Origin of the sequence: Sphingomonas mollis, from assembly GCF_016427505.1 — a bacterium.
Lineage (GTDB): Bacteria > Pseudomonadota > Alphaproteobacteria > Sphingomonadales > Sphingomonadaceae > Sphingomonas > Sphingomonas mollis.
Genome location: NZ_JAELXS010000002.1, coordinates 171,077 through 401,762 on the forward strand (window position 1 = coordinate 171,077; position 230,686 = coordinate 401,762).

Here is a 230,686-nt window from a genome sequence, read left to right on the forward strand (position 1 = left end):
TCGCCGAGCCGCCCCTGCCGCACCCGCACCAGTTCCAGGCTGCCGCCGCCCAGATCGCCTACGATACCGTCCGCATCGGGAATACCGGACAACACACCTTCACCCGCCCCGGTAGCCTCCTGCTCGCCCGACAGCAATTCGACCTTCAGGCCCAGCGCGGCGGCGGCGGCGATGAATTCCGGCCCGTTCGCAGCATCGCGAACCGCCGCCGTCGCCACCGTCCGCAGCGACACGACGTCCATTTCGCGCGCGACGGCGGCAAACCGCGCAAGGGCGGTGCGCGCAATCGCCAGCGATCCCTCCTCCATCCGGCCCGTTGCAGCAAGCCCGCGGCCGAGACCCGCCATCACCTTTTCGTTGAACAACACCGCCGGGATACGCGACGGCCCCTGATACACGACCAGCCGGACCGAGTTGGAACCGATGTCGATGATGGCGGTCCGCGGCGGCGTGTCGGCCGGGCGACGGCCGAACAGCCCCACGGGCAAGCTCACGATGATGCCCGAAGAAGCAATGTCGGCACCTTCTCCAGCGCCGCACCGCGGCCGGACAGTGATGGGTTGGTCATGAAATACCGATGCAGGTTGAACGGTCGCTCGCCCGGCGCGACGCGGGTATATTCGCCGTCGCCGTCCAGTATCCAGCTCTGTTCGTCGTCGAGCAGATTGGCGACCATGACCTGGTCGAGGATCTGGTCGTGGACGGTCGGATTGGTGATCGGCAGCATATATTCGACGCGCCGGTCGAAGTTGCGCGGCATCCAGTCGGCGGACGATATGAACAGCTTGGCACCGTCGTTGGGCAGTGTCTTGCCCGCACCGAACGCCCAGATGCGACTGTGTTCCAGGAACCGGCCGATGACCGATTTGACCCGGATATTCTCCGACAACCCGGCGACCTGCGGCCGCAGGCAACAGATGCCGCGCACGATAAGGTCGATCTCGACCCCCTCGCCGCTCGCCTCGTACAGCTTGTCGATGATCGCCGGATCGACCAGACTGTTCATCTTGGCCCACATCGCCGCCGGCCGACCGGCACGGGCATGGGCGATCTCGTCATCGATCATTGCCGTCAATGTCGCCCTAAGATTGAGCGGCGACAGGCTGATGCAGTTCATGTTGCGCGGCTCGACATAGCCGGTGACGTAGTTGAACATCTGCGCAGCATCACGCCCGATCGCAGGATCGGCGGTGAAGTAACTGATATCGGTATAAATCTTCGCTGTCACCGGATGGTAGTTGCCGGTACCGAAGTGGCAATAGGTCCGGAACGCCCCGTTCTCGCGACGGACGACCATCGAGATCTTGGCATGGGTCTTCCAGTCGATGAATCCATAGACGACCTGCACGCCGGCGCGCTCCAGCTGCGACGCCCAGAACAGATTCTGTTCCTCGTCGAACCGCGCCTTCAACTCCACGACCGCGGTCACGGACTTGCCCGCCTCCGCCGCCGCCACCAGCGCGTTGATGATCGCGGACTGCTTGCCGGCACGGTATAGCGTCTGCTTGATCGCGATGACGTCGGGATCGTTGGCCGCCTGCTTTAGGAAGGCGACCACCACCTCGAACGTCTCGTACGGGTGATGGACGACGATATCCTTCGCGGCGATCGCCGCGAAACAATCGCCGGAAAATTCGCGGATGCGTTCGGGGAAGCGCGGCGTGAATGGCGGGAATTTCAGGTCCGGCCGATCCTCGTCGTACAGCAGGTCGAGATCGGCGATCCCCAGCAACTGACCGCTCTCGGTGATGATCGCATCGGCACCACCCAGTTCCACCTTCAGCAGCGCGGCCAGCGCGTCGGACATGCCGGTTTCCAGCTCAAGCCGGATCACCTTGCCGCGACGGCGGCGCTTGATCGCGTTGCGGTAGTAGCGGACGAGATCTTCCGCCTCTTCCTCGATCTCGATATCGCTGTCCCGCAGGACCCGGAACGCGGCAGCGCCATGGGCGATATACCCCGGAAAGATCAGCGGCGCGAACCGCTTCACCAGCGTTTCGATCGACACATAACGCGCCCGCTCGCCCGGCAACCGCACGAACCGTGGCGCGGAGGCTGGCAGCATGACGAGTTCGCGGATCGGTTCGTTGTCCGACATCCGCTCCAGATCGAAGATCACCGATAATCCACGATTGGGGATGAACGGAAACGGATGCGCCGGGTCGAGCGCCTGCGGTGTCAGAATCGGGAAGATCTGGTCGCGGAAATGATCCTCCAGCCAGTCGTTCGCCTCGTCATCGATCGAATCGCGACGCAGCACCCACAGGCCGGATTCGTCGAGCAGCGTGCGCAGGTCCGCCCATACCGCCTGCTGGCTTTCCATCAGCCGATCCGCCTCGGCGATGATCGCGCCCAGCTGCTGCCCCGGCGTCAACCCGTCGGCCGACCGGCGGTCGACGTCCTGCGATTGCTGCCCTTTCAATCCGGCGACGCGGACCATGAAGAATTCGTCCAGGTTCGATCCGCAGATCGACAGGAAGCGCAGTCGTTCCAGCAGGGGATGCGCGCTGTTGCACGCCTCCTCCAGCACCCGCCGGTTGAACGCGAGCCATGACAGTTCGCGATTGAAATACCGCTCGCTATCCCCCGTCGCGACGGGATCGTCGTCGGCATGGTCGAGATGGGCGATATGGGATGGGCGGGTCATGCGTCCTCGGTTCTGATCGGCAACAGGCCGGCGTCGGTGAGTGTCGTGCGTGCCAGGGGAATGGTCAGCCGGCGATGGCGTTCCGAAGTTTCCTGATCCAGCGCGTCTACCACGCGTTCCATGGCAAGATGACTACGCTCGATCCGCGAAGCCAGCCAGTCGAGCAGATCGGGCCGGGCGTCTATCACCCGGCGCTCGAACATCCGGTCGAGCAGCGCACGCGTCAACGCATCGTCGGGCGGCCCGATCGCCACGTGCGGACTGGCCGCGAGCCTCGATCGCAGGTCGGGCAAGGTGATCGACCAGATCGGCGGCGGCGCATCCGCCACGATCACCAACGGTCGCCCGTCCGCCTGCGCATTGTTCCACGCGTGGAAAAGATCCGTCTCGTCCACCCGCTCGGCATCGTCGATGATCGTCCCCCCGCTCTTGGCGGCGAAGATGCGGGCGAGCAGGCTGCGGCCGGACCGGCGTGGACCGGTCAGCATCGCGGCGCGGACCGGCCACGTTCCCCAATGCTCCAGCAGATAGACGGCATGGGCGTTGGACGGCGTAACTAGAAAGGCGTCGTCACGCGGGTCGGCGGGCCACGCCAGCGGCAGCGCCATCTGGCTCATCCGGGAACGCCCGTACCGGACGCCGATGGTGCCGGCGTCGGCCGGCTGATCCGCAACGTCGTCCCCGATCCCGCCACCTGATACCCACGCGACTGCAAGGCAGCCGCCAGCAGGGCGGGATCGCCGTCCACCACCACCCGCATCAACGACACGCCACCCAATGCCAGACTGGTCGTACCCGCTGAGCGCACGCCCGGAATGCCGCGCACCAGCGCCTCGGTATTGGCGACGCTGGCGGTGCCGGGCGTATCGTACTGCAACGTCACCGTTGCGCCTGCGTTGGCCTGGGCGAGATCGGCGAGGATACCGTCGATCGTCGGATCGGCCGATGGCGTCGGCGTGGCGGCCGGATCGGGCGGCGGCGTCAGGCTGGCGTCGGGGTTCAACATGCCCTGACGCAATGCCTGCTGATAAAGGGCATCGATCCGCGCGACGCCGGTGTCGAGCAGCTGCGGCAGCCCCTCGGCACTACCGACTCGCAAAGAGAAACTGCTGATAAGCCGGTTATCGGGTCCATGCCGCGCCTGGAACACGCCGACGACCGGACCGCCCGGCCATTGCCGATATAATCGCACCGTCGGGATCAGGATGTCCGACGCGCCATATTGATCGATGATCGTCCGCCACCATCCACGACCCGGCCGCTGTGCCTGACCGACGTTCAGCAACAGCGAATCGGCGCCGGTCCCCGATGGTCGGACATAATCGATGGTGCTGTTCCCGGTGCGGAACCGGGCCCAGGCCTGTTGCCAGTCGGTGCGCCGCTCGAACACCTGACCGACGCCGCCCGACCATTGCACCGGCACCACCAGCATCGGCGGCGATCGATCGGCATAGGCCGCCACGCCCAGCAGCGATCCGGCCCGCGCGCGGTTGAACAGGACGCCGAGCCGGGCGATGTACCGGTTCGGCCCGATCTGCTCGTTCTCCACGACGATGCCCGACACCATCTGGTCGAGCGTGCCATCGGAGACGAGGCCACCGGTACCACCCAGCCGGCGCGACAGTTGCACCCACGCCTTGCGCTGCGCCAGCCGCCAGCCGCCGAGACGGGCCGCCTCGGCTGTCTTGCCACCGACATCCACGGTCACGCCGCTCACTTCGAACGCACCGCCATTGTCGATCGGCGCGACGCCGCGGTCGCCGCCTTCGATCTGCGCCAGCGTGCCGGACCCCGCGAGCAGGGCCATCACGGCAAGGGAAGCGATCAAGGGGCGGCGCATGGCCCGCGCCTTTTGCAGAACCGGGCGTGGAAATCCAAGCGCGATATGTCTAGGCGACGTTTCATGACCGACCAGCCCACTCCCGACGCCTCCGGCACGCCCTCCTACACCTATGCCGATGCGGGCGTCTCGATCGCGGCGGGCAACGCGCTCGTCCGGGCGATCGCCCCCCTCGCCCGTTCCACCCGGCGACCGGGCGCGGATGCCGATCTCGGCGGCTTCGGCGGCCTGTTCGACCTGAAGGCGGCGGGCTTCACCGATCCGCTGCTCGTCGCGGCAAACGACGGCGTCGGCACCAAGCTGAAACTGGCGATCGAATGGGACCGCCATGAGGGCGTCGGTGTCGATCTGGTCGCGATGTGCGCCAACGACCTGATCGTGCAGGGCGCCGAGCCACTGTTCTTCCTGGACTATTACGCCAGCGGCAAGCTGGAAGCCGGTGTCGCCGAGCGGGTCATCGCCTCGATCGCGGAAGGCTGTCGTCAGGCGGGATGCGCGCTGATCGGTGGCGAAACCGCCGAGATGCCCGGCATGTATGCGCCCGGCGATTACGACCTCGCCGGCTTCTGCGTCGGCGCGGTCGAGCGCGAGCAATTGCTTACCGGCAAGACGATCGGTCACGGCGATATCGTGCTCGGGCTGGCATCGACCGGCGTCCATTCCAACGGCTTTTCGCTGGTCCGCCGGCTGGCCGCCGACAAGGGGTGGAAACTCGATCGCCCCGCCTTGTTCGATCAGGACCGGTTGCTGATCGACTGGCTGATGGCCCCGACTCGCATCTATGTCGCCAGCCTGCTGCCGGTTCTGCGCGAGGGGCGCATCAAGGGCCTCGCCCATATCACCGGCGGCGGCCTGCTGGAAAATATCCCGCGCGTGTTGCCGGCGGATGCCCATGCGGTGATCGATGCGGCGGCCTGGGAGCAATCCCGCCTGATGGCCTTCCTGCAAGCGCAGGGCGCGATCGAGCCGGAGGAGATGGCCCGCACCTTCAACTGCGGCATCGGCATGGCCGTAATCGTCGCCGCCGATGAGGCTGAATCCGTTGCCGCCTCGCTGACGGCGGCGGGCGAGACGGTGGCCACCATCGGTCATATCGAACGCGGCGCGCGCGGTTGCACGGTCAGCGGTTCCGCTGGCACGTGGAGCGCGCGGGAGGACTGGACCGCCACCCATGTCGGCTGAGGCCTCCGTCGCCATCCTGATATCCGGCCGGGGATCGAACATGATGGCGCTGGTCGAGCAGGCGCGCGGCTACCGCGTCGCGCTGGTCGCATCGGACAAGCCCGATGCGGCGGGACTCGACTGGGCGAAGCAGCGTGGTCTCGCAACCTGGGCGCTCAGTCCCAGGGGCATCGGCAAGGCGGCGTACGAAGCGGCGCTGGACACCGCGCTGCGCGACGCCGGCGTCGGGACGATCGCACTGGCGGGCTACATGCGGCTCTTGTCGGACGACTTCGTCGCGCGCTGGCGGGGGCGGATCGTCAATATCCACCCCTCGCTACTGCCGAAGTACAAGGGCCTCGACACGCACGCCCGAGCCATTGAGGCGGGGGATGCATTCGGCGGCTGTTCCGTCCATGTCGTGACCGAGGAACTGGATGGTGGTGCGGTGCTGGGTCAGTCGCAGGTCCCGATCGTTGCGGGTGACGACGCCGACACGCTGGCGGCGCGGGTCCTGACCGCCGAACACGCGTTGTACCCACATATGCTGGCGGAGTTCGTGATGACCCCTTTCGATCGTGTTCGTGACACCGCCCTGAAACTGCCGGAGGTGGAGGAGCGGCCCAGCCACGGTCAGCCGACCTTCTTCGTGGCGGGCAAGCAGTTCGCCCAGTTGCGGGACGGTCATCATGGTGATGGCCTGACGGTCGTATGCGTCCGCACCGGCGATGTCGACGAACAGGCGATGCTGGTCGATGCCGCGCCCGACGTCTATTCGACCCCGTCCTATCTTGGCGCCAGCGGTTGGGTGGCGATGAATCTGACGGGCGAGGTCGACTGGCCGTTGATCGAGGACCGCATCGCGCGAAGCTGGGAACTGGCGGCACCGGCGCGGCTGCTGGAGGCGGGCGGGCGATGAGCGAGACATCGGAACAGGCCACCCGCCGCCGCTGGGTCACGCTGGCCGAGGTCGTGGCCGTCGCCGGCGTGCTGATCGCCGCGTTGACGCTGTGGAGCAACTGGTCCGACCGCCGCGCCGACGAAGCCGAAAAAGTAGCGGAACGGACGGCCGAGCGGACCGAGCGGTCGCGGATCGATCTGACCGCGACGGTGGAGGATGGCGGCCGCCGACTGGCGTTGAAGGACGAGAAGCACGATCTTCAGGACCTGGTGATCGCTTTCCCCCGTGCGCTGGGCATCGCAACCAGGCAGCCGGTGTCGGACGTGGCGATCCTCGCCGATTGGTTCGAGGCGCCGCTCCTGAAGCTGACCGACGGCGGAGCGGACGAGCGGGAGGGGCGGCTGCCCGTCCTCGTCACCGTCCGGTACTGGGATGGTGATACGCAGCGCAGCGCGACCGGCGTGTACAATGTGATCTGGCGCACCGAGGGCCGATTGCTGCGTGGCCGAACTGTAAAACTGGAAGGATTGCGACTTCGACAGCGGGGCGGCGGTCAGGCACAGGTCGATGCGTTATGGGCGAAGGAAAAGCCCTGAAACGACGCCCGATACCAGATCAATCAGCGCTGATGACCCGCGCATAGACGCAGTCGTCATTCAGGCTGTTGCCAACCTTGAACTGGCGCTCGCTCGTCATCACGAACCCCTGACGCTCGTAGAACGCCCGCGCCCGCGCATTGCGGCCGAATACGCCCAGCAATATCCGCCCGGCGCCCCTTGCTCGGGCATCCGCGATCGCCCGGTCCATCAGCGCCGCGCCAAGCCCGGTGCCGTGCGTCATCGCCATGGTGTAGATTCGCCGAAGTTCGATATCGCCGGCAAGCGTCGGTCCGACGTCGTCCGGCACCGTCAGAACGGTGTAACCGACCGGAGCAGCGCCATCGGGATGCTCCGCCAGCATGACGATCGTCTCGGGATCGCCGGCCCATGCCATGAACTGATCCGGCCCACTCTTCGCCGCGATATGGGCGACGATATCCTCGCCGGACAGGAAACCCGCAAAGGTTTCGAGAAAACTCGCGGCCGCGACGAGCGACAGGGCGGACGCATCCGCCGCCGTCGCCCGTCGCAGCCGCCAGCGCATCAGCCGACGATCTCTTCCGGCTTGAAGAAGTATGCGATCTCGATCTCGGCATTCTCGTCCGAATCGGAACCGTGGACGGTGTTTGCCTCGATCGATTCGGCCAGTTCCTTGCGGATCGTGCCGGCGTCGGCATTGGCCGGGTTGGTGGCGCCCATGATGTCGCGGTTACGCTGCATGGCATTCTCGCCCTCCAGCACCTGTACGACGACGGGGCCGGAGATCATGAACGAGACGAGGTCGTTGAAGAACGGCCGCTCGCGGTGGACGGCATAGAAGCCCTCGGCCTGGTCCCTGGTCATATGGATGCGCTTGGACGCGATGACCCGCAGGCCGGCTTCCTCCAGCATCTTGGTGACCGCACCGGTCAGGTTGCGGCGGGTGGCATCGGGCTTGATGATCGAAAAGGTACGGTTCGCGGCCATGATGGTCACGGGCTCCTGTGTTTTGAAAAGGGGAAAAGCGCCGCCACCCTAGTCCCGCAGCGGCCATGTTGCAACGCTCACGCCGCCTGCTCCCATCGTCCCGCCTCGTTCTGCTTCCAGTAACGGCGCTCCACGCCCTCGCGATCGGCCAGTGCCTTCCATGCCAGCCGTGCTTCGCGGATGCGATCGTCGTCGAAGAAATGGAAAGCACGGTCGAAATCGAGCGCGTCGTCGCGCCATACGCCATCGACGAGAGCGATGTGGCGGGCGTTGTTCGCGGCATTGACGTCCGGCGCGATCAGCACCGGCTGAGCTGCGTCGTCCGCATCGCCCAGTTGCGCATGGGGCAGGAAACTGTCGGGCGTATATTGCCACAGCAGGCGGTCGAGGTGCCGACGCTGTTCCTCATTATCCGTAACGATCAGCAGGCGGGCGCCCGTCGATATGACCTTGGCCGCGATCTGCGGAAGGGCGCGGTCGAGCGGAGTGGCGGTGAGGTGGTAGAAATCGACCTGCATGGCGGGCGGTGTAGCGGAGTGGGAAGGCCGGCTCCAGCAAGGTTGTCAGGCGCACACTGTTGTTCCCCGGCGGAGGCCGGGGTCCAGTTGGGTGAAGTGTCGCGATCTGCAACCATAGCCAATCCAACTGGACCCCGGCCTCCGCCGGGGAACGGAAGCTCATTTCTCGAAATTATCCGCGACGAACCGGTCGAGCAGCTTCACGCCATAACCGGTCGCACCCTTGTCCCAGGTCGGGCCGGCCTTGTCGGACCACACCATGCCGGCGATATCGAGATGCGCCCATTTCACGCCGTCATCGACGAAGCGCTGGATGAATTGTGCGGCGGTGATCGATCCGGCACCGCGTGGGCCGACGTTCTTCATGTCGGCGATCGGGCTATCGATCATCTTGTCGTAGGTGGCAGACAGCGGGAAGCGCCACAGCTTGTCGTCGGTCGCCAGCCCGGCCGCCAGCAACTGATCGGCCAGCGTGTCGTCGTTCGAGAACAATCCGCCATGTTCGTTGCCCAGCGCGACGATCATCGCGCCAGTCAGCGTGGCGAGATCGACGATGGTCTTCGGCCGGAACGTCTTCTGCGTCCAGGTGATCGCATCGGCCAGCACCAGCCGACCCTCGGCATCGGTGTTCAGCACCTCGATCGTCTGGCCGGACATCGACGTCACGACGTCACCCGGCCGCGTCGCCGCGCCGTCTGGCATGTTCTCGACCAGACCGCAGACACCGACGACGTTCGCCTTCGCCTTGCGCCCCGCCAGCGCCTTCATCGCGCCGACGACCGCACCGGCGCCGCCCATGTCCCACTTCATGTCTTCCATGCCGGCCGCCGGCTTGATCGAGATGCCGCCGGTGTCAAACGTCACGCCCTTGCCAACCAGCGCCAGATCGGGATCGCCCTCGCCCGCCCCCTGCCAGCGCAGCGCCAGTACGCGGGCCTCGCGGACCGAACCCAGACTGACGGCGAGCAGCGAACCCATGCCGAGCGCGCGCATCTCGTCCTCGTCGAGGGTCGTGATCTCCAGACCTAGCCCCTCGACATCGGCGCGCACGCGCTCGACGAAGGTTTCCGGATAGATGATGTTGGGCGGTTCGGCGACGAGGGTACGGGTGAGCGCCAGCCCTTGCGTGATCGCATCCTGCGTCCGCCACGCCTCGTCCGTGCCATCCGGTGCGCCCGCGACGGTGATCGTGGCCAGCGTCGGCTTTGCGGTGTCGGCCAGTTTGGTCCGGTACACGTCATGACGCCACGCCCGCTGGACGGCGGCGGCGGCGAGACGGGCGGCGGCGGTGGGTGTCGCACCGCTGCCGGCCAGATCGATGGCGAGTTCCGTCGCACCCGACGTCAGCACCCGCGCGACGATCGCGCCGCCCGCCTTCGTCCAGTCGCCATCGGCGCCCGCGCCGACCCCGACCAGCAGCACGCGCTTTACCGCATCGCCGGGGACGAACAGTTCGACGACCGAACCGGCCTCGCCAGAGAAGCGGGCGGCGGCCGCGGCGGCGCGGGCGATCGGTTCCACACCCTCGCCGACCTGCGCCCATTCAATGCGCGCCAGGCCGTCCTTGCCGAGGGGAAGGACTACGAACGGCGCGTCTGGGGCGATGGCGGGAATGAAGTGGATCTGCATGAAGTTCCTCTTTGTCTCTGCGTCCCATCTAGGGTCCGACGCGCCCTTAACAAGCGCAACCGCCCGCTTGCATTGCAGCGCGGGGCCGGCGATGCGATAGGCGCATCGTAACAAGTGGCCGTATCAGGGCGGCCGCATCGACCGAAGGGGTCCAGTACCAGTGTCGCGTTTCAGCCTGCCGACCGGCTGTGCCCCCACCCCCGTGTCGGCGCCCATGCTGGCGCCAATGCTGGCAACCGTGCTCGCCTTGATCCTGGCGACGCCGGGGATCGCCACCGCGCAGGATCTGCAGGACCGGTCGGTGACCCCGGCCGCCCCCGTCGCGCCGCCAGTGGCGACACCACCGCCCACCGACGATCAGGTGCAGTTCAGCGCGACGACGCTGGAATATGATTACGACGCCGACATCGTCACCGCGACGGGCGACGTCCGCATGCTGCGCCAGGGCGAGCGGCTGCGCGCCGACAAGGTCGTGTGGAACCGCAAGACCGGCAAGGTCGTGGCGACCGGCGACATCGCCATCGCCAATCCGCAGGGCGACATCGCCTATGGCGACCGCATCGACCTGACCGATTCGCTGAAGGACGGCGTGGTCGACAACATGCTGGTCGTGCTGGAACAGGGCGGGCGACTGGCCGCCGCGAAAGGCACGCGTGAGACAGACGGCACCGTCCGGCTGGTATCCGCCGCCTATACCCCGTGCGCCGTCACCAGTTCCGCCGGCTGTCCGAAGGAACCGACGTGGAAGATCACGGCGGTGCGCGTCACCTATCGGCCCGAGCGCAAGCGGGTGTATTATGATGGTGCCCGGATCAACCTGTTCGGCCTGCCAACGGTGCCCCTGCCCCGATTCTCGCACCCGGTCGGTGGCGGCAGCGACAGCGGCCTTCTCAGCCCGAACGCGCAGTACAGCCGGGTCAACGGTCTCGAATTCTCGCTACCCTATTATTTCGCGCTGGCGCCCAATCGCGGGCTGACGGTCACGCCGCATATCTACAGCAGCGTGCTGCCGATGGCGGATGTGGAATATTCGCAACTAACCAGCAACGGCGCGCTGCGCCTGCGCGGCTATCTGACGGAAAGCCGGCGCAGCGACGATCTGAACACCGTCGATCCCACGGATACCAGCCGGGCATTGCGCGGTTATCTCGACGGCACGACGCGGTATCAGTTCTCGCCGGAATGGAGCGCCAGTGGCTCGCTGCGCTGGACGACCGACCGCACGTTCCTGCGTCGCTACAACATTTCGCGCGACGACCGGCTGCGCAACACCGCGACGATCCAGCGGATCGATGCGAACAGCTATTTCGCGCTGACCGGCTGGGCGGTGCAGACGCTGCGCGTCAACGATTCGCAGGGGATGCAGCCGATCGCCCTGCCCGAGATCGATTATCGCCGCCGTTTCACCGATGGCCTGCTGGGCGGCCGGGTCGAGATGCAGCTCAACAGCCTTGCCCTGACCCGCACCGACGGGCAGGACACGCAGCGTGCCTTCGCCAGCCTGCGCTGGGACCTGCACCGTCTGACGAACTGGGGGCAGGAACTGACGCTGACCGCCTTCGCGCGCGGCGACGCCTATAACGCGCATGATACACTCAGCACCGCGGTCGCCAGCTATCGCGGCGAGGAAGGGTTCCAGACGCGGGCGATCGGCGCGGTCTCCCTCGACATGCGCTGGCCGTTGATCGGCAGTTTCGGCGCCGGGACGCAGCGATTGACGCCGCGTTTCCAGATCGTCGCCGCGCCCCGCATCAAGAATTTTTCGATCCCCAACGAGGATTCGCGCGCCGTCGATCTGGACGATGCGAACCTCTTCGCGCTCAACCGTTTCCCCGGATACGACCGGTTCGAGGATTCGACCCGTGCGACGTACGGCGCGGAATGGGCGCTCGATCTGCCGGGCTTCACGCTGGATACCGTGGTCGGCCAGAGTTACCGCCTGTCGGTACGGCCGACGATCCTGCCCGACGGCACCGGCCTGTCCGATCGCTGGTCCGATTATGTCGGACGCACCGAGTTGCGGTTCCACGATTTCGTTTCGGTCATCCACCGCTATCGACTGGACAAGGACGGGTTCCAGATCCGCCGGAACGAGATCGATGCGACGATCGGGTCGCGCGGCACCTATGCGCTGATCGGTTATCTGAAGCTGGATCGCAACATCGCGACGGTCGAGGATCTGCGCGACCGCGAAGAGGCGCGGGTCGCCGGCCGCGTGCAGTTCGCGCGCTTCTGGTCGGTGTTCGGCTCGGCGATCGTCGATCTGACCAACCGTGACGAGGACCCGCTGTCGCTGGCCGATGGCTTCGATCCCATCCGCCACCGGCTTGGCGTGCAATATGAGGACGATTGCCTGCGACTCGGCCTGACATGGCGGCGCGACTATCGCCAGATCGGTGACGCGCGGAGGGGCAACAACTTCTCGCTGACGCTGGCCTTTACCAACCTCGGTCGCTAAGCGCCTGTTCAGCATCGTGAGGATAGTCACGTCGTTTACAGACGGCGACCGGCCGAAACGACGGATGGGGATTGGTACGTACGTGAAGCATGATCGTCGACGGGCCGGTATCGGCCGATTGCTGGGTTTCGCCGCACTGGGCGCCATCGCGGGCGGTGCGCTGGCTCAGGAACAGGGCGCTGCGCCCAACTCCGCCGCCGGACTCGACCTGCCCACCAATTTCCAGCTGTTCGGCAAGCTCGACCCCAATGTCCGCAAGCCGACGGCGATCGTCAACGACACGGTCATCACCGGCACCGATCTCGACCAGCGCGTCGGGTTGGTGCTGGCCGCGAACAATCAGCAACTGAGTGCGGAGGATCGCGATCGCCTGAAGCTACAGGTGCTGCGCCAGCTGATCGACGAGACGCTGCAGATTCAGGAAGCGAAGACTGCCGACGTGACGATCACGTCGGCCGAGCTGACGCAAAGCTACGACCGGGTCGCCAAGAATTTCAACCGCACGCCCGCGCAGATGAACGTGTTCCTGCGCGAATCCGGCTCGTCCGAACGATCGCTGAAGCGGCAGATCGAAGGCGAGCTGGCGTGGCAGCGTTACCTGCGCAAAAAGGTCGAACCGTTCGTCAACATCGGCGATGCCGAGGTGAAGGCGATCATCGACCGGCTGGAAGCGTCTAAGGGGACCGAGGAGTTCAACCTCCGCGAAATCTATCTGTCGGCGAACGACGCGACGAAGGATCAGGTCGCGGCCAAGGCTCGTCAGCTGATTGCCGAAATCCAGAAGGCGCAGCAGCCGTTCGGTTTCTTCGCCCGGCAATATTCGGAAGCATCGACGCGCGGCGTCGAAGGCGATCTGGGCTGGGTACGCGGCGCACAGCTCCCGGCCGAACTCGCCACCGCCGCCCAGCAGATGCAGGTCGGGCAGGTTGCGGGGCCGATCGAGATTCCCGGCGGCTATTCGATCATCTACCTCACCGACAAGCGACAGGTGCTGACCGCCGATCCGCGTGACGCACGATTGAACCTGAAGCAGTTGACGCTCCGCTTCCCGGCCAAGACCACGCAGGCCGAGGCCAGCACCCGCGCCGCCGCGTTCGGCAAGGCGATCGAGCAGATCCAGGGTTGCGGCACGGTCGAAAAGATCGCCGCGACCGTGAACGCCGAAGTGGTAGACAACGACACGGTCCGCATCCGCGACCTGCCGCCGCAGCTGGCCGATATCATGCTGCAACTTCAGATCGGTCAGTCGACGCCGCCGTTCGGTTCTGCCGAGCAGGGCGTCCGCGCGCTGGTGTTGTGCGGTCGCGACGATCCAAAGACCGGCCAGTTGCCCTCCACCGATCAGGTCGAGAACCAGTTGCAGCAACAGCGCGTCAACCTGCGCGCCCAGCAAAAGCTACGCGATCTCCGCCGCGACGCGGTGGTGGAATATCGCTGACGGGATGGCGGCCGTGACGACGCAGCCGCTAGCGATCTCGCTCGGCGATCCCGCCGGCATCGGGCCGGAGATCGTGGCCAAGGCATGGGACGCACGGATCGAACGTAATCTGCCGCCGTTCTTCGCAGTGGGCGATGCACGGTCGGTGATGCGGGTCTGGAATGGTCCGATCGCCGCGATCACCGATCCACGCGCCGCCGCCGGCGCCTTTGCCGATGCGCTGCCGGTGATGACGGTCGAGGACGCCGGCGATATCGTGCCGGGCGTGCCCGATCCGGAGGGCGCGCGCTGCGCCCTGCGATCGATCGAACTCGCACTGGGCCTCGTCCGGTCGGGCGCCGCCAGCGCGCTCGTCACCGGGCCGGTATCCAAGTCGCAGCTTTACGCGATCGGCTTTACCCATCCCGGCCAGACCGAATTCGTTGCCGAGCGGTGCGGCGTATCGGGCGATAACGCCGTGATGATGCTCGCCGGTCCCGGCCTGCGCGTCGTGCCGATGACAACGCATGTGCCGCTGTCCGCCGTTCCCGATCTCCTCACCATCGACCTCGTCCTGCACAAGGCGCGGGCAACCGCCCGTGGCCTGCAACGAAATTTCGGGATCGACCGGCCTCGCCTCGTCATGGCCGGCCTCAACCCCCATGCCGGCGAGAGCGGCGCGATCGGGCGAGAAGAGATCGACGTGATGGAACCGGCTATCGCCATCCTGCAGGCGGAGGGCATGGATATCACCGGCCCGCACGCTGCGGACACGCTGTTCCATCCCCGCGCCCGTGCGCGGTACGACGTCGCGCTGTGCCCCTATCACGATCAGGCGCTGGTCCCGCTCAAGACGCTGTTCTTCGATGACGGCGTCAACATTACCTTGGGGCTGCCGATCGTCCGTACCTCGCCCGACCACGGCACGGCCTTCGCGATCGCCGGTCAGGACCGCGCCGAGCCGGGGGCGATGATCGCCGCGATTACGATGGCCGGAGAGGCCGCTACCCGCCGCGCCGCAACCGCCGCCGCCGTCGCGGCGTGACCATCTCCCTCCCCCCCTTGCGGGACGTGATCGCCCGTCACGGGCTATCGGCGTCCAAGGCGCTCGGCCAGAACTTCCTGTTCGATGGCCAGCTTCTCGCCCGCATTGCCGCCGTTCCCGGCGAACTGGACGGAGCCGAAGTGCTGGAGGTCGGCCCCGGTCCCGGCGGCCTCACCCGCGCCCTGTTGGCGGCCGGCGCGCGCGTCACCGCGATCGAGCGCGATCGGCGCTGCATTCCGGCGCTTGCCGAGCTGCGCGATGCCTATCCCGGACAGTTGCGGGTGATCGAGGACGACGCACTGGCGATCGATGCGCCATCGCTGTTTGCGGGCAAGCCGCACATCGTCTCCAACCTGCCCTACAACATCGGTACCGCCCTGCTGGTGGGATGGCTGTCCGCCGACTGGCAGCCATGGTGGCAATCATGCACGCTGATGTTCCAACGCGAGGTCGCCGACCGAATCGTCGCGTCGGCGAATGATGACGCCTATGGCCGGCTCGCGGTGTTGTCCCAGTGGCGCAGCACCGCACGCATCGCGATGCCCGTCCACCGCTCCGCCTTCACGCCGCCGCCCAAGGTGATGTCGGCGGTCGTCCACCTCGTGCCCACCGAACCGCCCGCCGGCGTGACGTTCAAGGTGCTGGAACGCCTGACCGCCGCCGCCTTCGGCCAGCGCCGCAAGATGCTGCGTCAGAGCGTTAAGGGGGTGCCGGGGGCTGCGGAGGCGATGGAAAAGCTGGGCATCGACCCCACCCGCCGCGCTGAAACGGTATCGGTCGAGGAATTCGTCACGCTGGCCAGAGCGCTCTCGTAAATTCTTCCGGCCGCCGGCGGACTTCTTCGAAAATGTGCCCCCCACTGCTGCTTCCCCGGCGGAGGCCGGGGTCCAGTCGGGATAGCTGCAATGGGTCTTTCACGGCCGTTCACCCAACTGGACCCCGGCCTCCGCCGGGGAACAGGATCAGTTGGGCGAAGGTCACCGCCGGAATAACAACACAGCGACCGCTACTGCTTCGCCGCCACCGGCCTGGTATCCGCCTGCGCCGTCGTCACCGGCGGTCCCTTGGCGATCACCGCCGCCAGTGTCGTCGCCTCCGGACAGGCGCCCTTGCAGAGCGTCCTCAGCTTGGCAAGATTGTCCTTGGCCCGCGAAATCGCGCCCTTCGCCACCAATGCTTCGCCCTGACCCTTCAACGCCACGCGGTCATTGGGTTCCAGCAACAGCGCCTCGCGATACAGCCGGATCGCCTTGCCCGGCAGGCCGCGCTGACCCGCGACTTCGGCCAGCACGATGAAGGCCCCCCGGTTGCGTGGATCGACCGCGACCGCCGTTTCCAGCGTATCCGTCGCCCCGTCGAGATTGCCCGCCGCCTTGAGGGCGCGTCCCTGCGTCAGCAATTGCAGCGAGCGGGCGTCGATCTGATCGTCCGGCCGCTGACCCTGCAGCGACGTGGTGATGCTGACGGTCGCCAGCGCGGCGGCTAGGGCGACGGACGAAAAGCGCATGATCGTCTCCATGGGGGACCTGGAGTGTTTGCGTATCACGGCGCCACCAGCCGCGCGACGAAAAACCCGTCCGTGCCGTCGTTTGCGGGATCGAGCCGGATACCGAAGCCATGCCGCCGTCCAGCCGGAAGATCGGGCGTCTCCGCCCGCCAACCCGGATGATCCGCCAGAAACGCATCGACCTGTTCGCGGCCCTCCGCATCGAGCAGCGAGCAGACGATATAGACCAGGCTGCCACCCGGCTTCACCAGTTCCGCACCGATGCCGAGCACATGCCGCTGCGTATCGACCAGCCGCACGAGCCGATCCGGCGTCAGCCGCCAGCGCGCCTCCGGATTGCGGCGCCACGTTCCCGTCCCCGAACACGGCGCATCGACCAGCACGCCATCGGCGGACGCGTGCCACGTCTCCAGCGCGGCCAGTTCGCTCTTGGGATCAAGCAACCGCGTCTCGATGCTGGTCGCCCCTGCCCGTTCCGCCCGCGCCGGCAGCCGCGACAAACGGGTACGATCGGTATCGCAGGCCAGCAGCGTTCCCTGATCCTGCATCCGCGCCGCCAGCGCCAGCGTCTTGCCGCCCGCACCCGCGCACAGATCGACGATACGGTCGCCCGCCCTCGCCGGCATTGCGAGGCCGACGATCTGGCTGCCCTCGTCCTGCACCTCGATCGATCCGTCGCGCCATGCCGGCAATGCCTCGACATTGGTGCCTGTCGGCAACCGCATGCCGCCGACTGCACGCGACAAAGGCGTTGCATCCGGCAGGTCGGGGGCCGCCTTCAACGCGTTGACCCGAACATCCAGCGTCGCGCGCGAGATCAGCGCCGGCAACGCATCGGCCGACAGTCCCGACGCCATCAGCGCCTCGATCAGCCATGGCGGCGCGATGCCGGGTTCCGCGCGCACCTCGTCCGGCCCTATCGCCGCCGGGCCATGCGCCACGCCGTCGAACGTCGCGGCGATGGCGGGATCGGTATCGGCCAGCAACAGCATCGCCGCCCGGCCGCTCGGCGGCACATCGCCCGCCAGCCGGATCGCGGCATAGACCAGCTCGCGCACCGCGCGGCGGTCCTTCGACCCGGCATAGCGGCGCGTGCCGAAGTAACGCGCGATCAGCGTGTCGGCCGCAGCCCCGCCTTCACGCGCGGCGGTGATGATGGCGTCGAGCAACTCGATCGCGGCTTCGGTACGGGCGCCTGGTGTCATGATGGCACCCCTTCATGCTGGTTAACGGGTTGGGTAATTGGGAGCCTCACGCGTAATCGTCACGTCGTGGACGTGGCTTTCCTTCAGGCCGGCACCGGTGATCTGCACGAACTCCGCCTTGCGCTGAAGATCGGGGATGGTCGCGGCGCCGGTATAGCCCATCGCCGCCTTGATACCGCCGACGAGCTGGTGGATCACCTCGCGGGCCGCGCCCTTGAACGCGACCTGCCCCTCGATGCCTTCGGGAACCAGCTTCATCTGGTCCTTGATGTCGCCCTGAAAATACCGGTCCGCCGACCCGCGACCCATGGCGCCGACCGATCCCATGCCGCGATAGGATTTATAGGCGCGGCCCTGATACAGGAACGTCTCGCCCGGCGCTTCCTCGGTGCCGGCCAGCAGCGATCCGACCATGCAGGTCGATGCGCCCGCCGCCAGCGCCTTGGCGAGATCGCCGGAGGTACGCAGGCCGCCATCGGCGATCACCGGCACGCCGGCCTTCGCACCCTCTTCGGCGCAATCCATGACCGCCGTCAGCTGCGGGACGCCGACGCCGGCGACGATGCGGGTGGTGCAGATCGATCCGGGACCGATGCCCACCTTGATCCCGTCCGCGCCCGCATCGATCAGCGCCCGCGTGGCGGCGCCCGTCGCGACGTTGCCGGCGACGACCTGCACGGTGTTCGACAGGCGCTTCACCCGATCGACCGCGGCCGCGACCTCGCTGTTATGGCCATGCGCGGTGTCGATGATGACCAGATCGACCTCGGCATCGACCAGCGCCTCGGTCCGCGCGAAGCCCTTGTCGCCGACCGTGGTGGCGGCGGCGACGCGCAGGCGGCCGGTGGCGTCCTTGGTCGCATCCGGGTGGATCGCGGCTTTCTCGATATCCTTGACGGTGATGAGCCCGACGCAGCGATAATCGTTGTCGACCACCAGCAGCTTCTCGATCCGGCGCTGGTGCAACAGGCGGCGTGCCTCCTCCTGCCCGACATCCGTCGACACCGTGGCGAGGTTCTCGTGCGTCATCAGTTCGGACACGAGCTGGCGGGGGTCCTCGGCAAAGCGCACGTCGCGGTTGGTGAGGATACCGGCGAGCCGGCCGTTCGCCTCGACCACGGGAATGCCGCTGATCCGGTGATGCGTCATCAGCGCCTGCGCCTCCGCCAGCGTGGCGGTCGGCGCGATCGTGATCGGGTTAACGACCATACCGCTTTCGAATCGCTTCACCTGACGGACAGCGGCTACCTGTTCCTCGATCGTCAGGTTCCGGTGGAGCACGCCGATGCCACCCAGTTGCGCCATGACGATCGCCATGTCGGCCTCCGTCACGGTATCCATCGCCGCCGATACGACTGGGATGTTCAGCGAGATACCGCGGGTGATCTGCGTACGCGTGTCCGCCATACTCGGCAGTACCGAGGAGGCCGCAGGCACGAGCAGCACGTCGTCAAAGGTTAGACCGAGGCGGATATCCATGGGGGCTGCCGAATCCTGCAGTGAGGGCAAGTGGCGGGCCATGTAACCAAGATGGGCGCCTCTCGCTAGGGGCAGCGGCATCGATCGCTCGATACACTTGGCGACGGCGATCGGGAACGATAGGGATCGCCTGACGATTGCCGACCCACGGCGGCGGGGAGGATGCCTGGTCCATGACGAGGAACCAGTATTGCAGCCCCGACTTGATTCCCTGCCGATCGGCCGACCGCACAGCGTGGCGGAGGATGCCTATGCGCTGGCGATCGGCTGCATCCTGCTGGTGCTGGGACTGGTCTTCCTGAAATCGGCGGGGCTGGTGACGGGCGGCATCGCCGGTGTTGCGCTGCTGTTGTCCTATCTGATCCCGTTGCCGGCGGGCGTGCTGTTCACGATCATCAACGTGCCCTTCTTCGCCTTCGCCCACAAGGCGCTGGGCGCGCGGTTCGCGATCAAGACGGTGCTGGTGAATGTCGGCATCGCCACCTTCTCCAGCCTGACGCGCGTGTCGATTCACGTGATGGACGTGCAGCCGGCCTTCGCCGCGATCGTCGGCGGCACGTTGATCGGCATGGGTATCCTGTGTCTCGCGCGGCATCAGGCGGGTGTCGGCGGCACCGGTGTCATCACCCTGTGGCTGCAACGGACGCGGGGGTGGAACGCCGGTTCGACGCAGATCGTGCTCGACGTCCTGATCCTGTCGGCCGCGATCCCCGTCGTCAGCGGCGTGCAACTCGGCTGGTCGATCCTGAGCGCGGCGGCGATCAGCCTGATCCTGATCGCGTGGCATCGGCCGGGCCGCTATATCGGCCACTGATCCCGTTCAGAGTGAGGTGAGCGTCGCGAGCCGTTCCAGCGCCTCGATCGGCGCCGCCTCGGGATAGCATTCCGCGGTTGCCGGCAGGATCAGCCAAGGCTGCCTGCTGCGCGTCCAGATGTGCAGCGGCACGTCGATCCGTGCGCTGTCGTCCAGCGTGCCGGCCCGGATATTGACCAGCCACGGCCGCGCGTCGTTCGTATTGTACAGCCGCGTGTGACAGGTCAGGCAGAAGCGCTGCACCGAAAACCGCCTCATCGGATTGACGAAGCCATATTCGGTGACGGCGCCCTCCACCGCCAGCGCATCCGCCGCCATGAAGAACTGCATGCTGAACGCGCTGCCGCTCCACGTCTGGCAATCGGTGCAGTGGCATGCATAGGCGGCGGGCAACGTGTCGCGCGCCACCTTGTAGCGGACGGCGCCACAACGGCAGCCGCCCGCAATCACCTCAGGCGCCCTTTTGCAGGTGACGCCGCCCCAGCAACTCGGCGATCTGCACCGCGTTCAGCGCCGCACCCTTGCGAAGGTTGTCCGACACACACCACAGCGACAGGCCGAATTCCACCGTCGGGTCCTCGCGCACGCGGCTGACATAGGTGGCATCGTCACCCGCCGCCTCGATCGGGGTGATGTAGCCGCCATCCTCGCGCTTATCGATCAGCATGATGCCGGGCGCCTCGCGCAGGATGTCCTGCGCATCCTCGGCCGTCAGCTCGTTCTCGAACTCGACGTTCAGCGCCTCGGAATGGCCGACGAACACGGGCACGCGGACGCAGGTGGCGACGACCTTGATCTTCGCCCCCATGATCTTCTTGGTCTCGACCACCATCTTCCATTCTTCCTTGGTCGATCCGTCGTCCAGGAAGCTGTCGATGTGCGGGATCACGTTGAACGCGATCTGCTTGGTGAACTTGTTCGCCACCGCCGGATCGCCGACGAAGATGTTGCGGCTCTGTTCGAACAGTTCGTCCATGCCGACCTTGCCCGCGCCCGATACCGACTGATACGTCGCGACGACGACGCGCTTGATCGTTGCGGCATCGTGGAGCGGCTTCAACGCCACGACCATCTGCGCGGTCGAGCAATTGGGGTTGGCGATGATGTTCTTCGCCCTGTACCCGTCGATCGCGTCGGCATTCACCTCCGGCACGATCAGCGGCACGTCCGGGTCCATCCGGTACAGCGACGAATTGTCGATCACCGTGCAACCGGCGGCGGCAAACTTGGGCGCATAGACGGCGGTCGCTTCCGATCCGATCGCGAACAGTGCCATGTCCCAGCCGGCCGGGTCGAAATGCTCGATATTCTGCACCTTCAGCATCCGGCCGGTGTCGCCATATTCGATCTGGTCGCCCTGGCTGCGCGACGACGCCAGCACCGCGATCTCGTCGAGCGGGAATTCACGCTCGGCTAGGATGTTCACCATCTCGCGCCCGACATTGCCCGTCGCCCCAGCGACCACGACCCGGTAACCCATGTCTTTCTCCAAAATCCGTGGCGCGCCCGTAGCGTCATTGCGCCACGGCGTCCAATCGCTTTCCTAATCGTGCGTGCGGGTCATGCTGCGGGTGTGACGCAGCATGACCCGCATGGCCACATTTGCCCTACGGCGCAGGCGTTGCCGGCACCGGCGCTGCGGGCGGCGGCACGGCAGCCGCCTCGGGCTTGTTCTTCACCGTCCGTTCCAGGAACGACAGGATCGTCCCCCACAGATGCTGGCTGACCCCCGGTCCCGACACGCGGTGGGTGTAACCGGGGTAGAACATCATCTCGAACGGCGTCGCCGTCTTCTGCATCTCCGCCGCGAACGCGGTGGAGTTGTCGAGAAAGACATTGTCGTCCGCCATCCCGTGGATCAGCAGCAACGGATCGCGGATCTTCGCCGCATCCGCCACCGCCGCCGATGCCGCATAGGCCGCCGGGTCGAGACGGGGATCGCCCATATACCGTTCTGTGTAATGGGTGTCGTACAGCGTCCACTCCGTCACCGGCGCGCCGGATACGGCGGCGGCATAGACGCCCGGCGTCTTCTCCAGCATCTTGATCGACATGTATCCGCCATAAGACCAGCCATAGGTCGCGATCTTCGCCGGATCGACGAAGGGCAGCGTCTTCAGATAATCGGCGCCGGCGAGCTGGTCGGCGACCTCCACCGTCCCCATCGCGTGATAGATCTGATCCTCGAACGCCTTGCCGCGATTGATCGAGCCGCGATTGTCGATCTGGAAGAAGATGTAACCCTGATCGACCAGGAACTGCGGCAACGGCCCCTGCCAGCCGCGCGTCACCTGCTGGCTGTGCGGGCCGCCATAATGCTGGAAGAACACGGGGTATTTGCGGCCCGGCTCCAGCGGCGGCGTAATCATTTCCCAATGCAGCGTCGATCCGTCCGCCGCCTTGATCGTGCCGAACGTCGTCTGCTGATGGCTGGCGAGGTACGGGAAATAGGGATGGCCGGCGACCACCGCATTCTCGTTGATCCAGCGGACGCGCTTGCCCCCCGCATCGGCCAGATAGACCTGCGTCGGCTGCGTCGGGCTGGACCGCGATACGACGAAGCGGGTGGCCGTGCCGTCCATCGTCGCTGAATAGGTCGCGCCACGCTCGGTCAGGCGGGTGATGTCGTTCGGCTTGGCGATATCGACCGAATAGAGATGCTGTTCCAGCACATCGTCGCGCGTGCCGGTGAAGAATATCCGGCGCTTGCCCTCGTCGATCCCGACCAGTCCGGTCACGACCCAGTCGCCCTTGGTCAACTGCGTCCACTTGCCGGCCGCGAAGCGGTAAAGATGGCCGTAACCGCTGCGTTCGGACCGCCAGATCAGGCTGCCGTCGCGCATGATCTGATAGGCATCGGTCAGGTTCAGCCAGCTTTTCTCGCCGGCCCGCTCGGTGAACAGGATCGTCGACTTGCCCGTCGCCGGATCGACGCGCAGCACGTCCATCCGCTTCTGGTCGCGCGACTGGCGCTGGATCAGCAGTCCCGAACCATCCGGCGTCCAGTCGACACGCGCCAGATAGATGTCGCGCTCCGCCCCCAGATTGACCTTCACCTGTCCGGTGCCGTCCGGCTTCATCACATACAGGTCGACCAGCACGTTGGGGGTGCCGGCCGCCGGATAGCGTTGTTCGTACACCCGCGTGCCGGTGGCGCCGATCGCCGCGCGCGTGGCGACATGGACCGGCGCCTCATCGAAACGCTCGACCGCGATATAGCGGTCGTCGGGGCTCCACCAATACCCCGTGCTGCGGTCCATCTCCTCCTGCGCGACGAATTCGGCCTCGCCCCAATGGACGGTGCCGGCGCCATCGGTGGTCGCTGCCTTCGCCGCGCCGGCATTGGGGCCAAGCGATTGCACGTACAGGTTCTGATTGCGGACATAGCTGACGAAGCCGCCACGCGGCGATACGACGGGATTGAGCGCCCCGCCCGCGCCCCCGTCCGCACCTTGCGTCAGCTTGCGGACATTGCCGTCCAGCGTGGCGAGGAACAGATCGCCGTCCAGCGGCACCAGGATCGACTTGCCGTCCGACGACCAGTCATACGCCACGATCCCCTTCGATCCGCCGATCCGCGCCCGCTCGCGCTGCATCTTCTCCGCTTCGGACAGTTCCGCGCCGGACCCGACCTTGCCCGAATCCACCAGCATCCGTTCCGCACCCGTCGCGGTATCCGTCGCCCACAGGTCGAACCGCTCCTTGTCGTCCGCGCGGTTGCGCAGACTGGTCAACAGGCTGCCATCGGGCGACAAGCGCAACGATCGCGGCTGCTGGCCCGACAGGTCGGGATTGCCGAACACCCGTGCCAGCGTCAGGTCGCCACCCTCGATCGGGGGGACCGGCGCGAGCGTCTCCGCCTGCACCGGCGCGGTCGTCGTCGGTGGCACGACTTGGTCAGCGGCCATCGCGGCCGTCCCCGTCGAGGCCAAGGCCAATCCCAGCAACCATGCGCGCATCCCGTCAGTCTCCGGAGGATCATGCCCCGCGGTCACGGAGCGTGGCCGCTTATCGCGACCGGCGGCGGCGGCCACAACCCCCGAGTTTGCCCGATATTTTCGATGAACGACGCGATCGATGAAAGCGCCGTCAACCAACTCTTTACGCCGACACGTGTAGAACCATTTTGAAGGCAGTGGCGCGGGATGGCGTATCGGCCGTGCACCTTCACGTTGGGACCAGACATTTGGATAATCGGCAGTTCGGCATGAGCATCGGCATCGAGCCCGCCAGTCCGCACAGCGCCTGGACCATGCTGACCGGTCTGATCGCGGTCGACGGCAGCACCCGTCACCCGCATGTCCGCCGCCTGCTCGCGCCCCGACCATCGCGCCGCGACCTGTCGGATGCCGTCCATGCGCTCTGCACGGTCCATGGCGGCCATCCCGGCATGATCGACGAGGCGAGCAAGCATTGCGCGCAACCCGACGCCTGCGACTGGCTGGCCGTCGCCGCACGCGGGTTCGCGGGTGAACGGGCGATGCTGGTGCGACTGTCGGCCGCCGTCGGCCCCTTGCCCTCCACACCCGGTCAGGCGGAGACGGAGGGCGTGCTGGTCGGCATGCGCCATGCGCTCGGCATGCTTGCCCAGTCGGATCGCGGCGGCTGCGCGACCGGCGCGGTGGCGGCGCTGGTGATGGACTGGGAAACGGTGCGGCAATTGCTCGCCGTCGCGGCGGATTGCTTCGGCGCCGAACTCGCCCCCAGCCGCCTGCCCGCCGCCGGCGTCAATGCCGCGGCGGTGGCGATGCTGGGCGACACCCCGGCGACCGAGCGGGCGATGGGATTCGGCGTGCGTCAGTTGCTCGGCCAGCAATACGGCCTGTGGAACCTGCTGGAAGCACGGGCGGCGGCGCGCGAGCCGCTATAGCCGGCCGCTTGCACCCGCCCGGCGCTTCCGCCACATCATGGGCGATGAAGCGCTTCGACAGCACCGGCAGCTATATCGCGACCGACGACCTGAAGGTGGCGGTCAACGCCGCCGTCCATCTCCGCCGCCCCCTGCTGGTGAAGGGCGAACCCGGCACCGGCAAGACGGTGCTGGCGCACGAGATCGCCCGCGCGATCGACGCGCCGCTGATCGAATGGACGGTGAAGTCCACCACCAAGGCCGCGCAGGGCCTCTACGAATATGATGCCGTCGCCCGCCTGCGCGACGGCCAGCTCGGCGATCCCCGCGTCCACGACATCGGCAATTACATCCGCCGCGGCAAATTATGGGACGCCTTCACCCGTCCCGCGCCGCCGGTGCTGCTGATCGACGAGATCGACAAGGCGGACATCGAATTCCCCAACGACCTGCTCCACGAAATCGATCGCATGGAATTCCATGTCTACGAGACGGGAGAGACGGTGCGCGCGGTGGAACGGCCGATCGTCGTCATCACCTCGAACAACGAAAAGGAGCTACCCGACGCGTTCCTGCGCCGATGCTTCTTCCACTATATCCGCTTTCCCGATCGCGACACGATGCAGGCGATCGTCGACGTGCATTTCCCCGGCATCCAGAAGCTGCTCGTCGCCCGCGCGCTCGACCTGTTCTACGAGGTCCGCGAGGTGCCTGGGCTGAAGAAGAAGCCGTCGACGTCCGAACTGCTCGACTGGCTGAAACTGCTGCTGCACGAGGATTTGCCGCTAGACGTCCTGCAAAACCGCGACCCGACCAAGGCGATCCCGCCGCTCCATGGTGCGCTGCTGAAGAACGAGGCGGACGTGATGCTGTTCGAACGCCTCGCCTTCATGGCCCGGCGGCAGGGGCGGCCTTAACCCGGCCACCCCCGCCCCCTGACCGTCAGGCGCTAACCGCGCCGTGGCAATGCTTGTACTTGCGCCCCGACCCGCACGGGCATGGTGCGTTGCGGTTGACGCGCCCTTCCCATTCGGCCGGGTCCTCGCCCAGATCCTGCGCTTCCGGGCGGACCATCTGCAACGGTGGCAGCGTCGTCGTCACATAACCACGCGTCCCCGCGTCGATATCCGCCGAATTGTCCTCGCCCGTGAACGGGTCGAAATGCGTCGTGATGAAATCGGGCAGCGGCGGCAGTTCCGGCGGTGCCTGATACTGGAAATCGGCATGGCTGATCGTGCGCGCCACATCCTCGCGGATGTTGTCGAGCATCCGCTGGAACAGCGAGAACGCCTCCTGCTTATATTCGTTGATCGGCGTCTTCTGGGCATAGGCGCGCAGGTGGACGACCTGGCGCAGCGCATCCAGCGTCGACAGATGTTCCTTCCAGTGATGGTCCAGATGCTGGAGCAGGATCGACTTCTCGATCTGGATCCACGTCTCCGGCGCCACCTGAGCCGCCTTCTCGACCATCGCCTCGTCGGCGGCGGCCTGCACCCGCTCCAGCACGATCTCGGGATCGATCGCCTCTTCGGCCAGCCAGTCGTCGACCGGCAGATGCAGGTTCAGCAGATCGGCCAGCTTCAGCTTCATGCCCGCCACATCCCATTGTTCCGGATAGGAATTGGGCGGGCAGGATTCGCCGACGATCGTGTTCACCGTCTCCGCACGCATGTCGCTCATCATGTCGCCGACCGTCTCGGCATCCATGATGTCGGAGCGCTGCTCGTAGATGACCTTGCGCTGGTCGTTCATCACGTCATCATATTCGACGACCTGCTTGCGGATGTCGTAGTTGCGCGCCTCGACCTTCTTCTGCGCGGTCTCGATCGCCTTGCTCATCCACTTGGACGGGGGCAGCGCCTCGCCATCCTCCATGTTCGACCGCATCATCCGCGCGAACAGCGTGTCCGGCCCGAAGATGCGCAGCAGTTCGTCGTCGAGGCAGAGGTAGAAGCGCGACAGGCCGGGATCGCCCTGACGACCCGAACGCCCGCGCAACTGGTTGTCGATGCGCCGGCTCTCGTGCCGCTCGGTGCCCAGCACGAACAGGCCACCGGCCGCCAGCACCGCCGCCTTCTCCGCCACGATCTCCTCGCGCACCCGGTCGGCGACGCCCTCGTAATCCGGCGTGCCGGGATCGAGATCGCCATATTCATCGGTCATGCGAAATTCGAGATTGCCGCCCAACTGGATGTCGGTGCCGCGACCGGCCATGTTGGTGGCGATCGTCACCGCGCCCTTGCGACCCGCCTGCGCGACGATATGCGCCTCGGACTCGTGATAGCGCGCGTTCAGCACCTTGTGATCGACGCCCTCGGCGGTCAGGAATTCGGACAGCAGTTCCGATTTCTCGATCGACACGGTGCCGACCAGCACCGGCTGACCGGCAGCGGCATGTTCGCGGATGGTCTTGGCGATGCCGCGGAACTTGTCCTCGGTCGACTTGTAGAACGTGTCCTCCTCGTCGATCCGCTGGACGGGCACGTTGGTCGGGATCGACACGACGTTGATCTTGTAGATGTCGTAGAATTCGGCCGCCTCGGTCGCGGCCGTGCCGGTCATGCCGCCGATCTTGGGGTACATGCGGAAATAATTCTGGAACGTGATCGAGGCCATCGTCTGGTTCTCGGGCTCGATGTTCACGCCCTCCTTGGCCTCGACGGCCTGATGCAGACCCTCGGACCAGCGGCGGCCATCCATCATGCGGCCCGTGAACTCGTCGATGATGACGACCTTGCCGTCCTTCACGATGTAATCCGTGTCGCGCTTGAACATCATGTTCGCGCGCAGCGCCTGGTTCAAATGGTGGACGACCTGCGTGTTCTCGAAGTCATACAGGTTCTCGCCTTCCAGCAGTCCCGCCGCCTCCAGCATCCGCTCGGCGCGCTCGGTGCCGTCCTCGGTCAGGATGATCGACTTCTGCTTCTCGTCCTTCTCGTAATCCTCGGCCGTGAACTGCTTCACGACGACATCGACCTGCTTGTAGAGATCGGACTTGTCGTCGGTCGGGCCGGAGATGATCAACGGCGTGCGCGCCTCGTCGATCAGGATCGAGTCGACCTCGTCGACGATCGCGAAGTTGAACGCCCGCTGCGTCATGCCGCTGCGCTCGTACTTCATGTTGTCGCGCAGGTAATCGAAGCCGAACTCGTTGTTCGTGCCATAGGTGATGTCGGAATTGTACGCCGCGCTGCGCTGTTCGTCGGTCAGGTTCGGGATGATGACGCCCGTGGTCATCCCCAGAAAGCTGTACACCTGGCTCATCCACCCGGCGTCGCGGCTGGCGAGGTAATCGTTGACCGTGACGACGTGGACGCCCTTGCCCGGCAACGCATTCAGATAGGTCGCGAGGGTGGCGACCAGCGTCTTGCCCTCACCCGTCCGCATCTCGGCGATCTCGCCGCGATGAAGCACGATGCCGCCGATCATCTGCACATCGAAATGGCGCATGCCCAGCACGCGGCGCGCCGCCTCGCGCACCGTCGCGAACGCTTCGGGCAACAGGTCGTCCAGCTTGGCGCCGTTTGCCAGCTGCTCGCGGAACTTCACCGTCTGCGCGGCCAGATCGGCGTCGGACAGTGCCTCCAGCGTCGGTTCGAACGACGCGATCCTGGCGATGATGGGGTTGAGCGACTTGACGTAACGGTCGTTGGACGACCCGAAGAGCGACTTGGCGAGGCCACCGAACATGGGCGGAAATTCCTGATACGAGAGCGCACGGCACCGCGCCATCGCGGTCCCGCGCCGGTAAAGGGCGTTGGATCGGGCGGCGGCCCGGCTATTCGCGGCGGCGGCTGGCCCATAGCGGCTGGGACGGCGCAACCGACCATGCCGGCGTGACGATGGCGGCTGCCATCGCGGCCAGTGGCGCGATCCCCTGAACCGGCCGATGCGCCGCGCGCGGGCAGATCGACTGGGCGACGGCGACGGCGGCCTGTCCTGCCGTGACCTGCACCGCATCGGGCGCACGCACGCTGCCACCGATACCGGTGATCGCGGACAGCAGGGCCGACAGGAGGAGCAGCAGGTTCATGCGTATCCGCACATAGGCAGCAAGGGGTTAAAGGTCCATCCCGGCGTTACGGGTCACCTTGGTCCGCCCCTGTCCTACAGCCCCGTCATCTGTCATCGCTGCCGGGTGACATTCGAACACTACCGACCGGATTATAATCTGCGCACGCGCATGCGCGCCCACGCACGCGATCGCGCACGCGTGGGACGGTGTGACTTTTGAGACTTTCCACGCCCGCCACCTTGCCGCAAAGGCCGGATCATGAGCCATCCCGCATCCCCCCTCGCCCTCCCCTTTCCCGCCATGCCGCCGATCGCCGGCGTCGAGGTGCGCGTGGCGCGGGCGCGCTACAAGACGTGGGACCGGTGTGACCTGACCTTCGTCACGCTGGCGGCGGGAACGACGGTGGCCGGGGTGCTGACGCAGAGCCGCTGCCCCTCGCCCGAGGTCGAATGGTGCCGCAAGGCACTGGTGCTGGGTCAGGCGCGGGCGCTGGTCGTCAACGCCGGCAACTCCAACGCCTTCACCGGTGATCGCGGTCGACAGGCGGTGGAGGCGATCGCCGCCCGCACCGCCGCCCATGCCGGCTGCCAGCCGTCGGACATCTTCGTCGCCTCGACGGGCGTGATCGGCGTTCCCCTGCCGATCGACAAGGCGGAGGCGGGTCTGGATGCCGCGTTCACCAGCGACCTCTGCGGGTGGGAGGCGATGGCCGAGACGATCGGCACCACCGACACCTTTTCGAAGGGTGCGACGACGACCGCGATCGTCGATGGCCGGACGGTAACGCTGGTCGGGATCATCAAGGGGTCGGGCATGATCGCACCGGACATGGCGACGATGCTCGGTTTCATCTTCACCGATGCCGCCGTCGATCCCGCTTTCCTGCAACGCGCGATGACCGCTGCCAATGCGCCCAGCTTTTCGTGCATCACCGTGGATGGCGACACTTCGACCAGCGACACGGTGTTGGCTTTCGCGACCGGAGCGGCGGGCAATACGGCGCTGGTCGATGATGAAAGCGCCGGCGCCGATGCGTTCCGCGCGGCGCTGAACGACCTGTGCCATCAACTGGCGCTGCTGGTGGTGCGCGACGGCGAAGGCGCCAGCAAGCTGATCGAAATCGCCGTCACCGGCGCCGACAGCGACCGCAGCGCCCATCGCATCGCCATGAGCATCGCCAACTCGCCGCTGGTGAAGACCGCGATCGCGGGCGAGGACGCCAATTGGGGCCGCATCGTCATGGCGGTCGGCAAGGCCGGCGAACCGGCGGAGCGCGACAGGCTGGCGATCCGGTTCGGCGATACGCAGGTCGCCGAGGGCGGACTGGCCCTATCAGGGTATGACGAAGCGCCGGTCGCCGCGCATCTGAAGGGTCAGGAGATCGAGATCGGCGTCGATCTGGGCATCGGCGAGGGCAAGGCCACGGTATGGACCTGCGACCTGACGCACGGTTACATCTCGATCAACGCGGATTATCGGAGCTGAGAATGCGGCGCTGCCCCATCGGTGGCAGCGCCGCGGCGTCGTCAGGCGAGTTCGCCCTGTAGCCAGGCCTTCAACCGGCCCTTGGGCTCCGCACCGACCTTGGTCGCCGCGGGGACGCCGCCCTTGAACAGGATCATCGTCGGAATACCGCGAACGCCGTATTTACCGGGTGCATCGGGATTTTCGTCGATGTTCAGCTTGGCGATGGTCACCTGCTCGCCCAGCTCTTCGGAGATTTCTTCCAGCGACGGGCCGATCATCTTGCACGGCCCGCACCACTCGGCCCAGAAATCGACGAGCACCGGGCCATCGGCGCTCAGCACGTCCGCCTCGAAGCTCGCATCGGTGATCTGCTTGGTTGCCATCGTAAAATTACTCCTTCGACCTGCGACTTAGGGTGCCGGACCGCTGCGCTCAACACGCGACGGTTCAGCTTTGCTCCGTGGCGGGATAGCGTGGCTTGTGCGTCGCCAGATCGGCGGCGGTCAGTACGAACAGCCGGGGGCCGGCGGTATAGAGCAACGACGCCTCGATCGGCCGGCCGGGAAAGATCACGGCCAGGGCGGCGGCATAGCCCGCCATCTGGCGCCGATGATATTCCGGCGGCGTATCCGGCACCCGGCGCCCAGTCTTGAAATCGACGACGCGGATGGTGTCGCCGATCAGCAGCCGGTCGACCTTGCCCGCGATCACCATCCCGCCCTCGATTGTCGCGGCGATCGGCGCTTCGGCGAGGCTGTCGGGACCGAACAGCGCGGCATGGACGGGATCGTCGATGACCCGCAGGGCCGCCGTGACGATGTCGGCGCGGACCGCCGGATCGTCCACGCCGCCGGCACGGGCCAGCCAGCGGTCGGCCGCCGCCGGACGGTCGGGAGCGGCGACCGCCGGCAACCGCTCGAACAGCGCATGGAGCAGGCGGCCACGCTCTGCCGCCGCCCGCATCGCGGCGGTGGGTGGTGGATCGGACACCAGATCGTCGCCCAGCGCCGATGGCGCCAGCGGCCGCGAAGGCCGCAGTTCGATCGGTGCCGCGACGTTCGCCCAGTCGGGCAGCGTCACCGGCACCGCCACATCGCGCGGTCTGGCGCGAGCGACGGCAACGGGTGTGCCGTCCTCGTATAGCCGCTCGCCCTCGCCGGCCGGCACGCCCAGCGCCGTCATGGCGCGGGCGGCGGCGGCGTACCAGCTGGCGGCAGGTGGCTCGCCCCGCGCCCTCGGCCCGAGCGCACCGGCGATGACGAGACGTTCCTCGGCGCGCGTGGCCGCGACGTAGAACAGTCGCCAATGCTCCTCCAGCTCACGCGCATCGGCATCGGCACGCACCGGGTCGAGCGGCCCGCCGCGTTCGCTGGCACGCGGCGCGAAGATCGGGATCGGTGCAGCCCCCTCCTCCGGCGCCCAGCGCAGCACGGAGCGCGGCGAGGCGGTGGGATCGACGGTGGCATCCGCCAGGATGACGACGGGGGCCTGCAATCCCTTGGCGCCGTGCGCGGTCATGACCCGGACCGCATCGAGCGGTGCGGACGGATCGCGGACGATCTCGACATCGCCGCGATCGAACCAGTCGAGAAACCGCTGGAGCGACGGCGTCGTCGTGCTCTCGAACGCCAGCGCGGCGCTGAGCAATTCCTCGATCGGATCGCGCGCTTCGGCCCCCAGTCGACCGAGCAGCTTGCGACGACCGTCGAGCGGACCGGACAACATCTCTTCGAGAAACTGATACGGCGTGGTGAAATCGGCGCGCGACAGGATACGGCGAAGGGGAACGAGCCGCTCCGGCGGTTGCGTATCGCCCAGATGGCGCCACAGGCTGCCACCGGCCCGTGGCGCGGCGACCATCAAGTCGTCCTGCGTCCATCCGATCAACGGCGAGACGAGCAGGCTGGCCAGCGACAGGTCGTCGTCGGGCTGCAGCACGAAGCGGACGGCGGCCAGCAGATCCTGCACCGCCAGCGGCGCATTCAGACGCAGGCGATCGACGCCCGCGACAGGCACGCCCTCCGCATAGAGCCGCGCGACCAGCAGGGAAGCGAGTTCGCCGCGACGCTTGACGAGGATCATGATGTCCTCGGGCCGCATCTCGCGTCCCTTGGCGCCCAGCATCGTCTTGTCGTCCAGCCAGCGGCGGACCGCCCTGGCGATGTCGCCGGCCAATTGCCGGACGGCGTCGGTGATCCAGCCTTCCTCGTCATCGTCGCTGCCGCCCGCCACCACGGGGGGCCAGAGCGTCACGCTGCCGGAGCCGGGCACCTCGCTGGCATGCGCCTCGATATCTCCGATCGCCCCGAGGCCGGGTTCGGGCACCGCTTCGACGGCGGCATCGACGAAGCGGAGGATGGGGCGGGTCGACCGGAAACTGTGCGTCAGCGACAGGCGATGGAACGGCAGGCCGCGCTCATGCTCGGGCCAGTCGTCTTCGCCCTGCACCACCTGCGCTTGCATCCCGAACCGACGCTCGGCCCAGGCGAAGTTGAGCGGACTGGTGCCCTGAAACCCGAAGATCGCCTGTTTCCAGTCGCCAACGGTGAACAGCGTGCGCGTGGAGGGCGCATGCACGCCGCGACCGACGAAGAATTCGTCCGCCAGCGCTCCGACGATCCGCCACTGGTCGAGATTCGTATCCTGCGCCTCGTCGATCAGGACATGCTCCGTCACCTGATCCAGCTTGAACCGCACCCATTCGCCGACACCGGGCTGTTCGAGCAACGCGACCGTGGTGCGGATCAGATCGTCAAAATCGACGCCGCCGACCCGGCGCTTCGCGAGATTATAGGCGCGGGCATATTCACGACCGACATCCAGACCGGCAGCGAGCAGATCGGCGTATGCCGCCCGCGTGGTCAGCGATACGAGCGCGGTACATTCCTCACCCAATGCGGCGGCGAGTTCGACGTAATCGGGCTCGGCGGCGATCAGCTTCGGCGATGCCTTGCGCGGCTCACCCTTGCCGGTGAGGACGACGGTGGCCAGTTCCTCCAGCGCGGCGATGCGGCGGTCGACGGAGCCGGTGAGCCAGCGCGCGACGATATCGGCATGGGCGAGGCCGGTGGCCGTACCCCATGCGGCATTGGCCGCCGCGATCCGGCGGATGGCGGCAAGATCCATCGCCTCGCACCGGGCGGCGACGGCCTCCGTCACGTCGCCCTGCGGCAGGTCGAGCGCACGGCGCAGCCAAGGCTGGATACCACCGGGCAGCGCCTCCAACGCCTTCAGCGATCTGGCGCAGGCGTGCAGGAAATTCTCCGCGCCACCCTCGCCCAACCGCAGACTAAGCGCGCCGATCGTTTCGACCACGCGGTCGCGTCCTTCCCGCTCGGCATCCGATAGCATCGTCGCCAGCGCCTCACGGGCAAGGCCCGCTTCTTCGCGGGCTTCGAGCGGACGGAAGCCGGGGGTCAGCCCCGCCTCGACGGGAAACGCCGCCAACAACCCCTGACAGAAGCCATGAATGGTCTGGATGCGCAGGCCGCCACCGGGAGCGTCCAGCACCTTGGCGAACAAGGTGCGGGCGCGGGCGCGCTGGTCGGGATCGCCGTCCTCGCCCAGCGCATGGAGATCGGCGGCCAGTTCGGTGGCGGGCATCCGCACCCATGCGGCAAGGCGGGCGTTGACCCGGTGCGCCATCTCAGCCGCGCCCGCCTTGGTGAAGGTCAGGCACAGGATCGCCGAGGGATCGACACCCTTCAGCAACAGGCGAAACACGCGGGCGGACAGCACCTGCGTCTTGCCGGTGCCGGCGGAGGCGGACAGCCAGACATGCGCCTGCGGATCGCTGGCATGCGCCTGATCGCCCTTCAGGCGGGGGAGCGGGCGAAGCTCAGCGGTCACGGCCGTACCATTCGTCGCGGCGCATCAATTGGTCGTAATCGGCATAGGGCGCGTATTCGGGCACCAGCTTGGCGGTGAAGGGTTCGTCGCCGGTCAACCACAGGTCGGCGACCTCCGCGAAATTATGCGCGGCGACGGCGGTGAAGCGATCGGTGACAACCCGGTCGCGCTTGCCCTCGGGATCGACGGGCGACTCGATGAAGCCGAAAGCATCGCGGCGTTTGGCGAGCGACCAATATTCGAAGGCGCCGGCAACGCCCCTGATATGATCGAAGCCGCCGCGTTCGGCGATCAGCCCCAGCAAGCCGAGTTGCAGGCTGAATCCTTCGCGCACCGCCGTCGCCGATGGCGGCTTGCCGGTCTTGTAATCGATGACCGCGAGCTTGCCGTCGGGAAGTAGATCGATGCGGTCGTAACGGCCGGACAGTTTGACGCCGGCGATCTCGATCTCGCCGCGCCCTTCGGCGGATAGGACCTTGCGACCCTCCCCGGCCATGGCGGTGACCTGACCCGCGATCCAGTCGATCGCTTCACGCAGGCGGGGCTGCCAGAGCGCGCGGAGCAACGGATGCACCTCCGCCTGTTCCAGCATCGCCAGGGCGCGGGGGCGGAGGGCGTCGGGCGCGCAGGCATCCTCCTTCCACCATGCTTCCAGGATCGCGTGGACGGCCGTGCCGCGCCAGGCGGCGGTCGGATCGGCATCGACCGGGTCGAGCGGCGACAGGCGCAGCACCCGGCGGGCGTAGAAAGAATAAGGGTCGGCCTTCAGCCGGTCCACCTCGGTCACCGAAATGGCACGCGGACGCAGTTCGGCCGCCGGCGATGGCGCGGGCCGGTCGGCCGGCATCGGCACCGGTGCGGCATCGAGCAGCCGGGCCTGTTGCTCCAGCACATGGTCGCGCTCGAACCGGTCGCCGGCCATCGCCTGCAACCGAAGCCACAAGCGCGAGGCCAGCGCCGGCGACGACGCATCGCGGCGGGCGCGGGTCACCAGCACCTGCGGCGCGCCTAGGCCTTGCGCGAAATCATGCGCGGCGATGCCGATCCGACGCTCCAGCCCCGGCAGGCCGAGCGTCGTGCGGATACGCGGCGCGAGCCATGGATCGGGCGAAGGGCGGCCGGGCCAAACCCCCTCGTTCAACCCACCGAGGATCATCAGGTCGGCGGACTGAAGCCGCGCCTCGATCAGACCATAGATCGCGATCCGGGGGTGCCAGTCGCGCTGCTGACGCACCGCGATCTCGTCGAGCAGCGTCCGCATCAACGTCGGCAGTTCGGCTGGATCGACGCGGGGCGGACCAGCCGGAGCCTCGACCTCCAGATCGGCGACGAACTCAGCGGCGGCGCGGCCGGCGGGACCGGACCAGAGCGGATCGCCACAGAGATCGACGGCGGTTTCGCGCAAGGCCGCAACGAGGCCGGCGAGCGGCTGGGGACCGGCATCGAAGATAGCGGCCAGCGGGTCGAGCAACGCCCGCACCTCTTCCCAGAACGTCGCCGCATGGCCCTTCAATACCGTGCCGATACCATGCAGACCGGCGGGCGGACGCGGACCGCGTAATCCCCGGTCGAGCGCGCGGACGCCGTCCAGCCACGGCAGGCGATCCTTGCCACCGCGGACCAGCGGATGCTTGAGCAGCGCCAGCAGCGGCAAGGGCGAGAAACGCTGCGCCGCCGCCTCCGCCAAGGCCAGCAACAGCGTACCCGAGGCGTTGAGGGACAGCGGTCGACCCGCGGTATCCTCGATTTCGATACCCCAGCGGCTGCAATGCACCGCGACGCGGCGGGCCAGCGCGCGATCGGGCGTGACCAGCGCGGCGGTGCGCCCGGGTTCCTCCAGGGCACCCCGCAACGCCAGAGCGATCGTCTGCGCCTCGTCGGCGGGCGTCGCCAGTTCGGCAGCCAAGACGCCGGACAAGCGACGGTCGGCAGCCGCGAGGTCCGTCCATTTACCGGTAAAATCGGCGGGCGCCAGCGCATTGGCGATGGCGCGGCCACGGGCGGCGTTCGCGTCCGGTCCCTCGCCGCCGCCCCGCCAGCGGGCGACCTCGTCACGGGCGACGCCCATGCGATCGAGCATCACCTTCAGATGAAATTGCGGGTGGGTTTCGATCGAGCGGCGGATGAAACCGGTATCGGGATCTGGCCGATGGGGGCCGAGGGCGTCCCATTCCTCTGCCGGCATGCCGAGGTCGAGATCGGCGAACACCACCTGCCCCTGCGGCATCGCCGCCACGCAACGGAGCAGCCGGGCAACGGCGGGCGCCGCATCGGTGACGCCCGCCGCACAGACGAAACCGGCGGGCGGGGTGGCATGCCAGCGGCGTTCCAGTTGATCCAGCAAACGCGACCGGCGATCCGCCGCGTCGATCGCGCCGAGCTTGGCCAGCTCGCCCGGCCAGCGATTGATCACCACCGAAAAGGTCGACAGCGCGCGGCGCCAATGTTCGGTCAACTCCGGCGCGAGGTCCAGCTCGGTCAGCCTGTGCGGCGGCACTTCCTCCACCAGCAGCTGATCGAGGGTACGGGCCAGCTCGCCGGCAAGCCGCACCGCTTCCGAAGAAGAAACAGGCTCGCCCGCACGCTCGCGTTCCTCCGCGACCAGGCGGGCGAGGATCATGCGGCGCGCATAGGGGGCGACGGCGGGCGGTGGTGGTTCCTCGGTATCGGCGACGTCGAGCGCCGCACCGATCGCCTCGCCCAGATCGGGATCGCCGAGGGGAACCAGCCGTGGCAGGATCAACCCGCCGCCACTGGCCCGCACGAACGCATCGCTCACGGCCCGGACGGCGCGATTGTTGGGCAGCAAAACCAGTCCGCGCGCCAGATCGCCGGGTGACCGTCCGCGCATCAATCCGGCAACGAGGGCATCCGCAAAGGCACGGTGAGCCGGAATGGTGAACAGCCGCAAGCCACGTTCAGGCATCCAGAAGAAGCGCCTCGGTACGGGGAATGGCGGCGGGGGTGCCGACGTCGAACCACAGACCCTGATGCACCTGCCCGTATGCGCGGCCAGCGGCGATCGCCCGGTCCCAGAACAGGTTGGTGGAAAACGGTCCCTCCGGCCAGTCGGCGATCAATCGCGGATGGATGATCTGAATGCCGGTATAGGCGAACGGCGCCACGGTGCCGGGACGCCGACGGCGCGTGATCCGCCCGTCGCTGCCCAGGTGGAAATCACCGGCGCCGCGATGATTGTGCGCGCGGGCGAGCGGCACCATCAACAGCAGCGCATCCATCGTCGCATCGTCCCATCGGGCCGCAAGCAATTTCAGCGAATCGACCGGGCCGTCGATCCAGAGGTTATCGCTGTTCAGGACGAACACGGGCTCGTCCCCCAGCAGATCGCGCGCCTGCACCAGACCCCCGCCGGTCTCCATCAACCGGCCGCGCTCGTCCGACACGATCACCTCGATATCGGCGAACCGCTGTTCCAGATGCGCCTCCAGCGTATCCGCCAGGTAGTGGACGTTGACGATGGCGCGGCGGACGCCGGCCGCACCCAACCGGTCGAACACATGGTCGATCAGCGGCTTGCCGGCCACCTGCACCAGCGGTTTCGGGCGGGTGGCGGTAAGCGGGCGCATCCGCTTGCCGAGACCGGCGGCCATCACCATTGCGGTACGGGGTACGGGCTTGCCCGGATCGGGACGGATCGACCATTGACGGGTCATGCCAGCGTTCCCGCAAGAGGTGCTATGGCCAACGGGTCGCCACGGCGATCGGCGGGCACATGGGCGTCGAACCAGGCCGCGACGGGTGCCAACACCGGTTGGGCCAGATCACGGTCGAGGTACGCCCAGACCCGGGGACACAGGCCGGCGTAGCGCGACTTGCCGTCGCGCTGCCATAGCCGCGTGAAGATGCCGATGATCTTGGCGTTCCGCTGCGCCCCCAGTACATGATAGGCGCGAAGAAAGTCGTCGCCGACGTCGGTCGCGGCACGATATCGGTCCAGCATCGCGGTCTCGATCGCCGGGTCGACGTCGCGGCGCGCATCCTGCAGCAGCGAGACGAGATCATACGCGGGATGACCGGCCAGCGCGTCCTGAAAATCAAGCAGACCCAACCGACGATCATCGCCGACCAGCATCAGATTTTCCGCGTGATAATCCCGCAATACGGTAACCGGTTCGGCGGCAAGCGTGTGCTCGAACACGGCATCCCATGCCGATCGGTAGCCATCGACATCGACATCGATCCCGACGGCCGGACAATACCATTCCACAAACAGCCCGGCCTCACGGTGCAGTACCGCCCGGTCATATGGCGCCACGGGTCCGGCCGGCTGGCGGGCAAGATCGATCAGCAGATCGACCGCCTGTCCGTAGAGCGCTGCCTCTTCGCGACGATCCGCATCGACCGTCTCGCGGAACCGGATATCGCCGAGATCACTCAACAGCAGCAGGCCTTGTTGCTCGTCGAGAGCGAGGATTGCAGGCGCCAGGAACCCGGCTTCCTCAAGCCAGCGCGCCATCGTGACGAACGGCCGGCAATCCTCCTGCGGCGGCGGGGCATCCATCAGCACGGCGCTGCGATCCCCATCCACAACGCGAAAATATCGCCGGAACGACGCGTCGCCGGCCAGCGGTTCGATCAGGGCATTGCCCCAGCCGTGCGCCGTCAGAAAGTCAGCGGCGCCGGCGGGTGGAAACATCGGCGGCGGGATCAGATCGGCCATCGCGTTTCCCAAGCCGGGGGCACCGCCGCTGTCAAGCGACGCGTGCCATCGGGCTCGATCGCCAGCGTCAACACCAGCGCGTCGGGCCATGCCGCCGCACCGGCACGTTCCGGCCATTCGACCAGCAGGACGCCGTCGTATCGCTCGTCCTCCAGCCCCAATTCCTCGACCTCGGCAGGATCATCCAGCCGGTAGAGATCGACATGCAGCACGGACAGGACGACCTCGGGAGGGCGATAGGGTTGCACGATGGCGAAGGACGGTGAAGGCGCCTCGCTGGCAAGGCCGAGCGCCGCCAGCAGACCGCGCGCGATGCTGGTCTTGCCGGCACCGAGCGGCCCGGCCAGCGTCACTACATCACCAGCCTGAACCGCCTTGGCGAGACGCGCGCCGAACGCCTCGGTCGCGGCGGCATCCGGAAGGATCATCGCCGGGGCAGCTCCACCGTCACCAATGTGCCCTGCCCCAGCTCGGACACCAGGTTGATCGTGCCGCCATGCGCCTCCACGAATTGACGAGCGAGCGGCAGTCCCAGCCCCAGCGCGCGTTCGCCACCCGGTTGCAGGTGAGGCTCCGCGAACCGATCGAACGCGCGCGCGATGCTGTCAGCGTCGAGGCCCGGTCCATCGTCCGACACGATTATTCGCGCCCGGGTCGCATTGCCATCGGCATGGAGGAGGATACGTCCTCCTTGCGGCAACGCCGCCAGCGCATGGCGCAGCAGATGTTCGATCACCTCGCGGAGCCGCCGCTGGTCGCCCTGAACGCGACCGACCGAACGGGCGACCTCGACCGCGAAATCGATCTTGTGACGCTTGATCGCCGGCTGGACGGCGCCGGCGGCGATGCGGGTGACGGCGGCCAGATCGACATCGCCGCGCTCGATCTGCGCGCCCTCGTCGCCGCGGGTCAGGTCGAGCACGTCGTCGATCAACAGGCCCAGGCGTTCGACCGAGTCGAGGATCGCTTCGGTATAGCTGGTCGCCTGTTCGGGCAGCTTGCCGGCATAACCACCATGCAGCATTTCCGCGAAGCCGCTGATAGAGGTCAGCGGGGTCTTCAGTTCGTAGCTCATGTTCGCCACGAACTGGGTCTTTACCTTGTCCGCCGCTTCCAGTGCATTGGCGCGCTCACGCAACGCGTATTCCGCGCGGCGGCTGTCGGTGATGTCGAGCAGCGTGAACAGCGCATTGCCATCCGGCAGCGGCACCGCGGCAAATTCGAAATGGCGGCCATCGGCGAGTTCGACACGACCACCCCTTTGCTGGCGCTCCCCGGTGGCGGATCGCACCAGATCGGAGATCAGGCCGGATCGGGCCGGGGTCGCCAGCTTGCTCGCTACCCGTTCTGCAAAGGCATCGACACGGGGATGTGTGGACAGAAACTCCTCCTCGACACCCCACAGCGCCCGGAACCGGTTATTCCACAGCTGGAGACGGCCATCGGCGGCGAAGACGCCCAGCGCCTCGAACAGATTGTCGAAGGTCGCGGTCCGCACCCGCAACAGGGTATCCCGCGCGCTGGCGAGCTGTACCTGTTCGGTCCGATCCTCGAAGATGATGAGCAGACCGCCATCGGGCAACGACTGGGCAACGACGCGCAGATGCGTGCCGCCCGGCAGATGCCAATTCTCCTCGGTCGCCCCGTCCGCGCCGACGAACCAGTCGCGTCGTTCCGCTTTCCACCCGGGAAAGTCGCGTACTTCCGGCAAGCGGTTCGACTCGCGCATCCGTTCCAGCACGCGGTCGAATTCCGGACGATCGACCAGCCATTCGGCACGCATGGCGAACATACGGCGGAACGGCTGATTGTAGAATTCCAGAGTGCGGTCGCCGCCGAACTGCACGACGCCCGCAGACAGGCGGTCGAGCATCCCGCGCTGCGCCTCGGCGAAGCGTTTGGCGCCGTTACGTGCCTGTTCCAGCTCCTCGATATCGACCGCGAAGCCCGCCACGCCGCCGGTCGGCAGCGGCACATCGATGATCCTGAGCGTCCGCCGGCTGCCACCAATGGTCGCTGGCAACACCTGCTCGGTCGGGCGACCGTGGCCGCGGGCGGTCGTGGCGCCGGCGATCGGTCCACCGCGATCGGAGCCCTCGACCAGTTCCAGTCCCCGCGTCACCACATCGGTCGCGTCGCGTCCTTCGACGGCCGCGACATAAGCGGAATTGACCATCGTCAGCCGCAGGTCGGCACCGCGATACCACATGGGTAGCGGCGCAGCCTCGATCAGCCCGGTCAGCGCGTCATAGGCTTCGCGCATTCGCGCACTGCCCTCGCGCAGGCGCTCGATCTCGCCGCGCGTGTCGGTGGCGTCATGCACCCACACGAACACGCCGTTGCCGAACTCCGCCGGGGCGCGGGCGCCGCGCAAGGATAGCGAGCGGGCCGATCCCTGCGGTCGCATCGTCCGATCGAACGCGCGGCCGGATCGCTGTGCCACCGCCACATCATGGGCCAGCATGGCGGCATCGTCGGTGGTCAACCCCGCATCGCCCGCCGACATCTCGACCAGAGAGCGCGGCGGCGCGGGCAGACCGAACCAGTCGGCCAAGCCGGCCGACATCTCGACCTTGCCATCGCCCCGCACCACCATCGCCAGCGCGGTACTGGTGCGCAGCATCGCTTCCAGTCGGCGATTATCGCTCGACACGATGGCCGCCCGCGCCCGCGCCCGCAGGCCAAGGAACAGGAGCAGGACCCCGATGGCGAGCAAGGCGAACAGGATGGCGCCCATGACGATCGCCGTCTCGTTGCGCAGGACGATCATGGTCGTTGGCCGGACGGACGCGTTGCGATCATATCATCCGTCTATCGGATGCAGGTCTGGTCCAAAAGGGGGTGACGATAAAAGCGGTCAGGCGATGCGTGCGTTGATCGATGTCCGGAAGTTCAAACACGAAAAAGGGCGCCGGCTTTCGCCGACGCCCCTCTCGTACTTAAAAACTCCGACGGATCAGTAACGATAGTGATCCGGCTTGAACGGCCCCTCGACCGGCACACCGATATAACCGGCCTGCTTGGCGGTCAGTTGCGACAGCTTCACACCCAGCTTTTCCAGATGCAGCGCCGCGACCTTTTCGTCGAGATGCTTGGGCAGGACGTACACTTCGTTGTTATACTGATCGCTCTTCGTCCAAAGCTCGATCTGTGCAAGCGTCTGGTTGGTGAACGAGGCCGACATCACGAACGACGGGTGGCCGGTGGCGCAACCGAGGTTCACCAGGCGGCCCTTGGCGAGCACGATGATCTGCTTGCCATCCGGGAATTCGACGAGGTCGGTGCCGGGTTTCACTTCGGTCCACTTGTAGTTCGACAGTGCGGCGATCTGGATTTCGCTGTCGAAATGGCCGATGTTGCAGACGATCGCCATCGGTTTCATCGCCTTCATGTGATCGGCGGTGATGACGTCGGCGTTGCCGGTCGCGGTGCAGAAGATGTCGGCGCGGGTGACCGCTTCTTCCATCGTCACGACCTCGAAGCCCTCCATCGCCGCCTGCAGCGCGCAGATCGGATCGACCTCGGTCACCATCACCCGCGCGCCGCCATTGCGGAGCGACTGGGCCGAACCCTTGCCGACGTCGCCGAAGCCGGCGACGCAGGCGACCTTGCCGGCCAACATCACGTCGGTGGCGCGACGGATCGCGTCGACCAGCGATTCCTTACAGCCATACAGATTGTCGAACTTCGACTTCGTCACCGAGTCGTTGACGTTGATCGCGGGGAACGGCAGTTCGCCCTTCTTCGCGATCTCGTACAGGCGATGCACGCCGGTGGTCGTCTCTTCCGACACGCCCTTCAGGTTCTTGACCGTCTCGGTCAGGTAGCCCGGGTTCTTGGCGATGAACGCCTTTACCGAACGCTGGAACTCGACTTCCTCTTCGTTCTCCGGCTCACCGAAGCTCGCACCGGCTTCCAGCTTGGCGCCCCACAGCGCGAACATCGTCGCGTCGCCGCCATCGTCGAGAATGATGTTCGCGGTCTGGCCTGCGACGGTGCGGTCCCATGCGAAGATGTCGCCGACATAATCCCAATACTCGGCCAGCGTCTCGCCCTTGATCGCGAACACCGGCACGCCCGTGGCAGCGATGGCGGCGGCTGCGTGATCCTGCGTCGAATAGATGTTGCACGTCGCCCAGCGGACGTCTGCGCCAAGCGCGGTCAACGTTTCGATCAGCACCGCGGTCTGGATCGTCATGTGCAGCGAGCCGGTGATGCGCGCGCCCTTCAACGGCTGCGATGCACCAAACTCTCGGCGGAGCGCCATCAGGCCGGGCATCTCCGTCTCGGCGATGCGGATTTCCGCACGGCCGAAATCGGCGAGGGCGATGTCCTTGATGACGTAGTCGTGCTGCTCGGCGGCGAGGGCGGTGGCCACGAGGAATTCTCCTGAAGAAATCTGAATGGCCGGTCCTTAGGCCCTCGACGCCCCCGGATCAAATATAAAGATATCTTTATATGTCGTCAGGCGTTGCCGGATCCGGTCACCAGCAGACGGGGATCGATGCCGGCGGCCCGATACGCCGACTGCCAGCGATCGGCGGGGTCCGTCGTCCAGAGAAGGTCGGTATCCCCCTTCACGGGAAACCAGCCGGGACGGGCGAGTTCGCCATCGAGTTGTCCCTCCGCCCAACCGGCATACCCGAGCGCGACGACCCATCGTCGTGGCCCCGAGCCATCGGCAATCGCCCGCAAGGCATCGATCGTGCCCGACAACGCCCATCGGCCCGCGACATCGATCGTGTCCTGCCCGCTCCAGTCGAGCGAATGCACCACGAAGCCCCGGCGCATATCCACCGGCCCGCCGAAGTGAACAGGCGCATCAGGCGCTTCACCCGGATCGATCTCGAATTGTTCCAGCAACGCGTGAAACCCGAGGCCACCGATCACCGCACCCAGTCCGATGCCGATCGCGCCCTTCGCATCGTGCGCGCACATCGCGATGACCGCCCGGTCGAAGCGCCGATCACCCATGCCCGGCATCGCGAGAAGAAATTGCCCAGTCAGATAAGCGGCTTGCGTCACATCACCCGACATAGCCGGTCCGGCTCTTTCCCGCCACGCTTGAAATCGGGGGGCGGCACGATGACATCGCGTTTCAGTCCTCAAGGAGAACAGCATGACGATCAATGTCGGTGACCGCCTGCCCGAAGCAACGCTCGTCAAGGTAACGGCCGATGGCCCCGATCAGGTAAAGGTCGCGGATTACTTCGCCGGACGCACGATCGCATTGTTCGCGGTGCCGGGTGCGTTCACGCCGACCTGCTCGGCCCAGCATCTGCCGGGCTTTCTGGGCAAGGCGGACGAACTGGCCGCCAAGGGTGTCGACGAAATCGCCTGCACCGCGGTCAACGACCCGTTCGTGCTGAAGGCGTGGTCGAACGAAAACGGCGCCGGGGGCGTCACGATGCTCGCCGATGGCAATGGCGATTTCGCCAAGGCGGTCGGACTGACGATGGACGGCACGAAGTTCGGCCTCGGCATCCGCAGCCAGCGTTATTCGATGCTGGTCGAGGACGGCATCGTGAAGCAATTGCACGTCGAACAGCCCGGTGAGTTCAAGGTCAGCTCAGCGGAATATCTGCTCGACCGGATCTGATCCGGACGGGTCGGCGATGGCGGTGGCGTCTTGCCTCCGTCATCGCCGACGCTTACCCCCTGCCGATGCAGACCGCTTCCCAAATCGTCGCCGACCTGGATCGCCTATATACCGCCTCCGTTACCCGATTGCAGGCGGCACTGACCGCCTATCTGACCGACCGCACCGTCCCCGACGCCGGGACACGCCTGGACGGATCGTTCGCCTATCCCGAAATTCGTCTATCCTTTGCGGGAGAGCACGGCCGCCCTGCCCCATTGCGCTCGTTCGGGCGACTGGTGTCGGCAGGGGAATACCGGATCAGCGTGACCAAGCCGGCGATCTTCGCAGATTATCTGATCGAGCAGCTCGATCTGCTGATCGAGGATTATCAGGTCACCGTCGAAGCGGTGCCGGGGCGTCAGGAAATCCCGTTCCCCTATGTGCTCGATCCCGGCCATGCGCTGAGCCTCGACGAGGTGTCCGCATCCGAACTGGCGCGGTTCTTTCCGGCAACCGAACTGGCGCATATCGGCGATGAGATTGCCGACGGCCTGTGGATGACGGCGGACGGCACACGGCCATTGGCGCTGTTCGACGGGCTTCGTACCGATTTCAGTCTGGCCCGGTTGCGCCATTACATGGGCACCCCCGCCGAACATGTGCAGCGGTTCGTGCTGTTTACGAACTATCACCGCTATGTCGATGAATTCGTCCGCTGGGGTGCATCGCAACTGTCGCCGGACAGCCGCTTTACCGCACTGTCGGGGGCGGGCGGCATCGTGATCGAGCGGCCCGAGGATGTCGACAAACTCGTCACCGACAGCGCGTGGCGACGGCATCAGATGCCCGCCTATCACCTGATGGCGGCGGACGGCACGGGCATCACGCTCGTCAATATCGGCGTCGGTCCATCCAACGCCAAGACGATCTGCGACCATCTGGCCGTGATGCGGCCCGAAGCGTGGTTGATGATCGGCCATTGCGGTGGCCTGCGTCCGTCGCAGCGCATCGGCGACTATGTCCTGGCGCATGCGTATCTGCGCGACGATCATGTGCTGGACGACGTGCTGCCGCCCGAAATCCCCGTACCGGCGATTGCCGAGGTTCAGGTGGCGATGGCCAAGGCTGCGGAAATCGTATCGGGCCAGTCGGGCGATGAACTAAAGCGGCGCCTGCGGACGGGGACGATCGTAACGACCGACGATCGAAACTGGGAATTGCGCTATTCGCGATCGGCGCTCCGCTTTTCGCTGTCACGTGCGGTAGGGATCGACATGGAGTCCGCTACCATCGCGGCGCAGGGTTATCGCTTTCGCGTTCCGTACGGCACGTTGCTGTGCGTGTCCGACAAGCCACTCCATGGCGAGTTGAAGCTCCCCGGCCAGGCGAACCGCTTCTACGAACGGGCGATCAGCGAGCATATGCGGATCGGCATCGAGGCCTGCGAGCAGCTGCGTCTGGAAGGCGCGAAACTGCACAGCCGCAAATTGCGTGCGTTCAACGAACCGCCGTTCCGCTAAGGGCAGGCGGTCAGCGGGACTCGCAACCATCACGTGACAATGGCGTTACGCCCCCGGAACCATTTTTTCGAGGGAGCCGACCATGGCCGACGCCGACACGCCCGCTACCGCCGACACGCCCGCCAAGAAGCCCGCGCGTCGTCGCTCGACCACACCGGCCAAATCAGCCGCCGCGAAGCCGCGCGCTGCCAAGGCGAAGACCGACGATGCGGTGGCGTCTGCCAAACCAGCCGCAGCGGCGAAGGTACCCCCCAAGCCCCGCACGACGAAGCGTTCGGCAGCAACGCCCACAACGCGAAAGTCGTCGAGCCGGACTTCGGCGCCGAAGAAAAGCGCGGTCGACATGGTCGGTGGCAAGTGGGGTGCCGCGGCGATCGCCGGTGGTCTGGCCGCCGCTGGTGCCGCCGCCGCGTTGCTAACCCTGAAAGGTAGTTCCGCCAAGCCCGGCGATCCGGCCAAACCGACGAAGCTGGCGCATCAGCCGGATGGCAAGGATTCGTCGGCGTCGTTCAAGAACGGCATTGCCGACGAGAATACCGTTCCCGATAAGGCATAAGGCAAAACGGGTCTCCATTCGTGGAGGCCCGTTCTCCATTGCTGGACGACGGGCAACTACCTGCCGTCCAGCAATAGCCATAGCGTTACCAGCCCTGCGGCTTGCCCCGGTTCTGCGTATCCAGCCACTTCTTCAATGGCGCGAAATAGGCGATCATCGCCTTTCCGCTCATCTCCCGGCTGCCTGTGAACACCTGTAGGGCTTCGGGCCACGGCTTCGACTGACCCATGGCGAGCATTGCATTCAGGCGCTGGCCGACATCCTTGTTGCCGTAGAACGAGCAGCGGTGCAGCGGCCCCTTCCATCCGGCCTGCTTGCAGGCGGCCTGATAGAATTGAAATTGCAGCACCCGCGCCAGGAAATACCGGGTGTACGGCACGCCCGCCGGGATGTGGTATTTCGCACCGGGATCGAACTTCGTCTCGTCACGCGCAACCGGGGGGACAACGCCCTGATATTGCAGGCGCAAAGCATCCCAGCCCGCCTGATAGCCGGTCGGCTTGATCTCGCCAGAGAACACCTTCCACCGCCACTTGTCGATCAACAGACCGAACGGTAGGAACGCCACCTTGTCCATTGCCTGACGAAGCAGCAATCCGACATCCTTGTCGGCGCTCGGCACCTTGGCGCGATCGAGCAGACCGATGTTGACCAGATAATCGGGCGTGATCGACAGCGCGACGGTATCGCCGATCGCCTCATGGAAACCGTCGTTCGCACCGTTCTTGTACAGGAACGGCTGCGCCTTGTAGGCGCGCTGATAGTAATTGTGGCCAAGTTCGTGGTGGATCGTGACGAAATCGTCGCCATTCACCTTGGTGCACATCTTGATGCGGATATCGTCGGCATTGTCGATATCCCATGCCGATGCGTGACAGATCACCTCGCGATCAGCCGGCTTCACAATCTGCGACCGCTGCCAAAACGTGTCGGGCAACGCCGCGAAGCCGAGCGAGGAATAGAAGCCCTCACCCTGCTTCACCATGCGGACGGGATCATATCCCTTGGCTTTCAACAGATCGCCGGTGTCATATCCCAGATCGCCGGCGCCGGCCGGGGCGACGATGTCGTATATGTTGCCCCACTCCTGCGCCCACATGTTGCCGAGCAGGTCGGCGCGGATCGGCCCGGTCTTCGATTGGACGGCATCGCCGTACTTCTCGTTCAGCTTCCACCGGACATAGGTGTGAAGCACGAGATAGAGCGGCTCCACTTCCTTCCAGATGCGGTCGGTGGTGGCGGCGAACTCGTCCGGCGCCATGTCATATCCCGACCGCCACAGCGCACCGGTGTCGGCATAGCCGAGACCCTTGGCACCCGCATTGGCGAGGTCGCTCATCCGGGCATAATCCACCCGCATCGGCGCGCCGACATTATCATGCCAGCTGACCCACATCTCGCGCAGCCTGGCGGGATCGCGGGTCACGCCCATCGCCGCCTCGATATCCGATCCGTTGATCGGTTTGCCGTCGAGCGTTCCGCGGCCCTTGCCATAGCTTGACGACATCCGGGTCGTCAGCGTCGCCAGTTCGTCCGCCGCACCGGGCGTCGCCGCCGCCGGCAGCGTGATGCCGCCGCGAAGCAGGTCGAGCTTGCGGCGCGTGTCCGGGGACAGACCCGGCACACGGGCATAACGGGCCGCCTCACCGGCGAGCTTCACCTGCAGTTCGGTGGTCTGGGCATTGGCGCGGGCCGCCAATGTGTCGGTATCGTCGGTGATGTAGGTGGCGTTGACCCAGTTGATCTGGTTCACCGGCACGGACACCGCCGCCAGCTGGCGTTCGGCATCGGCGATGAACGCGTCAGCCTGCGCCGCCGTGGCGGTGGTGGCATCCGTCGGCTGCTGCGCTGGTGCCGATGTCGTCGCAAGGGCGGCCGCCAGCACGGCAAGGGAAGCGGTGATGCGGATCATGTCTTTCCTCTTATTTCCAGCGTCGTGCATCGGCGCGCGACCGCGATCGGTCAAGCAATCGACAGTCAGGCTGCCAGAAACTCGGCGATCGCTTGGCCGAGTTCCGGCTTGGCGACCGAACTCATATGGCCTCCCGGCACCTCGACGAAGCGAGCATCCGGCAGCGCATCCGCCAGGGCCGCGGCCGATCCGTTGTCATGATCCTCGACGCCGGCCACGACCAGCGTCGGCTGGGCAAAGGCCCCGATCGTCGCGAGCGGCGTATCGGTGAAGGTATCGAGAATGCCCAGCAGCGCGACGGGATCACCCTTGGTGGTCTTCAGGAACGCCTCGGCCAACCATTCCGGGCTGCCACGCTCATGCTCGCCCAGATGCGTCAGAATATGGCGGAAATGACCCGCGCGGCGATCGGTGTCGGTCAGGCCCTCAAGCCCCATGCCGGCGAAGATCAATCGCGTCGGCGTCGCCCCCGTTGCGATCATCCGTGATGTGGTGCGTGCGCCCAGCGAGTAACCGCCCAGATCGTAATCGGTCAGCCCCAGATGCGCGATCAGCGCATGCCCGTCCTGCGTCAGCGCATCGCGTGGATAGGCAGCGGCATCATGCGGTTTGTCGCTTTCGCCGTGCGCGCGCAGATCGGGCATGATGACCCGGTATCCCTCGGCGGCGATCGCCGCGGCATGCCCGTATCGTATCCAGTTAGTGTAGGCGTCGGAGAAATAGCCGTGGATCAGCACGACAGGCCGCCCCTCCCCCATTTCGCGCCACGCAATGCGGACGCCATCGAAACTGGAGAAGAACTGGGTGGAGGGCATATCGGTCATGGCGGTGCTCTTATGTCAGTCGAACGCCGCACGCGACCCCGTCTTGATCCGCCGAGCGACAGACGATTGAGCAGGCTTCGGCTTTCGACTAGGAGCCGGGCATGACGGCAACGATCGCGCTCGTCGACGACGATCGCAACATCCTGACTTCGGTGTCGATCGCCCTTCAGGCCGAAGGGTTCCTGACGCGCGTCTATTCGGATGGTGAGGCTGCGCTGAAGGCGTTGGCGGACAACCCGCCCGATCTCGCGATCTTCGACATCAAGATGCCGCGGATGGATGGATTGGAACTGCTCCGTCGCCTGCGTGAAAAGCAATCGACGCCCGTCATCTTCCTGACGTCGAAGGACGACGAACTGGACGAGGCGCTGGGGCTGGCGATGGGGGCCGACGATTACATCGCCAAGCCATTTTCCCAACGCCTGCTGATCGCCCGCATCCGAGCCATCCTGCGCCGCGCCGAACCGGCCGCCCCCGCCGGCGGCAATGGCGAGGAAGCGGCCCCGGCCCTGGAACGCGGGCGGTTGATGATGGACCCCGCCCGGCACCGCACGCTGTGGAACGGCGAAGCGGTGACGCTGACCGTCACAGAATTCCTGATCCTCGAAACGCTGGCGCAGCGCCCCGGTGTGGTGAAGACCCGTAACCAGTTGATGGATGCGGCGTATCAGGACGATATCTACGTCGACGACCGCACGATCGACAGCCATATCAAGCGCGTGCGGCGGAAATTTCGGGCGGTCGATCCCGAGTTCGATTCGATCGAAACTCTCTATGGTGCCGGCTATCGCTTTTCCGAGGAATGAGCCCGCGCCGGATGACGGCCGCGATCTGGCGCTCCGGTGGTCGGGGCGGGTATCGCTCACGCGGCGTATCCTGGCGGTCAACATCATCGCGCTGCTGTTGCTGGCGGGCGGGTTCTTCTATCTCGACAGCTATCGATCGCGTACCGTCGACAACAGCGTCGTGCAGGCGACGCGAGAGGCGCGGCTGATCGCGGAGGCGCTGGCGGCGTCGCCGCAATCCTATCACCCGGCCCTGCTCTCGCGACTGGCGCGAGACACCGGCGCCCGCATCAGGGTGCTGGGCCCGAATGGCATGGCCCTCGACAGCCGCGCGCTCGGCGTCAGTAATTTTCAGTTGCAGGACCCCGATCGTGAGGGGATCGACCAGCGTGTCGCCCGCCTGCTGGATGGCGGCATCGATACGATCGTCGGTGCAGCGCGGCCGCCGCTGTACCGCGATCGATCGGACCCCGCCGATTGGCCCGAGGTACGGACGGCACAAACCGGCCACGTCGCCGCAACGGTTTGGCGCGCGCCCGACCGCACGCCGGTCATCACGGCCGCGGCGCCGATGCCCGGTGGTGCTATCGTGCTGACCGCAGTGAACGCGCGGACCATCACCCGGATCGTCCGGACGGAGCGACTGCGCCTCAGCGTCGTCTTGCTGGTCGTCACGATCATCTCCGTGCTGCTGTCGCTGTTTCTCGCCCGGACGATCGTCCGGCCGCTACGCCGGCTGGCGCGGGCGGCGGTACGCGTTCGATTGGGGCGCGCGCGTGAAGTGGTGGTGCCCCGTTTGCCATCGCGGCGTGACGAACTAGGCATGCTGGCCCGCGCGCTGTCGGACATGAGCTTGGCCCTTCGCGCGCGGATCGACGCGACCGAGGCGTTCGCAGCCGATGTGACGCACGAAATGAAGAACCCCCTCGCCTCCCTTCGGTCTGCCGTGGATGGGCTGGGGCGGATCAGCGATCCGGATCTGCAACGCCAATTGCTGGCGATCGTGCAAGACGACGTCCATCGCCTCGATCGCCTCATCACCGACATTTCCGATGCATCCCGACTCGACGCACAACTCAGCCGGGCGAAGTTCGAACCGGTCGATATCGGCGCGATTATCGCCGGCCTCCTCGCCCAGCGCGAGGCGCGCGGCGTGGAACGGGGCGTCCGCTTCCATTTCGACCGGGCGGCGGACACGCCTTTGCTGACCATCGGTGAAGGCGCGCGGCTGGAACGCGTGTTCGAGAACCTGCTCGATAATGCCCTGTCTTTCTCTCCCGATGATGCGCAGGTAACGATCGTCGCCACCGCCGATGCCGACGAGATGGTGGTACAGGTCGAGGACGAAGGCCCCGGCGTGCCGGAAGAGGCGCGCGAGGCCATCTTCCGCCGCTTCCAGTCGATCCGGCCGCAGGGCGAGGCGTTCGGCCGCCACTCGGGCCTCGGCCTCGCCATTGCACGAACGATCGTCGAGGGGCATGGCGGGTCGATCGCGGTCGAACCGCGCGACGGCGGACTGGGCGGTGCCCGATTCGTCGTCCGCCTGCCGACCGCCGATCCGGCGCCATAGGACGTATCGATGAGCGAACCCGATACCGAAACGCTGCACGCCTCCACCGTCGCGATCGACGGGCGGGCGGTGTTGATCGAGGGGCCGTCGGGCGCGGGAAAATCCGATCTCGCACTCCGCCTGATCGATCGCGGCGCGATTTTGGTGAGCGACGATTATACGGTTGTTAAGGCGTTGGACGAGGGCCTGATCGCCAGCCCGCCCCCTACGATCGCCGGACGGATAGAGGTGCGTGGGCTTGGCATACTTGACCTGCCGGTGATGGCCGCTGCTCCTGTGGCGCTGTTCATAACTCTGGTCGACGAGCCGGAACGGATGCCCGAGCCGGCATCACGCCTGATCGCCGGGCGACCCGTTCGGATGCTCGCGCTCGATCCGTTTACGGCTTCGGCACCGATCAAGGTCGAACTGGCCATGCGCCGGGAGATGCCGGCATGATCGGTCATCAGGACGTGCTGCTGGTCACAGGACTGTCCGGGGCCGGCAAATCGACGGTGCTGAAGACGCTGGAAGACCTTGGCTGGGAAGTGGTCGACAACCTGCCGCTCGTCCTGATCGACCGGCTGCTCGATGCGCCGTTGCCGGTGGGGGCGGACGGCCGACGTCAACGACTGGCGCTGGGCCTGGGCACACGGACGCGGGATTTCGAGCCAGAGCGGATCATCCAGCGAATCAGGCAGTTGCAGGATATGCAAAGCCTGTCCGTCGGCACGCTGTTCCTCGAATGCTCGGATGCCGAACTCGAACGTCGTTATGCGGAGACGCGACGACGCCATCCCCTGGCGCCGGATCGACCGGCAAGCGACGGGATCGCCCGGGAGCGCGAATTGTTGGCGCCGCTGCGCGACTTTGCCAACCGACTGACCGATACGACGACGCTGTCGGCCCACGAACTGGCGCAGCAGATTCGCACCACCTTTGCCGACCGCGCAGGCGAGCCGGTGTTGTCGGTAACGTCATTCGGCTTTGCGCGGGGCCTGCCGCGCGGTGCGGATCTGGTGTTCGACATGCGCTTCCTGCGCAATCCGCATTGGGATCCCGCGCTGAAACCCGGCACCGGGCTGGACCCGGATGTGGCCGCCTATGTCGCGGCCGATCCCGCCTATGAGGCGGCGGTATCGCGGATCGAGGAGCTGCTGGCGCTGTTGCTGCCGCGCTACAGGGCGGAGGGAAAGGCATATGTTTCCATCGCGATCGGCTGTACCGGAGGGAGACACCGGTCGGTTCATGTCGCGGAACGTATCGGCAGGTTCTTGTGCGATGCGGGGTTTTCGCCCACAGTCGCGCATCGTGATTTAGGGGCGGCACCGCAGGACTCACTTGAGGGGTCGCCGGTTGCCCCGCTGGTGTAGGTAGCGCATCCGACTATGATCGGCCTGGTTCTGGTGACGCATGGGCGGCTCGCCGACGAATTCGTGACCGCGATGGTTCACGTCGTCGGGCCGCAGGAGCGGGTGGCGACGATCGCGATCGGGCCGGAGGACGATATGGAATCGCGCCGGCACGACATCGCCGCCGCCATCGCCGAGGTCGATAGCGGCGCCGGCGTGATCGTATTGACCGATCTGTTCGGCGGCACACCATCCAACCTCGCGATATCGCTGATGGTGCGTGGCCGGGTCGAAGTGATCGCGGGCATGAACCTGCCGATGCTGATCCGCCTCGGTTCCGCGCGCAAATCAATGAAGGTCGTCGATGCCGTGGCTGCCGCGCGTGAAGCGGGGCGCAAATATATCTCGGTCGCTTCCGAAGTGCTGGGCGAGGCAGCGGCATGAGCGTTCGTCGCACCGTCACGATTTGCAACCGCCGCGGACTCCATGCCCGCGCCAGTGCGAAGTTCGTCACGCTGGCGTCCGGCCTGCCGTGCGAAGTGCAGGTCGAGAAGGATGGCAGCGGTTCGGTCACGGGCACGTCGATCATGGGGCTGATGATGCTGGGCGCCGCCATGGGCGATTCGATCACGATCTCCGCATCGGGCGACAATGCCACGCAGGTGGTGAACACGCTGGTCGAACTGGTCGAGGCGAAATTCGGCGAGGATTGATCCTCCTCGATTGCTGTCATGCCCCGCGAAATCACCGCCTTTTCCAACCCGCTCATCAAGAGCGTCCGCGACCTGCGCGACAAGCGGCATCGGCGCGAGCAGCGACGGTTCCTCGCCGAGGGCCTGCGTATCCTCACCGAGGCGCGCGAAGCGGGGCGCCTGCCGGTGCTGCTGTTCTTCGCGGCGGCCAGCGCCGATCATCCGCTGGTCAGAACGCTCGTCACCGAGGTGGAGCGCGCGGGTGGCGACGCGATCGAGACGACGCCCGATATCCTCTCGAAGCTGTCGGGCAAGGACAACCCACAGGCCGTAGTCGGCGTGTTCGACGAGTTCGAGACGCGATTGAACGATCTCGACCGGACCGCGGCCGGCATCTGGCTGGTGGCGGAGCGACTGCGTGATCCGGGCAATATGGGCACGATCCTGCGGACCGGGGATGCGGTGGGCGCCGGCGGGTTGATCCTGATCGGTGACTGCGTCGATCCCTTCTCGGTCGAGGCGGTGCGCGCCAGCATGGGCGCGCTGTTCACCATCCCCGTCGTGCGGACGGAATGGGCGACGTTCCTGACCTGGTTGCGGACAGGCCCCGGTCAGCTGGTCGGTCTGAGCCTCGATACCGAGCATGACTATCGCGGCGCGCGCTATGCGGCGCCGACGTTCCTGCTGACTGGAAACGAGGCGCAGGGCATGCCGAGCGGATATGCCGCCGGATGCGATCTACTGGTGAAGATCCCGATGCTGGGCAAGGCCGACAGCCTGAATGCCGCGGTGGCAACCGCGGTGATGGCGTATGAGGTACTGGCGCAGCAACGCGATTGATCGCGCCGCCTTTCGCTGGGGCATAGTTGCAGGGCGGATGCTTACCGGCCAAGCTGGGGCATGATCGCCATCGCCCTGCTCGCCGCCGCTGCTGGTTCCGTCGATTACCGGGCAAGCGGCACCGAACCATTCTGGTCTTTGACGATCGACGACCGTCACATTCGACTGGAACAGGTCAGTGGGCGACCGATCAGCGTCGCGGTCCCGAAAGCGCGATCGACCGCGAATGGACGGCGGTATGTGACGCCTGCGATGACGGTGGCTATCGTCCGCAAGCCATGCAGCGACGGGATGAGTGACCGGCATTATCCCGATACGGTCACCGTCAATCTCGGGCGGCGGCGGTTGCAGGGGTGTGGTGGCTTGGCAGATCGCACCGCGATGAAATTGGCCGATACGCATTGGGCGATTGCAGCGCTCGATGGCAAGGCGGTGCGCATGCCCGGTAGAGCAACGGTCGATTTCGATGCCGACGTCATGCGCGCCCGCATCTGCAACCGCATTGCGGGGAGCTACCGCCTCGAAGGCAATACGCTTCGCCTTGGCGACCTGCGGGCGACAAGGATGGCGTGCATCGAGGATGAGGTGATGCGGGTCGAGAGCCGGTTCCTCGCGCTCGGCGGTTCGCCGGTGACGATGACCCGGCCCGATACGGATACGCTAGTGTTGAGAGATGCGCGGGGCAGCGTGACGCTCACTCGCCGGTCGTCACCAGCTTCGTAAGCGGACGCGGGCTCTGTTCGACGATCGGTAGTGGTTCGATCGATTTGCCGGCGGTGTCGATATTGAGCGCCTCGAACCGGCGGGCGGTCGTCAGCACCTGACTCTCGAGGCTGCCGACGAACTGGTTATAGGCGGTGTTGGCCGTCTCCAGATTGCGGCCGAGCTTGGCGACATGCTCGCCCATCTTCGACAGACGACTGTATAGCTCCTTGCCCAGAACGCCGATCTCGCGCGCCTGTGCCGCCAGCTTCTCCTGTCGCCAGACCGCCGAGACGGTGCGGGCGATGGCGATCAGGTTCGTCGGGGTAGCCAGCAGGACACGCTTGTCGAAGGCGAAGTCCCACAGCGTCGGGTCATGTTCGAGCGCGGCCGACAGGAAGTGTTCGCCGGGGACGAACATGATGACATATTCGGGCGTGTCCTCGAACTGCGTCCAGTAGCTCTTGTTGCCGAGGCCGTTGACGTGGTTGCGCATCGATTGGGCATGCGCGGCGAGGCCGATCTGGCGCTCGCCCTCATCCACCGCGCCGAACGCGTCCTGATAGGCGTTGAGCGACACCTTGGCGTCGATGATGAGCGACTTGCCGCCCGGCACCTTGACGATGGCGTCGGGACGGAGGCGACCGCCCTCCCCGTCCGACACGCTGACCTCCATGGCGAAGTCGGTGTGTTCGGCGAGACCGCAGGTCTCCAGCACGTTGCGAAGCTGCTGCTCGCCCCAGCGACCGCGGGCCTTGGGGGCATTGCGCAGCGCGTTGACGAGCTTGGCGGCCTCGCCCGATACGCGCTCCTGCCCAAGGCGCATCTGTTCGATCTGGCCCTTCAGATCGCCAAAGGCGTCGCGGCGTTCGGCCTCGACCTTGGCGACGCCCTCTTCGTAGCGCTTCAGCCGCTCGGTGACGGGCTGGAGAAGGGCGGCGAGGCGTTGGCCGCTGGTCTGCTCCGACTCGGTAAAGCGGGCCTGGGCGCGTTCGAGGAACTGGGTCTGCGCGCCTTCCAGCGCCTTGGCGGCGGCGGCACCGAACTGGGCGTTCATCGCCTCCTTCGCCTCGTGAAGTTGGCGGAGGGTCTCGGCGTGTGCGGCCTGCCGCTCCGCGCTCTGGGCGCGGAGGGAGGCGAGGTCCTGCATCGCCTCGTTGCGCTCGCGCTCCACGGCGTCGCGGGCCTGGCGGACGAGGTCGGCGTCGGCGGCGCGGGTGCGGGCGACGGCGAGGTCGCTGGCGAGGCCGGCGGCGCGGCGGCCGGCGATGAGCCAACCGGCCAGCAGGCCGACGGCGAGCGCCAGCAGGGCGACGATGGCCAGTTCAGGGGTCATGGACGGCTCCAAACTTCACCAACTTCACGCATATCGCATATTTCGCATCATCATTCCGGGCGCCGGCTGGAGCTGGCGCCTTGAAAGAACGTAGCAGGAACGATCGCTGTAGGACAGCCCGGTTGCGGTCAACCAATGCGGCGTTGCTTGGCGAGTTTCTTGAGCAGCATGTCGCGCTTCAGCTTCGAGACATGGTCGATGAACAGGACACCGTTCAGATGGTCGATCTCGTGCTGCATGCAGGTAGACAGCAGGCCGCTCAACTCCTTCTCATGCGACGCGCCGGTTTCGTCCAGCCAGCGGACGCGGCAGGTGGCGGGGCGCTTCACCTCGGCATATTGCTCCGGGATCGACAGGCAGCCTTCGTTGTAGACGGATAGCTCCTCGCTTTCCGAGAGAACCTCCGGATTGATGTATGCCTTGGGATTGCGGATGGGCTTGCCCTCCTCGTCCTCGCCTTCCTGAAGGTCGATCACGAGGACGCGCTTGTCGACGCCGACCTGGATCGCGGCGAGACCGATGCCGCTGGCGGCGTACATCGTTTCGATCATATCGGTGACGAGCGTACGGGTCTCGTCGTTCACTGCCTCGACGGGGGTGGAGACGAGGCGAAGGCGGGGGTCGGGGATTTCGACGATGGAGAGGACGGCCATGGCGGGTCCGCTATGCCGGGTGGGGGACGGGGTCAAGTTTTTGGGTCGCCAATCGGCGTGGCGTTTGGGGAAGCCCCCCTCCACCAGCTTTGCTGGTCCCCCTCCCCGTGCCGGGGAGGATCAGGTCATGGGGCGTCGCGCGCGTAGTGCCTGGGCCAAGGTGCCTTCGTCGAGGTAATCAAGTTCGCCGCCGACGGGCAGGCCGTGCGCCAATTGGGTGACGCGGATGGGGAAGCGTTCGATGCGTTCGGCGATGTAGTGGGCGGTGGTCTGGCCCTCCAGCGTGGCGTTCATGGCGAGGACGACCTCGTCGATGCCGCCCGCCTCGATCCGGCGGACGAGGGCGTCGATCGACAGGTCTTCGGGGCGGATGCCTTCCAGCGCGGACAGGCGGCCGCCGAGGACGTGGAAACGGCCGGGGAACAGGCGCGAGCGGTCCAGCGCCCAGAGGTCGGCCACCTCCTCCACCACGCAGAGCGACCGGGCGTCGCGGCGGGGATCGGCGCAGATCGAACAGGGATTGGCCGTGTCGACATTCCCACAGGTCGAGCAATTCTCCAGCCGTTCGTCGACCTGTTCCAGCGCGTGGCGCAACGGACCGAGCGCGCCCTCGCGCTTCTTCAGCAGGTGCAGGACGGCACGGCGCGCGGAACGGGGGCCGAGGCCCGGCAGGCGGGCGAGCGCCTGCGTCAACGCTTCGATTTCGGGAGACGCCATGGGGAACAGATAGGGGGTTGCGCGGGGGTTCGCCAGCGGAGAGAGGCGTGGCCATGCGGATCGTCTTCATGGGAACGCCCGACTTCGCGGTGCCGACGCTGGATGCGTTGGTGGCGGCCGGGCATCGGGTGGTTGCGGCCTATAGCCAGCCGGCGCGGCCGGGCGGGCGGCGTGGGCGCGAACTGGTGCCCTCCCCCGTCCAGCGACGCGCGGAGGCATTGGGCATTCCGGTGCGGACGCCGGTGTCGTTGAAGGGTGCGGAGGAACAGGCGGCGTTCGCCGATCTGGACGCGGAGGTGGCGGTGGTCGCGGCCTATGGCCTGATCCTGCCGCGCGCGGTGCTGGACGCGCCGGTGCATGGCTGCCTGAACGTGCATGGATCGCTGTTGCCGCGCTGGCGCGGGGCGGCGCCGGTGCAGCGGGCGATCATGGCCGGCGATGCGGAGACGGGCGTCGGCATCATGCAGATGGAGGCGGGTCTGGATATCGGCCCGGTGCGGCTGGAAGGGCGTACGCCGATTTACGGCAAGACGACGGGCGAGCTGACGGTGGAACTAGCGGCGATGGGCGCGCGGCTGATGGTTCAGGTGCTGGCCGATCTTGAGGCACATCCGGCGGCAGTGCAGCCAGGCGAGGGCGTGACCTATGCCGCCAAGATCGAGAAGGCAGAGGCGCGGATCGATTTCACGCAGAGCGCGGTGGCGATCGAGCGGCTGGTGCGGGCGATGAACCCGGCGCCGGGCGCGTGGTTCGAGGTGGCCGGCGAGCGGGTGAAGATACTGGCGACGGAGGTACTGCCGTTCACCTTCCCCGGCGGCGATGGGTACACCGTGGACGATCGGCTGACGATCGGGTGCGGCGACGGGGCGATCCGGCCGACGCTGGTGCAGCGCGCCGGGCGGGGCGTGACGTCGACCGAGGAACTGCTGCGCGGCTTTCCGATCGCGAGCGGGACGCAGCTTTGACGCGATTCGCGCTGACGGTGGAGTTCGACGGGCGGCCCTTCATGGGCTGGCAACGCCAGACGCATGGGCCGAGCGTGCAGGCCGCGCTGGAGGCGGCGGTGCTGGCGGTGACGGGCGACGCGGCGGCGGTGCACGCGGCGGGGCGTACCGATGCGGGCGTGCACGGGCTGGCGATGCGGGCGCATTGCGACATCGCCAAGCCGATCGCGCCGTTCCGGTTGATGGAGGCGCTGAACGCGCTGCTGCGGCCGGCGCCGGTGGCGGTGCTGGCGTGCGAGGCGGTGGCGGACGACTGGCATGCGCGGTTCTCGTGCATCGGGCGGTCGTATGAATACCGGATCGTGAACCGGCGCGCGCCACTGACGGTGGAGCGCGGGCTGGCATGGCAGGTGCCGCAGCCGCTGGATGTGGGCGCGATGGCGGCGGCGGCGGCGATGCTGGTGGGGCGGCATGACTTCACCACGTTCCGGTCGGCGCATTGTCAGGCGGACAGCCCGGTGCGGACGCTGGACGTGCTGACGGTGGAGCGGGAGGGCGACCTGATCCTGATACAGGCGGCGGCGCGGTCATTCCTGCATCATCAGGTGCGGTCGATGGTGGGGTGCCTGGCGCTGGTCGGTATGGAGCGGTGGACGCCGGATGACGTGGGTGCGGCACTGGCGGCCCGGGATCGGGCGCGGCTGGGGCTGAATGCGCCGCCGGATGGGTTGTTTTTCGTGGGGGCCGTTTATCCGGGTGCCGCGTAACTGACCGCGCCACCCTCACCCTTCCGGCACTTCGTGCCACCCTCCCTCTCCCGATGGGAGAGGGAAACTCCGCAACGATATCGTGCTCCTGTGAAAACAGGAGCCCAAGGCCAGTGGTGACATCTTCTGTGGCTCTGGGTTCCTGCGTTCGCAGGAACACGGGTGGCTACGGGCGGTAGTTGCCGTTCTAGCGGACGAACCGCGCCGCAAGTTCGACATGCGTGGACCATCGGAACTGGCCGACGGGCTGGACCCAGTCGATCCGCCAGCCGCCCTCAACCATGACCTTCGCATCGCGCGCGAAGGTGCTGGGATTGCAGGAAACATAGGCGATGCTGTTCACCCTGCACGCGGCCAGCGCGTCGGTTTGTTCGCGGGCGCCGGCGCGGGGGGGATCGATGACGACGGCGTCGAAACGATCGAGTTCGGCGACGGTCAGCGGGCGGCGATAGAGGTCGCGGTGTTCGGGGAAGATCGGGCGGCCGCGGAGTTGGGCGGCTGCTCTGAGCGAAAACAGCGCGTCGCGGGCGCCCTCCGCCGCATAGACCTTGGCGGGCAGCGCGAGGGCGAAGGTGCCGAGGCCGGCGAACAGGTCGGCTACCGTCTTCGCCTTGCCGGTGGATTCCTGCACGGCGGCGACGAGCGCGTCTTCGCCTTCCTGCGTGGCTTGCAGGAAGGCGCCGGGGGGCATGGCGACAGGGATGCCGCCGAGGGTGATGGTGACAGGCTGCGGTTCCCAGCGGGTTTCGGGACCGACGCCGTCATCGACCGAGAAGCGGGCGACGCCGTGCTTTTCGCAGAAGGCGGTCAGGGCCTCGGCGGCTTCGAGTCCCTGCGGCGCGAAGCCGTTGATGAGGATGTCGGGGCCTTGATCGGCCATCGCCAGGTGGACGTCAATGCGGCGTTTGAGGCCGAGGCGCTGGAGCAATGCGCGGAGCGGCGCGACGAGCGCGAACAACTCGGGCAGCAGGATATGGCATTCGCGCATGTCGACGATCTGGTGGCTGCTTTCGGCGGTGAAACCGAGCAAGCCGCGATCGGCGTGGAGTGTCGCGCGGCGGCGGGTGCGCGGCGGCGATAGCTTGACGGGGCGGATCGGTGCTTCGAGTCCCTGTGCGTCGAGGGCGACGGCGATGCGGTCGGCGACGAAGGCCGTGTAGCTCTCGTCGTCGAGATGCTGAAGCTGGCAACCGCCGCATTGCGGGAAGTGGCGGCAGGGTGGCGACTGGTGATGCGGGCCGGCGATCACCTCGCCGGTTGCGGTCAAAGTGTCGCCGGGAGCGGCAAGGGCGGCGTGGCGGCCGTCGGCGGCGACGCCGTCACCGCGGGCGGCGACACGGAGGATGAGGCTCATCGGACGCGCGATAGCGCGCCCACGAGGTCGTCGGCAATGAAGGATCGTCCACAGAGGCGCGCGGCTTCGCGGTGGAGCCAGACGGCGGCGGTGGCGGCCTCGAACGGTGGCAGGCCGCTGGCGAGCATCGCGCCGGTCGCGCCGGCGAGCACGTCGCCGGTGCCGGCGGCGGACAGCCAGTCGCTGGCGTCGGCCGAGACGGTGACGCGGCTGTCGGGGGCGGCGATGACGGTGTCGGGGCCTTTGAAGATGACGACGACATCGGCGCGGGCGGCGGCGACGCGGGCGCGATCGATCTTGCTGGCGGTGCTTTTGCCAAAGAGAGCGTCGATTTCGCCGGCATGGGGGGTGAGGATTGTTTGGGCGCTGCGGGGGGCATCGGCGTCGAGCAGATGGAGGGCGTCGCCATCGATCACCAGCGGGCGGCCGCTGGCGAGGGCGGTGGCAAGACGGTCGCGAGCGGTGTCGTCGCGGCCGAGACCGGGGCCGATGACGACGGCGCCGATGCGGGGGTCGGTCAGGGCGCCGGCGCTCCACGGGCGGCGGACGAGCGCGTGGGGTGGGCCGGTGCCGTCGCCCAGATGCAGGACGTAGCCGGCGCCGGCACGGAGGGCTGCGATGCTGGCGAGTTCGGACGCGCCGGGCATCGCGCCGCCGACGAGGGCGACCATGCCGCGGCTGTATTTATGCGTATCGGGGCCGGGATCGCGGAAGGCTGGCCTTGCGATGACGGTGGCGACGCTGGCGGGCGACAGGCCGAGGTCGATCAAGCGGACGTGACCGGCATAGCGCGCGGCGGGCTGGAGCAGGTGGGACGGTTTGACGGCACCGAGCGCGAGGGTGAGGTGGCAGCGGGGCGGTTCGGTAAGGACGCGGCCGTCGTCGGTCGTGACGCCGCTGGGGAGATCGACGGCGATCGTCAGGCGGGCGGCGGCGGCGAGGCGGTGGAAATGCATGGCATGGACGGCGTCGAGCGGGCGCGACAGGCCGGTGCCGAACAGCGCGTCGATCAGGATCGGCGCGGGCCGGGCGGTGGCGAGCGGTTCGACAGGGCCGGTCCAGCGGGCGCGGGCGGCGCGGGCCAAATCGGTACGGGGCTCGGTGGCGGCGGCGACGCGGACGGGGTGGCCGGCGACGTGTAGCTCTACGGCGGCGACGTAGCCGTCACCGCCGTTGTTGCCGGGGCCGCAGAGGACCAGCACCTCCGACGCGCCGGCCAGTCGGCGGGCGGCGGTGGCGACCCCTGCCCCGGCTTGCGCCATCAAAGCAGAGAGGTTTCCATGTGCTTGCTCCGCTGCGCGCATGGTGGCGGCGGTGAGGATGGGATGGCCGTCGATCGGGATCATGGCGGATGAACGATCCGGATCGACGGCACGATCCCTTTAGATATCGGCGTAGACGTGCCGTTCCGCCTTCGCGCCGGGGTGCGTCACCGCGCCCTGCCATGCCGGGCCGACATTCTGGGCGTAGCGCCATAGCGCGCCGGCCTGATAATCGTTGACGCGCGGGGTCCAGGCGGCGCGGCGGTCGGCGAGGATGGCGTCGTCGACCAACAGGTCGATCGTGCCGGCTTCCGCATCGATGCTGATCCGGTCGCCGTTCTCGACCAGCGCGATCGGGCCGCCTTCGGCCGCTTCGGGGCCGACATGGCCGATGCAGAAGCCGCGGGTGCCGCCCGAGAAACGGCCATCGGTGATGAGCGCGACGCTTTCGCCCATGCCGAGGCCGTAGAGTGCGGCGGTGGTGGACAGCATCTCGCGCATGCCGGGGCCGCCCTTTGGCCCTTCGTAGCGGATGACGATCACCTCGCCCTCGACGATGGTGCGGTGTTCGACGGCGGCGAAGGCGTCTTCCTCGCAATCGAAAACGCGGGCGGGGCCTTCGAATTGCAGGCGGTGCATGCCGGCGACTTTCACGATCGCGCCGGCGGGGGCGAGGCTGCCGACGAGGCCGACGACGCCGCCGGTGGGGGTGATGGGGGTCGAGATGTCGTAGATGACCTTCTGGTCGGGATTCCAAGTCACACGGTCGATGTTCTCCGCCAGCGTGCGGCCGGTGACGGTCATGCAATCGCCGTGGAGCAGGCCGCCGGCCATCATCGTCTTCATCAACATGTACACGCCGCCGGCCTCGTACATGTCCTTGGCGACATAGCGGCCACCGGGCTTCAGGTCGGCGAGGTACGGCGTTTCCTTGAAAACGCGGGCGACGTCATGGAGGTCGAAGTCGATGCCGGCCTCGTTCGCCATCGCGGGCAAATGCAGCGCGGCGTTGGTGGAGCCGCCGGTGGCGGCAACGACGCGGGCGGCATTCTCGAACGCGTCGCGCGTGCAGATCATGCGGGGGCGGAGTTGCTGCTGGACCAGTTCCATCACCTGCGCGCCGGCGGCGATCGCGATCTGTTCGCGGCTGGTGTAAGGAGCGGGCACCATGTTGCTGTTCGGCAACGACAATCCGATCGCCTCACCGACGCAGGCCATGGTATTGGCGGTGAACTGGCCGCCGCAGGCGCCGTGGCCGGGGCACGCGACCTTTTCCAACTCATGGACCTCGGACAGCGGACAGGCGCCAGCGGCGTATCTGCCGACGACCTCGAACACGTCGACGACGGTCACGTCGCGGTTCTGGTAGCGGCCGGGGAGGATCGAGCCGCCATAGACGAAGATCGACGGCACATCGAGGCGGAGCATCGCCATCATCATGCCGGGCAGCGACTTGTCGCAGCCGGCAAAACCGACGAGCGCGTCGTAGCAGTGACCGCGCACGGAAAGTTCGACCGAGTCGGCGATGACTTCACGGCTGACCAGCGAGGATTTCATCCCCTGATGGCCCATCGCGATGCCATCGGTGACGGTGATCGTGTTGAAGCGACGGGGTAGGCCGCCGCCCTGGATCACGCCGGCCTGCGCGGCATCGGCCTGCACATCAAGCGTGGTGTTGCAGGGCGCGGAGTTGTTGCCGGCCGAGGCGAGCGCCACGAAGGGGCGCGCGATATCCTCTTCGCTGATGCCCATGGCATAGTAATAACTGCGATGCGGGGCGCGTTCCGGCCCGACGGAGACGTGGCGGCTCGGCAGGCGGGACTTGTCGAAGGTCTGGGTCATGGCGACAGCCTATGTCGCGACAGCCACATTCGACGCAAGCATCTTTCGCGCAACATTGCTGCGCGATCGACATCTGCGGCCCTCGATTAAAGCGCCGCGAGCGCCTTCGCCACGCCATCCATCGTGAAGGGCTTTTGCAGGACGGGCCGGTCGCGGAAGCGTTCATCGACGCTGTCGTCGCCGCCGCCGGTAGCGAATACGAAGGGCACGCCAGCCGCCGCCAACGCTTCGGCGACGGGGGTGCTCTTCTCACCGCCCCGCAGGTTGACGTCGAGGATCGCGGCGTCGATGCCGCCCTGGCCGACGCGTTCCAGTGCGGTGGCGACGCTGTCGGTGCTGCCGGCCACTCCCTGGTCGAGGATGTCGAGGAAATCCTCGAGCATCATGGCGATCAGGGGCTCGTCCTCGACGATCAGAATCTGCTTGGCTGCGGTCATCCGTTTCGTCTTTAGCGGGAGTTGTGACGCAAATGCAACGTCATGGCCGGGTCAGCACTTCGCGCGCGGCCTCTGCCAGTTGCTGGACCGAAAACGGCTTGGGCAGGAATGCGACATTGTCCAGGTCGATCGACCGGCGCAGTTGTTCCTCGGCATAGCCGGACATGAACAGAACCGGCAGGTCCGGATAGCGTTCGCGCACGTGGCGGACCATCGTCGGTCCATCCATCGTCGGCATCACCACGTCCGAAATCAACAGGTCCGGCCGGTCGCTTACGCGCAACAGTTCGAGTGCGACCTCACCATTTTCGGCGGTCCATACCGTGTAGCCCTGACGGGTCAAAGCGCGCTCGGCGACGGCGCGGACCATATCCTCGTCCTCGACCAGCAGGACGGTGCCCTGCCCCCATAATTCGCTGGGCTTTGGCGCGGGCTTGGGTGGGGCAGCCGGGCGCAGCGTTGCGGGATCGACGGTATGGACGGGCAGATACATGGTGAAGGTCGCACCCTGCCCCGGTTTCGAATCGGCAAAGATCCAGCCGCCCGATTGCTTCACGATGCCATAGACGGTGGACAGGCCGAGACCCGTTCCCTTGCCGGTTTCCTTCGTCGTGAAGAACGGCTCGAAAATCTTGGGCAGGATATCGGCCGGGATGCCGGTGCCGGTGTCGGTGACCGACAGCGCGGTGTAATCGGCCGCAGGCATGATATCCTGCTCCATCTCTCGCACCTCGGCGGGCGTAACGGCGCGGGTGTGGATGCTGAGCGTGCCGCCGCCCTGCGGATTGGCGGCGACGATCGCATCGCGGGCGTTGACCGCGAGGTTGACGACGACCTGTTCCAACTGGCCGGGATCGGCACGCACCGCACCCAGACCACGGCCGTGGCTGACGTCGAGCCGGACGGTTTCGCCCATCAGGCGTTTCAGGAGGTTCGATACCTCCGACACCACGTCGGGCAACTGCAGCACCTGAGGCCGCAGCGTCTGCTGGCGGGAGAAGGCGAGCAGCTGGCGGGTCAGGCTGGCGGCGCGGTTCGAATTGGTGCGGATTTGCTGGATATCGTCATAATCGCTGTCGCCGGGTGAATGGCGCATCAGCATCAGGTCGCAGTGACCGAGAATGGCGGTCAGGATGTTGTTGAAATCATGCGCGACGCCGCCGGCAAGCTGACCGACCGCCTGCATCTTGGTCGCCTGCGCCACCTCGCGCTTCAGGCGGGTCTCCTCGCTGTTGTTCTTCAGGCTGAGGAGGACGGCGGCATCGCCCAGCCCGCGCGCGCCGGCGATGGTGAGTGCGACGGGTTCGTCGGGGTGATCCTTCAGCCGCACGGCCATGTCGGTCGAATGCGTCGCGCCGGCGGCGAAGCGGCGGATCGCATCGGCGACCGCGGTCTTGTCCTCGCGCACCACCAGATCGCCGGGATAGAGCGGAACGTCCGTCGCCTCGACCCCCGCCGCGCGCAGGAAGGCGTCGTTCATCTGGAGGAAGCGCCCCTCGCGATCGACGAGCGCCATGCCGAACGGCATCAGGCTGACGAGCGAGCGGACATGCGCGGAGGCGGATGTGCCGGGGGCCGGCGTATCGTCGCGATCGTCGAGCAGGACGACCAGCATCGGCGCGTCCTGACCGTTGAGGAACGGCACCTGGATGAGGCGCAGCGGCGTTCCCTCCAGCCCCTCACGCTCGAACCGGATCAGGCCGCGGCTGTCGGTGATGAGCAGATCGACGAAATCGCGACCGTTGATCGAGCCGGGATGACCAAGCGCGCGATGTTCGAGCACCGCGTTGGCCGCCAGGACATGGCCGTGCGGGGTCATCAGCGCGGCCATGATCCCCGCCTCACCCAGCCGGTCACCGGTCGGGCCGCCGATCAGGAACCGTGCGGTCATCGCCAGATCGCGTTCCTCGGTCGGCGCGAAGCGCCAGACCAGCATGTCGGCCTCGTCACCGGCGCGGGTGATCGTGGCGGTCAGGGAGGCGTCCATCCCCTCCACCCGCTCGACTAGGGCGATGCCATCGCGCCACGCGACACGGGCGGCGGCGGCCAGCGCGGCGTTCGCCTCCTCATCCAGCGGCAGGCCGGGCGGCGTGGGAAAACCGTCGAACATCGCCTCATAGGCGTCGTTGGCGCAGATCAGGCGACCACCGCGATCGGTGACCGCCACCGCATCGGCGCTGGCGCCGGCGACGGCACGGGTGATGTTCCAGTCGATCGCGCGCGCGCCGTCGGCGGCGACGGGGGCGAGCAGGCGCCAGGCGACGACCGCGCCGATGACGACGATCGCGGCGGCGACGAACCCGGCAGCGGCGATCCAGCTGTCGGCGACGACCAGCACCAGCGCCGCCGCGACTAGACCGACGCCGAGCGCAATGGCCGCAGCGGCGCGGGCGGGCGATGATCGGGGCGCTAGCGAAGCCATGGCGTGTCTTCGGGCCGTGTGCCGCGCGTCGTCAAGCAAGTTGACTAGACGCGGGTGGATTGGGGCGGGTCCCCGTCAACGGCCATGAAGGGCCGCGACGGGGACGGCGCGGGGCGCGTGCTTACCAGACCTTGATACGGTCGGCCGGCGCCAGATAGTATTTTTCGCCGGGCTTGACCGAGAAGGCGGTGTACCAAGGATCGAGGTTGCGAACGACATAGGCGCGCCAGTTGCCGGGCGTGTGGGGATCGGTGGTCAACTGCTGGCGGATCGCCGCCTCGCGCGCCTTGGTCTGCCAGACCTGACCGAAGCCCATGAAGAATCGCTGGTCGCCGGTATATCCCTCGATCACCTTCGCGGGCTTGCCGTTCAGCGAGATCCTGTACGCATCATAGGCGACGGTGGCACCGGCCAGATCGGCCATGTTCTCACCCAGCGTCAGCTCGCCGTTCACGTGCATGCCGGGTACCGGCTCGTACGCACCGTACTGGGCGACGACCTTGTCGGTGTACGCCTTGAAACGGGTCACGTCCTGCGGCGTCCACCATTCGGCGAAATTGCCCTGCGGATCGAACTTGCGGCCCTGATCGTCGAAGTGATGGCTGAGTTCGTGGCCGATGACCGCACCGATCGCGCCATAGTTCACCGCCGGATCGGCGTTGGGATCGAAGAACGGCGGTTGCAGGATCGCGGCCGGGAACACGACCTCGTTCATGGTCGGGTTGGCATAGGCGTTGACCGTCTGCGGCGTCATGAACCACTCGCTGCGATCGACGGGCTTGCCGATCTTGGCGAGCTGGCGGTTGTACTCGAACTCGGCGACGCGATCGGCGTTGCCCAGCACGTCGCCGCGCACGACCTGAAGTGCGGAATAATCGCGCCACTTGTCGGGGTAGCCGATCTTCGGCGTGAAGGCGGCCAGCTTGGCGCGGGCCTTCACCTTCGTTTCGGGCGCCATCCATTCCAGCTTCGACAGGCGGACATCCATCGCGGCGATCAGGTTCCTGACCAGCACGTCCATCTTCGCCTTGGATTCGGGCGGGAAGTAACGCTGGACATAAATCTGGCCGACCGCCTCACCCAGGCTGCCGTTGACCAGGTCGACGCCGCGCTTCCACCGCTCCTTCAACTGCGGCGTGCCCGACAGGGTGGTGCCGTAGAACGCGAAATTCTCGTTCACGAACGGGCTCGACAGCTTGGACGCCGCTTCGGAAATGGTGTGGTAGGCAAGATATTCGCGCCACGTCGACATCGGCGTGGCGGCGGCGATCTTGGCGGTGCCGGCGAGCGCCGATGGCTGGGTGACGATCACCTGCGGCCGGGCGGACAGTCCTTGCGCGGCGAGCAAAGCCGGCCAGTCGAAGCCCGGCATTCGCGTCGCCAGTTCGGCGGTGGGGACGGGGTTGTACGCCTTTTCCACCTGACGCTGTTCGGCGCGGGTCCAGTGGACGGTCGCGATCTGCTTTTCCAGATCGTAGATGCGCTTGGCAGCACCCTCGGGATCGGGCTGGCCGGCGAGACGCAGCATCGTGGCGATGTGCGTCACGTACTTCGTCCGCGCCTCGATGAACTTCGGATTGTCGACGAGGTAGTAATCGCGGTCCGGCAAGCCCAGACCACCCTGCCCGGCATAGACCGTGTAGACGGTGTTGTCCTTCAGGTCCTGTTGCACGGAAAGGCCGATCGGCACGTCCATGCCGTGGCGAGTCGCCTCGCCGAACGCGGTGGCGAGGTCTTTCGGCGTCTTCACCAGCGCGATCCTGTCGAGATAGGGCTTCAGCGGGGCGGCGCCCTTCGCCTCGATCGCGGCGGCGTCCATGAAGCTGGCATAGGTGGTGCCGATCTTGTCGCCGATGCTGCCGGGCGCGTTCTGGGCCTTGGCGGCATCTTCGATCACGATGCGGGTGCGCTGGTCGGACAGGTCGCGCAGGATGCCGAAGCCGCCCCAGCTGGACTTGTCGGCGGGGATTTCGGTCTTGTCCTGCCACTTGCCATTGACGAAACGGTAGAAGTCGTCGCCCGGCTTCACGCTCCTGTCCATGTTGGCGAGCTCGACGCCGAAATCGCCGAGCTTCGGCTTGCCGGCGGTGGTGTCAGCCGTGGCAGCCGGCGTTGCGGTCTGCGGGGCAGAACCTGCCAGGGCGGCGGTCGACGCGGCGGAGGCGAGCAGGAGGGCGGCGAACAGGCGCTGATGCATCGATGATCCTTGGGAAAGGTCCTGGGATAGATGCCGCGTGTTGTACTCCGCTGAAACGCCTCGTCAATTAACGTTGTGATGATGCCGCGTGCGCCACTTGCGGGCGATCCACAGCCGCCAGCCGAGCGTGGAGAGCGCATAACCGACCGCCGCCGCCACGACCGCGATGACGACCAGACCGGTGATCGTCGCCGGCCCTGCTTTCCACAGCCATTGCAGCCAGTTGGTGGCGGCATCGGCCACCGGCTGGGCGACGACGGGGGCGTCGAGGCGCAGCATCCAGGTGCCGATCCAATAGGCAGCGACGAGGATGAAGGGCGTGGTCAGCGGATTGGTGACGAACGTCGTCAGCGCGGCGACCGGCACGTTGGCGCGGAACGGCAGCGCGAAGACGGCGGCGATGGCGATCTGCGCGACCGGGAACAGCACGCCCGCCACCATGCCGAGCGCGACGCCGCGCGGCACCGAGCGGCGGGTGAAGCGCCACAGTTCGGGCGCCAGCACGCGGTGGGCGACGGGGCGGAGCATCCGGCTCCGCTCCATCGACTCGCGGGTCGGCAGGTTGCGGCGGCACCACGCAGCGCTGCGGTGCCAGACGCCGGGAGCGGTCGATGCCATCAGCCGCGATCGCGGAGCACGCGCCCGGCCTCGCGCTTCCACTCGCGTTCCTTGATGTGTTCGCGCTTGTCGTGGTCCTTGCGGCCCTTCGCCAGCGCCAGTTCGACCTTCGCGCGGCCCTGAGAGTTGAAATAGACCGACAGCGGCACGAGCGTCATGCCCTGTCGGGCGACGGCGCCGTGCATCTTGTTGATCTCGCGTTCGTGCAGCAGCAGCTTGCGCGGGCGTTTCGCCTCGTGATTGAAGCGGTTGCCGTGGCTGAATTCGGGGACGTTGGCGTTGACCAGCCAGACCTCCTTGCCCTTCACCTCGGCATAGCTTTCCGCGATCGATCCTTCGCCGAAGCGCAGGCTCTTCACCTCCGTACCGGTCAGCGCGATCCCCGCCTCGTAGACGGTATCGATCGAATATTCGAACCGCGCGCGACGGTTCTCGGCGACGATCTTCTTCTTGTCGAAGGCGACGGGTTTGGGGCGGGGCATGTGGGGTGCGATGTAGGCGGCCGATACGCCGTTGGGAAGCGGCGGACGCCGAGTGGGCGTAAAGTGACGACCGTTAGAGCAAGTGGCCGGGGCGGAAGGTCTCGAAAGTCACACCTGACATGCGCGCGATCGGGCGCGGGCGCACGCATGCGCGATATTATACGGGCGATGGGAAAGAGCGGGAGTTCGTTGGGGTTAGCCGAGGTCTTGTCCTGTAGGACAGGGTTTTCTTTGGGAGGGATGTTTACGAGGAGACGCGGAGACGCGGAGAAGAATGGGTTCGCGCAGATGCGCGGAGGACGCTGAGAGTTGCGTTCGGTGAGATGTTTTCTCTTTTTCAGAACCTTGGAATTGGTCTGCCGGATCGCTCCGGTGCGTTTCTTCTCTGCGTTCTCTGCGCCTCTGCGCGAACATTCTTCTTCGGCGCAACTCAATCGTCGCTCCTAGATCAATCCGGCGTGCGCCAGTGCGGCATCGACCAGCGTGCGCGAGGCGTCGTTGGCGGGGGTCATCGGCAGGCGGAGATGTGGGGGGAAGCCGGGGCGGATGCGGGTCATGGCGTATTTTACGGGGCCGGGCGAGGCGTCGGTGAACATCGCGTCATGGAGCGGATAGAGGCGGTCGTGCAGGCCAAGCGCGGTCGCCATGTCGCCGGCCGCACATGCTGCCTGAAAATCGGCGCACAGGCGCGGCGCGGCGTTGGCGGTGACGGAGATGCAGCCGGTGCCGCCCATCGCGTTATAGGCGAGCGCGAGGTCGTCGTTGCCCGACAGCTGGACGAAGTCCGGCCCTAACGCGGCGCGATGCTGGGACACGCGGCCGAGCGCGCCCGACGCGTCCTTGATGCCGACGAACACCTGCGGAAACGCCTGCACGATGCGGATGACGGTGGCGGGCTGGATATCGGTGACGGTGCGGCCCGGCACGTTGTAGAGGACGATCGGCAACGGCGCGTCGGCGGCCAGCGCCTCGAAATGGCGGAAGATGCCTTCCTGCGAGGGGCGGTTGTAATAGGGCGGCACCATCAGCGCGGCGTCGGCGCCGGCGTCTTTGGCGGCGCGCAGATTGGCGGTGGCGACGCGGGTGTCGTTTGAGCCGGCGCCGGCGATGACGGGCACCCGCCCCCGCGCCTGATCGACGCAGACGCGGACGACGTGGAAATGTTCGTCATAGCTGAGCGTCGCGGCCTCACCCGTGGTGCCACAGGCGACCAGCGCGGCCGATCCTTCCGCGATCTGCCATTCGACAAAATCGCGGAACACCGCCTCGTCGAAATCACCGGCCGCGTCGAACGGGGTCACGAGCGCGGGAATCGAACCGGAAAACATGGGTGCAGGCGTCCTTTTGGGCAGCTTGGGTGCATTTCGTTCAGGACAGATACGGGTGCGATGCGTAATCTGTCCACATGATCGCACCGATGAAATCAGGGATGCTGCTGGCGATGCTGGCCGGCACCGCCGCGCTGTCCCAATCCACACCCCCCTATTCCACCCAGTCGCAGGACGCGATCGACCGCGCCCAGACCGAGGCCGCCAATCGCGGCGCGGCGACTGCGACCGCCACCACCGGCCGCCCCGCCGCCCCGGCGATGGTGGCCCCCAGCAATCCTGCGATCGCATCGGCGCTGGCGCAGTGGCGTGCCCTGCAACAGACGGACGCGTTGCCGTTCGACAGCTATGCCAATTTCGTGATCGCGCATCCCGGGTGGCCGGGCGAGACGGCGAACCGGCGCGCGGCGGAGCGGCAGGCGGGACTGGGCACCGGATCGCCGGGGAATGTCGCGGCGTTCTTTCGCAAATATCCGCCGCTGACGGCGACGGGCATGGTGGCACAGGCCCGCGCGTTGCTGGCGGCGGGCGACCGGGCGGGGGCCGATGCGGCGGCACGGGCGGCGTGGCGGATGGGGTCGCTGTCGACGACCGACGAGAGCGCGGTACTAACCAGCTTTCCCGGCGCGCTGACGCCCGCCGATCAGGACGCGCGCATGGATGCGCTGTTGTGGCAGGGGCAGACGACGCTGGCGATGCGGCAATTGCCGCTGGTCAGCGCGGCGAAGCGGCCGGTGTTCGAGGCGCGGCTGGCATTCCGGACGAAGGCGGCCAATGCCGCCGAACTGTCGGCGGCGACGCAGGCGCTGTACGCGAACGACCCCGGTTATATCGCGGATCGCGCGACGTGGCTGCGCGATACGCTGAGCCCCAGTGCGCGGACCTGGCTGGCGCAGACGCGGATGCTGGCGAGCCGGCCGGGCCATGTCGAGAAATGGTACGAGGTGCTGCTGGTCAACGCGCGCGGCGCGGCGGCGGACGGGCAATATCAGGTCGCATACGACATCGCGCGGCAGATCGACGATGCCTATCCGGTCGGCACCGACGTTTCGACCAAGCCGTATGGCGAGCGGGACGATTACACCTCGCTGGCGTGGCTGGCGGGACAGACGGCGCTGAAGCAGTTGAACCGGCCCGCCGATGCGATGACGATGTTCGATCGTTATGGCCGTGGCAGTCAGGCGCCGCAGACGCGGGCCAAGGGTTTCTACTGGGCCGGACGGGCGGCGGAAGCGGCCGGCATGGCCGAGCAGGCGACGGCGTTCTATGCGCGGGCGGCGGGGTATCGCGACCAATATTATGGGCAACTGGCGCTGGAGCGGACGGGTCGTCCCCTCGCCGCCCCGCCGGCGATCGCGGCGCCGACCATCGACCCCGCGATCCGCGCCGCCTTTACCAATCGAGAGACGGTGCAGGCGGCGCGTTTTCTGGGGCAGATCGGCCAGTGGCAGGACCAGACCGCCTTCGTCCGCCAGATCGCGGCGGATGCGACCAGCCCGACGGATCATCTGCTGGCGGACGAGCTGTCGCGGCAGATCGGCCGCCCTGACCTAGCGGTGATGGTTGGGCGCAGCGCGATGCAGAACGGGCTGACCGATTATTCGGCGGCGGGCTTCCCCGTCGTGCCGGTGCCGGCGGGGTATGAGGGCAATTGGACGCTGATCCATGCGATCGCGCGGCAGGAGAGCCAGTTCGACCGGGCGGCGGTCAGCGGCGCGGGCGCGCGTGGCCTGATGCAGTTGATGCCGGCCACCGCGCGCGAACAGGGCGGCAAGATCGGCCTGAGCTTCACGCCCGAGCAATTGTCGAGCGATCCGTTCATCTCGATCATGCTGGGATCGAGTTATTTCCAGCGCGTCTATGCCAATTACAACAGCTTCCCGCTGGCGGTGGCGGCATACAATGCCGGTGGCGGCAACGTGAACAAGTGGCTGCGCCAGTTCGGCGATCCGCGCACCGGCGCGATCGACATGGTCGATTGGGTCGAGCTGATCCCGTATGGCGAAACGCGCAATTACGTGCAGCGGGTGCTGGAGAATGCGGTCGTGTACGACCTGATGAACCCCACGCGGGCGAAGAGCCAGGGCGCGGCGCGGCTGTCCTGGTATCTCGGCAAGTCGCGGCCGGGCTGATGGAGCCGCGGCCCAATTACATCACGCCGGCCGGCTATGCGACGCTGCGCGCGGAATATGAGCGGTTGTTCGGCACCGAACGCCCGGCGCTGGTCGAAACGATCAGCTGGGCGGCGGGCAATGGCGACCGATCAGAGAATGGCGATTACATCTATGGCCGCAAGCGGCTGCGCGAGATCGACCGGCGGCTGGGCTGGCTGTCGAAGCGGATGAAGGCGGCCAAGGTCGTCGATCCCGCCCGGCAGGAGGACCGCGCGCGGGCGTGGTTCGGCGCCAGCGTGACGATCGCGGACGAGGACGATCAGGAGCGCACGCTGACGCTGGTCGGGGACGACGAGGCGGATGCGGGTGCCGGGCGGATCGGGTGGAGCGCGCCGCTGGCCCGTGCCCTGCGCGGCAGTGCGGTCGGCGACCTGCGCCGGGTGACGCTGCCCGCCGGCGAGAAGGAATATGAGGTTGTGGCGGTCGCCTATCCGGCGGCGTGAGGAACACCGCCCTGCCCGCATCGGTTGACGGTCGAAGGAGACACGAGGATGACGGAGCACCCACGCGATATTCCGGCCCGCGAGGCCGAGGACGAGGCGATCATCAGGGCGGCGCTGCGCGAGACGGGTCTGGATGCGATCGCGGGTGGTATGGGCGGCAGTCTTCAGGCCGAACTTGCGTTGCAGGCCGAACTGCGCGACGCGAACGATGACGACGAGGCTGAGCCGGACGCAATCGTGACGCGGTGACGGGGAGAGGCTTGCGGGCGGAGGGCGGCTCGGCGAGAAGGCGCGATGGATTACACCCCCACCCGTAACGTCGCGCTGCTGATCGACGCCGACAATGCCTCCGCCGCGACGCTGGACCCGGTGCTGACCGTGCTGGCGGAGCTGGGGACGGTCAACGTGCGGCGGGTGTACGGCAACTGGTCGAAACCTGGCCTGAAGGGCTGGCGCGACATGACCGTGAAGCACGGCATCGAGCCGCAGCAGCAGTTCGACCTGACCAAGGGCAAGAACGCCACCGACATGAAAATGACGATCGACGCCATGGACCTGTTGTTCCGCGGCAAGATCGAGGGGTTCGGCATCATGTCGTCGGATTCGGACTTCATGCCGCTGGCGATGCGCATCCGGCAGGAAGGCATCCCGGTGTACGGCTTCGGCACCAGCCGGACGCCCGAGGCCTTTCGACAGGCCTGCACCCGCTTCATCGATGTCGGCGCGCTGAGGACGGCGGATGCGGGGACGAAACGGCCGGTGGTGGCGACCGACGTGCCGATTTCCGATTCACTGCCGCCGGCGATCGGTGCCGCGCCGGCCGCGGCGTCGGCCACGGGCGCACGGCCGGTGGCGGCGAAAGCGGGTGGGTCGGTCGATCCCGAACTGCTGCAATTGCTGATCGACGCCTATGATTCGGTGCGTCGTGACGAGCGGGGGTTCGTCAGCCTGTCGGCGATGGGCCAGTTGGCCGCCAACCGATCGAGCTTCGACGTGCGTAATTTCGGCTATCGCCGGCTGGTCGATCTGGTCGCCGCCGTACCGAACTTTCAAATTGAGCTGCGCGACAATGGCCGGTCCTATGTCAGACGGGTACGCTGAATACCGCGCACCGGACCGACTTGTTATCGGACGGTTTCGATCGGGGCGTTCGTATCGGGCAGCGCCGGCATCTGGGCCGAATGCGCACCGACCACCGCCGCACCGGCCGCGATCAGCACGATGAATGCAGCAAGTCTACCGGTACGTTGGCGGGGCATCACACTCTCCAGACATTGAAAAGCCTCTGCCGGGCCTGTTACCCGCGCCGATATCGATTGTTACAGAATTAATCCAGCGTTAATCTGCTGCAACTCGTCGATTTTTAGTGGATCAGGTACGTGGGTCGGCGGTCACCGTGACGCGCGTACCCGGGCCTGCGTCGTCGAATTCGATCTCGCCACGCAACTGCCGGACGAGGCTGGCGATCATGCGCATGCCGAGGCTGGTGCGCGATGCGGTCTTCACGTCGAACCCGGCCGGCAAGCCGGCGCCGTTATCGATGACGGTGATCTCGATCCCCGGATCGGTCGCGGCGATCCGGACGGTGATGGTGCCGCCCTCTTCGCCATACGCATATTTGATCGCGTTGGTGACGAGTTCGGTGACGAGCAGGCCGATCGGGATCGCCGAATCGGCGCTGAGTTCCAGCCCGATGATCTCGCAGACGATGTCGTGACAAGGCGATTGCTCGCCGAGTTGCGTCACGATGCCGCAGACCAGGTCGTCGAGCCGGACGATGCCCACCTTGTCGCCGCGCCATAGCTGGTCATGCGCCTGTGCGATCGCGGTGATCCGTGCCTGCGCATCGCCGAGCAGGCGGGTGATGCGGGGATCGTCGTCCTCCTGCATCTGGAGATTCAGCATCGCCGACACCAAAGCGAGGCTGTTCTTGACGCGGTGGCTCGCCTCGCGCGTCAACAGTTCCTGATGCAGCAGAGCGTCGTTCAGGCGCGCCTCGGTCTGCTGGCGTTCGATCGCGACGCCGATCAGATTGGCGAACCCTTGCATGAAGGCGAGATCGGCGGCCTCGAACTTCCCCTCGTCGGGGCTGTCGACCTCCAGCACGCCGAACCGGTCGCCGCCGGCATGGACCAGCACGTTGATCGCACGGCGGATCTGGTGGTCGGCCATGAAGGCGGGAGTGCGGAACCGCGTCTCGTTTTCGAGATGGTTCGAGATGACCGGCTCGCCCGTCTGATAGGCGAAGCCGGCGGGCGAGCCGATATCGGCACGCATCTCGATTTGCCCGACGACGCCGACCCGCCAGCCGACGCCGTTGCGGACGAGCAGCTTGTCACGATCGGGGCAGCCTTCGAGGAACTTGCAGTACCGCGATTGCATCCCGTCGGCGCATAGCTCGACGGCGCGCTGCAACAGCGGATCGAGATCGCGCGCGCGCAGCGCCTCGATCCCGAAATCCGCCAGCACGGACTGTTGGCGCAGGCGATATTCGAGTTCGCCAGCGCCGGGCCGCATGCCGGACGGCGTGTCGCCGCCGGGAGATTCCTCGACCACCGCCACGCCGTCAGCGCGTCAGCTTCTTGTACGCCAGACGGGTCGGGCGATCGGCGGCGTCGCCGAGACGACGGCGCTTGTCTTCCTCATAGCTTTCGTAATTGCCCTCGAACCATTCGACATGGCTGTCGCCCTCGAACGCCAGGATGTGCGTGCAGAGGCGATCGAGGAAGAAGCGATCGTGGCTGATGACCACGGCGCAACCCGCGAACGTCTCCAGCGCCTCTTCCAGCGCGCGCAGCGTCTCGACGTCGAGATCGTTGGTCGGTTCGTCGAGCAGGAGGACGTTGCCACCCTCCTTCAGCATCTTGGCCATGTGAACGCGGTTACGCTCACCGCCCGACAGCTGGCCCACCTTCTTCTGCTGGTCCTGCCCGCGGAAGTTGAAGGCGCCGACATAGGCGCGCGTGCCCATCTCCTGCTTGCCGAAGCGGAAGATCTCCAGCTCGTCGGAGATTTCCTGCCAGACGTTCTTGTTGGGATCGAGATCGTCGCGGCTCTGGTCGACGTAACCCAGCTTGACGGTCGAGCCGACCTCGATCGTGCCCTCGTCAGGGGTTTCCTGACCGGTGATGAGCTTGAACAGCGTCGACTTGCCGGCGCCGTTGGGGCCGATGACGCCGACGATGCCGCCCGGCGGAAGCGTGAAGTCGAGCCCGTCGAACAACAGCTTGTCGCCATAGGACTTGGTCAGGCCCTTGGCCTCGATCACCTTGCCGCCGAGGCGCGAGGGGAGCTGGATCAGGATCGCGGCCTTGCCGGCGACGCGGTTCTCCTGCTTCTCCATCAGCTCGTCGAAGGCACGGATACGCGCCTTGGACTTGGTCTGGCGGGCCTTGGGGGTCTGGCGCATCCACGCCAGTTCGTCCTGGATCGCCTTTTGCTTGCCGGCTTCCTCGCGTTCTTCCTGTTCCAGCCGCTTGGACTTCTTTTCCAGATAGCCGGAATAGTTGGATTCGTAGGTGTAGTAACGGCCGCGATCGAGTTCGAGCACCCAGTTGACGACGTTGTCGAGAAAGTAGCGGTCGTGCGTCACGAGAATGACGTTGCCGGCATATTCCTTCAGGTAGTTCTCGAGCCACGACACCGATTCGGCGTCGAGATGGTTGGTCGGTTCGTCGAGCAGCAGGATGTCCGGCTTTTCGAGCAACAGCTTGCAGAGCGCCACGCGGCGCTTCTCACCACCCGACAGGTTGGCGACGCCGGAATCGCCCGGCGGGCAGCGCAGCGCTTCCATCGCCTGTTCGAGCTGGCTGTCGAGCGACCAGCCATCGACCGCATCGATCTTGGCCTGAAGGTCGCCCATTTCCTCCATCAGCGCGTCGAAATCGGTGTCGTCCTGCGGATCGCCCATTTCCGCCGAGATGGCGTTGAAACGATCGACGAGATCGGCGACCGGACGCACGCCGTCCTTGACGTTGCCCATCACGTCCTTGGTCGGATCGAGCTGCGGCTCCTGCGCCAGATAGCCGACCTTGATGCCCTCTGCGGCCCATGCCTCGCCGACGAAATCGGGGTCCATGCCGGCCATGATCTTCATCAGCGTCGACTTGCCCGACCCGTTGGGGCCGATGATCGCGATCTTCGCCGAGGGAATGAACTGCAGGTGGATGTTGTTCAGGACGGGCTTGTTCGCGCCGGGGAAGGTCTTGGTCAGACCCTTCATGACATAGGTGTACTGGACGGCCATCGGGGGCTCGCGCTCCATGCGTTGGAATGGCGGGAAAACTTCCACGCGCAAATAGCCGTGCCGGGGCCGGAACGCAAACGACGGCGTCTTGGTCGGCCACTGCCGGGTTGTGCGGCAGCGGCAATCCGCCCTACCCCTGTCTCATAGCAATGTAACACACCATCCAAGGGGAACGATATGAAGCGCCTCGCCCTCATGCTGCTGGCCAGCGCCGCACCCGCCGCCGCGCAACAGGCGGCACCCGCCGCCCGGTCCCGCACCGCACCGCCGGCCGTCGCGGTCGATCCGAAGGTCGCCGCCCTGCGCGACAAGGCGCTGGGCGACGACGTGGCCTATGCCATCACCGAAGGGCTGACGACCGAGATCGGCCAGCGCGGCACGGGCGGATCGGACGCACAGGCGCGGGCGCGCGACTGGGGCGTGGCGAAGCTGAAGGCGCTGGGTTTCCGCAATGTGCGGATCGAGACCTATACCCTGCCCGATGTCTGGCAGCGGGGGGTGGAGACGGCCGAGGTCGTGGCCCCCTATCCGCAAGTCCTGCGACTGACCGCGTTAGGCAATTCGGGTGCGACGCCGGCCACGGGCCTGACCGCGCCGATCGTGTATTTCGCCAGTCTCGGCGACCTGATGGCGATGCCGGACGGCAGCCTGACCGGCAGGATCGCCTTCGTATCGAACGCGATGCAGCCGACGCAGGACGGATCGAGTTACGGCAGCAGCGGCGCCGCGCGGTTCGTGGGGCCGAACATCGCCGCGAAAAAGGGCGCCGCGGCGATCGTGATCCGGTCGATCGGCACCGATCATGGCCGCGGCCCCCATGCCGGGACGACGAATTTCGACGCGGGCGTCACGCCGATACCGGCCGCCGCGCTGTCGGTGGCGGATGCGGAGAATCTGGAGCGGATGGTGAAGCTGGGCAAGCCGGTGTCGCTGAAACTGACGCTGACGCCGCGCCTGATCGGCCCGCGCCAGTCGGGCAACGTCATCGCCGAGGTGCCGGGGACCGACAAGGATGCCGGTATCGTGCTGGTCGGCGGGCATCTCGACAGCTGGGAACTGGGCACGGGCGCGATCGACGATGCCAGCGGTCTGGGCATCACCACCGCCGCCGCCAAGCTGGTGATGGACGCCGGCCGCCCCCGCCGCACGATCCGCGTCGTCTGGTTCGGCGACGAGGAGATCGGCGGGTTCGGCGGTCAGGAATATGCCAAGGCCCATGCCGGTGAACGCCACGCCAGCGCCAGCGAAAGCGATTTCGGTGCCGACCGGGTGTGGCGTGTGGAAACCGCCCTGCCCGACAGCGCCAGGGGTGTCGGCGACCGATTGGCCGCGGCCCTTGCCCCGCTTGGAATCGTGCGCGGATCGGGTGTCGGCGGTGACGGGACCGACATCGGCCCGGTCATCCGCACCGGCGTGGCCGGAATCGACCTCAACCAATCGGGCCTGCGCTATTTCGACGTCCACCATACGCCGGAGGACACGCTGGACCGCGTCGATCCGGAACAATTGCGCCAGAACGTAGCGGCTTGGACGACGATGCTGGCGATCGTGGCCAATGCGCCGGAGGATATCGGGCCCGTCGCGCGGCAGCCATGAGTGTCATCATCTCGTCGCAACATTGCTGTTTGATGAATTTTCCGCGTTGACCGCCTCCGTCCGTCCGCTATGCACGCCGCTTCGCGACGGCAATCAGGTCGGACGCGATTTTTTCTATGCTTGGGAGCATTCGAATGAAGAAGATCGCCTTTGTTCTCGCTGCCGCCGGCCTGATGTCCGTGGCCGCCTGCTCGAAGTCGCCGGAAGCGGCTGCTGTTGAAAACAATGCCGAGATGATGGCGGATAACCTGGAAGTCCAGGCCGACAACCTCGAAGATCTGGCCGACAACTCCTCGAACGTCGCCGCTTCGGCCGCGCTCGAGAACGCATCGGACAACCTCGAAGCAGCTGCGGACAACGTCCGTGACGCCGCTGACGAGAAGATCGACAACATGAAGTAATCGCCGGTCGGGCTTCATGCCCGATCGACCGTTACTCGGGAAAAGGGTGCTTGCCATGCGGCAGGCACCCTTTTTCTTTTCGGCGGACTGCGCTAGGCGACGTTCGCGTGGGCCTGTAGCTCAACGGTTAGAGCTGGCCGCTCATAACGGCTAGGTTGCGGGTTCGATTCCTGCCGGGCCCACCACTTTTACCACATAGACCACGCCGCGACGCTTGCGCACGGCGCATTACCCCTCTACCGCCACCATCGTCGGGGAGTGGCGCAGGCTGGTAGCGCACCTGGTTTGGGACCAGGGGGTCGCAGGTTCGAATCCTGTCTCCCCGACCATAGATCCGCCATTTTGTGGCGGTGGCGGACAAGCGGTTTACCCACCGGTTTCAGGTCATAGCCCTTCCGCCTTCGCAATCCTCTCTGCAATCGCAGTTACGACGCGCGAATTATCGGCATAGCGTCGGCGGATTGAAGCGATATCCGACGTGTCCCAGTATCCCAGCCGACGATATCGGCGATCTCCTGATCGGTCGGCCCTGCCACGCAGCACCGGGTAACGACGGTTCTTCGCAAGTCGTGAGGGTGCTTGTTGATCCCCGACACGATCTTGGCATCGTTGAACCGGCTGCCGAACCTCATTGCGGTCCAAACATGCCACCGGGTGTTTGACAGCACTGTCTCCGCCAGGGGGATTCGCTTGCGCTCGTCATGCGGGATCCTGACCTTGCGGTTGCGCTTGGACGGGATCACCGCTTCAGCGTTCATAGCTGCGATCTGGTGGCGCACGTCATTGCCATCATAGGCCTTGTCCGCAATCAGGATGGGCTGTCAGTGCCTTCATCATCGCAAATGCATGATCGTTGGGATAGCACCCGGGAAAGCCGATCAATTGAATACGCGGATCGTCGAATGACTGGACCACCCGACGCGCCACGTGGTGTGCACATTCCACGAGGTATATGACAAGGATCGCATTTCTGAGGCCCTTGCGGCCATTGGGGCGCAGCCACGCGTTTATCATGCCCGATCCCCAGCGGCATCACGCAGATGTGCGGACATATAGTCGCTCTTCATGTGAGCAGGTATATCCACTCACCAAGTCCTGCATCGGCAGTCATCGATCCGACCGCTATCCCATATTTCATGACCCTATCCCAGACCTTCGGCGGAATCAGCGCCAGTTTGTGGCCAGCGGCACGCGAACGGGAACCACAAATTCTCGTCGGTCCGTTGCAATGGTCTCACCGGCCTAGTTACTGCGGCAACAGACGACAACATTGTCCGTCGGCGTCAGTTGAATGACGGTCGTCGTCATCGGGCGGCTGTCGGCACGGGCGCATCGCGTCGAATCAGGTTTTGCTCGCGCAACTCATTCCAGAAATCGTCGGGTATCTGTTCGCGGTATAACGTCATCGTCTGCTTGACCCGGTCGGCGCTGGCGAGGCCGGGAATGACGCTGGCTACCTGGTGGTTTGCCAGGACGAAATGCAAGGCAGCAGCCGGTAGGCTGACGCCGTACCGATCAGCGACATCCTCGATCTGACGGACGCGCGACACGACATGTTCAGGTGCTATCCCATAATCGTAGTGAAGCACCCCGCCGCCCCTGGTCCCCACGGCCAGGATGCCGCTATTGTACGGCCCGCCGATCACGATCGACGTATCGCTGGCGGCCAAAGCGGGGAACAGTTCGTCGAGCGCATCCTGTTCAAGAAGCGTGTAGCGACCAGCCAGCAATATGACGTCCAGATGGGTTTCACGCATAGCATCCAAACAGACGTCGACCTCGTTCACGCCGAGACCGAACGCCTTGATCGCCCCCTCGTCGCGCAAACGCTCGAGCGCCCTGAACCCTCCGCCCGTGGTCAACTGCTCCCAATAGTGCGACGCGCGAGAGGCATGGGTCCGCTGTCCGATGTCATGGACGTACAAGATGTCGACATGATCCAGACCCAGCCGCTGCAGGCTATGGTCGTGGCTCCGCAGAATGCCGTCACCCGTATAGTCATACGTCATTCGAAACGGCATCGGCGATCGGAAACCGTCTCGCTCCCGGTCATCGATTACGGTAGGGTCGGGCTGCATCAATCGGCCCACCTTGGTGGAGACGACGATGTCCGATTGTAGCCGCAGGGCATCTCCGGTGCGCCGTTCCGACAGGCCGCGGCCATAATGCGGTGCCGTATCGACATAGCCGATCCCGGCGTCGATCGCCATGTCGAGAGCAGCCCGTGCTACCCCGTCGCTAATCGGGGTAAACAGATTGCCCAGCGTCGCAGCCCCGAAGCCGAGTTCGGTGACGAGGAGATCGGTTGTGCCTAACCGACGTAGTGGAATGGTCGTCATGACATGACTTTCGTCGAGCCCGCATCAGAACGGGTGCAGGCGATCGCGACAATGAACACGACGGCAAAGCATACCGCCGGCGCCAGGATTGCCGTCGAAATGCCGACTCGGTCCGAAACCCATCCGGTCAAGGCAGTGACCCCTGCCCCGCCGATGATCGCCATGATGACCAGGGACGAACCCAAACAACGAAGCGGTTCCAGCCCTTCCACCGCAAGCGCGAAAATCTTAGGGAACTGGTAGCCATAGTACCGCAGGACGGCCGATGCCGGAATGGCAAGGATAAGATATCCTAAATGGACAACTTGTCCGACGAAGCCGGTACCAAGATCCGATAGGGATAACGTCTTTCGAAAAAGGAAGATCATAATATCGTTCGGATTATTTGCCGTTTCCCACAAGAAAAAGAGGGACACGATGATAATCAGATCAGGCCAATCATTGCGATCACCAGTGCCAGAGGAATCGGCGATACTTTCATGAGTGATGCTGGGAGCTGCGTGCATCAGGCGCCCCTTTCGGCATCGCTGACAAAAGCCAACGAGACCGGGAACGGCTGAAATGGCCTGAAATCGCGGAAGTCGTCTCTATCCAGGCTGACCATCGAAGCGCCTCTCGCAATCGTATTATTTTATCGGTAAAAGTTATTTCGCATCCGCACATTCGGCAAGGTAAATCGGGCGGGGTTATCGATCGGCTAGTCCGGTTGCGACCGGGTATGTCCGAGCCGATCCGAAATCCGTGCCGCCGCTTCGCCAAGCCGCAGCCGAGCCGCCGTGGCATCGAGTTTTTGAGAGCCGTCGATCAATTCCAGGAATGGGATCGTCAGGGCGGCCATCAGTCCGCCGTCGAAGCCGAAGATGGGATAACTCATATCAGTCACGCCGAAGGTGACCGGGCTTCGGCGCACGTCGAACCCTTCAGTGCGTACCCTTTTGAGGCGTAGTTGAAGTGCCGCCACATCAACCGGCGGCTGCCGATCACGCAGCAGCCTGTCGATCAACGATTCTGCCTTGTCGGGTGGCGACATCGCCAGCAGGATATGTCCGGAGCAGCTGTTCAACAGGTCGATGCTGGCGCCCAGGCGCAGCGCGAAGCCGCGGGTGGCCGGATTCTCCTCGCGGGCCACGATCATACCCTGCGTACCGCTGATGACGACCAGATGGCAGGACTGTTCGATATCCTGCGCCAACGCCCGCATTTCCGGTAGGGCCGCCTCCACGACATTCTGCGCAGGCGTCGCGCTGAATGCGAGGTCCAGCAGCTTATATGCCACCGAATAGCGATCGGTGACCGGCGATTTCTGAAGATAGCCGTGGCGCTCCATCACGATAACGATGCGGAACAATTCCCCCACCGACCGGTCGAGGACGGCGGACATCTCGCTGATCGTGGCGCCGCTGTTCTGCTTGGAAAGCAGTTCCAGAATTTCAAATGCCTTTTCAAGGGCCGGAGCGGCATAGCTTCCCTTGGGACCTTCTCGCGTCATATCTTCTCCCGTCGAAGCATCGACGGTAACGGTTGCGTCATATCAGAACAATCGCGCGGCGGATCAACATGGACCATCAGGCATGGCCCCTCAGAACGTCGCGATCGCCTTCAAGACATGATCGGCGCCGGCGATCAGTTCGGGGATCCGCTTGGGAAGCTCGTCTGCATCCACACTATGGGTGTGAAGGGCGTCGGTATCGATATCGCCGTTTCTGATCGCCGCGATCACCCGGTCAAAGTCGGTAGAAAGCGCATTCCGACTGGCGATCAGTGTAGTCTCGCGTTTGTGGAACTCGGGATCGGCAAATACCAGGTCGCCCTTGACGACGCTGATCAGGACATAACTTCCGCCCTGGGCTACATAACTCAAGCCGGCACACATCGCCTCGATATTGCCGGTCGCATCAAAGACGCAGTCATAGAGGTCGCCGTCGGTCCGCTCCGCAAGCGTCCGATATATCGCCTCATCGACCAGCACGGTGTCCTCGAAGCGCAGTCTTTTACGAGCATATTCCAGGCGCGCAGCGCGGGTATCAATGAGTGTCACCGCCGCGCCGTCCAGCCGCGCGAACAGGGCAGCGGCGATACCGATCGGGCCAGCACCAACGACGAGCACGCGATCGCCCGAGCATAAGCCACCACGTTTGACCGCATGAGCCCCGATCGCGAGGAATTCGACCATCGCCGCCTGCGACAGTGAGAGGCCAGTCGCATCGACCACTGCCGATTGTCTGACGACGATGCGATCCTGCATTCCGCCGTCGATATGAACTCCCAATACCGCAATACGTGCACAGCAATTGGGTTTGCCCCTGCGACAGGCCACGCAGGTGCCGCACGAAAGATAGGGGTTGATCGTGACCACCTGACCCTGCCGCAATGGCGAGCCAGTCGGTGCAACTAGAACCTCACCCGCGAGCTCGTGGCCCATGACGCGGGGATAGCTTAGGAAAGGCTGGTTGCCGGTGAAGATATGATAATCGGTGCCACAGAGCCCGACCCGCCGGATGCGGATTTCAACTTCGTCGTCTGCCCGGATCGGAGGCGCGCCGTGGGTTATATCAAGGGACAGCGGTTCTCGGCATGTGACGACCCGCATTTCCAGCTCCCCCCTTCCTTCTGCTTCGGTATATTCCATATATGAAAGACATTTTTTTCATATGCAACGTCTTGGATTTGCTGATTGCACAATTTCGTTGTTATCACTCAACCAATGCCGTCAGAGTTTAACATATCCCCTTGTTATTATTGCATTAAAAGTTCTGATTCCTGACATCACGACGATCCATTTTTCGGAAATATACCAGTACACCATGCTATTGACATTCTCTTATCAGCGAACGTATTTTTTCATATAAGCAAATATGGAGAGAGCGAATGTCTGGTGACTTTTCGCGACGCGATCTGCTGGAAGCTGGTGGCATAGCAGTAGCTGCGAGTGGTCTGGCCGCACTTCCGCTTCGGGCAATGCCGCCTTCGCCCTCAGAAGATAATCGACTGTGGTTCGACGCACCGGCGACCCGTTGGGTCGACGGGCTGCCTGTCGGCAACGGACGGCTGGGGGCGATGGTCCGCGGAGAGGTCATGCGCGAAGTTCTATCTCTGAACGACGACACGCTCTGGTCCGGCTACCCCACCCCAAACGCAAACAGCGAGGCAATCCGCGCCCTGCCCGGTGTGCGTGAGGCGACGTTCGCCAGCGATAGTCACGAAGCCGACAAGCGCGCCATGCGGCTGCAGGGCCCATTCAGCCAGAGCTATGAACCGCTCGGCGACCTGACCATCACGATGCATCACGACGGATCAGCTTCAGGCTATCGTCGCGCGCTTGACCTCGATCAGGCCGAAGCGACGGTCAGTTACTCGATTGGCAGCGCCCGTTATCGCCGGGAAGTTTTTGTCTCTCATCCGGATCAGTTGATCCTGGTGCGGCTGACGGCGGAAGGGGGTACCATCGACTGCGATCTGGCCATGGGCACCTTGCTGCGCGGTGAGAGCGTGGCTGTGGGCAAGCGACTGATCCTGCGCGGCAAGGCGCCGGCCTCCTGCGCGCCGAACTACCGCAAGGTTCCCGACCCGGTCGTTTATGACGACGCGCCAGGCAAGGGCATGGCCTTCGTCGCCCTCGTCGATGTCGAAGCACGCGGTGGCAAGACCACGGCACGGGACAAGACGATCGAGGTACGGGGCGCCAGCGAAGTGGTCCTGCGCATCGCCGCAGCCACGGGCTTTCGTCGTTTCGACCAGATGCCTGACCTGTCGAGCGACCAGATCGAAGCCAGTGCGGCCGCCGTATTGAAAGCCGCGGGCGGCAAGCGCTTTGCCGTGTTGCGCAGCGCGCATGTCACCGATCACCAGCGGCTCTACCGACGTACGTCGCTCCAGCTGGACAGCGGCTCGGTCGATCAGCCTACCGGGACCAGGCGGGCGGGCAATGCTCGCGCCTCTGATCCGGGACTGGCCGCGCTGCTGTTCCACTTCGGTCGATACCTTCTGATCGCAAGCTCACGGGCAGGCACTCAGCCTGCCAACCTGCAGGGCATCTGGAACGCCGAAGTCCGACCGCCGTGGAGCAGCAATCATACGACGAACATCAACACCCAGATGATGTATTGGCCGGCGGAGACGGCCAATCTGGCGGACTGCCACACGCCGCTGTTCGACTGGATGGAGCATGTGGCGGTGCGGGGTCGGGCGGTCGCCCGCGACTATTATGGCATGCCCGGCTGGTGCCTTCATCACAACAGCGATGTCTGGGCGATGGCAAATCCCGTGGGCGAAGGGGATAGTACGCCGGTCTGGGCGAACTGGCCGATGGGCGGTCCGTGGCTCGCCCAGCATCCATGGCAGCATTACCTGTTCAGCGGCGATGTCGCCTTCTTGCGCGAGCGTGGCTACCCGCTGATGCGCGGTTGTGCAGAGTTCTGCGCTGCCTGGCTGGTCGCCGATCCCCAGAATGGACGGCTGACGACTGCCCCGTCAGTATCGCCGGAAAACCAGTTTCTTGCTGCCGATGGCAAACCGGCATCCATCAGTGCCGGCTGCACGATGGACCTCGCCTTGACGCGCGAGATTTTCACGAATTGCATTGCGGCGGCACAGATACTGGGTGTCGACGGGCCGTTTGTGGCTCACCTGACCGATCTGGCGAAGCGGTTGGCGCCGTACCAGATCGGCTCGCACGGCCAGTTGCAGGAATGGTCGCGCGATTTTCCGGAATCCGAGCCCGGTCACCGGCACGTCTCGCATCTATATCCGCTATATCCGGGAAACGAGTTCACTCCATCGCGAACGCCTCGCTGGGCCAGGGCGGTGGCGACGTCGATGCAACGTCGGGAAGACAATGGCGGTGCGGCAACCGGCTGGAGCCGCGCCTGGGCGACCTGCATCTGGGCTAGAATGGGGGACGAGGCACGGTCCGGAAAATCGATCGATGCGTTCTTCGCTCATAGCGTTCTCGACAATCTGTTCGACACGCACCCCTCCGGAAACGGACCGATCTTTCAGATCGACGGCAATTTCGGGATCACCGCGGCAATCGCCGAGATGTTGTTGCAGAGCCATGATGGTGCGATCGCACTTTTGCCTGCCGTGCCACCGGCATGGCGCAGCGGCAGCGCGCGCGGTCTGCGCGCGCGGGGCGGCATCACCGTCGACCAGCGCTGGAGCGGAGGACAGCTCGATAGCGCCGACCTGCATTTCGTCAGCGGCGTCGATGCGTTGATCCGACTGCCCGCCGGGCGGCAATTGCTGGCGGCGACACGCGATGGCGTGACGGTCGCCATCCGCGCCGGTGATGGCGGACTGCGTGTTTCCGGTCGTCGCGGCGAGACCATCACGCTGAACATCGGCGCTGCTCGGACGTGACAATCATCATCGACGACCCGTCACCAAGGACGGGCGCCACCAGGGAGAGTAGAATGACGACAAATTTTCTGATCGGAACCGCATCGCTGCTGGCGATCATGGTCGCGTCATCGGCCATGGCGCAGACCGTGCCTGCCGAGGCGCCAGCCGCGCCGGCCGCCGCACCCCCCGCGCAAACTGATGCGATCGATGAAGCCGCGGGGGGAGAGGAGATCGTCGTCACGGGCATTCGCCGCAGTTTGGCCGATGCCACCGCATTGAAGCGCAACAACATTGGCATCGTCGACGCCATTTCCTCCGAAGACATCGGGCGTTTTCCCGATCAGAATCTCGCGGAATCGCTTCAGCGCGTCACGGGCGTGCAAATCACGCGTAACAAGGGTGAGGGATCGCGCGTCGCATTGCGCGGGCTTGGGCCCAATTTCACGCAGACGCTATACAATGGCAGACAGATCGCGACGCCCGGTGGCGGTCGAAGCTTCTCCTTCACCTCGCTGTCGTCCGATTTTGTCAGCGCCGTCGAGGTCATCAAGTCGCCAAGCGCCGAACAAGTCGAGGGCGGCCTTGCCGGTTTGGTCAACGTGCGCGTCGCCCGCCCGCTAGACGCCGGGCGCGACGTGATCGCCGTTACCGCCGAAGGTATTTACGAGGAAAATCCGAACCGCGTCACCCCGCACGCATCGCTATTCGTCAACAAGGTCATCAATGACCGCTTCGCCGCGAATTTCGGCATCAACTATGAAAAGCGCCGCGTCCTTTCTGCAGGCTATCTTGGCTATGGAGCGGAAAACGGCATCGAGGCACGGCGCAACCCGCCGCTCGACTATAATCGCGATGGCGACTTCAACGATGCGTACCGGTTTATCCACACGACCAATCTGGTCGCACAGGATGGAAAATTCGAACGCGTGACGATGATCGGCGGTTTGCAGTTCAAACCGACCGACACCCTCGACCTTTACGCCGACGGCTTTTTTTCCGATTTCAAGGATTACTCGATCTATAACGAGCATCAGGTTCGTTTCACCAATATTCAGGGTGCGGGCGCCGGGATCGTCGGTAGCACTGTTGCTGACGGGTATCTGACGGCGCTCGATGCCAACGGTGTTGATCACCGCTCCGACACGCGCCCGATCGACACGCGCGACAAACTGTTCACCGGTGCGGCAGGCGGTATCTGGACGCTGGACCAGCTAAAGGTGTCGGGCGAGTTCACCTATTCGAAGGCACGACGCATCTCGACCAACTATGGCTTTGCGATCAACTCGCGGGCGCGGGCGAGCTACGACACCGGGGGGAACCTGGGGCGCGAACCTACCGTCGCGTTCCAGCGTGGCTATGATCCGCTCGATCCCTCGACCTTCAATCTGCTTGCAGTCGGCGGTACGTACCGCGCGCCCAGCATCGACCGCAACTATGACGGGCGGCTGGACGTAGCGCGGGACATCGACCTGGCTGATGCGAAATTGGTGTTGAAGGCGGGGGGCATGTTCGCCAACCGGAAAAGCGCCTTCAACTCACGCACGTTCAACCTGACGTCGCGACAATTCGCCGCCGCTCTGGGTCAGCCATACAACGCAAATATAGAGGGCGGCAGCACCTCGGCTGCCCCCATCCTCGGGCAGGTCGATTACTCGAAGTTCGTGCAGCCATCGCTGGGCGTCTATCTTGCGCCAAACCTCAATGCCTTTTTCGACCGTATACCACTGTCGACGGTATTGTCGCTCGCACCGCCACAGGCACAGCTTGCCAACGACTTCACGGTTACCGAACGCTCCTATGCCGGCTATGGCCAGCTCGATATCCGTGCGCTCGATGATCGCTTCAACGGCAATGTCGGGCTGCGCTACGTTCACACCGACCAGACGTCGGACGGCAATGCCGCCGACTTGTCCACGCTACTCGTGCGGCGCGGCGGTATCATCACCGTCGTGCAGGGGACGACACCGGTATCGATCGATAACAGCTATTCCGAGTGGCTGCCGAGCGCCAACCTATCCTATGATCTGACTCCGCAATTGAAGATACGCGGGGCTGTCGCGCGGACTCTTACCCGACCTGATATCGGCCTGCTTTCACCAACGCTCAGCGTCGACGCCAACACCAGCACCATCAATGCACGCAACCCCAACCTGCGTCCTTATCTATCGAATCAGATCGACCTGTCGCTTGAATATTATTTCGCAAAATCCGGTCTGCTGTCGGCGGCGGTATTCTACAAGGACGTCAAAAACTTCATCATCAATTCCGCGAACTCGGTAACTCAGACCGTGCAGCTGGAGGAAGGCGGTAGTCGTCAGCAAGTGTTCCTGCTTCGTCAACCGCGAAACGGCGCCAGCAGCAAGATCAAAGGTTTTGAATTAGGCGCGCAGGTTCCGTTCACGTTCCTGCCCGGACCGTTCGACGGGCTTGGCGTACTGGGAAATTTCACCTACCTCGACCTGGGCGACGTCGTGGTTACTCAGGGACAGCCGGCAATCCCGATCTCCGGCGCCTCCAAGCGGAGCTACAATATCGCGGGATATTATGAGAAATCGGGCTTTGGCATCCGCGCGTCGTATAATTACCGCAACGGTTTCGTGAACGACCCGACCAGCACGTTCGGCGACGGGGACTATCAGCGTTCATACGGACAGTTGGATATCTCGGCGAGCTACGATCTGAACCGCATGGTGACCCTGAACGCCGATCTGACCAATGCGACCAACGCAAAGATCATCAATGACACCGGCGTCGGCCTGTTGCGCGGTGTAGTCGATAACGGTCGGCGCGTAACTGCGGGCGTGCGCGTTCGCTTCTGAGAGATCGCGCTGGAGTCGTCATCGCCACACGAACAAGATGGCGGCTCCGCGCACAAAAGGCATCGTCGCGGATGCTCGGTACCGGTAGGACAGGATGGCATGACACGACTGAGAGGGAAGTGGGCGATCGTAACCGGTGCCGCACAAGGTATTGGTCGCGGATCGGCGGAAATGTTCGCCCGCAAGGGGCAGAGGTGATCGCTGTCGATCGCAATGCCGCAATGCTCACGTGAGGAGAAACGTGATGTTTGGGACGGAAATGCAAGCCGCATCTATCGTCTATAATTTAACCTTTGCGAGCCGAGCACGCTCATCCGGGGCTATCGGAACAGCCTCTCTTAAAACGAACCATGATAATAGGCGAACTGAGTTTTAAAGGGGAATTCTGAGCGGATGCTTGTTTTAAACGAGCACTGCAGATGACGAGTGTCATCAGTCGTAGCGCCTACCTCACCGCCAGCGTGCGGATATAACGACTCTCCGTCGCGCTGCCACCGGGTGGCGCGACGGATCATCGATGAAACCCCAACAAGACGAAGGATCGCCCGATGCGGGTTTTCATGCGATCGATTGTTATAGCGGCAGGAATGGCCTCGGCGATCGTCCCCGCCCTTGCCGCCCCCGGACCGGTGCGATCATCGATCCCCGCTCCGGAACAGCCCGGCACGGCCGCCGCGGCGGCGGCGATCACCCGTCTGATCGGCCCCCGTGCCGCCTTGTTCGACCTGCGCCTGATCGCCCGGCCGGAGTCATGGTACGCGGTGCACGCGACGGGCGGGCGGGCCCGGATCGAGGGATCGTCCCCGGTGGCGCTGGTGCGCGGTGCCTATGCCTATCTCAACCGTGCCGGACTGGCATCGGTCAGTTGGGAGGGCGATCGCGTGGCCGTGCCGACGCGGCTGCCCGATACGGTGATCGGCCGCACCGCATCGCCGTTCCGGCACCGTGCCTATCTGAATACCTGCACCTATGGTTACACGACGCCGTTCTGGACCTGGGCGCGATGGGAGCGCGAAATCGACTGGATGGCGGCCAACGGTGTCGACATGCCGCTGGCGCTGGAAGGACAGGAATATGTCTGGCGTGCGCTGTGGCGCGAGGCGGGGCTGGACGATGCGGCGATCGCCGGTCACTTTTCCGGCCCCGCGTTCCTGCCATGGGAACGGATGGGCAATATCGAGGGCTATCGCGCGCCGCTGGCCGCCGGCTGGATCGAGAAGAAGCATCGCCTGCAATTGCGTATCCTCGCCCGGATGAAGGCGCTGGGGATGAAACCGGTGCTGCCCGCCTTTGCCGGCTATGTGCCCAAGGCATTCGCCGATCGGCATCCGGAGGCGCGCATCTATCGGATGCGCCAGTGGGAGGGGTTTCCGCCGACCTATTGGCTGGACCCCGCCGACCCTCTGTTCGCGCGCCTCGCGGCGCGGTTCATCGCGCTCTACACCAGGACCTATGGCGTCGGCGGTTACTACCTCGCCGATGCCTTCAACGAGATGGTGCCGCCGATCGCGGAAGACGGCAGCGACGCACGCGATGCCAGCTATGGCGACGCGACGGCGAACACGGCCGCCGTGAAGGTCGCCGCGATTCCACCTGTGGTCCGCGACCGTCGCCTCGCCGCCTATGGCGAACGGCTGTACCGATCGATCGCCGATGCCGCGCCGGGTGCGACGTGGGTGATGCAGGGCTGGCTGTTCGGTGCGGACAAGACGTTCTGGTCGCCGCCCGCGATCGCCGCCTTCCTGAGCAAGGTCCCCGACGACCGGATGCTGCTGCTCGACATCGGCAACGATCGCTATCCCGGCGTGTGGCGCGATACCCGCGCGTTCGAGGGGAAGAACTGGGTCTATGGCTATGTCCATAATTACGGCGGCAGCAATCCGGTGTACGGCGACCTGGACTTTTATCGCAGCGACATGGCGGCGGTGCAGGCCAATGCCGGAAAGGGGCGATTGGCCGGATTCGGGATGTTTCCCGAAGGTCTGCACAGCAATGCCGTCGTCTATGCCTATGCCTATGACCTTGCCTGGGGGGCGGGCGCGGAATCGACCGGGGCGTGGATCGCGCGATATCTGCGTGCCCGGTATGGCCGGACCACGCCGGCGCTGCTGACGGCATGGGCCGATATCGTCGCCGGCGCCTATTCGACGAAATACTGGACGCCGCGCTGGTGGGAGCAGGAGGCCGGCGCCTATCTGCTGTTCAAACGGCCGACCGCGCGGATCACGACGTTTGCCGGGCCACCGGGCGATCCCGCGCGGCTGGCACGCGGCATCGACCGGCTGTTAGCGGCATCGGACGGGTTCGACCGGGAGCCGCTGTTCCGCCGCGACCTGACCGATCTGGTGCGTCATCTGGCGACGATGAAGGCCGACCGGCAATTGCAGGCGGCCGTGACCGCCTATGCGGCGGGCGACGTTATGGCGGGGGACCAGGCGACCGCCGCCATGACGGCGCTGGCCATGGCGACCGACCGGCTGGTCGGCGGGCAACAGGAAAGCCTGGCGAGCTGGATCGGCGATGCCCGTGCCTATGGCGACACTCCTGCCGAGCGGGACGCCTATGAAGGCAATGCCCGCGCGCAGGTGACGATCTGGGGTGGACAGGGGCATCTGTCGGATTACGCGTCGAAGGCCTGGGCCGGACTATATGCCGGATATTATCTGCCGCGGTGGACGATGTTTCTTCGTGCGATGCGGACCGCGGCATTGGCCGGACAGCCCTTCGATGAAGCGGCGACGGTAGCGCAGATTCGCCGCTGGGAAACCGCATGGGTCGCGCGTCGCGACGTATCCGCCGCGCCGGCGCCGATCGATCCGGTCGCGCAGGCCCGGCAGCTCGCTGCGATGGCGGCCCAATGAACCGCACGGTAAGCGATACCGCCCCCCTCCCCGCCCCGCTGGCCCCGCGCGAACGCTTCCTGTCGCTCGACGTATTTCGGGGGCTGACGATCCTGCTGATGATCGTGGTCAACACCGCCGGGCCGGGGGCGGAATCCTATCGTCAGTTGAAGCATGCGCCGTGGTTCGGGTTCACGCTGGCGGATCTGGTCTTTCCGTCGTTCCTGTTCGCGGTGGGGACGGCGATGAGCTTCTCGCTGCGGCGCGATGCGCCCGCCGGGCCGTTCCTGCGGCAGGTGGCACGGCGCGGCGCATTGATGTTCCTGCTCGGTTTCCTGATGTACTGGTATCCCTTCGTCGCCGCAGCGCCCGACGGAGGCTGGGCGATCAAGCCGCTGGCGGACACCCGCATCCCCGGCGTGCTGCAACGGATCGCGCTCTGCTATGTCGCCGCGGCGATCGCGATCCGCTGGCTGGACGTGCGCGGGCTGGTGCTGTTGTCGGCGGCGCTGCTGATCGGATACTGGCTGGTGCTGACCGGACTGAGCGGACCCGGCCTTGCCTATGACAAGATGGGCAATGCCGGCACCCGGCTGGACCTGTGGCTGATCGGCCCCCGTCACCTGTACCGCCGGGACCATGGGTTCGATCCGGAGGGTCTGCTCGGCACCATGCCCGCGATCGTCAACGTGCTGGGCGGCTATCTCGCCGGGCGGTTCGTGCGATTGCGCGGCAAGACGCGGCGGACCGTGGCGGGACTGGCGCTGGCCGGCGCCGGATTGGTCGCTCTGTCCGCATTATGGGCGCGGTGGATGCCGATCGCCAAGAAACTGTGGACCGGCTCCTATGTGCTGCTGACGATCGGGCTTGCGCTGATCGCGCTGGCGGCGCTGGTCGAAATGGTCGAGCGGCGCGGCTGGCGAAGGGGAACGCGGATCTTCACCATTCCCGGTCGCAATCCGCTTGCCATCTATCTGTTTTCCGAGCTGTTCGTCATGACGTTGGCGCTCATCCCGGTCGGCCCGGACATGCATGTCTATGAATGGGTCGGCATCGCCATGTTCCAACAGATCGCACCGGGACCGGCCGGGTCGCTGATGTGCGCGGTTGCCTATACCGCCCTGTGCTGGCTGTTCGCCTGGATGCTCGATCGAAGGGGATTGATATTACGGGTGTGATGTCCGCGATATCGCATCAGGACATCGCCGGCGCTGACGGGACCAGGCCGTCCGGCAGGGGAATGAATTCCTGATCGTCGGCATCGGGCAACTTCATCCGCCCTTCCCGCCAATCGGCGGCAGCTTGCACGAGGCGTTCCTGTGACGAGGATACGAAATTCCAGTACAGCAATCGCTCTCCCACGGGATCGCCGCCCAGTACCATGACCGTCGAGAGCCGCAGCGCGCGGATCGACGATGCCGTTCGATCGACGACGATCATGCGGCCCGCCGCGTGCCGCCGGCCACCGCACTCGACTTCTCCCCGGGCGACATAGACTGCTCGTTCGGCATGACCGGCGGGGATTTCGGCAGAGCTTCCTTCGGCCATTTCGAGGTGCGCGTAGAACAGGGGCGAGTGGGTTCGCGCCGCCGCCGTCAGGCCGAATGCAGTGCCGGCGATCAGCTGCCCGACGACGCCGCGATCGTGCCATTGCGGCAGGTCGTCGCCCTCGTGATGGGTGAAGGACGGTGCCGTCTCTTCGTCGCCCGTGGGCAGCGCCACCCACGCCTGGATGCCGTGAAGATGATCGCCGACGGCCCGTGCCCGCTCGAACCGTTCGCTGTGCGTGATGCCGCGGCCGGCGGTCATCCAGTTCACCTCCTGCGGTCGAACGGCCTGAACCGAACCGACACTGTCGCGGTGCATCATCTCGCCGGCGAACAGGTAGGTCACCGTGGACAGGCCGATATGGGGATGCGGCCGCACATCGACGCTGCGATCCACGCCGGATGCCAGATCCAGCGGGCCCATGTGATCGAAGAAGATGAACGGTCCGACCATCCGTCGCCTGGCAAAGGGCAAGACGCGCCCGACCTCGACCCCGCCACCCAGGCTCCGTCGACGCTGTTCGATGACCATCTCGATCATGATGCTGCTTCCCCTGATGGTTATCGCGACCGACGCCCGGGCCCATGCTTATGCCGGCGGATCAGTCCGGTCCAACGCGCAATCGCGAGGCCAGGGCGATGCCTGCCACGAGTTGCAGCACGCCGTACATTCGCCGACGGCCGGGCTTGCCGCCGAATGGTCGTACCAGCATGTCGGCGGCGGCGAGGTTCGACCGCCAGAGCGCCACATGCCGTTCGGGTTGGAGAATGCCGAGAATGCCGTCGCCGATCATGAAGATCGCGGCCATTTCGGCCGTGCGTTCGATCGCGATTGTCCGGTCGGCCTGTTTCATGAAATGCTCCTTGAGCAGTAGTGAACGCGGCGGGACGTGTTCGGTCTCCTCGTGCCCTTGCCTACGAACCGGAGCCGCAGGGTCACATCCGGCTGGAAAGACCACCTGCCGCGTGTCACGATCGATAGTGAGCGAAGGTAGCGGCCCGACATTCCCGGAGGGTTGCCCGTCAAAGGGAAGGTACGGAATGGTTCTGAATCGTCGAGGCTGGATCGCGACTGTCGCTGCGCTGGGCTCCGCCATTATCGCCGGCCGGGCAAAGGCGGCGGGTCGCGGTGGTCGCAAGCAGATGGTCCACCATGTCTTCTTCTGGATGAAGACGCCCGGCCGTCAGGCTGACGTGGACAAGCTCATCGCCGGACTGGAAACGCTGCGCGGCATCCCGGAAATCCGCGAGTTGCGGATCGGCGTCCCGGCGAACACGGAGAACCGGTCGGTGGTGGACGGCAGTTATGGTGTTTCCGAACTGATGGTGTTCGATACGGTCGAGGACCAGCGCCGCTATCAGGACCATCCCATCCACAAGCGGTTCGTGGAAACCTGTAGCGGGCTTTGGGAGCGTGTCGTCGTCTATGACAGCATCGATGTCTGATCGGTCCTGACGCAGGCTCGGCCCGGACTGTTGCCCATCGCTTCACCCAGCCGCACGGGGCGGTCGGGCGACCAGCCGTCGTCGAACTCGATGGCATCCTGCCTGAACAGCATCACGATGGTGGAGCCCAGCAGAAAGCGACCCATCTCCTCGCCCTTCGCCAACACGATGTCCTGATCGGCATAGGTCCATTCGGCCACCCTGCCCGTGCGTGTCGGGTTGACCACGCCGTGCCAGACGGTGGCGATGCTGCCGACGATGGTCGCGCCGACCAGCACCATGACGAAGGTGCCGTGGACCGGGGATTCGAACACGCACACGACACGCTCGTTGCGCGCGAACAGGTTCGGCACGCCGCGCGCCGTCACCGGGTTTACCGAGAACAGCGCGCCCGGCACATAGATCATCCGCGACAGTTTGCCGTCGCACGGCATGTGCAGCCGGTGATAATCCTTCGGCGACAGATAGAGGTTGGCAAAGCTGCCATGGGCGAACCCGGCCGCGAGCATGGCGTCGCCGCCGATCAGCGCCGTGGCCGTAAAGCGATGGCCCTTCGCCTGAATGATATGGCCATCGTCGATCGCGCCGAATTGACTGATCGCGCCGTCCACCGGGCAGATGAAATCCGCATCGGCAAGCGGACGCGCCCCGGCCTTCAGCGGGCGGGTGAAGAACTCGTTGAAGCTCCTGTAGCTGGCGATATCGGGGTCGGCGGCTTCGCTCATGTCGACGCCGTACTGGCGGACGAACCAGCGGATCAGGCGCGGCGTCGCCCATCCGGATTGCGCGCCGGCGATCATGCCCGCGAAGGTCGTCAGGCGCTGCTTCGGCAACAGATGTTGCAGCAGGACCTTGAGGCGATCGGACATGACGGGGTTCAAGCGTCAGACGCCAAGACATCAGCCGCATCGCAAACGGCAAATCCATAACTGACGCATATTCTCATCAGTGAAGGCTATGCGCAGCCGACCGGAAGTCCAAGCGAATCCGGTTTCCAACAATCTGAAATCTGTTTCTCGTGACCCGGCTGGAGGAGTGGCGCGTCGCCACGGCCTTGCATATAGCTGCGCACATGATCTCCTTTTCGAATGCTTCGCACCGTGCCGTCCTTGCCGTGATGCTGCCCCTGCTGGCCGCACCGTTGCCGGCAAGCGGTGCAACGGCCCGCAAGCAAAAGCCGCGTGCCGTTGCCTCCGCGCCGGCGAAGGCGAACAATGCCATTATCGCCTTGCCGCTGAACCCCGTGGTGCCATCGGGGCAGCGGCTATGTTCGGCGAAGACCCCGTCCGGGCTGGGATATACGATGCTTCGTCCCGGCACGGGCGCCATGCCCGGCCAGAGCGACGTCGTGCTGGTGAATTACGTCGGGTATCTGGCGGCGACCGGCGCGGTGTTCGATCAGGGTATGCGGTCGCCCCTGCCCGTCAACGGCGTGATCCCCGGATTTTCGCAAGGGCTGCAGATGATGGCGAGGTCCGGCATCGCGCGGCTCTGCATTCCCGCGGCAATGGGGTATGGCACGCGCAACTCAGGGCCGATCCCCGCCAACTCCGATCTGGTGTTTCAGGTCGAAGTGGTGGATTTCAAGACCGCCGCCGAAGTGGCGAGCATGAACGGCGCCCAGGCGGACGGGGCGACAGCGCCGAAGGATGCCACCCCGCAGCCATAACCGGATTGCCGCAGCGCCTTGCTACATCCGGTGCTGTTATCCGCTCGCCGCACCGTCGTCAGTTGCATTCGCATCCGGCGCTTCTTGCGCAGCCATCTTCTTTTCCGCCTTGGCCTGCGCCTTCTTCGCGGATTCGGCGGCCTTGGTCTTCTCGCGCTCGCGGCGCTCGAAATCGTAATTTGGTTTGCGTGGTATGTCAGTCACTCCGTAAAACGAGGGCATGGGGACGAAAGATCGCCCCCATGCCATATCGCCGATCCCGCGCAAACCGGACGCCGGCCGATCAACGCTCCCCGTATCGCAGTTTGGCACCGAGATAAATGAAGCGACCGACGGGTGAGATCGGGACGTTGGTCTCGAACCCGATATCCGGCTTCTGATCGGCCAGATTGTTGACGCCGCCGTAAAAGGCGAAGCGATCGTTTACCTCGATCTGGGCCTGCACATCGTGCTGCCATAGCTGCTTGTACCGGAAATAGCGGGGATCGACGAGGCTGGGGTTCGCGGCGGTGTCGATGCGGCTGAACCGGCGCACGCCGTCCTGCCAGCGCAGATTGTAGCTGAGCGTCAGCGGCCCCGTGGTCCAGGTCGGCGATACGGTGAAGTTGTATTTCGGCCGGAATATCTGGTCGACATTGTTCTCCACCACCGCGCCCGGCGTCGCGATCTGTTCCAGCCTGTCGAGATAGCCACCGACGAAACGCAGATCGAACGTGCCGGCACGCGCCGTCGTGAACCGCCACGCGATGTTCAGTTCGGCGCCCGCCGTGCGGAACGCGGCGACGTTCTGCGGCTGCACGACATAGCCATTGATGAAGCCGGAGCCGGTGCGACGACTGATCGAGGCGCAATAGGGATTGTCGAGCGTCGGCTGATCGACGCACAGCGCGGCGATCGCATTGGCATCGGGCGTGTTGATCGCATCGCGCAGGCGGATATCGTACCAGTCGAGACCGATCGAAAAGCCGGACATGGGTCGAACGACCACACCGGCGGTCCAGGTGCGGGCGACCTCTGCCCGCAGATCGGGATTGCCCTGTTGCGTGCCGGGAATGAAGATCGTGGCGTCCGGATTGTTCTGGGCGGTGAAGGTGGCCGGATTGCCGCCGGCGGCGGTGATGAGCGCCTGACAATTGGCACCGCGGAACGACGTGCCGAGGCTGCGGTTGCCGATATAGCAGGGGTCGGAGAAGAAGTTGCTGGTGCCGGTCTGCGGCCGGAATATCTCGCCGATATTGGGCGCCCGGACGGAGCGGCCATAGGACCCGCGGAAACTGATCTCGCGGATCGGGGCATAGATGCCGTTGAATTGATAGCTGCGCGTCGAACCGACGGTGGAGTAATCGGAATAGCGTCCGGCCGCGCCGACCGACAGCAGGTTGGCGAAGGGCAGGTCCTTCAGGATCGGCACGTTGACCTCGCCGAACGCCTCCCAGACATCGAAATGGCCGTTCGACGGCGTGGGGATGATGTACTCGTCATATTGATAGAACAGATTGTCGGTCAGCGCCTGGGCGGGGCGGAAGCGGCTGGACTCGCGGCGATATTCGCCACCGACCGCAAACGCGACCGGGCCGCCGGGCAGCGTGAAGAACTGGCCGAAGTCGCCGGTCAACGATGCGTTGGCGACATGCTGGGTCAGGCGGGCGTCGCTGACCGGATTGCTGAGGAAGTAATCGAACGAGGCGGGGTCAACCGTCCTCCCGCCGAACGTGTTGACCGGCACGCATCCTGCGGTACGCGCCGCGGCCGAACGGCATACCACCTGCCCCGTCGTCGGATCGCGCACCGCATCCAGCGCGGCGAGGAAGCGGTCGTTGAGACGGTCGTTCAGCTTGGTCGCGCGGACGTCCGTCTGGCCATAGGTGTAGGACGCATCGTAGCTCAGGTGATCCGACAACCGCCCGGTGACATCGACGACGCCCCGATACGTGCGCCGCCGGTCCTCCTCGCCGCGACGTGGGATGTCGAAATTGTTGCGGCTGATATCGACCGAGGTCAGGCCGGCGTTGCGCGCCGCCGTCAGGATGCTGGCGGGGATAAACGGATTATCGAGCGCGATCGTCGCCGGATAATTGCCGCCGAAACCACTGAAGCTCGTCACCGTGGACTGGACGAACTTGCCCTCCAGACTGATCTTGAACGCGTCCGATGCGTCGAAATGAGTCAGCGCGTTGACGGCATGGCGGCGGGTGCGCGGGAAGATGTCGCCGACATATCCCGCCACCGGCGTATCGTCGCCACCGATCGAATAGCCGTCGTTCTGCAGGAAACGACCGGGCGTATAGATCGCGCCATCGCCGCGAAATACCTGATCGCCGATCACGACATAGCCCTGATTCGAACCATAGGGGTAACGCAGGTCGCGCACCGGCCCGATCTTGTAACTGCCCGGCCGCGCCGGATCGTAGCCGTCGAGGTTCACGAAATACTGCCGCTGGCCAAGCGAGAGATAGGAGCGGTCGTCGTTCGCGAGCGGCTGGTCGGCGTTATACTCGTACGCCAGCGTCACATTGGCGCGCCCGTCGGCGAAGTTGCGGCCGGCGACGAGCGAGGCGAAACGGTTGGCGGCGTCGCCACGGTCGGAAATGCCGAACTGGCTGCGGGCGGCCACCCCGTCGAAATCACGGCGCAGAACGAAATTGACCACGCCGGATACGCCATCGGCACCATAGACGGCCGAGGCCGCGCCGGTCAGCACGTCGACGCGTTCGATCAGGTCGGTCGGGATCGCATTGATGTCGACTGCGGCGGTGTCCGGCTGGCCGGCGACGTGGCGGCGGCCGTTGACCAGCACCAGCGTGCGGTTCGGCCCCAGCCCGCGCAGGTCGAGCAGGTTCAGCCCGACCTGACCGAAGCTGCCGTCCGACTGGTTGCGGCCGGCGGTGCGCGTGCTGTCGAGCGAATTGGTCAGCGCCGGCACGCGTTGCAGGAAGCTGGTGACGTTGGTGCTGCCCGATCGCTGGATATCGGCCGCACCGAACGAGACGATCGGATTGGGCGCTTCGTAATCGGGGCGGACGATCCGCGATCCGGTGATGACGATGTCGGTGGCATCGTCGGTCGGTGCCGAAGTATTCGCCGGCGTGGCGGCCGATGCCGGATCGGTCACGGGCGGTGTCGTCTGTGCATGGGATGCGGACGCGACAAATAGTGCCACGCCGGACCAAAGATGGCGGCGCCTCAGGATGGGCAACATGTTTCTCTCCCCTTGTCGCCGATGCTGTTACATCGGCCGTCATTGCACCGGGCATACGCCGATACCCGTGGGGAGAACAACGATCGCCACCGGCGTCGGGCGCATGGCAATTTACATAGCTTAACTTTTGAACAGTTATTTCTTTGCCGGGTGGCGCGGTCCGGGCGGATGCGGCACGATCCATCCATGGAGGGACAGACGCTGGATTGGACGCGACGATCGGCGTTGGGATTGCTGCCCGCAATTGCCCTGTCGGCCTGTGCGGGCGCAGCCAGGGATCAACCGCTTCGTTTCTGGGCGATGAGTTACGAGGGCGATTATTCGCCGCTGCTGATGCCGCCCTTCACGGCCGCAACAGGTATTCCGGTCGAAGTGCAGTCATTGCCGACGACGGCATCGCACGAGAAGCTGCTGACCGCGCAGGCGGGTGGCGCGATGCCGGACGTGCTGATGCTGTTCAACGGCTGGATACAGGAATTCGCCACGATCGGCGCGATCGCCCCCGTCCCCACCCCCGCGCTGGTCGCCGACATGTTTCCGGGCGTGCTGGCGGCGACCCGGATCAAGGGCCGCGATTACGCGGTGCCATGGTCGGTGGCGCCGCAGGTGCAATTCTATCGACGCGATATCCTGCGACAGGCGGGATACGAGACGCCGCCGGGGGACTGGGACGGATGGCGCACCATGGCGCGGGCGATCAAGCGGCGGCGGCCGGATGATTTCGTGTTCATGATGCTGCTCAACTGGCCCACCGCACTCATCAACATGCTGTCGCAGGCGGGGGCGGTATTGCTGCGCGACCGCGATACGCGTGGCAATTTCCAGACGACCGAGGCGCGGATGACGTTCGCCTATTACGCGTCGCTGTTTGCCGACGGGTTCGCGCCGCGTGCCCTGTCGACCGAGGTGCAGGACCCGGTCGCCGCCTTCGCGCAAGGGTTCTTCGCGATCTGGCCGAGCGGACCGCCAACCCTGCTCGACTTCAAACGGCGCGCGAACGAGCTGCCCGTCGATCGCTGGTCGACGGCGCGGATCGCCGGGCCGCATGGTCCGGGACGACTGTCCGGCCTCAGCACCAGTCTGTGCGTGTCCACCACCACATCACGACCGGCGGAAGCATGGGCGCTGGTCCGCCACCTGAGTTCGGCGAGCAGCGAGTTGCGGTATCAGCGCTTGATCGGCAACCTGCCGGCGCGGGCCAGCGCGTGGTCGTCGCCACAACTGGCGGCCCCGGTCCTCGCCCCCTTCGCGGAGCAGATGCGCGAGCCCGCCTTCTCTCCTCCCGTGATCGAATGGGAACGCATCCAGATCGAGATCCAGTTGGCGGCCGAGCGCGTGGTGCGCGGATTGCAGACGATCGATCAGGCGCTTGCCGCGCTTGATACGCGGGTCGACCGGCTGCTCGCCAAACGGCGCGCGCTGGTCGAGGCGGGGAAGCTCGCATGACCCGGCAGGAGCGTACCGCCTGGCTGTTCTCCGCGCCGGTGCTGGCGATCATCGTCCTCGTCTTCATCGTGCCGACCGCGCTGGCGATGGCGTTGTCGGTCACCGATTATTCGATCTACGCATTGGCCGACTGGTCCAATCTGCGCTTCGTCGGGCTGGGCAATTTCGCCGACCTGTTGTCGACGCCGCTGTTCTGGCGGGCACTGGGCAACACCGCGCTGTTCGCGGTGCTGGGCGTGCCGATGGCGATCGGCACATCGCTCGCCGTCGCGCTGTTGCTGAACGACGTCACGGTGCACTGGAAGCCGTTGTGGCGCGTGCTGCTGTTCGCGCCCTATGTCACCAGCGTGGTGGCGACGGCGGTCGTCTGGCGGTTCCTGTTCAACGAGCGGTTCGGGCTGATAAACCGCGCGCTGAACGCGGTCGGCGTGACGCCCATCGACTGGCTGGGCAACCCCGCCACATCGATCCCGGCGATCCTGATCTTCGTGACGTGGAAGATATTCGGATACAACATGATCGTCTTCACCGCCGCGCTGTCGGCGGTGCCGCAGGACCTGATGGAGGCGGCGCGGCTGGACGGTGCCGGCCTGTGGGGACGTTTCCGCCACGTGACGCTGCCGGCGATCGGGCCGACCTTGCTGCTGGCGGCGGTGATGAGCGTCGCCGGCTTCCTCCAGATCTTCGCCGAACCCTATGTCATGACGCTGGGCGGCCCCGCGCAAAGCACGACGACGGTGCTGTATTTCATGTTCGACGAAGGCTTCAAATGGTGGAACCTGGGTCAGGCAAGCGCGGTGGCGTTCATTCTGTTCCTGATGATCCTGGCGCTGACCATCGTGCAGACGCGAATCGGGCGACGGTACGAATGGCTGTGAGGATGTCGCCGCGCGCGATCGTCGCCAATGCGGCGGCGCTGGTGCTGACCGCGCTGACCGTCGCGCCGCTGGCGTACATGGTGGTCGTGTCGTTCATGCCGCGCGGGGAATCGAGCACGCTGCCGACGCCGCTCTGGCCGTCGCGCTGGTCGTGGGAGAATTATTACGAGCTGTTGTTTCGTCGGCAGATCGAGGGCGCGTGGTGGGATTACCGCATCGTTCCGGCGCTGCTGAACAGTCTGGGCATCGCGGCGATTTCGACCATCCTTGGCCTGTTGCTGACGGTGCCGGCGGGCTATGCCTACGCAAAGTTGCGCTTTCGCGGGCGGGAACGGTTGCTGCAATGGCTGATCGCATCGCTGGTGGTGCCCGGTCAGGTGGCGATGCTGCCGCTGTTCCTGATCTTCAAGGAACTGGGGCTGGTCAACAGCTATGCCGGCGTGATCCTGCCCGGTCTGGCCGGCATCTTCGCGATCCTGTTCGTCCGGCAGGCGACGCTGGCGATCCCGGACGAGATGATCGACGCGGCCCGGATCGATGGCGCCGGCGAGGCTCGCATCTTCGTATCGATCGTACTGCCGCTGCTGACCCCGATCGTCGTGACGCTGGCGCTGTTCATGTTCCTGGGGTCGTGGAACGACTTCCTGTGGCCGCTGATCGTGCTGGCCGACCAGCATCTTTATACGCTGCCCGTCGCGGTCGCGGCGATCGCGCGGGAACATGCGGCCGATGGTGAATTGATGATGGCCGCGGCGGTCGTCACGACGATGCCGGTGCTGCTGCTGTTCCTCGCGCTTCAGCGATATTATCTGACCGGGCTGCTGGGCGGCAGCGTCAAGGGATAGACGCGGCCGTCGGGGCCGAACAGATGGGCATCCGCCGGCGACGCGCCGAAGCGCAGACGCTCGCCCAGCGTCACCGATCGATCCCCCGGCAATTGTGCCACGATCGTATCCACCGCCCCCCGCACGCCGAGATGCGCGAACGACAGGGGGCCGAGCCGTTCGAACAGCTCCACCGCTCCCTCGAACGGCCCGTCGGCATCGAGATGGAGATGTTCGGGCCGGATACCCAGTGTCGCCGATGCGCCGATCGCGTCCCGTGGTATGGCCGCCCCGGTCGGCACCTCCTCGCCCCCCGTCAGCCGTACCGTCGCACCACGATCGTCGCCGGCGATGATCGTCGCGGGAAGCAGGTTCATGCCGGGCGACCCGATCGCGGCAGCGACCGCTACGCTCGCCGGTCGGCGATACACGTCGAGCGGTGCGCCGACCTGTTCGACCCGCCCCGCCCCCATCACGACGATGCGGTTCGCCAGCGTCATTGCCTCAAGCTGGTCGTGCGTGACGTAGATCATCGTCGCACCCAGTTGCTGGTGAAGGCGCGCGAATTCGTGCCGCATTCGCGCGCGCAGGTTCGCATCGAGGTTCGACAGCGGCTCGTCGAGCAGCAGGACACGGGGCCGCCGCACCACCGCCCGCGCGATCGACACGCGCTGGCGCTGGCCGCCCGAAAGCGCGCGCGGGCGGCGATCGAGCAGGTCCGACAGGTCGAGCATCGCGGCAACTTCACGAACCCGATCGTCGATCTCGCGTCTGGCAATGCCGGCGACCTTCAGCGGAAAGGCGATATTGGCCGCGACGGTCAGGTGCGGATAGAGTGCGTAGGACTGGAAGACCATCGCCAGCCCCCGGTCCGATGGCGCTGCGTTCGTCACGTCGCGGCCATCGATCACCACCCGGCCCTCGCTCGGCTCCTCAAGCCCGGCGATCAGGCGAAGCAGCGTCGATTTGCCGCAACCCGATGGTCCGACAAGCACCAAAAACTCGCCATCCTCGATCCGCAAGTCGGTCGGATGGAGAACCGTCGTATCGCCGAAGCGCTTGGAGAGCCCGATGATGTCGACGCTGGCCAATGACTGCTCCCCCGATCCTGTCGATCGATCGCTAGCGGGTGAAGCGGATCGCGCAAAACTGTTTCAAGGACTTATGCGAGATTCCAATCCCACCGCGTCGTCGTTGCGAGCGTAGCGAAGCAATCCAGTGCCACGCGCGCTGCCCTGGATTGCTTCGCTACGCTCGCAACGACGATCTTCGACCAGTAGTTGCCCTTCATCACAACGGGCCGATCGCCGGTTGATCCGCCAGCGCGAAGATGCGGTGCATGGCCGACCATTTGTCACCGTCCGGATGCAGGGGGCGCTGGAACGCATCCATCTCGGCTTCCCAGTCGGCGACGATCTGTGCCAGTGCCGGATCGCGCGGCCGGGGAAAGTCATCAGCCACCTCGGCGATCATGACCAGCCGGTCGTCGACGCGCCAGATTTCCATGTCGAGATATCCCCGCAGGCGAATGTCGCGGATCACATCGGGCCATACCGCCGCCGGCGCATGGCGCGCTTCATAGGCGGCGATCAGGGCAGCATCATCGATCAGGTCGAGTGCGAACACCATCCGTCGGGTCATTGGTCGAACCTCTCCTTTGCGCATTGTCATCCTGCGGCCCTTGGTCGATCAAGTGGCTGGACATGATGCGACCTATAAGCCCAATATGATACCTGAAACCAAATTTGATCGACAAATTCGAAGGCGGAGATGGACATGCGTTTTGAGGGCAAGGTCGTGTTGGTCACGGCCGCCGCACAGGGAATCGGCCGCGCGACGGCGGAACGGATTCGCGATGAGGGCGCCACGGTGTGGGCGCTGGACCGCGACGGCGATGCGCTGGAAGCGATCGACGGGGTGAAGCGCATCGTCGCCGACCTGACCGACCCCGCCGCCATCGCCGCCCTGCCCGCCACGGTCGGCCCAATCGACGCGCTGGCCAATATCGGCGGATTCGTCGGCGCCGGCGATATCCTGCAATGCACCGACGACGACTGGACGCTGAGTTTCGACCTGAACGTCCACGCGATGCACCACGCCATCCGCGCGTTCCTGCCGGGCATGCTGACCAAGGGCGGCGGCTCGATCGTCAACATGAGCAGCATCGCCTCCAGCATCAAGGGCATCCCCAACCGCTATGCCTATGGCGCGAGCAAGGCGGCGGTGATCGGACTGACCAAGGCGGTCGCCGCCGATTTCGTTGCGCGCGGCATCCGCTGCAACGCGGTCTGCCCCGGCACGATCGAGACGCCGTCGCTGCGCGCGCGCGTCGTCGCGCAGGCAGGGGCGCAAGGGATCGAGGTGGCCGATGCCGAGGCCGCCTTCATCGCCCGCCAGCCGATGGGCCGGCTGGGCCGGCCTGAGGAAATCGCGGCGCTGGTCGCCTATCTGGCCAGCGACGATGCCAGCTTCACCACCGGCGCGGTGCATGTGATCGACGGCGGCTGGGTGAATTGACGATGACGTCGCCGCTTCAGGAGCAGATCGCATGACCCGCATCATCGGCCTGCGCACCATCGACCTGCGCTTCCCCACCAGCCTCGCGCTCGACGGGTCGGACGCGATGAACCCCGATCCCGATTATTCGGCCGCCTATGTCATCCTCGATACCGATACGCCGGGGCTGGAAGGCCATGGCCTGACCTTCACAATCGGCCGGGGCAACGACATCTGCGTCGCCGCGATCGAGGCGATGCGCCATCTGATCGTCGGGCTGGAACTGGACTGGATCGCCGAGAATCCGGGCCGGATGTGGCGGCATCTGACCGGCGACAGCCAGCTTCGCTGGATCGGGCCGGACAAGGGGGCGATGCACCTGGCGACCGGCGCGGTCGTCAACGCGATCTGGGATCTGTGGGCGAAGGCGGTGGGCAAGCCGGTCTGGCAACTGGTCGCCGACATGAGCCCCGAGCAGATCGTGGACGCGATCGATTTCCGCTATCTGACCGATGCGATCACGCCCGACGAGGCGCTGGCGCTGCTGACCGAACGGGCGGCGGGCAAGGCGGAGCGGATCGCCACGCTGATGGCGGAGGGCTATCCCTGCTACACCACCTCGTCCGGCTGGCTGGGCTATGACGATGCGAAGCTGCGCCGGCTGACTCAGGAAGCGGTCGATGCCGGATTCACGCATGTGAAGCTGAAGGTTGGTCGCGATCTGGCCGACGATATCCGCCGGGTGCGGATCGCGCGCGACGTGCTGGGGCCGGATCGGCGGCTGATGATCGACGCCAATCAGGTGTGGGAGGTCGGCGAGGCGATCGACTGGGTCCGCGCGCTGGCCTTTGCCGATCCGTGGTTCATCGAGGAGCCGACCAGCCCCGACGACGTGCTGGGCCACGCCGCGATCCGGGCGGCCATCGCGCCGGTGAAGGTCGCGACGGGCGAGATGTGCCAGAACCGCATCCTGTTCAAACAGTTCATGGCGGCCGGCGCGATCGATATCGTCCAGCTGGACGCGTGCCGCATCGGTGGCGTCAACGAGGCGCTGGCGGTGATGCTGCTGGCGGCGAAGTTCGGACTGCCGGTCTGCCCGCATGCCGGCGGCGTCGGCCTGTGCGAATATGTCCAGCATCTGTCGATGATCGACTACCTGTGTTTCTCCGGGACGACGGAGGGCCGCGTGACGGAATATGTCGACCACCTGCACGAGCACTTCGTCGATCCGTGCGTGATCCGGGGGGCCGCGTACATGCCGCCGACCCGGCCGGGCTATTCGATCGAGATGAAGCCCGCGGCGCTCGTTCATTACCGGCACGTGTCATGAACCTGGACCTCGCCGGCAAGGTCGTGATCGTGACCGGCGGCGGGTCCGGCATCGGCGCAGGCATCGTGGCGGCGCTGGTGGCGGAACAGGCAAAGCCGGTCATCGTATCGCGCTCGCCGTCGGCAACGCCGCTGGGCGAGGCGCTGTTCGTGCAGGCCGAACTGAGCGACGACGCGGCCTGTGCCACCGCAGTGGCCGAAGTGATCGACCGGTTCGAGCGGATCGACGGGCTGGTGAACAACGCGGGCGCCAATGATTCGGTCGGGCTGGACCGGTCGCCAGCGGATTTCCGGGCGTCGCTCGATAATAATCTCGTTCATTACTTTGCGATGGCGCACCACGCCCTGCCTCATCTCCGCGCGACACGCGGCGCGATCGTCAACATCTCGTCGAAGACCGCGCTGACGGGCCAGGGCAACACCAGCGCCTATGCCGCCGCCAAGGGCGCGCAACTGGCGCTGACCCGCGAATGGGCGGTGGCGCTGGCGCCCGATGGCATCCGGGTCAACGCGGTCGTGCCGGCGGAGGTGGATACGCCGCTTTATGCCGAATGGCTGGCGACGTTCGACGACCCCGCCGACAAGCGCGCGGCGATCGAGGCGCGCATTCCCCTTGGTCACCGTATGACGACGCCGGCAGAGATCGCCGATACCGTCGTGTTCCTGCTGTCCGACCGCGCCGCCCATACGACGGGACAATGGCTGTTTGTCGACGGCGGTTACGTCCATCTGGATCGCGCGATCCCCTAACAACGATAGAACAACCGCCAGGAGAGGCGCATGACCAGCCAAAGAGCACGCTACGTCCCGGCGATCATATTGACCGTCTCGCTGTTCTTCCTGTGGGGAATGGCGAACAACCTGAACGATATCCTGATCGCCCAGTTCAAGAAGGCGTTCACCCTGTCGGATTTCGAGACGAGCTTCGTCCAGCAGGCATTCTATCTCGGCTATTTCTGCCTTGCGATCCCGGCGGCGCTGGTGGTGCGGGCGCGGGGGTACAAGACGGCGATCGTCATCGGCCTGTTGCTATACGCGGCGGGTGCCCTGCTCTTCTATCCGGCGGCGCATTATGGCGAGTACCGGTATTTCCTCGCGGCGCTGTTCGTCATCGCCTCCGGCCTCGCGTTTCTGGAGACGTCCGCCAATCCGCTGATGACCGAACTGGGCGATCAGGCGGGCGCGGCGCGGCGGCTGACCTTTGCGCAGGCGGCCAATCCGGTCGGCACGCTGGCCGGCGTGCTGATCGGCAAATATTTCATCCTGTCCGACATCGTCCAGAACGACGCGCAGATCGCCGCAATGACGCCAGCCGCGCGCGAGGCGTTCTATCGTACCGAGATCCAGGCGGTGCAGACGCCGTATCTGGTCATCGGTCTGGTCGTGCTGGCCTTCGCCCTGATCGCCGCGATGGTCCGCTTTCCCGATCATCGCGAGACGGAGGAGGCGGCAGAGGTCACCGTCACGCCGCGCTTCGTCGAGGTCTTTCGCCATCCCCGGCTGTTGTTCGCCGCCGTCGCGCAGTTCTTCTATGTCGGCGCGCAGGTGGGACTGTGGAGTTACACCATCCGCTATGCGCAGGCCAACGTGCCGGGCATGATCGAGCGGACCGCCGCCGATTATCTGTTCGCCAGCCTGTTGCTGTTCGGCATCGGCCGCTTCGCCGGTGCCTTCCTGATGGGCCGGATCGCGCCGTCGCGCTTGCTGGCGGCATTCGCAGGGATCAGCCTGTTGCTGGCGGTCGCGGCCGGGCTTATCGGCGGGATGACGGGATTGCTGTTGCTGGTCGGCGCCAGCTTCTTCATGTCGATCCAGTTTCCGACGATCTTCGCGCTCGGCATCGACGGGCTGGGGCCGCTGCGCCGGGCGGGCGCGTCGCTGATCGTGATGGCGATCATCGGCGGCGCGGCGGTGACGGCGGTGATGGGGCATTTGTCGGATATCGCCGGGATCAACATGGCGATGCTGGTGCCGGCGATGGCCTTTCTGGTCGTGCTGGTGTTCGCCCTGTGTCAGCCGCGCAGGCCGATCACGATGGATCACTGATCGGGCAGTCGATAGGCCGCCTTCGCATTGCCGCCGAAGATGGCGTCGACGTGATCGGGGCAGCGCGCCGTGATGTGTTCCATCGCAACCGCGTGGACACGGGCGTAATCGGCGGCAAGCATGCAGACCGGCCAGTCGGATCCGAAGATCAGGCGATCGGGTCCGAAACAGTCGAGCAGATGATCGACATAGCGGGCCAGATCGTCCGGTCGCCACGCCGCATGATCGGCCTCCGTCACCAGCCCCGACAACTTGCACCAGACGCCGGGGTAGCGCGCGGTCCGGGCGATGGCATCGGCCCATGGCTGCCAACCCCCCGCCGCGATGGGCGGCTTGCCGCCGTGGTCGAGGATGAAGCGGCCATCGCCGACCCGGTCGAGGAAGGCGGGGACGTGGCCGGCCTGTCGCGGATAGACCAGAATATCATAGGCCAGCCCCGCCGCGGTCGCCGCCCGCACGCCGTTCGTAAAATCGTCGCGGAGCATGAAGCGATCGTCTGGCTCGTCCTGAACGACATGCCGCAACCCCACCAGCCGGGGGTGGCGCAGCGTGGCGATCCGATCGGCGATGTCCGGCGCGCACAGGTCCGCCCAGCCCACTACCCCGGCGATCCAGGGATAACGCTCGGTCAGCGCCAGCAACCAGAGCGTTTCGGCTTCGGTTTGGGATGCCTGCACGGCGATCGATCCGTCGATGCCGGCGCGGTCCATCGCGACCCGTACGTCCGGCGGCAGGCGATCCTGCGCAAGGGCGGTGGCGGGATCGATCCAGCCGAGGGCGACCGGATCGTATCGCCAGAAATGTTGATGGGCATCGATCGTGCGCACCGTTGCTCTCCTCGATCCACCATCGGCCACCGATCGAGGGGGCGCTCAAGCGAGGCGCCCCCTCTATCTCAAACCGTCGCGACGCGTTCCAGTCTGGGCGACAGGATATGTACCGCACCCAGCGCCAGGAAGTAGGCGGAGCCGGCGACGTAGAACAGCGGCGCATAGCTGCCGATGCCGTCGAGGACGAAGCCGGCATATTTCGCCATCATCATACCGCCGATCGCGCCGACCGTGCCGCCGATGCCGATCACCGACCCCACCGCCGCGCGCGGAAACAGATCGGACGGCAACGTATAGAGATTGGCCGAGAACGCCTGATGCGCCGCCGTCGCGATGCCGATGACCAGCACCGCCACCCACAGATTGTCGATCGACTGCGCGAACAGCACCGGCGTGACCGCGAAGGCGCAGACCAGCATCGTCGATTTCCGTGCGAAATTGACGGTGCGGCCGCGCGCGATCAGCCGTGACGACATCCATCCACCCGCCACGCTGCCCAGATCGGACAACAGATAGATCGCGACCAGCGGCGGCCCGAAGCTGAGCAGGTCGAGGTCGTACCGGTCGCCGAGATAGCCGGGCAGCCAGAACAGGAAGAACCACCAGATCGGGTCGATGAAAAACTTGCCGAGCGCATAGGCCCAGGTTTCGCGCCGGGTGGCGATCCGCCGCCAGCCGATCGCGGTGCCGGTATCGGCCGGGTCCTGTTCGATCCACGCCAGTTCGGCGCCGGTGACCTTTTTGTGCTCGCGCGGACGGCGATAGATCGCCAGCCATGCGATCAGCCACACGAAGCTGACCACGCCCGTCACGACGAACGCCATCCGCCAGCCATAGGTGATCGTCAGGACGGGGATCGCCAGCGGGGTGATGATCGCGCCAATATTGGCGCCGGCGTTGAACACGCCGATCGCGAAGGCGCGTTCCTTCGCAGGAAACCATTCGGTCACCGCCTTGATGCCGGCGGGGAAATTGCCCGCCTCGCCGATGCCCAGACCGAACCGGGCCATCGCGAACTGCGTGACGCTATAGGCGCCGCCATGCGCGATATGCGCCAGTTGCCAGATGACGAACGCCACCGCGTACCCCATCCGCGCGCCGATCACGTCGACCAGCCGCCCGAACCCCAGATACCCGATCGCATAGGCCATCTGGAAGAAGAAGATGACGTTGGCGTAATCCGTCTCGGTCCAGCCGAGATCGGCGGACAGGGTCGGCTTCAGCACGCCGATCATCTGACGATCGACATAGTTGATGACCGTCGCCATGAACAACAGCGCGACGATGCTCCAGCGGTAGCGCCCCGAACGCTCGACCGCGCTCCCTATCGTTTCAGCCCGGCCCGGTTCCATGTCCCGCTTCCACTCCCATTGCCTGTGCCGGCATGGCCGCGTCGATCGCGCAGCTCACCCGCATTTCGCCGAAATCGGCCTCGAACCGCTGACCCGGTCGCACGACATGCACCCCGGTCACCGCCCCCGACGATACCCATTGTCCGGGCGCCAATGACAGCCCGCGCGCCGACAGGCAATCGACCAGAAACGCGACCGCGCCAATCGGGCCATCCAGCATCGCCCGGGCGCTCGCCTGTCCCACCACGACGCCGTCGATCCGCGACACTACCGGCCAGTCGAGAAAGTCCAAGCTCTGCCAATCCGGCACCGGATCACCGATCAGCAATCCGAAATTATTGCCGTAATCGCTGATCGTGACCAGCGGCCCGTCCCGATTGATATGGGCATAGGGCGAACTGGCGATCTCGACCCCGATATGGACGGCATCGACCAGCTCCAGCGCCTCGTCGAGCGTCAGGCGGATACGACCCGACGGCGGTGCACGACCGATGCGAACGCAGAACTCCGCTTCGCCGGCGGCGAAGCCATCGGCGATCACGGGCAGCGTGGCGGTATCAGCCGCACTGTACACCTGATCCGCAAAGATCGGGCCGGCCAGTCGATTGGTCCCGAGAACGCCATCGAGTGGCGCCGGGATACGCCCGACCTTCCAGCCGGCGATGGATCGGCCATCGATCGCGATCGCCCTGTCCTGAATGGCATAGGCGCGATCCAGCGTTTCGGGTCGGGCGCCCGGATACTCGGAAACGCCGTACGCGCCGCGTCGCGCCGCAACGAAGGCCTGCGCGATCCGGTCCTCGTTATCCATGCCCGCTCCACCGATCTGCTTCATCCTGCAATCGATATGGGAAACCGGTGTCATCGACAAGGGTGTTTTCGCCGGACGATTGGCGACGAGAACGATCCCCTGTATCGTCCGGTATGGAAAAGAGCGTGCAGCCCACGATCAACGATGTGGCCCGGCTGGCGGGAGTGTCGAAGAAGACCGTCAGTCGCGTCATAAACCGCTCGCCACTGCTCAACGACGACACGCGGCGGCGGGTGGAGGAAGTGATCGCGGACATGGGCTATGTCCCCAATCCGCAGGCTCGCGCACTGGCGCTGCGGCGCAACTTCCTGATCGGTCTGATCCACGACAACCCCAACGCGCAGATGGTGTTGCGCGTCCAACAGGGCCTGCTGGAGGTGCTGCGCGATACGGAATTCGAACTGATCGTCCATCCGGTTGATCGCGGTGCGCCGGAGATGCACGATGACATCCGCCTGTTTCTGGAACGCCAGCGACCATATGGCGTGATGCTGTTGCCGCCGATTTCGGAGAATGACGAACTGGCCCTATTATGTGCCTCGATCGGCTGCCGGTATGTGCGGATGGGATCGGCGGCGTTCGACGGGCCTGACCATATGGTCGCGTCCAACGACCGCGAAGCCGTGCGTGGCGCGTTGGCGCAATTGATCGGCATGGGCCACCGGCGCATCGGCCTGATCGCGGGGCCGCACGGTTTCCGGTCGGCGCATGAACGGCGATCGGGATATGAGGAAGCGATGGCGGCCGCCGGGATCGACGTCTCAAGGAACTGGATCGCACAGGGCGACTACACCTTCGAATCCGGGATGCGGGCGGGCGAGCGGCTGCTCGACCTGTCGCCACTGCCCACCGCGATCTTCGCCTCGAACGACGAGATGGCGGCGGGGGCGCTCCACGCCGCCCGCCAGCGCGGGTTGGACGTGCCGGCCGATCTGTCGATCCTGGGGTTCGACGACACCTCGATCGCCTCGCACCTCTGGCCTCCCCTGACGACGATCCGCTGGCCGATCGCGCCGATGGCACGCGCCGCCGCACTGAAGCTGATCGGGTCGGCGGACAAGGACGATGACGGCGCGCTGTTCGTATCCACCCTGATCCGCCGCGCGTCGGTCGCCGCGCCGGGTGGCTAGAGTCGAAAGCGATCAGGTTTGCTCCACTCCCGTTCGCCCTGAGCGAAGTCGAAGGGCAGCCCTCCACAAGATGCTTCGACTGCGCTCAGCACGAACGGCTGGGTAAAGCTGGTCGAAACCGACTCTAAGATGGCGCCGATCAGCGACGCATCGCGCGATCGCGTTCGCTGAGCGCTTCCTGGATCGGCCCCTTCTGCCCCGGATAGCGGCCTGACCGCGGCTCCATCGTGGCGAGGTTCCAGTCCGCCTCCACGAACGGCGCGGCGGTCGGCACCGGGTGCGGATATTCGCTCACCTCGCGCTCGTCGTCGATGATCTTGCCCCGTCCCTCCGCCACGAAGAACAGCACGCGGATATCGTCGGCATCGCGGTCCCATGGCCGCGCGCCGGCATTGGCGAGGACATGCGTTTCCACCTGCCGCGCGCCCAGCACCGGCAGGCCGGCCGGCCAGACCGGCGGCGTCTTCGTCTCGATCAGCCGCGCTTCCGTTTCGCCATAGCGGCCGAACATCGGCAGCGGCTTGCCATGCCTGTCGACCGCGATGTTGTCGCGGCCATGATAGCTGAGGTCGCCATCCCCCCCCAGCATCAGGAACGGCAGCCCGTCGTCGGTCGACGGCCCACCCCGCATGACGTTGCCGACCGCGGCCAGCTTGCCGGTCTGATAGGGCTGGCCCGCCCATTCCAGCGCCATCAGGTTGTAATGGATGCCACGCTTGCCGGGATCGTAGATCAGGTTGTTGACCACCGCCGCCTGCACGCCGCCCTTCAACAACGGGCTGCGCTCGACATTATGGGCATAGACGTTGCGCCAGATCAGGATGTCGGTGGCGTTGTCGTGGATCAGCGATCCCTTGCTATGCTCGCCCTTGGGATGGCTGGCGTCGGCCAGTCCCTCGGCGAGCAGATTATAGCTGAAGGTGATGTCGTGGCTGGTGTTGCGCCGCCATTCGTCGGGCGTCGCGCCTTCGAACCGGGGACCGGAGGCGGACAGGTTCTCGTCGAGCGCCCAGCTCATCGTACAGTGATCGACGATCACATTGTGCGCGGCGACGGTATTCATCGCGTCGACCTCCCATCCCGATCTTTTGGGCTGGCCATCGACGCCGGGGCGGACGCGGATATGGCGGACGATCACGTCGTGCGCCCGGATGTCGATGCCGCCCCGGATGATCGTGATCCCCGGTGACGGCGCGGTCTGGCCGGCGATCGTCAGGAACGGTTCGGTGATCGTGATCGTCGTGCGGCGCAGGTCGATCACCCCGCCCACCTCGAACACGACGATGCGCGGCCCCTTCGTCTCCAGCGCCGCCCTGAACGATCCGGGGCCATCGGGGGCCAGCGTCGTCACCCGCACGATCTGGCCACCCCGCCCGCCCGGAGTCGCGGCGGCCCACCCTTGCGCCCCCGGAAAGGCGGATACGGCGGCGGGTCCCGTCGTCTGCGCCGATACCGGTGCGGTCAATATGCCGGCCAGCAGCAACAAATGGGTGGAGATGCGCATAATAATCCTCTCGCCTCGACTCATTGCTGACCAATGTCGCCCGTCCGCCCTGATTATGACACCGGTTACTCGAATGGCAACAGCGCGGCTTTCGACACTGCACCACACCTTGTCCGTCGGATTACAGCGGCGCGTCGATGTCGAACACCACGCCGTCCGGCCGGTAATCGACCCGCGCCTTGCCCCGGATGTGCTGGGCGAGCACCCGTTCGATCATCCGCGACCCGAAACCGGTGCGGGTCGGCGTGACAACCGGCGGGCCGCCACTCTCTTGCCAGCGGAACGCAAGTCGCCGGCCGGTCACGCCTGCGTCGATATGCCAGGCGATCGTCACATGGCCGTCCGCCACCGACAGCGCGCCGTATTTGGAGGCATTGGTCGCCAGTTCGTGCAGCGCCATCGAAAAGGCGAGCGCGACGCGCGGTTCCAGCTTCACGTCCGGGCCGTCCATCGTCAGTCGCCGGCCCTTCGTATCATCGAACGGCGCCATGACGCCGGCGACGATGTCGCCGATCGCCGCACCCTCCACCTCCTCGCGCAGCAACAGGTCGTGCGCCACGGCGAGCGAGGCGATACGGCCGGCGATCGTGTCGCGCGCCGCCTCCATCGATCCGGCATCGCGCAGCGTCTGGTTGACGATCGCGCCGACGGTAGCGAGCGTGTTTTTGACGCGGTGGGTCAACTCGCCCGCCAGCAGTTCGCGGTGCTCCTCCATGCGCCGGCGTTCGGTGATGTCCGTCGAAAAGCCGCTCATCGACAGCGGACTGCCATCCCGACGGGTCAGCAACTCGCCGCGGATCGCCGCCCATCGCACCTCGCCCGCAGGGGTGACGAGGCGATATTCGATGTCGTAATCGGCGCCGGTCGCGATCGTCCGGTCGATCGCGGCCAGCACCCGGTCGCGATCCTCGGGATGGATGGCGGCGCGGAGGTCGTCATAATCGAACGGTTCATGCGCGGCGCGGCCGAACACCGCCTTGCAGCCCGTCGATGCGTCGAGACGCCCGGTGGCGGGATCGAGCGTCCACGCCCCCAGTCGCCCCGCCTTCAACGCGAATTCCAGCCGGGACGCGCTGTCGGCCAGATCGACCTGTTGCCGACGCTCCAGGGTGACGTCGTGTTGCGAGGCGACGAAATAGCACAGCTCGCCATCCGCATCGAACACCGGTGCGATATGCAGGCGGTTCCAGAAGGGTGTCCCGTCCTTGCGATGATTGAGCAGATCGATCACGATCCGCTCACGCCGGGCGATCGCCGTCCGCAGCCGATCGACATCCGCCGCCGCGGTCAATGGCCCCTGCAGGAACCGACAATTGCGGCCGACCACCTCGTCGCGTCGATAGCCGGTCAGTTGTTCGAACGCGTCGTTGATATGGACGATCGGATTGTCGGGCAGGCGGGGATCGCTGATCGCCATCGGCAGCACGGCCTCGCGGAAGCCCGCGACGAACGGATCGGCCGGATCGAATCGTTCATCGAAGCCGATCGCGGACGGCGCACCATCGCTCGCCGGCGGGACGTTCGCGACGGCATTCGGGTTCTCAATCTGTTCCACCGGAATGTGCTAGCCGAGTTGCGCCGGACCGGACAATAGGCGGATTACGCCAAAGCGGCCGTATCGAACGGGCGGTCGATCGATGGCTGCGGTTCGGTGAACCATGCCGCGCCCGTATCGGTGACGTGGAAATGATCCTCCAGCCGGATGCCGAAGCGGTCGGGCACGACGATCATCGGCTCGTTGGAGAAACACATGCCGGGCGCCAGCGGCGTCCGGTCGCCCCGCACCAGATAGGCGGGTTCGTGGATCGACAGGCCGATGCCATGGCCGGTGCGATGCGGCAGGCCGGGCAACCGGTAATCGGGGCCGAGGCCACCTGCCTCCAGTACCGATCGCGCGGCGGCATCGACCGCCTCGCACGTCACGCCGGGCGCGGCGGCGGCGAAGGCGGCGGCCTGTGCGTCGTGTTCCAATTGCCAGATGTCGCGGATTTCCTGATCCACATGGCCGAAGGCATAGGTGCGGGTGATGTCGGAATGATAGCCACCGACGTGGCAACCGGTGTCGATCAGCACCAGTTCGTTGTCGCCCAGATATTGCTCGCCGGGCAGGCCATGGGGGAACGCGGTCGCGCGACCGAACTGAACGATGCAGAAGAACGATCCGCCCCCGCCGATCGCATGATGCGCGGCATCGATGAAGCGGACGACCTCGCCCGCCGCGATCCCCGGCCGCAGGATGCGCGCGGCGCGTTGCTGCACCTCCAGCGTCATCACCTTGGCCTCCGCCAGCAACGCCAGCTCGGCGGGCGACTTGATCGTCCGGCACCCGTCGATCGCCGCCGCCCCGTCGATCACCGACAGCCCCGCCGCGCGCAGTTTCTCGCCCCAGCCGAACGGCAGCAGCGGATCGATCGCGATCCGGCCCATTCCCGTCGCGGCATCGACGACGAGCGCGATCGGGTCTTCGTTCTCCTCCCACAGCCGCAGGTCGCCGGTGATGGCGAGATCGGCTTCCAGCGTTCCGCGTTCGAACCGCGGACAGATGACGATCGGCTCGCCATGAACAGGCAGGAGGAGCGCGACCATCCGCTCGCTCGCACCCCAGGGAACACCGGTGAAATAGCGCAGGCTGGCGCCGGTATGGACCAGCAGCGCATCGGCCCCGATCCCCGCCGTCAGCGTCCGCGCCCGATCCAGCCGCGCTGCATATTCGGAGGCCACGATGGCCGGCGCACGGGTTGCGGGCGGGCGGATCGCCGCGAGTTCGGTGGCGGCGTCCGAAGTACCGATCGTCATGGTCGCTCCTGTCCTAAAATCGTGCGATATCGAACGGCGTGCAGTCGATCGCCGGTGCCTCGCCCAGCACCATCGCCGCCATCAATTCCCCCGTGACGGGCGCCAGCGTCAAGCCCAGATGCTGATGCCCGAACGCGTAATAGAGATTGTCCGCCCGACGCGACCGGCCGATCGCCGGCAGGTAATCGGGCAAGGTCGGGCGCGCGCCGATCCAGCGCCGGAACGGCCCGGTGATCGGCAGGCCCAGCGCGGCGACATGCCGTTCCAGCCGTTCCCATTTGCGCAGGTCGGGCGGCGCATCGGCGCGGCCGAACTCGACGAACCCGGCCACCTGCACGCTGTCGGCATAGCGCGTGACGATGATCGACCGGTCCTCGAACACCACCGGCGGCAGGTCGGCGGGCCAGCGATCGGCCGCCGCCCGGATGTGATAGCCGCGCTCGGCGATCAGCGGCACGGCGTCGCCCGCCGCCGCCATCAGGTCGCGCGACCCGATGCCGGCCGCGACGATGATCCGGTCGGCGTCGAAACCCGGCACATGGACCCCCGCCCCGCGCCGCTCGATCGTGGCGGTGCCGCGTTCGATCCGCACGCCCGCCGCGATCAGGGCATGATCGAACGCCGCCGCCAGCGCGTCGAGATCGGCAACCTGGCCGCTGCCGCTGAACCGGATCGCATCGACGACGTTGGGCGACAGTACGGACAATATTGCGCGATCGTTGGCGTCGATTTCACCGACCCGCGCCGTGCCGGTGTTCGCCGCCTGCCAAGCTGCACGGCCCCTCGCGGCACTGCTTGCATCTTCCCAAGCGACGAGATGACCCTGCTCGCGCAGCAGATCCGGCGCGCCCAGCCCCGCCGCGAGCCGCCGCCATGCCGGCATCGCCTCGGCCAGCAGCGATCCCAGCGCCGCTTCCCCCGCCGCAAACCGGCGCGGCTGCGTCGATCGCAGCAGCCGCAACGCGAACGGCAGCCAGGTCGCGATCATCCGTGGCGGCAGGTCGAGCGGCCCGCCCCGCACGAACAGCCGGCGCGGCAACGACCGCACCATCGCGCGTGAGGCGAGCGGCGCCACTTGTTCGGTTGCGATATGTCCGGCGTTGCCCCAGGATGCGGCACGTTCGGCACATGCGGGATCGACTATCACAACCTGAACGCCCCTGCGTTGCAGGTGCCAGGCGATGGAACGGCCGACGACCCCGCCGCCGATGACCAGAATTTTCAGCATATGTCAGCGATCTTGTTGCACTGCGGAGACGAGTATCGTATACGGTATTCATTGACAAGACAGGGACGGCGAACATGACGATTGGCTGGCAAGGTGTTTTTCCGGCGGTGACGACACAGGTCCGCGCCGATTACTCGCTCGATATCACGGATACGCAGCGCGTGGTCGACGATCTGGTGAACGACGGTGTGACCGGTGTCATCGCGCTTGGCACCGTGGGTGAGAACAACTCGCTCACATCCGAGGAAAAGGTTACCGTGCTGACCGCGATCGTCGAGGCGGTCGATGGCCGCGTGCCGGTCATCACCGGCGTGTCCGAATACGACACCCGCCGCGCGGCCGACTATGCGCAGGCCGCCGAAAAGGCCGGGGCGGACGGCCTGATGCTGTTGCCGCCGATGGTCTATGTGCCCAAGCCGCACGAACTGGCTCTCCACTTCCGCGGCGTCGCCGAGAAGACGGCACTGCCGATCATGCTCTACAACAATCCGCCCGCGTATCGCACGTCGATCACCAACGAGGTGCTGGAGACGCTGGTCGATGTCGCCAACATCGTCGCGATCAAGGAATCGGCACCCGACACGCGCCGCTTCACCGACCTGCGCAATGCGTTCGGCGACCGGTACGTGCTGTTCGCCGGTCTGGACGACGTCGCGCTGGAGGGCCTGTATCTCGGCGCACAGGGCTGGGTATCGGGCCTGACCAACGCGTTCCCGCGGGAATCGGTCGAACTGGTCCGCGCCTTCGCGCGCGGCGATCACGCCAAGGCGATGGAGATCTATCGCTGGTTCATGCCGCTCCTGCACCTTGATGCCGAGCATGATCTCGTCCAGTCGATCAAGCTCGCCGAGCAGGTCATGGGTCGCGGGTCCGAGCGCGTGCTGCCGCCGCGTTACCCGCTGGAGGGTGCCCGCCGCGCCGAAGTGATCGCCATGGTCGAACAGGCCGCCGCGACCCGCCCGACGCTGACGCCCGCCACGCCTGTCGTCGAAGAGGTGGCGTGATAGACTGACCGTCATGCGCCACACCTTCTTCTGCATCGACGGCCACACCGCCGGCAATCCCGTCCGGCTGGTCGCTGGCGGCGCACCGCTGTTGCGGGGAGCCTCCATGTCGGAACGGCGTCAGGATTTCCTGGCCCGTTTCGACTGGATCAGGACGGGGCTATGCTTCGAACCGCGCGGTCATGCGATGATGTCGGGCGGGTTCCTGTACCCGCCGACGCGCGCCGATACCGACATCGGCATCCTGTTCATCGAGACCTCTGGCTGCCTGCCGATGTGCGGCCATGGCACGATCGGCATGGTGACGTTCGGGCTGGAACACGGGTTGATCCAGCCCGCGACGCCCGGCCGCCTCCGGGTCGAGGTGCCGGCCGGCGTGATCGACATCGCCTATGAAACGGAGGGCGACCGCGTCACCGCGGTGCGCATCACCAACGTTCCCGCCTATGTCGCCGCGCGCGGCGTAACGGTGACGGTGGAGGGGATCGGGCCGCTGACGGTCGATGTGGCCTATGGCGGCAATTACTACGCCATCGTGGAGCCGCAGGCGGGCTATCCCGGCCTCGACGCGGTGGGCGCATCGTGGCTGGTCGAGATGGGCCGGCGGGTGCGGGCGGCGGTCAGTGCGGCGGTGGAGCCGGTCCACCCGGTCGACCCCACGATCCGCGGCGTCAGCCATGTGTTGTGGGCCGATGCGCCGGCATCGAACGGCGCGGATGGGCGCAACGCGGTCTTCTATGGCGACGCGGCGATCGACCGGTCGCCCTGCGGCACCGGCACCTCGGCGCGGCTGGCGCATCTGGCGGATCGCGGCGCGCTGAAACCCGGCGACCGGTTCGTCCACGAAAGCTATATCGGCAGCCGCTTCATCGGCCGAGTCGAGGCGGCGACGACGATCGGCGAGACGCCGGCGATCATCCCCTCGATCGAGGGATCGGCGATCGCCACCGGTTTCAACACGATATGGATTGATCGTACCGATAGGTTCTGGGAAGGTTTCGAGGTCAAATGACGGCGCTCCTCGCGCCGGCCTGCCAAGGAAGCCGCTGTTGAGCATCGTCGTGCGTACCCTGTCCGATCAGGTATTCGAAATCGTGCGCGAGCGCGTGGTGACGGGATCGCTGCCCGCCGAGATGCCGATCCGGCAGGATGCGCTTGCCGCCGAACTGGGCGTCAGCAAGATTCCGCTGCGCGAGGCGCTGGCCCGGCTGGAGCAGGAGGGCCTGCTCATCAGCCAGGCCAATCGCGGCTATACGGTGCGGCGCATGTCCGCCGATCAGGCCGACGAAATCTACGCCCTGCGTCTGGCGATCGAGCCTTCGGCCGCTGCCGTCGGCGCCGTGCAGGCGGACGAACGCGCCCGAGCCGAGGCATGGCAGGCGTTTCAGGCGCTGGACGAGGCGGCGCACACCAATCTTGCCGAAGTCGCCGTCCGCAACCGCGAATTCCACACCGCGCTGGTCCGCCCCGGCGGCCGGTTGCTGACCACGCAGCTGGTCGAGCGGCTGGCGATCCTTGCCGAACGCTATGTGGTGGCGCACCTCGCCCCCGCGGGACGGGACGCGCGCGCCCATCTGGAACATCGCGGCATGATCGATGCGTGGCTGGCCCGCGATGCCGGTCAGGTCGAAACATTGCTTCACGCCCATATCGCCGGCACGCTCAGCGATCTGCGCGCACAATTCGCCACCGGATAGACTGACCGGGGAAACCCCGGCAGCACCGGCAATCAGGGTTAGAGGGGGTAATACCATGTCGATCATCGGACCGCGCAAGCCACTGGGCGCGCACGCGCCATCGGGGCAGGCGCTCGCCAAGACGCTCAGCTGGCCGCATCTGATCGCGCTGGGCGTCGGCGCGATCGTCGGCACCGGCATCTATACGCTGACCGGCGTCGGCGCCGAACGCGCCGGACCGGCAGTCATCCTCGCCTTCGCGATCGCCGGTGCGGTCTGCGCCTGCGCCGCGCTCGCCTATGCCGAACTGGCAACGATGATCCCGGCGGCGGGCAGCGCCTATACCTTCAGCTACACCGCGCTGGGCGAGACCATCGCCTGGGTCGTCGGGTGGAGCCTGATCCTCGAATATTCGCTCGCCTGTTCGACCGTCGCGGTCGGCTGGTCCGGCTATCTGGTCGGCTGGATCGAGGCGATCGGCATCCACCTGCCACCGGCCCTGCTGGTCGGGCCGCACGCGGGCGGCATCATCAATCTGCCCGCCGTGCTCGTGGCGCTGGCGGTGATGGGCATGCTGGTGGCCGGCACGCGCGAAAGCGCCACGCTGAACATCATCCTCGTCATCATCAAACTGGTCGCACTGACGGTGTTCGTGGCCTTCGCCGCACCGGCATTCGATTCCGCCAACCTCCACCCCTTCATGCCCTACGGCTTCGGCAGCACCGAGGTGGAGGGCACCAAGCGCGGCGTGATGGCCGCCGCCGCGATCGTCTTCTTCGCCTTTTACGGCTTCGATGCGGTCGCGACCTCGGCCGAGGAAGCCAAGAACCCCGGCCGTGACCTGACGATCGGCATCGTTGGATCGATGGTGCTGTGCACCGCTATCTACATGGCGGTCGCCGTCGCCGCGATCGGCGCGCTGCCGTTCCGCACGCTGGCCGACTCGCCCGAGCCGCTGGCGCTGGTCCTGCGTTCGCTGAACCAGCCGTTCGCCGCGCATGTCATCGCGCTGGCGGCGGTGATCGCCCTCCCCTCCGTCATCCTCGTCATGATGTACGGGCAGAGCCGTATCTTCTTCGTCATGGCGCGCGACGGCCTGTTGCCGCAGCGGCTGGCGACGGTCAGCAAGCGCAGCGGTGCGCCGACCCGGATCACGATCCTGACCGGCATCTCGATCGCCGCGGTCGCCGGCTTCTTCCGGCTGGACGAGATTGCCGAACTGGCCAATGCCGGCACGCTGATCGCCTTCATCGCGGTCGGTGCCTGCCTGATGGTGCTGCGTCGCACCGCCCCCGATGCCGCCCGCCTGTTCCGTTGCCCGGCGCCCTATGTCGTCGGCACGGGGGCGATCCTGGGGTGCCTGTACCTGCTGTACAGCCTGCCGGTCGCGACTTTGGTCCGCTTCGCCATCTGGAACGCGTTGGGGCTGATCCTGTATTTCGCGTTCAGCCGCCGGGCCAGCCTGTTGCGGCGCGGCGACGTCGCCGTCTGATCGACGCGTTCAGATACCGGCGGCGTGCTCCGCTGCCGGTACGAACGCGGCCGGCAGGCGCAGCGTCAGGCGGTCGGCATCGATCGCCAGCACCCCGCCCAGTTCGGTCGCCAGATTGCGCACCAGCCGCAGCGTGAAGCCTGCGCCCAGCAATGGCGCGCCATCGCCGCCGCTGCCGATCCCGCCATCCAGGCTGAACAGCGCGTCACCAGGCAGATCGGCCAGCGCGCGCGGCCGATCGACCGTCACCACCGCCTGATCGCCGACGGGATGGACCGCCACGCCGATCCGCTCCCCCGGCTGGGCGGCGGAGACCAGCGCCGCCAGCAACCGCGCGAACAGGCGCTCGGCCGCGCGGTCGTCGGTCGCGGCGACCGTGTCCTCGCCCGACAGCATCAGCGTCGCACCCCGCTGGCGGGCGAGCGGTTCCATATCCTGCATCGTCCGCGCGACCAGTTCGCCCAGCATCACCTCCGCCGGCCGCAGGTCGAGCGCACCGCCCTCGATCCGGGCAGCGGTATCGAGATCGTCGATCGCGGCGAGCAGGTCCACCGCCTGATGGCGGATCGCACCTGCGCGAAGGCGATAGGAGGCCGGCACCGGCCCCAGCAATTCGGTTTCGATCAATTCGGCGAACCCGGCGACCGCATTGGCGGGCGTGCGCAGTTCATGGACCAGCTGGCGCAGGCCATCCGACATCGTGACCTGCGCGGCGGTGGCCGGCGCGGCGCTTTCATGGCGCAGCGGCCGACGGCCGGTGCCGTAATAACCGGTGAAGCGACCACTCGCCGCCTCGAACCGGGGCGTACCCGCGATCCGCCACGATCCCGCCGCGTCCGACAGACCACCGACCTCCAGCCGCAGATCGACGAAGCGGGCACGCTGGCGAAACGCGGCGGCGGCGCCGGCATCGAGCCGCGCCAGCCCCTGTAACGGCGCCTGCGCCCCCGGTATCAGCGCCGATCCGCCCGGCATCGCCAGCGACACGCCGACCAGCGCCCCCCGCGCCACGCCCTCGACCCAGCGGATCACGCCCGTGGCATCGGTTTCGAAGCGGAACCCGTCCTCGATCGGCTCCGGCGCCATCGATGCCGGACGCTCGTCACGCCCGCGATTGAACGCCTCGATCCGGGCGACCAGATCGGCGATCTCGAACCGTGGCGGCGGGGCGATGGGCGGCACGTCGAACCGGCGCAGTGCATCGGCAACCAACGGCAGGCCGCGCGTGATATCGCCCAGCGCGGTGAACGGCGTCGCCGACCAGGGCATCGTCGGAGACGGCGTCAGATCGACGGCCGAAACAGGCGCCGCCTCGCTGGTCGGTTCCGCCAGGTCAAGAATGTCGGCAAGATCGTCGGGTTCATCGACGATCGGGATGACGGCCGCTTCCTCCACGACCCCGGTGTCGATGGGTTCGATGTCCCTGTCGATGTCCCCGTTGATGTCCTCGTCGATCGGTTCGGCCATCTCGATCGCCTCGACCGTCTCATCGGACAGGACGAAATCCACCGACCCCAGACTTTCCAACCCGCGCTTCACCTCGTCATGCAGATCGCGCCGCTGTCGCAGGATCGAACGACCGGCCGGTGACAGGCCGCTGATAAGACCCAGCCAGTCATCGACCGGCAGGGCGACCATCCGTAACACCGGCGCCGCGATGGCCAGTTCGTCGGCGGCGAAGAACCCGACGAGCACCGCCGGTGGCCGGGCGAAAGCCAGAGCCCGTGCGCTGGCGACGCGAACCGGCAGCGGCACGACCTCGCGCAGCGATGCCAGCCGCGCCATGTTCTCGTCCGTCGCCTCGATCCGACCACGGCCCATCAGGTCGACCAACTGACGCCACGCCGACTGGGCACCCAATCCGGGTCCCTGGTCGGCCGATAGCACCGTGGTCAGGCTGTCGTCGAAACGCAAAACAGGCAACTCCCTCGCTTCACCGTAGCGCGTGTGGTGAAACAGGTCCTTAATTAACCCGAATAGACCGCGATACGATTGATTTGTCGATGTCGCGTTGTGGGACAATTGCGGTAGAGAGCAATTATATTATTTGAGCGAGGGCATCGCCGATCGGTCATGCCATCAAGGGGAATGCAAAGAATGCCGATCGATCGAATCGACCGCCAGATCCTGTCTCTGCTGCAAGCCGATGGCCGCATGACCAACGTCGATCTCGCCGAACGGGTCGGCCTGACCGCGCCTCCCTGCCTGCGCCGCGTGCGCGCGCTGGAGGAGGCCGGGGCGATCCGGGGCTATCACGCCGATCTGGATGCGGCGCGGCTCGGCTATCCGATCACGGTGTTCGCGATGGTGTCGTTGCGCAGTCAGGCCGAACACGACCTGTCGGCCTTCGAAAATCACGTCGCCGCCATTCCCGAAGTGCGCGAATGCCATATGCTGAATGGTGAGATCGACTTCATCCTGAAGATCGTCGCATCCGATCTGAAGAGCTTTCAGGAAATCCTGACGACGCACCTGACGCCGGCACCCAACGTCGCCAGCGTCAAGACGTCGCTGACGATCCGCACCGCCAAATCGATCTCGGGTATCCCCGTCCCTCCCGAATGATGTCCCGCCCGAATAATCCGTTCAATACGAGAAGGGGGGCGGCATCGCTGCCACCCCCCTTCGTCGTTTCATCCGATGGCAGACGGATCAGGCCGTGGGTGCATTCAGATACGCCGTCCACAGCGAAGCGATGCCCGATCGCGGTGCGGTCTTCACCGCATCGAATGCCGCCTTGGCACCGGCCTTGTCGCCCGACTTGGCGAGCGCGATGCCGAGATGCGTGTTGACCTCGTCCGCATCGACCCCACCCTTTTGCAGGGCGACCCGGTACAGCGCCGCTGCCTCGGTGAAATTGTCCTGACCCAGATAGGCGTCCGCCGTGCCGGCGGCGAGCTTGCCGTTGGCGGCGGCATTGGCGCGCGTCTTGAGCGGCGCCAGCGACCCTTCGGCCGCGGCCGCGCGCGTCGCTTCGGTCAGCAGGCTCTTGGCCAGCGTGTTGCCGGCCGGGATCTTGCCCGCTGCCTGACCTTCCTTGATGACCGCGGCGGCTTCGGCCGGCAGGCCGCGGCGCTGCACGTCATCGGCATATTCCAGATAGTCGTTCTGGTCGGCCAGCGCCTTCGTCGACCGAAGCAGGCGGAACAGGTCGATCTTCTGGTTGTCGTCCAGCTTCGCGATCGAATTGCTCGACAGGCCATAGGTGACGACGACGTCGCGCCAGTTCTTGGCCGTCGGATAGGCGGTGACGTAATCCTGCAGCCACGTCATCGTCTGCGGCAGCTTGGCCGCATTCGACCGGGCGATGCCATACCGATAGACGTCCTCGGGCGCCTTCTGGCCGCTCGTGTTCATCTGCTGCACGGTCGTCTGCAGGTCGGCCAGGCCGCCCGGCACGTCGCCGCCGCCGACCTTGGCCTGGGCGATCTGCAGGCCCAGGTTCGAATCGGTGTACCCCAGTTCGCGCGCCTGCGTGAAGAACTGGATCGCGGTCGGGAACTGCTTGCCGTTATAGGCGAGCAGGCCGCGCTGATAGGCCAGCTTGCCCTTCTCGGCGGCCGGCGTCTTCGCACTGGCGAGCAGCGCTTCCATGGGCTTGGCCAGACCGGTCTCGTCGACTGGCGCATTGGGGTTCGCGGCGCGTGCGTTCTGAATCTTGATCTGCTCCAGATTATACCGGAGCGCGGCGGCGAAATACTTGTCGTCGTCGGTCTTCGCCACCGTTTCGAGCTGCACAACGGCAGGCTCGGCGGTCGCGACATCCTTGGCGGCGAGCGCGGTCTGCGCCGTCTGTGCCGCCTTCAGCGCGTCCGGGCTCATCTTCGGCCCGGTATCTTCCTTCGACTTCTTCTGGGCGATCGCGGGCGGGGCCAGCACGACGCCGGCGGCACCGGTGGACAGCGCCAGCGCCATCGTAAGCTTGGAAAACGTCTTCATGGTCGTGGAACTCTCCTGTTGAGCGTCGACGCGTCGATGCGAACGCTTAGCCGCGCGGCCACCCGCCATCAAGCGAGCCGGACCCTGTTGGTTCCATCGCAACCGTGCGCTGAACCGAATTTGAACGGCAAGATCCGCATGGCGAATTGTATGGTGGGGCCGCCGCGTCTATCCGGCGGCGACCATGATCGCCGTCATCTCCCCCGCCAAGACGCTGGACTATGAAAGTCCCCTGCCCCCGCTGGAGGCAACCACGCCCCGCTTCGCGGCCGAAGCCGACACGCTCGCCCGCGCCGCCGCCAATCTGGGGCCGAAGAAACTCGGCGCGCTGATGAAGATATCGCCGGCGCTGGCGACGCTGAATGCACACCGGTTCCGCGACTTCGCCGACGCTCCCCGGCGTCCGGCGCTCTTCGCCTTCGCCGGCGACGTCTATACCGGCCTCGACGCGGCGACGCTTGAGGAGCCGGCGATCGACTATGCGCAGGAGCATCTTAGGATGCTGTCGGGCCTGTATGGCCTGCTCCGCCCGCTCGATGCGATGCGGCCTTACCGGCTGGAGATGGGCACCCGCTGGGCGCCGCGGCGCGACCGGCTGACCGACTGGTGGCAGGGCCGCATCGCCGATGCGCTGGCGGACGATCTGGCGGCGGAGGGATCGGGCACGGTCCTGAACCTCGCCAGCCAGGAATATTGGGCCGCCGTCGATGGCCGGCTGCCGAAGGAAACCCGCGTGATCGCCGTCGATTTCCGCGACGGCGACCGTTTCATCAGCTTCCACGCCAAGAAGGCGCGCGGGATGATGGCGCGGTGGCTGGTCGAACACCGGGTGGAGAAGGTCGACGACATGAAGGCATTCGATACCGACGGCTATCGCTTCGTCGCCGGCGACAGCACCGACGACCAGTGGCGGTTCGCGCGATGAGCGCCATCAAATCGGCGATCGTCATCGGCGCATCGGGCGGCATCGGCGCGGCGCTGGTCGCGGCGTTGGCCGAAGAGGATGTGCCGGTGCGCGGTCTCGCCCGCTCCTTCACCGGCCGCGACCATCTCGACCTGGTGGACGAGACCAGCATCGCCGCCGCCGCCGCGACGCTGACGACGCCGCCCGACCTGATCTTCCTCGCCACCGGCCTGCTGCACGAGGGCGACGCCGGCCCCGAAAAGACGATGGCCGCGCTCGATCCCGTCTGGCTGGCGCGGCAATATGCGGTGAATGCCATCGGCCCCGCCCTCGTCGCCAAGCATTTCCTGCCACGTATGCCGAAGACCGGTCGCGGCGTCTTTGCCGTGCTGTCCGCCCGCGTCGGCAGCATCGGCGACAACAAGCTGGGCGGCTGGTACGGCTATCGCGCCGCCAAGGCCGGGCTAAACCAGCTGATCCGGTCGCTGGCGATCGAGGAGCGTCGCCGCAACGACCGCACGATCGTCGTCGGCCTGCACCCCGGCACCGTCGATACCGCGCTATCGAAACCCTTTCAGGCGAACGTTCGTGCGGATCAACTGTTCGCCGCGGACCGCGCCGCCGTGCAACTGCTCGACGTGATCGACGGCCTGAAAGCCCCCGACAGCGGCCGCCTGTTCGCATGGGACGGCACCGAGATCACACCATAACTTCGTGTCCGAAAGTTCATGCGGCGGCCACCGCACGATCAACAGGGGCGGCGCATAAGGTCCTCACCGCCGCCAGTTTCCCCCTCCCTTTTCCGGCGGCGGCCACATCTGGATGAGGATCGCTATCATGAACAGGTCGCTCCCCTTCGCCGTGCTCGCCGGCGCCTCGCTCTTTTCGGCCACCGCCGCCTTGGCCGTATCGCCCCAGGCGAAGCCCGCGCCGAAGACCGCCGCCACCGCCGCGCACCGCACCACCGCCGTCCACATGACCAGCACCACCCGCACCACGACCACCGCCCCCGCCGGCAAGGCCCGCATGGTCACCGCCAGGCTCGCCAACGGCAAGACCGTGACCTATAACTGCTCGCTGCCCGGCAACGCGTCGAAGCAGGCGTGCAAATGATCGCCCCACGCGCGCGTACGAGTCCTGTACGCGCGCGTGACATAGGCGGCCGGAACGACTAGACGGGCGTCACGCCCCTGTAACGATCCGGAAGAACACCTTGGCCGACGAGACGCTGCTCGCCGAACCCTCTGATATTTCGACGATCTCCATCGTCGATGAAATGAAGTCGAGCTATCTCGACTATGCGATGAGCGTGATCGTCTCGCGCGCGTTGCCCGACGTGCGCGACGGCCTGAAGCCCGTCCATCGCCGTATCCTGTATTCCGCGTTCGAAAGCGGCTTCGTCGCCGGCCGCCCGTACCGCAAATCGGCGCGCATCGTCGGTGACGTGATGGGTAAATACCATCCGCACGGCGACAGCGCGATCTACGACGCCCTCGCCCGCATGGCGCAGGACTGGTCGATGCGCGTCCCGCTGATCGACGGTCAGGGCAATTTCGGCTCGATGGACCCCGATCCGCCCGCCGCGATGCGCTATACCGAGGCGCGTCTGGCCAAGGTCGCCAATTCGCTGCTCGACGGGCTCGACAAGGACACCGTCGATTTCGTCCCGAACTATGACGGGTCGGAACGCGAACCGTCGGTATTGCCGGCGCAATATCCCAACCTGCTCGTCAACGGTGCCGGCGGCATCGCGGTCGGCATGGCGACGAACATCCCGCCGCATAATCTCGGCGAAGTCATCGACGCCTGTTTCGCCTATCTCGACAATGGCGCGATCACGTCGGAGGAACTGACCGAGATCGTGCCGGGACCCGATTTCCCGACCGGCGCGATCATCCTCGGCCGCGCCGGCGCGCGCTCCGCCTATTCCACCGGGCGCGGATCGATCATCGTCCGCTCGAACCACAAGATCGAGACCTATCGCGGCGACCGCCAGTCGATCGTGCTGACCGAGATTCCGTTCCAGCAGGGCAAGAACGCGCTGGTCGAAAAGATCGCCGAGGCCGCCAAGGACAAGCGGATCGAGGGCGTCAGCGACATCCGCGACGAATCGAACCGCGAGGGCGTTCGCATCGTCATCGAGCTGAAGCGCGATGCGACGCCGGAGGTGGTGCTGAACCAGTTGTGGCGGCACACGCCGGCGCAGGGGTCGTTCCCCGCCAACATGCTGGCGATCCGTGGCGGTCGCCCGGAACTCCTGAACCTGCGCGACATCATCAGCGCCTTCATCGATTTCCGCGAACAGGTCATCACCCGCCGGTCGAAGTTCGAGCTGAACAAGGCGCGCGAGCGGGCGCATCTGTTGCTCGGGTTGGTGATCGCCGTCACCAATCTCGACGAGATGGTCCGCATCATCCGCGGATCGTCCAGCCCGACCGCCGCGCGCATGGCGTTGCTCGCCCGCGAATGGCCGATCGCCGAAATCGCGCCCTATCTGGCGCTGGTCGAGGCGGTCGAACAGGAAGCGACCGGCGACGTGTATCGCCTGTCCGATGCGCAGGTTCGCGCCATCCTCGACCTGCGCCTCCATCGCCTGACCGCGCTGGGCCGGGACGAGATCGGCGACGAGCTGAAGACGCTGGCCGATACGATCGCCGACCTGCTCGAAACGCTCGCCGACCGGGCAAAACTGTACCGCGTGATGCGCGGCGAGTTGCAGGCGATCCGCGACCAGTTCGCGACGCCGCGCCGTACCCAGATCGCCGCCGCCGCCGATGGCATCGACGACGAGGACCTGATCGAGCGTGAGGACATGGTCGTCACGGTCACGATGGAAGGCTATATCAAGCGTACGCCGCTCGACACCTTCCGCGCCCAGCGTCGCGGCGGCAAGGGCCGCGCCGGCATGGCCACGAAGGACGAGGATGCGATCACCAGCCTGTTCGTCACCTCGACGCACACGCCGGTGCTGTTCTTCTCGACCGCCGGCAAGGTGTACCGCCTGAAGGTGTGGCGCCTGCCCGAGGGCGGGCCGGCGACGCGTGGACGGCCGATGATAAACCTGCTGCCGCTGGGGCCGGGGGAGACGATCTCCACCGTCCTGCCGCTGCCGGAGGACGAGCTGCGCTGGGGCGACCTGCACGTCATGTTCGCCACCGCCAAGGGGTCGGTGCGCCGCAACTCGATGGACTCGTTCGCGAACATCCGCACGTCGGGCAAGATCGCGATGAAGTTCGAGGAAGGATCGGAGGATCGCCTGATCGGCGTATCCCTGCTGACCGAGGAGGACGACGTGCTGCTGGCGACGAAGGCGGGCCGCGCGATCCGGTTTGCCGCCACCGACGTGCGTGAGTTCCAGAGCCGCGATTCGACCGGCGTGCGCGGTGCGCGACTGGCGGAGGGCGACGAGGTGATCTCGCTGTCCGTGCTGCGCGGCTTCGATGCCACGCCGGCCGAACGCGAGGCCTATCTGAAAGCTGCACCGTGGAAGGAAGGCGACCGCGAGGTTACGCTGGAGGCCGACCGCATGGCCGAATTCGAGGCGGCGGAGGAGTTCATTCTCACCGTCACGGCGAACGGTTATGGCAAGCGGACGTCGGCGTACGAATATCGCCGCACCAATCGCGGTGGCCAGGGCATCACCAACATCGTCACCTCCGACCGCAACGGCCCGGTCGTGGCGAGCTTCCCCGCACATTCGGGTGAGCAACTGATGCTCGTCACCGATCAGGCGAAACTGATCCGCCTGTCGGTCGGCGACACCCGCGTCACCGGCCGCAACACGCAGGGCGTGACGCTGTTCAGCGTCGCCAAGGGCGAACACGTCGTCTCCGCCGCACGGATCGACGAGGAGGAAGAACCGGAGAACGCCGCCGAGGCGATCGTCGCCGACGAACTGGCCGATGTGCCGGCGATCGATACCGGCGACCAGCTGATGCTCGATGACGGCACCGGCCCGGACACGATGGCCGAAACCGTCGAAGAGGATGGCGACGAATGACGACGCCAACGACGGGCCGGCCCCAGACCGCCTACAAGGTGCTGACCGCCGACCAGATGGCGGCACTGGAGCGTGACGGCAGCTTCGCGGGTGCGCCGGTGGACGTGGCCGATGGGTATATCCACCTGTCCACCGCCGACCAGTTGACGGAGACGGTCGACAAGCATTTCGCCGGCCAGTCCGACCTCCACGTCGCCGCGGTCGATCTCGGGTCGTTCGACACCTCGCTGAAATGGGAGGAGTCGCGCGGCGGCCAGTTCTTCCCGCATATATATGGCCTACTCCCGCTGGAAACGGTGATCGCCTACGGCCCGCTGGAACGCGACGACACCGGCAAGGTAAAGCTGCCCGTCGCGGGATAACCGGTTTTGGGGGCGGCATGTCCTACAGGGCGGGACTCGATTATACCCGCTGCATGACCGCATCCTCACCCCTCGCCGTCTCTCCTTCTCCCGATGTGAGAGGGAAGGGGCCCGCCCGGCGCAGCCGGGTGGGAAGGGTGAGGGTGGCCGATGTTGATCGAACGCAAGTCCCTAACGTCAATGTCGCCACCCACGCGCGCGATCGCGCGCGCGTAGAGGTAGAGGGTGTGACTTTCGGGACTTTCCGGGTCCGTCGGCGGCGCCGATCAGGTGTACAGATCGCGCACCTCATGCCCCTGCCCCACCGCCTCCAGCAACAGCGTGCGGTGACAATGGCAGGGATCGCGCTCGAAACACAGCAGCGCCGACGGCCTCTCGCCGGCGAGGTCGAGCATCTGCGCCGCCTGCGCCTGCGCTTCGGGCAGTTCGAGCTGTTCGTCATACACCGCGCGCAAGGTGACGACATCGCCCTTCTTCGCCGCATCGCGCCCGCGCTTGGGCGTGCCGAGCGCTTTCAGATGGACGTAATCGATCCCCACCGCGCACAGCGACGCCGCCAGCGACGATTTGGAGAACCCCGGCCGCCGCGACAGCGGCAACGCCCGCACATCGATGACGCGCACCACGCCTGCCGCCCGCAAGGTGGCGAGGAAATCGGCCATCGTCGTCGCCTCATACCCGATCGTGTAGATAATCATGCGTCCCTAGCTGGCGATGCGGGCCTGACTTGCCAAGCACACGGCGCTATCGACGTCGCATGACCCACGACATTCACATCGTCGGCGGCGGCCTCGCCGGCTCCGAAGCCGCCTGGCAACTCGCCGAAGCCGGCTTCAAGGTCCGCCTCTCCGAAATGCGCGGCTCGGGCGAGAAGACGCCCGCGCACCAGACCGATGGCCTGGCCGAACTCGTCTGCTCCAACAGTTTCCGGTCGGACGATGCGGAGGCCAACGCGGTCGGCCTGCTGCATCAGGAGATGCGGACGCTCGGCTCGCTGATCCTGCGCGAGGCGGACAAGCACCGCGTGCCCGCCGGGTCCGCACTGGCAGTCGATCGCGACGGTTATTCGAACGGCGTCACCCAGGCGCTCGCCGATCATCCCAACGTCACGCTTGTCCGCGAGCGGGTCGATGCCCTGCCCGATGGCCCCGCCATCCTCGCCACCGGCCCGCTGACCGCCGCCTCGCTGGCCGAGGCGATCGGTGCCGCGACGGGTGCGGAGGCGCTCGCGTTCTTCGATGCGCTTGCTCCCATCGTCCACCGCGATTCGATCGACCTCGACACCGCCTGGTTCGCCTCGCGCTGGGACAAGGGAGACAAGGATTACATCAACTGCCCGATGGACAAGGAGCAGTACCTCGCCTTCCACACCGGCCTGATCGAGGGCGAGAAGACGCCGTTCAAGGAATGGGAAAAGGACACGCCCTATTTCGAGGGCTGTATGCCGATCGAGGTGATGGCCGAACGCGGCATCGATACGCTGCGCTACGGCCCGATGAAGCCGGTCGGTCTCGACAATCCCAAGACCGGCCGCTGGCCCTATGCCGTGGTGCAGTTGCGACAGGACAATGCGCAGGCCACGCTGTGGAACATCGTCGGTTTCCAGACCAAGCTGAAGCACGCCGATCAGGTTCGCCTGTTTCGCACCATCCCCGGCCTGCAGAATGCCGAATTCGCGCGGCTGGGCGGGCTGCACCGCAACACCTTCATCCGCTCGCCCGAACTGCTCGACGCGACGCTGCGGCTGAAGAACCGGACGAACCTGCGCTTCGCCGGCCAGATCACCGGCTGCGAAGGCTATATCGAAAGCGCCGCGATCGGGCTGATCGCGGGCCGCTTCGCCGCTGCCGAGCTGCGCGGCGAGACGCTGTCGCCACCACCGCCTGAAACCGCGCTGGGCGCCCTGCTCGGCCATATCACCGGCGGGGCGGAGGCCGAGACCTATCAGCCGATGAACGTCAATTTCGGCCTGTTCCCGCCGATCGAGGGTCGCACGAAGAAGGCGGATCGCAAGCGGATGTACACCGATCGCGGCCGTGCGGCGCTGGCCGCGTGGCTCAGCCCTCTTCCGCCGTCGCCGCAGCCGGCGGACACTTCACCGCCCGAGCCGGCTTGCGCTTGACGGCCGTGGTCGCGAACTCCGCCGCCGACATGGTGCCCGACTTGTCGGCGTCGGCGGTGGCGAACTTGCCGTTGGTCTTGGCCGCCCATTCGTCGAACGACAGCCGCCCGTCGCCATCGGTATCCAGCTTCGCATAGGCCTTGCGCCGCGAAACGAAATATTCCTCGCGGGTGATCTGCCCGTTGCGATCCTTGTCGTATCGGCCGAACCGCTTCTCCTCACGCGTTCTGGCCGATGCCTCGGGAACGGTATCGGGCAACGACGCCTGCCCCTCCTCCAGAGCAGCGATCGGCCGGGCGGGCAGCGCTGCGGCGGACGGCGTATCGCGGCTCGCCCACAGGATCACCCCGGCCGCCACCGCCGCCAGTCCCGCACCGCCGCCCGCCACATATCGCCACATCGTCATCGCTCCCGCATTATCTAACATATGATATCGACGGGAAGCGGTAGCGGGAAGCCTATCGCCCTGTCATCCGATGAAAAATCAGTCGCACCAGCAATCCCGGATCGGGATTGCCGCCGCTGCGGGCGATCAGCGCCAGCGCCCCCAACCCCCGTCCACGCCGACTCCACCGCACGCTGGTCGCTGACGCGAGCCGCTCGTCTGCAAGATCGCGCGCACGCTTCGCCAGGGCCGGATCGCGGACATGGGTGGCCAGGTCCATCAAGGCCCAGCCTTCGCCCGCCGACGCCGCCGGATCGCTGGCCGCAGCACCACAAACCTGTGCCGCCACGGCAAACAACCGCCCGCCGCGTTCGCCGGCATAGGTAGCAAGATCGTCATCCGTCAGTGCTTCGTCGCCGAGCAGAATTTCCCAGCCGTCGATCATACCGGCCAACTGCCTGCCATTCACGCCGCAACGTAGAATGTCCGACGCCACCGCCGTCAGCACCGGTTCGGCCGGAGGCGCCGAACGATCCAACGTACTCAATGCCTCGTGCCACCAGGTCAGCCGCATCTGTCCGACCAGTGGTTCCCGCGCTGCGCGAACGATCGCCGCCAGTTTATCATCAAGATCGAACAGCGCCACCAAACCGCGCCGTGCCGCCAGCGGCGCATAACCAAACGCCAAAGTCCGTTCCGGCGATGCCGCCACACTCGCTGCATGTCCGTTCATCCGATCGCAATAGCGCAGAAGGTTCGCCGCCGGATATACGATACGTTTACCGTATGCGGCGTAATGACGGACGTATGGCACGTTCCGGATGGATATTGACGAATCGACTACGTCGATCATGGACGCATCTGGCGGACGATACGCGAGGTGCGATCATCATCGAATTCGCCATCTGCTCCAGCGCCTTCTTCGCGCTGTTGCTGGCATGTGCGCAAACGGTTCTGATCTTCTTCGCTCAACAGGGCCTGCAAACCTCCGCCGAGGGAGCCGCCAGATATGTGATGACCGGTGAGGCCAGCAAGGCCGGGATGACGGCGGCACAGTTCAAGGCCTATGCCTGCACGAAGCTCCCGCCGTTCCTCGACTGTTCGAAGCTCATCATCGACATGCGCAAGGCATCGACGTTCGCCGATATCGACGCTGATATGCCGGACCTGTCATTCAATTCGTCCGGAGCCATCAACAACAGCTGGCAATATGATACCGGCGGCGCTGGCAGCATCATGATCCTGCGGGTGATGTACGTCTGGAACGTACAACTCGGACCACTCAACCTCGATTTCTCCAATGCGGGATCGGGAAAGCGGTTGCTGATCGGCACGATGGTCTTCAAATCGGAGCCATACACGGTATGACGGACATCCTGCGCCTGATGCGGGATCGACGCGGCATGGCGCTGGTCGAGTTCGCGATCCTGCTTCCTGTCCTCCTCACCCTGTTTCTCGGCGGATTTCAGCTGGCTCAGGCCTCCGCCTGCAAGCGTCGTGTTACGATCGTTGCACGCGCGTTGAGCGATCTCGTGTCGCAATATGATACCATCACGCCAGCGGAAGTTGGGACCATTCTCAACGCGACCGCTCAAATCATGGCACCGTTCGACATTGATGACGGCAACAGCCGCGTCAGTATAATTGCTGTCGATTCAAGCAAAAATGCGAAAGTCGTCTGGAGCGAAGCGAAGAATACAACCGAACTATCCAAAGGATCGACGTTCTCCTCACTCCCGGCGGCAATGAAGATCGCAAATACATACTATGTCTATAGCGAAGTAAATTTTACGTACAGTCCGATGGGTGGACGTTTTGCGTACCCGTTCTCGTTCAATCAGACCCTGTTCATGGTGCCCCGTAAATCGACATCGGTGGATTGCTCTGCATGCTGAAATTTCCTCTCCGGTTGCGCCGCCTGTGCCGGTTACGTCAGACCGACAAATGCTCTGACCTGCTGACGGATCGGCGCGGCAATGTGCTGATGATATTTGCCTTTTCGGTCATTCCGATCACCTTCGCGACAGGCATGGGCATCGATTATGCCGGCGCGATGCGATTGCAGACGCGGATAAATGCGGTGGCGGATGCTGCTTCGCTTGCCGCTGTCACCGCGCCGATGATGAAGAAGTCGATCCTCGACGCCTGCACCAGTGCGCGCGCGACCTTCACCAGCCAGTCGTCCAACATCATCGGACTGACGCTGGATGCCACGCAATCGTCGAACCTGAGCATCGCGATCACCGATACGCTGCCGACCGGATCGCCGGTCACGGTGACCTGCCCGGTGACAGGCACGGTCACGGTGCCGACGGCTTTGCCGCTCAGCCGAACGGCGGTCACCACCTACACCGCGCGATCGAGCAACAACTTCTCGGGCGTCCTCGGCGTCGCCTCACTGGGCATCGGCGGTGCCAGCACGGCCAAGACGACGCTGGCTCCGTATATCGATATTCATCTGGCGCTCGATACGTCCCAGTCGATGGGCCTCGCCGCGACGGATGCAGATGCGTTGAAATTGTGGCAAAAGACCGGGGAGGTGAACGGACGAAGTTGCCAATTTGGATGCCACGAACGCTCGTGGCACGATGGCAAACTTGACACAATTTCCAACGAGCAGGTTGCGATCAACAACGGGATCAAATTGCGCGTGAATATCCTGCGCGATGCGACGATCGACATGATCGACACGGCAACGGCCAATCAGGGCACCAGCCGGAATTATCAGTTTGCCCTTTATCGCATTGGAAAGAACGACGGTCGCTATAATACTGGCATAGATGAGTACATGAAGCTGACGACTCGGCTGGCCGATGTCCGGAGTAAAGTCAGCGCACTCACGCTCGGTACGAATGATGGCGCTGTGGGCTTTGGCGATACAGACCTGCCGACTTCCACCTCATTCGTGCTGCCGTATTTGAAGGCGACCAGTGCGACATTCGACGATGGCACTACGCAAGCGAAAGCCAGAAAATTCTTCTTCATGGTCACGGACGGCGTGACCGATACCGAGGGGTCATGCACCTATGGCCACTGTACAGCAGCGATCGATCCGGCCACGTGCGATGCCTATAAGGCGAAAGGCATCACGGTAGGTATCGTCTATACCACCTATCTGCCCACAAAGGCCGATCCGACCAAACCATCAAGCACAGCGCTTCGCGACGAATATATCAAGCTCGTTCAGCCGATTGCCGGGACTATCCGGCCCAATCTTGAAAAATGCGCATCTTCAGGATGGTTCTTTGAGGCATCCGATGCAGCCACTATTCATTCGGCAATGCAAACGCTTTTCCGTCAGGCGAGCCAAACGCCCTCAATCATTCAATAAAGAAAGACCCCTACTCCATTGGAATGGGGGTCTTCTCGATATCGCAGCCAAGGAGCAGGTCTTACTTGTAGCAGACCTTCTTCACTGCGCTGATGACCCGTGCGACATCAACCAGCGCCAGCTTTTCCAGGTTCGCTGCATACGGCATCGGTACGTCTTCGTTGGTCACGCGCATGACCGGCGCATCGAGGTCGTCGAAGCCCTGCTCCATACACAGCGCCATGATTTCCGACGCGATCGAGCAGGTCGGAAAACCTTCCTCGACGACGACGAGGCGGTTGGTCTTGGCCAGGCTCTTCAGCACCGACTGCCGATCGAGCGGGCGCAGCGTGCGCAGGTCGATGACCTCCGCGTCGATACCCTCGCCCGACAGCTTCTCGGCAGCTTCCAGCGCCAGGCCGACGCCGATCGAATAGGACACGATCGTCACGTCCTTGCCCTCGCGCATGATCCGCGCCTTGCCGATCGGCAAGACCCAGTCGTCGAGCTTGGGTACGTCGAAGCTGCGACCGTACATCAGCTCGTTTTCGAGGAACACGACCGGGTCGGTGGTACGGATCGCCGCCTTCAGCAAGCCCTTGGCATCCGCCGCGTCATAGGGCGCGATCACGATCAGGCCGGGGACCGAGGCGTACCACGCGGCGAAGTTGTGCGAGTGCTGCGCGCCGACGCGGCTGGCGGCGCCGTTGGGACCGCGGAATACGATCGGGCAGCGCATCTGGCCGCCCGACATGTAGTTGGTCTTGGCGGCCGAGTTGATGATGTGGTCGATCGCCTGCAACGCGAAGTTGAAGGTCATGAATTCGACGATCGGACGCAGGCCGCCCATCGCCGCGCCCGTCCCAATACCGGCAAAGCCATATTCGGTGATCGGCGTGTCGATGACGCGCTTGTCGCCGAATTCGGCGAGCAGGCCCTGCGTCACCTTGTACGCGCCCTGATACTGCGCGACCTCCTCACCCATCACGAAGATGCGTTCGTCCTCACGCATTTCCTCGGCCATCGCGTCGCGCAGTGCTTCGCGGACCGTGGTCTTCACCATCTCAGTGCCGGCGGGGACTTCCGGATCGACTGCCCCGGCCTTCTCGGCATGGGCGACCAGTTGCTGCGTGCCGCTTTCCTGCTCGGCCGCCTTCGCGCTTTCCGGCGCGGGCGGTGCCTTGTCGTCGGTCGGCTTTTCCTGCGGCGCGGCCGTGGCGGCGCCACCGGCGGCATCCTCGGCGCTCTCGCCTTCTGCGGCGAGTACGGCGATGACGGTACCGACCTTCACGTTATCGGTGCCCTCGGCGATCAGAATCTTGGCGATGACGCCTTCGTCGACCGCCTCGAACTCCATCGTCGCCTTGTCGGTTTCGATCTCGGCCATGATGTCGCCGGAGGAGACGGTATCGCCTTCCTTGACTAGCCATTTGGCGAGCGTGCCCTCTTCCATCGTCGGGGACAGCGCGGGCATCTTGATTTCGATCGGCATCAGTAACGCTCCACCAGCACGTCCGTGTAGAGTTCGGCCGCCTCGGGTTCGGGCGTGCTCTCGGCGAAATCAGCGGATTCGTTCACGACTTTTCTGATCTCCTGCTCGATCTTCTTCAGTTCGTCCTCGGTCACGCCCTGCTCGTCGAGCAGCCGCTTCACATGCTCGATCGGGTCCGACTTGTCGCGGACGCCCTGCACTTCCTCACGCGTCCGGTACTTCGCCGGATCGGACATGGAGTGGCCGCGATAACGGTACGTCTTCATCTCGAGGATGACCGGACCCTTGCCTGCGCGCACCCAGTCCAGCGCCGTCTCGGCCGCACCGCGGCACGCCAGCACGTCCATGCCATCGACCTGGATGCCGGGAATGCGGAAGCTTTCGCCGCGGCGATAGAGCTGGTCTTCCGACGAGGCGCGGTTGACCGCGGTGCCCATCGCATACTGGTTGTTCTCGATCACGAAGATGATCGGGAGCTTCCAAAGCTCGGCCATGTTGAACGCTTCGTACACCTGACCCTGGTTCGCCGCACCGTCGCCGAAATAGGCGAGGCAGACACCACCGTCGTTGTTGTACTTGTGGCTGAAGGCGAGGCCGGCGCCGAGCGACACCTGCGCACCGACGATGCCATGGCCGCCGTAGAACTTATGTTCCACGGAGAACATGTGCATCGAGCCGCCCTTGCCCTTGGAAATGCCGGCGGCGCGGCCGGTCAGCTCTGCCATCACGTCCTTGGGAGGAATGCGGCAGAGCAGCATATGACCGTGGTCGCGATATCCGGTGATGACCGAATCATTCTTGGTCAGCGCCGATTGCAGGCCGACGGCAACCGCTTCCTGGCCGATATACAGATGGCAGAAACCGCCGATCAGGCCGAGGCCATATAGCTGCCCCGCCTTTTCCTCGAAGCGGCGGATCAGCAGCATATCCTTGTAGAATTCGAGCAGCTGGTCCTTCGACGCCTCGAAAGGTTGCGGCTCGCCGGGTCGTTCCCGGTTCGGCAAGGGCGGTTCGGAGATCGCGCGGATAGCTTTGGCCACAGGGTAAACCTTGTTTCCGTTAGGGAATGATGAGGTGCCTATAGTCTTGCTTTGCCGCGGACTGCAATTGCCTGTCCGGTGCAAAGGTTGCCCTGCCGCCGAACGGGCGGGTAAGGCGGAGGCAGATGGATCGCCCCCCGCACCCTTTTCGCATCGCCAATTTCCGCGCCTATTGGGCGGCACGCTTCGCGATGACGCTGGCGCAGAACGCGCTCATCATCGTCGTCGGCTGGCAGACCTACACGATCGCCCGCCAGACGATGTCGCCCGCCGCCGCCGCCGCGCAATTGGGGCTGATCGGCTTTCTGCAGTTCGTGCCGCTGTTCCTGACCACACCCGTCACCGGGCTGGTCGCCGATCGATTCGACCGGCGATGGATCACGCGGATCACGGTAACGCTGCAATTGATCTGCGCGATCGTGCTCGCGGTGGTGACGCATCGCGGCGATATGACGCTGCCGGTGCTGTTCGGCGTCGCGGTCTTGCTCGGCGTCGCGCGTGCCTTTGCCGGTCCCGCCTTTTCCGCGCTGGCGCCCAATCTGGTGCCGCGGGAGGTGTTGCCGACCGCGATCGCGCTGTCGTCGATCTCGTGGCAGGTGGGCACGATCATTGGGCCCGCGATCGGCGGCTATGCCTATGGGCATCTGGGTCAGGCGGCGCCGTATTTCCTCAGCACCGGTCTCTTTTCGCTGGCGCTGATATGCCTGTTCCTGATCGGCCCCGTGCCGCGCACCAATCAGGTCGGCCGCGCCCGGCCACTGCGCGCGATCATCGACGGCGGTGCCTATGTCTGGCAGAACAAGCTGGTGCTGGGGACGATCACGCTCGATCTGTTCGCGGTGTTCCTGGCGGGTACCAGCGCGTTGTTGCCGATCTATGCGGCCGACATATTGAAGGTCGGGCCGACCGGTCTCGCCGAACTGGCCGCCGCCCCCGCGGTCGGCGCGGCGATCGTCGCGATCGTCTTTTCCATCCGGCCGCTGAAGAACAATGTCGGCCCGCGGATGCTGGTCGCCGTCCTGATCTATGGCACCGCGACGTTGATCTTCGGCCTGTCGACGTCGATGACGCTCAGTCTCAGCGCGCTGGCGGTGGCGGGCGGCGCGGATATGTTCTCGGTCTACATCCGCCAGTCGCTGATCCAGCTATACACCCCCGACGAGATGCGCGGCCGGGTCGGCGCGGTGTCGCAGCTGACCATTTCTGCGTCGAATGAGTTGGGAGAGGCCGAATCGGGCTTCCTCGCCGCCGCGCTCGGCCCGGTCGGCGCGGTGATGGTCGGCGGTGGCGGCGCGATCATCGTCACGATCCTGTGGACCTTCCTCTTCCCCTCGATCCGCCGTGCGCGGACCTTCGATCCGCCAGCGACGTTGGTCGCGGCAGAACAACCTCACCACCAGAAGACGGAGAGCCTGACATGAAGGCGAACACCATCCTCGACACGATCGGCAACACCCCGCATATCCGCGTGCAGCGGTTGTTTCCGGGTTCCGAAGTGTGGATCAAATCCGAACGGTCGAACCCCGGTGGCTCGATCAAGGACCGCATCGCGCTGGCGATGATCGAGGCGGCAGAGGCATCGGGCGACCTGAAGCCCGGTGGCACGATCATCGAGCCGACCAGCGGCAACACCGGGATCGGCCTCGCCCTCGTCGCGGCGGTGAAGGGGTACAAGCTGGTCCTCGTCATGCCCGAATCGATGTCGCTGGAACGCCGTCGCCTGATGCTGGCCTATGGCGCCAGTTTCGACCTGACGCCGCGCGAAAAGGGCATGAAGGGCGCGATCGAACGCGCGATCGAGCTGGTCGGCCAGACACCGGGTGCATGGATGCCCCAGCAGTTTGAAAATCCTGCCAACATCGACGTCCATGTCCGCACCACCGCACAGGAAATCCTGAACGACTTCCGCGCAACGCCGATCGACGTCATCATCACCGGCGTGGGCACCGGTGGCCATATCACCGGCGTCGCCGAAGCGCTGAAGAAAGAATGGCCGGCGCTGAAGGTCTATGCGGTCGAACCCACCGCTTCGCCGGTCATCTCCGGCGGCCAGCCGGGGCCACACCCGATCCAGGGCATCGGTGCCGGTTTCGTGCCGAAGAACCTCCACACCGCGGCACTGGACGGGGTGATCGAGGTCGATGCCGCGGTCGCCAAGGACATGGCCCGTCGCGCCGCCCGCGAAGAGGGAATGCTGGTCGGCATCTCGTCAGGCGCGACGCTCGCGGCGATTCTGCAGAAGCTGCCCGATCTACCTGACAATGCTCGCGTTCTGGGGTTCAACTACGACACGGGCGAGCGTTATCTGTCGGTGCCGGACTTCCTGCCCGAACAGTGACAGCTTTTCCCTCGCCCACCCTTGCGGTTCGGGCTTCGACCATCCTGATCGCCGCGCTGTCGGTGGCGGTGCCGGCGCTCGTCGTCCGGTACGCGCCGCCGATCGCGCCGCAATTGCCGCGCAGCGCCCGCCTGCACCGGCCCCCGCAACGCGTCGTCCCGGCCACCGTGGTGCCGCCGGTCGAACCGGTCGAGCTGGTCGATCTGTCCCTGGACGACGCTCGCGCGTTCAATGCGAGCGTCCCGTTTTCACGCGACGCCAATCCCGCCGCCCGCCGCTTCGTTCTGCAAGACGCATCGGAGGACCTAGCGCGCGCGACCGACTGCCTCGCCGCGGCCGTTATCTATGAAGCGGGCAACGATCCCGATGGCCAGCGCGCGGTGGCGCAGGTCGTGCTCAATCGGCTTCGCCACCCCGCCTTTCCCAAGACGGTATGCGGCGTCGTGTTCGAAGGGCAAGAGCGCAAGACCGGTTGCCAGTTCACCTTCACCTGCGATGGCGCGCTGACCCGCTGGGCACCGCCGGCCGCGATGTGGACCCGCGCCCGGACGATCGCGACCGCCGCACTGACCGGCGCGGTCTATCGCCCGGTCGGTTATGCCACGCATTATCACACCGACTGGGTCGTGCCGTACTGGCAGTCCAGCCTCGACAAGATCGCCGCCGTGAAGAGCCATCTGTTCTTCCGCTGGTCCGGCTGGTGGGGCACCCCGCCGGCGTTCAACCGCCACGTCGATCCGGTCGAACCGATCATCCAGAAGCTCGCGGCCTTTTCCGACGCGCATCGTCTGGGTGGTGCCGTGGCGACCGCCGAAGCGGTGTCCACCGATGCCGCCGCTCTGGCGCAGGCGTTGACCGCTGGCCTCGTCGCCCCGCCGACGACGAGCGGCGAGCCCGACAGCTTCCTCGCCGCCCTGCCCGCCAATGTTTCGCCCGACGCGTATCCGCAGCTGGCGGAAAAGGCGTGCGGGAGCCGCGACCGTTGCCGCTATCTCGGCTGGACCGATGCCAAGGCGGTGCCAAAGACCGCCGCGCTGGACCCGCAACAGATCGCGTCGATGGCGTTCAGCTATCTGCGCGACAGGCCCGCCAGTCTGGAACGGACATTGTGGAACTGCACGCTGTTCCCGCATACCCGCCCCGGTGGCTGCATGCGTCGCCAGCCAACGCCGGTCGCCACGCCCGCACCCACCGCCCTGAAAACGCCGCAGCCTTCGCCGACGCGGGGGCCGCTTCTGCTGGACGGTGTGCGCCGCGCATCGCCCCGGCCAACTGAACCGGGAGCGGCACCGGCGACCGCTCCCTGATCGCGAATCAGGCCGCCAGAAACATCTCCGGCGGCAAAGCCATCACTGCCTCGGCACCGCCCTCGATCTTCCGCCGCAGGGCGCCGGCCTCGGGCAATACACGCTCGGCGAAGAACCGTGCCGTCACCAGCTTTGCATCCAGGAACGCCGGCCCGAACCGCGCGTCGCCATCGGCTTTCAAGCGGCTCGCCGCCGTCGCCATCCGCAGCCACATCAGCCCGGTAGCCACCAGCCCCATCAGGTGCATGTAGCTGACCGCACCGGCGCCGACATTGTCCGGGTTCTTCATGCCGTTGGCCATGAACCACATCGTCGCCGCCTGAAGCTCGCCCAGCGATTTTTCCAGCCGTCCGGCCAGATCGGCTGTCGCCGCATCACCCTTTGCCGCTGCCGTTTCCTCGGCGACGATGCGAAAGAACGCCTGCACCGCGCGGCCGCCATTCTGCGCCAGTTTGCGCCCGACGAGGTCCATCGCCTGCACGCCGTTGGTACCTTCATAGATCTGCGCGATCCGGGCATCGCGGACATACTGCTCCATCCCCCATTCCTGGATGTAGCCATGGCCGCCGTACACCTGCTGCGCGGTCGTCGCGATCTCATAGCCCTTGTCGGTGCCGACGCCCTTGATGACCGGGGTCAGCAAGCCGATCAGGTCGGCCGCCATCTGGCGATCTTCCTCGGTTTCGGCCTTGTGCTCCAGATCGACCTGCAACGCTCCCCACAGGCACAGCGCCCGCAGTCCCTCGGTCCACGCCTTGCCCTCCATCAGCATCCGGCGGACGTCGGGGTGAACGAACAGCGTATCCGCCTTCTCGTTCGGCTCGGCCGGGCCGGTCAGCGCGCGACCCTGACGGCGATCGCGGGCATAGTGGACCGCGTTCTGGTATGCCGTCTCCGCCACGCCCAGCCCCTGCAAACCGACGCCGAGCCGGGCCGCGTTCATCATGATGAACATCGCGGCGAGGCCCTTCATCTCCTCGCCGACCAGCCAGCCGGTCGCGCCGTCATAGTTCATGACGCAGGTCGAATTGCCGTGGATGCCCATCTTGTGTTCGATCGATCCGCACGACACCGCGTTGCGCGTGCCGAGCGTGCCGTCGTCGCCCACCATCACCTTGGGCACCACGAACAGCGAAATGCCCTTCGAGCTTTCCGGCGCACCCGGCGTCTTTGCCAGCACCAGATGGATGATGTTGTCGGTCAGGTCGTGCTCGCCTGCCGAGATGAAGATCTTGGTGCCGGTGATGCTGTACGATCCATCACCGTTCGGTTCGGCGCGGGTGCGGATCAGGCCCAGATCGGTGCCGCATTGCGGCTCGGTCAGGTTCATGGTGCCGCCCCATTCGCCCGACACCATCTTGGGCAGGTACTTCGCCTGCTGTTCCGGCGATCCCTTCACCACCAGCGCGGCGATCGCCCCGTGTGCCAGCCCCGGGTACATCGCGAAGGCCATGTTGGCGGAGATCATATATTCCTGAAACGCGGTCGAGACGACATGCGGCATCTCCTGCCCGCCGAACGCCTCCGGCGCGGACAGCGTGCCCCAGCCCGATTCGACGAACTGGCGATATGCCTCCTTGAAGCCCGGCGGAGTCGTCACCGATCCGTCGTCATGCCGGGTGCAGCCGTGCTGGTCGCCGACCTGATTGAGCGGGAACAGTACCTCGGCCACGAAGCGGCCGCCCTCTTCCAGCACCGCATCGACGGTATCGGGCGTGGCGGCGGCGAAGCCACGGACATTGGCATGGGCGTTCAGGCCGACGACGTGTTCCAGCACGAAGCGGGTGTCGCGGACGGGGGGCGTGTATTGGGGCATCCTCTTATCCTTGCTCTTCTGCGGCCCGGCTTTCCACCAGGTCCACGAATTCGTTGAGTTCGACGATCGCTGCGTCGATGTCGCGCTTCTGGGCTTCCAACGTCGCGATGCGGGCGCGACAGCGTTCGATCGACACCTGTCGCTGGACGCGGCGACCATCGCCCAGATCGTACAGGTCGATCATCTCGCGAATCTCACCGAGCGAAAATCCGACCCGCTTGCCCCGCAGAATCCATGCCAGCCGGGCACGGTCCCGCTGCGAATAGACGCGCGTGGTCCCGCGACGCTCCGGCGCGATCAGTCCCTCGTCTTCATAGAAGCGCAGCGCCCGGGCGGTCACGCCGAACTCGCCGCAAAGATCGGTGATCGAGAAATCGTCCCGATCCCCACGCGGGGTGATCGAGGCATAGGTTGCAGCATCGGTCATAAACGACTTTTTACATTACGCTTACGTCAACGTCAATATCCGCACAGAAGCCTGCCCTGCCGCCCTCTGAGCGTTGCCGCCTCCGCGGACGAATCGCTCAGCCGATCCACCTCCATTGCCGCCAGTGAAGCGCGGCCCGTGCACAGGGCATCACAGGCCGCCGGCAGCGTGGCAGGGAACCCGATTCGCTCGCCGTCGAATTTCGCGGCGAACCGGCAATTGCCGAAAGCGATCTTTAGGCGGCTACCCCGTCGATCCAGTCGGCCCGAAGCGCTGCACCCCTGACCGTCGCCGTAATCGATCAGGACACCGATTCGCTGGCTGCTGCCCGGCGTGTCGACGATGCACATCCGGTCGGTGTCGCGCGCCCATGATCCCGCGATGCTGGTCCGTGCGGCATCCGGCACCAGTCCGGCCGCCTCCGCCGCCGCTTCCAGTCTGGCGCCCGGCGAGTTGGCTTCCCCAGACGGGTCACGCGATCCGTTGCCGCATGCCGTCAGCAGCAACGCCAGCCACAACGCACGCGTCACGCCACCCGGACCAGCGAATCGCCCTCCACGCGGCGATAGAAGCAACTCGGTGCGCCGGTGTGGCAGGCGGGTCCGGCGGGATCGCAGATCAGCCACAGCGCATCCTGATCGCAATCGATCCGCATCTCGACGACGGTCAGAACGTGCCCGGACGTCTCGCCCTTCTTCCACAATCGTCCGCGGCTGCGTGACCAGAAGGTCGCCTCGCCGGAGCGCTGCGTCGCTGCCAATGCTTCCGCATTCATATGCGCCACCATCAAGAGCGCGCCGGAGCGATCGGTGACAACGGCGGTAATCAGGCCCGCTGGGTCGTAACGGGGGTCCAGGCGGAGCGTGGTGTCGCGATCGGTCATCTGTTCGTCCTACCGAAAGGCGGCGACCCTGCAACCGCGACCGTCAACCGTGATCCCGGATCGCCTTCACCAACGCCGCCTTGTCCATGCCGGAACGGCCCTCGATCCCGATCTTGCGCGCTTCTGCCAGCAGATCGCTCTTGGTCCGGTCTTCGAGCATGACACCGTTGTGGGCCAGCGTTCCCTTCGCCTTCGCATTGGCGATCCGTGCCGCCTTCTCGGCCGAGTTCCCCTGCTTTCGCAGTTCCTCGTACAGCGCATCGTCCTTGATCGACGGTCCGTGATCGCGTGCCATGGCCGGGTTCCTTTCGCGCCCAAAAACGGCCGATGCGACGGAATGCTCCCGAAATATCGTGACAAACAGGCGACAATCCATGTCGCCGGTCCTATAGGGCCGGCGACACCAAGAGAGCCCCGCTCCCATGCTGACCACCAATCCCTATGATGTTTCCTCCGACGACGGGGACAAGCTGCGTGAAGAATGCGGCGTGTTCGGCGTCACCGGCAGCGCCAGCGCCGCCGCCCTCGTCGCACTTGGCCTCCATGCGCTGCAGCACCGGGGTCAGGAGGCCGCCGGCATCACCTCGTTCGACGGCCAGCATTTCCATACTCACCGGGCGATGGGCCATGTCGCCGGCAATTTCGACCGCGACGATGTGATCCGATCGCTGCCCGGCACCGTCGCCGCCGGCCATGTCCGCTATTCGACCAGCGGCGAGACCGCGCTGCGCAACGTGCAGCCGCTCTATGCCGAACTGTCGACCGGCGGTTTCGCGATCGCGCATAACGGCAATATCTCGAATGCGCTGAAACTGCGCCACGAACTGGTCCGGCGTGGATCGATCTTCCAGTCGACCAGCGATACCGAGACGATCATCCATCTGGTCGCTACATCGAGTTATCGCACGCTGCTCGACCGGTTCATCGACGCGTTGAAGCAGATCGAGGGTGCCTATTCGCTGGTCGTCATGACGCCGGAGGGCATGATCGCCTGCCGCGATCCACTCGGTATCCGGCCGCTGGTGATGGGTCGTCTGGATGACGCCATCATCTTCGCGTCCGAAACCGTGGCGCTCGACGTGTGCGGCGCGACGTTCGAACGGATCGTCGAACCGGGCGAGATGGTGATCGTCCAGAACGGCGAGATCCGTTCGGTGAAGCCGTTCGCGCCGGTGGCGGCACGGCCGTGCATCTTCGAATGGGTGTATTTCTCGCGGCCCGATTCGATCGTCGACGATCACTCGGTCTATTCGGTCCGCAAGGAGATCGGCGCACAGCTGGCTGCCGAATCGCCGGTCGAGGCTGATCTGGTGATCCCGGTGCCCGATTCGGGCGTGCCGGCGGCGATCGGTTATGCGCAGGCGTCGGGCATCCCGTTCGAACTGGGCATCATCCGGTCGCACTATGTCGGCCGCACCTTCATCCAGCCGAGCGACAATGTCCGCCATCTGGGCGTCAAGCTGAAGCACAACGCCAACCGCGCGCTGATCGAGGGCAAGCGGGTGATCCTGGTCGATGATTCGATCGTCCGCGGCACCACCAGCCTTAAGATCGTGCAGATGATGCGCGATGCCGGGGCCGCCGAGGTGCATCTGCGCATCGCGTCGCCCCCCACCCGCCATTCCTGCTTCTATGGCGTCGATACGCCGGAGCGGACGAAGCTGCTGGCGCACAAGCTGGACGTCGGCGGCATGACCGATTTCATCCATGCCGACAGTCTGGCGTTCGTGTCGATCGACGGCCTGTACAAGGCGCTGGGCGAAGCGAAACGCGAGGTTCGGCCGAGCTATTGCGATGCGTGCTTCACCGGCGATTACCCGACGACGCTGACCGATCAGGACGACAGCGCGCAGGTCGACCAGTTCGCGCTGCTCGCCGAACGCGTCAACTGAACCGGAACGGGATCGATGACCGAAAAGCCCCTCGCCGACCGGCTCGCCCTCGTCACCGGCGCCAGCCGCGGCATCGGTGCGGCGACCGCGCTGGCGCTGGCGGCGAAAGGCGCGCATGTCGTCATCACCGCCCGCACTGCCAAGGGACTGGAGGAGATCGAGGAAGCGATCTTCGCAGGCGGCGGATCGGCGACGATCGCGCCGCTCGACCTGACCGAAACCGATTCGATCGCGCGGCTGGCGACGGCGATCGGCGAACGCTGGCAAGCATTGGACCTGATGGTACTGAACGCGGGGATGCTCGGTAGCCTGTCTGCGGTGCCGGCGATCGATCCCAAGGAATTCGCGCAGGTCCTGACCTTGAACGTCAGCGCGCAGGCGGCGCTGATCGCGGCGTTCGACCCTCTGCTGCGGCGCGCGGACGCGGGCAAGGTGATCGGTGTTACCTCCAGCGTCGGGCGTACCCCCAGGGCCTATTGGGGTGCATATGGCGCGTCGAAGGCGGCGTTCGAGACGTTGCTGGGCGCCTATGGCGACGAGGTCGAGCAGATCGGCCGCATCCGTACCGCCATCCTCGATCCCGGCGCGACCCGGACCAAAATGCGGGCGCGGGCCTATCCGGGTGAGGACCCGCAGTCGGTCAAGGAACCATCGGTGGTCGCGGACCGCATCGTCGCACTGGCAATCGACGGTTTCCCCGCCGGCCACCGCGAGCGAGTGGAATAGCGCCGGTCGATACCGGCCTGCAGCGTCCGCCGAAAGTCCCGAAAGTCACACCCTCACGGGCGCCTGCGTGCGTATGCGCGCACGCCCGCGCGAGGCGGAGGCTAATCGATCGATGAACGGTTGAAAGAACGGTGATGAGAAGCGGATACCGGAACGTACCGCTGTAGGACACACGTTTATCGCCGAAGCGGAGTAAACCCGGCGCTTCGTCGTTGCGAGCGTAGCGACGCAACCCAGCGTCACGCGCGCTGCTCTGGATTGCTTCGCTATGCTCGCAATGACGAACATACACCGGTCTTTGTTAGTGAGAACTGGAACAAGGTGCGCGCTGGGCAAATTGCTGCTCCGCGGTCGAGCGGGCCTTTGAGAGCGTTAATCACTTGGTTCCCCGGCCTTCGCCGGGGAACCGAGTTGTTTGGAAATCGAAGTGTCCGCCTACGTCAGGTCCTGACCAGCGTTACCTGCGCGACGTCGATGCCGCCGCCGCGGAAGCCGCCTTCGCAATACATCAGGTAATAGCGCCACAGCCGCCGAAAGCGCGCGTCCAGTCGGGCCGGCAGTCGCCCGGCCCGGTCGGCGGCGTCGAAGCGGACGCGCCACAGGCGTAACGTTTCGGCATAGTCCGGACCGAAACCCTGTCGGTCCTCCCACGCCAGCCCGCGCGCCGCGGCCAGTGCGCGGAAGCGGGGTTCGGACAACAGCATCCCGCCCGGAAAGACATGGCGCTGGATGAAATCCACACTGGCGGCATAGGCGGGGAATACGTCGTCGGCGATGGCGATGTACTGGATCGCTGCTCGGCCACCCGGCTTGAGCGCGCGGGCGATCGTGTCGAGATAGATGGGCCAGTATTCCTGCCCGACGGCCTCGACCATCTCGATACTGGCGATCGCATCGAACTTGCCCTCGACGTCGCGGTAATCGGTTAGGGATACGGTGACACCGGGCAGTCCCCGCGCCTCGACCACGCGTTGCTGTTCAGCCGACAGCGTCAGCGCATGGAGCCGCCGGCCCGCCTCCGCCGCGACCGCCGCGAACGATCCCCAGCCGCAGCCGATCTCAAGGATCGTGTCGCCCGCCGCCGTCCCGGTACGGTCGAGCACCGCCTGCAGCTTGGCCGCCTGTGCATCCTCCAGCGACTGACCCGGCGCGGCGAACAGCGCGCTGGAATAGGTCAGGCTGTCGTCGAGCCATTCGCGGTAGAAGTCATTGCCCAGATCGTAATGCGCGGCGATGTTGCGCCGTGCGCCCGGCCGGTCGTTGCGACGCAGCCGGTGCCACGCCTTGGCCGCCAGCCGGACGCCGATCCCGGCTCGTGCCGAATCGCCGAGCGGCACGCGGTTGCGCATGAACAGGTCGAACAGCGGCACCGGATCGGGGCTGGACCAGTCGCCGGCTTCCCACCCCTCGTACCAGCCGACCGAACCGCCGGTCGCCAGTCGCCACAGCGCGCGCCAGCGATGCACCGCGACGGTGGCGACCGGCCCGTCGGCCCGCCCGCCGATCAGCCGCGCGCTGCCATCGGGCAAGGTCGCCTCGATCGCGCCCGTCGCCAGCCCGCGATCGATGCGGTCGAGCAACCGGTGAAACGGCCGCGCGACGGTGCGCTGGACGAACGTGCCGCGACGACGGTGAATGGCCCCTGCTTCCATGCGCGGCCCCATGCACCGCCGAACGCGTTCAGGAAAGCCCAGAGCAAATTGTGTGAAGTCGGACCCATCCCTTAACCGTTTGGCCTGAGCGAAGTCGAAGGCCACCTCTGCACCAAGTGCTTCGACTGCGCTCAGCGCGAACAGGTCGGGTCAGGCGCTCGGTGTCCTACAGCTTCCTTGCCGCCGCCAATGCCCGTTCGCGCGCCTCGCGGTGGCCGATGATCTTGGCGGGATAATCGCGCGGGCGGCATCCGGCATCGTCGGGGTCGTGGATCGCGGCGTTGCCGACCTTGGCCAGTTCGGGCACCCAGCGGCGGATATAGTCGCCGGCGTCGAATTTCTCCGACTGGCTGAGCGGCGCCATGATCCGGCCGAACATGTTGGCATCCACGCCGGTGCCGGCGACCCATTGCCAGTTGACCGAATTGTTGCCGTAATCGGCATCGACCAGACAGTCCCAGAACCAGCGTTCGCCCTCCCGCCAGTCGATCAGGAGATGTTTGACGAGGAAGCTGGCGGTAATCATCCGTACCCGGTTGTGCATCCATCCGCTCTGCCACAATTGGCGCATCCCGGCGTCGACGATCGGATAGCCGGTCCGACCCTCCTGCCATGCCTTCAGATCCGCCCTGGCCTGCTGGTCGTTGCGCCACGGCAGGCGATCATATTTTTCCCGACCGTTGCGGTCGCCATAATCGGGCAGCGCCATGATGACGCCGTGCGTGAAGTCCCGCCACGCGATCTCCTGACGGAAGGTGACGGCGTCACGGTGTCCGTCGGTCTGGTGCCAGATGGTCCGCGCCGATACCTCGCCGAAATGCAGGTGCGGCGAGAGGCGCGTCGTCCCTTCCTCGGCGGGCATGTTGCGGGCGGTGTCATAGGCCGCCATCTTCTCGCCCACCTCCTTCGCTCGCTCCAACGCGACGGACTCGCCGGGCGTCCAGTCCTCGTCGAAGCCGCCGGACCAGTCTGGCTTGGTCGGCAGCAATCGCCATTTGTTCAGATCGTCGCTTGCCGGCCAATGAGCCGGTGCGTCGATCTTGCGCGGTGCGGGCATCGGCTCTTCGGGCGGCAGGAACGATTGCAGCGCCTTCCAGAAAGACGAATAGATACGGAACGGCGTGCCCGATCCGGTGCGGATATCCTCGATATGCGCCAGATGATTGCCGTCATGCAGGCACAGACGATCGCCGAGCGCCGCCTCCGCCTCCCGCCACCATGGTTCGTAGTGGCGCAGGGCATGCACGCGTGTGGCGCCGGTCTGTTCGACCAGCTTGGCGAGTTCCTCGGCAGCGCGGCCGCGGCGCAGGATCAGGCGGCTGCCCTTGTCCTTCAGATCGGCGGCGAGCGAGGTCAGGCTGTGATGCAGCCACCAGCGCTGTGCCCCGCCGATCCGCCAGTCGCCCGGCGTTTCGTCGTCGAGGATATAGACCGGGATCACCGGCCCCTCATGCGCCGCCGCGATCAGGGCGGGCTGGTCGTGGAGGCGCAGGTCCTGGCGGAACCAGAGGATAACGGGATCGGTCATGGCCGGCCCAACGCAAGGCCGGGGCGAATGCTCCACCGTTACCGCGCGGCGAAGGCTTCGCCGAGAATGAGGATCGCATCGACGTGCCGCCGCGCGATGGCCATCACGTCGTCGCCATACCCGCCGCCCACCGTGCTGGCGAGCGGCAGGCCCCGCCCGATCGCGAGGCGCGCCATCAACCTTTCGCGCCGTGCCAGTCCGTCCAGCGTCAGGCCCAGCCGGCCGAGCCGATCGTCCTCGAACGGATCGACCCCCGCCTGATAGAGGATCAGTTGCGGCTGCATCTCGTCGATCAGCGGCACCAGCGTCGATTCGAGTGTTGCCAGATACGCGTCGTCGCCCATGCCGTCGGCCAGCGGCACGTCGAGCGTCGATTGCGCCTTGCGGGCCGGGAAGTTCTTTTCGGCGTGGATCGAATAGGTCGCGATCTCCGGCCGTCCGGCGGTCAGCGCGGCGGTGCCGTCGCCCTGATGAACATCGACATCGACGATCAGGAGCCGGTCGACCGTCCCCTCCTCGACCAGCCGGATCGCCGCGACCGCCAGATCGTTGAACACGCAATATCCCGCACCCGTATCGTGCAGGGCATGATGGCTGCCGCCGGCGGTGTTGGCGGCGAAGCCATGCTCCATCGCCAGCAGCGCCGCCGCCCAGGTGCCGCCCGGCACCATCGCCGCGCGGGTGGCGACCGTGGGCGTCACGGGAAAGCCGATGCGGCGTTCCTTCACCGGCGGCACGCGGGCCGCCAGCACCTCGGCGACGTAATCGGGGTCGTGCGTCGCCTCCAGCCAAGGGGTCGGCATCGGTGCCGCCTCGTGCCACGCGATGCGTTCGCTCTCGGCGATCAGCAGGTCGCGGATCGCGCCGTTCTTGCCCCAGCGATAGGTCGATCGGCCGGGCGCTTCGGTGACATAGGCGGGATGATGGACGACATGGATCACGCCGCCTAGTTAGGGTCGCGAACCACGACCGGCCACCACGATCCGCCACCGGGAGCCTGCATGACCCAACATTATGTCCGTCCAGACGTACGCCGCTTCCTCGATTACCTGAACGCCCTGCCCGGCCCGCGCACGCACGAGGTCGAGCCGGTCGTCGCCCGCCAGATGTTCGCGGCGACCAAGGATCTGACCGATCCGCCGGTCGGTGAGCTTGCCGTGATCCGCGATCTGGCAATCCCCCGCCCGGATGGTGGGACGATCCCGGCGCGGCTGTTCGATGCGCAGGCGACGCGGGTGCCGGGGCCGGTAATGGTGTTCTATCATGGCGGCGGTTTCGTGTTCGGCGATATTGATACGCATGCCAGCCTGTGCGCGGAGATGGCGCGGGTGCTGGGGTTGCCGGTCGTATCGGTCGATTACCGGCTGTCGCCCGAACATCGCTGGCCGGCGGCGCCCGACGACGCGGAGGCGGCGGCGCGGTGGGTGGCGTCTAACCCCGCAGAGCTGGGCGTCGCCGCGACGGCGCTGGTGCTGTGCGGCGACAGCGCGGGCGGGATGCTGACGATCAACACGGCGATGGCGTTGCGCGACGAGCCGGCAGCGGTGCCGGTGATCGTGCAGGCGCCGCTCTATCCGGTCACCGACCCGGCCGGACGTTATCCCTCGTTCGAGGAGTTCGCGGACGGGTTCGTCCTGACCAAGGCGGCGATGCTGTGGTTCGGGGATGCCTATGCCGCCGACGTCACGCATCCGCGCGGATCGCCGATGACGGTCGACCTGAGCAACCTGCCGCCGGCGATCGTCGTGGCGGCTTCGCTCGATCCCCTGCGCGATCAGGGACGGGCCTATGCCGCGCGGCTGATCGAGGCGGGGGTGCCGGTGGTGTACCGGGAGGCGGTGGGGACGATCCACGGCTTCGCCACCCTGCGCAAGGCGATCCCCTCGGCAGCGGGCGAAATCGCCGGCTTCCTGATCGCGCTGAAGGCCGTCGTGACGGAATGCGAAGCGGCGCGCGTGATGGCGCAGGCGGCAGGATGAGCGACCTTCCCTATCGCCCCTGTGCGGGTGTCATGCTGCTGAACCGCGACGGCCGCGTCTTCGTGGGGCAGCGGATGGATACGACGATCGAGGCGTGGCAGATGCCGCAGGGCGGGATCGATCCGGGCGAGGATGCGCTGACCGCCGCGATCCGCGAACTGGGCGAGGAGACCGGCGTCGCACCAGACAAGGTGGAACTGATCGCGGAGGCGCCCGGCGACTTCACCTACGACCTGCCGCCCGAATTGATCGGCAAGGCGTGGAAGGGCAAATGGCGCGGGCAGACGCAGCGCTGGTTCCTGTTCCGCTTTCTGGGCGAGGATGCGGATGTCGATATCGACACCAGCCACCGCGAATTCCGGGCCTGGCGCTGGATCGATCCCGACGACCTGCCGCGCCTGATCGTGCCGTTCAAGCGCGCGCTGTACGAGTCGGTGCTGGCGGCGTTCCGGCCTCAACTCGCCGCATCGGACGGTCGTTGAGCGGTTGCAGCATCGGTCGCGGGCTTTAGGGTGGCATCCGTGTTGCCGCTTATCCTGATCCTGCAAGCCGCCGCGCCCGGTGCGGCCACGCCGCCCGCGCCGCCGTCCGGCCCGACCGATGCGGGGGCGATGATCCCCGAATCGATCCGCGCGATGCTGGATGCCGCGCTGGAATCGGGGAACGACGGCGATGTCTCCACCATCGTCCGCTATGCGCGGTCGGCCGATCCGTTGAGCGGCGACGCGGTGCTGGCCATCGCGGAGAAATGGCGCGCCGACCGCGCCGCCGCGCGCGAACAGGTGATCCGTCAGGCGAGTTTCCTGAACCTGTGGAAGGGTCGCGCGGAGGTGGGCGGGTTCGTCACGACGGGCAATTCGGATACTGCGGGTGGCAGCGCGGTGCTGGCGGCGGAGCGTGAGGGGCTGCAATGGCGGCACAAGTTCCGGGCACAGGCGGATTACCAGGAAAGCCTGAACGTCACGACGCGCGAGCATTACCTGATCTCGTACGAGCCCAACTACAAGTTCGACGACCGCGCCTATGTCTATGGCGCGGTCCAGTATGAGAGCGACCGGTTCCTGGGCTATAACGACCGTCTGTCGATATCGAGTGGTGCCGGTTACAGCCTGGTCAAGGGACCACGGACGCAGCTCGATCTGGAACTGGGGCCGGCATATCGGCACACCGCCTTCACGGACGACACCATCCAGTCGAGCATCGCCGGGCGTGGATCGCTCGATTTCCGCTGGCAGATACTGGGCGGCCTGACGCTGAGGGAACAGGCATCCGCCTATGTCCAGCGGTTCAATTCGACGGTCAGCAGCATGACCGCGATCAACGCCAAGCTGCTCGGGCCGCTGTCGGCGCAACTGTCGTACAACGTGCAATATGAAAGCATGCCGCCGGTCGGGCGGGAGACGACGGACACCATCAGCCGCGCCTCGCTGGTCTATTCGTTCTGACCGTGGCGGCCCTCAGCGCCCTTGAGCGGTCCGTCACCGAACGGATCGACGGCGCGGCGATGCTGGCGCAGGTCGAGGCATGGGGCGCGATCAACAGCGGCACGCGCAACCTCGCCGGGCTGGCGACGATGGCGACCCGGCTGGCCGATGCCGCCGCCGCCCTGCCCGGCGACATCCGGCTGGTCGATCCGGTGCCGGTCGACAGCATCGGCGGCGACGGGCGCCGAATCATGCTGGATCACGGCCGGCATCTGGTGGTGACGGTGCGACCGGATGTGGCGACGCGATTGCTGTTCGTCGGCCATATGGACACGGTGTACGGCGTCGATCACCCGTTCCAGCACCTGACCTGGCGGCCGGACGGCGCGCTGGTCGGCCCCGGCGTCACCGACATGAAAGGCGGTCTGGCGGTGATGCTGGCCGCACTGACGGCGGTGGAGGCGGACGGCGGCGCGGCGGGGATCGGGTATGACATCCTCATCAATGCAGACGAGGAAACCGGATCGCTGTCGTCGTCGGCGCTGATCGCCGAGCTGGCGGCGGGCAAGCTGGCGGCGCTGGGCTACGAACCCGCGCTGGCGGACGGCACGCTGGCCGGCGCGCGGGGCGGCACCGGCAATTTCTCGATCGTGGTACGCGGGCGCAGCGCCCATGCCGGCCGCAACCCGGAAGATGGCCGCAACGCGGTCGTCGCCGCGTCCGACCTCGCGGTGCGGCTCGCTGCGGCGCGGGCGCCGATGCTGGGAGTCAACCCGGCGCGGATCGATGGCGGCGGCCCCAATAACATGGTGCCCGATCTCGCCGTCCTGCGCGTGAATTTCCGGCCGCGCGATGCCGAGGCGATCGCACAGGGTCGGGCGATACTGGACGAGACGGTGGCGACGATCGCCGGCGAGCATGACGTCGGCATCGACCTGCATGGCAGCTTCAATCGACCGCCCAAGCCGATCGATGCCGGCGCCGAACGCCTGTTCGCGCTGGTCGGTCGCGCCGGTGCCGATCTGGGGCTGACGATCGGCCGGCGCGATACCGGCGGCGTGTGCGACGGCAACAACGTCGCCGCCGCCGGCGTGCCGGTGGTCGATACGATGGGCGTTCGCGGCGGCGCGATCCATTCGAGCGACGAATTCCTGCTGGTCGACAGTCTGGTCGAACGGGCGGCCTTGTCGGCGGTCACCATCCTGCGACTGGCAAAAGGGGGGCTGGCATGACGTTCCGCATCCGCGCCGCCACCGATGCCGATCTTCAGCATCTGTACGAGATGGCGAAGCTGACGGGCGGCGGCTTCACCAACCTGCCGCCCGATCGCCGGTCGCTGAAGGCCAAGCTGGATCGCAGCCATACCGCCTTCGCCCGCACCGAGGGGCCGGTGATCGACGAACTGTTCGTGCTGGTGCTCGAGAATACGAGGACCGGCGAGGTGCGCGGTACGTGCCAGTTGTTCACGCAGGTCGGCGAGCAGCATCCGTTCTACAGCTATCGCCTCGGCACGCTGACGCAGCACAGCCGCGAACTGGGGCGGACGTTTCGCGCCGAGATGCTGACGCTGACCACCGATCTGGAAGGGTCGAGCGAAGTCGGCGGGCTGTTCCTTCATCCCGGCGAGCGCGCGGGCGGGCTCGGGCTGCTGCTCGCGCGGTCGCGATACCTGTTCATTGCCGCGCACCGGCCGCGTTTCGCCGATCGCATTCTGGCGGAGTTGCGCGGGGTGATCGACGAGGCGGGGGGATCGCCGTTCTGGGACGGGCTGGCCGGGCGCTTCTTCGGGATGAATTTTCAGGATGCCGACCAGTTCAATGCGATCAACGGGCATCAGTTCATCGCCGACCTGATGCCCAAGCACCCGATCTATACCGCCATGCTGTCCGACGGCGCCCGCGCTGCGATCGGCCTGCCGCACCCATCCGGGCGGGCGGCGATGCGGATGCTGGAGCATGAGGGGTTCCGGTACGAGGGTTATCTCGACATCTTCGATGGCGGCCCGACGATGACCGCGCGCACCGATCAGGTGACTTCGGTGCGCGGCGCGGCCGAGGCGCGCGTGGTGGCGATCGACGGCATGAACGACGGCGGCGGCGACGACGAATTGGTTGCCAGCGGTCGGCTGGCCGCATTCCGCTGCGCGTTCGGTCGGGTACGCGAGGTGGCGGACGGCGTCCTCCTGTCGCCCGACTGCGCCGCCGCGCTGGGGGTCGAGGCAGGGGACAGCGTGATGCGGGTCGGGCGATGGTAGGGCTGCCGATGACGGGACTGGTCGAGATCAATTTCGACGGCATCATCGGCCCCAGCCATAATTATGCCGGCCTCAGCCCCGGCAATCTGGCGGCGACGCGCAACGCCGGCAAGGTCGCGCACCCCCGCGCCGCCGCGTTGCAGGGGATCGCCAAGATGCGCGCCAACCTGTCGCTGGGGCTGGTGCAGGGTATCCTGCCGCCGCACCCCCGCCCCGACCACCGCTGGCTTGCCGCCCTCGCCACCGATTACGATCGCGCGCCGATCCATCTGAAGGCGCAGGCATTGTCCGCGTCGGCGATGTGGGCGGCCAACGCCGCCACCGTCTCGCCCGCCCCGGACACAGGCGACGGTCGCTGCCACCTGACGGTCGCCAATCTGGTGACGATGGCGCATCGCAGCCATGAATGGCCGGCGACGCTGGCGATGCTGCGCATGGCGTTCGCCGACCCCGCGTTTGCCGTCCACCCGCCGGTGCCCGCGCCGTTCGGGGACGAGGGCGCCGCCAACCACATGCGGCTGACCGATCATCACGGTGCCGCCGGCGTCGAGATATTCGTCTATGGCGAAGCGGGCGGCCCCTTCCCCGCGCGGCAGTCGCGCGAGGCGAGCGAGGCGGTGGCGCGCGCGCATGGGTTGGACCCGGCGCGCACGCTGTTCGTGGAGCAGTCCGCCGCCGCGATCGCCGCCGGTGCGTTCCACAACGATGTCGTCGCGGTCGCCAACGAACGCGTGCTGTTCGCGCATGAACAGGCGTTCGCCGATCCGGCGCAGGTGTATGCCGACCTCCGCCGCCTGCTTCCCGCGATCGAGATCGTCGAGGTGCCGGCCGCCGCCGTCAGCCTGCAGGATGCGATCACGTCGTACCTGTTCAACGCGCAGCTCGTCTCGACCGGGGATGGCGCGACGCTGGTCCTGCCCGACGAGGCGCGCGCGAACGCCGCGGTGTGGCGATGGCTGGAGCGGCATGTGGCCGGCAACGGCCCGATCCGCCGGCTGCATGTGGTCGATGTCCGCGAATCGATGGCCAATGGTGGTGGCCCTGCGTGCCTGCGGCTGCGGGTCGTCGCCGATCCGGCCACGATCGACCCGCGCTTTCTGGTCGATGACAGCAAGCTGGACCGGATCGCCGCGCTGGTGGCGGAGGCGTGGCCGGAGGCGATCGCGGCCGATGCGATCGGCGATCCTGCGCTGATCGCCGTCATCGAAGGCGCGCGTCGTCGGTTGCTGGGCCTGCTTGATCTGGGTGAGTTGATCGACGCCTAGACCCTTTCCACCCTCACCCTTCCGCGGCTTTGCCGCTCCCTCCCTCTCCCGCCGGGAGAGGGAACGACGCCCTAAACTGTCGGGTTAACTGACAGATAACCATATCGCTTAACCCGGATATGGCGGATTTCCGGGATTGGCCCCGGTCTTGCCTAACTACGACCATGCTGACCCGCCTTGCCCGCCTGTTCGTCATCAAGACCAAATTCGAGGCGTTCCTCGTCATCTATGGCCTCGCGCTCGGCGCGACGCATCGGGGGGTGCAGTATCTTCAGCAATATCCCGGTACGGGTGGCTGGCTGTTGTTCGCGTGCTGCCCGATCGCGGTGTTCATGGCCGGCGGCCGCATCCTCGACTCGCTGGAGCGCGAATATGCTGGCTGACGCGCTTTCCCGGTCAACAGGATAACTTGGCTCCTTTCCGGCGCGGTCTCGCCTATCTGCACAGGACATGAGCACGCTCACCCATCTGCAACGCCTCGAAGCCGAGAGCATCCATATCCTGCGCGAGGTCGTCGCCGAGACCGAGCGACCGGTGATGCTGTATTCGGTCGGCAAGGATTCGGCGGTGATGCTGCATCTGGCGAAGAAGGCGTTCGCGCCGGGCAAGCCGCCCTTCCCGCTGCTGCATGTCGACACGACGTGGAAATTCCGCGCGATGTACGACCTGCGCGACCGGGCCGCCGCCGAGGCCGGCATGGAACTGATCGTCCATCGCAACCCGGAGGCGGAGGCGCAGGCGATCAACCCGTTCGATCATGGCGGCCGCCACACCGACATGTGGAAGACGGAGGGGCTGAAACAGGCGCTGACGCTGGGCGGGTACGACGCCGCCTTCGGTGGCGCGAGACGTGACGAGGAGAAGAGCCGGGCGAAGGAGCGCATCTTCTCGTTCCGCTCCGCCAGCCATGGCTGGGACCCCAAGGCGCAGCGGCCGGAATTGTGGCGGTTGTACAATACCCGCCTGAACCGCGGCGAATCGCTGCGCGTGTTTCCGCTGTCGAACTGGACCGAGCTGGATATCTGGCAGTACATCCTGGCCGAGGGGATCGAGATCGTCCCCCTTTATTTCGCCGCGCCGCGCCCGACCGTGGAGCGCGACGGCATGTTGCTGATGGTCGATGACGACCGGTTCCGGCTGCATCCCGGCGAGGTGCCGGTGGAGCGGTCGATCCGTTTCCGGACGCTCGGCTGTTACCCGCTGACCGGCGCGGTCGAGAGCGAGGCGGATACGCTGTCCGCGATCATCCAGGAGATGCTGTTGACGACCACGTCGGAGCGGCAGGGCCGGGCGATCGATCACGATCAGTCGGGCAGCATGGAAAAGAAGAAGCGCGAGGGATATTTCTGACATGACGGCCTATCGCCCCGATGCGCTCGTCGCCGAGGATATCGACGCCTATCTGGCGGGCCACGCCGCCAAGACGATGCTGCGCTTCATCACCTGCGGGTCGGTGGACGACGGCAAGTCGACGCTGATCGGCCGCCTGCTGTACGATTCGCGCGCGATCTTCGAGGATCAGCTGGCGGCGCTGGAGGCGGATTCGGCGCGGGTCGGCACGCAAGGGACGAATATCGATTTCGCGTTGCTGGTCGACGGCCTGACAGCCGAGCGCGAGCAGGGCATCACGATCGACGTCGCCTATCGCTTCTTCGCGACCGAGCGACGCAAATTCATCGTCGCCGACACGCCCGGCCACGAACAATATACCCGCAACATGGTGACGGGCGCCTCGACCGCCGACTGCGCCGTCATCCTGATCGATGCGCGCAAGGGCGTGCTGACCCAGACGCGGCGGCACAGCTATCTGGCGAACCTCGTCGGTATCCGTGAGATCGTGCTGGCGGTGAACAAGATGGATCTGGTCGGCTACGACCAGTCCGTGTTCGACAGCATCGTCGAGGAATATCGCGCCTTTGCCGCCTCGATCGGCATCGACCGCTTCACCGCCATTCCGCTGTCAGGCCTGACCGGCGCGAACGTGACCGAACGCGCCGATGCCATGCCCTGGTATGCGGGGCCGACGCTGCTCCAGCATCTGGAGGTCGTGCCGGTCGATACCGATCGCGCGGCGACGCGGCCGTTCCGCCTGCCGGTGCAATGGGTCAACCGGCCCGATCTGGACTTTCGCGGGTTCGCCGGCATGATCGCGGCCGGATCGGTCAGCGTCGGCGAGCGGGTCCGCATCGTCCCGTCGGGCCGCACCACGCAGGTGGCGCGGATCATCGGTGCGGACGGCGAGCGCACCCGGGCGGTGGCCGGCGAGGCGGTGACGGTGACGCTGGCGGACGAGGTCGATTGCTCGCGCGGCGACGTGATCGCCGCCGCCGACAGCCCCCCGGCGATCGCCGACCAGTTCGTCGCGACGATCGTCTGGCTGGCCGACCAGCCAATGGTGCAGGGTCGCGGTTACTGGCTGAAACTCGGCACGCAGATGGTCAACGCGACCGTCCAGCCGCCCCGCTACGTGATCGACGTGAATACGCAGGCCGAATTGTCGGCCACCACGCTGGAACTGAACGATATCGGCGTGGCCGAGGTCTATTGCGACCGCCAGATCGTGTTCGAACCCTATGCCGATGGCGTCGATCTGGGTGGCTTCATCCTGATCGACCGCGCGACCAACGCGACCGTCGCAGCGGGGATGATCGATCAGGCGCTGCGCCGCTCGGGCGATGTCCACTGGCAGTCGATCGACGTGACGCGCGAGGCGCATGCGTCCCAGAAGGGACAGAGCCCGCGCGTGCTGTGGTTCACCGGCCTGTCCGGATCGGGCAAGTCGACGATCGCCAATCTGGTCGAACGGAAACTGCACGCACTCGGCCGCCACAGCTTCCTGCTCGACGGCGATAATATCCGCCACGGTTTGAACCGCGATCTCGATTTCTCCGAGGCCGGGCGGATCGAAAATGTCCGGCGGGTGGGAGAGGTGGCGCGGTTGATGGCGGATGCGGGGCTGATCGTCCTCACCGCCTTCATCTCGCCCTTCCGCGCCGAACGTGACATGGTGCGCGGCATGTTGCCGGTCGGGGAATTCGTCGAAATCTTTGTCGATACCCCGCTGGCCGTGGCGGAGGCGCGTGACGTGAAGGGGCTGTATGCCAAGGCGCGAGCCGGCCAGATCGCCGATTTCACCGGCATCTCCAGCCCGTACGAAGCGCCTGCCCGGCCGGATATCCGCATCGACACGACGCGCGAGACGCCGGAAACGGCAGCCGAGCGGATCGTGGAGCATGTGATCGGCATCTGGAGCCCCGACCTTTGACCGACACCGCACTGGCCGCCGTGATCGCCCGCGAGGCGGGGATATTGCTGAAGGCGATCCGGGCCGAAGGACGCGAGGCCGGCAAGGCGCTGGGCGATCGTGGCGATGCGGAGGCGAACCGGCTGATCCTCGCGCGCCTCGCCGCCGAACGCCCGGACGATTTCGTACTGTCCGAAGAGAGCATCGACGATCGTCGCCGTTGCGGTGCGCGGCGGGTATGGATCGTCGATCCGCTGGACGGCACGAAGGAATATGCCGGCGGACTGGCCGACTGGGCGGTGCATATCGGCCTGGCGGTCGACGGCCGGCCATCAGTGGGGGCGGTGGCCGTGCCCGAACTGGACCGGGTGTGGTGCACCGACCATGCCCATGCCGCGCTGGCGCCGTTGCAGGATCGCCTGCGCGTCGTCGTCAGCCGATCGCGTTGCCCCGATATCGCCCATGACGTCGGCGTCGCGCTGGATGCCGAAATGATCGGCATGGGATCGGCCGGGGCGAAGGCGATGGCGGTCGTCGATGGCCGCGCCGATATCTATCTGCACGAGGGCGGCCAGTATGAATGGGACAATTGCGCCCCCGCCGCCGTGGCGCTTGCCGCCGGGCTGCATGCGTCGCGGATCGACGGCAGTCCGCTGGTCTATAACTGTGCGGACCCGTTGCTGCCCGATCTGCTGATCTGTCGGCCGGAACTGGCGACGCAGGTGCTGGCCACGATCGCCGAGGCGCGCGGCTGAGTTAGATGGGCATGCGTTCCAGCATCCGCGCCATCACCCGGCGATAGAGCGTCTCGCCGTCCACCAGCAGGTCGATCATCGGATCGGTCGGGTCGGCCATGACGCCGTCGCCCGGAAAATAGCCGATCCGGTCGGTCACGACATGCGCGCCGATCCCATTGTAGAAATCGGCCAGCGCCTCGATCACCCGTTTCGACCGGCCATAGCTGTGATCGCCGTCGATCCACGCCGACGACGGCAGGAATACCCCGACGTAACGACGCCAGTGGCGCAGATGCCCCGTCACACGTTCGACATGCGACTCCGCCTCGCCATCGCCATAAGCGCAATCGAACAGATAGGTCGGTGACGCCGTCCGGGCGATCATCGCGGGATCGACCGGGTCGGTCAGCACGAGAAAACCGTCCCGGCGCAGGCGTGTTGCAAAGGCGCTGCCGACGCGCCCGGTCGCGCCCAGCACGATGGCGCTGCCCGGCGCCTCCGCCGTTTCGCCACGCCGATCGGCGCCGGCGCTTGCCTGCATATCGTTCAATGCGATCTCCCGGACCGGGGGCGCCACGATCGTGGCGCCGGGGTCCGGTGCGGACATCCTGCCCGCCTCCGATGCGTTTCGCAATCGGTCAATGAAAAGATCGTTATCGAAGATCGGGTATGCTTTTTCGATGTCGGGCTTGCGGTCGATCTCGTGGATGTTATCTCTTGCGACAGAACATATCGGAGAGAGTGATGGACCTGCGCTTTACGCCTGAGGAAGAGGCTTTCCGTGATGAGGTACGCGCTTTCCTCGCCGACAAGCTGCCCGCGCATCTGTCGCGGAAGGTGAAACATGGACTGGCGATGACCAAGGCGGACATGGAGGAATGGCACGGCATCCTCCACGCCAAGGGCTGGCTGGCGAGCCATTGGCCCGAACGCCATGGCGGCCCCGGCTGGACGGTGGTGCAGCGATCGATCTTCGAGGACGAAAGCGCCCGTGCGAATGCGCCGCGCATCGTGCCGTTCGGGGTCAACATGCTGGGGCCGGTGCTCATCAAATACGGATCGGACGAGCAGTGCCAGCGCATCCTGCCGCGTATTCTCGACGGCACCGACTGGTGGTGTCAGGGATATTCCGAACCCGGCGCGGGATCGGACCTCGCCAGCCTGAAGACCAGCGCGGTGCGCGATGGCGACCATTATGTCGTCAACGGGCAGAAGACGTGGACGACGCTGGGCCAATATGCCGACTGGATCTTCTGCCTCGTCCGCACCGATCCGACCGCGAAGGCGCAGGAGGGCATCTCGTTCCTGCTGATCGACATGAAGAGCCCCGGCATCGAGGTGCGGCCGATCGTGCTGCTGGATGGCGATCCGGAGGTGAACGAGGTGTTCTTCACCGACGTGCGCGTGCCGGTGGCCAATCTGGTCGGCGAGGAGAACAAGGGCTGGACCTATGCCAAATACCTCCTGACCTATGAGCGTACGAATATCGCCGGCGTCGGATCGTCGATCGCAGCGTTCGACCGGCTGAAATCGATCGCCGGTCTGTTGACGCGCGGTGGCCGACCGCTGGCGGACGATCCATTGTTCGCGGCCCGGCTGGCCCGGATCGAGATCGACCTCGCCAATATGGCGACGACCAACATGCGCGTCATCGCGGCGGCGGCGAACGGAGGCGCACCGGGCGCGGAAAGCTCGATGTTGAAGATCAAGGGCACCGAAATCCGCCAGGCGATCACCGCCCTCACCCGTCGCGCCTATGGCCCCTATGCCCAGCCCTTTATTCCGGAGGCGCTGGAGGATGGCTATAACGGCGAACCGGTGGGGCCGGAGGACGCGGGGTCCGCCGCGCCGACCTATTTCAACTATCGCAAGCTCTCGATCTTCGGCGGGTCGAACGAGGTGCAGAAGAACATCATTTCCAAAATGATCGTGGGGCTCTGATGGATTTCCAGCATTCCGAAGACCGGCAGATGCTCGCCGACACGCTGCGTCGTTTTCTGGCGGAGCGGGCGCCGATCGAGGCGCGCAACAAGGCGGCGTATGGCGAGACCGGCTATAGCCCCGATGTGTGGCGGGGGCTGGCCGAACTGGGCGTGATCGGCGCGCTGTTCGGCGAGGATGTCGGCGGCTTCGGCGGTGGCGGCTTCGACATCATGGTGGTGTTCGAGGAGATCGGCCGGGCGCTGGCGGTCGAACCGTTCCTCGGCACGCTGATGGCCGGGCGGGCGCTGGCAGTATCCGGGCGCACGGCCGAGCTGGAGGAAATCATCGCCGGCACGACGATCGTCGCCTTTGCCCATGCCGAACCGCAGGACCGCGCCACCGGCGATCCGCTCGCGACGCGCGCGACGGCCGACGGCGATAGCTGGGTGTTGAATGGTGCGAAGGCGGTGGTCGTGCAGGCGGAGGCGGCCGACCGGTTGCTGGTGTCGGCGCAGACCGATGCGGGACCTTCCCTGTTCCTGGTCCCGGCCGACGCAGCCGGCGTGCAACTGCACGGCTATGCGAATGTCGATGGCGGCCGGTCGGCGGAGGTGTCGTTGAAGGACGTCCGGGTCGAGGTATCGGCACGGGTGGCCGATGACGGCACGGCGGCGATCGCCGCGGCGGAGGCGGCCGGGCTGCTCGCCTTGTCGGCCGAGGCGCTGGGCGCGATGGAAATCGCGAAGTCGGCGACGATCGATTACCTCCAGACCCGCAAGCAGTTCGGGGTGCCGATCGGCAAGTTCCAGGCGCTGCAACACCGGATCGCGACGGTTCTGCTGGAGATCGAACAGGCGCGCTCCGCCGTCATCAATGCGGCCGATGCCTTTGGCGGCGAGACCGCCGATCGCGCGCTGTCCGCGGCGAAATACACGATCGGTGCGACCGGCCAACTGGTGGCCGAAGAGGCGATCCAGTTGCACGGCGGCATCGGCATGACGTGGGAGCTGCCGCTGTCCCATTATGCCAAGCGGATCACGATGATCGACGGGCAACTGGGCGATCAGGACGAGCATCTGCAACGCTATATCGCGCTGGGTCGCGCTGCGTGACCGGCGCCGGCTTGGGCGACGGTGTCGCCTGAGCCGGTCGATCGGCGCGTGTCTATCAGTAGAGCGACGCTGGCCGGAAAGCCGTCAACGGGGACGGGCAGAAACGAAATCAGGCCGGTGTGTCGCCACACCGGCCTGAATTTTTCCATTCCATCCCAATGGGATGGTGGTGCGCCCGGAACGATTCGAACGTCCGACCCTCAGATTCGTAGTCTGATGCTCTATCCAGCTGAGCTACGGGCGCCCGGTGGAGGTGCGCTCTTAGCAGTGTTCGGCGACCGCGCAAGAGCGTTGCGCCGGAAAAGTGAGGATCGTAGGGCCGAAACATGAAAAAAGTCGCATTGATCGTTGTTCTGGCGCTGTCGGGCTGCGCCGGAGACCGTGGCACCTATCCGTCGCTCGCCATCCGGCCGACGGAGAAGGTCGGGTTCGCCGAGCCGACGCCACCACCGCCAACCGTGGCCAAGTCCGATCCGGCGCTCGATGCGACGCTCGCCGGCATGACGGCGAAGCTGCGCGCGATCGTTTCGGGATTCGATGCCGATGCCGCGCGGGCCGAGCGGGCCGCCGCCGCCGCGCGGGGGCGGCCGGTGGGCAGCGATCCATGGCTGACCGCGCAGACCGCGCTCGCGGCGCTCGACGAATGGCGCGCGCAGGCATCGACGCTGGCGAGCGACGCCAGCCAGTTGGCGAGCGACCGGGCGGCGACGCTGGCGCCTGAATATCCCGGCGTGGATGCGATGCAACAGGCCGCCACGGCGGAGGCGACGCGGCAGGATGGCGTGATCGGCCGTATTCAGGCGTCGCTGCCGGCCGCCTAGAAATCCTTTAGCAGCGGCAGGAAGCTGGAATAATCGTCGGTCCATGCCGCCAGACCGGGCCGGGTCCGCAGCGCCGTCCAGTCCGGGTCGCCGGCGGTGAACGCCGCCAGCAGTGCCGGATCGCGCGACAGGGCGATCCAGACCGAGGTGGACGCATCCGCCTGCAACGCGGATGGCCGATGATGGAACTGCGCCGCGTGCCAGCCGTCCTCGCGCGCCACGGCGGCGACGACGGGTTCCAGATCGAGGAAGCGGTTCGAGATATGGACCAGCAGCAGCCCACGCGGACCCAGCACGCGAGCGTAGGTGACGAACGCCTCCCGCGTCATCAGATGCATCGGCACCGCGTCGGATGAAAACGCGTCGAGCGCCAGCAGGTCGAGGCTGTTCGACGGCTCGTTCTCCAAGCTGATCCGCGCGTCACCCAGCCGGATGACCGGGTTCGGCAGACAACGAGAGAGGTAGGTGAACTGACCGGTGTCGCGCGCGATATGGATCACCGCCGGATCGATCTCGTAGAAGCGCCAGTCCTGTCCGGCGCGGGCGTAGCAGGACAGCGTTCCCGTCCCCAGACCGACCACGCCGACGCGGGCGTGCGGGCCATATAGCCGGGGCAGCGCCAGCATCGCCTGCCCGACGCCGGAGCCGGGCGCGTAATAGGTCGTCGGCGTCCGCTCCCGCTCCACGCTGCCGCGCAACTGGATGCCATGGACGGTGGTGCCGTGGTCCAGCTCGCGAAGACCGGTGCCGTCGCGCACGGTGTACACGCCGAAATAGCTGCGGACCCGCGCACCCGGCTCGATCGACAGCGCCAGCGATCGATAGCCACCGAACAGGATCAGGGCGCTGGCCAGCACGGCCAGATAGGCGGGCTTCGTACCGATCGCCGCCAGTCCGGCGGCGGCAATGACGAGGAAGAGCAGCCCCTGCGCGCTATTGCCCGACAGGCCATCGGGCGTGGCGAATGCGATCGCGAAGAGCAACGCCAGCGCGGCGATCACCGCGGCCAGCGCATAGCGGCGATGCGGCCCCAACCACAGGTTGCGGAGACTGGCGAGCAAATAGATCTGCGGTACCAGCATGCCCGCCGCCAGGATCAGCAGCGGAAATTCATAGGTCCAGTCGAACACCACCGGCGCGATCAGCCCGGCGAAGACACCGCCCAGCGCGCCGCCGGTCGACATGGCAAGATAGAAGCCTGTCAACCGGTCGGGTGCCGGTCGCCGCCGGTACATCAGCGTATGCAGCGCGACCGAGGCCACGAACAGCAACATCAGCGCGATCATCAGGTTGACCACGGGGCGTTGCTGATACCCGCCCATGATGATGCCGCCGAACAACAGGATGGTGATCGGCGCGACGCGGGTGATGAAGTCGGCCACGTCGCGACGCTCGGCGAAGGCGACGGTGAAGCTCAGCAGGTACAGACCCAGCGGCAGCACCCATAACAGCGGCATCGCGACGATGTCGGTCGTGATATAGGTAGACGTCGCCAGCATCAGGCCGGACGGCACCAGCGCCAGCACGATCCAGTGCGCCACCTGCCGGCGATCCGGCGCGATGCTTGCCCGCGATGCGACCGTGACGAGCGGTTCGCGGCGGGGCAGCATCGTGATGCACACCAGCACCAGAACGGCCAGCAACACATAGCCGCCGCTCCACAACAGACTCTGCGCATGGACGGGCAAGGCCGGCTCGACAATCAGCGGATAGGCGATGAGACCGGCAAAACTGCCGAGGTTCGAGGCGGCGTAAAGCGCGTACGGGTCCTGCCCGCCGCTCGCGACGCTGAACCAGCGTTGCACCAGCGGCGCCTGTGCCGAGACCGCGAAGAATAACGGCCCGATCGACCCGACCAGCAGCCACGGCACCCATAGCGCCGGCTGAGCGCCCGCCGGCAGTTGCGCATTCATCAGCCCGATCGGCAGCCATAGCGCCGCCATCAGCAGCACGCCGAGATGCACCAGCCCCTGATGCCGCGGCCGCAGCCGTCCGATCGCATGGGCATAGGCATAGCCGCCGAGCAGCAACGCCTGATAGACCAGCATCGCCGAGTTCCACACCGCCGGTGCGCCGCCGAGCCGGGGCAGCGCCATGCGGGCGACCATCGGCTGGACGAGGAACAGGAGGAACGAGCCGGTCAGGATCGTCACGACGAACGGCGCACGCCCGATCCACCATCCCGCCCGTGCCGGGCCGGCTTCAGCCATGCGCGTGTCGTTCCACTGCGTGGGTGATGATGCGGTGAAGCGGATGGCCCTCGGGGAAATCGGGATGGTCGAAATCGAGATCGGGGCGGCGGACCATGCCGAGCCGGATCATCAGGCCCCATGACGCGGTATTGGCGCGCACCGTCCAGCCCTCTATCCGGTCGCAGCGGGTGTTCGCCCAGCCCCAGGCCAGACTCGCCTCAGCGGCTTCACGCGCATAGCCGCGACCCCAGACGGAGCGACGGAGTCGCCAGCCGATTTCCAGCTCACCCTTCGCACCGCCCAGCCGCAGGCCGCAAAAACCGAGCAGCCGGCGGTCGTCGCGGCGTTCCATCGCCCAGAAGCAATGGCCGCGTTCGGCCTGAATATCGTTCTGCGTCGCCATCCAGTCGGCGACGGAGGCGCGGCTGCGGACCCCGTCGAGGTGACGCATCACCTCCGGGTCGGCGCACAGGTCGGCGAGTGGGTCGAGATCGTCCGTCTGCCAAGGGCGCAGCGTCAGCCGCTCGGTATCGATCACGCGCCGAGCAACCGGGCGGCATGGGCGGCGTGATAGGTCAGGACGCCCGAGCAACCGGCGCGCTTGAACGCCATGAGCGTCTCCAGCACCAGCGCATCGCGATCTCCTGCACCGACCGCCACCGCAGCCTCGATCATCGCGTATTCGCCCGACACCTGATAGGCGAAGACCGGCACCTCGAACCGCTGTTTCACCATCGCGACGATATCGAGATAGGGCAGACCCGGCTTCACCATGACACTGTCGGCGCCCTCGGCCAGATCGAGCGCGACCTCGCGCAGCGCCTCTTCCGCGTTGGCGGGGTCCATCTGGTACGTCTTCTTGTCGCTCTTCAGCAGGCCACGGCTGCCGACCGCATCGCGGAACGGGCCGTAAAAGGCGGAGGCGTATTTGGCGGCGTAGCTCATGATCTGGACGTTGGCGTGGCCGCCATCTTCCAGCGCATCGCGGATCATGCCGATGCGGCCGTCCATCATGTCGGACGGCGCAACGATGTCGGCGCCCGCCTCCGCCTGCACCAGCGCCTGCCGGACCAGTAGATCGGCGGTGGCATCGTTGACGACATAGCCGGCGGCATCGACCAGTCCGTCATGACCATGCGTGGTATAGGGATCGAGCGCGACGTCGGTCAGCACGCCGACCTCCGGCACCGCATCCTTCAACGCGCGGATGGCGCGGCACATCAGGTTGTCGGCGTTCAGCGCCTCGGCGCCGTCTTCGGAACGGAGATGGGCGGGGGTGTTGGGGAACAGCGCGATGCAGGGGATGCCGAGATCACGGGCCTCTCGACCCCGCGCGACGATGCCGTCGAGCGACCAGCGCGAGACGCCGGGCAGGCTGGCGATCGGTTCCTCCACCCCCTGCCTCCCGGTCACGAACAATGGCCAGATCAGGTCGGCGGGGGTCAGCACGTTCTCGGCATGGAGACGGCGGCTCCAGGCGGTGGCGCGGCTGCGCCGGGGGCGGATCGCGGGATAGGAGGACATGACTTAAGTCCTTGCGGGATCGCGCCGCCCCCCGCAAGCGTTAGCGCGATAGTTCCGGGAGTGTATCGAATGCGCGAGATCAAGTCCGCCGCGATGGTGGTGAATGCAAAGTCTCGCAAAGGACAGAAGCTGTTCAAGCAGGCGTGCGCCGCGATGAAGGGCCTGCCGTACGACGTCGATGCGCGCGCGGTCGAAAATCCGAAGGATCTGGAGAACGCCGTGCGCGACGTGCTGGCGGCCGGGCCGGATCTGGTCATTCTGGGCGGCGGCGACGGGACGATCAGCGGGCTGGTCGACCTGCTGGTCGGGCATGACGTGATCCTGGGCGTGCTGCCACTGGGGACGGCGAACAGCTTCGCCCGGACGCTGGGTATCCCGCTGACCGTCGATGGCGCGGTCGAGGTGCTGCGGACGGGACAGCCGCGGCGGATCGATCTGGGGATGATCGATGGCGACTATTTCGCCAATTGCGCGGCGATGGGGATCAGCCCGCAGATCGCCGAGACGGTGCCGCACGGATTGAAGAAGGTGCTGGGCATGGTCGGCTATCTGGGCTGGGCCACATATCAGTTCGCGCGGTTCAGGCCGTTCACGCTGATCGTCGATGACGGGACGAAGAAGCGCAAGATGCGGGTCGTGGAGGTGCGCATCTCCAATGGCCCCTATCATGGCGGCACCTGGCTGGTGGACGAGGCGTCGGTCGATTCGGGCGAGATCGTGGTTCAGGCGGTGCGCGGGCATTACAAGCGCAGGCTGGCGTATAACTGGGCGGCGAGCTTCTTCGGGATGAAGGAGCGGCATCAGGATACGATCAGCTTTTCCGGGACCAAACTGACGATCGAGACGCAGCCGCCGCTGCCGATCTCGATCGATGGCGAGGTGCTGGCCAAGACGCCGATCACCGCCCGGATCGCGGCGGGGGTGATCGAGGTGATGGCGCCGGTCGTGGCGTGACGGGGCTTATTGCGAATAGAAGTTCGCGCTGGTTCGCACCAAGAAGGGTTTTCCGTCGAAGAGCTTTTCTATAAAACGCTCTTTTTATCAGTGTCCTGACTGAATATTCTAATAATATACTTCACGCCTTTTGCGGCACTTCACTAGCAGCCTGCGGCTGGCCATCCTCCCCGTGCCGGGGAACAAGCAGGGCCGTTCTCCGCCACGGACCGTAAAGATAATAGAACGTAGCGCCCAGCAGCGTCGCGGCGGAGCCGGCGGGGAAGCTCCACCACAGGGCGTCCGCACCGAGCGTCTTGCGGAGCGCCAGCGCGAGGCCGAGGCGGACGGGGAACATGGCGGTGAACAGGATCAGCAGCGGCCCCCATACCGCACCGTTGGCGCGGACGGTGCCGAACAGGACCATCGTCGCGCCGAACAGCAGGAAGCTCCACGTCGCGATCAGGCTGATCCGCTGGGCGATCGGGATCGCGGGGCTATCGGCGCTGAGGAACAGGCCGAGCGTCGTCCGGTCGAACCAGATCACCGCACCGATCATCACGCCGGTCAGGCCGAGATTATAGAGCAGGCCGGCACGGGTGATCTGCGCCACCCGGTCCCACCGGTTCGCGCCGATATTCTGCGCGGCCATCGCACTGACCGCGGCGCCCACCGCGAGCGCGGGCATCTGGACATAGGCCCAGAGTTGCAGCGTCACGCCATACGCCGCGCTGGTCGCCACGCCCTCCCGATTGACGAGGCCGATCATCGCCAGCGAGGCGACGGAAATGACGAGCATCTGCGCGCCGATCGGCAGCCCCTTGCCCACGATCAGGCGGACCAGTGCCGGATCGGGGCGGACGAAGGTGAGTTCGGCGCCCTTCAGCCGGATCGGCAGGTCGCGCCAGTTGATATAGGCGGCCAGCGCGATGACCGAGACGCTGCCCGAGATCAGCGTCGCCAGCGCCGATCCGGCGATGCCCAGCCGCGGGAACGGGCCGATGCCGATGATGAGCAGCGGATTGAGACCGGCGTCAAGGATGACGCCCAGCACCATGAACCACAGAGGCGTCATGGCATCGCCGGTGCCGCGCAGGCCCATCATGATGAGGACGATCATCATCGACGCGGGCAGGCCGAGGAAGATGACGCGGAGATAATCCTCCGCCAGCGGCAGGGCCGGCCCCGGCGTGGCGAGCAGGACGAGGATGTCGTGCGAGAAAGTATAGCCGAGCACCGCGACGATGCACGACACCACCAGCACGAGGCCGATCGCGGAGCCGAAGGCGCGGCGCGCGCCCTCGACATCGCGGCGGCCCCAGCTCTGGCCGACCAGGATCGTTGCCGCCATGCCGAAGCCGAACACCGCGCCGAACATCAGGAACATGATGATATTGGCGTTCGAGGTTGCGGCCAGCGCATCCTCGCCCAGGAAACGGCCGACCCAGATCGCGTTGATCGATCCGTTCAGCGACTGGAGGATGTTCGATCCCAGGGTCGGCAGCGCAAAGGCGATCAGCGTCTTGCCGATCGGGCCGGTGGTGAGATCGCGTTGGGGCTTCGCCACGGCCGCTCCTGCCTTGATGTGGTTCGGGAGAGGCCCGATCGGGTGTGGCTATGCCTGATCGGGGGGCCGCAGGACAGATGTTCGGTGCGGTTTTAGAGTTTGGACACCGCTCACTGTTCCCCGGCGGAGGCCGGGGTCCAGTTGGGCGAATGATTGTAACGACCTACAACGGCTTTCCCAACTGGGCCCCGGCCTTCGCCGGGGCACGGGTAATGATCGTCTGGCGGATTACCCCAATCGCCCCAGCGCCGCGTGCAGGCGAGCGGCCTCCGCCATCTTGTCGGCGTGGTCGGCGCGGGCCTTTTCGACGGCTTCGGGCTTGGCGCGTTCGACGAAGCTGGCGTTCGACAGGCGGCCGCCGAGCGCGTCGCGCTCCTTTTCCGCCGCCGCGATCGCCTTGGTCAGGCGGGCGCGTTCGGCGTCGAGGTCGATCACGCCTTCGAGCGGCAGGACGAACGTCGCCTCGTCCACGACGACCTGTGCCGCGCCGCCGGTCGATTCGCCGACGGTCAGGTCGACGCGGGCGAGACGGGCGATGACCGCTTGTTGGCGGACCAGCCGGTCGGTGGTCAGGTCGCCGGAATCGCGGACATGGAGCGGCAGGCGGGCGCCCGGCGGTACGTTTAGTTCGGTGCGGGCGGCGCGGATTTCGGAGACGAGGCGGATCAGCCAGTCGATCTCCTTGCTCGCCGCCGGATCGAGCGCGCGGGCGTCCGGCATCGGCCATTGCCCAACGATCAGGTCGTGATCGCGGGTTGCCAGACCATGCCACAGTTCCTCGGTGATGAACGGCATGAACGGGTGCAGCAGGACGAGTATCTGGTCGAGCGTCCAGCCGGCGACGGCCTTCGTCTCGTCATCGATCGTGCCGCGGTGCTCGCCGTTCGACACGGGCTTGATAAGCTCGACATACCAGTCGCAAAACCGGCTCCAGACGAACTGGTAGATCGCGTTGGCGGCGGCATCGAAGCGGTATTCGGCGAGCGCGAGGTCGACCGCCTGTATCGTCGCGACGCATTCGGCGACGATCCACTTGTTCACCGCATGGGTGGCGACGGGCGGTTCCAGCGTGGTCGATCCGCCGATGCCGTTGAACTGGCAGAAGCGTGCGGCATTCCAAAGCTTCGTCGCGAAGTTGCGATACCCCTCGACCCGCTTCTCATCCATCTTGATGTCGCGGCCCTGGCTTTCCATCGCCGCCATGAAGAAGCGCAGCGCATCGGCACCGTATTTGTCGATCAGTCCCAGCGGATCGACCGTATTGCCCTTCGACTTCGACATCTTCGCGCCATCGGCAGCGCGGACGAGACCGTGGAGATACAGCGTCTTGAAGGGCACATCTCCCATGAAATGGATGCCCTGCATCATCATGCGGGCGTTCCAGAAGAACAGAATGTCGAAGCCGGAAATCAGGACGTCGTTGGGGTAGCGGCCGCCGAGCCTCGCATCGTTATTCTCGGGCCAGCCGAGCGTGGCGAAGGGCCAGAGGGCGGACGAGAACCATGTGTCGAGGACATCGGGATCGCGGGTGAGCAAGACGCCCTCGCCCGCCTGCGCCTGTGCCTCTTCCTCGGTTTCGGCGACGAAAATCCGGCCATCGTCCGCGAACCATGCCGGAATCTGATGCCCCCACCACAATTGCCGCGACACGCACCAGGGCTGGATGTTCTCCATCCAGTTGAAGAAGGTCTTCTCCCATGTCTTCGGTACCAGATGGATCGCACCGGAGCGGACGGCCTCGATTGCCGGCTGGGCCAGCGTCTTGGCGTCGACATACCATTGGTCGGTCAGCCACGGTTCGATGACCACGCCGGAGCGGTCGCCATAAGGCGTCTGGATAACGCGGTCCTCGACGCGCTCCAGCGCGCCGGCTTCCTCCAGCATCTCGACGATGCGGGTGCGCGCGGCGAACCGATCGAGGCCGACCAACTCGGCGGGAACGCCGCCGCAATCGACGATGCGCGCCCTGGCATCGAGCATGTTGAGCATGTCGCGCGCCTCGATCCCGGCGCGACGTCCGACCTCGAAGTCGTTGAAATCATGGCCGGGGGTGATCTTCACCGCGCCGCTGCCCAGTTCCGGGTCGGCATGTTCGTCGGCGACGATGGGGATCAGGCGACCGGTGATCGGCAGCTTGACCATCTGACCGATCAGCGCGGTGTAGCGCGCGTCGGCGGGGTTCACCGCGACGGCCATGTCTGCGAGCATTGTCTCGGGACGCGTAGTCGCGACCGAAATGGTGCCGCTGCCATCGGCGAGCGGATAGGTCAGGTGCCAGAACTTGCCCTGAATCTCGCGCGTCTCGACTTCCAGATCGCTGATCGCGGTGCCGAGGCCCGCGTCCCAGTTCACCAGCCGCTTGTCGCGATAGAGCAGGCCCTGTCTGTGAAGCTCGACGAACACCTTCAGGACGGCGGCGGAGAAGCCCTCGTCCATGGTGAAGCGCTCGTTCGCCCAGTCCATCGAACAGCCGAGGCGGCGGAGCTGGCCGGTGATCTGGCCGCCCGATTCCGCCTTCCACGCCCAGACCTTGTCAATGAAGGCGTCGCGGCCGAGATCGGTCCGCTTGACGCCGTCCTTCGCCAGATTGCGCTCCACCACCATCTGCGTGGCGATGCCGGCGTGATCGGTGCCGACGACCCACATCGCATCCTTGCCCTTCAGCCGGGCGTGGCGGGTCAGGATATCCTGCAACGTGTTGTCGAGTGCGTGGCCGATGTGCAGGCTGCCGGTGACGTTGGGCGGCGGGTTGACGATCGTCCATGGCTCCGCGCCCGGCCGGTCGGGGCGGAACAGGCCGTTCGCCTCCCAATGCGCGTACCAGTGTTGCTCGATGGCGGCGGGATCGAAGGTTTTCGGAAGCTCGGTCATGCCGCGCTCTTAGCCACTCCATCTCCCAGGCGAAAGCTGGGGAGACGTCATTGTGCCTTCGTCCACTTGTCCATCCAGCCGAGCACTTCGCCATACCATTGACGGCTGTTCTTCGGCTTCAGCACCCAGTGATTCTCGTTCGGGAAGACGAGCAGGCGCGACGGGACGCCGCGGCGCTGGAGCGCCGTGAAGCTGGCCAGCCCCTGCGTGTAGGGAATGCGGAAGTCCTTTTCGCCGGTGATGACCAGCATCGGCGTCTTCCAGCGATCGACGAAATTGACCGGGTTCCACTTTTCGAACGCGGCGGGGTCTTCGTAATAGGTCTTGCCGCCATGTTCCCATTCGTCGAACCATAGCTCTTCGGTCTCGTACGCCATGGCGCGCGCGTCGAAGACGCCGTCGTGCTGGACGATGCATTTGAAGCGATCGGGCCACTGGCCCTCGATCCAGTTCATCATATAGCCGCCGTATGACGCGCCCAGCGCACACGCCTTGTCGCCATCGAGCCAGGTGTATTTGGCGGTGGCGGCGGCGAGGCCCTTTTGCAGGTCCTCCAGCGGCCAGCCGCCCCAGTTGTTGCTGATCGCGTCGGTGAAGCCCTGTCCGTATCCGGTGGAGCCGTGGAAATCGACGGCGACGAGGCCATAGCCGGCGCCCGCGAACACGGCCGGGTTCCAGCGATAGGACCAGCTGTTGTTGCTCGACCCCTGCGGCCCGCCATGGACCATGAAGGCGACGGGCACCTTGCCGGTGCTGCCATAGGGCTTCACCGCATAGCCATGGACGGTGTCGTTGTTGGCGCCGGTGAACGAGAAGCGGGAGACGGTCGGCATGTCGATGCCGGCCAGCTTCGCGGCGTTGACGCTGGTCAGGCGCTGCGGCTGGCCGGCGCCGGCGATGCTGTAGAAATCGTCGGGTGCGACGAGGCTGTTCATGGCGATCACCGCGCCCTTCGGCGTCGCGACGACGGAGGAGACATGGCCTTCCTTCGTCAGGCGCGTGACCTTGCCGCTGGTCGCATCGACGCGGAACAGCGGGGTTTCCTGCACATCGTCGGCGGTGACGAGGAGCGAACGGCCGTCGAGCGCCCAGGTGATGGACGAAACCGAGCGGTCCCATCCCTCGGTCAGCGCGCGGACACTGCCCGACGCGAGGTCGCGGATCATCAGAACCTGCCGGTCGGCCTCGAAGCCGGGACGCTTCATCGCGACATAGGCGAGGCTGCGGCCGTCAGGTGACAGCGTCGGCAGCGTGTCGGTCGCCTTGTTCGAGGCGGTGAGATTGGTCGGCGCGGCCTGACCGTCGGTAGAGGCGGACCATATATCGAGGTTGGTCGACGTCGCCTCGATCTCGCCGGCCTGACGCAGCGCGAAGAAGATCGTCCTGCCGTCGGGACTCCACGTTACCTCTTCGGCGCCGCCGAACGGTTTGGAGGGGGTGTCGCCGATCAGGCCGTTTTCGATCGCGACGCCGTCACCGGTCGCGCCGGCGGGGGTGAGTGGCAGGACGAACAGTTGCGAGCGGGTGCCGTCCGCCCATGTGTCCCAATGGCGTACGAACAGCCGGTCATAGGTGCGGCCGGAGCCGGCATCGGCGGCCTTCTTTTCCATGGGCGGGGCAAGGCTGGGCGCACCGGGCTTGCGGTCGGCCCAGATGACGAGCTTCGTGGCGTCGGGCGATACCTTGAAACCACCGAAGCCGCCGGCGAAGCGCGTCACCTGGCGCGCGGCACCGCCGGTGATCGGGATCGCCCAGACGGCGCCGTCGCCGCTGCCCTTGTCGGAGGTGAAATACACGGTGTCGCCGACGATCTGGGGGTCGTTTTCATTGACGTCGGCTTCCGCCGCCAGCTTCTCCGGTGCGGCGCCACGCCTGCTCAGGTCGAGCCGCCACAGGTCGTAACGGCCGCGATCGTTGGCGAGGTCGGTTTCACGCTGCGCCCAGACCAGCCAGCGGCCATCCTTAGACGCGGTCGGCGCACCGATGCGGGACAGCATCGTCACGTCCTGAATGGTGAGCTGGCGGGCTATGGCGGGGGTAGCGGGGGTGGCAAGCGCGACGCCGGCGAGGAACAGATGCTTCATGGTCGCGACGCTATATCAGCGCGCGCAGGCGTCAACGGCCCAGAGAGATTTTCGTTAGCTTTGCTTACGTATCCGGGAGCCGACAGGGCCTGAACGGCGCGTCCTTCCGCGCTTGAAGCGCGATGACGTAATACAGGCCCGTCCGTCATTGCGAGCCGAGCGAAGCAACCCAGAGCAGCACGTTACGCCCTGGGTTGCCTCGCTCCGCTCGCAATGACGGGTTAAAGCGACGTCATCACATTCGAGATCGATGCCAAATGGCGGATCAGCGTGACTGGCCGGTGATCCGGGCGATCTCGGCCGCGACCATCTTTTCGACCATGCCGGGCAACTGCGAATCGAGCCAGTCGCGCAGCATCGGGCGCAGCATCTCGCGCACCAGCCCTTCCAGCGTGCCGTCATTACCAGTGCCGGACGTGTCCGAGCGGACGATCATGCGGGTCAGGCTGTCGAGCGAGCTACGGCTCGCCTCGGCCGCACGGGACGACAGGATCGTATCGACGGGCGACGGGGCGACCGGCTGGGTAGCCACCGGCGGCGCGACGGGTGCCACCGGGGCGGCGGCGCGCGGCGCGATGGCTTCCGGACGCGGTGCCGGCTCGTCGATCACGGGATCGGGCGCGGGCTCGAAAAACGGCGTCGATGGCATCGGATCGCTGAGTTCCAGCACCTCGGTGTCGTCGTCGTCATCCTCGTCAATGGCCGGCGGCGGTGGCGTGCGCGCTGCGCGGCGACCCCGTGTCGGTCCGTCACCCTCTTCGGCGATGATCCGTTTGATGGAAGACAGGATTTCCTCCATCGACGGCTCGGCGCTCATATCCCCCATTTCCCGCTAGTCCCTTGCGACCGCCCAGTTATTGGCGGTTCGGTGACGCCGTTCCTGTGGTCAAGGCAGGGCTTCTGTCAACATTCGTATCGAGCAACGGATCGAGTGGCCGCGTGACTGTGGCATTTTGGGCAGGCGTCGTGGTGGTCGTGGATGCGACCGGCTGCGGCTCGCTGTCGCTGGCCCAGTCGTTGATGCTGTGGCGGACGCGGCGATAGTTGATCGTCGGATCGTACAGCGAACCGCCGTCCAGCCCCAGATCGCGCGCCTCGGCATCGCCCATCGCCGCCAGCAGCGCAAAGCCCGCGACATAGGCGTCGCGGCGCGCGGTGACGAGCGTGACCTGACTGTTGAGCAGTTCCTGTTCCGCGTTCAGGATATCGATGATCGTGCGCGTGCCGACGCTGTTTTCGGCGCGCACGCCCTCCAGCGACAGCTTGTTCGCGTTCACCGCGGTTTCGGACGAGGCGATCACCTGTTGCGACGACTGCCAGAAGGCATAGGCCGATCGCGCCTGCGAGATGATGCCGCGTTCGGTGGCGGTGACGTTCTCGATCGCCTGCGACTGCAGGGCCTGCGCCTGACGCACCTGGGCGCCGGGGCGACCGCCCTGGAACAGCGGCACGGTCAATTGCAGGCCGGCGGTGGCGCTGGTGCCGGAACCGGGAATCGTCGACTGGGCGGGCAGCGACCCCAGATAATTGAAATAGTTGCCGCTGGCGATGGCGTTCACGCGCGGCAACCGGCCGGCGCGCGCGACGCCGACATCGAAGCGCGTCGCATCGCGCGTCTTGCGCGCGGCCAGCAATTGCGGGTTCTTGCTCAATGCCTCCGTCACCGCCGCATCAGGCGTGGCGGGAAGATTGGGCAGCATCGGCGGCAGTTCCAGCCCGACCGGTGCATCGCCGACGAGGTTGATGTAATTCTCCCGGCTGGAGATCAGCTGCGCCTGTGCCGATTGCAACTGCGCGCGGGCCAAGGCGAGTCGGGCCTCGGACTGCGCGACGTCGGTTCGAGTCAGGTCGCCGACCTGAAACCGGTCGCGGCTGGCCTGAAGGTTGACGTCCAGCACGCGAACGTTCTGCGTGTTCAGGCCGACGATCGCCTCGTCTCGGATCACGTTCATGTACGCGGCGACGACGTTGGTGAAGAGGTTCGCCTCTGTGCTGCGAAGGTTGGCGACGCCCGCCGCCACGCGTGTTTCCGCTGCAGAGACCGCGTTGCGGACGGCCCCGCCCTGAAACAGCGGCACGGTGAATTGCGTATTGGCGGTCGCCTGACGACCGGGGTTCAGGAAGTTGTTGTTCGCTTGAACGACGTTGTCGATCACCTGCCCGGTCGCGTTCAGCGAGGGCAGCCCGTTGGCGCGGGCGATCGGCACGTTTTCATCGACAGCGCGCTGGTTGGCGCGCTGCGCGGTGATCGTAGGATTGCTGGCATAGGCCTTCAGCAGGGCCTCGCGCAGCGTCTCCGCCGCCGCCGGCATCGTGATGAACAGGGCAGCGCCGACCAACGCCACCGCCCGGATCGACATCCCCCCCCCCATGTCGATCAGAACCGAAAAGCGGCAGGCCGGGCGAAACCCGGCAGGATCACGCATTCGCCGTCGACGAACGCCTGCACGCCCTGCCCCCCGGCAGTGCGGCGACCGGCGGCCAGACGCGTCACGCCGCGTTCGACCAGCCCGGTCGCGATCCGGCCATCGACCCGCAACTGCTCGGTCAACGCCAGCGGCAGATCCTCGACCGCGCCGTCGATCACCAGCACGTCATAGGGTGCGTCGGCGGCATGACCCTGTGCCAGCGGCCCTTCGACCACCTCGACGTCGGGCAGACCGGCCAGCGCGGTGCGGGCGATCACCGCCAGGGCCGGGTCGCTTTCCACCGCCGTCACCTTCGCGCCCAGCCGGGCGATCAGGGCCGCGGTATAGCCCGTCGCCGCGCCGATCAGCAGCACGCGATCCTGCGAAACGATCTCGGCCTCCGTCAGCAACCGCGCGGTCGCCAGCGGCGGGTTCTGGAACCGCCCGCCCCCCAGCGATAGCGCGGCGTCGCGATAGACGAGCGCGGCCTCGGTGCCGGGAATGAAATCCTCGCGCGGCACGGTCGCCATCGCGGTCACGACGCGGGCGTCGCTGACCGCGTTCGTCCGCAACTGGCTGGCCACCATGGCGTGGCGCAGGACCGCGGTGTTCGCGGCATCGGTGCTGGTTGTCGTCATCCCCGACCTTCTGGCACGAGCGTTATAGTCGTGCAATACACTTGTTGAAGGTTGACTACGTACCGCGCCCGCCGGGATGCGCCAAGCGGGAATGATGGCCGCCGGACAAGAAGCGGCCCGACGGACGATGCCGCCGGGCCGTGAAGGTGATGCGAGCAAGGTGATGGAACCCGCAAGGAACGGCATAGCGGCCGGCCGCTGAACGACGCTCGACGACGACGTTCATCGCCCGGCAACGATCTGGTGGTTGACCGCGGCGGCAAAACCCCTCATTTGCGCCCTCCCGCATCGAGGCCCGATGGCGGAGTGGTGACGTAGAGGACTGCAAATCCTCGCACCCGGGTTCGATTCCCGGTCGGGCCTCCAGATGCCGTGCCGTCCGCACGTGATACGGCCGGTGGCCAGATCGGTGTCGATCTTCGGTTTTTTTTAAGCATCCCGACCTACATCGTCGGGCCATGCCCTGCTTTCACGCACTTCGCCGCCTTGCGTTCCGCCTGATCGACAGTCGCCGCGGTGCGACGGCCGTCGAATATGGGTTGATCGTGGCGGTGATCGTGCTGGCAATGCTTGGTGCGCTGAACAACGTCGCCGGCGTCACCATCGGCATGTGGGGCAATGTCAGCACCAAGGTAGTTAACGCACGGTAACTACAATAAAAAGGGCGGCGGCTTAAGTATTCGTCAACCGCCTTTCCTTTATCAACGGGGTGCTGACCCGGAATACCGGCTCGGCCGGGTGACTGAAGCTTCGAACGATGGAGACCGGAATGCAGACGATTCGCAACATGTTCAAGAACAAGAAGGGCGCGACCGCCATCGAGTACGGCCTGATCGCCGCGCTGATCGCCGTTGCCGCCATCGGCGCCATGTCCAGCCTGGGCACGAAGCTTAATTCGACCTTCAACATGGTCGCCGGCAACATGAAGTAATCGCCTTACCGGCGTTTACGAACAATGGGGCGGTGGACCGATGGTCCGCCGCCCCATTTCGTTGAGTGGATCAGAGCCGACCCATCTTCAGGAACTTCGCCCGGCGTTCGGCGCGCAGTTCCGGGCCGGACAGCGACGACAGATCACCGAGCGACCGCTCGATCTCGTCACCGAGCGCGGCGATGGCGGTGCCGGGTGCGCGATGGGCGCCGCCGAGCGGCTCGGTCACGATCGAATCGATGATACCGAGCGACTTCAGATCTTGGGCTGTGACGCGCATCGCCTCGGCCGCATCGGGTGCCCGGTCGGCGGTGCGCCAGAGAATCGAGGCGCAACCCTCTGGGCTGATGACCGAATAGACCGCGTGTTCGAACATCAGCACCCGGTTGCCGGCCGCCAGCGCGACCGCGCCGCCCGAGCCGCCCTCGCCCACGATCGCGGCGATCACCGGTACGCCGGCGGCCAGACACGCCTCGGTCGAACGCGCGATCGCCTCCGCCTGACCGCGTTCCTCGGCCTGGATGCCGGGAAAGGCGCCGGACGTATCGACCAGCGTCACCACCGGCAGGCCGAATCGGTCGGCCAGTTCGACCAGACGGATCGCCTTGCGATACCCCTCGGGCTTGCCCATGCCGAAATTGTGGCGGAGGCGGCTGGCGGTATCCTCACCCTTTTCATGGCCGATCGCCATGATCTTGCGGCCGCGAAAGGTGGCGAAGCCGCCGATGATCGCCTGATCGTCCGCAAAGGCGCGGTCGCCGGCGAGCGGCAGCCATTCGTCGAACAGACCGGCGACATAGTCCTTGAAATGCGGGCGTTCCGGATGACGGGCGACCTGCGTCTTTTGCCACGGGGTCAGCTTGGCGAAGGTGTCGCGCAGCAGCTTGTCGGACTTGGCCTGCAGGCGCTGGACGTCGGCGCTGATGTCGACGTCACCACCGGCGGCGGTCTCACGCAGTTCGTCGATCCGGCTCTGCAGCTCGGCGATCGGCTTCTCGAAGTCGAGGAAACTTGGCATCGGCGGCGGTTAGGACCCGCCGCCGCCGCCGTCAACGTGAGGGCGTTTTGCGGGGGCCGGATCGGTCAGCGGATGGCGGGTCGTGACCAGCTCGACGAGGCGGCTGGCATCGACATGCGTATAGATTTCGGTCGTGGCGATATCGGCATGGCCCAGCATCGTCTGAAGCGCGCGCAAATCGGCCCCGCCCGCCAGCAGATGCGTGGCGAAGGCGTGGCGCAACACGTGTGGACTGACGCGATCGGGCGGAATGCCGGCCTCCGCCGCGATAGCCTTCACCAGCTGGTACAGACGGATGCGGGTCAGATGTTTCTTGCCCGAAGGGAAGAGCCATGGGCTGTCAACCGGCACATGCGTTCGCCACGTCGCCACGGCGGCGCGGGCGCGATCGGACAGCGGCACCAGCCGTTCCTTGCCGCCTTTGCCCCGGACGATCAGATAGGGTCGGTCGGGCGCTATGGCGTTGCGGGGCAGCGACACCAGCTCGGTCGCGCGCAGGCCCGATCCGTATAGCAGCTCGATCAGGGTGGAGAGGCGCAGATCGCCACGTAAGGGACGCTCCGCGCCGGTGCGATCGGCGAGGACGGCGAACAGGCGATCGACATCGCCATGGCTGAGCGCCTTTGGCAATGGTCGAGCGGTACCGGGTCTGGGCAGGGCGGCGCCGGGATCATCGGGGCGGTGGCCCTCGTCATGGAGGAAGGCGTAGAAGCGACGCAGCGCCGCCGCCTTGCGCGCGACGGTGGCGCGGGACAGCGACGACCAGCCGGCGGACAGTTTGCCGATCAGATCGGCATTGGCGACCGACAGCCGGCCGCCCAGCGCCTTGGACGATAGCGACAAGTCGCTGCGATAGGCGGCGAGCGTATTCACGGCGGCACCGGTTTCGGCCGCGAGCATTTCCAGAAACCGCTCGATCAGAACGCGGTCGGACGCGCCGGTCATGCCCGCGCGATGGCCTCCGCCGCGATCATCCGCGCTTCGCCGTCGAGGCCGACGCTGCGCAGCGCCGCGACGATGCGATAGAGCGCCGCCGGGGGAACGCCGCGCCAGTTTGACGTCTGCATCCCGATCGCGGCGAGCAACAGGACGGTGCCGGGCTGGCCATCGGCCGCGGCGCGATCGATCGCGCGGGTCCAGCTGTTGGCGGTGCCGATGCGGACGTCGAGTTCCTGCGCGGTCCGTTCGATTTCGTCGGCGCCCATGCGACCGAGACCGGCGAGGCCGGCGAAGAACAGCCGGCGCTTCTCCTCGCCATGGCCGCTGGCGTCATAGCCCTGCACGTCCGACAGGCCGAAGCGGCGACGGGCATCCGGGTCGGCGAGGGCGAGCATCGCCCAGGCGTCGCCACCGGCCGGCACCGCCCCTGCCCAACGGGCGGCGGTGCGGTCGAGACCGGCGGCCAGCATCGCGGCGACGATCCGGTCCGCATCGGCATTGCCGGCGGCTACCGGCTGACGCGCTGCCGCGCGCGCGGTCAGCACCAGCCGCGCATAGGGCGTGTCCTTACCCCATAGCTGGCGAAGCGCCGCCAGCCGCGCGGCGGGATCGGTGGCGGCATAGGCGGTGCGGAGATCGTCGGCGGTGGCGCTGACGGCGGAGGTCGCATCCTCGTCAGCGGCGACCGCACCATAGAGATCGACCAGCGCGGCGGTCGACAGCACGCCCTGCGCGGCGGCGGCCTCCGCCGGCGCGATCCGGTCACCCAGCGCGATGGAGGGCGACAGTGCGCGCCAATAGGTCGCCTGCGCACCGACACCGTCATACAGTGTGTCGGGAATGGTGGCGCCGGTGGCCATCGCCAGTCCCAGCCGCCAGACGGTCAGCCGATCGACGCCGTCCCATTCGATTGTGACTGCCTGACGCCCCTCGCCGCCCGCGCCCATCACTTTTTGTGCGAGACGCAGGTCGATGTCGGCGCCGGGCCGGCGACGGCGGACCGCGGCGAACTGGGCGCGCGCGGCGGTGGCGTTCCCGGCCAGCGAGGCGCAGATCGGCTGGGCCAGCGCCCAGCCCGCTTCGCGCGTCGTGGCCAAACCGGCATCGGCGAGCGGACACAGACCCGCCGGATCGCCGGTCGCGAGCATCGCGTTCATCGCCACCTGATAGAGTTTGGGCGTGTAATCGGCGTTATCGACACCCTCGACCACCGAGCGAGCCGCCACCGATTCGCCCATGCGCAGCAGCAGCCAGGCGCGTTCGGCCGCATAATCCGCGCCATCGACGCCCTTCGGAGTCTGCAATCGTGCAGCGAGCGTGCGGCGCAGGGCGATCGACAGCCAGCGCGACGGCAGGGGTGCGGCGGTGCGGCGCATCAGGATTTCGAGATACCGGCCATCGGCGTTGCCGAAGGCATCGGGCGCCACCTCGCCGCTCACCCCAACCAGCGCCGTCGATCGGCGGGCGAAGGCGGGCATTTCATACGCGGCCAGCGTCTTCGCATCGACCGGCGTCGGCGACGCGGTGGGGGTCGGCACCGGCGTCGGCGTGTCACCGGGCAGCGGCTGGACGACGGCACCGGCGGGATCGCGGGGCAGCACCGCTCCTGTGGCCGTCGCGACCGGGCGGGCGGGCGTGCCCGTCGCGCCCGGCGTCGGGCGGGCGGCCGGACGCGGTGCCGGCGCGGGATCGCCGAAGCCGGGGGGCAGGATCGATTCGGGCCGGTCCTGCGCCGCGACGCCGACGGCCATCGCCGTCAGCGCGACGGCGAGCAGCGCCCTATTGGAGGTTCGCAAGCGAAACCTGCTTTTCGACCTGCGTGACCGGCCGTTCGGCGGTGCGGCCGGACAACAGGAACAACCCGCCGACCACCACGATCAGGATGACGACGACGGAGACGACCAGGCGGGACATGGGCAAACCTTGGAAACGAACGCGGACGATACACCCGGCTTTTGCGCGGACGCGTCGCGGCTGTATAGCGCGGGCAGCGATGATGCAAAGCCACTCCCCCTGGACCGGCCGGCCGATCGTGCTCGTCGGATTGATGGGCGTCGGCAAATCCACCGTCGGTCGCCGTCTGGCGATCCGGCTGGCGGTGCCGTTCGTCGATGCCGATCACGAAATCGAATCGGCCGCCGGCATGACCGTGGCCGAGATATTCGAACGATTCGGCGAACCCTATTTCCGCGATGGCGAACGCCGCGTGATCGGCCGGCTGATGGACGGCGCGCCCAAGGTGATCGCCACCGGGGGCGGCGCCTTCATCGACGAGACGACGCGGGCGCTGATCCTCGATCAATCGACCGCGATCTGGCTGAACGCGCATCCCGATGTGCTGGCCGAGCGCGTCCGCCGCCGCGATACCCGCCCGCTGCTGCGCGGACGCGATCCGCGACGCGTGCTCGCCGACCTCGCGGTCGCACGCGATCCGTTCTACGCGCAGGCTCATATCCATGTGTCGAGCCAGCGCGGCCCGCATGAAACCACCGTGGCGGCGATCTTGAAGGCAATCGGACGATGATGATGGAAGCGGCTGAGAACGTGGCGGAGCGCGTGACGGAACGGAGCATCCGGGTCGAACTAGGCGATCGCAGCTATCCCGTTCTGATCGCCGCCGGCCTGCTGGGCCGTGCCGCCGCGCATCTGGCGCCGCTGGCGCGCGGGCGGACGATGGCGATCGTGACGGACGGGAATGTCGGCCGGCATCTCGCCACCTTGCAAGCCGCGCTCGGCGAGGCGGGCGTCGCGAGCGAGGCGCTGGTGCTGCCGCCGGGCGAGGCGACCAAGAGCTGGTCCAGTCTGGCACGGGTCTGCGACTGGCTGCTGGCACTGGGGGTCGAGCGCGGCGACCATGTCGTGGCGCTGGGCGGCGGCGTGATCGGCGATCTCGTCGGTTTCGCCTGCGCCATCCTGAAGCGTGGTTGCGGCTTCGTGCAGATCCCCACCACGTTGCTGGCGCAGGTCGATTCGTCGGTGGGCGGCAAGACCGCGATCAATACCGCCGCAGGCAAAAACCTGATCGGTGCCTTTTATCAGCCTGGTCTGGTGCTGATCGATCCCGAGGTTCTCGACACGCTGCCCGCGCGCGAGCTGCGGGCGGGTTATGCCGAGGTCGTCAAATATGGCCTGATCGACGATCCGGCGTTCTTCGAGTGGTGCGAGGCGAACGGTGCCGCGCTGCTGGCGGGCGATGCCGCCGCCCGCGAATATGCGATCGCGCATTCGGTGGCGGCGAAGGCGCGGATCGTGGCGGCGGACGAGCATGAGACGACCGGGCTGCGGGCGCTGCTCAATCTCGGCCACACCTTCGGCCATGCTTTGGAAGCGGAAGCGGGTTTCGATGGCAGCCTGATCCACGGCGAGGGCGTGGCGGCGGGGATCGCCCTCGCCTATCGATACTCCGCCGTGACCGGTCTTTGCGACATGGCGGATGCGGACCGGGTGGCGGCGCATTTCCGGACGGTCGGCCTGCCCGACGGGCTTGCCGCCTCGGGTATCCGGGCAAGCGGCGCGCGGCTGGTCGACCATATGCGTCACGACAAGAAGATGGCAGCCGGCACCCTGCCGTTCCTGCTGGCGCGCGGCATCGGCCGGACCTTCCTGGATCGGACCGTCGATCTCGGCGACGTCGAACGCTTTCTCGACGCACAGCCACGCTGATGCCCAACGGCGTCGACAAGCAGCACCTGCCGACCAAAATCTGTCCGGCGTGCAACCGTCCCTTCACCTGGCGCAAGAAATGGGCGCGTGATTGGGATCAGGTCGTCTATTGTTCGGATGCCTGCCGCCGCAAACGTTGATGCGCACCTAAAAGAACAGGGGCAAGTAAACTTAGGCATAACGACAATATACGACGGTATGATTGCCCCGATTAGATACGGTTATTGGCAAATCGGATATTGATACGTCCCAAATGTCGATACTATACATGCCTTACTGACCATTAGGTTGGTGATGGGGCGCAGTCGATGAACTTTGATCCACGTTTATACGACATATCTGTTTTGAAGCACGGTCATGCCGACGTTCGGGATGAACCGGTCCAGCGGGACGCGCGACATCGTCGGGCGGCGAATGCGGACGGCCCTGCCCCCTTATCCAACCGGGATCGCAAGGAACGTCACGTGACCGCCACTATCGTACCACCCGCCGAACTGTTTCTTCGCGAGACGGCAATCCGGGGCGGCATGGATTTGATGTTCTTCGCCCATAGCCGCCATCTTCGCCGGGCCGATGACGAACTGGCACGCGTCGGTCTGGGCCGCGCACATCATCGCGTACTGTATTTCGTCGCACGCAAGCCCGACATGACGGTCGGCGAATTGCTGACGATCCTGGCGATCGCCAAGCAGTCGCTGGCCCGCGTCGCGCGGGAATTGACCGAGAAGGGCTTGCTGACGCAGCGGCCGGGCGTGCGCGACCGGCGGCAACGGCTGATCGCGCTGACGCCGGCCGGCGAAGCGCTGGAACGCGAACTCTTCACCCTGCTGCGGAGCAATATGGCCGATGCCTATGCCGCCTCGGGCGGCACGGCGGTCACCGGCTTCTGGACGGTCATGCAGAACCTGATGGGCGAAGAGGCACGCCTGCTGTTCAGCGCGCTCCATCGCAACGACCCCCTGCCGGCGACGGGCGCACGGTCAGTCGCCCGGGCTGGTGCCGACGCCTAACGCTCGACGGCGTCCGCCAGCAGACCGACCGACAGCGCGTAGAAGTTCGAACAGTTGTAATCGAGGATGACTCGGTAATTTCCGGTCAGCAGATATGCGGTCGCACCCTCGCCGTCCGGTTCGATCAACGTCGCCTGCACATCGTCGGCCGGCCAGGCACGTCCCTGCGGCACCATGCCCAGCGCGCGCCATTCGGCCATCGACCGCCAGCCGCTATGCCGTTGGAACACGCGCGGGCAACGGGGGCTGGCGAGCGTATTGCTGGCCAGCGTCCGATTATACCCACCCGGCACGTTGACCGCGAAGCCCCATGGCTGGCCGGGTCGCCAGCCCGCGTCGGTGAAGTAATTGGCGATCGAGGCAAGGGTATCGGGCTGGCTGTTCCAGATATCGGCGCGACCATCGCCGTCACCGTCGCGCGCGAGACGGAGGTAGATCGAGGGCAGGAACTGCGGATTGCCGGTCGCGCCGGCCCAACTGCCCTTCAATTGCGAACGCGGCGTGCCACGGTCGATCATCTTCAGCGCGGCGATCAATTCGCCCTCGAACAGCGGTCGACGGCGTCCTTCGAAGGCAAGGCTGGCGAGGGAGCGGACGAGATCGAAATTGCCGGTGTAGGAACCGTAGTTCGTCTCATGCCCCCAGATCGCGACCATGATCGACTCGGGCACGCCCGTCTCGCGTTCGATGGCGGACAGGCGCGATCGCTGGGCCTGATAGACGGAACGACCACGGTCGATGCGCGCGGCATCGACATGGTCGGCGCGGTACGGCGCGAACGGCGAGAAGCTGGTGCTGAGCACGTTGCCCGGCTGGCCGCGATCGAGTTCGACGACGCGGGTGTTAAGCGTCAGGCCGGCAAACTCGCGATCGATCGTCGCCGGCGCGACGCCCTGGGCGATGGCGCGGGTGCGGACACCGACCAGATAGGACTGGAAGGGATCGTCCTGCGCCGCGACTGGCGCGGCGACGGCAACGATGGCGAGGGCGGCGATACGCGCCGACTGGATAGCCCACATGCCTCCGCTTGTCGCGGCGCGAGGCCGTTACGGCAACCCCCGATCGTCGCCGGGCTTGCACGGGCCAGCGCGGACGCTATCGGGAGGATACCGGAGAGATGGCCGAGTGGTTTAAGGCAGCGGTCTTGAAAACCGCCGTAGGTTAACGCCTACCGTGGGTTCGAATCCCACTCTCTCCGCCATCCCTGTCGAAGGGAATTGCCGATGGTGGATCGGGTCGCCTCGTGTTCGTGCGGGCAATTGCGGATCACGGTGTCCGGCGAGCCGCTGGGCGTCGGCGTGTGCCATTGCCTTGCCTGCCAGCGACGGACGGGCAGCGTCTTCGCGGCGCTGGCCCGGTTTGCCGGCCCCTATCGGGTGTCCGGCGAGGCGAGGGAGTTCGTGCGCGTCGGGGATCAGGGGGCGGCTTTCACGTTCCGGTTCTGCCCGGTCTGCGGCACCAACCTGTTCGATACCGAGGATGGCGAGACGGGGACGGTGTCCGTCGCCGTCGGCGCGTTCGGCGATCCTGATTTCCCGGCACCGACCGTCGAGGTCTATGCTGTACGGCGGCATCGGTGGGTGCGAATGCCGGATGGCATCGTGACGTACCCGCGCGATCCCGATTGAGGCGGACATGAAAAGGCCGGCCCGCTTTCGCGGACCGGCCTGTTCGTCACGGCAGAGCCGGTTACTTGCGGAGCGAGAGACCGCCGCCGAAGCGCTTGTTGAAGCGGGCGACCTGGCCGCCGGTGTCGAGCATCGTGCCGCGACCGCCGGTCCAGGCCGGATGCGCGAGCGGATCGATGTCGAGCGTCATCAGATCGCCTTCCTTACCCCAGGTCGACCGGGTTTCGAAGACGGTGCCGTCCGTCATCTGAACGCGGATCGTGTGATAGTCGGGATGCGTATCGGTCTTCATGGGGTAGCTCCTGATATGGCTGGTTCCGACCAGCCGAAGGACAAGGCGGGGCGCTTAGCGGCACCGCCGGCATAAGTCAAAATTCGCTATCTTCACGCAGATGGCGGATCGGCGATCATCGCGGTAAAGTTAGCTTCCGCAACGACTTGGCCGTCGATCTTCGCAACGCCTGCGAACTTGCAGACGCTGGACCGCTTTTGCACGAACGTGGCTTCCAGGCGGAGCAGGACGCCGGGTTCGACCGGCTTCCTGAACTTCGCCCCGTCGATCGCCATGAAGTAGACCAGCTTGCCCGAGCCGGCGAGGCCGAGGCTTTCGACCGCGAGGATGCCGGCCGCCTGCGCCAGCGCCTCGACGATCAACACGCCGGGCATGATCGGGCGGCCGGGGAAATGCCCCTGGAAGAACTGTTCGTTCATCGTCACCGCCTTGATGGCGGCGATCCGCTTGTCGATCACCAGTTCCTCGACACGATCGACGAGGAGCAGGGGATAACGATGCGGAAGAGCCGCCATGACCCGTCCGATATCGAACGGGCCAAGGACGGTTTCCGGTGCAGCGGCGACGGTATCGGTCACCGGCTGCGCTCAGCGGCCGCCGGGCTGGGCCGGACGCGCGGCCGGCGTGGCGGCGGCCGGCGCGGCACCAGCCGCGGGTGCCGCGCCCTGCTGCTGCTGACCGGGTTGCCAGTTGGCGGGCGGCGTGATGCCGACGGTCGGCACCAGACGGTCCAGCTCGGTCGTGATCGCGGCGGTCACGTCGGCGGTGGGGTTGGCGAACAGCGCCGCATCCGGACGCAGCAGCAGGCTGACGTTACGGGTGCGGACGACGGCCTGAACGGCTTCGGGCAGGCGGTTCGATATCTGCTCGATCGCGTAGGCCTGCGCGCGCTGGGCCGGGGCGGTCAGGCGGGTGAGTTCGGCCTGTGCCGCCTGCTCACGGGTCTGGATAGCCTGTGCCTGCGTCTGCAACGCGGCCTGATTGGCGTTCGGCGCTGCACGGGCGGTGTTGAATGCGGTCACGAGCGGCTGAAGCTCACGCTGCACGGCTTCGCGGCGGGTGTTCGCCTGGTCGAGCTGCGCCTTGTAGGTCGTCTCGATCTGGCCACGGGCAGCGGCCCATGCCTTCGAATTGCCGACCGCACCCTCTGGATTGGCGACGGCAATGCCGCCGACCTGGGCCGAGGCGGTGGTGGCGATGGCCGGTGCGACGAGCGCGGCGGCGAGGAGGAGCGTCTTGAAGGTCATCAGAACTGGGTTCCTACGTTGAAGGTGATGAGTTTGTCGTCGTCGCCCTTCTGCTTGATCAGCGCGCGGGCGAGATCGATACGCAGAGGGCCGAACGGCGAATTCCAGTTGACGCCGACGCCGACGGTGATGCGCGGCCGCGCCGAATTGCCGAGGAAATTTTCGACGAAGGGTTGCGTGGTCACGGCGTCGTTATTGGAGGTGCCCGAGCAGGTGCCGCCGAGCGTTGCCGAATAACCCCTAGCGCATGTCGTCTGCTGTCCGGCATTGGCCGCTTCAGTGGTCGGGACCGTATAAAGCGCCAATGTCTGGTTGTTGACGATCGTCGTAACCGGCGCGCCGATCAGGGTCGGCGACCCATCAGGATTGATCCGCAAGACGCCATTGGCATCACGAAGCTGCGTAAATTCCGTCGTCGCTCGTGGCCGCGTCAGGCTGAACAGGCTGCCCGCCTGCGCATAAATGGACGGCCGCAGCCCGAGTTCGCGCGCACCGGAGCCGAGCGGAATTTCGAGTTCGATGCGGCCCAAATAATAGGCCTTGCCGCCCAAGGGATCGTCGATGATCTGATTGCGATCGGTGACCATCGACTGAACCCCGGTGACCGGATCAGTAATCAGCGGCGTCCGCTGGATACGCGGACCGACGCCGCGGATGTTGAAGCCGCGGAAGTTCGGTTCGCCCAGATAGAAGCGGTCGATGATCCGGACCTTGTCGATCCCCTCGCCCCGGCTCTTTTCGAGCGACTTGATATAGCCGCCCTCACCCAGGAACGAGAGGACGAAGCCGCTGCCGAGCCCCTTATACTTCGCGACCTCGAACCGGCTGCGGATATACTTCACGTCGCCGCCCAGACCGGCGAAATCCTGGCTGAACGAGAAGCGCGTGCCGGCGGTGGGACGCAGGCCGCTGTTGAGGCTGTTGTAGATCAGCGAGTAACCGATCGACGAGGTCCACCGATTGCCCAGCTGTTCGCAGAGATAACGACCGACGGTGGCGTCGCTGCACTGGCCGTTGATGAGCAGGCTGCTGTCCAGCCCGACCTCGTCATAGGACAGGCCGTAGCGACCCGACAGCGACCAGTATTCGGTCAGCGGCACGCCCGAGCGGATCTGGAACCCGGTCGACACCTGATTGTACAGCTGATTGCGATCGCCATTGGTGGTGAAGTTGAACTGGTTGAAATCGCGGCGGAACAGGTCGACGCCGACCGCGATGTTCTTGTCGAACAGATACGGCTCGGTGAAGCCCAGCTCGACCGACTTCTGATAGCTGGAATAGTTGACGCCGGCGCGCAGCTCCTGCCCCTTGCCGCGGAAATTGCGCTGGGTGATGTTGGCCTGCACGATGAATCGTTCGAGCGACGAATAGCCGGCCGACAACTGCAACTCGCCGGTCGATTTTTCCTCGACGGGCGCTTCCAGCAGGATGCGGTCGGGGGCGCTGCCGGGGCTGCGCTTGATCTCGAACTTGTCCTGGAAGAAGCCCAGCGAGTTGATGCGATCCTGCGACCGCTTGATCTGGAAATCGTTGAACGCGTCACCCTCGGCGAGACGCATCTCGCGACGGACGACCTTGTCCTGCGTCTGCGTGTTGCCGTTGATGTCGATACGCTCGACATAAGTGCGCTGCGCCTGCGCGATGTGGAAATTGATCCCCATCGTGAGCGTTTCGCGATCGCGCTGGAATTCCGGATCGACGTTGGTGAAGGCATAGCCGAACAGACCGGCGGTCTGCGACAGGCTATCGACCGAGTCCTCGACCAGCTTCGCATTGTACCAGTCGCCCTTTTTCGGGGCGAGCGAGGCGGCGAGGCGGGTGTTGTCGAAATCGCGGATTTCGCTGTCGACGGTGACGTCGCCGAATTTGTAGCGCGGGCCCTCCTCGACCACATAGGTGATGATGAAGTCCCGCTTGTCGGGGGTGAGTTCCGCCACCGCGCTGGTCACACGAAAATCTGCATAGCCCTGCGTCAGGTAGAACTGGCGCAGCTTCTGCTGGTCGTAGTTGAGGCGATCCTGATCGTAGCTGGTGTTCGACGACAGGACGCGGAACCAGCGCGACTGCTTGGTCGCCATTTCGCCGCGCAGCGCATCGGCCGAGAATTTTTCGTTGCCGATGATGTTGATCTGGCGGACCTTCGACTTCGATCCTTCCGCGATCTCGAACACGATATCGACGCGGTTCTGGTCGAGGCTGACCATCTTGGGATCGACGACGGCGGCGAACCGGCCCTGACGGCGATACAGCTCGACGATGCGGCCGACATCGGCGCGGACGGCGGTGCGGGTGAAGATCTGGCGGGGGGCGAGCTTCAGTTCCTTCTGGATCTTGTCGCTCTTGATCGCCTTGTTACCCTCCAGAATCACCCGGTTGATGATCGGGTTCTCGCGGATGCGCAGGACGATGTCGCCGCTCTCGACGCCGGAGATCGAATAGTCGGCGAACAGCTCCGACGCCTGAAGATCGACCAGCGCCTGATCGAGCGTCGCGGTGGTGTACGGAATGCCGACACGCAACTTTGTATAGGACAGGACCGTTTCCGGTTCGATGCGCTGCGACCCCTCCACCCGAAGCGAGCGAATCGTGCCGGCGGTGACGGGCGCGGTCGTTGCCTGCCCTGCGGCAGTCGGCGTTGCGGCGGCCGGCGCTGCGGTGGTCGCCGGACGCGGCACGGTGGGCGCGGGACGCACTGGCGCCGCCTGCGCGGCGGGCGCCGGGGCGGTCTGCGCCATCACCGGGACGCCTGCGAGCATCGTGCTCGCCAGCAACGTCACGCCGATCGCCGCGACCTTTTGACCATCATTCTTCACGTACGACCCACCCACGGAAAACAAGATACACGACCCCTGCGGCGTTCGCCCTGCCCCAGACTGTTCAACCGATCAAGCCGGCGAGATTGCGCCAGAGCCCGAACTGACCGAGATCGTTGAGCGTCACGAAGAGCATCAGGGCCAACAGCGCGGCGAGGCCGCCGCGAAACGCCCATTCCTGCACGCGCTGATCGACCGGGCGCCGCCGCACCGCCTCGATCGCGTAGAAGAACAGATGGCCACCATCGAGCATCGGCACTGGCAGCAGGTTGATGAACCCCAGATTGATGGACACCAGCGCGACCAGCCCGATGAACGCCGGCCAGCCGAGCGACATCTGTTCGCCCGACACCTTGGCGATGCGCAGCGGCCCGCCCAGTTCGTCGACCGAGCGGCGGCCGGTGATGATCTGGCCGATCGCGTCGAGCGACCCGCGCACGATCGAGAAGACCTGGATCGTACCCTCGACGGGCGCGCGCCACAGCGAAACGGGGCGATATTCGATCGGCGGGCTGCCGATGCCGACGCGGCCGATCCGATATTCGTTGCCGAAGCGATCGCGCTGTTCCAGCGTGCCGATGGTCAGCGTGGTCGACAGCGGCCGGCCGGCGCGCTCGACATCGATGCGGATCGTCTCCCCCGGACGCATCATCGCATATTGGGCGATGTCGGCGAAGCTCTCCATCGACCGGCCACCAAGCGCGATCAGGCGGTCACCGGGTTGCAGATCGGCCTTGGCGGCCGGGCTGGTCGCGACGATCGCGCCGACGACTGGCGGCGCATAGCGGGTGCCATAGAAGTGGGCGAAGCCGGCGAGGATGACGATCGCGACGACGAAATTGACGACCGGGCCGGCGGCGACAACGATCGCGCGCTGCCAAACGGGCTTGGCCTGAAACGTCCGCTCGCGCTCGGCGGCGGGCAGTGCCAGCCATTCGGCGGTCGGCTGGCTGGCGGGGTTCATGTCGCCGGCGAAGCGGACGTACCCGCCCAGCGGCAGCCAGCCGAGTTTCCAGCGGGTGCCGCGCTTGTCGGTATAGCCGGCGATCTCGCGACCAAAGCCGATCGAGAACGCATCGGCGCCGATGCCGAACCAGCGGCCGGCGAGGTAATGGCCCATCTCGTGCACGAACACGAGCGGACCGATCACCGCCATGAAGGCGAGGATGGTGAGCAGGAAGCCGGGATTGTCGATCAAGCTACGCGATCCTCTACGCGCTCGCCCGCCAATATCCGCGCCTCGGCGTCGACGGCGATGACCGCGTCGAGCGTTTCCGGCGCGGGCGGATCGTAGCGTTCCAGCGTATGTTCCACGATTGCGGCAATTTCGAGGAAGCCGATGCGCCGCGCGAGGAAGGCGGCGACGGCGATCTCGTTGGCGGCGTTCAGGATCGCCGGACGCGCGCCGCCGGCCGCCAGTGCTTCGCGGGCTAGACGCAGGGCGGGGAAGCGGACGGGATCGGGCGCGGCGAAATCGAGGCGGCCGAGCGCGATCAGGTCGAGCGGAGCCATCGGCGTCGCCATGCGATGTGGCCACGCCAGGCAATGCGCGATCGGCACGCGCATGTCCGACGGACCAAGCTGGGCGAGCATCGAACCGTCGACATAATCGACCGCGCTGTGGATGACGGACTGCGGGTGGATGACGATCTCGATCCGGTCGGGGTGGACCGGGAACAGGCGGGCGGCCTCGATCAGTTCGAGGCCCTTATTCATCATCGTCGCCGAATCGACCGATATCTTGGCGCCCATCGACCAGTTGGGATGGGCAACCGCCTGTTCGGGGGTGACACCCGCCATGTCGGCCAGCGACCAATCGCGGAACGGGCCGCCGCTGCATGTCAGGATGATGCGGCGGACGGCGCGCGCCTGATCGGGGGCGAAGCACTGGAAGATCGCATTGTGCTCGCTGTCGGCGGGCAGCAGCGTCGCACCGGAGGCGGCGGCGGCGGCGAGGATGACCTCGCCGGCGGACACCAGCGGCTCCTTGTTGGCAAGGACGACGGTGCCCCCCTGCCCGACCGCGGCCATGACGGGTTCGAGGCCGGCGCAACCGACGATCGCGCCCATCGTCCAGTCGGCACCGGAGCGCGCGGCATCGATGATCGCGGCGCGGCCACCGGCCACGTGCGTGGCGGTGCCGGCGAGCGCGGCGCGGAGATCGGGGAGGCAGGCCTCGTCGGCCACCACCGCCAGTTCGGCACCGGTGCGGCGGGCGGCGGCGGCTAGTTTCGCGACGTCGCAATTGGCGGTGAGCGCGCGGACGCGGAACTTGTCCGGCTCGCGCTCGATCAGGTCGAGCGTCGAGGTGCCGACCGAGCCGGTGGCGCCGAGGATGGTGACGGTTCTCACAGAGCCTGCCTTATCCGAACAGTTGCGGCAGGACCACGAGCAACGCGGCGACGGGCGCGACGGGGACGATGCCGTCGAGCCGGTCGAGGACGCCGCCATGACCGGGCAGGACGTTGCCGCTGTCCTTCATCCCGGCGCGACGCTTCAGCGCGCTTTCGTACAGGTCGCCGCCCTGCGCCAGCACGGCGAGGAACGGCGTCGCGATGACAAGGCGGAAGGGCAGGCCGGAGCCGACGTGCAGCGCAAAAGCGAAGATCGTGGCGAGCACGACGCCGCCGATCAGGCCCGACCACGTCTTGGCGGGGCTGATCCGCGGCGCGAGCTTTGGCCCGCCCAGCGAGCGGCCGGTGAAGAACGCGCCGATATCGGTCGCCCAGACGAGCGCCAGCGCCCAGAGCGTCAGGACGAGGCCATCGGGCTGTTGCCGGATCAGCAGCAGCGCGAATACCGGCAGGCCGACATAGGCCGCCCCGAAAGCGAGACCCGCGTTGCGATGCACGATGGCGATGAAGAAAAACGCCGCGCCGAGCAGACCGAGGACGAAGAAATGCGGCCCCGCCGCGATCGGCGCCATGATCGCCAGCGGCACGGAGAGGGCGAATTGCGCCATCCGCTTCGTCTTTGCGTCCGCGCCGTGCAGGTCCGCCCATTCCGCCATCATGAACAGCGCCGCGACGACCGCGAGCAGCCAGAACAGGAAATCCCCCGCCACCAGCGCGACCAGCGCGACCGCGATCATCACGACGCTGGCGATCATCCGCAGGCGGAGGTTCGACGGGGTCCTGAGCTTGGCGTCCGGGGTGTCGGGCATCGTGTCAGGCAACGGGACGGGCGTTTCGGTCACAGGCCTCCGTAGCGACGCTGGCGCTGGCCGAAGGCAGCGACCGCGTCGGCCAGCGCATCGGCGCCGAAATCGGGCCAGAGCGTGTCGACGAACAACAGTTCGGCATAAGCCGCCTGCCACAACAGGAAGTTCGACAGGCGCTGTTCGCCCGACGTGCGGATGACGAGGTCGAGCGGCGGCAGGCCGGCGGTGTCGAGTTCCGCCTCGATCGCGGCCTCGTCGATCTGGTCGGCGGGCAGCCGCGCGGCAAGCCGGCGGGCGGCGGCGGCCAGTTCGGCCTGCGCACCGTAATTGAGCGCGATCGCCAGCAACGGCCCGCTGTTGCCGGCGGTGCGCGCGACAGCATCCTCGATCAGCGCGATCAGATCGGGCGAGAAGGCGCGGTAGTCGCCGATGATCCGCAGCCGCACATTCTCGCGCGCCAGTTCGGCGAGGTCGGAGCGGATGAACAGGCGCAGCAGACCCATCAGGTCGCTGACTTCCTCGGCGGGGCGGCGCCAGTTCTCCGACGAGAAGGCATAGAGCGTCAGCGCCTCGATTCCCATCGCGCGCGCGGCGCGGGTAACGCGGCGAACCGCCTCGACCCCCGCCTTGTGACCGGCGAGGCGCGGGAGGTGACGCTGGCGTGCCCAGCGGCCGTTGCCGTCCATGATGATAGCGACGTGGCGGGGGATGGTGGGCGCGTCGGTGGCGAGGATGGGTGCGGTGCTCACTTCTCCCCTCCCGCTTTCGGGAGGGTTCGGGGGTGGGCTTGAATGACAGACGCGGGCCCTTGTTGACAGGCCCACCCCCAGCCCCTCCCGCGAGCGGGAGGGGAGCAGAACTGCACCCGGATGCTCACTTGCCCAGGATTTCCTTTTCCTTCGACGACGACGCGGCGTCGATGTCGGCGATGGTCTTGTCGGTGACCTTCTGCAACTCGGTTTCGTGGCGCTTGCGCTCGTCCTCGCCGAAGACGTTCTTCTTCTCGTCGGTCTTCAGGCTGTCCATGCCGTCGCGGCGCACGTTGCGCGCGGCGATGCGGGCCTTTTCGGCGTACTGGCTGGCGAGCTTGGCGAGTTCCTTGCGGCGCTCCTCGGTCAGGTCGGGGATCGGCAGGCGCAAGGTCTGGCCGTCGTTGATCGGGTTCAGGCCTAGCCCGGCCGACCGGATCGCCTTTTCCACCGAACTGACGTTCGTCTTGTCCCACACCTGCACGGTCAACATCCGGGGTTCGGGTGCCGAGACGGTCGCAACCTGGGTCAGCGGCATGTGGCTGCCATAGACCTCGACGTTGACGGGATCGAGCAGTGTCGTGGAGGCGCGACCGGTGCGCAGGCCGCCGAGATCATGCTTTAGTGCGTCGACCGCGCCGGTCATGCGGCGCTGGATATCGGCCTTGTCATAGGCGGGCATCAATTCGTTTCCTTTTTCGATTTCTTAGGCGTCGATGCTCTGGGCAGATTGCCGAACGCTGTAATCTTTCTGTCGATTTTTATCTTACGACCGACTTTGATCCCGCCAGATTTTTTAGGTTTGGCCACTGGATCGGAAGATACCTGAGACGCTTCAGCCTCGACACTCTGGACGATCGTGGAAATGCCTTCGCCGGCGAGGACGGCGGCGAAATTGCCGTGCTCGCGGATGTTGAAGACGACGATCGGGATATTGTTGTCACGGCACAGCGCGATGGCGGAGGCGTCCATGACCTTCAGGTCATCGGACAGGACCCGCGAATAGCTGACGGTTTCATAACGCGTCGCGGTCGGCACCTTTTTCGGGTCGGCATCATAGACGCCGTCGACCGAGGTGCCCTTGAACAGCGCATCGCACTTCATTTCGGCGGCGCGCAACGCGGCGCCGCTATCGGTGGTGAAGAAGGGCGAGCCGACGCCAGCGGCGAAGATCACGACGCGGCCCTTTTCGAGATGGCGTTCGGCGCGACGGCGGATGAAGGGTTCGCACACCGACGACATTGGGATCGCCGACTGGACGCGGGTATCGACACCGATCTGTTCGAGCGCATTCTGGACGGCCAGCGCATTCATGACGGTGGCGAGCATGCCCATGTAATCGGCGGTCGCGCGCTCGATGCCCTTGGCGGCGGCGGACAGGCCACGGAAGATGTTGCCACCACCGACGACGACGCACAGTTCATACCCCTGCGCGCGGACACCGGCGATCTCGCCGGCGACGCGGGCGGTGACATCCGGATCGATGGCGAGGCCATTCTCACCCATCAGGACTTCGCCCGACAGTTTCAGCAAAATACGTTTGAAGCGGGGTTCGGTCATGCGTCTCTATGTGTTGGGGGAAGCGGCGCGGACCTTAGGCGGGGCGGGTGCGCGGGGCAACCGTGTGTGGCGGGAGTTTGGCTTGGGGAGGCGGTAGAGAGAGAGAGAGAGAGAGAGACGATGTTCGCGCGGAGGCGCAGAGGACGCGGAGGTGAACCGCATGCCGCGACCTTCCGCTGTCATCACTCCGGCATGAGGAATGAGGCGCGGGCGTAACCTGAAGTAACCCCTCAGCGTCCTCCGCGCGTCCGCGCGACCCAAATCTTCTTTCGGCGCGGATCGTCGTGAAACGATTTGTAAATACGACCTCGTCAGCGCGACGCCTCCCGATCCGTCATGCCAGCGAACGCTGGCATCTCTCCGCCGCGGGCAGAGCGATCGAGCCTCATTGGGAGATCCCAGCTTTCGCTGGGATGACGTGATGGGGTGAGCGGGGAAGGCGCGCCGGTCAGCGGACCCGGTGCCCGGTGCCCGGTGCTCACATACGCAAAGAAGGGGGTTCACCACCGGCGTTGCCGCCCGTGGTGAACCCCCTCCACCAACCTCGGGCTGGTCCCCTCCCCGCAAGCGGGGAGGGTTTTTCGGGTTATGCGGCTGCCTGGGGCACGCCGGATACGGCCGCGACTTCGGCGGCGAAGTCGGAGGCTTCCTTTTCGATGCCCTCGCCCAGCTGGAAGCGGACATAGTCCTTCAGCACGATGGTGGTGCCGGCATCCTTGCCCGCCTTGGCCACCACGTCACTGATCTTGGTCTTGCCGTCCATGACGAACAGCTGGCTGACCAGTGCGTGTTCCTTGCGGTACTTGGCGATGCCGCCTTCGACCATCTTGGCGATGATGTCGGCGGGCTTGCCCGATTCGGCGGCCTTTTCGGTCGCGATCGCGCGCTCGCGCTCGATTTCGGCTTCGTCGAGGTCGGCTTCGTTCAACGCCTTCGGGAACGCGGCGGCGATGTGCATCGCCAGCTGCTTGCCGAGCGTCTGCAGCACCTCGTCCGAAGCATCCGATTCGAGCGCGACGAGCACGCCGATCTTGCCGAGGCCGGGGGCGGCCGCGTTGTGGATGTACGGCACGACCGCGCCGCTGGTGACTTCCAGCGTCTTCGAGCGGCGCAGCGACTGGTTCTCACCGATCGTCGCGACGTTGTTGGTCAGCACTTCCTCGACGGTCTTGCCCGACGGCATCGCCTCGCCCTTCAGCGCGTCGACATCGCCACCGGTCGCCAGCGCGATCTGGGTGACCTCGCGGACGAACTGCTGGAACTGGTCGTTCTTGGCGACGAAATCGGTTTCGGAGTTCACCTCGACCGCGGCACCCTTCGTGCCGGAAACGGCGACGCCGACCAGACCCTCGGCCGCGGTGCGGCTGGACTTCTTGGCGGCGGCGGCGAGGCCCTTGGTGCGCAGCCAGTCCATGGCGGCATCCATGTCGCCGGCGGTCTCGTTCAGCGCCTTCTTGCAATCCATCATGCCTGCGCCGCTCTTCTCGCGCAGATCCTTGACCATCGCTGCCGTGATGTCGGCCATAGTCCTAATCCTTCTGTTCAGAATGTGGTTGCGGGCGAGGCGAGGCGTATCCGCCCTGCCCCGCCCGCATGACGAACCGGTGACGGTTACGCGTCGATCTGGCGCTCGGTCTCGGCGCCCGCACCCTCGACCGTGGCGGTCGCGGCGTCTTCCGGCTCGGCGGCCGGCGTCTCGACGGTCAGCGTCTCTTCGGCAACCGGCTCGGCCATGGCGCCCATGTCGGCACCGGTGCGGCGCTGCTGCTCCTGGCCGCCGCGCGTCGCGGCGATCGCGATCGCCTCGCAATACAGGCGGATGGCACGGGCGGCGTCATCGTTCGCGGGAACCGGGAAGGCGATGCCGTCCGGCGACACGTTCGAATCGAGGATCGCGACGACCGGGATGCCGAGCGTGTTGGCTTCCTTGATCGCCAGCTCTTCCTTGTTCGCGTCGATGACGAACATGACGTCGGGGACGCCGCCCATGTCACGGATGCCGCCCAGCGACAGTTCCAGCTTGTCCTTTTCACGGGTCAGCTGCAGCACTTCCTTCTTGGTCAGGCCGTGCGTGTCGCCCGACAGCTGCTCTTCCAGCGTCTTCATGCGCTTGATCGAGTTGCTGATCGTCTTCCAGTTGGTGAGCATGCCGCCCAGCCAGCGGTGGTTGACGAAATGCTGGCCCGACTTGCGCGCCGCGTCCGCGATCGGCTCCTGCGCCTGGCGCTTGGTGCCGACGAACAGGACCTTGCCGCCACCGGCGACCGACGACGACACGAATTCAAGCGCGCGCGCGAACAGCGGCACGGTCTGCGACAGGTCGAGGATGTGGACGCCGTTGCGGTCGCCGAAGATGTAGGGCTTCATCTTCGGGTTCCAGCGGTGGGTCTGGTGGCCGAAGTGCGCGCCGGTTTCGATAAGCTGCTGCATCGAGACGACAGGTGCCGCCATAAGAATATTCCTTCCGGTTATGCCTCTGGGAAGCGGATGACGCGTGGCCTGAAAGGACCTGCGCACCGGTGTATGATGCTTCCCATGCGGAGTTGAGGCGCGGCCCTTAGCTGAAGCGATCCGTTCTTGCAACCGTTCCCGATCGCTTGACAGGCGGAACATGATAGGAACATAAGGGGTTCAACGGCAGTACGAATCGACGATCGATTAACCCCGGTTACCGATACGCAAGAATATCCCGTCTTTACCGAAGGATGCGGCGGAACCGGTTTTCGGAATCGAATGTTGAGGCACGCAGACAGACAGCGTGCAGGCCCGGAACAGACAAGGGAGGCGAACATGGTGGCAGTGATGAGCATTATGGTTTTCGCAGGCGCGCTGGCGGTATCGGTCGCCATCATCGCCGCCGCAGTCGGCCCCCAGTGGCAGCGCATCCTGCGCCTGGCCGCCGGCCAGACCGATCGGGCCTTCGCACCGCTGGAGCAGCTGGCGCGGGCAGAACGCCACATCGCGGTCAGGCGGTGGGCGTCGACACCGGTTCCCGCTTCGGTTCGGCGGTTGCGCGAAGTCGCTTGACCTTCGCATAGCTGGCGATGCTGAACGGGATCGTCAGCAGATAGAGCGTCGAGATGACGCTGATCGTCTGCCACGGCATCGTCACAAGCGCGGCACCCAGTAGAACGACACCGGCCAGCGCCTCGAACCGGATGCTGCGACGCAAGCGTAGAGAGCCCCAGGTGAAGGTGGCGACGCTTGACACCATCAGAACCGCGACGAAGATCACCCAGGGTGCGACGAGATAGGGTGACTCCAGAATGGGTTGGTCCGTCCACAGCCATGCGATCAATGGCAACAGGGCTAGTCCCGCCCCGGCGGGAGCCGGCACACCGGTCAGGAAACCTGCCGATTTATGCGGCTGATCGGTTTCATCGATCTTGGCATTGAAGCGCGCCAGCCGGAGTGCGCAGAACACTGCGAGCACCAGCGCCGCCATCCAGCCGAACCGGGGCAGTGCCGCGAGCGACCAGAGATAGAGGATCAGCGCCGGCGCGACGCCGAAGGAGATCGCGTCGGACAACGAATCCAGTTCCGCCCCGAACCGGCTCTCGCCGCGCAACATCCGTGCGATGCGGCCATCGATGCCGTCCAGCACGCCGGCGACCATGATCATTGCCACCGCCCGTTCCCACTCGCCGGCGATGGCGAAACGGACACCCGACAGGCCGGAACACAGCGCCAGCGCGGTGACGGCGTTGGGGGCGACCGCGCGCAACGGCAGACCACGGGGCGGTCGTGCGAAGCGGCGCGGCGAGACAGCCGATGTCGGTGCGGCGGGTTCGGGGTCGCCCGGCATCCTGGGGGGCATCGGCGTACTCATTATTGGGCAATGCCGCTGACGGGCAGGCCGCCGACGCGACCGATAATCGTCTCGCCGGCGACCGACCGCTGGCCGAGCGTCACCTGCGGGATGACGTCGTCGGGCAGATAGACATCGACGCGGCTGCCGAAGCGGATCAGGCCGATCCGCTGGCCGGTCGCGACCATGTCGCCGGGCTTGACGAAACCGACGATGCGCCGCGCGACGAGGCCGGCGATCTGGGTGAAGCCGATGCGACGGCCGTCGCGACCCTCGACGACGATGTGCTGCCGCTCGTTCTCGTCCGATGCCTTGTCGAGATCGGCGTTCAGGAATTTGCCGGAGATATAGACAACCTGGCGGATCGTGCCGGCGATCGGCGTGCGGTTGATGTGGACGTCGAACACCGACATGAAGATCGACACGCGGGTCAGCGGCGCCTCGCCCAGCTCGCCCACCAGTTCGCGCGGGATGGCGACGCGCTGGATCATGGTGACGAGGCCGTCGGCGGGGGCGACGATCAGGCCGTCGCCCTGCGGCGTGGTACGGATCGGATCGCGGAAGAAAGCCGCGACCCAGATCGTCAGCCCGACCATCGGCCAGAACAGGACGTTCGAGATGATCGTCAGCAACAAGGTGATGCCGGCGGATATGGCGACGTATTTCCGCCCCTCGGGATGGACGGTGGGGAAGCGCCACTTCACCGTCGTCGTGGCGATCGGTGGCTTGTCGAGTGAGTTCATGACGACGGCATCTATCGGGCCGGGCGGCGTGTGACAATCTTGCATCGCCCCGGACGGCCGATCCCCCGCCCCGATCGCCGCCGCCGGTGGAACGACCGGCGGCGGGGTGACGGGATCAGGCGGCGAGGGCAAGGACCGTCCTGCGCCGACGATAACGGAGCGCGCCGGCGGTGAGCGCGAAGCCGGTCAACAACATCGTCCATGTCGCGGGTTCCGGCACGGCGGCGATGCCGAGCTGGCTGACGATGCCGCTGGCGATCGCCGCGTGCAGCTGCGTCGTCGGGTGGATCGTGTCGAAATAGACATAGCCGTTGCAGGCTGGCGCCGCCGTCGTCCGCAGACAGGCGGTCTTCGTATCGAGCGTCGCCGGCAGGCCGAACGCGGTCGGGTCGGCGTAAATGGCCTGTTGCGCCGCGAACAGATCGAAGAAGGTCGCATTGACGCCGGGCGTGGCATCGAACCCGCCGATCACCTGTTTGAAGATATTGTTCAGCCCGAACGACAGCGAGGTGCCGGCCGCCGACAGCCCCGCCGATCCGAAATCGGTCACGGCGGGAATCTGGCCGATATCCGGCAGCCCCGTCACGACGAAGTTGCGCGCACCGGCCGCATAGAGCGACTGGAGGCCAGCGTTGAAGGCGGACACGGCGGGCGTCAGAGTTGGCGTGTAACCGGCAATCGTCCCCAGCTTGGCCAGTTCGTCGCGCACGTCGTTGCCGCCGAAGGTCAGCAGGACGAGCGAATTGCTGTCGAACGTCTTGCCGGACATACCGAACATGTCGATCTGTTCGGCGAAGCTGGGGCTGGCATCGCCCGCGACCTCCGCCGACTTGGCGCCGCCGACGGAGAAGTCCAGGCCGCCATAGGCGGAAGCGACCGTCGCCCCCTTACCCATTGCGATCGATAGATAGTCGGCGAAGTTATAGCCGTTCGAAAAGCGGCCCTGATAATAGCCGGCCGCTGCGGGCGCGGGGTCCGCGCCGCCGCTTGCGGCCCGTCCCGCCTGCGCGTTGCCGGCATCGACCAGGCTGTCGCCGAAGACGAACAGGTTGCTGTAGGTCTGTGCCGCGACCGGGGTCGCCAGCGACAGGGCCGCTCCGGCAAAGGTCACCATGGCAAAGCGTGCGTTCATCGCGATCCTGCTCCTGTTTCACGCCGGTTTCATCCGACTGTTAACCATGGTGTAGCACCACCGCCGGTCGGCGCGAGTCCAAATCGGCGTGCGGCCATGGTTGCCAGCCGCGGACACGCATCCTAGACGCCCCTGCAACCCCATCCCCCCTTCGAAGGACCGGAAAGCATGGCCAAGATCAAGGTGAAGACGCCCATCGTGGAGATCGATGGCGACGAGATGACGCGGATCATCTGGGAATGGATTCGCGAACGCCTCATCAAGCCGTATCTCGACATCGAGCTGGATTATTACGACCTGAGCGTCGAGAACCGCGACGCGACCAGCGATCAGGTGACGATCGACAGCGCCCACGCCACGCAGAAATACGGCGTCGCGGTGAAGTGCGCGACGATCACCCCCGACGAGCAGCGCGTCGAGGAATTCGGCCTGAAGAAGATGTGGAAGTCGCCCAACGGCACGATCCGCAACATCCTGGGCGGCGTGATCTTCCGCGAACCGATCGTCATCAAGAATGTCCCCCGCCTGATCCCCGGCTGGACGCACCCGATCGTCGTCGGCCGCCACGCGTTCGGCGACCAGTACAAGGCGACCGATTTCCTCGTCCCCGGCCCCGGCCAGCTGACCATGAAGTGGCAGGGCACCGACGGTCAGGTACTGGAATATGAAGTGTTCGACTTCCCCGAGGCGGGCGTCGCCATGGGCATGTACAACCTCGACCAGTCGATCCGCGATTTCGCGCGCGCCAGCATGAATTACTCGCTGGGTCGTGGCTGGCCGCTGTATCTCAGCACCAAGAACACGATCCTGAAGGCCTATGACGGCCGTTTCAAGGACCTGTTCGCCGAGATCTTCGACGCGGAGTTCAAGGACAAGTTCGCCGCCGCCGGCATCGTGTACGAGCATCGCCTGATCGACGACATGGTCGCCAGCGCGCTGAAGTGGAACGGCGAGTTCGTGTGGGCGTGCAAGAACTATGACGGCGACGTGCAGTCGGATCAGGTCGCGCAGGGTTTCGGCTCGCTGGGCCTGATGACGTCGGTGCTGATGACTCCGGACGGCAAGACGATCGAGGCGGAAGCCGCGCACGGCACCGTCACGCGCCATTACCGCCAGCACCAGCAGGGCAAGGCGACGTCGACCAACCCGATCGCGTCGATCTTCGCCTGGACCGGCGGCCTGAAGTATCGCGGCAAGTTCGACGATACGCCGGACGTCACGAAGTTCGCCGAGACGCTGGAGCGCGTCTGCATCCAGACGGTGGAGAACGGCCACATGACCAAGGATCTTGCGATCCTGATCGGGCCGGAGCAGCCGTGGATGACGACCGAGCAGTTCTTCGAGCAGGTCCGCGTGAACCTCGAAACCGCGATGAACGACGGCCAGTAACTCTTTATCATCGATCGACAATGGGGGCGGCATGCGAGAGCGTGCCGCCCCCTTTTTTTTCTGCTGGAAGTGGAGCAGGCGTCGGATCGTCGCACGTTAACCAAAACGAGATTGACCGATCACGATGGCGCGGGCAACGCGCGGCGACGGCAAAAATGCTGAACGGGAGATTAACGTGGCAACATATGTGAGGGCTGCGCTGGGCGCGATGGTGATGCTGGCGGGGGTTCCGGCGTCGGCCGATGCAGCAGGCTTCATTCGCTACGATGTCGCCACGCTCGGGCAGCGATACTACACGACGCAAGACATCGGCGCGCGGGAACCGCGCACGTCGATGGAATATGTCAGCTATATCTTCTCGGTCGTTGTGCCGGTCGATAACAGCGGCGCGTGGTCGCTGACGGATTCGAGCTATGGGTCCGCGATCACGCACAATTACATCGCTGGCGCGACGTCAATCACGGCGGGGTCCGATGCGATTTCGTTCGTGGAAACCAGTGCCCCCAATCTTCTTTACAGCAGCGGCTATAATTGGGGTCAGATCAGCGGATCGGCCTGCGTCAACGCCAACAGCCAGTTCGTGACCGCTGGCTTCCAAGGCAATTGCGGCTCGGTCCGATACACCAATGCGTGGCGGTCGGGCTCGTTCGATTTCATCGGCGGCATCGTCGATGTCCGCGCAACGACCGGCACGACGGCCAGCGCCGACGGCTATGGTATCCTGTCGGTCCAGCAAGTGCCGCTGGTGCCCGAACCCGCCACCTGGGCGCTGATGACGCTCGGCTTCGGCCTCACCGGCTATGCGCTGCGCCGTCGCAAGGCCCGCATCGCCTTCGCCTGAAGCTCACCTTTGCGCGGCGTCTGGCGAACATGGCTGACAAGCCGGACGCCGCGCCGCTAAGGTCGCGGGCATGGCGATCGGGCTCGACAATGCAGGTTTCAGCGACGCGCTGGTGATATTGGGTGCGGCGGGGCTGGTGATCCCGGCCTTCGCCCGCTTCCGCATCAGCCCGGTCATCGGCTTCATCCTGGTCGGGTTTCTGGTCGGGCCGGCGGGACTGGGATCGCTGAGCGGGCAGTTTCCGTGGTTGTATTACGTCACGATTTCCGACCCGCATTCGATCGAGCCGTTCGCCGAATTCGGCATCGTCCTGCTGCTGTTCTCGATCGGGCTGGAACTGTCGTTCAAGCGGTTATGGGGGATGCGGCGGCTGGTGTTCGGCACCGGCGCGGCGGAATTGCTGGGATCGGCGGCGCTGATCGCGGTCGCACTGCATATCATCGGCCAGGGCTGGGCGGGCGCGGCGGGACTCGGCCTCGCCCTTGCCCTGTCGTCCACCGCGCTGGTGCTGCCGCTGGTGGGGACGACGAGCGCAGTCGGGCGCGGCGCGTTCGCGATGCTGTTGTTCGAGGATCTGGCGCTGGTCCCGATCATCTTCGCGCTGGGCGCGATGGCGCCGACCGCGAGCGACGATGGCTGGGCCGGGCTGGCCGGCGTGGCACTGCGCGGCGGGCTGACGGTGGTGGCGCTGTATGTCGGCGGGCGGCTGGTGCTGCCGCGCCTGTTCGCACAGGCGGCGCGGACGAAGAGCCCGGAACTGTTCCTGGCCGCTTCTCTCCTCGTCGTCATCGTCGCCTCGGTCGCGACCACCGCCGCCGGGCTGTCGCCGATCGTCGGCGCGCTGCTGGCCGGGTTGCTGATCGCCGAGACCGAATATCATTCCGAGGTCGAGGTGATGACCGCGCCGTTCAAGGGGCTGGCGCTGGGCGTGTTCCTGATTACCGTCGGCATGAGCCTGGACCTGCGGTCGATCGTCGCGAACTGGGGATCGCTGCTGACGGCGGTGGTCGGCGTGGTCGTGGTGAAGACCGTCGTCACCTATCTGCTGCTGCGCGTCACCCATGCCCGGCCGGCGATCGCGGCGGAGACGGGATTGCTGATGGGCAGCCCGTCGGAGACGACGCTGATCGTGCTGGCGACGGCGGCGCAGGCGCAGTTGATCCTGCCGACCACCGCGGCATTCTGGCAGACGGTGACGGCGCTCGGCATGACGATCACGCCTTTGCTGGCGCAGGCGGGGCGGCAGGTGTCGAAGCGGATCGAGGCGCGGACGATCGAACCACTACCGGTGATCGATCCGGGCGAAACGCCGGGGACGGTGCTCATCGGGTTCGGCCGGGTGGGCCGGATGGTGGCGGACATGCTGCGGACGCATAATCAGCCCTATCTGGCGATCGAAGCGGATATCGATGTCGTCGCGGAGGCGCGGTCTTCCGGTTATCCTGTGCTGTTCGGCGATATCGCGCGGACGGAACTGGCGGACCGGCTGAACCTGATGTCGGCACGGGCGCTGATCCTGACGATGGACGATCCGGTGCTGACGGTACGGCTGGCGCGGCGGATGCGGTCGCTGGCGCCCGACCTGCCGATCATCGCCCGCGCCCGCGATGCCCGCCATGCCGCCGAACTCTATCGCGCCGGCGTGACCGATGCGGTGCCGGAGACGCTGGAAAGCTCGCTGCAATTGTCGGAAGCCGTGCTGGTCGATCTGGGCGTCGCGATGGGGCCGGTGATCGCCTCGATCCACGAAAAACGCGACGAGCTGCGTCAGTTGATCCGGCGGGAAGCGGCACTGGATCGCGAACCGCGGATCAGGCGGGTGCGGCGCAAAGGCGAACTACAGACCTGAGCCGCGCCTAACCCTGCTCGTCGTACCAGCCGAACGGCAACAGGCGATTGGCGAGCGCGCGGGCGGCCTTGCCGTCACCCTGACGCAGCGAGGTGAGCACCGCGTTGGCGGCTTTTTGTTCGATACGGTCGAGGATCGTGGGCGTCGGCGCGGCCACCGCCGTCTCCAGCAGGCTGCGCCCTTTTGGGTCGGCGGGATCGGCCTGGATACGGAGCAGACCGGCCAACCCGGCGAACATCGCGCGGTTGCCGCCGAGCGCCACGCCGCGATCCAGCGATTCCAGGCCGACGCCCTTTTGCGCACCCGCCCCTGCGCGGGCCATGATCCGGCCGACCTTGGCGATCACGCCCAGATGCCACGCGCCCAGCCCCACCAGTGCCTCCGCATTGCGGGGGAAGCGCGCGACGACCGTTTCCATCTGCTTGCGTGCGGCGATGGCCTCGCCGCGATTGCCGGTCAGCTTGGCGCGATAGGCGAGCGCGACGGCGGCGAGCACCGCCGCGTCCTGATCGTCAGGCAGGCGCTGCGCCGTGGCCAGCGCGGTGGCGCGGGCGCGATCGACGCGGGCGAGCGCAGCGGGCTGGCTGCGATCCTGAAACGCCGCCTGCGTCAGCAGGTCACGCGCGGTCTGAGCCGATGCTGGGATGGGTAGCGTCGCGATCGCCATTGCGGGAAGCACCGACCACGCCATTACCCGCATCACTCGCCCTCATCCCGTTGATTAGAGGCGATGTTAAGCATGATGCCGATGGCTTGACCATCCCGCAGAGGAGGCGACGGGCGCGATCAACCCGCCAGCGCCGCGCGGATCGCGGCCAGCGCGTCGGCCGCCTTGTCACCGTCAGGCCCGCCGCCCTGCGCCATGTCCGGCCGGCCACCGCCGCCCTGCCCGCCGAGCGCCGCCACCGCCTTGCGCAGCAGATCGACGGCATTGTGGCTGGCGACGAGATCGGCGGTGATGCCGACCGCGACCGAGGCGCGACCCTCGTTGACCGCGACGATCGCGGCGATGCCGGAGCCGAGCCGCTGCTTCGCCTCGTCCACCACGCCGCGCAGGCCCTTGGCGTCGAAGCCGTCGAGCACCTGACCGATGAAGGCGACGCCGCCCACGTCCTCAGGGCCAGCGGGCGCACCGCCCTGTCCGCCGCCACCCATGGCCAATGCCTTCTTGGCGTCGGCGAGTTCGCGTTCAAGCCGGCGGCGGTCGTCGAGCAAGGCCGCGACGCGGGCGGGGACCTCGTCCGGAGTGGATCGCAGCGTGGCCGCTGCCTCACGCAGTTTCTCATCACGGGCGTTCAGCCATGCACGGGCCGCCTCGCCGGTCAGCGCCTCGACACGGCGGATGCCGGAGGAGACGGCGCCTTCGCCGACGACCTTGAACAAGCCGATATCGCCCAGCGCGCGGACATGGGTGCCGCCGCACAGCTCGATCGAATAAATGCCCTCAGCGTCCTCGCCCATCGAGACGACACGGACCTCGTCACCATATTTCTCGCCGAACAGCGCCATCGCGCCCTCGGCGATGGCATCGTCGGGCGTCATCACGCGGGTGGTGACGGCGCCGTTGCCGCGCACCTGCTCGTTCACCCGCGCCTCGACCTCCGCCAGATCGGCGGCGGTGACGGCGACGGGCTGCGAGAAGTCGAAGCGCAGGCGTTCGGGCGCGACCAACGAACCCTTTTGCGCGACATGCGTGCCGAGCCGCTGGCGCAGCGCCTCATGCAGCAGATGCGTGGCGGAGTGGTTGGCGCGGATCGCGGCGCGGCGCTGGACGTCGATGGCCAGCTTCACCGGATCGCCGACCTTGATCTCGCCCGCCTCGACCTGCGCGTGATGGACGAAGATGCGGCCGAGCTGCTTGGAGGTATCGGTGACGATGGCGCGCAGGCCCGCGTCGCTGGCGATGGTGCCGTGATCGCCGACCTGACCGCCGCTTTCGCCATAGAAGGGCGTCTGGTTGACGACGATCGCGACGGTGTCGCCGGCGGTGGCATGATCGACGCGCACGCCGTCCCGGATCAGCGCGACGACCTCCGCCTCGCCCGTATCAGCGGCATAGCCGGTAAATTCGGTCGAGCCGGACTGTTCGGCGATGTCGAACCACAGGTCATCCGACGCCTTGGCGCCGGAACCCTTCCAGGCGGCGCGGGCGGCGCGCTTCTGTTCGGCCATCGCGATGTCGAAACCGGCGCGATCGACTTCCATGTCCTTTTCCCGAAGGGCATCTTCTGTCAGATCCAGCGGGAAACCGTATGTGTCGTATAGCTTGAACGCGATATCGCCCGGAAGCATGGATTTGCGATACATCCCCGCAGTTGCCTCATCGAGCAGTTTGAGCCCGCGATCCAGCGTCTTACGAAATTGTGTTTCCTCCTGCTGTAACGTCGCCTCAATTAGCGATTGAGCACGGAAAAGTTCCGGATATGCAGCACCCATCTCGGTAACGAGAGCGGGTACTAGCCGGTGCATCAACGGCTCTTTCGCGCCGAGGATATGCGCGTGGCGCATTGCACGGCGCATGATTCGGCGCAGCACGTAACCGCGTCCTTCATTGCTTGGCAGTACTCCGTCCGCAACAAGGAAGCCCGCGGTACGAAGATGGTCGGCGATGACGCGGTGCGACGCCTTCTGCTCGCCCTCCGCCACCGTATGCGTCAGCGCGGTGGAGGCGGCGATCAACGCCTTGAACGTGTCGGTATCGTAATTGTCGGTGACGCCCTGCAGGACGGCGGCGATCCGCTCCAGCCCCATGCCGGTATCGATCGACGGCTTGGGCAGGTTGCCGACGATCTCGTTGGCTTCCTGCTCATATTGCATAAACACCAGATTCCAGATCTCGACGAAACGGTCGCCGTCCTCGTCCGGGCTGCCCGGCGGGCCACCCAAGATATGGTCGCCGTGATCGTAGAAGATTTCCGAACAGGGTCCGCACGGGCCGTTTTCGCCCATCACCCAGAAATTATCCTTGGTGGGGATGCGGATGATGCGATGTTCCGGCAGGCCGGCGATCTTCTTCCACAGGTCGAACGCCTCGTCATCTGTGTGATAGACTGTCGCGGTCAGCCGGTCGGCGGGGATACCCCATTCCTTCGTCAGCAGGGTCCAGGCATGGGTGATCGCCTGTTCCTTGAAATAATCGCCGAACGAGAAATTGCCGAGCATTTCGAAGAACGTATGATGCCGCGCGGTATAACCGACATTGTCGAGATCGTTGTGCTTGCCGCCGGCGCGCACGCATTTCTGACTGGACGTCGCGGTGCTGTAGGGCCGCGATTCCAGACCGGTGAACACGTTCTTGAACGGCACCATGCCCGCATTCACGAACATCAGCGTCGGATCGTTCTGCGGCACGAGCGGCGCGGAGGCGACCGGCTGGTGCCCGTGACGCGCGAAATAGTCGAGGAAGCCGCGGCGGATGTCGTTGGTCGAGATCATGCGCGCGGGCTTAGGCGAGCGCCACGCCGCACTCAAGCAGGACTGCGCGCCGTCCCATACCGAAACAGGTCGCGGCGTGATGAACGATTGAGGTTAACGCCATAACGGTTAGCATGACGGCGCATCTGAATAGAGCCGATCAACCGTACGGATGTCAAAAGGGGGATTTATGCGGCTTGCCATTCTAGCCTGTGCCATCATGACGCTTGTCGTCACCACGCCGGCCGATGCGGCGCTGTTGCAGTTCACCATTTCGGGAACGGACACGCTGTCGCCGATCGATCCCACGTTCGTCGAGTTCGCGTCGTTCCAGCTCGATTCCAATCCCCTGATCGATGCGGTCAATGTATCTCCCGACCAGGGCTTTGCTATCGCGAACGTGACGGGCATCTTTCAATATGGCCCGATCACGCTTTCTTCGCAGTCGATCAGCTTCTTCACCACGGCGTTGGGCGGTGGCCTGCTAATCGGCGACGGAACCGACAACGGCACCCTCCTCGGCTTCGACGGTCCCCAACTGTATATCGGGACCGAAGCCCAACCGGAATTTCTGACCGGCAGTTTCGACCTGACCGATTTCGTCACTGGCTCGCCGATCTCGCTGACGATCAGCACGGTGTCCGCCATTCCCGAGCCTGCAAGCTGGGCCATGATGCTCGCCGGTTTCGCAATGGTCGGCGGCGCGACGCGGTATCGTCGGCGCAAGGCGATCGTCGCCTACGCCTGAACCGTCCGGTAATGGCGGGGCGCCCGGCCATGCGGTCGGCGCCCCCTTCATGGGCGGCGCGGATCAGACCGGCGCGTCGATCGACCGCGGCGGCTCGCTGAACCAGCGGGGGCCGGCGGCGGTCATGTGGAAACAATCCTCCAGCCGGACGCCGAACTTGCCGGGCAGGTAAAGCCCGGGTTCGTCGGAAAAGCACATGCCGGCGGCCAGCGGCGTGGTTTCGCCATGGACCAGATTGACCGGTTCATGCCCGTCCATACCGATGCCATGGCCGGTGCGGTGCGACAGGCCGGGCAGCCTGTAGCCGGGGCCGTATCCGAGTTTGGTGTAATAAGCGCGCACGGTATCGTCGATCGATCCGGCGGGCGCACCGATTTTGGCGGCGGCAAAGGCGATCTGCTGGCCCTTCGCAACGGTATCCCAGATGGTGCGCTGTTCCTTGTCGGCCGATCCATGGACCCAGGTGCGCGACACGTCGGACTGATATCCCTGCACCGTGCAGCCGCAATCCATCAGCACCACCTGCCCGTCCGCCACCCGGATCACCTCTCGGCTGCCATGCGGCAGGGCGGCGGCGGGGCCGATCAGGGCGAGCGCGAATTCGGGATCGCCGCCCAGCCTGCGCGTGGCGGCGTTCATCAGCGCGCCGATCTCCGCCCCGGTCATGCCGCGTTCCACACGTGGGTGCGTCCAGCGATAGGCCGCGATCGTAACGTCGGTGGCGGTCTGCATCAGCGCGATCTCGGCCGGCGTCTTGCGCATCCGGCAACCGCGGACGACGGGATTGGCGGAAACCTGCGCGGCATCGGGCAGCGAGCCGCGCAATCCCGCGGCGATGAAATAGCGCAGCGTCTCCTCGATCCCGACCGGTGACCGGGCCAGCCCGCGTTCGCGCAGCCAGTCAGCGGCGATCGTCATCGCGTTCTGATCCTCCTGCCACACCCGCACCTCGGCGGGGACGGCGAGCGTCTGGCGGACCGAGGGTTCCTCGAAGAACGGCGTGACGATCAGCGGCTGGCCCTCGACCGGCAGGACGGCGAGCGTCGGCCGCTCGCTGCGACTCCAGCGGACGCCGGTGAAATAGATCATCGACGATCCCGGCTCGATCACCACCGCGCCGATGCCGTTCGCCTTCATCAGGGCTTGCGCGCGCGACAGGCGGCCGGCGCGCTCGGCGGCGTCGATCGCCCTGGCGCCCGTGGTAATGTCGGACAGCGCCGACAGGTCTGGTTCCGCCGCGCGCAGGATGCCGCCCAGCGGCAGGAGCGGCACCGCGGCGGCGGCGGTCAACAGGGTGCGGCGGGTCGGCTGGATCATGGCCGGACGATAGGGCGCTTGACCCGGCGGCCACAATCCCCTTCGCTGGCCCGCAGTTTCCGGGAGTTCGTTAATGGCCAAAAGGCTGACCTTCTATATCCTGCTCGGCCTGGTGATCGGCGCCGGCGTCGGCCTGTCGATCAACGGCTATATCGATGACGGCACGCCCGCCGCGGCGGCGCGGCTGACCGAGATCGCCGGCTATTTCTCGATCGTCACCACGCTGTTCCTGCGGCTTATCAAGATGATCATCGCGCCGCTGGTCTTCTCCACGCTGGTCGTCGGCATCGCGCATATGGGCGACACCGGCGCGCTCGGACGGATCGGGTTGCGCAGCCTGTTGTGGTTCGTCGGCGCCAGCCTCGTCTCGCTGACGCTGGGGCTGATCCTCGTCACGCTGCTGCAACCAGGCGTCGGCCTGGCGCTGGTGGTGCCGGCGGCGACCACGGCGAGCGGCGTCGAGCATGGTGCGTTCAATTTCGCCAATTTCGCCAGTCATATCGTGCCGGCATCGATGATCGCAGCGATGGCGGAGAACGAGATTCTCCAGATCGTGATCTTCTCGATCTTCATCGGCGTGGCGATCACCGCCGTCGGCGCGCCAGCCCAGCCACTGGTCCGCGCGACCGAGGCGCTGGTGCAGGTGATGCTGCGGATCACCGGCTACGTCATGAACGTGGCACCGATTGCGGTGTTCGCGGCGGTGGCGGCGACGCTGGCGGAGCGCGGCGCTGGGGTGCTGGGCGACCTCGCCTATTTCATGGGCAGCTTCTATCTGGGGCTGGCGACGCTGTGGCTGGTGCTGTTCCTCGCCGCGCGGGTGGTAATCGGGCCACGCGCGGTCGAACTGTTCCGCTATATCCGCGATCCGCTGGTGCTGGCCTTCTCGACCGCGTCGTCGGAGGCGGCGTTGCCGCGGACGCTGGAGGCGCTCGACCGGTTCGGCGTGCCGCCGCGCATCGCCAGCTTCGTGCTGCCGCTGGGCTATTCGTTCAATCTCGACGGATCAATGATGTACATGACGTTCGCGTCGCTGTTCATCGCGCAGGCATATGGCATCGACCTCAGCCTGGGGCAGCAGATCACGATGTTGCTGGTGCTGATGGTGACGTCGAAGGGGATCGCCGGCGTACCGCGCGCATCGCTGGTGGTGATCGCCGGTACGCTGTCGATGTTCAACATTCCGGAGGCGGGATTGCTGCTGATCCTGGGCGTCGATCACTTCCTCGACATGGGCCGGTCGGCGACCAACGTCGTCGGCAATGCGATCGCGGCGACGGTGGTGGCGAAGTGGGAGGGGCAACTGGACCCGATCGAATCGCCGGTCATCGTACCGGCGCCCGCGCCAAGCGGCGACGGGCCGGCGGTGGCGGACGAGCGGTTCGGCGACATCGGCCGCTAAGGTCGCGCCACCCCGGTGTCAGGCCGGGGTGGCCACTCCGTCAGGTGTATGCGTAGGGGCCGCCGGCCTTCAGCGCAGCCTGATAGGCGGGGCGGGCGTGGATGCGTTCCAGCCATGCCATCGTCGCGGGGCGGCTCTCGTCCAGACCGCCCCGGCTGCGCGCCGCCTCCAGCGGGAAGCTCATCATGATATCGGCGGCGGTCATTTCGTCGCCGGCAAACCACGGACGTTGCGCCAGTTCGGATTCGACATAGTCGAGGTTGCGGTCGATCATCGGCTGGACGCGTTTGGCGACCTGCGCGCCGACGACGGGGATGCGCGACAGCACGAGCTTCAAAAGCAGTGGCGGCATCATCGATCCTTCGGCGAAGTGCAGCCAGAACCGATAGCGCAGCGCCGCATCGCGGTGCGCCGGGGCGCCGAGCCGACCATCCGCCTTCTCGACCAGATATTCGACGATCGCGCCGGTTTCGGCGACCACGCGGCCCTGCGCGTCGCCATCCTCGATCACCGGCGATTTGCCGAGCGGATGCACCTGCGCCAGTTCCGGCGGGGCGAGCATCGTCTCCTTGTTCCGCTCGTAGCGGCGGACCTGATAGGGGAGGCCCAGTTCCTCCAGCATCCAGAGAATGCGCTGGGACCGCGAATTTTCGAGGTGGTGGACGGTAATCATGATCGTTTCCCTGCCTGCGCACGCCACAGCCACGCCGAGGCGGGGAACTGAACGCGCGAACCGTCGGAATGGATCGACAGGGCGTCGAGCAGGCGGGCATGGGCGCGGGACCGGTCGGGCTCGGGCATCGCGGCAAGGGCGGAAGCGATCGGGCCGATCCGCGCGAAGAACGCCGCCGCGTCGGCGACGGGGTCGTCGCCCTCGCCGGGGCGATAGGCGAAGTCGGCCACCTCCGCGCCGATCGTCGTCCAGCCGGCGTCGGTCAGGAGGCGTTCGACCAGTGCCGGGTCGGCGAACCCGAAGGGACCGGGGGTGTAGCCGTCTGTCGCAGCCGGTCGCTCGCCCGTGACGATGGCGACGAGATCGCCGGCCCATGGATTGTAGCGGCGATCGCGGAAGCAGGAAAAGACCAGCGCGGCCCCGGGGGCGGCCTGTTCGCGCAGGCGGGCGAAGGCGGCCACGGGATCGGCGAAGAACATGACGCCGTGTCGCGAGAGGAACAGGTCGGGCATGATGTCGAGGGGATCGACGGCGGCATCGGCGACCCGGAAGCTGGCGGACGGGACACGTTCACCGGCGATATCGATCAGCGCGGCGGAGAGGTCGATGCCAGTGATGGCGAGATCGGGGCGGGCGGCGGCGAGCGCCGCGGTGGTCGCGCCCGCTCCGCAACCGATGTCGAGCGCGACACCGGGTCCGGCGGGGGCGGCGGCGAGGATGGCGGCATCGAGACGGGGCGCGAGGTCAGCGAAGCTGCGATCGGTGCGGCACCATTCGGCTGCCCAGACCTCACCGACGCGGGTTTGCCAGTCGGTGGTGGTGGTCATGCGGGAAGTTGGCGGGATAGAGGTGCGTCGGCAATCGAACGGGTTGGGATCATCGTCGTGTCATCCCCATTGGTCGGATGATCTATCCTGCCCTGCCCCTAGCCCAAGCAAAAGCGGGTTTACCGAATATTCTAGCGCCGGCGCCTGTCCTGTTTTCCCCCGAACACCGGAATCCAGACCTAATAGAAAAAAGGCGTATACCTGTGGCTCTGGGCTCCTGCCTTCGCAGGAGCACGGACAAGTGTTTTGACCAGCGGATCGAACAGACCAAGAGGCCACCCTGCCCATTCGAAGACACCGCCAGATCGCGGGGCCGGGCTTCTCGCCCGGCCTCGCGCGCATCTCAGACGTCGTCTTCCTCGCTGGGGCCGGCCATCATTTCCTCGGCGACCTTTTCGGTGCGCTGGCGGATCGCCTTTTCGAGGCGGGCGGCCATTTCCGGGTTATCGCGGAGATAGATCTTCGCATTCTCGCGACCCTGACCGATGCGGACCGAGTCGTAGGAGAACCAGCTGCCCGACTTTTCGACCAGACCCGCTTTCACGCCCAGATCGAGGATCTCGCCGATCTTGGAGATGCCCTCGCCGTACATGATGTCGAATTCGACCTGCTTGAACGGCGGCGCGACCTTGTTCTTCACCACCTTCACGCGGGTCGCGTTGCCGGTGATTTCCTCGCCGGCCTTGATCGCGCCGGTGCGGCGGATGTCGAGGCGGACCGAGGCGTAGAATTTCAGCGCATTGCCGCCCGTCGTCGTCTCCGGGTTGCCGTACATCACGCCGATCTTCATGCGCAGCTGATTGATGAAGATCACCATGCAGCGCGAACGGCTGATCGAACCGGTCAGCTTGCGAAGGCTCTGCGACATCAGGCGGGCCTGCAGGCCGACATGGCTGTCGCCCATCTCGCCCTCGATTTCGGCACGCGGTACCAGCGCGGCGACCGAATCGACCACCAGCACGTCGATCGCGTTGGAGCGCACCAGCGTGTCGACGATCTCCAGCGCCTGCTCGCCCGTATCGGGCTGCGACACGATCAGTTCGTCGATGTTGACGCCCAGCTTCTTGGCATAGACGGGGTCGAGCGCGTGTTCGGCATCGACGAAGGCGGCGGTGCCGCCACCCTTCTGCGCCTCGGCGATGACATGCAGGGCGAGCGTCGTCTTGCCCGACGATTCGGGGCCGTACACCTCGATCACGCGGCCGCGCGGCAGGCCGCCGACGCCGAGCGCGATGTCGAGGCCGAGCGAGCCGGTGGAGATCACTTCGACCTGCATCGTCTCCTTGGCGCCGAGCTTCATCGCCGACCCCTTGCCGAATGCACGGTCGATCTGGGCCAGCGCGGCGTCGAGCGCCTTTTGCCGGTCGGTTGCTGCTACTGCCACGGAGTCGATCACTTTCAGATTGGCGGCCATCGGGGGCTCCCATCGCTAGAGCATGCGCGCGGCCAGGGCAACGCGTCAGACAGCCATGTACGCGGTCTGTTCTTCCAGAACAAGTAGGGAACGGAATTTTTGCTCAGGCAAGCGTGGTTGCCAGCCTCCACCAGCCCTGCGCATCGGCGTCGGCCGCGGCGGCATCGCGGGCGGTGGCGGTGTCGAACAGCGCGAAACAGGTTGCCCCGGACCCGGACATGCGCGACAGGATGGCGCCGGATGCGGCGTCCAGTTGCGCGCGCACGGAGGCGATGACGGGCGCGAGACGGGAAGCTGGCGGTTCGAGATCGTTGCGACCGGCGCGGGCTCTGGTGAGGAGGTCGCCATCCGGCAACGCGCCGCGATCAACCCCGTCCCAGCCGGCGAAGACGGCAGCCGTCGAGACGGCGACGCCCGGGTTCACCAGCAGCAGCGGCGTGCCGGCGAGGCCGGTGAGGTCGGCCAGATCGTCGCCCCTGCCCGTGCCGAGCGCGGTGCGGCCGGTCAGGCAGGCGGGGATATCGGCGCCGAGCGACGCGGCGATGTCGGTCAGGCGCTGGTCGGTCAGGGGGATGTTCGACAGACGGGCCAACGCGCGGAGGGTGGCGGCTGCGTCGGCCGATCCACCGCCGATGCCAGAGGCAATGGGAAGGTTCTTTGTCAGCGTTATTCGGTATTTATCGGTGATACCGAAGAGTTCGCGGAAGGCATTCCTTGCTCGGGTTACGAGGTTGTCGTTTGTGGCTTCTTCTCTCTCCTGGATGGAAGAGGGAGTCAGGGCGGCGGCAAAGGGGCCGGTGATGTCGAAGGCATCAGCGTCCGCAGTTTCCAACGTGATTTCATCGCCTTCGGTGGCGAAGGCGAACAGGGTTTCGAGCTCGTGATAGCCGTCTGGGCGACGGTGGCGGACGTGGAGGGCCAGGTTGATCTTGGCGGGGGCGGGTTCGACGATCAAAGGCCGCTTTCCTGTTTGGTGGCGAGGCGCGCGGTGGCGGGCGGTTCGGCGGTGACGGCGGCAGCGGCCCAGGCATAGCGCGCCTCGTACCGGCGGCCGAGCGACCAATAGGCGTCGCCCAGATGCTCGGCGATCTCGGCATTGGCGGGCGCGTCGGCGGCGGCGCGTTCGAGCAGCGGCAGGCCGCGCGGCGTCTGACCGATGCGGTGATAGGCCCAGCCGAGCGAGTCCGCGATCGACGCATCGTCCGCCGCCAGCGCGTGCGCGCGTTCCAGCATCCGGGTGGCGTCGGGCAGATCCTCGCCATGCTCGATCATCGCATAGCCGAGATAGTTCAGCGCGGACGGCTCCTGCGGCCCCAGATCGACCGCGCGGCGCAGCACGCGGCGGGCGTCCTTCCACTGCCCGGCCTGATCGAGCGCGGCGCCATAACGGAGCCAGGTGGCCCAGTTCTTGGATGCATCGGCGTCCTTCGTCAGCGCGGCGTAGAAAGGTATTGCGTCGGCGGGACGATCGGCGGCGACCAGCAGGTCGGCATAGCGCGCCCGGTCCACCGCCACCGCATCGCCCGCTTCGGCACGGATACGCGCGGCGGCGAGCGCATCGGCGGCCCGATCCTGCGCATCGAGCAGGTTGATGCGACGGCCGGCAGCGGTGGCGCCAAGCGGACCATCGGCCGGCACCAGCGCCAGTTGCGCCAGCGCGCGATCGGGATCGTCGGCGAGCGCCAGTTGCTCGGCGAGGATCAGGCGGGCGCGGGCATAGCCGGGATCGGCATCCAGCGCCGCCCGCGCGAAGGAGAGGCCAAGGCTGCTCGGTCGATCGCCGCCGAGATCGTCGGCCAGCCGCAGTAACAGGCGCGAGACACCGAACGCCAGCGTCGGCCGGGCGGTGGCGTCGGCGCGGGCGGCGGCAAGCTGGCCGGGGCGGCGGCCGAGCAACGTCGCCGCCGCCTCGTCATGCCCGCCGCCGATCAGTAACTCCGCCGCGGCCAGTTGCGCGCCCGATGGTATGGTGCCGCCAAGTGCCTGGGTGGCGGCGATTCCTTCTGGCAGACGGCCGGCGCCGATCAGCAACAGCGCGCGGGTCTCGTTGACCAGACGGCGGGCGACGGCATCGTCCTTCGGTGCCTCGATCGCCAGCCCATCCTGCCCGCGCGCGGCGGCGATCCAGGCGCGGAGCGCCGGCAACAGGATGCGCAGACGGCCATTGTCGAGCGCCGGCAGGGCGCGCTCGACGGCGGCGGGATCGTTGGCGCGGGCGGCATCGACGAGCGGCCACAGGGCGGCATCGTCAGGTGCGACCCCGGCAGCGGCCAGCGCGGTGGCGGCATGGCGGACGAGCGCGGCATCGCCCGCCGCCAGCCCTTCGCGATAGGCACGGATCGCCACCACCGGGTTGGCGGGCGCATCCGCCAGCGCGCGGGTATAGGCGGCGACCGCCTCCGTCCCCTGCCCCGAATCCTCGGCGACGCGGGCGCGCAGATAGGCGGACAGATCGCCGGTGTCGGCCGCAGCCGGTGTCGCAAGCAGCAGCACCGCCAGCGTCAACACCGGCGCGATCGCGCTACATGTTCGGATAGTTCGGGCCACCGCCGCCTTCCGGTACGACCCAGTTGATGTTCTGGGTCGGGTCCTTGATGTCGCACGTCTTGCAGTGGACGCAGTTCTGGGCGTTGATGACGAATTTCGGATCGCCCGTGTCCTGCCCCACGACCTCGTACACGCCAGCGGGGCAGTAACGCTGCGCCGGCTCGTCGTACATCGGCAGGTCGTAGTCGATCGGAACGTCCGGATCGCGCAGCGTCAGGTGGACGGGCTGATCCTCCTCGTGATTGGTGTTCGACAGGAACACCGACGACAGGCGATCGAAGGTCAACACGCCGTCCGCCTTGGGATAGACCGGCGGCTTGACGAGATCCTTTCGCCACAGGCTTTCATGGTCGGGATGATGCTTCATGGTGAAGGGCATCTTCAGGCCAAAATGCTCCGCCCACATGGTGATGCCCGACAGGCCGGAGCCGATCAGGTCGCCGAATTTCTTGACCAGCGGCACCACGTTGCGGACGACCGACAGCTCCTTGTGCAGCCATGACGCCTCGAACGCCTGCGGATAGGCGGTCAGCTCGTCATGCTCGCGCCCGGCCTGCACCGCGTCGAACGCGGCCTCTGCGGCCATCATCCCCGATTTCATCGCGCCGTGCGTGCCCTTCAGGCGGGGCACGTTCAGGAAACCGGCCGAACAGCCGATCAGCGCACCGCCGGGAAAGACCAGCTTCGGGATGGATTGCAGGCCGCCGTCATTGATCGCGCGCGCGCCATAGCTGACTCGCTTGCCGCCCTTCAGGATCGCGGCGATCTCGGGATGGGTCTTCCACTTCTGCATCTCGTGGAAGGGCGACAGATACGGGTTGGTGTAGTTCAGCCACGTCACGAAGCCGAGCGAGACCTGACCGTTCGCCTGATGATACAGCCAGCTCCCGCCATTGGCGTCGTCGCCCAGCGGCCAGCCCTGCGTATGGATCACGCGGCCGGGCGAATGGAGCGCGGGATCGATGTCCCACAACTCCTTGATGCCGAGACCATAGACCTGCGGCTGCGCGTCCTTCGCCAGGTCGAAGGTGCGGATGACCTCCTTCGACAGGTGGCCGCGCACGCCCTCGGCGAAGAAGGTGTATTTCGCGTGGAGTTCAAGGCCGGGGGTGTAATCGCCCTTGTGTGTGCCGTCGCGCGCCACGCCCATGTCGCCGGTGGCGACGCCCTTCACCCGACCCTGTTCGTCGAAGAGAATTTCCGCAGCGGCGAAGCCGGGGAAGATCTCCACACCCAGTTCCTCCGCCTGCCCCGCCAGCCAGCGGCACAGATTGCCGAGGCTGCCGGTATAGGTGCCCTTGTTGTGCATGAACGGCGGCGTCAGGAATTCGGGCAGGACGCGCTTTTTCGTCGCGCTCAGCACCCAGTGGTGGTTTTCGGTGACGGGCACCGCCGCCATCGGGCAGTCACGCTCGCGCCAGTCGGGGATCAGTTCGTCGAGGCTGCGCGGATCGATGACCGCGCCCGACAGGATATGTGCGCCGACCTCCGACCCCTTTTCGAGGACGCAGACCGACAGCTCGCCGCCCGTCTCGGCCGCGCGTTGCTTCAGCCGGATCGCCGCCGACAGCCCGGCGGGGCCGGCGCCGACGATCACGACGTCATAGGGCATCGACTCGCGTTCGCTCATCCTCGTCACTCTCTCCGGCAGGCCGCTTCCGCCCACCATCGGGCGCGGCGCGGCAACATCTTGTCCGGAAAGGCGATCCGACAAGTTGACCGCCGCGTCAACCATGCAGCATGACGGTGCCGATGGGGGCCTACAGCAACATCGACGCCATGGGGGCAACCGCCGCCGACTGGCAGAGCGCGCTGGAATGGTGGCGCGATGCGGGTGTCGACGTGCTGGTGGACGATCAGGTCCGCGACTGGCTGGCGGTGCCGCCACCCTCCGCGCCTGTCCCCAATTCCGTCGTCGTGGCCGCGCCGGCGGCGGATGTCCTGCCCGATACGATCGCTGCGTTCGCCACCTGGCGCCTCGGTCCTGACGCGCCCGAGGCCGGATGGAGCGGCGTGTCGCTGGCCGCGATCGGGCCGGCGGACGCTACGGTCATGGTGCTTGTCGACTGTCCCGACCGGGAAGACGGCGATGCCGGCGCCCTGCTGTCGGGCGTCACCGGGCGCTTGTTCGACCGGATGCTGGCGGCGATCGGCCTGTCGCGGGAGACGGTGCATGTCGCGGCCGTCTGCGCGCGGCGGCCCTCGTCGGGCCGGATGTCGCGCGAGATCGAGGCGCGGCTGGGCGAAGTCGCGCGCCATCACATCGAACTGGTCGCCCCTAAACGTCTGCTGCTGTTGGGCGATGCGACGAGCCGTGCCGTGTTGTCGATGGACCGACAGGCGGCGCGGGGCAGTTTACAGCCCTTCAACCATAAACGTGGCACAACCGGTGTCATCGCCAGCCTGCATCCGCGCCTGTTGATCGAACGGCCGGCACTGAAGGCGGAAAGCTGGCGCGACCTGCAATTGCTGGTGAAAGATCTGGAAGCATGATGCGGAAACTGGCGATCGCGGCGGTGATGACCGCCCTCCCCCTGCCGGCCCTGGCGGCCGAGGCACCAGCAGCCGGCGATATACGATCGGCGGCGGTGACGCCCGACCGCATTCCCGCCCAACTCGATCCCGCGCAGCGTGACGCGTATCGCGCCGTCTTCGCCGCGATCCGCGAAAGCCGGTGGCAGGACGCGCAGATCGGGCTGGAGGCGATGCGGCCGGGGCCACTCCATGCGCTGGCCCGCGCCGAACTCTATACCGCCAAGGGATCGCCGAAGGTCGAGCTGACGCCGATCGTCGATCTGCTCAATCAGGCCCCCGAGCTGCCGCAGGCCGAGGCGCTGCGGGCCTTGGCGATGCGGCGCGGGGCGACCGACCTGCCGCCGCTGCCGGTCGCGCAGCGCCTGATCTGGCAGGACGGCGCGCCCCGCCGGGTGCGCGCCAAGGCGACCGGCAGCGACCTGATCGCCGCCGACCTCGCAGCGAAGATGCAGCCGTTCGTGAAGACCGACGATGGCGTGTCGGCCGAGGCGCTGTTGATGACCACATCGGGTCTCAGCATCGAGGCGACGACCGAGTGGCAGGCCAAGGTCGCGTGGATGTACTTTCTGCGCGGCGATGACGCCAAGGTGCGCGAGATCGCCGGCATGGCCGCGAACGGCGCCGGCGACTGGGCGGTGCAGGGCCGGTGGATGGCATCGCTGGCGGCATGGCGGCAACGCGATTGCGCAGCGGCGGAGGACGGGTTCGAGGGCGTGGCGGCCCGCGCGGGCGATGTCGATCTGCGCGCGGCGGCGCTGTACTGGGCATCGCGCGCCGACATGGTCTGCGCCCGTCCCGATCGGATCCAGGGCCGGTTGAAGGCGGCGGCGCAGTTCGGCGAGAGCTTCTACGGCCAGTTGGCGAAACAGGCGCTGGGCATGCGCGACGCGACGAAGGCGGGCGGCAAGCTGGCCGCATCGGACTGGGCAGCGCTCGACAAGCGGCCGAACGTCCGGGTCGCGGCGGCGCTGGTCGAGGTCGGCGAGAATGATCTGGCCGACGAGGTGGTTCGCCAGCAGGCGAAGATCGGCAACCCGGCCGAATTCGGCAGCCTCGTTCGCCTCGCCGAGACGCTCGACCTGCCCGCGACGACGATCTGGCTGGCCCACAACACCCCCGCCGGCGTGACGATGACGGCCGAGGCGCGTTATCCCGCGCCGAACTGGACGCCGGACAGCGGCTGGCGGGTCGAAAAGGCGCTGGTTTATGCCCATGCACTGGAGGAGTCGCGCTTCCGTCCGAAGGTGACTAGCCCCGCCGGCGCCTATGGCCTGATGCAGATCATGCCCGCCGCCGCGACCGACTTCGCGCGCGAACGCGGCACCAGCATCGACAAAGCGGCGCTGTCGAAACCGTCGACCAACATGGATATCGGCCAGCGCCATCTGGAGCGGCTGCGCGACATGGGGCTGACCGGCGGTCTGCTGCCCAAGGTGATCGCCGCGTATAATGCCGGGCCGAAGCCGGTCGGCGAGTGGAACGCGATCGTCCATGATGGCGGCGATCCGCTGCTGTATATCGAAAGCATCCCCTATTGGGAGACGCGCGGGTACGTCACCACGGTGCTGCGCAATTACTGGATGTACGAGGCGCAGACGGGCAAGACCGCCTCGTCCAGCCGCAACGCGCTGGCGCAGGGCATGTGGCCGCGCTTTCCGGGCCTGCCCGGTGCGGTCGCGGTGCGCATGGATAGCTCGCCCGCGACGATGCTGGCCGCACGGACGGTGACGCCGCGCCTGCCGACGGTCATGCGCGCGCCGGTGGTCCGGGCATCGGTGATGGCGCCAGTGATGACCGCCGCCGCGACGGTGCGCCGGCCGCTGCCGCCGGTGATGGCGCCGCTGCAGGCGACGATCGGCTCGCCAGTGCTGGCGGCGGTCGCGCCGTCCAACCCGCCGATCGCGACGGCCAAGGCCGCGCCTGTCGGTGGCATGCCGTCTGCATCCAGCGTGGCGTCGATCGTGAAGGCGTTGCCCGGCGCGATGGCGGCGGCGGCCGGTGCGATGATCGACGGCGATCTGCTGCGTCAGGCCGGCAAGGCAATGGCGATGCAGCCACAGGCGATCGTCGGCGCGATGGCCGCCTCCATCGGTTCGGGCGCGACGATCGATTGATGCCCATCGATGAAAGCCGGCCATTCCTGCCGGTGCGGATCGCGGTGCTGACCGTGTCGGACACGCGCGGCCTCGCCGACGACCGGTCGGGCGACACGCTGGTCGCGCGGCTGGAAGAGGCGGGGCATGTGCTGGCCGACCGCCGGATCGAACGCGACGACGCGGACACGATCGTCGAACGGCTGCGCGCGTGGATCGCCGATCCGATGGTCGATGTCGTCATCACCACCGGCGGCACCGGCGTGACCGGCCGCGACGTGACGCCCGAGGCGATCGAGCGGGTCGCCGAAAAGATGATCCCCGGTTTTGGCGAACTGTTCCGCTGGCTGTCCTATGCCAAGATCGGCACCTCCACCGTCCAGTCGCGCGCCTGCGCGGCGGTGGCGGGCGGCACCTATCTGTTCGCGCTGCCGGGATCGACCGGCGCGGTGAAGGACGGGTGGGACGGCATCCTGAAGGATCAGCTCGACAGCCGCCACCGCCCCTGCAACTTCGTCGAACTGATGCCGCGACTGACCGAGCGATAGCTTCCGTCTCCCGGCGAACGCCGCTGTAAAAGCCAAATACCATCCCGGCGGAGGCATCGACGACAATCAGTCGAGTACGGCCATACCGCTGTGAAACCCACATACCACCCCGGCGGAGGCCGGGGTCCAGTTGGGAAGGCGGTCCTAAGCTCTTACCGGGGTTCGCCCAACTGGACCCCGGCCTCCGCCGGGGTGGTAGCTTTGGCAGGATGGCCGACGACCGACATCCTACACGCGCGCACGCATGAACGCATGAACGCATGAACGCGCCCGCGCCCGCTCCCGCGCCCGCGCCCGCGCGCGTAGGTGGGTGTGACTTTAGCGACTTTCCGCTATGTTCTTTATTTGTTCCGTTGAAAATGCTACCGGTCGGTTATGCCGAAACCGACTCCCCGCCCCGTCCGCGGCGCGACGCTGAATGCGGAGAGCCGGCGGTTCAACCTGCCGCAGGTGGCGGTGGACGGTGACTGGCTGGACGAGCGGGAGGCGATCGACGGCGCGCCGCCACGCCTGCGCACGACCGTCACCATCGAGCGGCCGAAGACGATCATCAGCCGCAACACCTCTCCCGACGTGCCGTTCGATCGCTCGATCAACCCGTATCGCGGCTGCGAGCATGGCTGCATCTATTGCTTCGCGCGGCCGAGCCATGCGTTTCACGACTTGTCGCCGGGGCT

Annotated in this window: 210 protein-coding genes, 5 tRNA genes and 1 pseudogene (2 of these 216 cut by a window edge); 98 read left to right on the forward strand and 118 right to left on the reverse strand. The window is 66.2% G+C overall.

The features are described 5' to 3' along the window. The 4 genes in view from JAO74_RS04265 to JAO74_RS04280 are tightly spaced (each overlapping or abutting the next) and all read right to left on the reverse strand, a layout consistent with a single transcriptional unit that may run on beyond the window. On the reverse strand, positions 1–494 hold the 5' end (the start) of the coding sequence (locus JAO74_RS04265; RefSeq protein WP_416194279.1) for a Ppx/GppA phosphatase family protein. Its footprint begins 994 nt before the window's first position; only the first 494 of its 1,488 coding nucleotides appear in the window; it begins with the start codon at positions 492–494; the stop codon falls past the left edge of the window. Then, positions 491–2,647: an RNA degradosome polyphosphate kinase gene (locus JAO74_RS04270; RefSeq protein WP_199035497.1), complete on the reverse strand. Its 2,157-nt coding sequence runs from the start codon at positions 2,645–2,647 to the stop codon at positions 491–493. The genes JAO74_RS04265 and JAO74_RS04270 overlap by 4 nt, the downstream gene beginning before the upstream one ends. After that, positions 2,644–3,264, reverse strand: coding sequence for an HdaA/DnaA family protein (locus JAO74_RS04275; RefSeq protein WP_199035498.1), 621 nt, complete (start codon positions 3,262–3,264; stop codon positions 2,644–2,646). The genes JAO74_RS04270 and JAO74_RS04275 overlap by 4 nt, the downstream gene beginning before the upstream one ends. Next, the gene (locus tag JAO74_RS04280; RefSeq protein ID WP_199035499.1) at positions 3,261–4,487 is read right to left on the reverse strand and encodes a heavy-metal-associated domain-containing protein; all 1,227 of its coding nucleotides are present in this window, start codon (positions 4,485–4,487) and stop codon (positions 3,261–3,263) included. Before JAO74_RS04280 ends, JAO74_RS04275 begins: the two co-directional genes overlap by 4 nt. 63 nt (positions 4,488–4,550) lie before the next feature. Between JAO74_RS04280 and purM the strand changes: the two genes are divergently transcribed. The 3 genes from purM to JAO74_RS04295 are packed head-to-tail and all read left to right on the forward strand — an operon-like array spanning position 4,551 to position 7,145. Next, positions 4,551–5,669 (forward strand): phosphoribosylformylglycinamidine cyclo-ligase, encoded by a 1,119-nt coding sequence (gene purM / locus JAO74_RS04285; protein ID WP_199035501.1) that lies wholly within the window; start codon positions 4,551–4,553, stop codon positions 5,667–5,669. Next, positions 5,659–6,567 carry a phosphoribosylglycinamide formyltransferase gene (gene purN / locus JAO74_RS04290; protein WP_199035503.1) on the forward strand — a complete coding sequence of 303 codons (909 nt, stop codon included), beginning with the start codon at positions 5,659–5,661 and terminating at the stop codon, positions 6,565–6,567. Before purM ends, purN begins: the two co-directional genes overlap by 11 nt. Then, the gene (locus JAO74_RS04295) at positions 6,564–7,145 is read left to right on the forward strand and encodes a hypothetical protein (RefSeq protein WP_199035505.1); all 582 of its coding nucleotides are present in this window, start codon (positions 6,564–6,566) and stop codon (positions 7,143–7,145) included. Before purN ends, JAO74_RS04295 begins: the two co-directional genes overlap by 4 nt. A gap of 19 nt (positions 7,146–7,164) precedes the next feature. Here the strand turns inward: JAO74_RS04295 and JAO74_RS04300 are convergent, their stop codons facing one another. From JAO74_RS04300 to JAO74_RS04315, 4 genes are all read right to left on the reverse strand, one after another. Next, positions 7,165–7,692 carry a GNAT family N-acetyltransferase gene (locus JAO74_RS04300; protein WP_199035506.1) on the reverse strand — a complete coding sequence of 176 codons (528 nt, stop codon included), beginning with the start codon at positions 7,690–7,692 and terminating at the stop codon, positions 7,165–7,167. Continuing rightward, the gene (ndk, locus tag JAO74_RS04305; RefSeq protein WP_199036068.1) at positions 7,692–8,114 is read right to left on the reverse strand and encodes a nucleoside-diphosphate kinase; all 423 of its coding nucleotides are present in this window, start codon (positions 8,112–8,114) and stop codon (positions 7,692–7,694) included. The genes JAO74_RS04300 and ndk overlap by 1 nt, the downstream gene beginning before the upstream one ends. Positions 8,115–8,191: 77 nt before the next feature. Beyond that, positions 8,192–8,632 carry a DNA polymerase III subunit chi gene (locus tag JAO74_RS04310; protein ID WP_199035509.1) on the reverse strand — a complete coding sequence of 147 codons (441 nt, stop codon included), beginning with the start codon at positions 8,630–8,632 and terminating at the stop codon, positions 8,192–8,194. Between the two features lie 159 nt (positions 8,633–8,791). Beyond that, on the reverse strand, positions 8,792–10,261 hold the full coding sequence (locus JAO74_RS04315; protein WP_199035511.1) for a leucyl aminopeptidase: 1,470 nt from the start codon (positions 10,259–10,261) through the stop codon (positions 8,792–8,794). Between the two features lie 214 nt (positions 10,262–10,475). Between JAO74_RS04315 and JAO74_RS04320 the strand changes: the two genes are divergently transcribed. The 4 genes from JAO74_RS04320 to rsmA all read left to right on the forward strand — a co-directional run bounded on the left by JAO74_RS04320 (position 10,476) and on the right by rsmA (position 15,996). Next, positions 10,476–12,719, forward strand: coding sequence for an LPS-assembly protein LptD (locus JAO74_RS04320; protein WP_199036070.1), 2,244 nt, complete (start codon positions 10,476–10,478; stop codon positions 12,717–12,719). 64 nt (positions 12,720–12,783) lie between these two features. Continuing rightward, positions 12,784–14,157, forward strand: coding sequence for a peptidylprolyl isomerase (locus JAO74_RS04325; RefSeq protein WP_199036072.1), 1,374 nt, complete (start codon positions 12,784–12,786; stop codon positions 14,155–14,157). Positions 14,158–14,170: 13 nt separating this feature from the next. Beyond that, on the forward strand, positions 14,171–15,181 hold the full coding sequence (pdxA, locus tag JAO74_RS04330; protein ID WP_416194280.1) for a 4-hydroxythreonine-4-phosphate dehydrogenase PdxA: 1,011 nt from the start codon (positions 14,171–14,173) through the stop codon (positions 15,179–15,181). 26 nt (positions 15,182–15,207) lie between these two features. Then, positions 15,208–15,996: a 16S rRNA (adenine(1518)-N(6)/adenine(1519)-N(6))-dimethyltransferase RsmA gene (gene rsmA / locus JAO74_RS04335; protein ID WP_416194281.1), complete on the forward strand. Its 789-nt coding sequence runs from the start codon at positions 15,208–15,210 to the stop codon at positions 15,994–15,996. Between the two features lie 191 nt (positions 15,997–16,187). On the opposite strand, the gene JAO74_RS04340 is transcribed toward rsmA, so the two are convergent. The 3 genes from JAO74_RS04340 to guaB are packed head-to-tail and all read right to left on the reverse strand — an operon-like array spanning position 16,188 to position 19,372. Then, positions 16,188–16,688, reverse strand: coding sequence for a tetratricopeptide repeat protein (locus JAO74_RS04340; RefSeq protein WP_199035517.1), 501 nt, complete (start codon positions 16,686–16,688; stop codon positions 16,188–16,190). Positions 16,689–16,723: 35 nt separating this feature from the next. After that, on the reverse strand, positions 16,724–17,893 hold the full coding sequence (locus JAO74_RS04345; protein ID WP_199035519.1) for an RsmB/NOP family class I SAM-dependent RNA methyltransferase: 1,170 nt from the start codon (positions 17,891–17,893) through the stop codon (positions 16,724–16,726). A 21-nt stretch (positions 17,894–17,914) separates the two neighbouring features. Then, complete coding sequence (guaB, locus tag JAO74_RS04350) at positions 17,915–19,372, reverse strand: IMP dehydrogenase (RefSeq protein ID WP_199035521.1); 1,458 nt, start codon at positions 19,370–19,372, stop codon at positions 17,915–17,917. Positions 19,373–19,562: 190 nt separating this feature from the next. Here guaB and JAO74_RS04355 point away from each other — a divergent pair, with 190 nt between their 5' ends. Further along, a complete protein-coding gene (locus JAO74_RS04355) occupies positions 19,563–20,186 on the forward strand; it encodes a YitT family protein (RefSeq protein ID WP_199035523.1) in 624 nt (207 codons plus the stop codon). 6 nt (positions 20,187–20,192) lie between these two features. Here JAO74_RS04355 and JAO74_RS04360 read toward each other — a convergent pair whose 3' ends face one another. The 3 genes from JAO74_RS04360 to JAO74_RS04370 all read right to left on the reverse strand — a co-directional run bounded on the left by JAO74_RS04360 (position 20,193) and on the right by JAO74_RS04370 (position 24,145). Continuing rightward, complete coding sequence (locus JAO74_RS04360; RefSeq protein WP_199035525.1) at positions 20,193–20,636, reverse strand: GFA family protein; 444 nt, start codon at positions 20,634–20,636, stop codon at positions 20,193–20,195. A 1-nt stretch (position 20,637) separates the two neighbouring features. After that, positions 20,638–21,666 (reverse strand): aspartate-semialdehyde dehydrogenase, encoded by a 1,029-nt coding sequence (locus tag JAO74_RS04365; protein WP_199035532.1) that lies wholly within the window; start codon positions 21,664–21,666, stop codon positions 20,638–20,640. A gap of 127 nt (positions 21,667–21,793) precedes the next feature. After that, on the reverse strand, positions 21,794–24,145 hold the full coding sequence (locus JAO74_RS04370; RefSeq protein ID WP_199035535.1) for a S9 family peptidase: 2,352 nt from the start codon (positions 24,143–24,145) through the stop codon (positions 21,794–21,796). Between the two features lie 248 nt (positions 24,146–24,393). On the opposite strand from JAO74_RS04370, the gene JAO74_RS04375 reads away from it, so the two are divergent. After that, positions 24,394–25,056 (forward strand): DUF6975 family protein, encoded by a 663-nt coding sequence (locus JAO74_RS04375; RefSeq protein WP_233150663.1) that lies wholly within the window; start codon positions 24,394–24,396, stop codon positions 25,054–25,056. Between the two features lie 44 nt (positions 25,057–25,100). Further along, positions 25,101–25,952 (forward strand): AAA family ATPase, encoded by an 852-nt coding sequence (locus JAO74_RS04380; RefSeq protein ID WP_199035536.1) that lies wholly within the window; start codon positions 25,101–25,103, stop codon positions 25,950–25,952. A gap of 25 nt (positions 25,953–25,977) precedes the next feature. Here the strand turns inward: JAO74_RS04380 and secA are convergent, their stop codons facing one another. Beyond that, positions 25,978–28,725 (reverse strand): preprotein translocase subunit SecA, encoded by a 2,748-nt coding sequence (secA, locus tag JAO74_RS04385; RefSeq protein WP_199035539.1) that lies wholly within the window; start codon positions 28,723–28,725, stop codon positions 25,978–25,980. A gap of 88 nt (positions 28,726–28,813) precedes the next feature. After that, positions 28,814–29,068, reverse strand: coding sequence for a hypothetical protein (locus JAO74_RS04390; protein WP_199035541.1), 255 nt, complete (start codon positions 29,066–29,068; stop codon positions 28,814–28,816). 240 nt (positions 29,069–29,308) lie between these two features. Here JAO74_RS04390 and argJ point away from each other — a divergent pair, with 240 nt between their 5' ends. Beyond that, complete coding sequence (argJ, locus tag JAO74_RS04395) at positions 29,309–30,535, forward strand: bifunctional glutamate N-acetyltransferase/amino-acid acetyltransferase ArgJ (RefSeq protein WP_199035542.1); 1,227 nt, start codon at positions 29,309–29,311, stop codon at positions 30,533–30,535. A gap of 41 nt (positions 30,536–30,576) precedes the next feature. Here argJ and trxA read toward each other — a convergent pair whose 3' ends face one another. From trxA to JAO74_RS04440, 9 genes are all read right to left on the reverse strand, one after another. Continuing rightward, entirely contained in the window at positions 30,577–30,900 is a 324-nt protein-coding gene (gene trxA, locus JAO74_RS04400) for a thioredoxin TrxA (RefSeq protein WP_056527677.1), read from the reverse strand. A gap of 64 nt (positions 30,901–30,964) precedes the next feature. Continuing rightward, positions 30,965–34,366 (reverse strand): double-strand break repair helicase AddA, encoded by a 3,402-nt coding sequence (gene addA, locus JAO74_RS04405; RefSeq protein WP_199035543.1) that lies wholly within the window; start codon positions 34,364–34,366, stop codon positions 30,965–30,967. Beyond that, on the reverse strand, positions 34,356–37,292 hold the full coding sequence (gene addB, locus JAO74_RS04410) for a double-strand break repair protein AddB (RefSeq protein WP_199035544.1): 2,937 nt from the start codon (positions 37,290–37,292) through the stop codon (positions 34,356–34,358). The genes addA and addB overlap by 11 nt, the downstream gene beginning before the upstream one ends. Then, positions 37,285–38,040: a nucleotidyltransferase family protein gene (locus JAO74_RS04415; RefSeq protein ID WP_199035545.1), complete on the reverse strand. Its 756-nt coding sequence runs from the start codon at positions 38,038–38,040 to the stop codon at positions 37,285–37,287. The genes addB and JAO74_RS04415 overlap by 8 nt, the downstream gene beginning before the upstream one ends. Next, positions 38,037–39,023: an aminoglycoside phosphotransferase family protein gene (locus tag JAO74_RS04420; protein WP_199036074.1), complete on the reverse strand. Its 987-nt coding sequence runs from the start codon at positions 39,021–39,023 to the stop codon at positions 38,037–38,039. The genes JAO74_RS04415 and JAO74_RS04420 overlap by 4 nt, the downstream gene beginning before the upstream one ends. 11 nt (positions 39,024–39,034) lie before the next feature. Then, the gene (tsaE, locus tag JAO74_RS04425) at positions 39,035–39,475 is read right to left on the reverse strand and encodes a tRNA (adenosine(37)-N6)-threonylcarbamoyltransferase complex ATPase subunit type 1 TsaE (RefSeq protein WP_199035551.1); all 441 of its coding nucleotides are present in this window, start codon (positions 39,473–39,475) and stop codon (positions 39,035–39,037) included. Continuing rightward, on the reverse strand, positions 39,472–41,817 hold the full coding sequence (locus JAO74_RS04430; protein ID WP_199035553.1) for a PAS domain-containing sensor histidine kinase: 2,346 nt from the start codon (positions 41,815–41,817) through the stop codon (positions 39,472–39,474). The genes tsaE and JAO74_RS04430 overlap by 4 nt, the downstream gene beginning before the upstream one ends. 186 nt (positions 41,818–42,003) lie before the next feature. After that, complete coding sequence (gene ahcY / locus JAO74_RS04435; protein WP_199035555.1) at positions 42,004–43,425, reverse strand: adenosylhomocysteinase; 1,422 nt, start codon at positions 43,423–43,425, stop codon at positions 42,004–42,006. Positions 43,426–43,511: 86 nt separating this feature from the next. Beyond that, on the reverse strand, positions 43,512–44,072 hold the full coding sequence (locus JAO74_RS04440) for a YqgE/AlgH family protein (protein ID WP_199035562.1): 561 nt from the start codon (positions 44,070–44,072) through the stop codon (positions 43,512–43,514). A gap of 94 nt (positions 44,073–44,166) precedes the next feature. Between JAO74_RS04440 and JAO74_RS04445 the strand changes: the two genes are divergently transcribed. Together JAO74_RS04445 and JAO74_RS04450 are read left to right on the forward strand one after the other, a co-directional pair. Next, positions 44,167–44,646 carry a peroxiredoxin gene (locus JAO74_RS04445; protein ID WP_199035564.1) on the forward strand — a complete coding sequence of 160 codons (480 nt, stop codon included), beginning with the start codon at positions 44,167–44,169 and terminating at the stop codon, positions 44,644–44,646. Between the two features lie 65 nt (positions 44,647–44,711). Continuing rightward, the gene (locus tag JAO74_RS04450) at positions 44,712–46,148 is read left to right on the forward strand and encodes an AMP nucleosidase (RefSeq protein ID WP_199035566.1); all 1,437 of its coding nucleotides are present in this window, start codon (positions 44,712–44,714) and stop codon (positions 46,146–46,148) included. A gap of 45 nt (positions 46,149–46,193) precedes the next feature. On the opposite strand, the gene JAO74_RS18670 is transcribed toward JAO74_RS04450, so the two are convergent. Further along, a complete protein-coding gene (locus JAO74_RS18670) occupies positions 46,194–46,493 on the reverse strand; it encodes a hypothetical protein (protein ID WP_233150665.1) in 300 nt (99 codons plus the stop codon). Here JAO74_RS18670 and JAO74_RS18675 point away from each other — a divergent pair. Continuing rightward, positions 46,492–46,704: a hypothetical protein gene (locus JAO74_RS18675; RefSeq protein WP_233150666.1), complete on the forward strand. Its 213-nt coding sequence runs from the start codon at positions 46,492–46,494 to the stop codon at positions 46,702–46,704. The genes JAO74_RS18670 and JAO74_RS18675 overlap by 2 nt on opposite strands. An 85-nt stretch (positions 46,705–46,789) precedes the next feature. Here JAO74_RS18675 and JAO74_RS04460 read toward each other — a convergent pair whose 3' ends face one another. After that, the gene (locus tag JAO74_RS04460; RefSeq protein ID WP_199035570.1) at positions 46,790–48,616 is read right to left on the reverse strand and encodes a M2 family metallopeptidase; all 1,827 of its coding nucleotides are present in this window, start codon (positions 48,614–48,616) and stop codon (positions 46,790–46,792) included. A gap of 65 nt (positions 48,617–48,681) precedes the next feature. Further along, entirely contained in the window at positions 48,682–49,440 is a 759-nt protein-coding gene (locus JAO74_RS04465) for an alpha/beta fold hydrolase (RefSeq protein ID WP_199035572.1), read from the reverse strand. A 101-nt stretch (positions 49,441–49,541) separates the two neighbouring features. On the opposite strand from JAO74_RS04465, the gene JAO74_RS04470 reads away from it, so the two are divergent. Genes JAO74_RS04470 through JAO74_RS04505 form a run of 8 tightly spaced genes read left to right on the forward strand, consistent with a single transcriptional unit; the run spans position 49,542 to position 55,381 of the window. Then, entirely contained in the window at positions 49,542–50,246 is a 705-nt protein-coding gene (locus JAO74_RS04470; protein ID WP_199035574.1) for a response regulator transcription factor, read from the forward strand. Then, complete coding sequence (locus tag JAO74_RS04475) at positions 50,215–51,795, forward strand: sensor histidine kinase (protein ID WP_199035576.1); 1,581 nt, start codon at positions 50,215–50,217, stop codon at positions 51,793–51,795. The genes JAO74_RS04470 and JAO74_RS04475 overlap by 32 nt, the downstream gene beginning before the upstream one ends. 9 nt (positions 51,796–51,804) lie before the next feature. Beyond that, on the forward strand, positions 51,805–52,233 hold the full coding sequence (locus tag JAO74_RS04480) for an HPr kinase/phosphorylase (protein WP_199035578.1): 429 nt from the start codon (positions 51,805–51,807) through the stop codon (positions 52,231–52,233). Continuing rightward, positions 52,230–53,147 (forward strand): RNase adapter RapZ, encoded by a 918-nt coding sequence (gene rapZ, locus JAO74_RS04485; protein ID WP_199035579.1) that lies wholly within the window; start codon positions 52,230–52,232, stop codon positions 53,145–53,147. The genes JAO74_RS04480 and rapZ overlap by 4 nt, the downstream gene beginning before the upstream one ends. Before the next feature lie 15 nt (positions 53,148–53,162). Continuing rightward, the gene (locus JAO74_RS04490; RefSeq protein ID WP_199035580.1) at positions 53,163–53,570 is read left to right on the forward strand and encodes a PTS sugar transporter subunit IIA; all 408 of its coding nucleotides are present in this window, start codon (positions 53,163–53,165) and stop codon (positions 53,568–53,570) included. Then, positions 53,567–53,839: an HPr family phosphocarrier protein gene (locus tag JAO74_RS04495; RefSeq protein ID WP_199035581.1), complete on the forward strand. Its 273-nt coding sequence runs from the start codon at positions 53,567–53,569 to the stop codon at positions 53,837–53,839. The genes JAO74_RS04490 and JAO74_RS04495 overlap by 4 nt, the downstream gene beginning before the upstream one ends. Positions 53,840–53,857: 18 nt before the next feature. Then, positions 53,858–54,658 (forward strand): TrmH family RNA methyltransferase, encoded by an 801-nt coding sequence (locus JAO74_RS04500; protein ID WP_199035582.1) that lies wholly within the window; start codon positions 53,858–53,860, stop codon positions 54,656–54,658. A 60-nt stretch (positions 54,659–54,718) separates the two neighbouring features. Further along, the gene (locus tag JAO74_RS04505; RefSeq protein ID WP_199035583.1) at positions 54,719–55,381 is read left to right on the forward strand and encodes an META domain-containing protein; all 663 of its coding nucleotides are present in this window, start codon (positions 54,719–54,721) and stop codon (positions 55,379–55,381) included. Here the strand turns inward: JAO74_RS04505 and JAO74_RS04510 are convergent. The 3 genes from JAO74_RS04510 to recR form a co-directional block, all read right to left on the reverse strand. Continuing rightward, on the reverse strand, positions 55,353–56,696 hold the full coding sequence (locus JAO74_RS04510; RefSeq protein WP_199035584.1) for a DNA recombination protein RmuC: 1,344 nt from the start codon (positions 56,694–56,696) through the stop codon (positions 55,353–55,355). The genes JAO74_RS04505 and JAO74_RS04510 overlap by 29 nt on opposite strands. 128 nt (positions 56,697–56,824) lie before the next feature. Continuing rightward, positions 56,825–57,349, reverse strand: coding sequence for a peptide deformylase (gene def, locus JAO74_RS04515; protein WP_199035586.1), 525 nt, complete (start codon positions 57,347–57,349; stop codon positions 56,825–56,827). Positions 57,350–57,469: 120 nt separating this feature from the next. Continuing rightward, positions 57,470–58,066, reverse strand: a complete 597-nt coding sequence (recR, locus tag JAO74_RS04520; protein WP_056527616.1) for a recombination mediator RecR — start codon at positions 58,064–58,066, stop codon at positions 57,470–57,472. Between the two features lie 53 nt (positions 58,067–58,119). Here recR and fmt point away from each other — a divergent pair, with 53 nt between their 5' ends. Both fmt and truA read left to right on the forward strand, forming a co-directional pair. Continuing rightward, on the forward strand, positions 58,120–59,031 hold the full coding sequence (fmt, locus tag JAO74_RS04525) for a methionyl-tRNA formyltransferase (RefSeq protein ID WP_199035588.1): 912 nt from the start codon (positions 58,120–58,122) through the stop codon (positions 59,029–59,031). Then, entirely contained in the window at positions 59,028–59,777 is a 750-nt protein-coding gene (gene truA, locus JAO74_RS04530) for a tRNA pseudouridine(38-40) synthase TruA (RefSeq protein WP_199035590.1), read from the forward strand. The genes fmt and truA overlap by 4 nt, the downstream gene beginning before the upstream one ends. A gap of 187 nt (positions 59,778–59,964) precedes the next feature. Here the strand turns inward: truA and JAO74_RS04535 are convergent, their stop codons facing one another. From JAO74_RS04535 to dapA, 9 genes are all read right to left on the reverse strand, one after another. Further along, positions 59,965–61,131: a class I SAM-dependent RNA methyltransferase gene (locus JAO74_RS04535; RefSeq protein ID WP_199035592.1), complete on the reverse strand. Its 1,167-nt coding sequence runs from the start codon at positions 61,129–61,131 to the stop codon at positions 59,965–59,967. Beyond that, a complete protein-coding gene (locus JAO74_RS04540; RefSeq protein WP_199035594.1) occupies positions 61,128–62,477 on the reverse strand; it encodes an NAD(P)H-hydrate dehydratase in 1,350 nt (449 codons plus the stop codon). Before JAO74_RS04540 ends, JAO74_RS04535 begins: the two co-directional genes overlap by 4 nt. 36 nt (positions 62,478–62,513) lie before the next feature. Further along, entirely contained in the window at positions 62,514–64,235 is a 1,722-nt protein-coding gene (gene ilvD / locus JAO74_RS04545; protein WP_199035596.1) for a dihydroxy-acid dehydratase, read from the reverse strand. 86 nt (positions 64,236–64,321) lie between these two features. After that, the gene (locus JAO74_RS04550) at positions 64,322–64,672 is read right to left on the reverse strand and encodes a response regulator (protein ID WP_199035598.1); all 351 of its coding nucleotides are present in this window, start codon (positions 64,670–64,672) and stop codon (positions 64,322–64,324) included. A 40-nt stretch (positions 64,673–64,712) separates the two neighbouring features. Further along, the gene (locus JAO74_RS04555; RefSeq protein WP_199035600.1) at positions 64,713–67,094 is read right to left on the reverse strand and encodes a hybrid sensor histidine kinase/response regulator; all 2,382 of its coding nucleotides are present in this window, start codon (positions 67,092–67,094) and stop codon (positions 64,713–64,715) included. Positions 67,095–67,215: 121 nt separating this feature from the next. Then, a complete protein-coding gene (locus JAO74_RS04560; RefSeq protein ID WP_199035602.1) occupies positions 67,216–69,291 on the reverse strand; it encodes a M13 family metallopeptidase in 2,076 nt (691 codons plus the stop codon). A gap of 63 nt (positions 69,292–69,354) precedes the next feature. Beyond that, complete coding sequence (locus JAO74_RS04565) at positions 69,355–69,909, reverse strand: DUF2062 domain-containing protein (RefSeq protein ID WP_199035604.1); 555 nt, start codon at positions 69,907–69,909, stop codon at positions 69,355–69,357. Continuing rightward, positions 69,909–70,391: an SsrA-binding protein SmpB gene (gene smpB, locus JAO74_RS04570; protein ID WP_056527587.1), complete on the reverse strand. Its 483-nt coding sequence runs from the start codon at positions 70,389–70,391 to the stop codon at positions 69,909–69,911. Before smpB ends, JAO74_RS04565 begins: the two co-directional genes overlap by 1 nt. Positions 70,392–70,834: 443 nt before the next feature. Further along, a complete protein-coding gene (gene dapA / locus JAO74_RS04575; RefSeq protein WP_199035606.1) occupies positions 70,835–71,719 on the reverse strand; it encodes a 4-hydroxy-tetrahydrodipicolinate synthase in 885 nt (294 codons plus the stop codon). An 89-nt stretch (positions 71,720–71,808) separates the two neighbouring features. Between dapA and JAO74_RS04580 the strand changes: the two genes are divergently transcribed. From JAO74_RS04580 to JAO74_RS04595, 4 genes are read left to right on the forward strand one after another with little or no spacing between them, the layout of a single operon-like run. Continuing rightward, positions 71,809–73,851 carry a lytic transglycosylase domain-containing protein gene (locus JAO74_RS04580; protein ID WP_233150667.1) on the forward strand — a complete coding sequence of 681 codons (2,043 nt, stop codon included), beginning with the start codon at positions 71,809–71,811 and terminating at the stop codon, positions 73,849–73,851. After that, entirely contained in the window at positions 73,851–74,336 is a 486-nt protein-coding gene (gene greB, locus JAO74_RS04585) for a transcription elongation factor GreB (RefSeq protein ID WP_199035610.1), read from the forward strand. Before JAO74_RS04580 ends, greB begins: the two co-directional genes overlap by 1 nt. A 48-nt stretch (positions 74,337–74,384) precedes the next feature. After that, positions 74,385–74,585, forward strand: coding sequence for a hypothetical protein (locus tag JAO74_RS04590; protein ID WP_199035612.1), 201 nt, complete (start codon positions 74,385–74,387; stop codon positions 74,583–74,585). A gap of 45 nt (positions 74,586–74,630) precedes the next feature. After that, on the forward strand, positions 74,631–75,437 hold the full coding sequence (locus JAO74_RS04595) for an NYN domain-containing protein (protein WP_199035614.1): 807 nt from the start codon (positions 74,631–74,633) through the stop codon (positions 75,435–75,437). A gap of 23 nt (positions 75,438–75,460) precedes the next feature. Here the strand turns inward: JAO74_RS04595 and JAO74_RS19025 are convergent, their stop codons facing one another. From JAO74_RS19025 to ettA, 3 genes are all read right to left on the reverse strand, one after another. Next, on the reverse strand, positions 75,461–75,595 hold the full coding sequence (locus tag JAO74_RS19025) for a hypothetical protein (RefSeq protein WP_269845923.1): 135 nt from the start codon (positions 75,593–75,595) through the stop codon (positions 75,461–75,463). Positions 75,596–75,707: 112 nt separating this feature from the next. Then, entirely contained in the window at positions 75,708–76,892 is a 1,185-nt protein-coding gene (locus JAO74_RS04600; protein WP_332908729.1) for a sensor histidine kinase, read from the reverse strand. Between the two features lie 10 nt (positions 76,893–76,902). Next, positions 76,903–78,582, reverse strand: coding sequence for an energy-dependent translational throttle protein EttA (gene ettA, locus JAO74_RS04605; RefSeq protein ID WP_199036076.1), 1,680 nt, complete (start codon positions 78,580–78,582; stop codon positions 76,903–76,905). A gap of 177 nt (positions 78,583–78,759) precedes the next feature. Between ettA and JAO74_RS04610 the strand changes: the two genes are divergently transcribed. The 4 genes from JAO74_RS04610 (at position 78,760) to JAO74_RS04625 (ending at position 80,908) form a co-directional block, all read left to right on the forward strand. Further along, entirely contained in the window at positions 78,760–80,178 is a 1,419-nt protein-coding gene (locus JAO74_RS04610) for a M28 family peptidase (protein ID WP_199035616.1), read from the forward strand. A 134-nt stretch (positions 80,179–80,312) separates the two neighbouring features. Then, positions 80,313–80,579 (forward strand): hypothetical protein, encoded by a 267-nt coding sequence (locus JAO74_RS04615; RefSeq protein ID WP_056527567.1) that lies wholly within the window; start codon positions 80,313–80,315, stop codon positions 80,577–80,579. 109 nt (positions 80,580–80,688) lie between these two features. Continuing rightward, positions 80,689–80,764, forward strand: a tRNA-Ile gene (locus tag JAO74_RS04620). 67 nt (positions 80,765–80,831) lie between these two features. Beyond that, a tRNA-Pro gene (locus JAO74_RS04625) sits at positions 80,832–80,908 on the forward strand. 96 nt (positions 80,909–81,004) lie between these two features. Here JAO74_RS04625 and JAO74_RS19235 read toward each other — a convergent pair. The 6 genes from JAO74_RS19235 to JAO74_RS04655 all read right to left on the reverse strand — a co-directional run bounded on the left by JAO74_RS19235 (position 81,005) and on the right by JAO74_RS04655 (position 85,508). Continuing rightward, positions 81,005–81,337, reverse strand: a complete 333-nt coding sequence (locus JAO74_RS19235) for a site-specific integrase (protein ID WP_416194282.1) — start codon at positions 81,335–81,337, stop codon at positions 81,005–81,007. Positions 81,338–81,368: 31 nt separating this feature from the next. Further along, a complete protein-coding gene (locus JAO74_RS04635; RefSeq protein WP_199035620.1) occupies positions 81,369–81,593 on the reverse strand; it encodes a UxaA family hydrolase in 225 nt (74 codons plus the stop codon). A gap of 290 nt (positions 81,594–81,883) precedes the next feature. Continuing rightward, complete coding sequence (locus tag JAO74_RS04640; RefSeq protein ID WP_199035621.1) at positions 81,884–82,918, reverse strand: aldo/keto reductase; 1,035 nt, start codon at positions 82,916–82,918, stop codon at positions 81,884–81,886. Then, positions 82,915–83,424: a hypothetical protein gene (locus JAO74_RS04645; RefSeq protein ID WP_199035623.1), complete on the reverse strand. Its 510-nt coding sequence runs from the start codon at positions 83,422–83,424 to the stop codon at positions 82,915–82,917. The genes JAO74_RS04640 and JAO74_RS04645 overlap by 4 nt, the downstream gene beginning before the upstream one ends. Positions 83,425–83,615: 191 nt before the next feature. Continuing rightward, a complete protein-coding gene (locus tag JAO74_RS04650; RefSeq protein WP_199035625.1) occupies positions 83,616–84,407 on the reverse strand; it encodes an IclR family transcriptional regulator in 792 nt (263 codons plus the stop codon). Between the two features lie 90 nt (positions 84,408–84,497). Continuing rightward, positions 84,498–85,508 carry a zinc-binding alcohol dehydrogenase family protein gene (locus JAO74_RS04655; RefSeq protein ID WP_199035631.1) on the reverse strand — a complete coding sequence of 337 codons (1,011 nt, stop codon included), beginning with the start codon at positions 85,506–85,508 and terminating at the stop codon, positions 84,498–84,500. A 368-nt stretch (positions 85,509–85,876) separates the two neighbouring features. Here JAO74_RS04655 and JAO74_RS04660 point away from each other — a divergent pair, with 368 nt between their 5' ends. The 4 genes from JAO74_RS04660 to JAO74_RS04675 all read left to right on the forward strand — a co-directional run bounded on the left by JAO74_RS04660 (position 85,877) and on the right by JAO74_RS04675 (position 95,095). Next, positions 85,877–88,276, forward strand: a complete 2,400-nt coding sequence (locus JAO74_RS04660; RefSeq protein ID WP_199035633.1) for a glycoside hydrolase family 95 protein — start codon at positions 85,877–85,879, stop codon at positions 88,274–88,276. After that, positions 88,273–91,077, forward strand: coding sequence for a TonB-dependent receptor (locus tag JAO74_RS04665; protein WP_199035635.1), 2,805 nt, complete (start codon positions 88,273–88,275; stop codon positions 91,075–91,077). Before JAO74_RS04660 ends, JAO74_RS04665 begins: the two co-directional genes overlap by 4 nt. 587 nt (positions 91,078–91,664) lie before the next feature. After that, positions 91,665–93,938, forward strand: coding sequence for an alpha-N-acetylglucosaminidase (locus JAO74_RS04670; RefSeq protein WP_233150668.1), 2,274 nt, complete (start codon positions 91,665–91,667; stop codon positions 93,936–93,938). Further along, entirely contained in the window at positions 93,935–95,095 is a 1,161-nt protein-coding gene (locus JAO74_RS04675; protein ID WP_199035639.1) for an acyltransferase family protein, read from the forward strand. Before JAO74_RS04670 ends, JAO74_RS04675 begins: the two co-directional genes overlap by 4 nt. A 16-nt stretch (positions 95,096–95,111) precedes the next feature. On the opposite strand, the gene JAO74_RS04680 is transcribed toward JAO74_RS04675, so the two are convergent. Together JAO74_RS04680 and JAO74_RS04685 are read right to left on the reverse strand one after the other, a co-directional pair. Then, positions 95,112–96,005: a pirin family protein gene (locus JAO74_RS04680; RefSeq protein ID WP_199035641.1), complete on the reverse strand. Its 894-nt coding sequence runs from the start codon at positions 96,003–96,005 to the stop codon at positions 95,112–95,114. Between the two features lie 61 nt (positions 96,006–96,066). Beyond that, on the reverse strand, positions 96,067–96,318 hold the full coding sequence (locus tag JAO74_RS04685) for a hypothetical protein (RefSeq protein WP_199035643.1): 252 nt from the start codon (positions 96,316–96,318) through the stop codon (positions 96,067–96,069). A gap of 187 nt (positions 96,319–96,505) precedes the next feature. Between JAO74_RS04685 and JAO74_RS04690 the strand changes: the two genes are divergently transcribed. Then, positions 96,506–96,910, forward strand: coding sequence for a Dabb family protein (locus tag JAO74_RS04690; protein WP_199035645.1), 405 nt, complete (start codon positions 96,506–96,508; stop codon positions 96,908–96,910). Here the strand turns inward: JAO74_RS04690 and asd are convergent. Then, complete coding sequence (asd, locus tag JAO74_RS04695) at positions 96,889–97,779, reverse strand: archaetidylserine decarboxylase (RefSeq protein WP_199035647.1); 891 nt, start codon at positions 97,777–97,779, stop codon at positions 96,889–96,891. The two genes, JAO74_RS04690 and asd, sit on opposite strands and share 22 nt — an antisense overlap. Positions 97,780–97,982: 203 nt before the next feature. Here asd and JAO74_RS04700 point away from each other — a divergent pair, with 203 nt between their 5' ends. Further along, positions 97,983–98,579, forward strand: a complete 597-nt coding sequence (locus tag JAO74_RS04700; RefSeq protein ID WP_199035649.1) for an FKBP-type peptidyl-prolyl cis-trans isomerase — start codon at positions 97,983–97,985, stop codon at positions 98,577–98,579. 36 nt (positions 98,580–98,615) lie between these two features. On the opposite strand, the gene JAO74_RS04705 is transcribed toward JAO74_RS04700, so the two are convergent. Together JAO74_RS04705 and JAO74_RS04710 are read right to left on the reverse strand one after the other, a co-directional pair. Next, positions 98,616–98,801 carry a hypothetical protein gene (locus JAO74_RS04705; RefSeq protein WP_199035651.1) on the reverse strand — a complete coding sequence of 62 codons (186 nt, stop codon included), beginning with the start codon at positions 98,799–98,801 and terminating at the stop codon, positions 98,616–98,618. A 61-nt stretch (positions 98,802–98,862) separates the two neighbouring features. Further along, complete coding sequence (locus JAO74_RS04710) at positions 98,863–101,691, reverse strand: TonB-dependent receptor plug domain-containing protein (protein WP_332908730.1); 2,829 nt, start codon at positions 101,689–101,691, stop codon at positions 98,863–98,865. A gap of 273 nt (positions 101,692–101,964) precedes the next feature. On the opposite strand from JAO74_RS04710, the gene JAO74_RS04715 reads away from it, so the two are divergent. From JAO74_RS04715 to JAO74_RS04725, 3 genes are read left to right on the forward strand one after another with little or no spacing between them, the layout of a single operon-like run. Further along, positions 101,965–103,224 (forward strand): extracellular solute-binding protein, encoded by a 1,260-nt coding sequence (locus tag JAO74_RS04715; protein WP_199035653.1) that lies wholly within the window; start codon positions 101,965–101,967, stop codon positions 103,222–103,224. After that, a complete protein-coding gene (locus JAO74_RS04720; protein ID WP_199035655.1) occupies positions 103,221–104,102 on the forward strand; it encodes a carbohydrate ABC transporter permease in 882 nt (293 codons plus the stop codon). Before JAO74_RS04715 ends, JAO74_RS04720 begins: the two co-directional genes overlap by 4 nt. 2 nt (positions 104,103–104,104) lie before the next feature. Next, positions 104,105–104,947 carry a carbohydrate ABC transporter permease gene (locus JAO74_RS04725; protein ID WP_233150670.1) on the forward strand — a complete coding sequence of 281 codons (843 nt, stop codon included), beginning with the start codon at positions 104,105–104,107 and terminating at the stop codon, positions 104,945–104,947. Here JAO74_RS04725 and JAO74_RS04730 read toward each other — a convergent pair. Together JAO74_RS04730 and JAO74_RS04735 are read right to left on the reverse strand one after the other, a co-directional pair. After that, entirely contained in the window at positions 104,908–106,017 is a 1,110-nt protein-coding gene (locus JAO74_RS04730; RefSeq protein WP_199035657.1) for an ABC transporter ATP-binding protein, read from the reverse strand. The two genes, JAO74_RS04725 and JAO74_RS04730, sit on opposite strands and share 40 nt — an antisense overlap. Before the next feature lie 199 nt (positions 106,018–106,216). Beyond that, complete coding sequence (locus JAO74_RS04735; protein ID WP_199035659.1) at positions 106,217–106,567, reverse strand: L-rhamnose mutarotase; 351 nt, start codon at positions 106,565–106,567, stop codon at positions 106,217–106,219. 135 nt (positions 106,568–106,702) lie between these two features. On the opposite strand from JAO74_RS04735, the gene JAO74_RS04740 reads away from it, so the two are divergent. Genes JAO74_RS04740 through fucP form a run of 4 tightly spaced genes read left to right on the forward strand, consistent with a single transcriptional unit; the run spans position 106,703 to position 110,797 of the window. Then, positions 106,703–107,443: an SDR family oxidoreductase gene (locus JAO74_RS04740; protein WP_199035661.1), complete on the forward strand. Its 741-nt coding sequence runs from the start codon at positions 106,703–106,705 to the stop codon at positions 107,441–107,443. Between the two features lie 31 nt (positions 107,444–107,474). Beyond that, entirely contained in the window at positions 107,475–108,752 is a 1,278-nt protein-coding gene (locus tag JAO74_RS04745; RefSeq protein WP_199035663.1) for an L-fuconate dehydratase, read from the forward strand. Then, positions 108,749–109,501 carry an L-fucose dehydrogenase gene (locus JAO74_RS04750; RefSeq protein WP_199035665.1) on the forward strand — a complete coding sequence of 251 codons (753 nt, stop codon included), beginning with the start codon at positions 108,749–108,751 and terminating at the stop codon, positions 109,499–109,501. The genes JAO74_RS04745 and JAO74_RS04750 overlap by 4 nt, the downstream gene beginning before the upstream one ends. Positions 109,502–109,531: 30 nt before the next feature. Further along, a complete protein-coding gene (gene fucP, locus JAO74_RS04755; protein WP_199035667.1) occupies positions 109,532–110,797 on the forward strand; it encodes an L-fucose:H+ symporter permease in 1,266 nt (421 codons plus the stop codon). On the opposite strand, the gene JAO74_RS04760 is transcribed toward fucP, so the two are convergent. The 3 genes from JAO74_RS04760 to JAO74_RS04770 form a co-directional block, all read right to left on the reverse strand. Continuing rightward, positions 110,791–111,624 (reverse strand): amidohydrolase family protein, encoded by an 834-nt coding sequence (locus JAO74_RS04760; RefSeq protein WP_199035670.1) that lies wholly within the window; start codon positions 111,622–111,624, stop codon positions 110,791–110,793. The two genes, fucP and JAO74_RS04760, sit on opposite strands and share 7 nt — an antisense overlap. Positions 111,625–111,692: 68 nt before the next feature. Further along, entirely contained in the window at positions 111,693–112,979 is a 1,287-nt protein-coding gene (locus JAO74_RS04765) for an MFS transporter (protein ID WP_199035672.1), read from the reverse strand. After that, complete coding sequence (locus tag JAO74_RS04770; protein WP_233150671.1) at positions 112,960–113,814, reverse strand: 2-keto-4-pentenoate hydratase; 855 nt, start codon at positions 113,812–113,814, stop codon at positions 112,960–112,962. The genes JAO74_RS04765 and JAO74_RS04770 overlap by 20 nt, the downstream gene beginning before the upstream one ends. An 89-nt stretch (positions 113,815–113,903) precedes the next feature. Between JAO74_RS04770 and JAO74_RS04775 the strand changes: the two genes are divergently transcribed. Beyond that, positions 113,904–114,920 (forward strand): LacI family DNA-binding transcriptional regulator, encoded by a 1,017-nt coding sequence (locus JAO74_RS04775; protein ID WP_199035674.1) that lies wholly within the window; start codon positions 113,904–113,906, stop codon positions 114,918–114,920. 139 nt (positions 114,921–115,059) lie between these two features. Here the strand turns inward: JAO74_RS04775 and JAO74_RS04780 are convergent, their stop codons facing one another. The 4 genes from JAO74_RS04780 to JAO74_RS04795 all read right to left on the reverse strand — a co-directional run bounded on the left by JAO74_RS04780 (position 115,060) and on the right by JAO74_RS04795 (position 120,448). Beyond that, complete coding sequence (locus tag JAO74_RS04780) at positions 115,060–116,424, reverse strand: pectate lyase family protein (RefSeq protein ID WP_199035679.1); 1,365 nt, start codon at positions 116,422–116,424, stop codon at positions 115,060–115,062. Positions 116,425–116,545: 121 nt separating this feature from the next. Continuing rightward, the gene (locus tag JAO74_RS04785) at positions 116,546–117,979 is read right to left on the reverse strand and encodes a PAS domain-containing protein (RefSeq protein WP_332908731.1); all 1,434 of its coding nucleotides are present in this window, start codon (positions 117,977–117,979) and stop codon (positions 116,546–116,548) included. Between the two features lie 44 nt (positions 117,980–118,023). Further along, positions 118,024–119,220 (reverse strand): M24 family metallopeptidase, encoded by a 1,197-nt coding sequence (locus tag JAO74_RS04790; protein WP_199035680.1) that lies wholly within the window; start codon positions 119,218–119,220, stop codon positions 118,024–118,026. Positions 119,221–119,233: 13 nt separating this feature from the next. Further along, complete coding sequence (locus tag JAO74_RS04795; RefSeq protein ID WP_199035681.1) at positions 119,234–120,448, reverse strand: NAD(P)/FAD-dependent oxidoreductase; 1,215 nt, start codon at positions 120,446–120,448, stop codon at positions 119,234–119,236. Between the two features lie 74 nt (positions 120,449–120,522). Between JAO74_RS04795 and JAO74_RS04800 the strand changes: the two genes are divergently transcribed. The 4 genes from JAO74_RS04800 to JAO74_RS04815 are packed head-to-tail and all read left to right on the forward strand — an operon-like array spanning position 120,523 to position 124,620. Next, the gene (locus tag JAO74_RS04800; RefSeq protein ID WP_199035682.1) at positions 120,523–121,452 is read left to right on the forward strand and encodes a dihydrodipicolinate synthase family protein; all 930 of its coding nucleotides are present in this window, start codon (positions 120,523–120,525) and stop codon (positions 121,450–121,452) included. Positions 121,453–121,465: 13 nt separating this feature from the next. After that, positions 121,466–122,464 carry a 4-hydroxyproline epimerase gene (locus tag JAO74_RS04805; protein WP_199035684.1) on the forward strand — a complete coding sequence of 333 codons (999 nt, stop codon included), beginning with the start codon at positions 121,466–121,468 and terminating at the stop codon, positions 122,462–122,464. Positions 122,465–122,501: 37 nt separating this feature from the next. Further along, positions 122,502–123,149 (forward strand): GntR family transcriptional regulator, encoded by a 648-nt coding sequence (locus JAO74_RS04810; protein WP_199035686.1) that lies wholly within the window; start codon positions 122,502–122,504, stop codon positions 123,147–123,149. Positions 123,150–123,204: 55 nt separating this feature from the next. Beyond that, on the forward strand, positions 123,205–124,620 hold the full coding sequence (locus tag JAO74_RS04815; protein ID WP_199035689.1) for an amino acid permease: 1,416 nt from the start codon (positions 123,205–123,207) through the stop codon (positions 124,618–124,620). A gap of 9 nt (positions 124,621–124,629) precedes the next feature. On the opposite strand, the gene JAO74_RS04820 is transcribed toward JAO74_RS04815, so the two are convergent. Further along, positions 124,630–126,534: a sensor histidine kinase gene (locus JAO74_RS04820; protein WP_199035691.1), complete on the reverse strand. Its 1,905-nt coding sequence runs from the start codon at positions 126,532–126,534 to the stop codon at positions 124,630–124,632. A gap of 183 nt (positions 126,535–126,717) precedes the next feature. Here JAO74_RS04820 and JAO74_RS04825 point away from each other — a divergent pair, with 183 nt between their 5' ends. Beyond that, complete coding sequence (locus JAO74_RS04825; protein WP_199035693.1) at positions 126,718–127,185, forward strand: Lrp/AsnC family transcriptional regulator; 468 nt, start codon at positions 126,718–126,720, stop codon at positions 127,183–127,185. Between the two features lie 87 nt (positions 127,186–127,272). On the opposite strand, the gene JAO74_RS04830 is transcribed toward JAO74_RS04825, so the two are convergent. Next, entirely contained in the window at positions 127,273–128,559 is a 1,287-nt protein-coding gene (locus JAO74_RS04830) for a hypothetical protein (RefSeq protein ID WP_199035695.1), read from the reverse strand. 184 nt (positions 128,560–128,743) lie between these two features. Between JAO74_RS04830 and yaaA the strand changes: the two genes are divergently transcribed. The 5 genes from yaaA to JAO74_RS04855 all read left to right on the forward strand — a co-directional run bounded on the left by yaaA (position 128,744) and on the right by JAO74_RS04855 (position 133,825). Further along, positions 128,744–129,484: a peroxide stress protein YaaA gene (yaaA, locus tag JAO74_RS04835; protein ID WP_199035697.1), complete on the forward strand. Its 741-nt coding sequence runs from the start codon at positions 128,744–128,746 to the stop codon at positions 129,482–129,484. Continuing rightward, positions 129,481–130,173, forward strand: coding sequence for an SDR family NAD(P)-dependent oxidoreductase (locus JAO74_RS04840; protein WP_199035699.1), 693 nt, complete (start codon positions 129,481–129,483; stop codon positions 130,171–130,173). Before yaaA ends, JAO74_RS04840 begins: the two co-directional genes overlap by 4 nt. Positions 130,174–130,300: 127 nt before the next feature. Beyond that, positions 130,301–130,576: a hypothetical protein gene (locus JAO74_RS04845; RefSeq protein WP_199035701.1), complete on the forward strand. Its 276-nt coding sequence runs from the start codon at positions 130,301–130,303 to the stop codon at positions 130,574–130,576. Between the two features lie 100 nt (positions 130,577–130,676). Next, a complete protein-coding gene (gene gyrA / locus JAO74_RS04850; protein WP_199035703.1) occupies positions 130,677–133,463 on the forward strand; it encodes a DNA gyrase subunit A in 2,787 nt (928 codons plus the stop codon). Further along, entirely contained in the window at positions 133,460–133,825 is a 366-nt protein-coding gene (locus tag JAO74_RS04855) for a DUF952 domain-containing protein (RefSeq protein ID WP_199035705.1), read from the forward strand. The genes gyrA and JAO74_RS04855 overlap by 4 nt, the downstream gene beginning before the upstream one ends. A gap of 266 nt (positions 133,826–134,091) precedes the next feature. Here the strand turns inward: JAO74_RS04855 and JAO74_RS04860 are convergent, their stop codons facing one another. Further along, entirely contained in the window at positions 134,092–134,523 is a 432-nt protein-coding gene (locus tag JAO74_RS04860; protein WP_199035707.1) for a DUF488 domain-containing protein, read from the reverse strand. 59 nt (positions 134,524–134,582) lie between these two features. On the opposite strand from JAO74_RS04860, the gene trmFO reads away from it, so the two are divergent. Then, on the forward strand, positions 134,583–135,947 hold the full coding sequence (gene trmFO / locus JAO74_RS04865; RefSeq protein WP_199035709.1) for a methylenetetrahydrofolate--tRNA-(uracil(54)-C(5))-methyltransferase (FADH(2)-oxidizing) TrmFO: 1,365 nt from the start codon (positions 134,583–134,585) through the stop codon (positions 135,945–135,947). On the opposite strand, the gene JAO74_RS04870 is transcribed toward trmFO, so the two are convergent. After that, on the reverse strand, positions 135,883–136,353 hold the full coding sequence (locus tag JAO74_RS04870; RefSeq protein WP_416194283.1) for an EF-hand domain-containing protein: 471 nt from the start codon (positions 136,351–136,353) through the stop codon (positions 135,883–135,885). The genes trmFO and JAO74_RS04870 overlap by 65 nt on opposite strands. A gap of 52 nt (positions 136,354–136,405) precedes the next feature. Further along, the gene (locus JAO74_RS04875; protein WP_233150672.1) at positions 136,406–137,185 is read right to left on the reverse strand and encodes a squalene/phytoene synthase family protein; all 780 of its coding nucleotides are present in this window, start codon (positions 137,183–137,185) and stop codon (positions 136,406–136,408) included. Between JAO74_RS04875 and JAO74_RS04880 the strand changes: the two genes are divergently transcribed. The 3 genes from JAO74_RS04880 to JAO74_RS04890 are packed head-to-tail and all read left to right on the forward strand — an operon-like array spanning position 137,161 to position 139,663. Next, positions 137,161–137,700: a TadE/TadG family type IV pilus assembly protein gene (locus JAO74_RS04880; RefSeq protein WP_199035711.1), complete on the forward strand. Its 540-nt coding sequence runs from the start codon at positions 137,161–137,163 to the stop codon at positions 137,698–137,700. The two genes, JAO74_RS04875 and JAO74_RS04880, sit on opposite strands and share 25 nt — an antisense overlap. Next, on the forward strand, positions 137,697–138,227 hold the full coding sequence (locus JAO74_RS04885) for a TadE/TadG family type IV pilus assembly protein (RefSeq protein ID WP_199035713.1): 531 nt from the start codon (positions 137,697–137,699) through the stop codon (positions 138,225–138,227). Before JAO74_RS04880 ends, JAO74_RS04885 begins: the two co-directional genes overlap by 4 nt. After that, positions 138,221–139,663 carry a pilus assembly protein TadG-related protein gene (locus tag JAO74_RS04890; RefSeq protein WP_199035715.1) on the forward strand — a complete coding sequence of 481 codons (1,443 nt, stop codon included), beginning with the start codon at positions 138,221–138,223 and terminating at the stop codon, positions 139,661–139,663. The genes JAO74_RS04885 and JAO74_RS04890 overlap by 7 nt, the downstream gene beginning before the upstream one ends. A gap of 61 nt (positions 139,664–139,724) precedes the next feature. Here JAO74_RS04890 and JAO74_RS04895 read toward each other — a convergent pair whose 3' ends face one another. Continuing rightward, entirely contained in the window at positions 139,725–141,134 is a 1,410-nt protein-coding gene (locus tag JAO74_RS04895) for a pyruvate dehydrogenase complex E1 component subunit beta (RefSeq protein ID WP_199035717.1), read from the reverse strand. Beyond that, on the reverse strand, positions 141,134–142,174 hold the full coding sequence (gene pdhA, locus JAO74_RS04900; RefSeq protein WP_416194284.1) for a pyruvate dehydrogenase (acetyl-transferring) E1 component subunit alpha: 1,041 nt from the start codon (positions 142,172–142,174) through the stop codon (positions 141,134–141,136). Before pdhA ends, JAO74_RS04895 begins: the two co-directional genes overlap by 1 nt. A gap of 125 nt (positions 142,175–142,299) precedes the next feature. On the opposite strand from pdhA, the gene JAO74_RS04905 reads away from it, so the two are divergent. Genes JAO74_RS04905 through JAO74_RS04915 form a run of 3 tightly spaced genes read left to right on the forward strand, consistent with a single transcriptional unit; the run spans position 142,300 to position 145,819 of the window. Then, positions 142,300–143,595 (forward strand): MFS transporter, encoded by a 1,296-nt coding sequence (locus JAO74_RS04905; protein ID WP_199035719.1) that lies wholly within the window; start codon positions 142,300–142,302, stop codon positions 143,593–143,595. Then, on the forward strand, positions 143,592–144,512 hold the full coding sequence (gene cysK / locus JAO74_RS04910; RefSeq protein ID WP_199035721.1) for a cysteine synthase A: 921 nt from the start codon (positions 143,592–143,594) through the stop codon (positions 144,510–144,512). Before JAO74_RS04905 ends, cysK begins: the two co-directional genes overlap by 4 nt. Continuing rightward, positions 144,509–145,819 (forward strand): cell wall hydrolase, encoded by a 1,311-nt coding sequence (locus JAO74_RS04915; protein ID WP_199035722.1) that lies wholly within the window; start codon positions 144,509–144,511, stop codon positions 145,817–145,819. Before cysK ends, JAO74_RS04915 begins: the two co-directional genes overlap by 4 nt. A gap of 7 nt (positions 145,820–145,826) precedes the next feature. Here the strand turns inward: JAO74_RS04915 and JAO74_RS04920 are convergent, their stop codons facing one another. From JAO74_RS04920 to JAO74_RS04940, 5 genes are read right to left on the reverse strand one after another with little or no spacing between them, the layout of a single operon-like run. Next, positions 145,827–147,635, reverse strand: a complete 1,809-nt coding sequence (locus JAO74_RS04920) for an acyl-CoA dehydrogenase C-terminal domain-containing protein (protein WP_199035723.1) — start codon at positions 147,633–147,635, stop codon at positions 145,827–145,829. 4 nt (positions 147,636–147,639) lie between these two features. After that, positions 147,640–148,062 carry a MerR family transcriptional regulator gene (locus JAO74_RS04925; protein WP_199035724.1) on the reverse strand — a complete coding sequence of 141 codons (423 nt, stop codon included), beginning with the start codon at positions 148,060–148,062 and terminating at the stop codon, positions 147,640–147,642. A gap of 32 nt (positions 148,063–148,094) precedes the next feature. Next, positions 148,095–148,592 (reverse strand): hypothetical protein, encoded by a 498-nt coding sequence (locus JAO74_RS04930; RefSeq protein WP_199035725.1) that lies wholly within the window; start codon positions 148,590–148,592, stop codon positions 148,095–148,097. Continuing rightward, positions 148,589–148,945 (reverse strand): phosphoribosyl-AMP cyclohydrolase, encoded by a 357-nt coding sequence (gene hisI / locus JAO74_RS04935; RefSeq protein ID WP_199035726.1) that lies wholly within the window; start codon positions 148,943–148,945, stop codon positions 148,589–148,591. Before hisI ends, JAO74_RS04930 begins: the two co-directional genes overlap by 4 nt. Before the next feature lie 43 nt (positions 148,946–148,988). Continuing rightward, positions 148,989–149,240, reverse strand: coding sequence for a DUF7218 family protein (locus JAO74_RS04940; protein ID WP_199035728.1), 252 nt, complete (start codon positions 149,238–149,240; stop codon positions 148,989–148,991). A gap of 127 nt (positions 149,241–149,367) precedes the next feature. Here JAO74_RS04940 and purF point away from each other — a divergent pair, with 127 nt between their 5' ends. Both purF and JAO74_RS04950 read left to right on the forward strand, forming a co-directional pair. Then, positions 149,368–150,837, forward strand: a complete 1,470-nt coding sequence (gene purF, locus JAO74_RS04945) for an amidophosphoribosyltransferase (protein WP_199035729.1) — start codon at positions 149,368–149,370, stop codon at positions 150,835–150,837. Between the two features lie 15 nt (positions 150,838–150,852). Next, complete coding sequence (locus tag JAO74_RS04950) at positions 150,853–151,563, forward strand: SDR family NAD(P)-dependent oxidoreductase (protein WP_199035730.1); 711 nt, start codon at positions 150,853–150,855, stop codon at positions 151,561–151,563. Between the two features lie 440 nt (positions 151,564–152,003). On the opposite strand, the gene JAO74_RS04955 is transcribed toward JAO74_RS04950, so the two are convergent. The 3 genes from JAO74_RS04955 to JAO74_RS04965 all read right to left on the reverse strand — a co-directional run bounded on the left by JAO74_RS04955 (position 152,004) and on the right by JAO74_RS04965 (position 155,684). Beyond that, on the reverse strand, positions 152,004–153,215 hold the full coding sequence (locus JAO74_RS04955) for an SAM-dependent methyltransferase (protein ID WP_233150673.1): 1,212 nt from the start codon (positions 153,213–153,215) through the stop codon (positions 152,004–152,006). A 166-nt stretch (positions 153,216–153,381) separates the two neighbouring features. Then, complete coding sequence (locus JAO74_RS04960) at positions 153,382–154,743, reverse strand: cryptochrome/photolyase family protein (RefSeq protein WP_199035732.1); 1,362 nt, start codon at positions 154,741–154,743, stop codon at positions 153,382–153,384. 38 nt (positions 154,744–154,781) lie between these two features. Next, complete coding sequence (locus JAO74_RS04965) at positions 154,782–155,684, reverse strand: histone deacetylase family protein (protein WP_199035733.1); 903 nt, start codon at positions 155,682–155,684, stop codon at positions 154,782–154,784. A 60-nt stretch (positions 155,685–155,744) separates the two neighbouring features. On the opposite strand from JAO74_RS04965, the gene JAO74_RS04970 reads away from it, so the two are divergent. From JAO74_RS04970 to JAO74_RS05015, 10 genes are all read left to right on the forward strand, one after another. Continuing rightward, positions 155,745–156,722: an alpha/beta hydrolase gene (locus JAO74_RS04970; RefSeq protein ID WP_199035735.1), complete on the forward strand. Its 978-nt coding sequence runs from the start codon at positions 155,745–155,747 to the stop codon at positions 156,720–156,722. Continuing rightward, on the forward strand, positions 156,719–157,204 hold the full coding sequence (locus JAO74_RS04975; RefSeq protein WP_199035737.1) for an RNA pyrophosphohydrolase: 486 nt from the start codon (positions 156,719–156,721) through the stop codon (positions 157,202–157,204). Before JAO74_RS04970 ends, JAO74_RS04975 begins: the two co-directional genes overlap by 4 nt. Positions 157,205–157,243: 39 nt before the next feature. Further along, a complete protein-coding gene (locus JAO74_RS04980) occupies positions 157,244–158,167 on the forward strand; it encodes a DUF481 domain-containing protein (protein WP_332908732.1) in 924 nt (307 codons plus the stop codon). Between the two features lie 2 nt (positions 158,168–158,169). Beyond that, a complete protein-coding gene (locus JAO74_RS04985) occupies positions 158,170–159,378 on the forward strand; it encodes a hydrolase (protein WP_199035739.1) in 1,209 nt (402 codons plus the stop codon). Further along, entirely contained in the window at positions 159,375–160,400 is a 1,026-nt protein-coding gene (locus JAO74_RS04990; RefSeq protein WP_199035741.1) for an arginine N-succinyltransferase, read from the forward strand. The genes JAO74_RS04985 and JAO74_RS04990 overlap by 4 nt, the downstream gene beginning before the upstream one ends. Further along, a complete protein-coding gene (locus tag JAO74_RS04995; RefSeq protein WP_233150674.1) occupies positions 160,394–161,665 on the forward strand; it encodes an N-succinylarginine dihydrolase in 1,272 nt (423 codons plus the stop codon). Before JAO74_RS04990 ends, JAO74_RS04995 begins: the two co-directional genes overlap by 7 nt. A gap of 164 nt (positions 161,666–161,829) precedes the next feature. After that, positions 161,830–162,048, forward strand: coding sequence for a hypothetical protein (locus JAO74_RS05000; RefSeq protein ID WP_056526961.1), 219 nt, complete (start codon positions 161,830–161,832; stop codon positions 162,046–162,048). Between the two features lie 67 nt (positions 162,049–162,115). Further along, positions 162,116–163,015 (forward strand): sulfate adenylyltransferase subunit CysD, encoded by a 900-nt coding sequence (gene cysD, locus JAO74_RS05005; protein ID WP_199035743.1) that lies wholly within the window; start codon positions 162,116–162,118, stop codon positions 163,013–163,015. A 1-nt stretch (position 163,016) separates the two neighbouring features. Next, positions 163,017–164,930 carry a sulfate adenylyltransferase subunit CysN gene (cysN, locus tag JAO74_RS05010; protein ID WP_199035744.1) on the forward strand — a complete coding sequence of 638 codons (1,914 nt, stop codon included), beginning with the start codon at positions 163,017–163,019 and terminating at the stop codon, positions 164,928–164,930. Then, entirely contained in the window at positions 164,927–165,664 is a 738-nt protein-coding gene (locus JAO74_RS05015) for a 3'(2'),5'-bisphosphate nucleotidase CysQ (protein WP_199035745.1), read from the forward strand. Before cysN ends, JAO74_RS05015 begins: the two co-directional genes overlap by 4 nt. Position 165,665: 1 nt before the next feature. Here the strand turns inward: JAO74_RS05015 and JAO74_RS05020 are convergent, their stop codons facing one another. Beyond that, on the reverse strand, positions 165,666–166,253 hold the full coding sequence (locus JAO74_RS05020; RefSeq protein ID WP_199035746.1) for a hypothetical protein: 588 nt from the start codon (positions 166,251–166,253) through the stop codon (positions 165,666–165,668). Positions 166,254–166,390: 137 nt separating this feature from the next. Here JAO74_RS05020 and JAO74_RS05025 point away from each other — a divergent pair, with 137 nt between their 5' ends. Then, positions 166,391–167,587: an acyl-CoA dehydrogenase family protein gene (locus tag JAO74_RS05025; protein ID WP_199035747.1), complete on the forward strand. Its 1,197-nt coding sequence runs from the start codon at positions 166,391–166,393 to the stop codon at positions 167,585–167,587. After that, positions 167,587–168,681: an acyl-CoA dehydrogenase family protein gene (locus tag JAO74_RS05030; protein ID WP_199035748.1), complete on the forward strand. Its 1,095-nt coding sequence runs from the start codon at positions 167,587–167,589 to the stop codon at positions 168,679–168,681. Before JAO74_RS05025 ends, JAO74_RS05030 begins: the two co-directional genes overlap by 1 nt. A gap of 167 nt (positions 168,682–168,848) precedes the next feature. Here the strand turns inward: JAO74_RS05030 and JAO74_RS05035 are convergent. Then, positions 168,849–168,925 (reverse strand) — tRNA-Arg (locus tag JAO74_RS05035). 82 nt (positions 168,926–169,007) lie between these two features. Between JAO74_RS05035 and JAO74_RS05040 the strand changes: the two genes are divergently transcribed. Beyond that, positions 169,008–169,502 carry a hypothetical protein gene (locus JAO74_RS05040; protein WP_199035750.1) on the forward strand — a complete coding sequence of 165 codons (495 nt, stop codon included), beginning with the start codon at positions 169,008–169,010 and terminating at the stop codon, positions 169,500–169,502. Here JAO74_RS05040 and JAO74_RS05045 read toward each other — a convergent pair. The 3 genes from JAO74_RS05045 to hemB are packed head-to-tail and all read right to left on the reverse strand — an operon-like array spanning position 169,499 to position 173,218. Next, on the reverse strand, positions 169,499–171,712 hold the full coding sequence (locus JAO74_RS05045) for a spermidine synthase (protein ID WP_199035753.1): 2,214 nt from the start codon (positions 171,710–171,712) through the stop codon (positions 169,499–169,501). The genes JAO74_RS05040 and JAO74_RS05045 overlap by 4 nt on opposite strands. Further along, the gene (locus JAO74_RS05050) at positions 171,705–172,232 is read right to left on the reverse strand and encodes a GNAT family N-acetyltransferase (protein ID WP_199035755.1); all 528 of its coding nucleotides are present in this window, start codon (positions 172,230–172,232) and stop codon (positions 171,705–171,707) included. The genes JAO74_RS05045 and JAO74_RS05050 overlap by 8 nt, the downstream gene beginning before the upstream one ends. Further along, positions 172,229–173,218, reverse strand: coding sequence for a porphobilinogen synthase (hemB, locus tag JAO74_RS05055; protein ID WP_199035758.1), 990 nt, complete (start codon positions 173,216–173,218; stop codon positions 172,229–172,231). Before hemB ends, JAO74_RS05050 begins: the two co-directional genes overlap by 4 nt. 69 nt (positions 173,219–173,287) lie before the next feature. Here hemB and JAO74_RS05060 point away from each other — a divergent pair, with 69 nt between their 5' ends. Continuing rightward, on the forward strand, positions 173,288–174,172 hold the full coding sequence (locus JAO74_RS05060) for a diacylglycerol/lipid kinase family protein (RefSeq protein ID WP_199035760.1): 885 nt from the start codon (positions 173,288–173,290) through the stop codon (positions 174,170–174,172). 121 nt (positions 174,173–174,293) lie between these two features. On the opposite strand, the gene JAO74_RS05065 is transcribed toward JAO74_RS05060, so the two are convergent. From JAO74_RS05065 to JAO74_RS05090, 6 genes are all read right to left on the reverse strand, one after another. Further along, positions 174,294–175,718 carry an MATE family efflux transporter gene (locus JAO74_RS05065; RefSeq protein WP_199035763.1) on the reverse strand — a complete coding sequence of 475 codons (1,425 nt, stop codon included), beginning with the start codon at positions 175,716–175,718 and terminating at the stop codon, positions 174,294–174,296. 228 nt (positions 175,719–175,946) lie between these two features. After that, a complete protein-coding gene (locus JAO74_RS05070) occupies positions 175,947–178,589 on the reverse strand; it encodes a valine--tRNA ligase (protein WP_199035765.1) in 2,643 nt (880 codons plus the stop codon). A 47-nt stretch (positions 178,590–178,636) separates the two neighbouring features. After that, positions 178,637–180,673, reverse strand: a complete 2,037-nt coding sequence (locus JAO74_RS05075; protein WP_199035767.1) for a S9 family peptidase — start codon at positions 180,671–180,673, stop codon at positions 178,637–178,639. Positions 180,674–180,938: 265 nt separating this feature from the next. Further along, positions 180,939–181,499 (reverse strand): DUF2497 domain-containing protein, encoded by a 561-nt coding sequence (locus JAO74_RS05080; RefSeq protein WP_199035769.1) that lies wholly within the window; start codon positions 181,497–181,499, stop codon positions 180,939–180,941. A 28-nt stretch (positions 181,500–181,527) separates the two neighbouring features. After that, positions 181,528–183,033, reverse strand: coding sequence for a TolC family outer membrane protein (locus JAO74_RS05085; RefSeq protein WP_233150675.1), 1,506 nt, complete (start codon positions 183,031–183,033; stop codon positions 181,528–181,530). Between the two features lie 17 nt (positions 183,034–183,050). Further along, on the reverse strand, positions 183,051–183,719 hold the full coding sequence (locus JAO74_RS05090) for a protein-L-isoaspartate O-methyltransferase family protein (protein WP_199035774.1): 669 nt from the start codon (positions 183,717–183,719) through the stop codon (positions 183,051–183,053). A gap of 292 nt (positions 183,720–184,011) precedes the next feature. Here JAO74_RS05090 and JAO74_RS05095 point away from each other — a divergent pair. The 3 genes from JAO74_RS05095 (at position 184,012) to JAO74_RS05105 (ending at position 184,650) form a co-directional block, all read left to right on the forward strand. Then, a tRNA-Cys gene (locus JAO74_RS05095) sits at positions 184,012–184,085 on the forward strand. A 92-nt stretch (positions 184,086–184,177) separates the two neighbouring features. Next, positions 184,178–184,369: a Flp family type IVb pilin gene (locus tag JAO74_RS05100; protein ID WP_199035776.1), complete on the forward strand. Its 192-nt coding sequence runs from the start codon at positions 184,178–184,180 to the stop codon at positions 184,367–184,369. A 119-nt stretch (positions 184,370–184,488) separates the two neighbouring features. Further along, positions 184,489–184,650: a Flp family type IVb pilin gene (locus tag JAO74_RS05105; RefSeq protein ID WP_199035779.1), complete on the forward strand. Its 162-nt coding sequence runs from the start codon at positions 184,489–184,491 to the stop codon at positions 184,648–184,650. A 70-nt stretch (positions 184,651–184,720) separates the two neighbouring features. Here the strand turns inward: JAO74_RS05105 and JAO74_RS05110 are convergent, their stop codons facing one another. From JAO74_RS05110 to JAO74_RS19030, 4 genes are read right to left on the reverse strand one after another with little or no spacing between them, the layout of a single operon-like run. Next, positions 184,721–185,668 (reverse strand): acetyl-CoA carboxylase carboxyltransferase subunit alpha, encoded by a 948-nt coding sequence (locus tag JAO74_RS05110; protein ID WP_199035781.1) that lies wholly within the window; start codon positions 185,666–185,668, stop codon positions 184,721–184,723. 9 nt (positions 185,669–185,677) lie between these two features. Continuing rightward, complete coding sequence (locus JAO74_RS05115; RefSeq protein WP_199035783.1) at positions 185,678–186,613, reverse strand: tyrosine-type recombinase/integrase; 936 nt, start codon at positions 186,611–186,613, stop codon at positions 185,678–185,680. After that, the gene (locus JAO74_RS05120; RefSeq protein ID WP_199035785.1) at positions 186,610–188,403 is read right to left on the reverse strand and encodes a hypothetical protein; all 1,794 of its coding nucleotides are present in this window, start codon (positions 188,401–188,403) and stop codon (positions 186,610–186,612) included. The genes JAO74_RS05115 and JAO74_RS05120 overlap by 4 nt, the downstream gene beginning before the upstream one ends. Beyond that, positions 188,387–188,521 carry a hypothetical protein gene (locus tag JAO74_RS19030; RefSeq protein ID WP_269845924.1) on the reverse strand — a complete coding sequence of 45 codons (135 nt, stop codon included), beginning with the start codon at positions 188,519–188,521 and terminating at the stop codon, positions 188,387–188,389. The genes JAO74_RS05120 and JAO74_RS19030 overlap by 17 nt, the downstream gene beginning before the upstream one ends. Before the next feature lie 79 nt (positions 188,522–188,600). On the opposite strand from JAO74_RS19030, the gene JAO74_RS05125 reads away from it, so the two are divergent. From JAO74_RS05125 to JAO74_RS05140, 4 genes are all read left to right on the forward strand, one after another. Beyond that, positions 188,601–189,131: a shikimate kinase gene (locus JAO74_RS05125; RefSeq protein WP_056526038.1), complete on the forward strand. Its 531-nt coding sequence runs from the start codon at positions 188,601–188,603 to the stop codon at positions 189,129–189,131. Beyond that, complete coding sequence (aroB, locus tag JAO74_RS05130; protein ID WP_233150676.1) at positions 189,128–190,270, forward strand: 3-dehydroquinate synthase; 1,143 nt, start codon at positions 189,128–189,130, stop codon at positions 190,268–190,270. Before JAO74_RS05125 ends, aroB begins: the two co-directional genes overlap by 4 nt. Beyond that, positions 190,270–190,410: a DUF2256 domain-containing protein gene (locus JAO74_RS05135; protein ID WP_082543289.1), complete on the forward strand. Its 141-nt coding sequence runs from the start codon at positions 190,270–190,272 to the stop codon at positions 190,408–190,410. The genes aroB and JAO74_RS05135 overlap by 1 nt, the downstream gene beginning before the upstream one ends. Before the next feature lie 324 nt (positions 190,411–190,734). Next, entirely contained in the window at positions 190,735–191,280 is a 546-nt protein-coding gene (locus JAO74_RS05140; protein WP_416194285.1) for a MarR family winged helix-turn-helix transcriptional regulator, read from the forward strand. On the opposite strand, the gene JAO74_RS05145 is transcribed toward JAO74_RS05140, so the two are convergent. Continuing rightward, a complete protein-coding gene (locus tag JAO74_RS05145; RefSeq protein WP_199035787.1) occupies positions 191,277–192,299 on the reverse strand; it encodes a lytic murein transglycosylase in 1,023 nt (340 codons plus the stop codon). The genes JAO74_RS05140 and JAO74_RS05145 overlap by 4 nt on opposite strands. Before the next feature lie 92 nt (positions 192,300–192,391). On the opposite strand from JAO74_RS05145, the gene JAO74_RS05150 reads away from it, so the two are divergent. Continuing rightward, positions 192,392–192,481: transfer RNA gene (locus JAO74_RS05150), tRNA-Ser, on the forward strand. Between the two features lie 22 nt (positions 192,482–192,503). Continuing rightward, the gene (locus JAO74_RS05155; protein ID WP_199035789.1) at positions 192,504–192,908 is read left to right on the forward strand and encodes a GFA family protein; all 405 of its coding nucleotides are present in this window, start codon (positions 192,504–192,506) and stop codon (positions 192,906–192,908) included. 61 nt (positions 192,909–192,969) lie between these two features. Here JAO74_RS05155 and rpmE read toward each other — a convergent pair whose 3' ends face one another. From rpmE to rpsB, 12 genes and pseudogenes are all read right to left on the reverse strand, one after another. Beyond that, positions 192,970–193,200, reverse strand: coding sequence for a 50S ribosomal protein L31 (rpmE, locus tag JAO74_RS05160; RefSeq protein WP_199035792.1), 231 nt, complete (start codon positions 193,198–193,200; stop codon positions 192,970–192,972). A 92-nt stretch (positions 193,201–193,292) separates the two neighbouring features. Further along, entirely contained in the window at positions 193,293–193,778 is a 486-nt protein-coding gene (fabZ, locus tag JAO74_RS05165; protein ID WP_332908733.1) for a 3-hydroxyacyl-ACP dehydratase FabZ, read from the reverse strand. A 9-nt stretch (positions 193,779–193,787) separates the two neighbouring features. Beyond that, positions 193,788–194,447, reverse strand: coding sequence for an OmpH family outer membrane protein (locus tag JAO74_RS05170; protein ID WP_199035794.1), 660 nt, complete (start codon positions 194,445–194,447; stop codon positions 193,788–193,790). Continuing rightward, positions 194,447–197,203 carry an outer membrane protein assembly factor BamA gene (bamA, locus tag JAO74_RS05175; protein WP_199036093.1) on the reverse strand — a complete coding sequence of 919 codons (2,757 nt, stop codon included), beginning with the start codon at positions 197,201–197,203 and terminating at the stop codon, positions 194,447–194,449. Before bamA ends, JAO74_RS05170 begins: the two co-directional genes overlap by 1 nt. Before the next feature lie 121 nt (positions 197,204–197,324). Then, on the reverse strand, positions 197,325–198,458 hold the full coding sequence (rseP, locus tag JAO74_RS05180; protein WP_199035797.1) for an RIP metalloprotease RseP: 1,134 nt from the start codon (positions 198,456–198,458) through the stop codon (positions 197,325–197,327). Beyond that, positions 198,455–199,612, reverse strand: a complete 1,158-nt coding sequence (gene dxr / locus JAO74_RS05185) for a 1-deoxy-D-xylulose-5-phosphate reductoisomerase (protein ID WP_199035799.1) — start codon at positions 199,610–199,612, stop codon at positions 198,455–198,457. Before dxr ends, rseP begins: the two co-directional genes overlap by 4 nt. Before the next feature lie 10 nt (positions 199,613–199,622). Further along, positions 199,623–200,423 carry a phosphatidate cytidylyltransferase gene (locus JAO74_RS05190; RefSeq protein WP_199036094.1) on the reverse strand — a complete coding sequence of 267 codons (801 nt, stop codon included), beginning with the start codon at positions 200,421–200,423 and terminating at the stop codon, positions 199,623–199,625. Between the two features lie 29 nt (positions 200,424–200,452). Next, positions 200,453–201,169, reverse strand: a complete 717-nt coding sequence (locus JAO74_RS05195) for an isoprenyl transferase (RefSeq protein ID WP_199035801.1) — start codon at positions 201,167–201,169, stop codon at positions 200,453–200,455. Positions 201,170–201,293: 124 nt separating this feature from the next. Continuing rightward, positions 201,294–201,851, reverse strand: a complete 558-nt coding sequence (frr, locus tag JAO74_RS05200) for a ribosome recycling factor (RefSeq protein ID WP_199035804.1) — start codon at positions 201,849–201,851, stop codon at positions 201,294–201,296. Between the two features lie 164 nt (positions 201,852–202,015). Beyond that, positions 202,016–202,729: pseudogene (gene pyrH, locus JAO74_RS05205) on the reverse strand (UMP kinase); the annotation flags it as partial. 586 nt (positions 202,730–203,315) lie between these two features. After that, complete coding sequence (tsf, locus tag JAO74_RS05210) at positions 203,316–204,254, reverse strand: translation elongation factor Ts (RefSeq protein WP_199035806.1); 939 nt, start codon at positions 204,252–204,254, stop codon at positions 203,316–203,318. A gap of 86 nt (positions 204,255–204,340) precedes the next feature. Continuing rightward, positions 204,341–205,180 (reverse strand): 30S ribosomal protein S2, encoded by an 840-nt coding sequence (gene rpsB / locus JAO74_RS05215; RefSeq protein ID WP_199035809.1) that lies wholly within the window; start codon positions 205,178–205,180, stop codon positions 204,341–204,343. A gap of 351 nt (positions 205,181–205,531) precedes the next feature. On the opposite strand from rpsB, the gene JAO74_RS05220 reads away from it, so the two are divergent. Then, entirely contained in the window at positions 205,532–205,756 is a 225-nt protein-coding gene (locus tag JAO74_RS05220) for a hypothetical protein (RefSeq protein ID WP_233150677.1), read from the forward strand. Here JAO74_RS05220 and JAO74_RS05225 read toward each other — a convergent pair. The 3 genes from JAO74_RS05225 to JAO74_RS05235 form a co-directional block, all read right to left on the reverse strand. Then, positions 205,695–206,534, reverse strand: a complete 840-nt coding sequence (locus JAO74_RS05225) for a CDP-alcohol phosphatidyltransferase family protein (protein ID WP_199036095.1) — start codon at positions 206,532–206,534, stop codon at positions 205,695–205,697. The two genes, JAO74_RS05220 and JAO74_RS05225, sit on opposite strands and share 62 nt — an antisense overlap. A 23-nt stretch (positions 206,535–206,557) precedes the next feature. Then, positions 206,558–207,280, reverse strand: coding sequence for a phosphatidylserine decarboxylase (locus tag JAO74_RS05230; RefSeq protein WP_199035812.1), 723 nt, complete (start codon positions 207,278–207,280; stop codon positions 206,558–206,560). 115 nt (positions 207,281–207,395) lie between these two features. Further along, a complete protein-coding gene (locus JAO74_RS05235; RefSeq protein ID WP_233150679.1) occupies positions 207,396–208,412 on the reverse strand; it encodes an SGNH/GDSL hydrolase family protein in 1,017 nt (338 codons plus the stop codon). A gap of 168 nt (positions 208,413–208,580) precedes the next feature. Here JAO74_RS05235 and JAO74_RS05240 point away from each other — a divergent pair, with 168 nt between their 5' ends. From JAO74_RS05240 to JAO74_RS05250, 3 genes are all read left to right on the forward strand, one after another. After that, entirely contained in the window at positions 208,581–209,801 is a 1,221-nt protein-coding gene (locus tag JAO74_RS05240) for an NADP-dependent isocitrate dehydrogenase (RefSeq protein ID WP_199035814.1), read from the forward strand. Between the two features lie 175 nt (positions 209,802–209,976). Beyond that, entirely contained in the window at positions 209,977–210,642 is a 666-nt protein-coding gene (locus JAO74_RS05245) for a PEPxxWA-CTERM sorting domain-containing protein (RefSeq protein WP_332908734.1), read from the forward strand. Positions 210,643–210,712: 70 nt separating this feature from the next. Beyond that, positions 210,713–212,491, forward strand: a complete 1,779-nt coding sequence (locus JAO74_RS05250) for a cation:proton antiporter domain-containing protein (protein ID WP_199035816.1) — start codon at positions 210,713–210,715, stop codon at positions 212,489–212,491. A 7-nt stretch (positions 212,492–212,498) separates the two neighbouring features. On the opposite strand, the gene JAO74_RS05255 is transcribed toward JAO74_RS05250, so the two are convergent. Together JAO74_RS05255 and alaS are read right to left on the reverse strand one after the other, a co-directional pair. After that, positions 212,499–213,191 carry a hypothetical protein gene (locus JAO74_RS05255; protein WP_199035819.1) on the reverse strand — a complete coding sequence of 231 codons (693 nt, stop codon included), beginning with the start codon at positions 213,189–213,191 and terminating at the stop codon, positions 212,499–212,501. 86 nt (positions 213,192–213,277) lie between these two features. Next, positions 213,278–215,926 (reverse strand): alanine--tRNA ligase, encoded by a 2,649-nt coding sequence (gene alaS / locus JAO74_RS05260; protein ID WP_199035822.1) that lies wholly within the window; start codon positions 215,924–215,926, stop codon positions 213,278–213,280. A 199-nt stretch (positions 215,927–216,125) separates the two neighbouring features. Between alaS and JAO74_RS05265 the strand changes: the two genes are divergently transcribed. Then, positions 216,126–216,653, forward strand: a complete 528-nt coding sequence (locus JAO74_RS05265) for a PEPxxWA-CTERM sorting domain-containing protein (protein WP_233150680.1) — start codon at positions 216,126–216,128, stop codon at positions 216,651–216,653. Positions 216,654–216,716: 63 nt separating this feature from the next. On the opposite strand, the gene JAO74_RS05270 is transcribed toward JAO74_RS05265, so the two are convergent. Then, positions 216,717–217,970, reverse strand: coding sequence for a M24 family metallopeptidase (locus JAO74_RS05270; RefSeq protein ID WP_199035827.1), 1,254 nt, complete (start codon positions 217,968–217,970; stop codon positions 216,717–216,719). Between the two features lie 73 nt (positions 217,971–218,043). Here JAO74_RS05270 and JAO74_RS05275 point away from each other — a divergent pair, with 73 nt between their 5' ends. Further along, positions 218,044–219,372, forward strand: a complete 1,329-nt coding sequence (locus tag JAO74_RS05275) for a dicarboxylate/amino acid:cation symporter (RefSeq protein ID WP_199035830.1) — start codon at positions 218,044–218,046, stop codon at positions 219,370–219,372. A gap of 40 nt (positions 219,373–219,412) precedes the next feature. On the opposite strand, the gene JAO74_RS05280 is transcribed toward JAO74_RS05275, so the two are convergent. The 6 genes from JAO74_RS05280 to JAO74_RS05305 all read right to left on the reverse strand — a co-directional run bounded on the left by JAO74_RS05280 (position 219,413) and on the right by JAO74_RS05305 (position 226,463). Continuing rightward, positions 219,413–220,045, reverse strand: a complete 633-nt coding sequence (locus tag JAO74_RS05280) for a glutathione S-transferase family protein (protein ID WP_199035833.1) — start codon at positions 220,043–220,045, stop codon at positions 219,413–219,415. Further along, positions 220,042–220,872, reverse strand: a complete 831-nt coding sequence (locus JAO74_RS05285) for a class I SAM-dependent methyltransferase (RefSeq protein WP_199035835.1) — start codon at positions 220,870–220,872, stop codon at positions 220,042–220,044. The genes JAO74_RS05280 and JAO74_RS05285 overlap by 4 nt, the downstream gene beginning before the upstream one ends. 343 nt (positions 220,873–221,215) lie before the next feature. Further along, positions 221,216–222,286, reverse strand: a complete 1,071-nt coding sequence (gene recA, locus JAO74_RS05290) for a recombinase RecA (protein ID WP_199035838.1) — start codon at positions 222,284–222,286, stop codon at positions 221,216–221,218. A gap of 103 nt (positions 222,287–222,389) precedes the next feature. Next, positions 222,390–223,241, reverse strand: coding sequence for a 4-(cytidine 5'-diphospho)-2-C-methyl-D-erythritol kinase (locus JAO74_RS05295; RefSeq protein ID WP_199035842.1), 852 nt, complete (start codon positions 223,239–223,241; stop codon positions 222,390–222,392). Continuing rightward, positions 223,238–224,833: a tetratricopeptide repeat protein gene (locus JAO74_RS05300; protein WP_332908735.1), complete on the reverse strand. Its 1,596-nt coding sequence runs from the start codon at positions 224,831–224,833 to the stop codon at positions 223,238–223,240. Before JAO74_RS05300 ends, JAO74_RS05295 begins: the two co-directional genes overlap by 4 nt. Continuing rightward, positions 224,808–226,463, reverse strand: coding sequence for an electron transfer flavoprotein-ubiquinone oxidoreductase (locus tag JAO74_RS05305; RefSeq protein WP_199035846.1), 1,656 nt, complete (start codon positions 226,461–226,463; stop codon positions 224,808–224,810). The genes JAO74_RS05300 and JAO74_RS05305 overlap by 26 nt, the downstream gene beginning before the upstream one ends. A 122-nt stretch (positions 226,464–226,585) precedes the next feature. Here JAO74_RS05305 and JAO74_RS05310 point away from each other — a divergent pair, with 122 nt between their 5' ends. From JAO74_RS05310 to JAO74_RS05325, 4 genes are all read left to right on the forward strand, one after another. Next, positions 226,586–227,326, forward strand: a complete 741-nt coding sequence (locus JAO74_RS05310; protein ID WP_233150681.1) for a uracil-DNA glycosylase family protein — start codon at positions 226,586–226,588, stop codon at positions 227,324–227,326. Then, complete coding sequence (locus JAO74_RS05315; RefSeq protein WP_199035849.1) at positions 227,323–229,482, forward strand: lytic transglycosylase domain-containing protein; 2,160 nt, start codon at positions 227,323–227,325, stop codon at positions 229,480–229,482. Before JAO74_RS05310 ends, JAO74_RS05315 begins: the two co-directional genes overlap by 4 nt. Beyond that, the gene (gene moaB, locus JAO74_RS05320; RefSeq protein ID WP_199035853.1) at positions 229,482–230,009 is read left to right on the forward strand and encodes a molybdenum cofactor biosynthesis protein B; all 528 of its coding nucleotides are present in this window, start codon (positions 229,482–229,484) and stop codon (positions 230,007–230,009) included. The genes JAO74_RS05315 and moaB overlap by 1 nt, the downstream gene beginning before the upstream one ends. A gap of 375 nt (positions 230,010–230,384) precedes the next feature. Continuing rightward, positions 230,385–230,686, forward strand: the beginning of a protein-coding gene (locus JAO74_RS05325) for a PA0069 family radical SAM protein (RefSeq protein WP_199035855.1). Its footprint extends 775 nt past the window's final position; only the first 302 of its 1,077 coding nucleotides appear in the window; its start codon is at positions 230,385–230,387; its stop codon lies off the right edge, out of view.

Coding starts and splice junctions, on each gene's coding strand:
- JAO74_RS04270 (WP_199035497.1), bottom strand. CDS start 2,647: ATGACCCGCCCATCCCATATCGCCCATCTCGACCATGCCGACGACGAT.
- JAO74_RS04275 (WP_199035498.1), bottom strand. CDS start 3,264: ATGAGCCAGATGGCGCTGCCGCTGGCGTGGCCCGCCGACCCGCGTGAC.
- JAO74_RS04280 (WP_199035499.1), bottom strand. CDS start 4,487: ATGCGCCGCCCCTTGATCGCTTCCCTTGCCGTGATGGCCCTGCTCGCG.
- purM (WP_199035501.1), top strand. CDS start 4,551: ATGACCGACCAGCCCACTCCCGACGCCTCCGGCACGCCCTCCTACACC.
- purN (WP_199035503.1), top strand. CDS start 5,659: ATGTCGGCTGAGGCCTCCGTCGCCATCCTGATATCCGGCCGGGGATCG.
- JAO74_RS04295 (WP_199035505.1), top strand. CDS start 6,564: ATGAGCGAGACATCGGAACAGGCCACCCGCCGCCGCTGGGTCACGCTG.
- JAO74_RS04300 (WP_199035506.1), bottom strand. CDS start 7,692: ATGCGCTGGCGGCTGCGACGGGCGACGGCGGCGGATGCGTCCGCCCTG.
- ndk (WP_199036068.1), bottom strand. CDS start 8,114: ATGGCCGCGAACCGTACCTTTTCGATCATCAAGCCCGATGCCACCCGC.
- JAO74_RS04310 (WP_199035509.1), bottom strand. CDS start 8,632: ATGCAGGTCGATTTCTACCACCTCACCGCCACTCCGCTCGACCGCGCC.
- JAO74_RS04315 (WP_199035511.1), bottom strand. CDS start 10,261: ATGCAGATCCACTTCATTCCCGCCATCGCCCCAGACGCGCCGTTCGTA.
- JAO74_RS04320 (WP_199036070.1), top strand. CDS start 10,476: ATGCTGGCGCCAATGCTGGCAACCGTGCTCGCCTTGATCCTGGCGACG.
- JAO74_RS04325 (WP_199036072.1), top strand. CDS start 12,784: ATGGGGATTGGTACGTACGTGAAGCATGATCGTCGACGGGCCGGTATC.
- JAO74_RS04340 (WP_199035517.1), bottom strand. CDS start 16,688: ATGCGCTTTTCGTCCGTCGCCCTAGCCGCCGCGCTGGCGACCGTCAGC.
- JAO74_RS04345 (WP_199035519.1), bottom strand. CDS start 17,893: ATGACACCAGGCGCCCGTACCGAAGCCGCGATCGAGTTGCTCGACGCC.
- guaB (WP_199035521.1), bottom strand. CDS start 19,372: ATGGATATCCGCCTCGGTCTAACCTTTGACGACGTGCTGCTCGTGCCT.
- JAO74_RS04365 (WP_199035532.1), bottom strand. CDS start 21,666: ATGGGTTACCGGGTCGTGGTCGCTGGGGCGACGGGCAATGTCGGGCGC.
- JAO74_RS04370 (WP_199035535.1), bottom strand. CDS start 24,145: ATGCGCGCATGGTTGCTGGGATTGGCCTTGGCCTCGACGGGGACGGCC.
- JAO74_RS04375 (WP_233150663.1), top strand. CDS start 24,394: ATGAGCATCGGCATCGAGCCCGCCAGTCCGCACAGCGCCTGGACCATG.
- JAO74_RS04380 (WP_199035536.1), top strand. CDS start 25,101: ATGAAGCGCTTCGACAGCACCGGCAGCTATATCGCGACCGACGACCTG.
- secA (WP_199035539.1), bottom strand. CDS start 28,725: ATGTTCGGTGGCCTCGCCAAGTCGCTCTTCGGGTCGTCCAACGACCGT.
- JAO74_RS04390 (WP_199035541.1), bottom strand. CDS start 29,068: ATGAACCTGCTGCTCCTCCTGTCGGCCCTGCTGTCCGCGATCACCGGT.
- argJ (WP_199035542.1), top strand. CDS start 29,309: ATGAGCCATCCCGCATCCCCCCTCGCCCTCCCCTTTCCCGCCATGCCG.
- trxA (WP_056527677.1), bottom strand. CDS start 30,900: ATGGCAACCAAGCAGATCACCGATGCGAGCTTCGAGGCGGACGTGCTG.
- addB (WP_199035544.1), bottom strand. CDS start 37,292: ATGCCTGAACGTGGCTTGCGGCTGTTCACCATTCCGGCTCACCGTGCC.
- JAO74_RS04415 (WP_199035545.1), bottom strand. CDS start 38,040: ATGACCCGTCAATGGTCGATCCGTCCCGATCCGGGCAAGCCCGTACCC.
- JAO74_RS04420 (WP_199036074.1), bottom strand. CDS start 39,023: ATGTTTCCACCCGCCGGCGCCGCTGACTTTCTGACGGCGCACGGCTGG.
- tsaE (WP_199035551.1), bottom strand. CDS start 39,475: ATGATCCTTCCGGATGCCGCCGCGACCGAGGCGTTCGGCGCGCGTCTC.
- JAO74_RS04430 (WP_199035553.1), bottom strand. CDS start 41,817: ATGATCGTCCTGCGCAACGAGACGGCGATCGTCATGGGCGCCATCCTG.
- JAO74_RS04445 (WP_199035564.1), top strand. CDS start 44,167: ATGACGATCAATGTCGGTGACCGCCTGCCCGAAGCAACGCTCGTCAAG.
- JAO74_RS04450 (WP_199035566.1), top strand. CDS start 44,712: ATGCAGACCGCTTCCCAAATCGTCGCCGACCTGGATCGCCTATATACC.
- JAO74_RS18675 (WP_233150666.1), top strand. CDS start 46,492: ATGGTCGGTGGCAAGTGGGGTGCCGCGGCGATCGCCGGTGGTCTGGCC.
- JAO74_RS18670 (WP_233150665.1), bottom strand. CDS start 46,493: ATGTCGACCGCGCTTTTCTTCGGCGCCGAAGTCCGGCTCGACGACTTT.
- JAO74_RS04460 (WP_199035570.1), bottom strand. CDS start 48,616: ATGATCCGCATCACCGCTTCCCTTGCCGTGCTGGCGGCCGCCCTTGCG.
- JAO74_RS04465 (WP_199035572.1), bottom strand. CDS start 49,440: ATGACCGATATGCCCTCCACCCAGTTCTTCTCCAGTTTCGATGGCGTC.
- JAO74_RS04470 (WP_199035574.1), top strand. CDS start 49,542: ATGACGGCAACGATCGCGCTCGTCGACGACGATCGCAACATCCTGACT.
- JAO74_RS04475 (WP_199035576.1), top strand. CDS start 50,215: ATGGTGCCGGCTATCGCTTTTCCGAGGAATGAGCCCGCGCCGGATGAC.
- JAO74_RS04480 (WP_199035578.1), top strand. CDS start 51,805: ATGAGCGAACCCGATACCGAAACGCTGCACGCCTCCACCGTCGCGATC.
- rapZ (WP_199035579.1), top strand. CDS start 52,230: ATGATCGGTCATCAGGACGTGCTGCTGGTCACAGGACTGTCCGGGGCC.
- JAO74_RS04490 (WP_199035580.1), top strand. CDS start 53,163: ATGATCGGCCTGGTTCTGGTGACGCATGGGCGGCTCGCCGACGAATTC.
- JAO74_RS04495 (WP_199035581.1), top strand. CDS start 53,567: ATGAGCGTTCGTCGCACCGTCACGATTTGCAACCGCCGCGGACTCCAT.
- JAO74_RS04500 (WP_199035582.1), top strand. CDS start 53,858: ATGCCCCGCGAAATCACCGCCTTTTCCAACCCGCTCATCAAGAGCGTC.
- JAO74_RS04505 (WP_199035583.1), top strand. CDS start 54,719: ATGATCGCCATCGCCCTGCTCGCCGCCGCTGCTGGTTCCGTCGATTAC.
- JAO74_RS04510 (WP_199035584.1), bottom strand. CDS start 56,696: ATGACCCCTGAACTGGCCATCGTCGCCCTGCTGGCGCTCGCCGTCGGC.
- def (WP_199035586.1), bottom strand. CDS start 57,349: ATGGCCGTCCTCTCCATCGTCGAAATCCCCGACCCCCGCCTTCGCCTC.
- recR (WP_056527616.1), bottom strand. CDS start 58,066: ATGGCGTCTCCCGAAATCGAAGCGTTGACGCAGGCGCTCGCCCGCCTG.
- fmt (WP_199035588.1), top strand. CDS start 58,120: ATGCGGATCGTCTTCATGGGAACGCCCGACTTCGCGGTGCCGACGCTG.
- JAO74_RS04535 (WP_199035592.1), bottom strand. CDS start 61,131: ATGAGCCTCATCCTCCGTGTCGCCGCCCGCGGTGACGGCGTCGCCGCC.
- JAO74_RS04540 (WP_199035594.1), bottom strand. CDS start 62,477: ATGATCCCGATCGACGGCCATCCCATCCTCACCGCCGCCACCATGCGC.
- ilvD (WP_199035596.1), bottom strand. CDS start 64,235: ATGACCCAGACCTTCGACAAGTCCCGCCTGCCGAGCCGCCACGTCTCC.
- JAO74_RS04550 (WP_199035598.1), bottom strand. CDS start 64,672: ATGACCGCAGCCAAGCAGATTCTGATCGTCGAGGACGAGCCCCTGATC.
- JAO74_RS04555 (WP_199035600.1), bottom strand. CDS start 67,094: ATGGCTTCGCTAGCGCCCCGATCATCGCCCGCCCGCGCCGCTGCGGCC.
- JAO74_RS04560 (WP_199035602.1), bottom strand. CDS start 69,291: ATGCATCAGCGCCTGTTCGCCGCCCTCCTGCTCGCCTCCGCCGCGTCG.
- JAO74_RS04565 (WP_199035604.1), bottom strand. CDS start 69,909: ATGGCATCGACCGCTCCCGGCGTCTGGCACCGCAGCGCTGCGTGGTGC.
- smpB (WP_056527587.1), bottom strand. CDS start 70,391: ATGCCCCGCCCCAAACCCGTCGCCTTCGACAAGAAGAAGATCGTCGCC.
- dapA (WP_199035606.1), bottom strand. CDS start 71,719: ATGTTTTCCGGTTCGATTCCCGCGCTCGTGACCCCGTTCGACGCGGCC.
- JAO74_RS04580 (WP_233150667.1), top strand. CDS start 71,809: ATGAAATCAGGGATGCTGCTGGCGATGCTGGCCGGCACCGCCGCGCTG.
- greB (WP_199035610.1), top strand. CDS start 73,851: ATGGAGCCGCGGCCCAATTACATCACGCCGGCCGGCTATGCGACGCTG.
- JAO74_RS04590 (WP_199035612.1), top strand. CDS start 74,385: ATGACGGAGCACCCACGCGATATTCCGGCCCGCGAGGCCGAGGACGAG.
- JAO74_RS04595 (WP_199035614.1), top strand. CDS start 74,631: ATGGATTACACCCCCACCCGTAACGTCGCGCTGCTGATCGACGCCGAC.
- JAO74_RS19025 (WP_269845923.1), bottom strand. CDS start 75,595: ATGCCCCGCCAACGTACCGGTAGACTTGCTGCATTCATCGTGCTGATC.
- ettA (WP_199036076.1), bottom strand. CDS start 78,582: ATGGCCGTCCAGTACACCTATGTCATGAAGGGTCTGACCAAGACCTTC.
- JAO74_RS04610 (WP_199035616.1), top strand. CDS start 78,760: ATGAAGCGCCTCGCCCTCATGCTGCTGGCCAGCGCCGCACCCGCCGCC.
- JAO74_RS04615 (WP_056527567.1), top strand. CDS start 80,313: ATGAAGAAGATCGCCTTTGTTCTCGCTGCCGCCGGCCTGATGTCCGTG.
- JAO74_RS19235 (WP_416194282.1), bottom strand. CDS start 81,337: ATGAACGCTGAAGCGGTGATCCCGTCCAAGCGCAACCGCAAGGTCAGG.
- JAO74_RS04635 (WP_199035620.1), bottom strand. CDS start 81,593: ATGATAAACGCGTGGCTGCGCCCCAATGGCCGCAAGGGCCTCAGAAAT.
- JAO74_RS04640 (WP_199035621.1), bottom strand. CDS start 82,918: ATGACGACCATTCCACTACGTCGGTTAGGCACAACCGATCTCCTCGTC.
- JAO74_RS04645 (WP_199035623.1), bottom strand. CDS start 83,424: ATGCACGCAGCTCCCAGCATCACTCATGAAAGTATCGCCGATTCCTCT.
- JAO74_RS04650 (WP_199035625.1), bottom strand. CDS start 84,407: ATGACGCGAGAAGGTCCCAAGGGAAGCTATGCCGCTCCGGCCCTTGAA.
- JAO74_RS04655 (WP_199035631.1), bottom strand. CDS start 85,508: ATGCGGGTCGTCACATGCCGAGAACCGCTGTCCCTTGATATAACCCAC.
- JAO74_RS04660 (WP_199035633.1), top strand. CDS start 85,877: ATGCCGCCTTCGCCCTCAGAAGATAATCGACTGTGGTTCGACGCACCG.
- JAO74_RS04670 (WP_233150668.1), top strand. CDS start 91,665: ATGGCCTCGGCGATCGTCCCCGCCCTTGCCGCCCCCGGACCGGTGCGA.
- JAO74_RS04675 (WP_199035639.1), top strand. CDS start 93,935: ATGAACCGCACGGTAAGCGATACCGCCCCCCTCCCCGCCCCGCTGGCC.
- JAO74_RS04680 (WP_199035641.1), bottom strand. CDS start 96,005: ATGATCGAGATGGTCATCGAACAGCGTCGACGGAGCCTGGGTGGCGGG.
- JAO74_RS04685 (WP_199035643.1), bottom strand. CDS start 96,318: ATGAAACAGGCCGACCGGACAATCGCGATCGAACGCACGGCCGAAATG.
- JAO74_RS04690 (WP_199035645.1), top strand. CDS start 96,506: ATGGTTCTGAATCGTCGAGGCTGGATCGCGACTGTCGCTGCGCTGGGC.
- asd (WP_199035647.1), bottom strand. CDS start 97,779: ATGTCCGATCGCCTCAAGGTCCTGCTGCAACATCTGTTGCCGAAGCAG.
- JAO74_RS04700 (WP_199035649.1), top strand. CDS start 97,983: ATGATCTCCTTTTCGAATGCTTCGCACCGTGCCGTCCTTGCCGTGATG.
- JAO74_RS04705 (WP_199035651.1), bottom strand. CDS start 98,801: ATGCCCTCGTTTTACGGAGTGACTGACATACCACGCAAACCAAATTAC.
- JAO74_RS04715 (WP_199035653.1), top strand. CDS start 101,965: ATGGAGGGACAGACGCTGGATTGGACGCGACGATCGGCGTTGGGATTG.
- JAO74_RS04720 (WP_199035655.1), top strand. CDS start 103,221: ATGACCCGGCAGGAGCGTACCGCCTGGCTGTTCTCCGCGCCGGTGCTG.
- JAO74_RS04725 (WP_233150670.1), top strand. CDS start 104,105: ATGTCGCCGCGCGCGATCGTCGCCAATGCGGCGGCGCTGGTGCTGACC.
- JAO74_RS04735 (WP_199035659.1), bottom strand. CDS start 106,567: ATGACCCGACGGATGGTGTTCGCACTCGACCTGATCGATGATGCTGCC.
- JAO74_RS04740 (WP_199035661.1), top strand. CDS start 106,703: ATGCGTTTTGAGGGCAAGGTCGTGTTGGTCACGGCCGCCGCACAGGGA.
- JAO74_RS04745 (WP_199035663.1), top strand. CDS start 107,475: ATGACCCGCATCATCGGCCTGCGCACCATCGACCTGCGCTTCCCCACC.
- JAO74_RS04750 (WP_199035665.1), top strand. CDS start 108,749: ATGAACCTGGACCTCGCCGGCAAGGTCGTGATCGTGACCGGCGGCGGG.
- fucP (WP_199035667.1), top strand. CDS start 109,532: ATGACCAGCCAAAGAGCACGCTACGTCCCGGCGATCATATTGACCGTC.
- JAO74_RS04765 (WP_199035672.1), bottom strand. CDS start 112,979: ATGGAACCGGGCCGGGCTGAAACGATAGGGAGCGCGGTCGAGCGTTCG.
- JAO74_RS04770 (WP_233150671.1), bottom strand. CDS start 113,814: ATGAAGCAGATCGGTGGAGCGGGCATGGATAACGAGGACCGGATCGCG.
- JAO74_RS04775 (WP_199035674.1), top strand. CDS start 113,904: ATGGAAAAGAGCGTGCAGCCCACGATCAACGATGTGGCCCGGCTGGCG.
- JAO74_RS04780 (WP_199035679.1), bottom strand. CDS start 116,424: ATGCGCATCTCCACCCATTTGTTGCTGCTGGCCGGCATATTGACCGCA.
- JAO74_RS04790 (WP_199035680.1), bottom strand. CDS start 119,220: ATGACGATCGGTACTTCGGACGCCGCCACCGAACTCGCGGCGATCCGC.
- JAO74_RS04795 (WP_199035681.1), bottom strand. CDS start 120,448: ATGCTGAAAATTCTGGTCATCGGCGGCGGGGTCGTCGGCCGTTCCATC.
- JAO74_RS04800 (WP_199035682.1), top strand. CDS start 120,523: ATGACGATTGGCTGGCAAGGTGTTTTTCCGGCGGTGACGACACAGGTC.
- JAO74_RS04805 (WP_199035684.1), top strand. CDS start 121,466: ATGCGCCACACCTTCTTCTGCATCGACGGCCACACCGCCGGCAATCCC.
- JAO74_RS04815 (WP_199035689.1), top strand. CDS start 123,205: ATGTCGATCATCGGACCGCGCAAGCCACTGGGCGCGCACGCGCCATCG.
- JAO74_RS04825 (WP_199035693.1), top strand. CDS start 126,718: ATGCCGATCGATCGAATCGACCGCCAGATCCTGTCTCTGCTGCAAGCC.
- JAO74_RS04830 (WP_199035695.1), bottom strand. CDS start 128,559: ATGAAGACGTTTTCCAAGCTTACGATGGCGCTGGCGCTGTCCACCGGT.
- yaaA (WP_199035697.1), top strand. CDS start 128,744: ATGATCGCCGTCATCTCCCCCGCCAAGACGCTGGACTATGAAAGTCCC.
- JAO74_RS04840 (WP_199035699.1), top strand. CDS start 129,481: ATGAGCGCCATCAAATCGGCGATCGTCATCGGCGCATCGGGCGGCATC.
- JAO74_RS04845 (WP_199035701.1), top strand. CDS start 130,301: ATGAACAGGTCGCTCCCCTTCGCCGTGCTCGCCGGCGCCTCGCTCTTT.
- JAO74_RS04855 (WP_199035705.1), top strand. CDS start 133,460: ATGACGACGCCAACGACGGGCCGGCCCCAGACCGCCTACAAGGTGCTG.
- JAO74_RS04860 (WP_199035707.1), bottom strand. CDS start 134,523: ATGATTATCTACACGATCGGGTATGAGGCGACGACGATGGCCGATTTC.
- trmFO (WP_199035709.1), top strand. CDS start 134,583: ATGACCCACGACATTCACATCGTCGGCGGCGGCCTCGCCGGCTCCGAA.
- JAO74_RS04870 (WP_416194283.1), bottom strand. CDS start 136,353: ATGACGATGTGGCGATATGTGGCGGGCGGCGGTGCGGGACTGGCGGCG.
- JAO74_RS04875 (WP_233150672.1), bottom strand. CDS start 137,185: ATGATCGACGTAGTCGATTCGTCAATATCCATCCGGAACGTGCCATAC.
- JAO74_RS04885 (WP_199035713.1), top strand. CDS start 137,697: ATGACGGACATCCTGCGCCTGATGCGGGATCGACGCGGCATGGCGCTG.
- JAO74_RS04890 (WP_199035715.1), top strand. CDS start 138,221: ATGCTGAAATTTCCTCTCCGGTTGCGCCGCCTGTGCCGGTTACGTCAG.
- JAO74_RS04895 (WP_199035717.1), bottom strand. CDS start 141,134: ATGCCGATCGAAATCAAGATGCCCGCGCTGTCCCCGACGATGGAAGAG.
- JAO74_RS04905 (WP_199035719.1), top strand. CDS start 142,300: ATGGATCGCCCCCCGCACCCTTTTCGCATCGCCAATTTCCGCGCCTAT.
- cysK (WP_199035721.1), top strand. CDS start 143,592: ATGAAGGCGAACACCATCCTCGACACGATCGGCAACACCCCGCATATC.
- JAO74_RS04920 (WP_199035723.1), bottom strand. CDS start 147,635: ATGCCCCAATACACGCCCCCCGTCCGCGACACCCGCTTCGTGCTGGAA.
- JAO74_RS04925 (WP_199035724.1), bottom strand. CDS start 148,062: ATGACCGATGCTGCAACCTATGCCTCGATCACCCCGCGTGGGGATCGG.
- hisI (WP_199035726.1), bottom strand. CDS start 148,945: ATGACCGATCGCGACACCACGCTCCGCCTGGACCCCCGTTACGACCCA.
- JAO74_RS04940 (WP_199035728.1), bottom strand. CDS start 149,240: ATGGCACGCGATCACGGACCGTCGATCAAGGACGATGCGCTGTACGAG.
- purF (WP_199035729.1), top strand. CDS start 149,368: ATGCTGACCACCAATCCCTATGATGTTTCCTCCGACGACGGGGACAAG.
- JAO74_RS04950 (WP_199035730.1), top strand. CDS start 150,853: ATGACCGAAAAGCCCCTCGCCGACCGGCTCGCCCTCGTCACCGGCGCC.
- JAO74_RS04955 (WP_233150673.1), bottom strand. CDS start 153,215: ATGGAAGCAGGGGCCATTCACCGTCGTCGCGGCACGTTCGTCCAGCGC.
- JAO74_RS04960 (WP_199035732.1), bottom strand. CDS start 154,743: ATGACCGATCCCGTTATCCTCTGGTTCCGCCAGGACCTGCGCCTCCAC.
- JAO74_RS04970 (WP_199035735.1), top strand. CDS start 155,745: ATGACCCAACATTATGTCCGTCCAGACGTACGCCGCTTCCTCGATTAC.
- JAO74_RS04975 (WP_199035737.1), top strand. CDS start 156,719: ATGAGCGACCTTCCCTATCGCCCCTGTGCGGGTGTCATGCTGCTGAAC.
- JAO74_RS04990 (WP_199035741.1), top strand. CDS start 159,375: ATGACGTTCCGCATCCGCGCCGCCACCGATGCCGATCTTCAGCATCTG.
- JAO74_RS04995 (WP_233150674.1), top strand. CDS start 160,394: ATGGTAGGGCTGCCGATGACGGGACTGGTCGAGATCAATTTCGACGGC.
- JAO74_RS05000 (WP_056526961.1), top strand. CDS start 161,830: ATGCTGACCCGCCTTGCCCGCCTGTTCGTCATCAAGACCAAATTCGAG.
- cysD (WP_199035743.1), top strand. CDS start 162,116: ATGAGCACGCTCACCCATCTGCAACGCCTCGAAGCCGAGAGCATCCAT.
- cysN (WP_199035744.1), top strand. CDS start 163,017: ATGACGGCCTATCGCCCCGATGCGCTCGTCGCCGAGGATATCGACGCC.
- JAO74_RS05020 (WP_199035746.1), bottom strand. CDS start 166,253: ATGTCCGCACCGGACCCCGGCGCCACGATCGTGGCGCCCCCGGTCCGG.
- JAO74_RS05025 (WP_199035747.1), top strand. CDS start 166,391: ATGGACCTGCGCTTTACGCCTGAGGAAGAGGCTTTCCGTGATGAGGTA.
- JAO74_RS05030 (WP_199035748.1), top strand. CDS start 167,587: ATGGATTTCCAGCATTCCGAAGACCGGCAGATGCTCGCCGACACGCTG.
- JAO74_RS05040 (WP_199035750.1), top strand. CDS start 169,008: ATGAAAAAAGTCGCATTGATCGTTGTTCTGGCGCTGTCGGGCTGCGCC.
- JAO74_RS05045 (WP_199035753.1), bottom strand. CDS start 171,712: ATGGCTGAAGCCGGCCCGGCACGGGCGGGATGGTGGATCGGGCGTGCG.
- hemB (WP_199035758.1), bottom strand. CDS start 173,218: ATGTCCTCCTATCCCGCGATCCGCCCCCGGCGCAGCCGCGCCACCGCC.
- JAO74_RS05060 (WP_199035760.1), top strand. CDS start 173,288: ATGCGCGAGATCAAGTCCGCCGCGATGGTGGTGAATGCAAAGTCTCGC.
- JAO74_RS05070 (WP_199035765.1), bottom strand. CDS start 178,589: ATGACCGAGCTTCCGAAAACCTTCGATCCCGCCGCCATCGAGCAACAC.
- JAO74_RS05075 (WP_199035767.1), bottom strand. CDS start 180,673: ATGAAGCATCTGTTCCTCGCCGGCGTCGCGCTTGCCACCCCCGCTACC.
- JAO74_RS05080 (WP_199035769.1), bottom strand. CDS start 181,499: ATGGGGGATATGAGCGCCGAGCCGTCGATGGAGGAAATCCTGTCTTCC.
- JAO74_RS05085 (WP_233150675.1), bottom strand. CDS start 183,033: ATGTCGATCCGGGCGGTGGCGTTGGTCGGCGCTGCCCTGTTCATCACG.
- JAO74_RS05090 (WP_199035774.1), bottom strand. CDS start 183,719: ATGACGACAACCAGCACCGATGCCGCGAACACCGCGGTCCTGCGCCAC.
- JAO74_RS05100 (WP_199035776.1), top strand. CDS start 184,178: ATGCCCTGCTTTCACGCACTTCGCCGCCTTGCGTTCCGCCTGATCGAC.
- JAO74_RS05105 (WP_199035779.1), top strand. CDS start 184,489: ATGCAGACGATTCGCAACATGTTCAAGAACAAGAAGGGCGCGACCGCC.
- JAO74_RS05110 (WP_199035781.1), bottom strand. CDS start 185,668: ATGCCAAGTTTCCTCGACTTCGAGAAGCCGATCGCCGAGCTGCAGAGC.
- JAO74_RS05115 (WP_199035783.1), bottom strand. CDS start 186,613: ATGACCGGCGCGTCCGACCGCGTTCTGATCGAGCGGTTTCTGGAAATG.
- JAO74_RS19030 (WP_269845924.1), bottom strand. CDS start 188,521: ATGTCCCGCCTGGTCGTCTCCGTCGTCGTCATCCTGATCGTGGTGGTC.
- JAO74_RS05125 (WP_056526038.1), top strand. CDS start 188,601: ATGATGCAAAGCCACTCCCCCTGGACCGGCCGGCCGATCGTGCTCGTC.
- aroB (WP_233150676.1), top strand. CDS start 189,128: ATGATGATGGAAGCGGCTGAGAACGTGGCGGAGCGCGTGACGGAACGG.
- JAO74_RS05135 (WP_082543289.1), top strand. CDS start 190,270: ATGCCCAACGGCGTCGACAAGCAGCACCTGCCGACCAAAATCTGTCCG.
- JAO74_RS05145 (WP_199035787.1), bottom strand. CDS start 192,299: ATGTGGGCTATCCAGTCGGCGCGTATCGCCGCCCTCGCCATCGTTGCC.
- JAO74_RS05155 (WP_199035789.1), top strand. CDS start 192,504: ATGGTGGATCGGGTCGCCTCGTGTTCGTGCGGGCAATTGCGGATCACG.
- rpmE (WP_199035792.1), bottom strand. CDS start 193,200: ATGAAGACCGATACGCATCCCGACTATCACACGATCCGCGTTCAGATG.
- JAO74_RS05170 (WP_199035794.1), bottom strand. CDS start 194,447: ATGACCTTCAAGACGCTCCTCCTCGCCGCCGCGCTCGTCGCACCGGCC.
- bamA (WP_199036093.1), bottom strand. CDS start 197,203: ATGCTCGCAGGCGTCCCGGTGATGGCGCAGACCGCCCCGGCGCCCGCC.
- JAO74_RS05190 (WP_199036094.1), bottom strand. CDS start 200,423: ATGCCCGACACCCCGGACGCCAAGCTCAGGACCCCGTCGAACCTCCGC.
- frr (WP_199035804.1), bottom strand. CDS start 201,851: ATGCCCGCCTATGACAAGGCCGATATCCAGCGCCGCATGACCGGCGCG.
- tsf (WP_199035806.1), bottom strand. CDS start 204,254: ATGGCCGACATCACGGCAGCGATGGTCAAGGATCTGCGCGAGAAGAGC.
- rpsB (WP_199035809.1), bottom strand. CDS start 205,180: ATGGCGGCACCTGTCGTCTCGATGCAGCAGCTTATCGAAACCGGCGCG.
- JAO74_RS05220 (WP_233150677.1), top strand. CDS start 205,532: ATGAGCATTATGGTTTTCGCAGGCGCGCTGGCGGTATCGGTCGCCATC.
- JAO74_RS05225 (WP_199036095.1), bottom strand. CDS start 206,534: ATGCCGGGCGACCCCGAACCCGCCGCACCGACATCGGCTGTCTCGCCG.
- JAO74_RS05230 (WP_199035812.1), bottom strand. CDS start 207,280: ATGAACTCACTCGACAAGCCACCGATCGCCACGACGACGGTGAAGTGG.
- JAO74_RS05235 (WP_233150679.1), bottom strand. CDS start 208,412: ATGAACGCACGCTTTGCCATGGTGACCTTTGCCGGAGCGGCCCTGTCG.
- JAO74_RS05240 (WP_199035814.1), top strand. CDS start 208,581: ATGGCCAAGATCAAGGTGAAGACGCCCATCGTGGAGATCGATGGCGAC.
- JAO74_RS05250 (WP_199035816.1), top strand. CDS start 210,713: ATGGCGATCGGGCTCGACAATGCAGGTTTCAGCGACGCGCTGGTGATA.
- JAO74_RS05255 (WP_199035819.1), bottom strand. CDS start 213,191: ATGCGGGTAATGGCGTGGTCGGTGCTTCCCGCAATGGCGATCGCGACG.
- alaS (WP_199035822.1), bottom strand. CDS start 215,926: ATGATCTCGACCAACGACATCCGCCGCGGCTTCCTCGACTATTTCGCG.
- JAO74_RS05265 (WP_233150680.1), top strand. CDS start 216,126: ATGACGCTTGTCGTCACCACGCCGGCCGATGCGGCGCTGTTGCAGTTC.
- JAO74_RS05270 (WP_199035827.1), bottom strand. CDS start 217,970: ATGATCCAGCCGACCCGCCGCACCCTGTTGACCGCCGCCGCCGCGGTG.
- JAO74_RS05275 (WP_199035830.1), top strand. CDS start 218,044: ATGGCCAAAAGGCTGACCTTCTATATCCTGCTCGGCCTGGTGATCGGC.
- JAO74_RS05280 (WP_199035833.1), bottom strand. CDS start 220,045: ATGATTACCGTCCACCACCTCGAAAATTCGCGGTCCCAGCGCATTCTC.
- JAO74_RS05285 (WP_199035835.1), bottom strand. CDS start 220,872: ATGACCACCACCACCGACTGGCAAACCCGCGTCGGTGAGGTCTGGGCA.
- recA (WP_199035838.1), bottom strand. CDS start 222,286: ATGGCCGCCAATCTGAAAGTGATCGACTCCGTGGCAGTAGCAGCAACC.
- JAO74_RS05305 (WP_199035846.1), bottom strand. CDS start 226,463: ATGAGCGAACGCGAGTCGATGCCCTATGACGTCGTGATCGTCGGCGCC.
- JAO74_RS05310 (WP_233150681.1), top strand. CDS start 226,586: ATGGGGGCCTACAGCAACATCGACGCCATGGGGGCAACCGCCGCCGAC.
- JAO74_RS05315 (WP_199035849.1), top strand. CDS start 227,323: ATGATGCGGAAACTGGCGATCGCGGCGGTGATGACCGCCCTCCCCCTG.
- moaB (WP_199035853.1), top strand. CDS start 229,482: ATGCCCATCGATGAAAGCCGGCCATTCCTGCCGGTGCGGATCGCGGTG.